Here is a 178,897-nt window from a genome sequence, read left to right as displayed (position 1 = left end):
CGAAGCCGAAGCCGAAGCCGAAAGTCACTACCAAAGCGAGGAAGAGCGATTGGCTGGCATAATGTCGGCACAACCAATTGATGCAATAGCTGCCGATGAAAATATCGTCAAGGAAGCATCCAAAACGAATGAGCCTGTTAATGAGATTGAGAAGTTACGGGCTAAATTACGTGAACGAACACAACGGCTGAAAGCAGCAAGGAAACAACACCTTGCTGGAGATCATGCAATCGCCACACAACCACCCATTGAAAAAGCTGTTGATAGTGAGCCATCCAGGGAAATGCTTATTGAAGAAGCGGAAGAAAGCCACACTGTAAGCAGCGAAGCTCCCGGTCTTTCTCCAGATTTTCTGGATAAAGAAAGCAGCCTGGAGGAGTCTTTTGAGAATAAAGAAGAAAGCTATCACATTGAAGCAGCACAGTCTGACAATACTTTAAAGACTGAGCTTGATAAAGCTGATGACACCTCCCCGCAGCCAGATGCTAAACAGCAAAAATCCCCATCGTCATATCGCTCTGACAGGGATGCAGAAGTGGATTTTGTTTCAACAGCAAAGTCAACTGAGAAAACTTTGGTGTCTCCTGCATCAGATAAGCAACCCTATGCATTTCATGGCATGCCTGAGTTTATTGAGGAAGAAATCGAATTATCAACAGCCAATGGATACAGAATGAATTCGACTCAGGAATTAATTTCTGAAGTTAAAAAGGCGCCTCTGGTTTCATTGATGGGCTCCAATGAGCATAAAAGTGAGCCACTGAAACCCAAGCTTAACGATGAGAAGACACATACGAACGATGATGAGTGGGTCTCAGATTTACTCGACAATACTTCACCCAGCAAGGTTGATGAAATCCCTGAGTCAACCGTTTCCGAAAAAATTGACGTTAAAACATCAGTTCATACAGAGGCAAATCCGGATATGGACAGCCCTGAAAATGAAGCTGGAGAAATCCCCCCCGTTGAAGATATAACTCAGAAGTCAAACCTGAGCCAGGCTGAAGAGGACTTTGCTGCAGCACTTGCGGCAGAACAGGCTCAGGCAGAGTTGGATCGTAAACAGACACAGTCTGAAATTGCCGTTTTTGATATTCCTGAACAGCCCGACTTGCCTGAACCTGAGCGTTTGGAATCATTACTCAAAGATGTTGAAAAGCTACAATCGACACAAACGGATAAAAAGTTATCACTGATCCCACCAACGCAAGAGGAGCCGCTTCCGGATACTGCGCAGTTGGATAGTTTACTGGGTGAAGTGGATAAATTAACTGCTGTCAAAAAAACGGGTAAAAGCAAAAAGAAACGGAGTGAGTTACAGGCGATTCTTTCAACAATACCGTCATTTTCTGGCAATAAGAAGCCAAAATACAAGTGAGTAAGATAGATCTGCTATCGCCTTATATAACTTGATGAAGTGATATTTTTAAACGGTCTGAGCAACGTTTTGCTAAAATTTCCGTCGTTTAAGCACGGAAAAATTTATGACAGACCAAATTCATCAGGTAGCCATTGTCGGTGGCGGTGTCTGTGGCACCGCGCTGCTGTATATGCTGGCTGAATATACTGATCTTAATGATATTGTCCTGTTGGAAAAATATGCCGGGGTGGCCAAGGTCAACTCGAATGGCCGTAACAACAGCCAGACAATCCATTGCGGTGATATTGAGACCAATTACACCTTGGAGAAAGCGACCAAGGTAAAAGCGGCTGCTGAGATGCTGGTGAATTTTGCTGCTGATTTACCTAATGTAGATCAGGTCATTTTCAAATATCCCAAAATGGTTTTAGGTGTCGGTGAACAGGAATGCCGTCAGCTTCGCCAGCGCTACCAGACCTTCCGTGAAGTCTTTCCCAATATGAAACTGTTGGAAAAATCGGATATTGCTTCCTATGAACCCGCCGTCGTCATGGTAAATGGTGAAATGCGGGCAGAACCCTGTGTTGCACTTGCTATTTTGGATGATTACAGTGCGGTCGACTATCAACGTTTATCGCAAGCCTTTGTTGATAAGGCCAAAGCCAAAACAGACAAACAAATCCAGCTTTTATTTAACAGCGAAGTCGATGATATTGTCGAAAGTGATGGCGTATTTTCATTGGTTACCGGCGATAAAATCATTAAGGCTCGCAGCGTGGTGGTCTCTGCTGGCGGACATAGTTTACTGCTGGCACAAAAGATGGGCTATGGCTTGGAATTCTCTTGCCTGCCTGTCGCTGGGAGCTTTTATTTCACCCCGCAAGTGCTCCGTGGCAAGGTGTATACCGTGCAGAATGATGCATTGCCATTTGCCGCGGTGCATGGTGATCCGGATGTGCTGGTCGAGGGTAAAACCCGTTTTGGGCCCACGGCATTGTTACTGCCATTGTTAGAGCGTTATAACAATAAAACTTTTTTTGAATTTCTGCGGGTTCTGCGTCTGGACAGCAGGGTGCTTAAAGTTTTCTGGGATTTGTTCCGTATCAAGGATATTCGCAACTACATCTTTAAAAACTTCCTGTTTGAAGTGCCGTTATTACGTCGCTGGCTGTTTTTGAAAGATGCACGCAAAATCGTTCCTGGCCTGCAATTGAAAGATATTGAATTCGCTAAAGGTTTTGGGGGTGTCAGGCCTCAGTTGATTGATAAAAAGAATGCCAAGTTGTTGATGGGTGAGGCCAAGATTAACCCCGGAAACGGTATTGTCTTCAATATGACGCCATCCCCTGGAGGCACCAGTTGCCTGGAAAATGCTGAAACGGATATGCGTTTAATTGTAGGGCGTATTGGTGCATCCATCAATGAATCCTTGCTGAACGAAAGACTTCATAAATCAGCATAATGGCATCATCACCCTATATCACTGCTGATGGCATGTTCCGGATGAATCAGGAGCTGAGCGAGCGCTGGCAGCGGCGCAGGCATGTAGTTCAGGCCTTGGCCGCTGCCGCGGCTGAAGGCGATCGTTCTGAAAACGCCGAATATATTTATCGTAAAAAAGAACTCAGGGAAATTGATCGGCGGATCCGCTATCTCCAAAAACGTATTCCGGATTTGATGGTCATTGATCGTATCCCGGATAATCAGGAAGCCGTATTTTTTGCGGCGAACGTGACGCTGTTGAAGGATGATACGGAAGAGGTTCAATACCGGATCGTCGGCCCGGATGAGATTGATCACGCCAAAGGGAATATCAGTGTGGATTCACCTTTGGCGCAAGCGTTGTTGAAAAAACAGATAGATGACGAAGTAACTATCCAGGTTCAGGATGGTGGTCATCGTTATCTGATTCTGGACATCAAATATTAGTTTGCAGCTGGTTGTATCCGATAAATCTCGCCATCATCTGTTGATACATACAACCAGCCTTCAGGACTTTCAATGACGTTACGAATACGTTTATTCATAGTTCGTAAATAGCGTGTTTCATCGACTGCTTCGTTATTCTGAATTTTGACCTGATTCAGATGTTGTAGCGCCATGGCACCTGAAAATAAGTCACCCTGCCATTCCGGGAAGGCTTCACCCTGATACTGCACCAGACCGCTGGGAGCGATGGATGGAATATAGACTTTTATCGGATTTGCCATACCATCCACTTCTTTGCCTTGACCGACAGAGACAGGAGCATAATATTCCTTACCATGGGAAGCCTCAGGCCAACCGTAGTTTTTGCCTGCTTCAATCAGATTGATTTCATCACCACCACGTGGACCGTGTTCAATACCCCAAAGCTGTTGTGTTTCAGCGTTGTAATGCAGGCCCTGTGGATTACGATGACCGTAACTCCAGATTTCCGGCAAAGCATTGTCCTGTCCGACAAAAGGATTGTCCTGCGGAACACTACCATCAAGATTTAGCCTTAGAACGGTACCGTTGTGATTGTTAAGATCCTGGGCCATATCACGTTCGCCACGATCCCCAATAGAGAAGAACAGATGACCTTGCTGATCAAACACAATCCGACTACCGTAATGCTGGCCTTTACTGGTGCGTGATTGGGTGACTATTAAATCCTTCCAATCAGCTAAAGCATTGCCGTCTAACTTTGCACGGGCGAGTGTAGTTGCGCCCTGGCCATCTATATCTTTGCTGTAGGTGAAATAAATCCAGCCACTCTCAGCATAATCCGGTGATAAAGCCACATCCAGAAAGCCACCCTGACCTTGTGCTTTAACTGAAGGTACACCACTGATATCCGTTTTATCCCCAGAATCAAGATTGACCAGGCTTAACTTGCCTTCGCGCTGGGTCACCAGCATCGTACCGTCGGGCAAAATTGCCATTCCCCATGGGATGCCGAGGCCTTCAGCAACTTTGTCAATTTGCAGCTTTTTATCAGTGACGCTGGCAGCATAAGCCGGAACAGCAAAAAACCAAACTGATACTGCAAGCAGCACGCTAATCAATTTCATCTGGTTAACTCCTTAGGTTATGAACTACAAGACAACATTGAACAGCCGGGTTTATCTCTTGCCCAGTCGGGACGTTTAGCTGCGTAATGCTGATACTGAGGTTGTTCATCATAAGGACGGTGCATGACCTCTAAAAGTTCATGAATCAGGCTGTAATCGCCATCATGAGCTTTGTCTATTGCCTGTTGAGACAGATAGTTACGTAACACATATTTCGGATTTACCCGATTCATTCTGGCTTTTCTATCAAGGTCGCTGGTGCCATCCTGCTGCACACGCAGCTGATAGCGTCTCAACCAGTTGCAGATATCTTTTTTATCCTCTTTGGATAGGGCCTCAGGAGCGTAATACGCTTCCATTAACGGTGCCAGTAGGTCTTCATCACTGAGATCGTTTTGTTCACACGACACGTCTGCCAAATTGCGATAGAAAATCGTCATATCGGTTTCAGCCAGTAACAGAATTTTCTGTAACTGCTGATTTAGTTCATGATCGGCGTCACCCTGATAGTCATTCAATCCAAGTTTATCGGCACGCATTTTTTGCCATTTATCCGTGTAAAGCTTGACGTAATCAGTCAGAATTTGTTGCAGTGGCTCGACGTCATCAATTAATGGATAAATAGCATTGCCGAGTTGTAACAGATTCCATTGAGCGATTTGCGGTTGGTGACCAAACCGATAGCGTTTACCCGTTGCATCGGTAGTGTTTGGCGTCCAGTCGGGATCGTAATTATCAATCCAGCCATACGGGCCGTAATCAATAGTCAGTCCTAAAATCGAAGTGTTATCAGTATTCAATACGCCATGCACAAAACCAACACGCATCCAGTGCACCACCAAATCTGCCGTGCGTTCACACACTTCTTTGAACCAGGCGAGATATGTCGCTTTGGACGGTTCACCTAAATGCGAATAATGATGGCGAATGGTGTAATCGACTAATAATTTAAGGTTGTCGATATCACCATGAGAATTAAATAGCTCGTAATTACCAATTCTAAGGAATGAGGGGGCAACCCGACAAACGATCGCACCTGGTTCAGTTTGCGGTCGACCATCGTAAAACATATCCCGGATCACACCTTCACCGGTGGTCACTAGACTCAAAGCACGGGTTGTGGGGATGCCCAGATGAAACATGGCTTCACTGCAGAGAAATTCACGCACCGAAGATCGTAATACCGCTAATCCATCAGCCGAACGGGAGTAGGGGGTTTCGCCCGCACCTTTGAGCTGCAACATTTGCAGTTGGCCGTGAATATCCTGAACTTCACCGAGATTGATGGCCCGGCCATCGCCCAGTTGTCCGGCCCAGTTGCCAAACTGATGTCCGCCGTAACACATAGCATGAGGCTGCATGCCTTCAAGCAGCTCATTACCGGCAAACACATTAGCAAACTGCAGGCTTTCACAATCCACTGGTCTGATGCCTAAGTCGGTGGCTAAATCCATGGAATAAGCGACCAGTTCAGGCTCGGCAACAGGCGTAGGGTTCACAAAGGTATAACAGGCACCCAGCACCTGACGGCGAACGTTTTCAGTATCCGGATCGGCGGGGAGCTCCCTTACAAAACGGTTATCGAACTGCAGCCGCGTCATTGGGGTGGTGGTAGCGTCGTTGGGATTAAATTCTTGTGTAGTCATAGTCTCTATTACAACAGATAGCAGCCGGTGAAAACACCGGCTTATTATGTTGATATTGACAGACTAACTGAGGCGTAAAGTTCCTGGAAAGAACTCAGGACTTTAACCAAGCGCGTTACGTTGTTGTTGCAACTGACCTAATGACTGTTCGAGTTCAGCCAGTTTTTCACGCTCTTTGGCAACAACATCTGCAGGCGCTTTGGCAACATAGTTTTCATTGCTCAGCTTGCCAGCGGATTGTTTGATAATTTTATCCAGCTTACTGATTTCTTTATCCAGACGCGCAATCTCGGCTTCTTTGTCGATCAAGCCTTCGAGGGGGATCAAAATTTCCATTTTTCCAACCAGCGCGGTGGCTGCCGCAGGTGCTTCACCTTTGAGCAATTCAACCGATTCCAGATTGGCCAGACGGCTGATAAAGTCGTGGTTTTGTTGCAAACGTTGTTCATCGATCGCAGCAGCATCTTTAAGCAGCACAGGTAATTGTTTTTTCGGTGCGATATTCATTTGTGAACGAATAGAACGAATGCCATTAATAAATTGCATCACCCATTCCATATCCGCTACGGCAGCGCTGTCAATTTTGCTTTCGTCAGCGATAGGATAGGCCTCACGCATAATGGTTGAGCCTGTTTTACCGGCTAACGGGGCGATGGTGTGCCAGATTTCTTCGGTAATAAACGGCATAAACGGATGCGCTAAACGCAGTGTGGCTTCCAACACCCGAACCAGGGTGCGGCGGGTACCACGTTTGGCGGCGTCACTGGCTGCATCGTTATTTAAGACCGGTTTGGACAGTTCCAGATACCAGTCACAATAGTTGTTCCAGATAAACTCATAAATTGCCTGCGCCGCCAAATCAAAGCGGTAGCTGTCGATGGCACGGGTAACATCCTGTTCAGTCTGTTGCAATAACGAAATGATCCAGCGATCAGCCAGGCTTAACTCAACGTCAGCGTTATCAATACCCGTATCTTGGTCTTCGGTATTCATCAATACGTAACGCGCTGCATTCCACAGTTTGTTACAGAAGTTGCGATAACCGGCAATACGGTTCATATCAAAATTGATATCACGTCCGGTGGTGGCTAAAGAGGCAAAAGTGAAACGCAACGCATCGGTTCCATGCGGTGCAATCCCTTCCGGAAATTCCTTGCGGGTAGCTTTTTCAATTTTGGCAGCCAGTTGCGGCTGCATCATGCCACTGGTACGTTTGGCAACCAGTGATTCCAGATCAATACCATCAATAATGTCGATGGGATCCAAAACATTACCTTTGGATTTCGACATTTTCTGGCCATGCGAATCACGGACCAGACCATGGATATACACTTCCTTGAATGGCACCTCATCCATAAACTTAATACCCATCATCATCATTCTGGCAACCCAGAAGAAGATAATGTCAAAACCGGTGACCAATACACTGGTCGGATACCAGGTTTTCAATGCGGCATCATCAGCCGGCCAACCCAAAGTGGAGAAGGGCCATAAAGCAGAAGAGAACCAGGTATCTAAAACATCTTCATCCTGTCTCAGACTGATAGTGTCAGCCAACCGGTGTTTTTTACGGACATCGGCTTCATCCTTTCCAACATAGATATTGCCCTGTTCGTCATACCAGGCCGGGATGCGGTGGCCCCACCAGATTTGCCGTGAAATACACCAGTCCTGAATGCCATCCATCCAGTTATAAAAGGTTTTATCCCAGTTGGCCGGGACAAATTTGATTTTGCCTGACTGTACCGCTTCAACTGCGGGTGCTGCGAGTACATCCGCTTTGACATACCATTGATCGGTCAATAATGGTTCGATGACGGCATTTGAACGATCGCCACGCGGCACCATCAGTTTGTGATCCTGGATGGTTTCCAGTAATCCTAAAGCCTCGAAATCGGCAACGATTTGTTTGCGGGCTGCATAGCGATCCAGACCACGATATTTTTCCGGCGCATTGTCATTAATGGCGGCATCAATCGTCAGAATATTAATTTGTTCCAGATTATGACGGTGACCAACTTCAGCATCGTTGAAATCATGCGCCGGGGTGATTTTAACGCAGCCACTACCAAATTCCGGATCAACATAATCATCACCGATGATTGGAATTTCACGTCCTACCAAAGGTAGCGTGATGGTTTTGCCAATCAGCTGTTTATAACGCTCGTCTTCCGGATGTACCGCAACGGCCGTATCACCCAGCATGGTTTCAGGACGGGTCGTGGCGACCACCAGATGACCACTTCCATCGGTGAGTGGATAACGGAAATGCCATAAATGGCCAGCTTCTTCTTCGGATAATACTTCGAGATCGGATACGGCAGTATGCAGAACCGGATCCCAGTTCACCAGCCGTTTGCCACGGTAAATCAAACCTTCTTCATGCAGTTTGATGAACACATGTTTCACGGCTTCGGACAGATTGTCATCCATGGTGAAACGATCACGAGACCAGTCCAGAGAGGATCCAAGACGACGTAACTGACGGGTAATATTGCCACCGGATTCGCCTTTCCAATCCCAGACCCGCTCAATAAACGCCTCACGCCCTAAATCATGTCGCGTTTTGCCTTCGGCATTGAGCTGACGTTCTACCACCATCTGTGTGGCGATACCGGCATGATCGGTGCCCGGCTGCCACAATGTGTTATCACCTTTCATCCGGTGGTAACGGGTGAGCAAATCCATAATGGTGTTATTAAACCCATGACCCATATGCAAACTGCCGGTGACATTGGGCGGAGGCAACATAATGGCGTAGGGCGTGCCTTCACCAGAAGGTTTAAATTCGCCGTTTTGTTCCCACTGTTGATACCAGCGTTGTTCAATTGCATCGGGATTATAGGTTTTGTCCATGCGTCTCTGCGTTTGTCTGTTCGGAAAAAGAAAAGCGGGCATTATACCCGCTTAATGTGTGCCCGGTCATGAGTGAGCCGGATTGCGTTAATTGTTTATCTGATGCGTATCGAGATGATAACCACGATCTTTGTAAAACTGATAACGGACGCGGCCCTGTTTTTTGATTTCTTCATCACCATCAATAATTTCCGCCAGTCGTTCAAACTGACTGAAAAATAATGGCTGAACCGGATTTAAATTAATTAACACATCCATCAGTTTAGGTGGAGCCGTATTTTGATGACTGATCAAAACCGGTGCTTCTATTTCACTATCAGCGGCTAATATTTGATGGGGTACAAAACTGTCAGGCCGAAAAGCCCATAAGGCTCTATTCATGGCTTCACTCTGATTCTGATCTTCAGTATGGATAAACACCTGATGACCTTGTTGATAGGCTTTTTCCGCCAACCGGCAGGCAAATTGCTGCCGGTCAAGCGGATCGGTTGTGCCTAAAATGTAAAAACTGACTTTAGTCATGAATGTGCTATCAGTCTTCCAGACGATTCAGAATATATTGCATCAATAAAGGTACAGGACGTCCTGTGGCACCTTTTTCTTTGCCGCCATTCCATGCCGTACCGGCGATATCCAGATGCGCCCATTTGAATTTTTCAGTAAAGCGAGACAGGAAACATGCGGCTGTGACACTGCCAGCTTCTTTACCACCGACATTAGCGATATCGGCAAAGTTACTATCCAGTTGTTTCTGATAGTCATCCCACAACGGCAATTGCCATGCACGATCAAAACTATCGTTACCGGCTTTGAGCAGGTCATCTGCCAGCTCCTGGTTGTTAGCCATCAAACCGGAAGCGTTACTGCCCAATGCAACAATAATCGCACCGGTCAAGGTAGCGATATCAATGACGGTATCGGGCTCAAAACGTTCGCTATAGGTCAGCGCGTCACATAACAGTAAACGACCTTCGGCATCAGTATTTAATATTTCAATGGTTTGACCGGACATGCTGGTCACCACATCACCGGGCTTGTTGGCATCACCATCCGGCAGATTTTCAGAGCTTGGAATGACCCCGATGACATTGATTGGCAACTGCAATTCGGCAACAGCTTGAATGGTGCCTAATACGCTGGCCGAACCGCACATATCGTATTTCATTTCATCCATGCCGGGAGCGGGTTTAAGCGAAATACCGCCCGCATCAAAAGTTAAACCTTTACCCACCAAAACGATGGGTTTGCTGTTACCGCCACCACCGTAATTCAGGGTGATCAGTTTTGCAGGCTCTCGGCTACCGCGTGAGACAGATAAGAATGAACCCATGCCTAATTCGGCGATATCACTTTCTTCCAGTACATCAACCACCAGATTGTCTAAATCTTTCCCCAGCTTTATTGCTTGTTCTGCGAGATAGGTTGGTGTGCAGATATTGCCCGGCAAGTTACCGAGTTCACGCGCCAGATTCATGCCTTTGCCAATAGCTGCACCGGTTTTACAAGCTTTCTCCAATGCGTCAATATCGGCTTCAGTAGCCATAAATCCCAGTTTGGCCAGCGGTTTATCTACCGGTTTGAACTGACTTTTGGTTTGGCTGTAACGATATAAAGCAGCTTCCGTATTGATAATGGTTTGACGGATTTTCCAGGCAGTACTGCGATCTTTGACTGGCGTTTCAGCCAGACAACTGACGGCTTGTGTGGCAGCACTGTCATTTAACCATTTAGCCATTGTAATGCAGGCTGTGTTGAAGTCATTTTCAGTTGTTTTTTCGAATTTGCCACAGCCCACCAGTAAAACGCGAGGGCTCGAAATACCTTCGATATCTTGTAACAACAATGTTTGACCCGGTTTACCACTGATATCGCCACGTTCGACAACACGTTGCAGGGTTCCATTGCTGGCGGTGTTTAAAGTGGCTGCTGCTGGACTCAGTTGATTGCCTTCAAATACGGCGACGGCAATACAGTCAATCGACTGCGTTGGCAAAACATCTTTGGTCACAAAATACTGCATGGATTTCTCCTGTTGATGTAGATGGTTTAGACTGCGCTTTTTACTGCAGCGAACTGACTGCCTATTCTAACGAAGACCACTGAATAATGCCCGCCCTAAGACGATTATTTGTTGAGCGTTTCAGCCTGATAGACCGATATATGCTGCGAGAGTTTTTACTTTCACTGACAGCGGTTATCGGTGTGCTATGGCTGATATACGTGGCAACCCGCTTTGCCCGTTATCTGGCTCAGGCCGCTGTGGGTAATTTGCCAGCTGAAGTTATCTTTAATTTATTGTGGCTTAATTCGCTGGGCGCGCTATCCATTTTGTTGCCGATAGGCACATTTCTGGCGGTGCTACTCAGTTTGTCACGAATGAGCTCGGATAACGAACTGACGGTGATTGCCGCCTGCGGTATTGATGGTAACCGCATATTGCGAAATGTTGTCATATTCAGTGGCGCAATGGCAATTATCACGGGTGTATTAGCCCTGCTGATTGTTCCTGATGTCTTATCCGGGCGCTATGAAATTGAACAGAAAGCCAAGGTGGCGGCCAATACCACGGGGCTGGTGGCGGGCAGTTTTAAGGAAAGCCAAAGTGGTGACTGGACTTTTTATTCGCAAAAGCTCAGCGAAGATAAAAGCCATATGGAAAATATCTTCATTGAAATTCATCGTGACGAGAAGCCGCTGATCTTCCGAGCCGAGCGTGGACGATTTGAGATTGAAACTGAAAGTGGTGATAAATATCTGATTCTGGAAGATGGTTATCGTTATGAAGGCAATGCCGGTGATCTGGATTTTCGTATTGCCAAATATGCAACACATAGCATGTTAATTGAACGTGGTGAATCAGTACAGGTTCGCGAACGGCATAAGTCTTTACCCACAGCCGAGCTCTGGGAGCGTGGTGAACCGCAGGATCTGGCCGAAATTCAGTGGCGTGTCTCCAGCGCGGTTATGACTGTTATTTTGAGTGTCATTGCCATTACGTTAGCGCATACAGGTCCAAGGCAAGGGCGATATGCCGGCTTTTTCCCCGCAGTATTGGTCTATGTGATTTACAGTAATTTATTAGGTGTCACCCGGGCCTGGGTGGAAAAGGGCGATCTGGCTCCCTGGTTCGGGGCGATTTGGGTACATTTATTAATGATTGGCATTATGCTGATATTACAAAACCGGCAAAATCTCAAACGACTCTGGCATCAACGTAAGCGACCCAAAACAGCATGATTCTGCAACGCTATATCAGTAAAACGATTCTAGGCAGTACCGCTTTAGTTTTAGTGGTTTTGATGTCGCTGTATACCTTTATGGATTTTATCGCTGAGCTGGATGACCTGGGAAAAGGTGATTATCAGCTGAGCAATATTTTGGCTTATCTGGCTTTATCTATGCCAAAACGAATCTATGAATTGCTTCCTGTTGCTGCTCTGTTAGGCAGTGTTATTGGGCTTGGTACATTGGCATCTCAAAGCGAATTAGTGGCGATGCGGGCAGCGGGGGTATCCGTTAAAGATATCAACAAAGCAGTCCTGATGGTTGCTGGTATTTTGATGATCATTGCATTAATCATTGGTGAATTAATCAGACCCATGACCGAACAGAAAGCCATGCAGATTCAGACCGTGGCGCAAACCGGAACAGAAGGCAGCCAAACTCAATATGGCTTCTGGACCCGTGATGGCAACCATTTCAATCATATTCAGCGTATTCATCGCGATGGCCGCTTTGAAGGTGTCAAGGTTTATGAGTTTGACGACAAACATCAATTACGTATCGTTACCCAAGCCAGAGAAGCCCGTTATGAGAATAATGAATGGCTGATGCTTGATGTGGTGCAAAGCACCATAGATGAGGGTGGTATAGAAGTCCGATCGATTGAGCGAGCCAAATGGCGTTCCAAGCTCAATCCTGGCATGTTGAATGTGGTTGTAGTACCACCGGAATTTTTACCGGTATGGAGCTTGATTGAATATGTTTCCTATCTGAAATCCAACCATCAGGCTGTTGGACAATATCAATTGGCATTCTGGAGCAAAATTATGATGCCGATAAGCTCAGCAGTGATGGTATTTCTAGCCGTACCGTTTATCTTTGGTCCATTACGTTCTGCACCGATTGGTGGACGTATTCTGGTTGGCGTACTGGTGGGAATAGGTTTTCACTTGTTTAACCAGAGCTTTCAGCATATGGGGCTGGTATTTGGAGTATTGCCCTGGCTGGCAGCATCCCTGCCAACCATCATCTTTGCCGGTATAGGCATCTTTATGCTGAGAAGGGTGCGTTAGTTCAACGAGATATCCTGGATTTCTTTATCCAGATTATGTGCTTTGAGCAAGGTAGCAATCTGTTCTTTATGCTCTTTCACTTTTGCCTTCGCCAATTTGAATGCCTGTGGATCGTTATCGCGAAAAGCCACCATCAGATTGACAGATATATCCCTAAGTTCAGCAAAAATCGTGGTTAATGCTTTTTCAGGCCGCTCCGCCAGAAATTTGTCGTTGGCTGCTGCAATCAGCTGATTCTCAGCATTTATCGCGCTAAAGTTCGGTGTAAAGCCCCTCAGATGCCAGACATTAAATCCCCGAGGATCGTTTTTTTGTTGGTATAGCTGAAAATATTTATTGAGCAATTCCACCTGCTCGTAATAACGCTGACTCATCTGGCTGACATACTGAGAAAGATTATCCTCAGTAAGAATCTCAAATTCAGCAACAAAGGATTCTGTGTTTTCCTCATTTGCTTTCACTGATGGCATTAAAATAAGCATCGAAAACAAACTCAAAATCTGAATGAAAGTGACTCTGGATATAGATGTGCGAAAGAACTTACCTGAAGAAACTTTGAATGTCATGTCAACCACCATTGGAAACGTTGGTTGATTATCTGTGAGCATCATAGCGAAGTAAAGGAAGACAAACATGAAAAACAAAAAAGGCGGTGAGATATCTCACCGCCTTTTTGTAAACACCCAATAAATGTAAATATTGGTTTGCCTTAATATGGCGTCCCCAAGGGTGAGCGAAGTTTATCCCTCTATATCTATGGTTAGTTGTGTCCCATTTTGAACAATTGCGTAAGTGTTTTGATTAAACTACTCATTTCAATGCTTCAGTTCGTGCCTCTGCCAGGTTTTTTTCATAAATATCAGCGAACTCTTCAGATATTAAATTAATATCCTTTAAGTTCTTTGTTATTTTGCTTGCTCGTTTGATGTACGAATCAATGACCCAGGTACTATTAAGGTGTTTAACCAATTCAGTTGTAGTCACAATTATGTAGGAGTGTTCATCCTTGATTTCCATAAAGTGCGAAATTACAGGCATTGAAAAGTAATTTTCAGGGTTTTTTATATAAAATATTAGTTTTGAAATCTCATTTTCAGGATCAAAGAAACTATTTCCTAGTTGATTGCCTTGACAGTAATCATTGCAGGAAATTAAGCCGAAAACTGAATGAGCAAAATCAGTACTTAGAGAATTCTCAGGCTTCGGAATCAACACCTGGTGTATTAGTTTTTCATAGTAATCATAATGATATATTAAGTTATCTTCTATCTCTTTACGTATCTCTGTATTTTTTTGCAGCTTCAAAGAGTTGGTTTGATGTCTAATCGTGATAGCTAAAAAAACCAACGAGGCGCCTGTTAAAAGTGGCAATGTCATATTACCGAAGTAAGTGGCGAAATCAGCAAAATCTGTTGGATCTCCAATGGTCCAATTTTGAAAAAACCATAAAAATGCACCTATGACAAATAAAAAAACCAATAAGCATAAAGTAAGTGCAATATAAAGAGTGTGGTTCTGGTTTTTATCCATTATTTAAGTCCTTTTTGACAGATTTAAAATATTAAAACATTGAGTATCACACATCTTAGCTCACTGAAAATCCCACTTTATCGACGCTAAAACAGCGGTTAACCTTGTCATTTAACTACCCCCGCACCCCCAAACGAGTAAATTGGCGCGCAGCACCTTCGGCGACTGCGCTTAATTCGCTTCGCTCAAACCCTATAGAGGTATAACACTTCTGAATCGCGGATTGTGTGGATGGACTGGTTAAGTTGTTGATGTTTGAGACGTTTTTCTTTTCAGGTTTGTTGAAATCTACACCTTTTTGATATTTTTCTACGCACTTTAGCCATTTTCCTCCGCGCGCTCATTTTCGTTCAATAAGCCCTATATCTATCTATCTTGTTCTTTTTATTAAAAAAAGAGAGATATATAGAGTAAAGGCTGATCCGCAAGTCAGGAAGTATTCAAGCAGTGAAAATGAAATGAACCCCACAACTAAGATCGGCCCCCGCAGTTAAGTTGCGGATTTGTGCGGGGATTAATTTCTATATAAAACAGTTGGTTATGATATAATTGGTGCATATCCACGGGTCCGCAAGTTGCGCTGCCCCTGGTCACTTTTTTGGGGTGATACTTATGGATAATGCTGCCGTTATTAACGATTGGCTTAGATGGTTATCAATGTCTAAGGGGCGTGCAGATCAAACTATTAATAAATACCGTGGTTATCTTGTCGATTTTATTGCGGCACTTGATGGCCGTGATTTGTCATCGGTAACGCTGGAGCAGTTGGAGGATTACACTGGCCGGCAGCTTTTTGAACGGAAACTTTCCGTCAGATCTCGCACAGTGGTTGTTGCTGCAGTGCGTAATTTTTATGCCTGGGCCAAACGTGTAGGGCATATCTCATCAAACCCAGCTGATTCACTCGAATATCCAACCTTTGGGCGACGTCTTCCGAGACCAATATCGTTATCCGATGCTGAAAAGCTGTTAATGGCGCCTGACCTCGATTCATTCATTGGTATTCGTGATGCAGCGATGATGTCTTTATTGATTGGTTGTGGTATGCGTGTTTCTGGTTTGTGTAGCCTGAATCAATCCAGCCTCATTTGGGCGAAAGATCACAAAGGCCTGCAGCGATTAATCATTCGGACAATAGAGAAAGGTAAAAAGGAGCGGCTGATTCCCGCACCTGCAGAGTGCATGCTGCTAATTAGAGCCTACCTTGGCCACACCGAACTGGACTCTATTGACCGGCACCTTAGTGATGGTGACCAGGTGCTGTTTGTATCCACCAGGAATTACTTAGTTAAGAGGCATGAATACATTGGTGAGAAGCGGCGTATAGCAGCCCGAAGTGTTAACGATATGCTGGCCAAATATGCAGACAAAGCGGGCGTTGATCCGCGTGTGGCACATCCTCATGCATTCAGACATTTGTATGGTACGGAAGCGATAGAGAGTGATGTGAACATCCTTACTCTCAAGGCTTTGCTTGGCCATGAACGGGCAGACACCACCGAGATTTACACCAGACTTGCCATGCGTAAGCTGACTGAAGATGTTGACCGGGCTAATCCACTCGGCAAGATGCGCACACCAGTAACCGACCTGGTTAAACACCTGAATTCCTGATTTCCATGACGCATAGACAAACATCCCTATCTGGTCGTGCATGGTGCTTGGAAAAGTTATTGGCTGTGCCACGCCTATTTCATAAACCTAGTCTTAATGGATGCTGGCGAGTAGGTGCAGGGGTCTTCGGAAATCACCTTTCAAACGGCCTAAAGCTAATTGGTGCTGAGAAATAATTACTGCGTGTTATTCAATAAAGCGCAGTTATGAGGATGTATGACATGAACAAACAGGGGGTTAGCATGGCTCTGGATAAACAAAAGCGCAGTTGTATGAACGAAATGAAACAGAAAGATCAACCAAGTGATGGGGTGGGGGCTCGGAATGAAGGGGTCAGCCCTGCCCAGCAGGGAGGACGGTACCTAGATATCTGCACTGATTTTGAAGTTTCGGAAAAAAATTTTCGCGACCCACGCATTGACGATTTATCAAAAGTCGGCATCAATGGGAAATGGCGTGGTCTTGCTCAGCAACTCGGTTTTGATGTGTTTATAGTCGCTTGGAATCATCTAAGTATGCTCGCTGAAACCGGTGATGACGGTCATCGTGTATATGTTCCCCAATTTGAGGTTTTCATGCGGTTCCAGCGGAATCGTTACATCATGTCATTGCACAACGATGGGTATAAGCCTCGGCAAATTCACGATATTGTGGCCCGTGACCTTGGTGAGAATGTGCACACGTCCCATATATCGAGAATCATTAGGCAGAACACCGGTTAAAACGCCTTTTTCCCCCCTGTTTTGATTGTCATGCTGTGGTGTTATTGGCAGCATGGCAAAAAACCGTGACCCATTTTCACAGCTCAAAGAAGTGAATTTTTCCTGCTCAGATTGCAGACATAAATTCGCTGGCGAACCAGATCGCGTTTTAGACGCTCCAGGCCGCGGCCATCCTTACCAATATTTCGCTATCTGTCCTATTTGTGATGCTGAAGCTGCCCAGGCGAATTGGGAACAGGGCTTAATGGCGTCATATGGCAAACATACCGGCCCAAAAACACCGGAAGGCAAGTCTGCTGCAGCCGATAATATTGCAGGTCATCCAACAGCCGAAGAAACTATCCGAACTCGTTTTAATGCAATGAAACACGGCCTTAAGGCGCGTGTGGCCAAATATTTTCCAGCCAAACCTGGCAGTTATCCTCACTGCAATACTTGCGATATCGATTGGGATGAATGTGCTGCAAGTGTGGCTTGTATGCGGCGAACAGAGCTTTTTATGCGTCACCAGATAGCATTTGAGACACAGGATCCGGGTTTATTGACTGATATCCGGTCAGATTTGCAGGCAAGTATTCAGGCGATTATTGATGACATTATTCTGGCAATTACCAGTGAAGGTGTCGCACTCAGAAACCCAGCCTATTCATTCGATAAAGATGGTGGTTTCCATATCGCTGAATATGAAGATACGGATGGCAATCGTCGACTGATAGAGGAAGTCAGAGCTCATCCACTTCTAAAGGTCCTGTCCGAATTCATCAGCCGAAACGGTATGTCATTAACTGACATGGGTATGACGGTTAAAACTGCCGAAGCCGATCCACATAATATGGGGAACATATCCGGTGGTGATGAGAATAAAGCGTCACTGCTGGAATACCAAAAACAGCAAACCCGTCAACTGGAAGCACTTGCCGACATGATTAAAAACAGTCAGCGGCGAATAAATGAAGATCCTGTTGTGATCGAGTACGGAAACAATGGCTGAGCGAGTCAACGCCGCCAAACGTATTGAACTAACGCATGTCGCCGAGCGTGAAATAATGAGGTTCGCTGATGATCATGCTCTGTGGCATAAACACGTTCACAACGTCGAATTAGATGCTGCTCAAGTACTCAAATGTATCGAAATGGATCAGTATGCCAATACGATTGATTACTCCTGCAGGCGTACAGGTAAAACCGCTGTAAAAGAGCTTCACAACCTCAAATATATAGCCACTCATGCCGATCAGGAGTTGGGTATTGTTGCCCCTCGAGAAGCACAATCCATCATTAACCTGAATTATCACCTGGATGCCATCCGTCGTTCGCAAATCTTAGACAACTATCTGATGTTCAAGTCAGGTAGAAAGCAAATGTCCGATACCAAATTTCAACTTGCGAATCGTAGTGTTGCCCAAGCATACGGCATCATGGCGCAAATTGATGGTGCCGACATGACAGTCGGTAGTATTGAAGAGGTTGATGATTGTCCTGCAGACCGTCTGAATTCACGCTTTTTACTCACCATGGGTGCAACCCGTCGGTTAGGAGCCAGTAAAGATTCTGTGAATGAGCCCAAGATTCGTATTACTGGTGTTTTAAAGGGTGCAGATACGCTCAGTGATTTGATTGCAGCAGGGCATTATCACGTTTTGACGATCATTAATGCCTACCTTGGTATTGAAATGGGCATTCTCAACGAATCATTCATCATGCAGATGCGCTCTCAATTGGCGCCCGATGAATATCTTCGGCAGCTGCTCTGCAAAAATGTCACTGCTCGTAATTTGATATGGGAAAAGCATATTCGCCGGGCACTTACCGTGGGTTTGGCAGCCAATCTTCAACATGCCGAACCTTTACCTGGCATTAAGCGTAAAAAAAATGGTCTGCTGGCATTTGGTTACGATGCCGGTGGCCATGGTGAGGATCCACATTCATCCAAACACGCTTTGGTGGTGGTTGAGCAGATTGGCAATTTCGTCACATTTCCTTTCGTTAAAACATGGCCGGCCGGGGCTGATGATAATGTGGTGAAGCGTGATCTGATTGGTTTATGGCGTTACTTTGACCCGGATTATGCCATTGGCGATGCCTATGGTGTTGGCATGCTTACGCAATTGAATGATGAGCTGTATGGCGAAGGCCTTACGGATATCGACCGTCGTAGTATAGGTGACGGTGACAGTACTGCCAGCACCTGGTCACATTGGCCGTTTGCACCGCTGCGATTTGAAGGCATGACCAAACATGCCATGGCACAGCAGTTACGAAGCGTATTTCACAATAACCAGGCTGCTATTCCGTATTTCGATGATATGAATGTCCCGGCTGAGCTGCTTGATATGCAGGATTTTATCCGGCAGTTGCCCAATATCGTTCCAGTCAAAACCAAAACCAGTTATGCCAGTTATAAACGGGCCAACAGCAAACTTGGCGATGACCTTTTCGATGCTGCCATGGCCGGTGTTTGGGCGATCACTACCCGTGGTGCTACAGACGTGAAGACGGTCATCGCAACCCGAACTCAATCATATGATCAACTACTCGGCAACATGCCTCATGCCATAGGGATGAATTGATATGTCACTTATTCAAAGACTCAAAGACCACTTCAGCCGTCAAAATTCACCGGCTCAAGTCGACATCACACAATTACCTGGTGAAAACAAGCAAACCTCGGAAATCGGTACCAGGGCAACTCCAGAAAACAGCCTTAAATATGTTTATCGACAATTATGGGTGGATCCTGACCTTAGACAATCGATCATGGATATCCGTGAAATGGATCGTCGCGATGGCAGGGTCAAAAAGCTTCATAAGCGCATGGCCGCTACAGCAGTGAAAGGTGGCCTTAAACTCAAAACCGCTAGTAAAAACAAACGGATCATCAATGCCTGGAAGACATTTGAGCAACGAACACAGCTAAAAAATCACCAAAAGCTGCTCTCGGATGCACGAGGTCTTGCTATGGAAGGAAATTTACCGCTGCAGCTGGTACTGGATAAACAAGGGCGAGTATCTGGATTGATTCGGATGCCAGCTGAGACGGTTTTACCGTTGGTCCAGACTAATGGCCAATTCCATGATACACAAAAAGCTTACAATCAAATCGACCTAACCACCGGAACAGTGATTGCCACTTTTGCACTTTGGCAACTGCAACTTGCCAGACTTACTCCAGACAGCTTCGATGATAACGGTGCGCTTGGAAGGCCTTATCTCGACGCCAACCGTGAAGTTTGGCAAAAGCTGGTCATGACCGAAAAAGACCTGGTGATTCGTCGGCATCTTCGCGCACCTCTTCGATTAGCACATATCTTAAAGGGGGCTACTGAAGAAGAGCTCAATGATTACCAGGCAAAAGTCGAAGCTGAGCAAGGTCAAATAACAACTGATTATTATCTCAACAAAGAGGGCAGTGTTGCGCCGATTCAAGGTGATGCCAGCCTTGACCAAATCGCTGACGTAAATTATTTGCTCGATACCTTCTATGCAGGTTCACCTGCACCAAAAGGCCTGTTTGGTTATACCGGCGATCTGAGTCGTGACATTCTCGAAGATCTTAAGCGTGATTATTTTGATGAAATTGACTCGATGCAGGATGTTCAGGCCTCCGTTTATGAAAGCTCTTTCAAAATTGACCTGTTGCTGCAGGGGATTAACCCGCAAAGTTATGAATTCAGTGTGGTATTCAGTGAGCGTCGCACCGATACGCCAAATCAACGTGCCGATCTGGCACTCAAACATCAAGCTTTGGGTGTGCCGCGAGAATTAGTCTGGGATGTGGCTGGCATGAATTCCTCAGAAGTGTTGGCACAGATAAAAGCTGAGGCGGAGAGTGATGATCCTTATCCAGAGAGCGCAGCCAATCCTGATGGCCCTAACGTTAGGATTACACCTAATAACGCGCCCAAGGGTGAATCCGCCACGAGCATAAATAATGGCTGATAATCGCCGAACGCAGATAAAATCCAGCATAAAGAGAGCATCCACCGCCGTCAGAGCGGGTGCGAATCGACTGGACCGGCAGGCGTTAGATGAATTGACCGAGCTTTACCGCCGCTCTGCATATCAGATTGGTGAAATTGTTAATAGTTATGCAGATCGAGACGGAACGTTGAGGTTAGATGTCATGCGTGAGTTGTTGGGGCAAACTGAAGCTCAGATAGATCAACTCTCCGCAATGCGTAATCAGCTTCTCGATGAAAAAATGCTGGAAACTGCAGTACTGGCTACCACACCTTTTCAGCAAGTTGCCAGTGAGTTAAATAGCACTCTTACTCGTATTGCCAATGATGCCGTTGCCCAGGCAAAAAGATTCATGGATGCTGATGGCCTGCAGCTTTCAGATCGACTCTGGCGTCTTGATAATCATGCCAAGCGAGTCGTGGGTGATAATATTCAAACAGCCATTATTCAAGGCCATTCAGCAGCTCAGGCAGCACGTGAATTTCTCAGCCGCGGTGAAGGTGTTCCTTCTTCTGTTTCTCAAAATATACGAGCGGCCAATGCAAGTGCTGTTAGCCGTAAGGCATCTGCGGCACTCTTGACTGCAGAGGGCAACCCCTACAGTAATGCACTTCGGGTTTTCCGTACCGAAATTAATCGATCCCATATTGAGGCCTATCGTAATACAGCCGAATCTCACCCGGATGCGATAGGTACTAGGTTTTTACTTTCACCCAACCATCCAGAAGTAGATATCTGCGATATGCACGCACGGGCGAATCTGTATGGGCTTGGTCCAGGTGTTTACCCCTTCGGTAAAAGCCCACTGCCAGCCCATCCCAATACATTAAGTTATGAAGAAATTGTTTGGCGTGATGAAATAACGGTAGAGGATCGAGAAAATAAAGTTGAGCGATTGGATTGGCTAAAATCCCAAAGTGATAGCCGTCAGATACAGATTCTCGGTGTCCGCAAGGCCTGGATGCTTAAAGAGGGGTTTTTGCAACAAAATATGATTGCAACGCCCTGGTATGTGCTGAAGGCAAGGCTCGAAAAACAGGGCATCGATATTCCTAAAATTGGTGGAAACAGTACACCGGTGACATCGGTACCAAATTCATCAACTAGTTCTGGACCGTGGGTTGATAACGCTAGTCAGACTCCCTGGCATATAGCTTCATTTGCCCAAAAATCTGTAGTGCATAAAGCTATTGAGCGTCACGATGCCAATTTTGGCGGTGTAAATATTGTGAGAGGCGGGGCTTATTACGTTTCCGGCCGACAACAAATATCAATGTCTGAAACCTATACCACCGACCAACGACGGGCCCAGGGGACTTGGCGACATGAATACGGGCACTATTTGGATAATGAAATCGCTCGTAAGCAAGGTCTTCCAGTAAGATTTCGATCATCAATGGACGATTTTAGTGGTCCGATGCGTAGTGAAACTCGCTCTTTGACTAATTTGGCGGGTTTAGGTCGTGCCAGTACAAAACAGCGTGAAAGGTTTAATGACAATCGTGTTGCTATTGAAAATGTATCTGTCCGATTAGGGGATCTCACCGATCCACAATCTCGGCGTAATGAGATTGATCAAATGGCACGTAAGGTTGGTTTTACGCTAAATGAAATCGAAGATGCGATGGACAAGGATTTCATACTGCCACTAGGAACGGCTGAAGGTGATGTCCGCCTGGCGAGAATTATTACCGCAATCGAGCGACGCGATGTATATCAGTTAATGATAAATCTGATTCCCGATGACACCAATATAAGCGGATATCGTCGAAAGGTGCATGGTAAAGGGCTCGTGGGACATTTTTCCGATTTACTGGGTTCGGCATCAAAAAATAGGCTTGCTGGGTTTAGCGGTTGGGGACTTGGCGGGCACCAAAACTCCTACTACAAACAATTTAAAGAGAATCAATACACCGAAGTTTTTGCAAACTTCACTACGCTGATTGGGGGGCAAGAACCTTTTTGGGCTAAACTAATGGACAGGCTTATGCCTGCTACTACACAGCGTTACCGGGAGATCGTCAGCAATGAGTAATGAAAAGCAACAAGCTAAGTTGGATGACGTATTAGACCGGTTTTACGATAAGTTTGGTTTTTATCCGTTCTTTTCTGGGTTTGAAGAAACACTGATGGTTGAAGACCGTTTTATTAATAAGCTGGAAAATGCCATCCAAACTAATGACCCTGAAATCGATATCAGTGATTATTTTCCTGATGGAGAAAACCTTTAATGCAAGCAATCAGTAATTTACCCAAAAAGCAGGATCGTGAAACCATACGTTGTCCATACTGCGGAAAAATGATTTTTGATGGAGATGTAGTTAAAAGTCGCGTGTTAAAAGTGTTGGCTGATAGTATTCGAGCTAAATGTCAATGTAAAAACTGGGTAGAATTGCCTTTTATTTATCGTATATAGCTACATGCTATGATTATTACCGCCTAACTTATTACAGTCGGGATGAGAGAAATCTGAACGAAATTGGTAAAAAATGAGAACAAATTGCAGAATTCTTGTATTATCTTTTGTAACCATAATGGTTAGGTGTTAATGTGTCTGAACCCTTTTATGACTTAGAAACAGTACGACAACTAGCAAGCCAAGGGCATATTCAGTATGCCGGTAGAAGGGTTCAGCTGGATATTCAGAATTTAAATTATGAATTAAATGATGTTCTAAATTGTCTATGTAGCTTATTAGTTAACGATTTTTGTCATACGGTGAATTATGATGGGGAAAGACAAGATGTTTACAAAACACGCTACCAACTAGCAGGTAGTAATCAGCATGAAGACGAGCTTTACATAAAGCTTTTAATACAAAACAATCAAATTTGTATACAGCTTTGTTCGTTTCATTTGCAGAGAAAGTAAACAATTAAGGAGAAAAAGATGAGCATTCAATGTGTCCGTTGCAATCAGGGCAGTGTGGATGTTTTAACTGATACTGCGACGGTAAATTATAAAGATAAAACTTTGTCATACTCCATGCGTTACAGCTTATGCGCTAACTGTGGATATGAATTTATTAGTACAGATCAAATAAAGCAAAATGATCAAGCGTTCAAAAAAGCTAAATGTGAAAGTGACGGGCTTCTTACTCCGCAGGAAATACGTAATGCAAGAGATGCTTTGGGGATAAACCAAGATTTGGCTGCAAGTATTTTTGGTGGTGGTAAAAATGCTTTTTCAAAGTATGAGCGTGGTGAGGTGACTCAAAGTCAAGCCATGGATACCTTGATAAGACTTTGCCTTAAATATAATGGTCTTTTTAGAGAAGTTGCGACTATGAGATCTGTAGTAGATGACTTAACAATTATAAATAAAAGACCTTATATAACAGTTATAGAGGGACAAGGTTTGCCTAGGTCTAAAGTACGGATTAATTCTGAATCTGTGCAGGTGAATTATAAACCTAAAGGTCATCTTCGGACACTTGTGCCACAGACTAAATATCAAAAGGCTTCATAATGAATCAGGAGCTTATTCAAGAAGCTATTAAATGTGTCGAACTTATTGATATTAGGTTTAATGCAGGCTCTCTGGTTAGGGATGATGATTTTGACGATAAGTCGAATGCTGAAGATATTTCTCAGCAGACGCGATTTAGTGTTTCAGCTCAAGTAATGGAGTCAAGCGAACCTTCTGTTAAGGTTGATCTTGCTCGGGTAAAAGTTGAGTTTGGAGCCCGATATATTTCCGACGAATCAGAAACTGTCATGGCCGAGGTGATTGCTGAATTTATCGCGGTTTATGAAGTTGAAAAAGGTTTAAGAGATGAGGCTGTTCAAGAATTTTTTAAATTTAACGTTGTTCATAACGTTTGGCCTTTTTGGCGGGAGCATCTACTCCGTTTGACCAGCTCTGCTTGTTTGCCTAGATTTGTTGCCCCACTATATAAACAGCTGTCAAATCCTAAACCCGAAAGTTGATAGGATTTTTCATTCATCACCAATGAAGGGTTGTAACATGATGGGGCTAATTTTTTAACTAGGCGTGTAAGCCTAATTCCCCCCTGTTTTGCTTGACCCAATATTAGAAACTGCATACCGCTAGAAGGTATAACGCCCTGAAGCGAAAAGCCTGGCAGACCGAGCCCCTCGGTTTGTCAGGCTTTTTTTATGGACGATAGGTATGCAGAAACCACGCATTTTTAGATTAAGCGATAACGAACCACGCAAGATTCGTTTTATTTCCGATCGGGTGGATGCCCGGTTCCTTGCAGAGGATAAAACCTCGACGGTTGTCACTGTTACCCGTACTGGCAATTTTTTTGATCCACGCTATGGCAACTTTGATATCACCAAAGAAATGCTGCTCAGCATGGTTAGTAACTTCGCTGCTGGTGTTTTTGGCCAGGATATCGTGCTGGACGTTGGACACATGCCGCACCTAGGTGCTGCTGGCTTTTTCAAACGGCTTTTTTTGGATGGAAACAAGCTACGTGGTGAGGTCGAGCTGACCGAATACGGCATCGAAGCTATCAGAAAAAAAGGGCACGTTTACGTTTCTGCAGAGTTCGATGAAAACTTTATCGACAATGAACATCGCAAAGCACATGGCCCGACCCTACTGGGGGCAGGCTTAACCCCGAGACCCGTCATTAAGCACCTTGATCGTGTGCAATTATCCGAAGAGGCGCTGGATGGCGCACCGATGACGCTGGTATCAGACCGTATCTCCCGATTATTGAATGAGGATCTGAACATGAACAAAATTTTAAAAGCATTATTGGCGTCATTGGCCGCATTGAAGTTATCAGAAGACGTACAAAAACAACTTTCTGAAGCCTTTCAAACAGCCGCTAAACCGCTGGGTGATGATGAAGTGGCACTTAAAGCGCTTCAGGAATCATTTGAAGCTACTGGCAAGCAGTTGGCTGAGCAAATTGGCGATAGAGTTGTCACGCTTAGCATTCAAATGCCGACCCCTGCCACACCTGTCGTGACCCCAGACCCAGCTAATCCAGCGGCCAAAACATTATCTGAAGATGATGTTAAACGCATCTTGTCAGATGCTGCCAAAACTCAGCAGGAAGCTGATTCAGCTACTGCCAAAAAACTGAGTGATAACCAGGCATTGTTTGATAAAAAGCTGGCAGAAAACGAATCATATAAAGCTTTATCTGAACCAGCACAGAAAAAACTCAGCAGTGCTCGCGAATTGATCAATGCTGAAATGTCGGCTGATCAAATTACACGACTTGCTGAAAACCAATTGAGCTTGGCCGCCGATATGGCCGTTAGCACACAATTGGCCAGCATGGGTTATCAAGTCGCTGGCAATGCTCACATCACTGTCGATGACAGCAACAGTGTAAAAGCCCTGCAGGAAACGGTTGATCAACGTTTGGGTATTTCCACCAAATCTAAAGTAAAACGCTTCAGTAATACCGGTGGTGAGCTGCAGACCGAAAACAAAACGTTAGCCGAGAAAGCACTGGCACAATATGATCACGAACACGCGGCACAGCTGCGTGAAGAACACAAAATGCTGGCGGGCGGTGCAGGTAGCGTTTCAGACGTTAAAGTACCGGCCATTTTTGAACGTACTGTTATCCGTGAGGCGCTATATAACCTCGTTGGTTTACAGTTTGTTGATGCCGGCACATTGCCATTTGCCGCTTCAGCCATGATTCCGTACAGCTATCGTGATGATTCGGCTGCAGGTCGTGGTGATACCCGTCGTTATGAAGGACAAGGCATTCGTCGAGGTGGCATTATTCAAACGTCTGATAATGCGTATCCCATCCCACAAAAAATTGCTTTTGAAGTTTCTGATGAACTGCGTTACCTGACTGGTAGCGGCATCCTGAACTATGAAGCGGTTATGGAAAACGTCAATAACGCCGCCCGGATCGTTGGTGAAGATACTGAGCAGCTGATCTTTAATGAGATTCTGCAAAGCTCGGATGAGTTTGGCGCGATTCCCATCAATCAGGAAGTTATCGACACTGATGTTGATGGCACTAATAACGTGTTTGTGCTGGCACATTTCCCCGTCGTACGTCCGCGCCAAATCTTTGATCTGAAGGGCGCGCAAGTCGGCAATACCACTAACCCAGTAGTTATTGAATACAACTCTGGATCAGGCTTTACCGCAATCAGTGAATTCGACGGTACCGGTGAACAAGATGCCGGCACTTACTACTCGCTGGACTTCAACATGGGCGAATTGATGTTGGTCGACCAGGCTGGTGCAATCGTCACCCCGGCCGATGCGCACACTATTCGCGCCAGCTACAGCCGTGCAACCAACAGCTTTGCCTTTGATACTGATATGGGTAGTGCTGAGGCTGATGTGCATTGGGATGGTTTCTTATATCGCTACGGCTTACGTAAATCTGAAATTGAAGACAATCGTTTCCACCAGGCGAACTTTGGTCTCATGTCAGGTACCACTATGAATAGCGTCGAACGGGCTAAACAGTTTGGCGCCAACAATGCTCGGAATGGTACGGATTTAAGTGCCAACGGTAATCTGGGCCGCGTTAAAGATGTGCCTAACTACAAAACCTCGGCCCCTGGCCTACATATGGGCGACCAGCGTGTGGTCATTGGTGAGCGTGGGGTTACCCGCATGCGCATGATGAAACCTTGGGCTATGGGTGAGCTGGAAAATCAACGTGATGAAAATGGCCGCTTCACAGGCAAAAAAGAAGCCTACGGCGACCAATTCATTGTGTTGCATACCCCAACGCCGCTCAAACGAGCTTATAGCTCGTTGGTATTGTTCAGTAATACCGCGCGTGTTGCACGGGAAGCAGGCTAGATAAACCCGTCCCGCCCTGATGGCAGGGCGGGACACTTCTATTGAGGTGAGCCATGCAAGATTTAATTCCCATTGAAAATACCGGTAAGTTTCCCAAGCCTGTCGCCGGCCGAATGATTCCACCAGGTGAAGTACGCTATTTTCATGCGCGTGATTTACCGGCGCATTTAAAACCAGGTGCTAAACCAGCTGAAAAACCAATTGAAGTCGATCCAAATGCGGCCATTAAAACGCTGCTGACTGGTTCGGTTAAAGAAGTTACCGCCAAATTACATTTGCTGAGTAATGCAGATTTGGAACAAGTGCAGATCATTGAAGGCATGCAGCAAAACCGCTCAACGTTGCTGAAAGCAGCAAATGAAGAGCTGTTGCGTCGTGCCGAAATTATGAGTGATCCCGATCTATCAGGTTTTGAAAAATATCAAAAACTACACAAGATCAATGGTTCGAAAGTAACTACTGTCGACCAGTACATCTTAAATAACATTATTGATGTTCCCTTAATGCATGTGGCTAATGGTGAGCCAAGTGTTGGCTAGTTTAACCAGGCTAACCCCCGAAGCCCTGATCACCATCATGGAAGGTATGGGCTATCCGGTTTATCAGGGCGATTACAACTTGAATCTGGTCGGTGTACGTGCTGCCGACCACGATTCAAATCGTTTTAATGATGCGTTACTGATTTTGTATATGGTTGCCGGCCGCTGGCATTTGCATTTTTTCAGCTTTACCACCGACCCAGGCGAGCATTACCGAGAAAACCCGATTAATACATTGGGTACCGCCGTGCTGGTACCTGGTCATTATCCTGGATGCTGGCGTATAGGCACTCACCAGGGTAAATACAAAGCGTTAGTGCAGTGCAAAGAAATGACTGTCTATCGCGACAGCAACCAAGATAAAACACTGGATACCGAAAACGTACCAACCGACACCGGATTATTTGGTATCAACTTGCACCGAGCGAATGAAAACATGCCGTCATCAATAGTCGGCAAGTGGTCTGCTGGATGCCAGGTTATTCCATCGCCACTTGATTTTGACTTGCTGATGGCGCTGGCCGCTGTCTCGGTAAATCAGTATGGCGCGTATTTCAGCTATTCACTGCTAACGGAGGCACAACTATGTTTAACCTCGTAGCAGGCAGTTTGTTGGATATCGGCGGCAAGCTGATCGACAAACTCATTCCAGATCCAGAAGCCAAGGCCAAAGCCCAGCAGGAGCTGCTGGCCATGCAACAACGTGGCGAAATGGCCGAGCTGGAAACCCGTATGGCGGCCATTATGGCTGAGGCCAATTCAGCAGATCCATGGACCAGCCGTGCACGGCCGTCATTTTTGTATGTGTTTTATTTCATCTTGATTTCGTTGGTAATTATTGCACCGTTTGTGGGGGTGTTTTTCCCTGTGGAGATGCAACAGTTTTATGAAAATGTCAGCGCGGGATTTAAAGCTATTCCAGAAGAGCTTTGGTGGACCTTCACAACAGGGTTTGTAGGGTATGGCGGTATGCGAACTTATGAAAAAGCAAAGGGAGTGGCTAAGTGAGTGAAGATCTTAACCGGATTCGGCAAGAGATGAGCGACCAATTCAAGGCTATCCGCAGTGATATTAAAGAGATATCGACAGCACTGGTCGAACTGGTGCGTCTGGATGGAAAATTTAACTCAATCAGTGAACTGGTTAACAGAGTGGCCATAGAAACTGATGATCTTGAAAAACGGGTAAGAAGCCTAGAAAACAATGCCGGTGTGAACAACACCAGAATTGGGAATTCCGAACGCCTCGTATGGGTATTGGTAACCGCCACTTTAGGATTGGGTTTTGCAGCTCTAAAGGCGGGCTTAATTTGAACGGCTTAACGCTCACTGCATTACTGACCAGCCATAAGGCAGGATTAGGCGCGTCTGCGAAGAAGTTTGCAGCGGCCGACGATGCTGATTTGAAACGGCATTTTGATAAGGCCTTGCCGGGGTTTTCCAAAATTCGCCGGCGCACCTTGGTTGCTCATTTGAGTCTGCAAGCGGGTGTTGCAAACTATCCAGCGCCAAACGACATGTTGGCACCAACCATCAGTCGATGGGGTGTGCAAAAACTACAACCCTGGCAGCCGGGATACGGACCGCTGCCAAAAATAGGGCAGTTTGAACTGGATGGGCAGCAGATGATCAATCTGCATCCAGCCCCCACTATCGAACAAATCAGCTGCTTTGGCACTGAATATCCATTGTTTTATCTAGCATTGCATCGCCTTAGTGACGAAGAGGCTGAGAGCACTATACGTCCAGCGGATCAAGATTTGTTTTTGCTGTTGGCACTTATTGAAGCCATGACAGAATTGGTGGCTTCAGGTGTTACTGAACCCGTATCACTTCAGCGAAGCATGGGTGCAGTGAATTCAAACATGACTCCAAGCGCTGCCCTGACTGCATTGAACAGTCAACTGGAGCGGATGCGATGAGCAGCTTTACGATTGAGGTTCAAGCCAGAGCCGCCGCCCAGGCACTTATGAAAGCGGCCAGCATCGCGCCTCAACGGATCGATCAGGCCGTGCAAAGGGCTGCGATTGAGACCAGCGACAAGATCCGCACCGACAGCGAATTTCCAACGGCATTTGGACAGTTACGGAATAGTTTTTATCCAGAAAAACTGGAAGAAATGCAATGGCTGATTGCGCCTCACACGGACTATGCTGAATACGTTCATGAAGGCACACGTGGCGGCGGTTTTGCACCATTCATGGATTTATTGGCCTGGGTTAAGCGAAAAGGTATTCAGCCACGTAACCCAAACTGGTCAATAGAAGATCTGACCTTTGCGATTCAACGCAAGATTTTGCAGCGTGGCACACCAAAACAACCTTTTGTGCAAAAGATTGCAGACAGCGGCTTCCCTCAAAATCGGTTAAATGCGTTGGTCTCAACTGCCGCCGGGAAAATTTTGGCTGAGGCGGGCTTATGAACTGGTTTTTAGTTATGACTGCCATGCTCGCAGCGTTAAAAACTGATGAAAATCTTTCTGGCATAGGTATTCGGGCAGGTGCATTGGTACCGGTACCGACCGAACCAGAAGTTCGACTTATTCGTGGCCCATCCCAACCCAAAACCAATGAACCTGGCTCAGTTAATGAGCTGACGATCTGGGTTGAGTGTTGGGAAGTGGATGATGAAGCGGTCGATCCAATGATTGGTTATCAAAAACTTGCCGATCTGGAAGGCCGTGTTATCACAGCCATTAATCGTTTTGGTGCCGGTGATCAGCGAATTGACGGCAAGAAGATCCGTGTCCGGCCGGGGCGGGCCGAACCAGATGGCGATATCTTCCGCCCCATGGTCGGCAGCCGCACGGCTGTTGTTATTTCCTGGCAATAAAGAGGCATTTTCATGGCTACAAAAACCACTACAAAACCTGAAAAGGTAGAAGTCACCTTGGTGAAACACCACAAGCATGCCGGTGAAGACAAAGAACCGGGCGATAAAATCAAGGTTACATCCCGGCAAGTTTCATGGCTTCAAAAACGCGGAATCATTGATAAATCGGCTGCTTAATCAACAGCGGAAACATTGTTTAATTTAAATAGGAGTCAGCATCATGGCAGGGTTAATCGCAGAGGGCACTTTGTACCTCAATCGAAAAGTTAACGGGGTTGCACAGGGCATTGTGAGAGTCCCTGGTGTGACACGCTTTAGTATTCAACCAGCATCTGAACGGCTGGAAAACCGCTCAAAAGATAAAGGTAAATATGGACAGGTTACCGATACGGTCGTCTTACCACAGCCTACGGTGCTGGGTATCTCAATCGGTGAAGTTGATGGTGAGTCGCTGGCTATTGCACTGATGGGTGACTTGGAAACTATCGATGTCACGGCAGGAAGCGTCACGGATGAAGAAGTCACCACTAAAGGTGATCGGTTTGTGAAGTTGGATCATAAAAACATTACAGCCGAAAGTGTAGTGGTCACCGGCGCGGATGAAGTAACGGTGTTTGAAGAAGGCACAGACTACGAAATCAACTATTCACTGGGCCTGATTTTGGCGCTTAGTAGTGGTGCTATTACTGAAGGTGAGGTGGTCACTCTGGATTATGACCACGGACCTATTGCCGGGAGCCGAATCAATGGTTCAACACGGCCAGAAGTGCGTGGTGAATTCATCTTGGATGGACGTAACCTTGCCGATGGTAAAGAGCTTTCAATTACCGTTGATGAGGCAGTAGTGGCAGCTGAATCTGAAGTTGATTTCATGTCCGATGAATTTGTTCTGCTGGAGATGAGCGGCACGATGAATACGTTACAGGGTAAAAATGCGCCTTATACCGTGGATTATGGCTTAACAACTAGTTAATGGTATTCCTGCCAAGGATGGCGGGATTTTTTATGAGTTTAATCGTATCAGTCATCGCTGAAAATAATGGCCATAAAGTAATGATTCCGTGTATCTGTCGGGATTTGGATGACTTTTATGAGGGGTATTTTTTAGAGTTTGAAAACTCTGCTCCTGTTCGCCAGGGGCGATATTCCATGCCTGACGATCTCCAGACAGGCTATGCCGGTTATAAAAAGAAACACCAATTAAAACTCAAGGTAATGCTGTTTGAACGTCGCCAAAATTCATCTTTATGAGGTTATGTATGCAAACGTTATTAATACTATTGGCAACACCTTTTTTAGTTTGGGGGGCAGAGTTTCCAGATATGGGTCATCTCACGTGGGATGACCCTGTTTGGTACTCAGAAGATGGCCGTAAATGGCATCAGGCGAACTTCGTTCATTACTCAGTCACTACATCATGTCGTCAAGTTGAATCTGAGAATACGGAATTAATCCAACCAAGCATTTGTGATCAACAAAATCGCTCGGTTGGGTTGATCTGGTATGACAAACCTGATCACCCGGATAACCTTGTAATCAACTACATCCAACCAAATGATCCTACGCTTGAAGATCCTCCGGATAAACCCACTAAAGCTGAACTTTATGGATTATTAACCAGGCTGGAAAATTTGCTTAAAACGCAAGATCCAAGGTCAACCTTTAGCACTGCAGAGGGAATGATGAAAGATCGAGAGCTGCTATTGCAGCGAATTGAAGTGCTGCGTGAAATTTTAAAACAATGGGATGGCGCTATTTAAACCTGATTCACCCCTGATTTGCTTGTGTAAAACCAGAATACTGATGCCTGATCGATAAAAGGCATCGCACCACTAAAAGCCACGGTTCCTCTCTCAGCCGTGGCTTTTTTTTTGGACTGCACATGGCAAATAAAGTAGTTGAAATCTTACTCAGAGCACGCGATGCAGCCAGTGGCGTAATGGCCAAGGTTGGCAATGCCGTGCGCAATTTTGGCGATCGAAGCCGTGAAGCCAAAGCGCCCGTAGAAGACCTTGGCGATACAGCTGAAGCAACAGGTCGCCAATCAGAAACACTTTCCGGTGCCTTATCAGGCCTTACCAAGCGACTCATTGCATTTATTGCGGCGGGTTTTGGCCTGGCGAAACTTAAACAAGGTTTAACGTCAGTACTAACAACCGGTTCTCGGTTTGAATCTCTTAATACTCAATTAGAAGCATTAACCGGTAGCTCAGAAGCCGCTGATGAAGCACTTGAGTGGATTAAAGAATTCACTAAAAACACCCCTGCTCAACTGGATGATGTGGCTAATGCTTTCACCCGCTTGAAAGCCTTTGGCCTTGATCCGATGGATGGGACGCTGCAGGCGCTTGTTGATCAGAACGAGAAGCTTGGCGGGGGGCAGGAACGACTCAACGGCATCATTATCGCTGTTGGCCAAGCCTGGGCAAAACAAAAACTGCAAGCGGAAGAAACCTTGCAGCTTGTTGAGCGCGGCGTTCCTGTATATGACCTTTTGAGTAAAGCATTAGGCATTACTTCTGATCAAATAGAAGACATGAGCCGAAATGGTGAACTTGGCCGTGATGCAATTCGAGCATTAATAAATGAAATTGGAAGTTCATCGTTGGGAGCTGCTTCCAAACAGATGGAAGATACCCGTGGTTTAGTCTCAAACTTAAAAGATGAATTCGTAGCATTCCTCAATGAAATATCCGAGCAAGGTGCATTGGAATATTTCAAAAACGAATTACGAGATCTACGTGATCAGATAAAAGAAATGGCCCAGGATGGGCGTCTTCAACAATATGCAAAAGATATATCCGATCGTATTGTCCAAGCTGGTCAGGCGGTTAAACAATTCGTATCCCTCACCGTTAGTCTGAGCTCTGAGTTAATAGCTTTAGGCAAAGTTTTTATTGCGCTTAAGTTTGGCGCTATGATTCAAAACTTTTATGGCATGGCCACAGCTGCAACAGCTGCAGCTGCATCAACAAAAGCACTCACAGCTGCATTAGTGCGAACCGGTTGGGGTGCAATTGCCGTTGGAATTGGCTATGTTGCGGGAAAGGTTTGGGATCTGCACGAAGCCAACTCGGCATTATCTGTAAGGCAGGCTGAAGTAACCAAATATCAGGCTGAAACAGCCAAAATTTATGAAGAGCTTTCTGAAAAGCTAGGTGTAACGGTCAAAACATCACATGATTTACGCCAGGCCGTTGAAGATGGTTTGATCGTTTGGGATGAACAAAACAGAACTTTTGAGCGTGCTACCGAAGCCGTCGATGAATTGGCTGAAGCGGAACGTGAATATCAGTCTGAATTAGAAGGCATTGATGCCGATATCGACGCTCAAGCTCAAGCCTTATTAGCCAACGCTCAAGCGGCTAAAGAAGCTGCCACTCAGCTCGATAGTATGGCTAACAGTACGGATGGGTTATCAAAATCACTGGAGGGATTATCAGCTAATTCACTTAATGATCTTGTATCTGGATTTGATAAAGCTGTTGAAGATGGTTATATCGAACCGCTCAAAGCAGTGGATATGGAAAGTGCACTATTAGGAGAAGTGTTCAGAAGGTTAAATGTTGATACCGAAATATTCCGCAGTGGACTTAGTCAAGCTGGGGCCGACGCGATCCAATTGTTTGATACGTTATCCTCTCGATCAGCGACCACTTCTGAAGAGCTCCGCGCCTCATTCGTCTCTGCTTTAAATGCCATTGAAACAACAAAAGGTGTAACCGAGCTTAAAAACAGAATTACTGAATTAGGGAAAGAAGGACGTCTTTCCTCAGCGGATCTGAAAAACTCATTTGCAGATATCGAGATAGCGGCGGAATCACTCGATAAACGATTACAGGCAGCCAAAGCATTAATTAGTGACTTTGGTGGCGACATTAATACCTCTTCAACCATTTCTCAGCTTCAGGATGTTGGCAATGCTGCAGCATTAGCCTGGCAGGAGGGAAAACTCAGTGCTGAAGAGTACTTGCAGGTCATGTCTGAAGTCGACCGCAAGAAAAAAGAACTGATTGATACCACCAAAAAACAAGCTGAAGCCGAGCGAGAAGCTGCCGCTGCGTCTGAAGAAAAGGGCGATGCTGAATCAAAAAATGCTGTCCGGGTGGTTGCTGTAAGGCAAGAACTCGCAGGGGCGGCAAAAGAAGAAGCCGAAGCATTGCAGCTTGCCAGGGATGAGGTTAATAAATCTGACCTGGCCTATGGCTATGGAATGTCTCACCTGGTTAAGTATTTCAAAGCGGTAGAGTCAACCGCCAAGGAATATTTAAACGCTAACAGAGAGGCACAAGGGCTGGCGAAAGCGGTTACCCAAGTGACCACTGATGTAAATACATCCGAGCAATCACTTCAGTCATACAAAACACAACTTGAAGATGCCATTCAGAATGGTGATCGTCTTAACAATCAATCACTGAGCCAACTCCAATCAGCCTTGTCCGAAGTTAAAAGCCGTATTGAATCTATCAATAACGAAACACGATCTGCCCGAAGTGAACTGGCTGGGTTAGAGGGTGAATTAGCCAGCCTGCAAGGCGATCAGCAAAAACAACAGCAGCTGCAATATGAGCAACGTCGCCTTGATATTTTAGACAAAATAAATACTGCAGAGGCTGAGGGTAATCGAGAAGCTGTAGCAAACTATCAAAAATCGTTAGATTTACTCAGCCGGATTAACTCAGTTAAGCAGCAAAATATTCGTAAAACTGAGCAAGAAACACAGGCTCAAAGTGAACAGCCCGGCTCTGCATCCTCGCCATCAGCACAATCAACAACCAATACTCAAGCTAGTGCACCGGCCCGTGTTGTTAATTTGCAATTTACGGGACCTGATGGACAGACAGCGACTGTTATTGCTCCCGAATCAGAAGCCGAAAACGTCATCGATATTTTGCGTACCAGTGGAGCTCGTACCAGATGAGTATTTTTCTTAATGCGATCGAGCTGCCATCTGATCTGTTGTGGGTTGATGAATATGATTGGTCTCCCGTCGAACAAACCATCAATAAGTCTTTAACTGGTGCATTGATCATTCAAGAGGCAGCACAGCTAAAAGGTCGGCCCATAACCCTCGTTGGTGGAAACGATTATGCATGGGTTACTAAGGCGACCTTGGAATCGTTGCGACTGCTATCCCAAACAGCAGCTGAAAACCTGACGCTGAATTATCACGGAACGGATTACAACGTTCGGTTTATGCGTGATAGCAGCCCAGTGCAAGGTCGACAAGTCGCCGATTTTGCCAATCCTCAATCAGATGACCGGTATAGCGTAACTATACGGCTAATAGAAGTTTAGGAGCATTTATGCCCATTCAGTCTCAAGATATTAAGATTTTCGAATCCGACACCATGGCCGACGTAGAGGAAGGCGGTGGTGGAATGACAGGGAATGTCATCATCGATGGCGAATCAAACAATATTTTTGAAGATATCAGCACTTTGGACCGGGTTTATGGTGCTGTGCATATGCGTAAAGTCTTTCCCGGTGTGTTTACACAAACACAGGATAAATATTTTGGTGCCCATGTCATCATCAGCAAATTGCCTGGTGATCAAAAAATTGGTGTCAACCTATTTAATACCCAGGATTGGTTTGATCGCCGTCCCGTCGCCCAGAGCAGGGTGGAAAACTATCGTGCGAAAGGCGCGGATTACATCGGGTTTTTATGGGCTACGCAATACAAAGACAGCAAGGTCATCACGATTTTTCAGTCTGAAACGTCCCCTATACCAGGCATTGGGGAAGTGCTCTATTTAACCCAAAGCAATGACACCCAGAATCAATTCATCAAAATCGTGAGATTGGACGAAGAGGTTCAAACCTTTACGGATCAACAAGGGGTATTCAGAAGACGGATATTAACGATTGAAATATCCCAGCCGTTAAGTTTTGATTTCGTAGGTGCTCAAGTCACACGATATGACACGATTACGCCAACGGCCACCATCAAACAAACGATTGTTGCCAATGCTGCAAAGTATTTTTCAGCACGTCCGCTCGCTATTGATGCAGAAGTGGGTGACTTAAGCCTTCGAGTAGACAGTGTTTATTCGCAGGTCATACCCAGCTCAACACAAGAGTTGGCTATCACTGATGCGGATCCGAATGGGTATACCGCTACTCTGACGCCTTCGGCCAGTGCAAATGTTTCTTTTACAACCAGCTCGGTCTTTCAAGCAAATAGCGTTATTTATTTGGGTAATCCCTGCACACCAGGCTCGCTCTCTATCACTATTTCTGGTGGCACAATTACCGATGATAGTGGTCAGTTACGAATTGGCGCCAACACAATAGGGGTGATTAATTATGCGGATGGTACCTTAACGTTTGCGGCAAGCTCTCCTACCTATAGTGGAACGAAAACAATCAGCTTTTTACCGGCCGCATCACCGGTAAAAATTGCAGATACAGCCATGTTGGCGGTTACTGAAGATAACCGCGGGCTGGTCTGGACACATACCATCACACCGGCACCTAAACCCGGTTCAATACAGGTCAGTTATCGTGCCCTGGGAAACTGGTACACCCTATATGACAACGGTGGTGGTGGACTCGCTGGACAGGAAGCGGGGATCGGTTCAGGCAACGTTAATTATGCCACCGGAACACTCTCGGTCACATTTGCTGCATTACCCGATGCTAATAGCGAAATCATTATTACCTGGGGACGTGATGCCAGATATTTCAATCGGTCAGATATCGCACCCGATCCCTTTGCAATTAAACACCAATTGCAGCATCAAGGCGTAGCACCCGGCACGCTTACCATTGAATGGAGTGACGGTACCAACAGAACAATTACCGCAGCAAGCGATGGATCATTAAGTGGTTATGGCAGTGGTTATATAAACCATGCCACCGGTGAATTGGAGTTTTGGCCCAATACCTTGCCATTGGGCGGAACGGATTTTGAAATCAATTATCAATACGGCGATGCTTTTTCACAGACATTTAATGCACCGTTAAAAAATCCATCTGATGAACTGGTATTAGATCTCGACGTAGCCGATTTGGTACCTAACTCCATTGAGGTGTCATGGAATGTCACCGGTGATATTGAAGAAGTAAGCAGCACCATTGGCCTGTTACAGCAAAATGTGACCGGCAACCAAATTAAGCAGGATAACGGTTCAGGTGCTTTGCAAGGAATTGCGGGTTCAGTAGTGGATTATGCTGATGGCATCATCACATTTAAGCCTGATGTCACCATTGGTCTACCGATACCGGTTTATCAGAATGTGGTGGTTGGGGAAGAATACTATCAGATACCGCCATCCACTATTTGGACGGCTAGATTACTTTATGAGTCAAAGCTTAGCCACATTGTTAATGATAATCGGCCTGTGTATTTCCCTCAGGATGGCAGTGGAAGCGTCACCGTCAGATACCGACTGACAGACTCGCCACAAGCTGAGACGGAAACTATTACGTTAAGTGCAATTGAATTGGACTTGAGTAATGGCTATGCCGAAGCAATCGTTCCTGGCAGTGTTCGATTCAGATTTGGTGGTGATACCTATATCGATCGAAACGGGCAGCTGTATGCCAACATCAGCCCGGTTACGGGTGCAGGCACTTATGCCGGTACCATCGATTACTCAACCGGTAATATTGTTCTGAACTCATGGGCCACCGGATCCGTAAACGATATTGATTTACTTTCACTGACTACTCAGGTTGGTAAAGAACCCGTTGCTTCGATGGTGTTTCGTATACCAAGTGCTCCAGTTAGACCCCAGAGCTTCCAATTACGAGCCGTCCCCATTGATGGTGGCGGGCAAATCACAGCCACTGCAGATGAAACGGGTTACATTAATGGCACGGGTATGGTGGGTCGAATTACCTATGAAACCGGTGTTGTGTTTCTTCGGTTTGGTGAATGGGTGGTTGCTGCAGGTAATGAGGGTGAGGAATGGTTCGATCCATCTGCAGTAGATGAAGATGGGATGATTTTCCGGCCCAGCCATGTTTATGCTGACACTATCTTTTTCAACGCAGTAAGCCAAACATTCTTACCTCTCGATGCAACTATCCTAGGCCTCAATCCGGTCAGGCTGCCACAAGACGGACGCATTCCTGTTTATGCGCCTGGTGATGTAGTCGTAATACTGAATGATCAGACTACTGTTGGTACATTCACTAATGGACAACAAACCGATTTAGGGCGCATCAGAATTGCCAAACTCTCAATCCGAGACAGTGCTAATCAAGAGCTGGAAGCCAATCGTTATTCCGTCGATCTCAATACGGGCTTAATTGATTGGGTTGATTTGTCAGGCGTGTCTCAACCATTAACGATCACTGATCGTATTGAAGATATGGCTGTTTTAACAGATGTTCAGATTACTGGTCGACTTGGGTTATCTCAGCCGTTAACTCACGATTATGAATTGGGCGAAACCTTAGTCTCAAATGCGATCGTTTATGGCGACATGTTTGCACGAACCAGTGTTCCATTTGATCAGCAAACCTGGACGGGCGTTTGGTCTGATCAGCGAATAGGCTCAGATACCGTCGGTCAATATAACAATGGTCAATATCCCATTGAAGTAGACAACGCGAGTGCCATTCAAGAACGCTGGGCATTAATTTTTACCAGTGCGAACACGGTAAATGTCGTGGGTGAGAATGTCGGTCAGATTTTGTCTGCAGTTTCAATCAGCTCGGATATATCGCCCATAAATCCTAATACATCACAGCCCTATTTCACATTGCCAAGCGAAGGCTGGGGTGCGGGTTGGTCAAGTGGCAATGTGTTGAGGTTTAACACCATCGCTGCAAATGCACCTGTCTGGATCATTCAATCTATCGCTCAAGGTGAAGCCACTGATGATAACTATACTTTCTGCCTCGAAATCCGCGGCGATATCGATACACCATAGGATCTGAGTCATGGGTATCGGTTTATCAACTAATCTCAGAACCGCAAGAATGTCGCTTTTAGCGAATGCATTAAATGGCGGCCTCATTGAATTCTATTCTGGCACACGGCCATCAACTGCTGCAGCAATAACCGATCAAACGCTTTTAGCCACCTGCATGTTCAGTGACCCTTGTGGTGATGTTGAGAATGGCACGCTGACATTTGATGAAATTCAGGATGATATTGCTGCAGATGATTCTGGCCAAGTGACCTGGGCACGAGCATATGATTCTGAAGATGGATTTGTGATGGATCTTGGCTGTGGCTTAACAGGATCTGGTGCTGAAATTATTTTAAATACCGTGGATGTATTGGCTGGAGGGGTTTTGAGGGTATTAGGCGGGACAATTTCAGAGGGCAATTTATAGTGGCTATCCCAACAGTTGGTCTGAAGGCCTATTGGAATTTCGAAACCATAGTCGGCAATACAGTTACAGATGAAGTCGGAAGTTTCAACGGGACAAAAACTAACGCCGATCAAGTACCAGGTTGGTTTAACAACGGTATTCGATTTTATAGCGTCCCTAATTCCAAAATGGAGACTAATGCTGGTCCGTCTGATGATATAAGCATGTCTCTATTCTTTAAGCGAGATGGGCTTCCGTCCGCAATCGAAGTGCTTTGGTCGCAACAACAAACTTCTGTACCAAACTCAGCATCATATAGAGGGATGTTATTTATTAATGACCGCGTTCAATTTTTTGCCCGTAATAACACTGGGGCAGGTGTTTCAATTGGAACTCCTGAAGGGTCCTTAATCGATTACTGTGATGATAAGTTCCACCATGCCTGTCTTATTGAAGATGATGATGGCTTTCGAGCCTATATAGATGGTGAATTGATTGGTTTTCAGGATGGTTATGTAAGAGGGACTTACAACAATAACTTAAGATTAAGTGGCCGCATAAGCTTAAACGATTTACCGTTCGATGGTATTTTGGACGAAGTGAGATTGTATGAAGTAGGTCTCTCAACAGCACAAGTTTTGGCGCTGTTAGATGAATTTACGTATACACAAATTAATGGTGTTATCGACGAAAACTTAGCTGCAGAGAATTGGAAAATACATTGTCACCATGCCATTACGGGGGAGTTGACAAGCTTAATATCAACTACAGAAACTTCATTTAACATTCAAGTTCCACCCAGTCGTCGTGGGCCACAAATTTTAACCGTTCTCCCGGATTATGGTGATCAATGGCTTCCTGATAATGACTATGTTTTGGGTGAATTTTGTTTTCCCAATGATCCCTCAACAACTCCCTATTATTATCGATGTATTGTTGCCGGTACGTCAGATGAGACGGAGCCACTTTGGCCATCATCACCAGCTGGTGCAACTTTAATTGATGGCGATGTGCAATGGGAGTTGGTTGAGAGGATGGTTCAACCAATTACACATGGGCCGCTTATACCTACGGCTATTTAGGACCGGGTAATGGACTATACGCCGGGCAATACTTTCGATTTTGTAAGTGGATCATATTCTCCCACAACAGTATTTGATTTTACTGTCGAAACCCCGGATGAAACGCTCGCAACCATTACTGCGGTATTGGATGGCCTGTCTGCATGTATCCAGGCGGAACATGTTCGGTTTTTTGCAGAGATTGGGGCAACTCTTGAGGATATGGTTGGTGGTCTCCTTGCAGAGTATGACGTTAATGTTCAGCGGTTTATTACTACGCGCCCAGAAATACGCTGGCAAGATGCCACTGCAGGTGTTGGGCTTCAATCGCTCTTAAGCCGAGACCAAGCCACACGCAATGATCATAAGGCGATCAGCGTTCAGCAACAGACGGTACCGGCGAATATAAAAGCAGTGCTCGAAACCGACCAGGCGATCCGGATGGATGGCCAATTACAAATCGATATCGAGCAAGCCACAGCTGTGCGGGGCAAAACTGAATTGGTTCGGGAGCAGGGCACTCGAACTGAACGTAGCCTATGTGCTCGTAATGAATCAACCCTGGTACGAAATATCCGTAATGCAGTCGTGCATCAGCAGATGACAAAGGTGTATCCCGATCGTTGGCTGGTGCTTTTGCAAGATAGCAGCCGTCATCAATTTGATTTCACTCGATTGGTATGGCTGGAGCCACCCCCGGAATATCGCTACACACCTAATACCAGCTTCAGCTTTGAGCAACATAATTATGATCTGCAGCCGGAGTATGCCTGGACATTTGGACAGACGACTTATCTGGCCAGTGGACACAATCTCGGTGTTATTCGTAATGAATTTGATAGCCATTGGCAGCCTGCAGCCTGGCAGGAAATAAAATTGTGTTCAATCATCGAAATAGCTCGCCGACCACCGCCAGGTAAAAGCCCCTGGATTGATCCACCACGTCCAGACCCAGAACCAGAACCACCATCCGGTGAGACTTATGAAATACCCATTCGGGAGACGTACGCCATGAAACATACTATCAGCGTGACATTGGAAGACCTGACGCCAATTGACCTGGCTGACATAAAATTAAATTTTGATGCTGATAGTTTTGCCTGGTCCTTTAGTGCAAAGCTGCTCGATGTCACTCAAAAGCCATTAGTCAAACCGTTACCCAATGGCGATAGTGTCAAACTCATTATCACCATCAATGGTTATGTCTGGCATATTCTGGTTGAATCCGTAAAAGAGCGTCGGCGATTTGCATCCCAGTCAGTGGATATTTCTGGTCGTAGCGGCAGTGCATTGTTATCCGGGCCATATCGACAGCCCGAAACAGGCACACAAGGCGATTTGCTGGCCATACAACAACTGGCCGAATTACATTTACCCAATGGCTGGACATTAGATTGGCAAGCCGTAACCTGGAATGTACCTGGCGGGGTCTATAGCTACCAGAACCGAACCCCCATTCAGGCCATTGCTGATATTGCGGATGCTGCAGGTGCGATCGTGGTTCCTGCTAGAGATTCGCAAACGATTAAAGTGATACCGCGTTACCCAGTATTACCTTGGAATTATGAAAACGTCTCACCAGATATCACGGTAACAGCGGATCCACTTCTTGAAGTCACTGACCGACCAACGACACGAGTAACCGCCAACGGTGTCTATGTTCATGGTGGTGAATTAGCCGGGGTATTAGGTTTCTGCCGTTTAAATGGCACAGCCGGTGATGTGTTAATCCCCACAGAAAGCAATGAACTGATGACCGATGTGATTGGTGTCAGGGCAAAAGGTGAACGTTTGTTAGCTGGCCAGTACATCCAACCCGATATTGAAAGCTTTCAATTGCCCATGGATGGCATTGATATTCCCCTCATCGAAGTCGGTTCATTTGTGGCCATAGAGATTGGCGAAGGTGAAACCAGAGGCATCGTGAACAGTATCGAGGTGTCATGCCAAGGCCCTGAAGTATTGCAGACACTGTTTATCGGTGAAGAAACCAACAACCAATGGTTAGCATTCAGAAGTTTACTGCCTAAAGATCCTTTACTGATCGGCACACTAATCAGCACTGCAGGTAATGCCAGCGTGATGCAATTGATTGATGGCGGCGTGATGAATGTGCGAGGCACAGGAACGGTTGGGGAAGAATATTATATTCGCACTGGGCAAATTCAAGGTGAAGCGCCGAATTTGGTTCAAGAAGAGGTAGTGATTTAGTGTTGAAGAAAATCTTCAAAAGTAAAACTATCACCATATAACGAGTTATATTTTATGATTATTCTAGTGGCTTTAAGTGCTGCTTTTGCTTGGTTACGCATCGTTCTCATATCTTCATCAGATAAATTTTCAACTAATTCTGGTGATGGAATAGACAGCTTCATTATGCATATCTTCTCATTTGCAGAGATAAGTTGCTCTTTTGCTAAAGACTCAATAATTCGGTAAGGACGTCGAATATAATTTGTATGAACTGCCTTTAAGAGTTCACCTACATCTTCAGAGTCGGTATTTTCCATAAAAGCTGATTGTATATATCGATCCATTCCTGCGACATCTAGATTAAATGGGATTATTTTATTTTCTTTTGTATATTCAAAATAAGCCTTATCAATTTCAGCAGGTCCCAACCCGTTGTTTATAATTCTAATTTCAAAAAGTTCATTGTTTTTAGGATCTTGTGTAGGAGAATGTATCAGCACTTGTAATCTAGGTAGCATATTAAGTTTATTGTGCTTAATGCTGTTATTTAGTTGCCAGACTGTTACGACTAGAGCACAAACTGCAATAACTATACTTGGGGTATGTGAGCTAAACTCTATATTGAGAGTAAGGTTTTTAAATGTGGGCGAAAGATATACCAATATTCCACCAAGAAAAATTCCAAATAGCGTTAGCAATATGGCATTTCTTCTAGATATCATCAGTAGTAAGAATCTCTGATGAATTTTTTATAGGCTTTCCAACCAAATATAATGGCAATTCCTAAAAGCCCCAACGGGATAAAGTAGTAGACCCATATTAATCCACCTTCTAACACACTTTTGACCATAGTGTTATTTGTTTGCTGAATAGATTGGGCGTAATTAAAAGCGTAAATACTACCCATCACAAAAACAAATGAGATAAAAGCACCAATTTTCCAACTTAATGCTGATATTTCTAACAACATGTCCATGATGTTATCGACCAATTTATTATTTCTTCTAGCCATAAATACTCCTTTTAGCTTTACTCGTTTGATTGTTCTGGAGTTGATTCTAATTCAGAGGGTTTTATTGGTACTAACTCTTTATCAGCAATGTCTATCTCACCATTTACTTCGGGTATAGTAACTATCTCTACCGGAGTTATGTTTGAAGGAAGCTGGATTGGAGCAATACTAACTGTATTTTTATTAGCATCAGGTTTTAAATATGAAGAAAGTGGCAGCCTAGCCCATTCATAATTGTGCTCAATGAACCCAATACTAAAAAGGGTTACAACTAATAGCATAGCTCCAAGTGTTCTGAAAAAAAACAAACGAAATTTAGCTGCCCAATCAGCTCTTTTTTCGATATCAATTTCCTTTTGCTTATAACGTAATTTTTGTTCGAGCTCAGATGTATGCTGCTCAAAATCCCGCTTATGATTTAGCAGAATAGATAAGGCATCTCTATTAACCTGAAAAAACCTATATTCGAAGTTGTCATCATTGTCGAGCTTTTGTTCTATTATTCGAAGGTTATCTATTAATACTTGTATTTCTTCCTCATTGATAGATGCTAATCGTTGTTCATAATTTACCTCAGTTCGATTCCTATCAAACTTTTTAAATACATTAGTTAATGTGTTTATAGGAGACACAGACTGAAGGTTAGCTATTTCAGCTGTGCTGTTGAAAAGACTCTGATTTGACTTAGCTAATTTTGCGAAGTGATCAGAAATACTTTTGGCTGGTTTTTTAGGCAATGTGTCATTTTTTAAATCACTGATAGATACTTTTTTTGAACTACCCATTTCTTCATCTTTATCCATGAATCACACCTTTTATTGGTATTCGATTGGAAGGATAGACTGTCGATCGACGAATTCCAAAATTTTCCCTGCATCATTAAACCGCACTAGTTTTTCATTGAGCACATAACCACCAAAGCTATTCGCTGCTCTGAATCGGATATGGCTTTTATAGGTGAACCCACTCGTCACGGTTTCTACCCATTCGAGGTCTTTAAGCGAGTCGGGATCTTTCAAGTTTGTACGCAGGTAGCCATTCAGGGACTGAATCATTTCATCTGTTGGTTCTGCAGTTGACCAGCGAGCAAGCTCTTCTTTGGTCTTGAGCTGGTCTTCTTTTTGGGCGAAGCTTGGTTCAGCATTACTGGAACGGGTCTTATTCTCTTTGGCAGCATTAGCCTCTTGCCTTTCCCTTTCTGCCCGTTGTTTATCGGTTTCACGCTGCCATTCGGTAATTTGCTCAGCATCACACGGCAGTCCCTGAAAACTGACATTCCCAGCAGCATCGGTACACTTATACATTTGAGCTTGAACAGAAGGGGCGAGGAGCAATAAGCATGTATAAAAGATTCCTTTCATAATCTAGCAATCCTTATCGAAGATTCCTTGTTATGCCTTGAACTAGCTTCTTATTATCATCGGTTAATAATCGATAATTTTTCAATAAAATCTCTTCATCCATAATTTCAGATGATGGATCATTAACTTGATACATATTTGCTGAATTATTTAAGTCTTTAGCCTGATATTGATGATTCATTGCCTTACGTTTTGATATAGGGATGATTTCAGCCCTATCCAAAATGGCCGAGGGTTTACGTTCGGCGATCCAATACGTTCCCACTTGACCCGTTATGATCTTATCCAGTGTTTCAGCTTCAATATCTAGCTGTTTTAGTATGGTGGCTTGTGAATAGGCAACCTTTAGGGTTTTGTCGCCAGCATGAGGTAAAACTTCGAGCAGTGTGTAGTCAATAAACCCAATGCGAGGCCGCTTGTGCTGGGCTGGTTGGGTGAGAATGATAGCTTTGTCATAACCATCATTAGCGATATATACCGTCCATTGTTCATCTTCCAACATAAGTGAAAGCAGCTCACTGCATTCATCATCATTATGAATATCGGCAACGGTGAAAGGGGGGCCAGCATCCTCTTCAAGCCATGAGCGTGACACATTCTCACAATGCACTAAGGCTGAAATCAACGCTTCAGACTCTGTTTCAACACCGGATTTTATATCCCCAATCGTCTTTTTAGATATCCCAAGCCCCATTAACCACGGGTAATAGGGCCGCGTGAAGCGAACAAAATCAAGCTTTTCTAAAATGTTGGGCATAAATAATACCTAAAGTTGTTGACACCCATTTATGATAGGTATAGATTGTCCCTAAAGATTAAAACAATAATTAATAAATCCGTTAAAAGTAATAGAAATATTAAATGAATAATCGCCGATTATGGAGACAATCATGTCAACAGTCCAGAAAATTGAAGTTCAGAGGTTGCAAGCAGATTTACCTAAGCCGTTGATGAAACGTCTAAAAATGCGCGCAATTGAAGAAGAAACGACAGTGACAAAAATAGTTACTGATGCCGTTGTAAGCCACTTAAAAAGCCAATCTCACAAATTATCAGCATAGGGAACTGGATAGGACGGCAACCCTATCCAGTAATGAGGCTGGCTTCGCACACCTTTCCTCTGAGCTATGCTCAAGGTCAATACTAGCCAGCCCCTTAAACATACACCAGTCGAATTTAGGGGCAAAACGACATGTACGATCCAATAGAAACTGCAGCATATGACCTGGTACATGATTACCGTGGTGGGGCCAAAGCGCTCGCTTCAAAGACCAATATGAATGCTGGAACGCTCCAGCATAAAGTTAATCCCTCAATGGAAACCCATCATCTGACCCTAAAAGAAGCGGTCATGTTGATGTTGGTTACCCAAGATTTCCGTTTATTACATGAGATATGTAGCTTGCTCGATCATGCTTGCCTGTGCTCAAAACAGTACACCGGTATGGCAGATGCTGAGTTTCTGAATCATTTCAGCCATGCAGTAAGCGAGTTTGGTGGCATGGCCTCAGCCATCCATCACGCCCTGGAAGACGGCAAAATCACCACCACCGAAATCAGAACAGTCCGTAAGGAAACGCTCGAAGCCATTGCAGCAATGGCTTCTATACCTGCACGTCTGGAGGGTATGAGCGATGGCTAAAGTATTTTTGATGCTTAATCCCACACTCATGATGGGCATGGCCAAGCGTGTCTGGTTGGACGTTGGGGATGTTATTCAAATAAGCCAGGCTCATGAAATCCATATCAGCCGTATCCGGTTTGATGACATCGACCAGAGTGAAAACCAGCTCGTTTTAACCGAATTACTGCACGGCAAGTCACAGCACGAACATATCGTTAAAAACGGTCGTTGGCTGCTTTTACCTACCCGTCGAGGTTATATCGAGATAGTGCCTAAAGCTATTTCATTTAATGCGAACGGCAACGTGGACAAGCTGTTGGTGGATATCAACGAGACACCTGCAGCGAATCTCACACACAACATTTCAATAAGTTTTTAGCCGGCTGTATTCAGCTTCGCAGTCGGTTTTTTTGTGTACTGCAGGAGGGCGTTATGACAGAACACACATTATCAAAAACGATAGATCGCTATTTAACCGTGAAGGAAGAAAAGCAGCTATTCAAAGTGGTTGGTTCTATAAAAGGAAATTTGGCTGAACGCGATATGGCCTGGATGGAGTTATTACGTTATACCGCCATTCGTGTTGGTTCACTGGTTGGTATATCCGTTCAAGATGCTAGACATGCCATTGCCATCGGTCGGCTGGAGCTTAGAAGTGAGTTTGCAAAGCGTGGCAAAGGCTACAGCATTCCACTCACCAAGAAAGCCAAGCATGCTCTTAAAGAACTGTTGAGAGTCCGCGTAGCAATGGGTTATGCGTTGGAACCAGATGCCCCTTTGGTCATGAGCCAAAAGGGGAAAGGGATCAGCATACGTAGTCTGCAAAGCCGATTACGTCATTGGGTGGATATGGCCGGGCTGGACGATATTACACCGCATTGGTTTAGACACACCTTAGCCATGCGGATCATGAATCAATCTACTGCTGTAAATAAGCTTGGCGTGGTTCAGGCGGCATTGGGGCACACCACTGCAACAGCCACCATGATCTATACCCGTCCCAGCAAGGAAGACATTGCATTAGCTATGGAGGAGGCGTCGTGAAAGCACACATTAATTTCGCGTTATTGAAAGTTCAAAAATATTTGGAAACCTGCTTGCCTGGGAAAAAAATATATGTTGCAGCGAGAATTTCACCAAACGCGTCAGGCTGCAGCTATCACGTTGTCATTGATAACAATCGTGGTGGTGAGGCTTATGAAAGCTGGGCTGATTTTAGCGATTTAATTGATCAAGTCTTATTTGAATATGGCATCACCCGCGTTGATGCGTACCTCCTCACTAAACCGAATCAGGCAATGCAGGTGAGCCAATGACCGAAATTACCTGTTTCACTGACGGCAAAGCCATCTACTGCCGGTCGGCACGAATTTTTCCATCTGACGTGCCAGGCAAGTTTGTCTGTCGGATGCAGCTGCTGATTGGCAAGCAGGAAATCATGGTTTATTTCAGCGAACCCGAAGAAATGATCACCTATTGCCGACGGCATTTATTCCCAATCGATATTAACGGTTATGAAGCCCAACCGCTTCAATCAGAACCGATCATAAAGGAGTGAACAGCATGCTATTCAGCCTGATTTTTGGAGCCTTCGTTATCTACCTGCTGGTTGGCGGAATAGTAATACTCAGCAGTGATTTGGAGTTGCGAGCGGTGTGTAGACGGACCTGGTCAAGTCGGTGGTTATTTTCACTCGCCTTACTGATTTGGCCCCTTTTTATGATGTGGTTGAAGTTGAAATGGCGACTGAAACAAAGCGTGTAAACCTGAGCCGGTTGCCACCAGAACGTAAACAAAAAGCGTGGCAATGGCTTCAGGAGACAAGGCCAGCTCAGGCTGAGCTCATTCAATCAAAAGCAGTACAGGAAATAATCTCGGCATTTGATGGCGAGATCATTATCGAGGTGGAGACCAAGCAATGCGAAAACTAGAACAGTTAAAAGAACAGGCCCTGCAGCTACTAAAAGAAGAGGGTGCACTTCATACCCATCAATTGGCATCGATGTGCACAACCGTGGTCAGTATCACTGAAATGAATGAGGCTCTGATTGAACTAAATAATGAAGAGCTCGTGGATTTTAAAGTGCGGGTTGGTTGGTATCTCCAAAAGGATAATGACGATGCAGACAATGCCTAATAACCTAAAGATGCAACCATCTATTCTGCTGCGTAATGGCAAATATTTTGATTTTCTTCGACCACAAACATCTGACTTCACAATTTTGGAAATAGCACATGGATTATCAAATATCTGTCGCTTCGCTGGCCAATGTAAAGATTTTTATAGTGTCGCCCAACATTCGGTTTTAGTTTCTCGCGTTGTATCGCCACAGTTCGCTTTGCAAGGTCTTCTCCATGATGCTGCAGAGGCTTTCATCGGCGACATCCCTACGCCGCTCAAGCAGCTCTTACCTGATTATTGTTGGTTAGAAAAAAATATTGAACAGGTGATTTTCAGTAAGTTCGGTCTTCCTAATCACCTAGACCATTCTGTTAAGCAGGCAGATCTAAAACTTTTAGCTACTGAACAACGTGACCTGATGCCAGCACATGATGATGTTTGGCCAATTTTGAAAAACATCCAGCCACTCAGAAATACTGTTTTCGCAGTTGATTCACACACTGCCAGAGAAATGTTTCTTTGGCGTTATATGGAAATCACCGGTGCCACAGGGGAGATACCAAGTGGCGTCAATTGAAGAACTCAAAGCCAGAATCGATCTGCATGAACTGGCTGACCGGCTTGGGCTTGAACGTCCAGGCGGTCGGGGCAATTATAAAAGCCCAAACCATGATGACAAATCACCTTCGCTATCTATATTTGAAAAAGCCGGTGGCTGGTATTGGAAAGATCATTCAAGTGGAGAGGGTGGTGATTGCATAGCGTTAGTGTCTTACGTAAACAGCATGGACACCGCTGAAGCTATTTTTTGGTTACATGAACAATATGGCTTTCCATTAGAACGGCGCCATGCAAATGAACCAGCACGGCCCAAAACATTACCAGAGATTATTGCAGATAAATCCTTCATTGATCCTGAGCCGTTGGTGCCTTACCTCATTGGCAGAGGCATTGATGAACAAGTCATTCGCGAGGCCATAAAACGGCGTTCAGTTGGTTGGAATAGCTGGTCATCAAATAAGGTTGAGCCGGGCAATTTTGGTTATGGCGGACCTGCTGCAGCATTCGTTGTGCGAACGGTTAACCCTGGTCGAATCGTAGCTGTTGATATGCGTTATCAGGATCCTGCTCTGAATGGCGGTACCAAGACACAATGCCAAGGTGAGAAATATGGTTATCCCTGGTATGACGATTTGGCTGAGCTCAAAAAAGCACACACGGTTTATGTTGTCGAGTCACCTATTAATGCGTTATCCGTTAAAACTGCCGATATCAAGGGCGCGACAGCCATTGCTGTGCGCGGTACCAATGTTGAAGCCATCGATTGGACCTTTTTGATAGGCAAGCGAGTTGTATTGTGTTTCGATTTTGATCAACCCGATAAATTTGGGCGGTGTGCCGGTCAAGAAACAGCCTGGAAGCTGCACGAAATATTATTAGGCTTGAATGTTTCGGCCTTGATGGTAGACCAATGCGAGTGGGCCGAGGGTGGCTGGAACGATATTAATGATGTGTTGAAACAGGAAGGACCATTATCAACACAAGCAGTTTTAAGAAAACTTGAACCATGGATCATTCCTGGGTTACCTGGTCGTGATAATGTTGGGAAAAGTCGTGTTTTTCTCCCGGCTCATGATTATGGCCAGTACTGGAGATATCGCGCAAAGGAAGACTTCACCACTTTTGTGAAGTCCGTTGACAAGGATGACAACGGAATGGAAAAAGAGACCTTTACGGATCTGTCTGGCTTTCGGGTGGCCGGTTTATCTCGAGTAAATATTGCCAGCGTCACCGCGACTATGACTGGTGAACAGGATGCCCAGCCCAATACCGTTTTTGCTGTTTCAGTTCAAACCCCTCGCCATGGCTCTCGCCTGGTAAGGCGAGTAGTCGAAGACGAAAAATTACACAATCTCGATCAGTGGGGAAAGTTTGGGCCCATTTTTAATAAAGGCTCATTTTCTCGCATGCTCAATATACTCGAGCGTGCTTCTCATATTGGTGCTCGTAACGCGGCCAATTTTGTAGGCCTATGCTGGCGAGATAGCAAGTTAACCGTTAATGAAGGGCCAGATTGTTATTTCATGGACCCTGAAAAACAATGCCCGTATCACAACCTCACGTTCCCAAGTGGCACCGTTTACGAAGCTCGGCAAGTTATCGAGGCGTATCAACAAACCTTTAACCAAAATGCGGCTGCAATCATGTTGGTATGGTCGCTGGGTGCCCATTTAAAAGTATTGCTTGGTTTCTGGCCACATATGACATTACAGGCCGACAAAGGGGCCGGTAAATCAACCATCATTAAACGCTTGGAACGTTCGATTGCTTTCACCATGTTCTCTGGGCAATCACTTCAAACAGAATTCCGTTTGCTTACGTCAATATCCCACACATCACACCCGGTTGGTTGGGAAGAACTATCCGCTCGCCGGCAGGATGTGATTGATAAAGCTGTGGCCATGCTGCAGGAAAACTATCAATACACCATTAGCCGCCGTGGTGCGGATATGACGGAATATTTGCTATCCGCACCGGTACTGCTTGCAGGTGAAGACGTTCCCGTTCGATCGCTGCTGGGCAAGATTGTACGTAGTGAGCTAACAGGCAAAAAAGGAGCCATCCTGCCGGAAGAGTTACCCCGTTTTCCCGTGCGTCAGTGGTTAGAGTTTCTGACCACCAAAAGTCGGCATGAAGTCGGTGAAATCTATAAAAAGGCGCGTCAGTACTGCTTAGAGCATAGTCGGGCGAAAGGTGAAGATGATGGTGCTGTGCGTATGGCCGGTAATTATGCGGCTTTGCTTTGTGCCTGGAGCCTGTTGTGTGAGTTTTCGGATTTACCCAAAGAGACAGGCAATTTTGTTACCGACGTTATTGCAGAAATGAATGGCCATGTCGGTGAAACAAGTGCCGATCGTGAACCGTGGGTTTGGATCCTAGAAACCATCTTCTCTGAAATCGATAGCGGTCAGTATCGGCACCCCAAAAAGTTTGAAGCAATCCGTTTGATACCTGGTGAAGATGAAAAATGGTGTCTGCTAATTCGCACCGGCCACATCATGGATCACATAAGCCACACCCCAGCATTACGGGATAAATGGAATGCCTTGCCGGTGAAATCTGACCGAGTTTTTAAACGTCAGTGTCATCAAGCCGGCGTCATCGTTAAAGAAGAAATCGAGCGGGTTATTAATGGCAAGCGAGTCAGCCATCTGGTCGCGTTAGGGCTCGAAGAATTGGCCAGATTTGGCCTGTATACATCACCACCTGAATACGAAGGGGTGCAGTAGCAAATGAACATCGTTACCCAAGCCGGTAGTGGGGCTAATAACACCGGCCGTGTGAGAGTGCGCTTCCTTTAAAGATTTAACTGCATGGGGATCACACCGACTAGCCGGCGCAAGCGGCTAAACCGGCCAATAGGGGCCACAAAACCAACCAAGGAGAGAAGGTATGTTGATTTTAACTAGAAGAGTAGGCGAATCGTTAATCATCGGTGATGACGTCACCGTTTCGGTATTAGGGGTTAAAGGTAACCAGGTACGCATTGGGGTCGAGGCTCCCAAAGATGTCACCGTACATCGTGAGGAAATATATGACCGTATTCAGGCTGAACGTGATGATGAGGATGGTGAGTCATGAGCGAATTAAAAGCCATTGAAAAGACAAAAGACGAAATCATTAACGATTTAAAAAACCGCGTTATGACATTGCACTTTGATAATAAATACCGGAAAAACTCGGTGCTTTATGAGGATGTGACATATCAAGAGTATGCCGATGCCATTATTCATTTGTTTAAGTTAGCAGCAACCGATTGCGGTGGTGCCTACTATGCGTCTCAAGTGCTGTTAAGCCTATACAACGGTAATGAATTTCATGTGGACCTTGCCCGTGTGGCATGCAACCTAGACAGTCATTATCTCAATTCAGTCATGGTGGCCATTAAAGGCCGAGGTCAATTGATGACCGAACCACACAATGTCATTGAAGATGGCTCCAAACACTTCGGCGAATTATGGCGTCAGTGCGAATCACTACATGTTCGTGAGCGCTACCAAAGCTATTACGAAGGACGGTGAGTCATGGATAAATTCAAACTCTGTCCATACTGCGGATCCTCACGTATTCGAAAAGACGTGCATCAACATACGGGCGATACTGGTGAATTTGATGTTGATGTTATCGAGTGCCTGGACTGTGATGCTGTTGCGCCTGAGCGAACTTGGAATTGTCGGGTGGATAAAAATGAACTTTCCAGATAAAAAATACCACGCGATTTATGCGGATCCGCCTTGGACGTATCGAGACAAAGCGAATAGTGGCCAGCGTGGAGCTGGCCACAAATATCCTTGTATGACGTTATCGGATTTGATGCAGCTGCCTATCAATCAAATTGCGGATAAAGACTGCGTTTTATTTATGTGGCATGTGCCACCGATGCCGATGGAGGCATTAAAACTGGTCGAAGCCTGGGGTTTTAAATTCAGCACAATGAAAGGCTTTACCTGGATAAAGCTAAACAAGCAGTTTGCTCGGGTGGTTAAACAGTATTTTGCGATTGGCCATGATGAATTGATGCAAATGACCGATCACAACATCACCAGGTTAATGCTCAGCCTGACGAAAATGGGGATGGGTAACTTTACCCGTACGAATTCAGAAGACTGCTTAATCGCCGTTCGTGGCAATGGCCTGAAGCGAATCAACGCCGGCATTAAAAACACCGTGTTCACGCCTTACACCACGCATTCACAAAAACCGGATGAAGTCAGGCAAGGCATTGTGGAATTGATCGGTGATGTGCCTCGTATTGAGCTATTCGCTCGGCAGAGGGTAGAAGGTTGGGATGCATGGGGGAATGAATTGTAATGATGCCAACTGCTAACAGAGGAATTAAGGAATCACGTCCGCCCACTGAATCTGAACTTATAAAGGTTTGGAACCTGCTTCTCGAATACGAACGCGACCCGAACCATAAAAATGACTCTCTTTACGCTGCTCTTAGGTCTGTAAGAGGTATGGCCCCAGCTGAGGGAGTAGGCCAATGAACTGTTCATCGATGACTTGGATTGTTGAACGTGATGAGCGGCTTAAAATTATCAAAAACCTTGATATTCAGGCTGCAAAAAAGATGCTGCCGACCAATATGACTGATACCGGGTTACTGATTGCGCTGCATAAATTACGATATGAATCCCCGCAAATAGAATCAGAGCTGCGAAATAAAAGCGGCAAGTTTTTACGGGCGAATGGCTTTTGCCGAATCAATGGTTTGCCGTTGCTGCCAGATGGTGAGTTGCCAGAGTGAATAACGTTATTAGCCAGGGCAATGAGCTTTAACCATGGCCGATTCACAGCACATCGATGTCGAAACCGTGGGACAAATCGACGTAGATTCTGCGGTGGATGTGTTATTTCCTATGTTGCTCAAGCAGCTACAAAAACAACAAGAAGATGATCAACAACAGAGCCGCCGTTTATCTCCGATCAAGCAAGGATCGCAGTGATGTAAGTATCGCTGCCCAGCGTCGTGATCTGAATGATTTGGCCACTGAGCGTGGCTTAATTATTGTTGAAGAGTTTATCGATGCCGTGGAGTCTGGAAAAACGGAAAATCGCCCAGGCTTTCAATCTCTCTATGTCAGTATGAAGTCCCGTCAACGTGGCTGGAGCACTTTACTGCTGCTTGATACTAGCCGGCTTTCTCGCCGGCAGTACATTTCCCATTTCTTTGAACATGAAGCCGAAAAGCAGGGGATCCGGATCGTTTATAAATCACTTCCGGATGCAGACCCGATTAGCTCCATGATGTTGAAAACTATCTTGCAGGCTATGGACCAATGGCATTCGATGATCAGCAAACAAAAAGGACTTGCGGGTATGGCTGAAAACGTTAAACAAGGTTTCCGTGCGGGTGGTGCTGCCCCGAAAGGTTACCAGCTTGAGAAAATAGCAACAGGTGCCATTCGTGATGGCCAGGCTGTAATGAAATCCCGACTTATACCTGGTAAAGAAGCCGATAAGGTGTCCAGTTATTTAAAACAGAGGGCAATGGGGATCGGTCGGCAATCAGTACTTACCAGGATGAATTTGAATTGGTCTGCAACCACCGCTTTATCAATGGAGTGGAATGCTCTGACATACGCTGGCCATACTATTTGGAACGTTCACGAAGAAAGGGTCGAAGGTAGAAGTAAAACCGGCAAAAAGCGACGGCCACGCGACCAATGGCACATAAATAAGGATACACATGAGGGACTGATTACCGAAGATGAAGCTGAGGCAATACTGAAACAGCTTGAAGATAACAAGCATAAATCTGTTCGCAGTACTTCAAGTAAATACCTTTTGAGTGGGCTTTTACGTGATGAAAATGATAATAAATGGTCTGGTGATGCCAGTAAGTATTATCGAGCTGCTGGTGGCCGTGGTCGACGTATGACAGCAATGTTTTTAGATGAGTTATTTCTGAGCCAGCTTAAAGCCGATCTGCAGTCTGCGAAGTTTACCGGGTCAATATTGCGACGAGCTAAAAAGGCTGGCCAAACCGATACCACAAAACAACGTGCGGCATTGCATCGACAGATTGACCAGGTTGATACACGCATTCAACGCCTGGTCGAACTGGCCTCCACGTCAAGTGCTCCAGATGCATTTCTTCGTTCGGTTGAATCAAAAGAAAATGAACGACGGCAATTACTGTCTGCCATTAACGAATTGGATGAGCAGAGTAGTGCTGAAAACTATCTGGCATCACTCACTGAGTTCGATATCAAACGTGCTTTGGACCAATTATTTAAAGAGCTTCATGCGTTGGATAGAGAGAGTCTGAAAGACTTCATATGCCGGATTGTTGAGCGGGTAGTTGTTGCTGCAGATAAGAAAAACCCCCGGATGGTTATTCATTACAGAATACACATCCGAGGGTTTAATATGGCGTCCCCAAGGGGATTCGAACCCCTGTTACCGCCGTGAAAGGGCAGTGTCCTAGGCCTCTAGACGATGGGGACCTAAAACTGTTTTCTTTCGATTCTTGGTGGAGCTAGGCGGGATCGAACCGCCGACCTCTTGCATGCCATGCAAGCGCTCTCCCAGCTGAGCTATAGCCCCCGAAAGGAAGCGCATACTATAGGGATTGAGTTTTTCTCTGTCAACAGAATATTTGAAAATATTTCCATGAACTGCTGATGGTTCCACGGAGAATGTGGTGGCTGTGAAGCGAGCAGGAATGCCATAGTAGAGCTAAGTTATTGATGAATGGTCAATATATTGTTTTTAGCTATCTTAATTAGATAGGGGATTTGATGAAAGCACATTTCTGTGCGATAAATTGGCAGTTGTTTATTGAATGGAGATGGCCGATTTTTCGACCATCAAGGCTGATCGGGGATGTTGATGCGCAAACTGATAATGTTATCTGCAGGTTTTGTTTCCTGTTTTGCTCCTCTTGTTTCCGCAGAGCCATACCATGTACCTAGTCATTGTCCCCGACCGGCTGCTGATTTTTTTCTCCCCGAAGATGCGCTCACTGCAGAAAGTGACGTTGATGTTCAAGCTGACACTGCTCAGCTGGTTGATTTGGGTACTTCGGTATTTACCGGCAAAGTAGATGTTCGTCGCGGTGGGCAACAACTCAATGCCAATCGTGCAACTTATAACCAAACCACAGGTAAGGTCACTGCTCAGGGTGATGTGCGGTTGCGTGATAGCCAGATGTCGATATTCGGTGATCAGGCGGAATGGAATCTTGATGAAGATCGTGGCACGCTGATTGATGCTAAATATCAAATGAAACAGATGAATGCACGCGGTGAAGCGAGCCATGTGAACCGGCAGGGTGTGCAATCAACGCAGTTAAAAAACGCCACCTATACAACTTGTATGGAAAATGACGATTTCTGGAAATTAAAAGCCGGAGAGGTCGATCTGGATCATGAAGAGGGCGTGGGCCGGGCTTATGATGTTGTGCTTCGCATGATGGATGTCCCGGTTTTTTATACACCCTATATCAGCTTTCCATTAAGTGATGAACGTAAATCTGGTTTTTTAATTCCCTCAATTGGGAATTCCAATGAAACCGGTTTTGATGTCAGTACTCCTTATTACTGGAACATTGCACCGGATATGGATGCGACCCTGACACCACGTTATATGTCTGATCGAGGTTTGATGCTCATCGGGGAATATCGTTATTTGACTTCGCAGTCGGAAGGGATAATTGATGCTGGCTTTCTGGGCAGTGACAGCTTGCGACAAAATGGGGATGAAATTAATCCCAACTATAACCAAAACAGAAAACATTTCTCATTTCAGCAGGATGGTCGCTATGCAAATCGCTGGCGCACTCAGGTCGATTATAACTATGTTTCTGACAGGGATTATCTGGAAGATTTCAGCAACAATCTCAGCTTAAGCAGCACCACGCATTTAAATCGCTTACTCAATGTGAATTATTACGGTGATATTTGGAATTTTGGTGCCAGGGTTCAAGGCTATCAAACGCTGTTGCGAGAAGTTGAAGAACCTTATCAACGTTTACCACAATTAACACTTCGAGGTCTGTTACCTGATCAGGCATATGGTCTTAGCTATGAGTTTAATTCCGAATTTACAGCTTTTGATCATGACGAGTTGGTTAAAGGACAACGCTTAAATATTGAGCCCGGAGTTAGTTTGCCAATGGGCACAGCTGGTTTTTTTGTCACACCAAGGGTGGCGTTAAAACAAAGTTACTATTCTCTTGATAATTTAAGTGGGCAATCTCAATTTGAAGAAAGCAGTATTAACCGCACTTTGCCGGTAGTAAGCCTGGACAGTGGTTTGGTTTTCGAAAGACCGCTGAATTTTGCCGGTAACAAAATGATCCAGACACTAGAGCCAAGAGCCTTTTATCTTTACATTCCATACCGTGATCAGGATGATATTCCATTGTTCGATACTAATCTTCGTACTTTTGGTATGGGGAGTATGTTTAGTCATGAACGCTTTACTGGACCTGACAGAATCGGAGATGCCAACCAGGTAACAGTTGGCTTGACCAGTCGTTTTATTGATGAAGAAACCGGTCGTGAGAAGTTAAGTGTGACTCTGGGGCAAATTCAGTATTTTTCTGATCGCCGAGTCAATTTAAGGCCAGATGTGCGAGAGACTTCGTCTGATTCTGATTACATTGCCGAGGCAATAGCAAGCATTAGTGAAGAGTGGGCTTTGGCGGGTCAAATTCAATGGGATCCGGATACTACACAGTCAAGTATGTCATCGTTGCAATTACGTTATCGTAATGAGGATGGTGGCGTATTTAATATTGCTCATCGTTATCGTCGCGATGATGGAGATAACCAGTTTCCGCTAGATCAGATTGATGTATCCGGCAGTGTGCCGATTAATGACCAATGGAGTGTTATTGGTCGTTATTATCGATCATTAAGAGACAGTCTCACACTCGAAACATTAGCTGGAGTTGAATATCATAGCTGCTGTTGGGCTACCCGCATTGTTTACAGAGATTATGTTAAAGACACTAATTTTATTGGTATCGATAATGATGAGTTTGGTAATGAAAACCGTACTAAAGCTATCTTCTTCGAAATCGAGCTAAAAGGTTTGGGGCGCTTTGGTAAGAAGTCAGATGGTCTTCTTGAAGACAGTATTCGCGGGTATGAATAATTTTCGTCCACTATATTCAACTTTCTAACGGAATGTTTTGTCTTTAATCCAGAAATCTGCAACGAAGGTTCTTTAGGCTTGAGGCCATTTGAACCGCTATAATACCGACCATCAATTTACGGAGTTTGAATAGTTCATGATTAAATATCTGCTTGTCGGCTTATTGCTTGCTAACAGCGTTTTAGCAGCACCGTTGGATCGCATTGTTGCTGTCGTCAATAACGAAGTCGTATTAGACAGTGAACTGGTTGAAATGGAACAGACCGTCCGTCAACAACTTCGCCAACGTAATGCCACTATTCCATCCTCGGACATTCTCCGTCGTCAGGTGCTTGAAAGAATAATCATGCAGAAATTGCAAATTCAGCGAGCTGAAATGGGTGGGATTCGGGTGGCTGATGATGCATTGAATGCGGCTATCAGACAAATCGCTGAAAATAATAATCTTACATTGCGGCAATTTCGTGATGCTCTGGAGAGCGACGGATATGATTTTGCTGAATTTCGCGAAACTATTCGTGAAGAGATGGTGATAAACCGCCTGCGTAAAAGCGAGATTGAGGATTCGATTGTGGTTTCTGAACGTGAAGTAGATAATTTTCTGGCAACGCAGAACCTGCAGGGTGATTCCGAGCAGGCTTTTCGCTTGCTGCATATTTTAGTCGCTTTACCCGATGCGCCTGCACCGGAACAGGTTCAGGCTGCAGAGCAGAAATTAGCTGAAATTCAGGATTTGCTGGATCAGGGGGGAGATTTCTCGGAGGTTGCAGCTGGTTATTCTGATGGTCAAAATGCCTTGGAAGGTGGTGAGCTGGGTTGGCGCAAACAAGCAGAACTGCCTACCTTATTTGCCGGTGTCGTACCAAACCTGGCTGTCGGTGAAGTTAGTGATGTTATACGCAGTGGCAGTGGTTTTCATCTGGTTAAACTTGCTGAAAAACGCAGTGAGGAAACACACTTGGTCAAACAGACCAAGGCACGTCACATTTTAATTAAAACCAATGAGCTGGTAACCGATGAAGCGGCGGAAAACAGACTTCAGCAATTGCGTGAGCGAATCCAGAATGGTGAAAGTTTTGCTGAGTTGGCCAGAGCGCATTCTGAGGATACCGGCTCTGCAATAGACGGCGGAAGTCTGGGGTGGACCAGTCCGGGCGTGATGGTGCCGGAATTTGAGGAAGTGATGAACTCATTGGCTGAGGGGGAAATAAGCGACGTTTTCCAAAGCCGTTTTGGCTGGCATCTGATTCAGGTGGAAGAACGTCGTGAACAGAATATGGCTGATGAATTCAATCGGAATAAAGCCCGGGAACAACTCAAGCAACGTAAAATTGAAGAAGAAATGGAAAGCTGGTTAAGAGCCATGCGTGATGAGGCTTATATTGAGTACCGTGACCTTTGAGTGACATTCGCCGGATAGCGCTGACAGCGGGGGAACCTGCTGGTATAGGACCAGATCTCTGTATTCAGTTGGCTCAGACTGCTCAGCAGAGTGAAATAGTCGTTATCGCCGATCCCGTTGTTTTGCAGCAGCGTGCCGATACGTTAGGCCTGCCGATAAAATTAATTGAATTTGACGCTAGTCAAACACCTGAGGCCGGTATTGCAGGCAATATTGTCTATCTTCCTTGTGAAGTAACCGGAAAAGTCGTTGCTGGAGAGTTGAATACGGCTAATGCTGTCTACGTTGTAAAATCATTACAAATTGCGTTGGATGGTTGTCTTGATAATACATTTGATGCGGTTGTAACGGCACCAGTTCATAAAGGTGTGATCAATGACGCGCACATACCTTTCAGTGGGCATACCGAGTTTTTTGCCGATGGTGCTGGTGTCAATAAAGTCGTTATGATGCTGGCAACGCCTGAGCTTCGTGTCGCCTTGGCAACCACCCATTTACCTCTACGTGAAGTGAGTGATGCCATTACTCAGGAAAGCCTGCAACAAATTATGCATATTCTGGTTGACAGTTTGCAGCACAGTTTTGGATTAAAACGGCCGCGTATAGCGGTTTGTGGTTTAAATCCGCATGCAGGTGAAGGCGGCCATTTGGGGACTGAGGAGCAAACTGTTATTGAGCCGGCCATAAACTACATGCAGGCAAAAGGATATGATATTACCGGTCCCTGGCCCGCCGATACGATTTTCGTGAAGTCCAGGCTGGCAGACTATGACGCCGTGCTGGCTATGTATCACGACCAGGGATTACCTGTTTTAAAACATCAAGGCTTTGGTGATGCCGTTAATATCACACTGGGTCTTCCATTTATTCGTACCTCGGTTGATCACGGTACAGCTCTGGATCTTGCCGGCACAGGAAAAGCCAGTGCGACAAGTCTGCAGGCAGCAATCTATATGGCTGAAACAATGTCGCAAAATAAAAATATCCCATGAGTGAGCAACGATCTTATCCAAAAGCCCGTAAACGTTTTGGTCAGAACTTCCTGCATGATGAAGCGGTAATAACCGATATTATCGCCGCGATATCCCCGCAAAAAGATCAGCACTTAGTCGAAATAGGGCCGGGACGTGGCGCGTTAACCGCAGCTTTACTGGCCGATTCTGCAAGATTGGATGTGATCGAACTGGATCGTGATTTGGTGCCAATACTTAAAAATCAGTTCAGTGAGTCAACGAATCTGTGTATTCATCAGGCTGATGCATTGGAATTTGATTTTAAACAGTTGCAACAGAACGATGAAAAATTGCGAGTGATTGGCAACCTACCTTATAACATCACCACCCCTCTATTGTTCCATTTACTTGATCAGGCAACATTGATTGAAGACATGTGCTTTATGCTGCAAAAAGAGGTTGTAGAGCGCATTTGTGCCGCACCAGGTAATAAAAGCTATGGTCGTCTCAGCATAATGATTCAATATCAGTGCATGGCTGAACAATTATTTATTGTGCCACCTACTGCCTTTGACCCTCCACCTAAAGTGGACTCAGCAATCATTTATTTACAACCAAGGAAGCAATTTGTTGGGGGCGATGTCTGCATCAAAACCTTAGGTACTTTAGTCACTCAGGCATTTAGTCAACGTCGAAAAACCATCGCTAACACTTTGAAAAATAGTGTTTCCCTCTCTGAGTTGGAGAGGCAGGGTATCGATCCCAAACAACGTCCGGAAACCTTGTCTGTTGAGCAATATGTTGCTTTGGCCCAATCGGTTGGTGCTTAAAATAAGCATAGACTATATGAGTAAAGGCTTAAGTACTGATTTAGCATGAGTTTAGAGGTGGTTCACAAAAAATCGTCCATGGCGAATGATGCTAATGTTTTACTGTCTTGACACACTGTTTTTGCTGTAGTTAGATACACACAACCAATGAGACGCGCCGAGGTGTTGTGTGTCCTTTGGGACTTGAACACATAATATATAAACGACACGAGGAATTAAGCTGTGAATAAATCTGAATTAATCGATGCAGTTGCTGCGGCCGCAGACATTTCAAAAGCAAAAGCGGCTCTGGCTGTTGATGGCGTGACTTCTGCAGTCACAAAAGCGTTAAGCAAAGGCGATCAAGTTACTTTGGTAGGCTTTGGTACTTTTTCTGTTCGTGAGCGTGCTGCTCGTACTGGCCGTAACCCACGCACCGGCGAAGAAATCAAAATTGCAGCTGCTAAAATTCCTGCATTTAAAGCTGGCAAAGCGCTTAAGGATGCTGTAAACTAGTTTCTTTTTTCTGGGGTGCTTAGCTCAGCTGGGAGAGCATCGCCCTTACAAGGCGAGGGTCGGGGGTTCGAACCCCTCAGCACCCACCAGGAATATCAGGAGCGGTAGTTCAGCTGGTTAGAATGCTGGCCTGTCACGCCGGAGGTCGCGGGTTCGAGTCCCGTCCGCTCCGCCAATACAAAAGAAGGGCGCATTCTATGCGCCTTTTTTTTTGCTTAAATTAACCCACACTCGTGAAGAAGGTTCACTGCTATGTTGCATTTCATACGTGATCGCGCCCAAGGTTGGATTGCTTGGTTTATTGTTGGTTTAATCAGCATTCCCTTTGCACTTTGGGGGGTGAATTCTTATGTCACCGGACCAAGTGATGCGGTAGTAGCGAAGGTAAATGGTGAGGAAATCACCCGCTCTGAATTATTACAGGCAGTTCAGCGTTATCGTGAACAAATGCGGCAAATGATGGGAGATGAATTTAATCCCGATATGTTTGATGGTGCTGAAATACGCTATGCAGTCATAGATGATCTTATTGAGCAACGCTTGATTCGTTCAGCCTCTGATAAGCTGGGGCAACGAATAAGTGACCGTCAAATTGCCCAGTTTATTCAGCAGACCCCGGCTTTTCAACGCGATGGAAGTTTTGATACCGAGCAGTATCAAATGGTGTTGGCTCGTGCTGGATTCAGTCCGGCATCCTACGAAGCATCTTTGCGAAATGACCTTCTGGGGCAGCAACTTGTCCAGAATATTGAAGGCAGTACTGTAGTGTCTCAAGTTGAAGTTGAAAGACTGTTGAAACTTGAAAACCAGCAGCGTGAAATCGCTTATGGTGTGATAAAACTTGAAGACTTCCTGAGCGAAGTAGAAGTTGATGAAAGTGATGTGCGTGATTTTTATAACGCCAATCAATCAAGCTATACCACTCCGGAACAGATCTCGGTTGATTATCTTGAATTGTCACTTGATACGGTTTCGTCACAGATTGACGTTAACGATGAACAACTACAGCAATATTTTATTGATAATAAAACCCAGTTTGTCGGCCCGGAACAGCGTCGCGCAAGTCATATTCTGATTGAGGATAATGAACAAGCAGAGCAAATCCTCGCTGAAATTCAAACCAAGTTTGAAGAGGGGCAGAGCTTTGAAGAACTCGCAGAAGCTTATTCTGTAGATGTCGGTTCAGCATCTTCTGGTGGTGATCTGGGAACCATTCAACGTGATGTGATGGAAGCGACGTTCGAAGAAGCGGTATTTGCTTTAGAAAATGTAGGAGATATCTCCGAGCCGATTAAAACAGAGTTCGGTTATCACATCATTAAACTGACTGATATTGATAAATCCAGCAATGTTGATTTTGCTGATGTTAAAAATGAAGTAGCCTTGCAATACAGACGTCAGCAGGCTGAGCGTCAGTTTTATGATAAAGCTGAAGAACTGGCCAATCTTACTTATGAAAATCCTGAGACCCTGGATGTTGCTGCAGAAGCTTTAGCATTGGAGATTAATACCTCCGGTTCATTTACGCGCTCTGGTGGGAGTGGTATTGCTGAAAATCAGGCAGTTATAAAAGCCGCATTTTCTGATGATGTACTAAATGAAGATTTGAACAGTCAGGTTATTGAATTATCTGACACCCGACTGGTTGTGATCCGTAAGAACAGCTATGTGGATGCGACGTTACTGCCATTTGATTCTGTCTCTCCCGCAATTACCGAGCAAATTCGTTATCAACGTGCCAGTGATTTGGCATATATTCAGGGCGAAGCCAGATTACAGGAATTAAAATCAGGGGCCCCGGCAAACGAGGTATTTGTTGATAACTGGCAGCCGGCCGCATTTTATAGTCGTGATAGTCAGAACATCAGTGCCCAAATCCTCAATCAGGCATTTACGTTACCTAACGCGGAGTCAACGCAATATGCGGGCTTTACAGCAGATAATGGTAATTACGTTGTGGTCGCAGTAAGTGATGTGCAACAGGGGGCAATTGACGATATCGAGCCTGAAGTCCGTGATGGTTTGGTTTCAAACTTAACACGCCTGAATGGCAGTGCAGAAATGGCCGCTTTTCTCAGCGCATTACGCAGTGAGGCGAAAATTAAGATTTACGAATCGCGTGTAACCTCTGCCGATGAAGAATAATTATTACTTCTGGAATGAGTAAAAAAAGGCGCTTATAGCGCCTTTTTTATGACCAGTGTATCAATGACTTTGGCGCCGACACTGTCACCCCATATATTGACGACGGTACGAAAGCGATCCAGAAACCAGTCTACTGCCAGTAACAATGCAATACCGTCCAGAGGCAAGCCTACGGCACTGAGTACGATTACCATCGTCACCAGACCCGCTTCCGGTATCCCCGCTGCCCCGATTGCAGCCAGCGTTGCAGTGATAAACACAATCACCTGCTGGGTCATGGTTAAATCAATTCCATAGGCTTGTGCAATAAATAATACGGCTGCTGCCTCATAGAGTGCTGTGCCGTCCATATTTACTGTGCTGCCAAGTGGTAATACAAACTTGATGGCCTTATCGCTGACTTTATTTTCGCGAGCATTCTCCATTGTTAATGGCAGGGTAGCGGTTGAGCTTGCCGTACCAAAACCGGTAAATAAGGCTCGGCTCATGCCAATCAAATAGCTAAAGCCTTTACCGGCAATAAGTTGAAGTAGTAAGAATAGAAAACAAAAATGAATAAATAAGCCAGTCAATACGGTGACGACATGCCAGCCTACGGCTTGAATTTCTTTGTAAAGTTCTTCACCACCACCCGCCAGACCGATGCGCGCAGCAATCAACGCAAAAATCCCGATGGGAGCAAAATACATGATCCATATCACTAGTTTCATCATAGCTTCATTAATGCCATCAAAAACCGCAAATACCGGTTTAGAGCGGTTGCCAATAGTCGTTAGTGCCATGGCAAACAATATGGCAAAAACAATGATTGGTAATAATTGCATTTCGGTAGCTGAGGCAAACAGATTGGGTGAAATCAGTGACATGAAAATATCGGATATGCCGGTCCCCTGTTTTTCAAGAATACGCTCTGGAACTGTGGCATTGCCAAGCTCTATTCCAGCACCAGGTTGGATAATATTGACCACTACCAAGCCAATAAAGACAGCAACAGCCGTTGTAAGACCATAATAAAAAATGGTTGAACCACCTAAACGGCCCAGCTTTCTGACATCTCCAAGTGCCCCAATGCCGCTGATGACCGAGGCCACAATCAGAGGAATAATGATCATTTTAAGTGCATTGAGGAATAAATCGCCCATCCAGCCGATTTGCAATGACAACTCACCAAAAAACCAGCCAAATAAAACACCACTAATGGCACTCAAGATGATTAGAGCTAATAAAATGACGGCATGTGAGTGAGGCATGAGCTGTCCTTAATTTGCAATGGTTAAAACAAAAACAGGGCTTAACGCCCTGTTTTTATTAACTAAATGTACATCGGTTAGATTACTTGTCGCCAATGCCAACGATGTTGTATCCACCATCAACGTAGGTAATTTCACCAGTCACACCGGATGCAAGGTCTGAGCATAGGAAAGCGGCAACATTACCCACTTCCTCAATGGTCACATTGCGACGCAGCGGTGCATTACGTTCGCCATAAGCCAGCATCTTGCCAAAATCGCCGATCCCCGCTGCAGCTAAAGTTTTGATAGGCCCGGCGGAAACAGCATTGACTCGAATACCATCAGGGCCTAAAGAGTAAGCCATATATCTGACAGTCGCTTCCAAGGCTGCTTTGGCGACGCCCATAACGTTGTAATTATCAATGGCACGTTCGGCACCCAGGTAGCTTAAAGTCAGTAATGATCCATTTCGGCCGGCCATCATATTTTTGCCTGCTTTCGCCAATGCAGCAAAACTATAAGCACTGATGTCGTGTGCAGCAGCAAAGCCTTCGCGAGTCACGCTGTCAACAAAACTGCCCTGTAACTGTTCGCGTGGGGCAAATGCCACTGAGTGAACAATTGTGTCGAGACCATCCCATTGTTTGGCCAGATCATCGAAAACAGCATTGATCTGTTCATCGCTGCTGACATCGCAAGGGAAAATTAATGCTGGATTGGAGCCACATTCTTCAGCGATTTTTTCAACACGTGATTTGAGTTTGTCATTTTGGTAGGTAAAAGCCAGTTCTGCGCCTTCACGAGCCATCGCATGCGCAATACCGGCAGCGATAGAACGCGAGCTGGCCACGCCAACAATCAATACCCGTTTACCTTGTAGAAAACCCATGAAGTACTCCAGAAATTTAAAACCGATAAACTTACCTGATTTTGGCTGCTACTGGAAGAGGCAGGCAACGTACAATCCCGTTATACTCGCTATTTAACTGGATCCAACCTGGAATGTTATGTGCCGATTTACTGTATTGCTCTACACACTGTTATTTGCATTACTGTCAGGGTGTGACCTATCAGCTATAAACTCTCCATACCCGGCTGCAGAAAGTGAAGCAACTGTCAGTTACAGTTCATTTATGCTGCGTCCAAAGCATCTGGATCCTGCCCGTTCCTACGCAGCGAACGAAAGTCTGATTACTGCACAAATTTATGAGCCACCTTTTCAGTATCATTACCTCAAGCGCCCATATCAGTTAGAGCCTCTGACTGCAGCGATGATGCCTGAAGTTGAGCTGCTTGATAAAAATGGTGAGTTGATACCGGCATCACAACAGACTGCAGAAAATGTCGCCTTTTCACGTTATACCATCACCATTCGCCCGGGAATCGCTTATCAGCCGCATCCGGCATTTGCTCGCGATAAATCTGGACAATTGCTTTACCGGGATTTGGATGAACAAACTGCCCGCAAGATAACCACCATCATGGATTTTCCCATTCAAGCGACTAGGGAATTGAAAGCTTCTGATTATGTTTATCAAATAAAGCGTCTGGCTCATCCTGAAGTACATTCACCTATTTTGGGCTTAATGAGTGAACATATCTTAGGGCTGGGGGATTTTGCTGCAGAACTTGGCAAAATGCATCAAAAAAATCAGCCCATTGATTTACAAGCATTGCAGATTAGTGGCGTACGGGCTATTGACGACTATCGTTACCAAATTACGGTTTATGGCCAGTATCCACAACTGAAATATTGGCTGGCAATGCCATTTTTTGCCCCCATCCCTTGGGAAGCAGATGTGTTTTATCAGCAGACAGTTCTACAAGACAAGAATATTACTTTGGATTGGTATCCGGTTGGCACCGGTGCTTATCACATGATTGAAAATGATCCTAACCGCCGCATGGTGATGATTAAAAACCCTAATTTTCATGGTGAAACTTATCCCAGAGAAGGGAACCCCGGTGATGCTGCGGCCGGTTTGCTGGACGATGCTGGCCTGTCCATGCCGTTTATTGACAAGATTATTTATACCCTGGAAAAAGAAAGCACCTCGTACTGGGGAAAATTCATCCAGGGATATTACGATGTCAGTGGTTTAACCTCGGATAGCTTTGAACAGGCCATTCAGGTTTCTTCAGGCGGGTCCTTTGGACTGAGCGATGACATGATGAAAAAGGGCATAGATTTACAGTCTGCAGTGGGTACTACAACCCATTATATTGGATTCAATATGCTTGATTCGGTAGTGGGCGGTGATAGTGAAAGAGCTCGTAAACTACGACAGGCAATTGCTATTGCTATTGATCAGGAGGAATTCGTTTCTATCTTTTTCAACGGACGGGGGATCCCCGCTCAGGGACCCATTCCACCAGGTATTTTTGGTTATCGTGAGGGCAGGGAAGGCTTGGATCCCTACGTATACGAATGGCGGGATAATGCGGTACGAACCAGATCGGTTGATTATGCCAGAAGCCTGCTTGCCGAAGCCGGATATCCAAGAGGGCGTGATGCTGAAACAGGCCAGCCTTTAGTGCTATATTTTGATGTTGCTGCAGTTGGTCCCGATGCCAAGGCGCAACTGGATTGGATGCGCAAACAATTCCAAAAACTCAATATTCAGTTAGTGATTAGATCAACAGATTACAATCGCTTTCAGGATAAGATGCGCAGGGGACAAACGCAGATATTTAAAATAGGCTGGAGTGCGGATTATCCTGACCCGGAAAATTTTCTGTTTCTATTGTATGGACCAAATGCCAAAGCCATTCATAATGGTGAAAATAGTGCGAATTATCAAAACCCGGAGTTTGATAAGTTATTTGAGCAGATGCGAATAATGCCTGATGGGGAGCAACGTCAGGCGATTATCGACCAAATGGTGAATATTGTCCGGCATGATGCCCCTTGGGTCTGGGGCTTTCATCCCAAACAATTAACCCTTTTTCATGCGTGGAATAAAAATATTAAGCCCAATTTGATGGCCAATAATACGTTAAAGTATCATCGGATCGATCCGCTATTACGGGACCAGTTAAGAGCTAAATGGAACACACCAACCATCTGGCCGATAATTGTCTTGTTATTCATGTTTATTATGGCAATGCTGCCAGCGATTATTATTTATCGCCGGAAAAAACATCAACGGGCTGTGAATACTTGATACTGTTGATTTTGAGTATCATCCGGTACAATTAGTCTCGAATTTATTCTATGACTTCAGGCATGACTTAAATCAGGGAGAAAAGCACGTGGATTTGGCTACTTTACTGGGTTTTTTAATCGCCTGGAGTCTGATTATCGCCACCATTGCTCTCGGTGCTGCGGCAAGTACATTTATCAATACCCCTTCATTCATGATCGTCATTGGCGGCACTTTTGCTGTGGTTATGATGCGCTTTACGCTTAAACAGTTTATCGGCTCAATGAAAACAGCGACCAAAGCGTTTTTGCATAAATCTGAAGACCCTACTGAAATTATTACCAGTGTTGTGCAATTGGCAGGTATCGCCCGTAAAGAAGGCCTGCTGGCACTGGAAAGACAGGAGGTACAAAATCCTGCATTGGCATTGGGTATCCGCATGCTGGTCGATGGACATGAACCTGCTGTGGTCAGAAAAGCGCTGAATACTGAAATGAATGAAACGGTGAATCGCCACAGTATTGGTCAACAGATTTTCCAGCAAATCGGCGATGCTGCGCCGGCAATGGGCATGATAGGTACGTTGGTCGGTCTGGTACAGATGCTGTCAAACATGTCCGATCCAAAGTCAATTGGGCCGGCGATGGCTATTGCGCTACTGACAACGCTTTATGGTGCCATGATTGCCAATATGTTTGCATTACCTCTGGCCGATAAACTGGCGCTTCGTAGTAATGAAGAATTGATGAATAAAAGCATCATCATTGAAAGTGTGATGGGGATTCAGGAAGGACAAAATCCGAAAGTACTGGAAGAGTTACTGAAAAATTACCTTCCGGCCTCCAAGCGGGATGCTGAAGCTCCGGCTCCGGCTGAAGCCTAAATCACTCCCTGAAGCCGACTTAAATTATGAGCGAATCTGAAACGCAAAGTTTCAAAAAGCAGCAAAAAAGGGGATTGCCAGCCTATATGGCGACATTTGCCGATTTAATGTCGTTATTAATGTGTTTCTTTGTCTTGCTGTTATCTTTTGCCGAAATTGATGCTATCAAATATAAAATGGTGGTGTTGTCATTGGAAAAAGCGTTTGGTGTGCAACGTGACGTGGTGGCCGAAGCGATACCGAAAGGTACCAGCATCATCGCGCAGGAATTCAGTCCGGGTGAACCGAAACCCACTCCATTGAATATCGTCAGACAGGAAACCACGGATGAAACTCGCGATGTATTAAAAGTTACAATGGATGCTGAAGCAGTCGCAGAAGCTCAGGCAAAGCAGGTGGCTGAAGAGGTCGAGGAGTTCAAACAAGCGCTGGTATCTGAAATTGAACGTGGATTGATTGTTGTTGAAAATCAGCTGAACCGCATTGTCATTCGTATACGTGAGCGAGGCTCATTCCCTTCCGGTGATGCCACATTGAATCAGGACTTTGTGCCAATACTGAAAAAAATCAATGAAGTACTCACCCAGACGGATGGATTGATTGCTGTGGCCGGGCATACAGACAATATTCCGATTAGCACATCTCGATATCGTTCCAACTGGGAATTATCAACGTCCAGGGCAACGTCGGTGGTTCATGAGTTGCTCAGGTACAATACCATTCCGCCTGAACGGTTTGTGCTGGAAGGTTACGCCGATACCCGACCATTGGCACCCAATGATTCTGCTGAAAACAGGGCGACTAACCGTCGTGTCGAAATTGTTGTGTTAAAAGGCTCAATTGACGCGGACTTCACCCAATCTATTGATGATCTTATTCAACAGCATGATGTGATTGAAAGTGAAATTCAACCTGTCCGATAGAGCCATTTTGTCTACCATAACAGAGACGGTTGTGAACGATAAAAAGTCTCAAACAGAATGTCATCAACCAAATATACCGATGCAAACAATGGTATTATTTGCAGGTTTTAATGACCAAATATATCACGTGCCATAACATCGCCACATGCGTCATAGAAGATTGAAAAGCCTTAATTTGAAAAATAAAACGGATGCCAAGGCAAGACCTGACCATCAAAAGGCACTGCGATAAGAAAGTAAGAGGTGAACATGCAAAAAATTTCCGTGGAAACCGGATTAGTGATTCCTTTGGATCGGCCCAATGTCGATACAGATGCCATTATCCCCAAACAGTTTTTGAAATCGATTAAACGCAGTGGCTTTGGCCCTAATCTGTTTGATGAATGGCGTTATCTGGACCATGGCGAACCTGGACAGGATTGCAGTAATCGCCCCTTAAATCCGGATTTTGAATTGAATCAACCACGTTATCAAGGCGGTACCATATTATTGGCGCGTGAAAACTTTGGTTGTGGTTCAAGCCGTGAACACGCGGTTTGGGCATTGGAAGATTTTGGTATACGGGTGATTATCGCCCCGAGTTTTGCTGATATCTTTTTCAGCAACAGCAGTAAAAATGGCATTCTCGCTATAAAACTTGATGAAAAACAGGTTGATAAATTATTCCATCAGGTTGAGGCTTCACCGGGCTATAAGTTGACGGTTGATTTACCCGAGCAAACTATTCTTTTACCTGATGGTGAAAAATTTCATTTTGAAATTGATAGCTTTAAAAAACACTGTTTGCTTGAAGGCCTGGATGATATCGGTCTGACTCTCAAACATACTGATGATATTAAAGCTTACGAAGCACGCCGCCGTGAACAGGCGCCGTGGTTATTTTCCTAATAATAAATTTTAAAAGTAATAACATTCATGACAAAAAAAATTGCAGTATTGGCCGGCGATGGTATCGGCCCGGAAATCGTTGCTGAAGCCGTCAAAGTTTTAAATGCTTTCAAGCAGGATGGTTTAGATATTGAACTGGAATATGGTTTGATCGGTGGTGCCGCCTATGATGAAACCGGCAGCCCACTGCCAGATGAAACCCTGCAGATGGCCAAACAGGCTGATGCCATCTTATTAGGCGCCGTTGGCGGTTATAAATGGGAATCATTGGATATCAGTGTACGTCCCGAAAAAGGTTTATTGGGTATTCGTTCACAATTAAACCTTTTTGCCAATTTACGTCCGGCCCTGTTATATCCACAATTAGCTGATGCTTCCACTTTGAAGCCCGAAGTCGTTGCTGGTCTGGATTTAATGATTGTGCGGGAATTGACTGGTGGTATTTATTTCGGCCAGCCAAGAGGGATTCGTACCCTGGAAAATGGTGAAAAAGAAGGCTACAACACCCTGGTTTATCGCGAAAGCGAAATTAATCGTATCGGTCGCGTGGCATTTGATATTGCACGCAAACGCCAAAGCCGCGTGTGCTCGGTAGATAAAGCCAATGTACTGGAATGCACGGAATTATGGCGTGAGACCATGACAAGCTTGTCTAAAGACTATGCTGATGTCGAATTAAGTCATATGTATGTTGATAATGCGGCAATGCAGCTGGTACGTGCACCGAAACAGTTTGACGTTATGGTGACCACCAATATGTTTGGCGATATTCTGTCTGATTGCGCGTCGATGCTGACGGGCTCGATTGGCATGTTGCCGTCTGCTTCACTGGATGAAAACGGTAAAGGCATGTATGAACCAATTCACGGATCAGCGCCTGATATTGCTGGACAAAACATTGCTAATCCGCTGGCAACCATTCTGTCAGCTGCTATGATGTTACGTTACACGCTTGATCAACCGGCTTTTGCAGATCGTATTGAAAAAGCGGTCAGTAAAGTTCTGGATCAAGGTTTGAGAACAGCAGATATTTTTTCCGCGGGCACGACTCGTGTGACCACTGCTGAAATGGGCGATGCCGTTGTGGCAGCGCTGTAACAAAAGAATTTAGGTGAATTGTGACTAAACAAGTTGATATTGCTGTTGTAGGGGCGACCGGTGCGGTAGGTGAAGCCATGCTTGAGATCCTGCATCAGCGTAAGTTTCCTGTAGGTAAAGTCTATGCCTTGGCCAGCGAACGCTCGGCTGGCTCAACCGTACAGTTTGGTAACAAATCGTTAATAGTTGAAGATCTGGCCCAGTTTGATTTTTCCAAAGTGCAGATCGGTTTGTTTTCGCCAGGTGCCAGTGTTTCTGAAATTTATGCACCCAAAGCGGCCGCCGCAGGCTGTATCGTTATTGATAATACTTCACAGTTTCGATATGACGATGATGTACCCTTGATTGTGCCGGAAGTGAATCCAGAGGCTGTGGTGGGGTACAAAAAGAAGGGTATTATTGCCAATCCCAATTGCTCAACTATTCAAATGCTGGTGGCATTAAAACCCATATATGATGCGGTTGGCATCAAACGTATTAATGTCTGTACTTATCAGGCAGTATCCGGAAGTGGTAAACCGGCTATGGACGAATTGGCTAAGCAAACAGCGGCGTTGTTAAATGGTCGACCTGTTGAAGCTGAAGTTTATCCTAAACAAATCGCTTTTAATGTGATTCCGCAAATTGACGTCTTCATGGATAACGGCTACACCAAAGAAGAAATGAAAATGGTGTGGGAGACTCGGAAAATCATGGGGGATAATGATATTCAGGTGAATCCTACCGCGGTTCGTGTGCCAGTGTTTTTCGGTCACTCAGAAGCAATTCATATTGAAACCAGAGATAAAATTACGGCTGAAAAAGCCAAGGAATTGCTCTCAGCATTTGAAGGCATCGTAGTGGTTGACGAGCATAAAGATGGTGGTTATCCAACCGCTGTCACAGAATCTTCGGGGCAGGATCCTGTATATGTAGGGCGTATCCGGGAAGATATTTCACATCCAAACGGTTTGAATTTATGGGTCGTCTCAGACAATGTCCGTAAAGGGGCTGCACTGAACAGTGTACAAATCGCCGAACTTCTGGTCGATAAATACCTCTAGGCATTGCTGAATTGTCAAGGAAGGGGAGTTAAATGAAACAGAAAACGTTGGCCAGTTTGTCGGTAGCTACGGCACTTGGTTTATTAACTCCCTTAACCGGGTACGCTTTTGGACTTGGACAGATAACCCTGCATTCAGCTCTGAATGAACCTTTCAGAGCTGAAATATCTGTCAATGCGCTCAGAGAGGATGAGCGTGGTAACTTACAAGTCAGGTTGGCTTCCACTCAGGATTTTGAACGAGCCGGGCTGGATAGAAGTTTTCTGCTAACACAACTGAATTTTGAAGTGGTTGAAGAGGCCAATTCGACGCGAATAATGATCACTTCTGATGTGCCAATTAAAGAACCGTTTCTGGGTTTTTTATTGGCAGCAACGACCGGCCAGGGAAAATTACTACGCGAATACACAGTTCTTTTGGATCCGCCTAAAGAGTTGTATCGTAATCAGGCAAGTCGTGCGCCATCAGGTTCATCTCTTTCCCAGCGAAGCCAACCAACACCTGTAGCGTCACGCCAGGAACCAACGGCATGGACAGCAAGCCGTGATAACGTGTCTGAGTATAAGGTACACTCGCGTGACACCTTGTGGAGCATTGCAGAGAGAACCAGGCCTTCAGCAAATATTACAATGCAGCAGATGATGTTAGCTCTGCTTAACGCAAATCCCCGGGCATTTCAGCAAAATAATGTTAACAGTCTCTATGCGGGCAGTACGCTTAGAATTCCTTCAACAGACGAAATTACTCGCATTTCTGCCAGCGAAGCAAAACAGACGGTTGATCAGCAAAATGCTACATGGCGAAACCGTTCACAGGCCGTTACGCCAGTACCAACCGCAAATGAAGTAGCACCATCAATATCAGTAAATGAGGAGGCTTCTCCGGAAATTGATGCGGAAGCTGATGATAATGCTGTAGCGAATCCTGATGACGAATCAGCTTCATTGCAAGCCGATGAGGAAGATGCCGCTGCAGAGAGTGCCCGTTTGAAATTAATTGCAGCTACAGAAAACAGCCTGCTTGATGCTGATCCAGAGATTAATGGTGACCCTGATTTACAAAAAATAAGTGAGCAACTGACTCTGGCCCAGGAAACAATAGAGGCCCAATCTCAGGAAAATATTGATTTTAAAAATCGTATGGATGCGATGGAACGCCAGCTGGATACCATGCGGCGTCTTATTTCTCTGAAAGATGCAGATATGGCAAGACTGCAGAGCTTGCTAGAGCAGGATGAATCGCAGATGGATTTAGCCACGCTCGTCGATGAAGCTAATGCCATTCTGGAAGGCAGTGAAGCTGACAATATCGCAAATCTGAATACTTTATCCGAAGATGCCACTCCTAAGAGTGATGACGATAATGATTGGCAACCTGTTGAGATTAACAATGGCGAATCTGTCTCAGGCATCTTAGGTGAGGGTGAAGCATTACCAGAGTTGAATGAAGACTCTTATGGCGTTATAGCTGAAACTGATGAAGATAAGGCTGCGGAACAAATGGATACGCAGCTGGATGAAAGTACCGCTGATCCAACAGAATTGGAAACAGCCTCAGCAGAGGTTGATGTTGCCATTGATGAAGCTGCCCAGATGCTGGATCTTGACCAGCAGCAGATGGATTCTCTTTACCAAAGGGTCCAGGCTTTTGTCATAGCCCATAAGGTTGAATCCTTGCTTGCGGTATTACTGTTACTGTTAATTTTGTGGATGATCTTACGTCGCAGCCAGCGTGAAGTCAGCTGGGATGATGCCGTCAGTAAAATCCAAAAAAATAAACCTGTCAAAGCAGACCCCGAAGCGGGCACTGTCAATATTGTCGCGCCATCAGTAGATGAGATAAACACCTCGGTAGAAAGCAAAACCAAAACAGTTGAAGAATTGGTCGAACAGGCAGAAATGTTTGTCGGTTATGCGGACTATGTGCAGGCAGGGACCGCACTTGAACAGGCTCATCATCAAGCTCCCGACGATAACGATATTGCTGCAAAATTGATGTTTGTGTACTACAAACAGCAAAAATCTGCAGATTTCATTGCCTTGTTGAATACCACTGGGATTGATGAAACCCATCCTCAGTGGCCAGAGATCAGAAACTGGGGCAATCAGTTACTGCCACATAATCCATTATTTGCTGAGCAATCAGAAGCAATGGATGAAGAAAGTACAGTGCAAGAGGAAGCCAGAGTCAATATTGAAGAAGACAGCGCTACAGAACAACCACAACCACTGGATTCCTCTGCTGAGACGGAAGAATCCGATCATATAGACTTCAATCTGGACGATTATACAACCGATTCGGCTCAATCTTCACAGGGTGATGAAGTGTATCAGCGTGATGAGGAAGACTTGTTGCCATTTAATCTCAATGAAGTGGCAGAAAAAGATACAGAAATTGAAACCGAGGAGCCGGATGTTCAGTTTGCTGAAGATGACAACGATTTACGAATAGATTTAGATCAGGATAATGTCTTGCAGCCTGATTCATCTGCCCCCGACATTCTGGATTTGGCTATTGATGAATCTGAAGAAGATGCAGAGCAAGTTGCCTCAGATGAGTCTGAGGAAGTTATATCACTTGATTCTGACGAGTTGGATTTATCTGCTTTTGAAATTGAAGATGAGCCTGCAACAGAGACTGATGATGTTATCGAAGATTATTTGAATCTGGATAGCAGTTTAGACGATGAAGAGCTGGACTTTGATCTCAGCGACTTTGATTCAATAGATGAAGCCGAAACTAAATTAGATCTGGCAGAGGCATACAAGGATATGGGCGATCCTGAGGGTGCAAGAGGTATCCTTGAGGAAGTCCTTGAGCAGGGCACTGATGAACAGAAAAAACGAGCGCAAGAACTGCTCGATTCTTTGATATAACGGTTCATCTGTGAGGATAGCCCTAGGTGTCGAATATGACGGCAGCCAGTTTCATGGCTGGCAGTTTCAGCCAGGACAGCGCACCGTTCAGAGTGAGTTGCAAAAAGCAGTTTCATTGATCGCTGATGCACAGACGGAAGTTTTTGCTGCAGGCCGGACTGATACTGGTGTCCACGCATTAAATCAGGTTGTTCATTTTGACACCGAGGCGATGCGCGAAGACCGTAACTGGTTGTTGGGACTGAATTCCAACCTTCCACATGATATCTGTATTAAGTGGGTCAAGCCTGTTCCTGAAAAATTCAATGCCCGTTTCAGTGCAAGCAAACGCCGCTATCGTTATTTAATCCTCAATCGTGACAGTCGTTCCAGCGTACATCATCAGCGGATGTGGTGGGTTTACAAATCTCTTGATGAACATAAAATGCAGCTGGCTGCTGATTTGTTGCTTGGACAACATGATTTTTCTGCCTTCAGAGCACAGGAGTGTCAGGCGAAAAGTCCGGTTAAAACCTTGGATAAATTAATTGTTACTCGACGTGATGACTGCATTGCTGTGGATGTTGAAGCAAAATCATTCCTTCATCATATGGTACGTAACTTATTAGGTGTACTGGTTCCGGTAGGTGAAGGAAAAAGACAGGCAGAATGGGCTTTGGAAGTGTTACAAAGCCGGGATCGGAAAATGGCCGGTGTCACCGCACCACCTCAAGGTCTTTATCTGACAGATGTGGTTTATCCCGACGAATATTTATTGCCGACAGTGTCAGGTTTTCCAGTGCTCTGGTAAAGTATCAGGCTAACATTTGGAAAGCTGATAACCTCAGATGAGAACCCGCGTTAAAATATGTGGCATTACGCGTCGCCAAGATGCTGAATTTGCTGTGAAAAGCGGGGCGGATGCTATCGGATTGGTTTTTTATGGGCCGAGTCCCAGAGCCGTGACAATAGAGCAGGCCGCCGCAATTACAGCGCAGTTACCACCTTTTATCAGCAATGTGGGTTTATTTGTTAATGCAACTGCTGAGGCAGTCTGGCAAACGCTTGAACAGGTACCGCTAGGTTTATTGCAATTTCATGGTGATGAATCTGCAGAGTTTTGTGCGCAGTTCAAAATGCCGTATATCAAAGCAATACGTATGCAGTCAGTAGCAGACTTGCAACAGGCGGATAAAAGATTCCCGGAAGCATCCGCCTTATTGCTGGATAGTTATCAACATGGTGTGCCCGGGGGAACCGGTCAGACGTTTGATTGGTCAATGATTACGGCTGTTAGCAAGCCATTGATATTGGCGGGTGGCCTGACAGCTGAAAATGTTGCACAAGCTATTCGGCAGGTTTCGCCTTATGCAGTGGATGTGAGTGGCGGAGTAGAAGAGTCGAAAGGACTTAAAAGTAATAATAAAATAAGCGCATTCATGCGAGAGGTGGCAAATGCCTGAGACACAGATTGATGATTACTTTAAACATTACCCGGATGAGTTAGGTCATTTTGGGCCCTATGGTGGTCGCTTTGTAGGCGAAACCTTGATGGGCGCTATTTATGAGCTTGAAGAAGCCTACAAACAATATAAAAACGATGCAGCTTTTCAAGCTGAAATGGATAAAGATCTGGCCGACTTTGTTGGTCGGCCTTCACCAATTTATCATGCCGAAAACTGGACACGAAAGTTAGGCGGCGCGCAGATTTATTTAAAACGCGAAGACCTCAATCATACCGGTGCGCACAAAGTAAACAACACAATCGGCCAGGCGTTGCTGGCGAAACGGATGGGCAAAACCCGTATTATTGCTGAAACCGGTGCCGGTCAGCACGGTGTTGCTACGGCAACGGTTGCTGCGCGACTGGGAATGGAATGTGTCGTTTACATGGGCGCTGAAGATGTTGAACGTCAGGCACAGAATGTCTATCGCATGAAGCTGCTGGGGGCAGAAGTCGTGCCTGTTCAGTCAGGTTCTAAAACACTGAAAGATGCTTTGAATGAAGCCTTGCGAGATTGGGTCACGAATGTTGATGATACTTTCTATATTATTGGCACGGTTGCCGGGCCGCATCCATATCCGGCCATGGTACGTGATTTTCAATCTGTTATCGGGCGTGAAGCGCGTCAGCAAATGATCAATACTACCGGTAAGTTACCGGATGCATTGGTTGCCTGTATCGGTGGCGGTTCAAATGCTATTGGTCTGTTTTATCCCTTTATTGAAGATAAATCAGTTGCAATGATTGGTGTCGAAGGCGCTGGTCATGGTCTGCAAACCGGCCAGCATTCGGCTCCCTTATCCGCCGGTACACCGGGTGTTTTACACGGCAACCGTACCTACCTGATTCAGGATGCTGCGGGACAAATAACTGAAACACACTCGATCTCTGCTGGACTGGATTATCCTGGTGTGGGGCCTGAACATGCGTGGTTAAAAGATATTGGTCGTGCGCAGTATGTCACCGTGACGGATAACGAAGCTTTGGATGCATTCCATGAACTAACGCGTACCGAAGGGATTATTCCCGCTTTGGAGACCAGTCACGCATTAGCATATGTTTCCAAGATAGCCCCAACGATGTCGGCAGATCAAAGTATCCTTATAAATGTTTCAGGACGTGGTGATAAAGACATGCATACGGTTGCAGCCATGGCTGGTCTGAATTTCTGAGGAATATAAAATGAGTCGTATTAAAGAATGTTTTGAAAATCTTCAGGCAGATGGGCAAACGGCACTTATTCCCTATGTCACGGCGGGTGATCCAGAACCATGGGTAACGGTACCATTGCTACATGCGCTGGTTGAAGCTGGCGCTGATATTATCGAGTTGGGTGTACCCTTTTCAGACCCGATGTCAGATGGTCCGGTGATCCAAAAAGCCTGCGAGCGGGCATTGAAGAATGATGTTACGCTGAATTCAATTCTGGATATGGTGAAACAATTCAGAGAAAAAAATAACCATACTCCGCTGGTATTGATGGGATATGCCAATCCACTTGAGGCGATGGGCTACGAAACGTTCGCCAAAAAAGCACAGGCGGTCGGTGTGGATGGTGTCCTGACAGTGGATATGCCGCCAGAAGAGTCGGACGAGTTCAAACGTTTGATGGATGCACACGATATCGACACTATCTTTCTGGTTGCACCGACGACCTCTGCTGAGCGAATGCAGAAAATTGCTCAATATGCCAAAGGCTTTATTTATTATGTATCCATTAAAGGTGTGACCGGTACGGCTGCGCTGGAAATTAATGAAGTAACTGCCAAACTCGAAGAAATTCGTAAATACACGTCGTTACCTGTTGGCGTTGGCTTTGGTATCAGAGATGGTCGTTCGGCAGCGGCAGTAGCCCAGGTCGCTGACGCTGTAGTCGTTGGGAGTACTTTGGTACGCTGTATTGAAGAACATGCCAATCGTCCACAGGAACTGCCTGCTGCAGTTGCAAGTATATTAGCCGAAATGCGTCATGCAATTAATGCGCGTGATTTAGCAAGCGTCACGGCTTAATGAGAGATAAGGTGACAAAATGAGTTGGTTTGAAAGATTACTTCCGTCTAAAATCCGCACCAGTGGTCGCAGTCGTTCTGTGCCGGAAGGTGTCTGGTGCAAATGCCCGGCATGTGACAATGTGCTTTACCGGGCAGAACTTGAGCGAAATCAGATGGTGTGTCCAAAATGCGACCATCATCAGCGGATTAATGCCCGCGTTCGACTGGAAAGTTTTCTTGATGAAGCCAACCGTCAGGAAATTGGTACTGAAGTAAAACCCGTTGACACGCTTAAATTTAAAGATAGCAAACGGTATCGTGACCGTATCACCCAGGCACAAAAAACAACGGGTGAAAATGATGCTCTGTTAGCCATGCAAGGTACCTTAAAGGGGTTACCTGTAGTCGTTGTTGCATTTGATTTTGGCTTTATGGGGGGGTCAATGGGGTCAGTCGTCGGCGAAAAGTTTGTCCGTGCGGCAAAGGTTGCACTGGCCAAAAAATTGCCGTTAATCTGTTTCGCTGCCAGTGGCGGTGCACGCATGCAGGAAGGTCTGTTTTCGTTGATGCAAATGGCCAAAACCAGTGCGGTTTTATCACAACTTGAAGATGCCGGTATTCCTTATATTTCTGTAATGACTGATCCGACAATGGGGGGCGTGTCAGCCAGTCTGGCAATGCTTGGCGACATCAATGTGGCTGAGCCGAAAGCATTGATTGGTTTTGCCGGGCCGCGTGTTATTGAACAAACTGTCCGTGAAAAACTACCTGAAGGTTTCCAGCGCAGTGAGTTTTTGCTGGAACATGGTGCCATCGATATGATTATAGATCGTCGCGAAATGCGGGATCGTCTGAATAATCTGTTGACCATGATGCAAAACCGAATAGCTGTATAAATACGGTTTATGCGATTCAATAGCTTGCCAGAGTGGCTGGCATGGCAGGAACAGCTCCATTTCACTGAAATAGATCCCGGCCTGGATCGCATCCGTGCGGTCTGGCTGCGTATGTATGCCGATAATAAACTGCCGTTCCGAATTGTGACGGTTGCTGGTACTAATGGCAAAGGATCCTCGGTTGCTTTATTAGCCTCTATTCTCTCAGCTGCTGGCTATCGTACAGCTTGTTACACCTCACCACATCTGTTGCGTTATAACGAACGTATTGTCGTGGATGGTCAAACAGCTACTGATACACAGATTTGTGAAGCATTTGAGCGCATTGACAAGGCGCGTGCTGAAATTTCACTGAGTTATTTTGAGTTTGCCACATTGGCCGCCGCTGATATTTTCTGTCGACAGAATATTGATATCGCAATACTTGAAGTTGGCATGGGCGGACGGCTTGACGCAGTGAATCTGTTTGATGCCGATATTGCGTTGATTACACCGATAGGGCTCGACCATACTGTGTGGCTGGGCGATACTCGCGAGCAGATTGGTGTTGAAAAAGCCGGCATTATGCGGGCCGGGCATCCAGTTGTCTGTAGTGAGTCTTCTCCACCCAGCACCGTTGTTGAGATCGCGCATAAATTAGGTGCGTCAGCCTATATTGCGGACAAAGATTTCAGTGCTGAATCGCATGACAAAGCCTGGCATTGGCACAATACCCGCCACAATCTTCAGAACTTACCACTGCCCGCGTTGCTGGGGTGTTATCAAATTCAAAACAGTGCGGCGGTATTACAAGTTATCAGTCTGCTGAAAGATGCCGGAATGGAAAAAATTAACGAAACGGCAATTCGTGACGGTTTAGTTCAAGTCAGACTTGCCGGCCGCTTTCAGATGATTGATGGACCCATTATTCATATCTTTGATGTAACACATAATCAGCAAGGTGCTGAGAACCTGGCAAAACTGTTACAGGAAATTCCATGCCGCGGCAAAACCCATGCAGTTATCGCCATGTTGCGGGATAAAGATAGTCGGGCGGTTTTTGACGCACTGATTCCAGTGATAGACGATTGGTTCATCGGCGGACTTAACGGAAGCCGGGGGCAATCGGCAGAGGATTTGGCAGCGGGCCTGCAGGGTAAAATTACTGATGACAGGGTGCATGTAGCTGAATTGGTAGAAGAGGCCTATAACCTTGCTCTGGAAGACGCTGTAAACGGTGACCGAATATTGATTTTTGGTTCATTTCATACTGTTGAAGCTGTTATGCGGCATATCCCTGAATTTATCAATGAACCTTTATCTGCATCAGCTTGATGCTGCTTTATACATAGTTTCAATTTCGTTTTTAAATTGTTCCAGCACCATAGCGCGTTTTACTTTTAAGGTGGGGGTTAACAGGCCGTTTTCGATAGTCCATGGCTGCAAGGTCAGATGCACCCGTCGAATTCGAGCATAAGCCGGAAACTCGAATAACCATTGTCTGAGTAACCGGACAAAATGCTGTTGTAGCACTTTACTGTTCAGACTATCGTTAGATAGCGGATCCAAACCCAGCTGCTGGGCAATTTGTGGCCACTTCTCTCCATTTATGACCAGTAAAGCTGCTAAATAAGGCTGGCCTTCACCAACAATTAAAGCCTGTTCAATCAGTCCGTTACTGATGATGGTGGCTTCAATATCGGCAGGTGGTACTTTCTCGCCATTATTGAGTACCAGAATATCTTTGATTCGACCGACAATGTGGATGTGTCCACTTTCACTGATATGGGCTTTATCCCCAGTGTGAAGCCAACCATCAGCATCAATGGTTTGTGCTGTGGCTTTATGATTATTCCAGTATCCCAGCATATTCCCCGGACCTTTAACTTGCAGTTCATCATCCTTGCCGATACGGACTTCAACGCCTCTTATTGGTCTGCCAACGCTTGACGGATCATTGCTTGAAGGTTCATTGACACTGATAACCGGACTGGTCTCTGTGAGCCCATACCCCTGGAGCAATGTTAAATCCAGACCAATGAACATTTTAGCGGCATAGTTGGGAAGCGCTGCGCCACCGCTGACCGCTAAACGCAAACGACCACCGAGCCTCTGGTGAAATTTATGAGCTACCAGCTTATTCAATAATGGCGATAACAGAAACAATGGAGACCAGGAGTTTCGGCCCTGGTGGTAGTGAAATTTTTTCCAGCCAACGTTCACCGCCAATTTGAATATAAACCTACGCAGCACATTACTATCAGAAAGTTGCTTTTGAACACGGTCATAAATACGTTCAAAAATTCTGGGCACTGCGATCATAATGGTGGGCTGAACCTGTCGCATATCATCGGCAAGCAGGGGAATACTGCGTGAAAAAACGACTTTGGAGCCAGCCATCATCGGTAGATAATAACCACCAGTGCGTTCCAAGGTGTGTGACAAAGGTAAAAAGGATAAGAATATATCTTCAGGCAGAATTTCAAAGAACTGTAATGAGCCGTATGCAACTGACAACATATTCCGGTGACTGAGCATTACGCCTTTTGAACGGCCGGTAGTACCTGAAGTATAAATAATCGATGCCACCTGATCCGGTGCGGACGGGGAGATAACAACTTCGGTATCAGCCACATCCAGCCATTCGTGCAGCTGGGTATATGGCAGATCCGTTTCCGGGGATTCCTCATTGAAAATAATGATTCGTCTGAGGCTATGCTCTTCAGGTAATACGGCCCTGATTGCCGACCATTGCCTGGCGCTATTGACTAACAATAAACGCACATCGGCATCTTGCAGAATGTAGGCAACATTGTCAGGCCGATCATCAGGATAAAGCGGCACCACAACCAAGCCCAGACTTAACGCTGCCAGATCGAAAAATATCCACTCCTTGCTATTACGCAGATTGAGTGCAACCCGATCACCTTTGCGCAGATTTTCCTGTTGCAAGGCTTGTTGCCAGAGATGGACTGAATCTGCAACCTGCTGCCAACTGAGGCTTAACCAGCTTTGATTCTCGTTATCAAAATAGCCATAGGCCTCTTTATCAGCGCTGCGTTTTACCCGTTCGGAAAACAAGCCATAAAGCGTTTGCGCCTCATCAGGTGAAATGTAATCGCTACTGCTCATGATTAATCAAAATACCAACGTAACTGAACACCTACAATATCAACAGAATTTTTATATTTGCCCAGCAGCTGATTGCCGTTTGAATCGGTATCGTCTATGTTGGTGTCTTTCATAAATATATGACTATAAGCCGCATCAAGGACAATGTTGTCGCTGTATTGATAACTTGCCCCAACGGCGATCCATGTCCGGTCACTATCCGGGATTCGGGGCGTTCGGCGTTGTGCGTTAGGAATTGGGGTTTCATCATAGGCAACACCTGCACGCCATGACCAGCGGTCATTCGCCTGATACTCCAGACCAAGACCATAACGCATTGAATTATCCCAGTCTTCTGCTTTGACTGAATTAAGACGATCAACATCCGAATTAATTCGTAACTCTTCAAACCGGCTCCAGCGTGTCCATGTCGCGTCGGCCATCAACGCTAATTTTGGGGTTAACTGATGAAGTAACGCGACAGAGAGGGTTTCGGGTAAAGTGACGCCACCATCAATTTTGCCATCTTCAAAACCAAGTGCTGAAGCAGTGGCCTGGGTATTGTCAGGAATACGAAACTCACCATCGCCTTTTAAATCATGAGTGATTTTAGAGCGATAACTCACTCCCATGCGCGTGGCTTCTGTAAATTGATATGTCATACCAAGATTGTAACCCCAACTCCAGTCATCCGCCGTTAACCGTACTCGACCATCATTCTGTTGTGGTGTGCCTGTTAAAACACCAAAATTGGCAGCCTGAGTTAATTCCAAATCGATATATTGCAGGTTTACCCCAAACCCTAATGACAGTTTTTCAGTTGCTTTAAAAGCGATGCTGGGGTTGATATTGATGGTTAACAAATCGGAACGGATGGCATGGTAACGACCTTGCCAACTATCGCCATAATCTGTGACCAGGCCAAAAGGAGCGCCTACGCCGATGCCCACCACCGTATGATCATTTAATGGCTGAGCATAATAAAAGTTAGGTACGGCTGCCAGTTCACCGGCATTATTGCCATCACCGCCAATTAATGGCGTGCCATTGACATTCGAACCACGATCAGAAAACTCTGCACGGGGACCAATCAGGTTTAACCCCATATTCATTTCTTTACGGGATAAATTGGTCAGACCGGCCGGATTGAAAAAGATGGTACTGGCATCATCCGCCACAGCAGCACTGCCTGAAAAAGCTCGTCCCAGGCCGGTAATACTTTGTTCAATTAAGGCATAACCTGCTGCACCAGCAGAGCTGCTGGCCGCCCCGAACAAAACATAAAAACTTAACTGCGTTGAACGGGACATAGTCATGGCGGCTTTACCTGTAAGAAAATTGAATAGTTAAATGGCGAAACTAGCTCAAGCACACAAATGAAGCAAGTTTGTCATAATTAACGGCGTTGAAAAAGTAAATCCCAGACACCATGGCCCAGGCGATGGCCACGTTGTTCAAATTTGGTCAGTGGACGAAACTCCGGGCGTGGAATGTAATCACCGGTAATACTGGTATTGATGAAATCCGAACTTGCTGACAGATCCTGAAGCATTTGTTCTGCATAATCCTGCCAGTCGGTGGCCATATGTAAAAAACCACCCGGATGAATTTTGTGTGCCAGTATTTCAACAAAAGCTGGCTGAATAATACGGCGTTTATGATGACGTTTTTTATGCCATGGATCGGGGAAATAGAGCTGTACCCGTTCCAGAGCATTATCAGCAATCTGGTTTTTAAGTAATTCCACCGCATCGGTACAGGCTACCCGCAAATTGGTCAGATGGTTTTCTTCAATGGCTTTTAACAGTTGACCGACACCCGGACGATGTACTTCAACACCAATAAAGTTGCTATCTGGTTGCTGCAAGGCCATTTCAACCAGTGAAGCACCATTTCCAAAACCAATTTCAAATATTACCGCCGCATCACGGCCAAACAGGTTTGCCATATCGATTTGCTGACCATCAGCTTCTATGCCAAATTTCGGCCATAAAAAATCTAATGCCTTTTGTTGGCCGGGTGTTAACCGACCTTCGCGTTTTACAAAGCTTTTCACCTGACGGAGGCGTTTACCTTCAGTCATTTTCTTTACCTGACTAATTAGAGCGATACATCATCGATAAAACGATGAAAAATAGCGTCACATGATACCGAAGCTCTGCTGGAAAATCCTCTTGTTGTCATGTTTTGCTATCGCATTCTGTAAGTTTGTTTGTTTCGGAGTATGAATCAGGTCGTGATAATGACCCATGGTCATCTGGGTTATCTTCCTGCCAAATTGGCGTAAATCTGCGATTTGCGAAGTAATACACGCAGATATTGGAATGCAGAGAATTGATTAATAAGATGATAAAAGCCCGTAAACAGTGCGAAAAAGAGTGATAAGGACTATAATGCTTTGTCTGAATAAAAAATTTCTGATGGATTAACGCTGCTGCAACCACGCAGCCTCGAATCCCGCTACTTCGACATTACAAGTAAACGAAAGAGAGACTCATTTTATGGTTCATCCGGTTTTAGACTCGCTCACTAACGAAGTGATCGAACGAAGTAAAAAAACACGTACGGCCTATCTTGCCCGTGTTGACGAAGCTGCAGGTCAAGGACCTCATCGTCTGACATTAGGCTGCGGCAATCTGGCGCATGGCTTTGCTGCCTGCGCTGCCACAGAAAAAAGTGATTTGGCAGGCAACAAAAAAGCCAATATCGGCATTATTTCTGCTTATAACGATATGCTCTCAGCGCATCAACCTTACAAAGACTTTCCACCGCTAATTAAAGAAGCTGCCCATGAAGCCGGTGGTGTTGCACAATTTGCCGGTGGTGTTCCGGCCATGTGTGACGGTATTACTCAGGGCTACCCGGGTATGGATCTGTCATTGTTCAGCCGTGATGTTATTGCGATGTCCACTGCAGTTGGCCTTAGCCACAATATGTTTGACGCGGCAATGATGCTGGGTGTCTGCGATAAGATCGTACCGGGCTTATTGATTGGTGCTTTGAGCTTTGGTCATTTACCGACGATTTTTGTACCGGCTGGTCCGATGCCAAGCGGTTTGCCGAATAAAGAAAAAGTTCGCATTCGTCAGCTGTTTGCTGAAGGCAAAGTCGGTCGTGAAGAACTGCTTAAAGCAGAATCAGAGTCTTATCACAGCCCAGGTACCTGTACTTTCTATGGTACAGCGAACAGTAACCAGATGATGGTTGAAATCATGGGGCTGCATTTACCCGGCGGAACGTTTATCAATCCCAATACGCCGCTACGGGATGAACTGACCAAAGAAGCAGCACGTCAGGTACTGAAATTTACTGCGCTGGGTGATGATTATCGTCCAATCGGTCATATGATTGATGAAAAAGCGATTCTGAATGCCATTATCGGGCTACTGGCCACCGGTGGCTCAACCAATCACACCATGCACATTGTGGCTATTGCCCGTGCCGCCGGTATTCTGATCAACTGGGACGACTTCGATCGTCTGTCGCATATCATTCCTTTATTAAGCCGTGTCTATCCAAATGGCAGCGCTGATGTAAATCACTTCCAGGCTGCTGGTGGTATGGGCGTGTTGATTCAGGAGTTGTTATCCCAGGGCTTATTACACGAAGATATTATTACTGTCGGTAATGAAAAAGGCCTGAAGCAATACAGTCAGGAGCCAAAAATAATCGATGGCAAATTGATTTGGCAGGAAGGTCCGAAAGAATCATTGGATAAAGACGTTATTGGCACCGTTGAGCAGCCTTTTGCCAAATCCGGTGGTGTACATCTTATTCAAGGTAATCTTGGACGTGGCGTATCCAAAGTATCAGCCGTCGATATCGAACATCGTGTTGTAGAAGCTCCGGCATTGGTATTTGACGATCAGGATGATGCGGTTGCAGCCTTCAAGAATGGTGAACTGGAGAGAGATGTTATTGTGGTTTTACGCTTCCAGGGACCAAAGTCCAATGGCATGCCGGAGCTGCATAAACTCAGTTCACCGCTTGGTGTCTTGCAGGATCGTGGCTTCAAAGTCGCTTTGGTTACTGATGGTCGGATGTCCGGCGCTTCCGGTAAAGTCCCATCCGCGATTCAAATGTGTCCTGAGTCGGCTGATGGTGGCCCACTGACCCGAATCAAAGACGGCGATATTATTCATCTCGATACTGAAAATGGCATTATGAATGTGTTGGTGGATGAAGCAGAGTTTAATTCCCGCTTATCCTGCATGATGGCCAATACTGAACATCATTACGGTAGCGGCCGTGAATTGTTCGACAGCTTCCGTGCCGGTGTTTCTTCAGCTGAAGAAGGCGCCATTAATATGTTCAACGTTGAATAATCTATCCAACAGAATTAGGGATATCTTTTTTTATGAGCAAAACGATTCACGAAATTATGCAAGTTTCACCGATTGTCCCGGTGATGGTTATCAACAATGTTGAACATGCGGTGCCGTTAGCCAATGCGTTGGTGAAAGGTGGTCTGAAAGTACTCGAAATTACCCTGCGTACTGATGCAGCACTGGAATCCATTCGTCGTATTAAAGCGGAAGTGCCTGATGCGATTGTCGGTGCCGGTACTATTATCAATATTGAAACCTTAAATGCCGCGATTGATGCCGGTGCGGAATTTATTGTCAGTCCGGGCACAACAGATACGCTGATCGAAGCCGCTTTAAAAACGGGCGTGCCATTATTACCGGGTGTTGCTAATCCAAGTGAAGCCATGCGTTTATTGGAACGTGGTATCACGGCGATGAAATTTTTCCCGGCCGAAGCTGCTGGTGGTGTCCCAATGTTGAAATCAATTGGTGCGCCGATTCCACAAATCCTGTTTTGCCCAACCGGTGGTGTCAGCCAGAAAAACGTTAAAAACTATTACAGCTTGCCAAATGTCGGCTGTGTAGGTGGTTCATGGATGTGTGCTGCGAATCTGGTTGAAGCAGAAAACTGGGATGAAATTACCCGTTTGGCTGCGGAAGCGATTGAGCTTGCTACCAACTAGACACTGAACTTGTTTCATTGACAAAAAAAACCGGGCTTGTCCCGGTTTTTTTTGTGTTCAAATTTACATTGATTTTGTTAAATGACAATCCCGCGTTCCAGCCAGTCCTCAATCAACTGTTTTGCCCCTTGTAAAACAGTTTCGGGCTGAGGATGCTGCAATACGTCAGCAATGGCTTCAGCAGCTTGCTGGCCAGTCTGACCACTATCAAGTAGATCAAGTAACCGTGCACTGACGGGGTTAAGCTCAATAAATTTCACTTGATCATCTGCATTTCGATATAACAGCAGAAAAAACGGCATCTCAGCTGGTTTGTCCGGCAGATTTTCCGGCGCGATTTGATGCACAGGATAATCGTAGGCAAATGTCCAGCTAAGGGGAGAACGCTGCAGAGAAAGTTGCAGCGCATTTTCCTGATCATTGAGCTCGCGTTTTGCAAAATCCGGACTGGCAATACTCAACGCCAGTTCAGCCCATTCATAATGAGCCAGTTCTGCGATAAATGGCATGGTTTGATATTGCTGAGGATGCGCTTCCAGATAACTGACAAACTCACGCGCAATATCATTAAATAGTGGTGATTTGCAGCGATGCTGACGAATAAAATCAGCTGCCAGGTTGTGCCAAGCCGTAACTCCAAGGATTTGTTTTAAGACCGGACAGGCACTGCTTAGAAAACTTTCGATATTGTTATAAATCAGACGTCGATAGATTGCCATCCGTCGAGATTCAACATCGGCCGGTTCGGCAACCGACTCCGGATTCCGAATGTGGGCGGTAAATTGTTGCTGAGTTACTTTGAAATCAGGCGCTTGCGACATGATCAGACTGATATTGTGATTGCATGTTGCGAATGTGAGCGACTTCGTCAAATAAGGTGCTGAGCGAAGGAATATTAAAATCGCGTTCCAGCAGGGTGGGGATAACACCATGTTGCTGATAAGTATGATCCAGTAATTGCCAGACCGGATCGATCACATCCGCGCCGTGGGTATCAATGATCAAATCTTCCGCTTCATTGTAATGCCCGGCAATATGCAGATAGGCGATACGGTCAGTGTTAATGGCTTCGATATACGCTCTGGCATCATAACTATGATTAATGCTGTTCACATAGACGTTATTCACATCCAGCAACAGCTCACAATCCGCTTGTTCAAGAATCGCATTGATAAATTCAATTTCGTCGATCTGCCGCCCCGGTGCGGCATAATATGAAACATTCTCGATAACCAGTCGGCGCTGCAGAATATCCTGCACCCGGCTGATCCGGTCAGCAACATGCTTCACTGCCTCCTCAGTAAACGGTATTGGCATTAAATCATACAGATGACCATCATCACTGCAGTAGCTCAAATGCTCGCTGTAGAGACGAACCTGATGTTGATCGAGAAATTGTCTGATACGTTTTACAAACGCTTCATCCAATGGCGCAGGGCTACCAAGGGATAACGATAGTCCATGGCATAACATTGGAAAGCGTTCACTGAAGGCACGCAGTTTTTTGCCCAGTCGTCCACCCATTTCCATCCAGTTTTCCGGTGCGACTTCAATAAAGTCGATAGGCGGGTGATTCAGCTGCATGATTTCGTCGACAAAGCTTCGCCTTAACCCCAGACCAGCCCCATCAACGGCGTAACCTTGTGTTCTCATGCTGTTACTCTTTTTAGATTGCGATAATAAACAGACGTTTTAAAACGCAATTTGTTACAGAAAAACATCGATCAAACTCAAGGTTATTCCGGAATCTCGAACATCGATCTATCCACCCCGACATTACCCGTTTTAGCATCGTATAAATACACAACGGCTTTGTAATGACCTGGTTCAGTAATCCTGGTTTTGCCGCTGAACATGCCAGTTGGGCCAGTAAAATCCAGTGTAACTTCATCTATGTTTTCATCATCACGCATGATGATAGCCTTCGCTTCATAATTATCGGCTTGCCATAGTCCGTCTTTGGTAATTGGACAGCCACATAACAAAGAGGCTTTGGTATAAATATCCACTTGGCCGTCTTCCAGTACCCGAGTCCAGGCATCCACAATAAAGCCGGTCATAGTAATAACAATGCCATCACCTAAAATATCCTTACCGGGAACCACCCAACTGGTGACGCTGGCTTCCTGATAGGCTTGTTGATAACCATAAGGACCTATCAGTTTGAAACGTAATAATCTTGGTGCATCAATCTTCACATTGGCTAAAAAGCCAGCTGTTTTATCATTTGTCAGTGGTTCGCCGCGTTTTATCGGGTTTTCCATTAACACTGCGGTATCGCCTGTACCACCATTTATCCATCCCTGATCGAGAATTTCAGCCGTTTCGGCATCTTCTACAATGACTCGAATACCACCAACACTGGTGCCAATAAATTTCGAATCCACGGCTTTAGCACGAACCATGATCTGCGTATCAGCTGCAATGGCTGACAAGCTGACCATCATTAAAGTGATAATTACCCAAAAGCGTGTGTACATGTTTTCCCCCTCCAAACAATATTCTCTAATTTCTATTCATCATCATACGATGCGGCACTCCAGGCATCATAACCTCCAATCATTGAGTACACATTGGTATAACCAAGCTGTTGCAATGTTGCGGTTGCCAATGCACTCCGTCCACCAGACTTGCAATATACGATGATGGGACGCGTTTTGTCCTGAAAGTCAGGGTGGCTGGCAATTGAAAACTCCAGCATACCGCGTGGAATATGTCTGGCATCAGCAATATGGCCCATCGCAAATTCATCCGGTTCCCGAACATCCAGTGCAATACTGTCATCGTCCAGCATTTGTTGCGACTGAGAAACGCTGATTTGTTGTATAGCAGCTTTAGCTGCCTGAACGAGATCCATTGCTGTTTTTGCCATGCCACTCTCCTAAATTGCTTAACGGTGTGACCATAGTAATCATTAATAGTTGTCAAAGAAACCAATTGCTTCATAACCCAGTTGAGGGTTGCGCTGTTACAATGTTTTTCCTTTAATTTGTAACCTGACTGAACCAACATCTGTCAAAGCCATAATCCGTTATGACCTAATCCAGAATGTTTTATCAGTGTCTGAGGCAATTATGCTGGCCTATATTATCCGTCGTATTTTGTATGCTTTTCCCATTTTACTGGGCGTTAATGCACTGACATTTGCGTTGTTTTTTATGGTCAATACACCCGACGATATGGCACGAATGCAGTTGGGGGAACGCTATATTACCGAGCAGGCCATTACTACCTGGAAACAGGAGCGCGGCTATGATCGGGATCTGCTATGGAATGACTCGGCTGAGGGTATTGAAAAATTCACGGATACCATCTTCTTTGATAAATCATTGGCTTTGTTCAGCTTTCAGTTTGGTCAGGCTGATGATGGACGTGATATCGGGCAGGATATCAAAACACGCATGTGGCCAAGCCTAGCGATTGCTATTCCGGTATTTATTGTCGGCTTGCTGGTGAATATCACTTTCGCGCTGATGATGGTGTTCTTTCGTGCCACTTATGTGGATTTGGGTGGGGTAGTGCTGTGTGTGGTGCTTATGTCGATTTCCAGTCTGTTTTATATCATCGCCGGGCAATTCTTAATTGGTAAAGTTATGCAACTGGTGCCAATATCCGGTTTTGGTGAAGGGCTTAATACCCTCAAGTTTCTGCTGTTACCTGTCGCCATTGGCATTATTTCCGGTATAGGTTCGGGGTCACGCTGGTATCGCACACTGTTCCTTGAGGAAATCTCCAAGGATTATGTACGAACCGCCAGAGCCAAAGGCTTGTCGGAAATTCGTGTGTTATTTCAGCATGTACTGAAAAACGCGATGATCCCGATTTTAACCGGCGCTGTGGTGGTGATACCGACCTTGTTTATGGGCAGCCTGATCCTGGAATCTTTCTTCGGCATACCGGGGCTTGGCAGCTATACGATTGATGCCATTCATGCCCAGGATTTTGCCATTGTGAGAGCCATGGTTTTTCTAGGTTCAGTCTTGTATATCTTAGGGCTACTTTTGACCGATATTTCTTACACCTTTGTTGATCCAAGAGTACGAATGGATGGCTGATTCAAAAATTGATTTACGTGCACGGGCTTTGGAATGCCTGTTAATTTGTGATGCAACGGAAAAAGCTCGTCAAACCAGACAATTGGCTGAAGATTGTCGTCAGCACGAATATATTATTCATCATACCTCTCTGGATGTTCCTGCTATTCCAGGCAGACCTGAAACACCGCAACTGGTTTCGCCACGTGCTTTACCGCGGCGACGTAATAATCAGCAAACCGGCCACACCACGCTGATTCATGCCATTTGTCATATCGAGTTTAATGCGATCAATCTGGGGCTGGATGCCATCGCCCGCTTTAAGGATATGCCGGAGGATTATTATCGAGACTGGTTGCAGGTTGCGGATGAAGAGGCCAAGCACTTTTCCATGTTGTCAGCACATTTACAACAGGCCGGGTATGCCTATGGTGATTTTCCAGCCCACGATGGCTTATGGGAAATGGCACAGAAAACACATCATGACCCGTTAACTCGTATGGCTTTGGTACCCCGGGTTCTGGAAGCACGGGGGCTGGATGTGACGCCAGGTATGATGAACAAACTGCGCGCCAGTGGCGATCTGGCTGCGGTGGAAATTCTCGAAGTGATTTTGCGAGAAGAAATAGGGCATGTAGCGATAGGCACCCGTTGGTTTAATTATCTCTGTGAACAACGTGATTTAGAACCGACATCAACTTTCACGACATTATTAAAAACTTATTTTAATGGTGAGATACGCGGGCCATTTCATATTGAAGCCCGCAAACAGGCGGGCTTTAGTGATGCTGAATTGGAATGGTTAGAGCAGAATTAATCATTGGCAGCTTCAGCGGCTTTGTTTTTCTTTTGCATTTCAGCTTTTTGACGGCGTGATTCTTTCGGGTCGGCAATCAAGGGTCGATAAATTTCTATTCGATCTTTGTTACTGAGCTTGGCATCCAGCTTGCAGATTTTGCCAAAAATACCGACTTTATCGCTATCCATATTTATTTGTGGATAACGTTCCAGAATCCCAGACCGTTTAATAGCCTGTTCGACCGAAGTATTATCCGGTACTTCAAGCGACAAAATCACTTGCTCATCGGGCAGTGCATAAGCCACTTCGACGGTAATCAATTCAGCGTTAGCGTGTTCCATAAATTTCCCTGGCGCGTACACAAAAAGCTTCGACCAATGAACCGGATATCTGTGTAAATACCGGGCCCAAAGCCAGATCCAATAGACGGGTGGAAAATTCAAAATCCATATCCAGCTGCACACGGCAACCTTCATTATCCCCAATCGGGCTGAACTGCCAGAATCCTTCTAAATGACGAAAAGGACCATCAATCAGCTCAATACGAATGGACTCACCATGTTGCAGGGTATTGCGGGTAGAAAACTCATGGTGAATACCCCCTTTAGCTATATCCAGCGTGGCACAAATCACTTTATCGTTTTTACTAATAATTTTACTGCCACGACACCAGGGCAGAAAACTCGGATAAGCCTCTACATCGTTGACCAGATCAAACATCTGATCCGGCGTATACATTACCAGCGAACTGCGCGTAATAGTCGTCATTTAGTGTTTCTGTTGACCTCTAATGAAAATAATCAAAAGATGAAATCCAATACACCTGTCAAACTCACGAACACGATAAAAATCGCTATTGGCGTAACATAGCGAACCAAAAAGCGCCATTCGTGATAAATCAGGTTGGATTTAATCCCCAGCTCTTCCTGAGTACTGCGTTGCGACATGATCCATCCGGCAAAGATAGCAATCAGCATCCCGCCCAAAGGCAACATAATATTGGCAGTCAGATAATCCAGCAACTCAAATGCGGTCATATCCAGCCAGATCCAGTCTTTTAATACGTTGAAAGAGAACAGACTCAACAGTCCGAGTAACCATACCAATATACCCACCCAAATGCAGGCGTTAAGCCGTTTTATCTCAAAGTTTTCCACTAACCAGGTGACCACTGGCTCGACTAATGCAATTGCTGAACTCAACGCAGCAAAAACCAGTAATAAAAAAAACAAAGCACCAAAATATGCGCCGTTATCCATATGTCCAAAAGCAATGGGTAACGTTTCAAAGATTAAACTTGGCCCGGCACCGGGAGACATTTCATTGGCAAACACCAGTGGAAAAATGGCCAATCCAGCCAGAATGGCCACGGCTGTATCCATAAAAGAAATCGCCAGTGAGACTTTAAAAATAGAGGTTTTTTTCGGCAGGTAAGAGCCATAGACCATAATGGCTCCCATTCCGAGACTCAACGTAAAAAACGCATGTCCCATTGCAGTTAATATGCCTTCAGTTGTAAGTCTGGAAAAATCCGGTTTGAAAAGAAAGTTTACAGCCTGATCAAAATAAACCCCCGTTTGATAAGCGTATCCTACTAAGACCAACAAAATCAGAAATAAAGCAGGCATCAAAAACCGTACTGATTTTTCCAGGCCGCGTTGTACACCACGACTGACAATCAGCATAGTCAGCATCATAAAAATGGTATGCCAGGCCAACAGTTTTTCCGGATCCTTAACCAGTGCCAGGTGCAGATTGCGCGCCCCATCGGGTGTGACACCCTCAAAAACGCCAAATAATAAACGGGGAACATAAGCTATTGCCTGACCGGCAATCACACTGTAATAGGAAAGGATTAAAAAGCCAGCTAATACACCGCCAAAACCAAGATATTTCCAGAGGGGAGAGGCTTTTTCTTCTTCGGCCAGACTGGCCAGACTGTTAAATGGATTTTGTCGACCCCGTCGACCAATGAGAATTTCCGCCATCATAATCGGAACACCGATGGCAAAAATACAGGCAAGATAAACCAGAACAAATGCACCGCCGCCATATTCACCGGCGATATAAGGAAATTTCCAGATATTTCCCAGGCCAACCGCTGCGCCGGTAGCTGCAAGAATAAAGGCCCAGCGTGATGTCCACTCTCCGTGAATTGATTTTAACGGTCTATCCATATCACACTCATAAGAGATAAATAGTCTCGATTCTGGGCGAAATTACAAAAATGCTCAAGCCAAGTAGCAATATGCACATGTATAATGCCGCGATGGCCACAAAGAATAAACCTCAACAAAACGACAATACTATCGCTCGTAACCGGAAAGCGCGTCATGAATTTTTTATTGAAGAAAAATTCGAGGCGGGTTTGGTGCTCGAAGGATGGGAAGTCAAAAGCTTACGTGAAGGCAAAGCACAGCTCAGTGACAGCTATGTGCTGATTCGACATGGCGAAGCCTGGTTAGCGAATGCCTTAATCACCGCATTAAAAACGGCTTCGACTCATGTTGTTCCAGAACCGCAACGCGATCGAAAACTGCTGCTCAATCGTAATGAGTTAAATAAGCTGATTGGCGCAGTTGAGCGAAAAGGTTACACCTTGATTCCGCTGAATATGTACTGGAAACGTGGCAAAGCCAAGATCGAGATCGCTTTGGCGAAAGGTAAGCAAATGCACGACAAACGCGCCACCATGAAAGAACGTGACTGGCAGCGTGATAAAGAAAGACTGTTTAAAAATATTTAAAGAGATCGTCACGGAACTTTAAAATCCGTATAATGACTAACGTACAACAAACCTTTGGGGGCGACCTGGCTTCGACGTGGGTTACGAAACCTAAGGTGCATGCCGAGTACTCCAGTTCTTCTCGTAAAAAAGATTGGAAAAATATAGTTGCTAACGATAACAACTACGCACTAGCTGCTTAATAACCAGTGAATGCCGTCCGACCAGATCCGTGCTTGTGCGTCTGGTATCGGGCGTCGACTCTCACAAGATCGTCTTGACGTATGCTTGGTACTGATAGACTAAAACCTAACAAGATCGCTTCTAGTTTTCCCTGTTCATCGGGTAGCTTGAAGTTAAATTAATAGATGAAATAAGCATGTAGAGCTGAAGGCAGAGGATTCGCGGACGCGGGTTCGATTAGTAAAATGGTCGCCATGGGGAGTGATCCCCATTGGAAAAAGAGAGCTCATACGGTGGACGCTAAGGAACAGGGGTTCTATGCCAACGCCGTCCGGTCAATGGGAAACCAGTAAGCCGGCTAGAGACTCATAGGTTCCTAAAGAGAGTTATCTCAATGGAATACTAGGGTGGGTAGAAGATAAAACCGATACTCACAAACGCTCTCCATCTGATAGCGATATCAGATGAAGGAATAGTCCAGGCCTGAATGAAAATTCAGGAGTCACTGTCCCGCCGCCTCCACCATATAGTCAAAACAACCACCTTCGGGTGGTTTTTTTGTTTCTGGGCTCTGAGCTTGAATTAAAGGGATTTAACTCATTATTATGCAAAGCATGTTAATCAGTTTGGAGAACCAAGGATGGCTATCTATAAAACGACTAAACAACTTACCCCACCGATCGCTGCCTACATTGCTGGACTGATTGATGGTGAAGGTACCATCACATTATGTCGAAAACATAAAAACGAAAATCGGCAATTAGCTGTAAGCATCAGTAGCACAGAAAAATATCTTTTAGAGTATGTGCTTGAAGTGGTGGGGGCAGGGAAAATCACTACAAAGAAAACGGTAAAAACGCATCATTCCCCGAGCTTCACTTATGCCATTTACAATCGGCAAGCACTTAGTTTGCTTGAGCAAATATCTCCGTATTTACAAACGTATAAAAAATACCGTAGCCGACTGATACTCAAAGACTATCTGCGACTGACTCCTCGCAATGGAAAATACAATGAAGATCTCAGAGCAGCCAAACAAGATTTTGAATTTCAGCTGTTAAATATTCTGCCTAGATAGACATCATTTTCATTAATACGAAACAATTGATTAAGGGATATTGGCTGATTGGATTTCCCAAACTAAAGTCGGACAATCAAGAACGACTTTTAAACGGAAAGATATTTAGTAAACCTATACATCTGCACTACTCAAAACCTATTTTTGCGAACTCAACCCATAGATTCTCAACAATAGTGGTTTATACTCCGTAAAAAGATGAAGTTAAGAATGTTTTTTAAAATTTAATTTAACTAATAATTGAATAAAAACATTCTTCCTCATTTTGGTTTGTTAATTGATAGTCAACCAAAACTGTATTGTTTAAGATTAATACAGTTAAAAATGGACCGGAATGAACCGGATAGAAGGATTTTGCATTGGCAGAGATTATCCCCAGTCTAAGTCGAGAAGTTTTATCCAGAATGACATCTGGTGAAAAGCGGCTTGCTACACGTCTGCGAAACTTTCTAGAGGATGACTATCTTTGCTGGTATGACATTCCAATAGGAAAAAAGCGGCGCTATCCCGATTTTATAATTTTGCACCCAAGCCGAGGCTTATTGTTTCTCGAAGTAAAAGACTGGAAAGCTTCAAGCATAAAAAAGATCAGCAAGGAAACAGTAGAGTTACTAACGATTAATGGCTTGAAAACCGTCCCAAATCCCTTCGTGCAAGTCCGCCAGTATGCCTACCAAGGAATTCGTCTATTAGAAGCGGATAAAGAATTAAGGCAGCAAGGCTCAAAGTATGACGGCAATTTAGTCACGCCATATGCCCATGGCGTTGTGTTTACCAATATCACTCGTAATCAAATAGAAGCAGCTATTCCAACTGAATACAGAGAAAAGCTACTACCTGATCATTTGATGATTTACAAAGACGAAATGACAGAGTCAGTCGATCCAGAAGAATTCCAAAAAAGACTTTGGGATATGTTTCCCTATCAGTTTCAAACCAAACTCACCTTGCCTCAAATTGATCGAATCCGGTGGCATTTATTTCCTGAAGTACGCATTTCTCAACCTAGCCAGGAAAATTTATTTGGCAGTCCTTCTAATCAACCTGATACACCTGAGGACCTGTCGACGCTGAGTGAACAGATTCCAGACATCATCCGCATTATGGATATTCAACAAGAGCAATTAGCTCGAAGCTTGGGAGAGGGGCACCGGGTTATCCATGGGGTAGCAGGCTCGGGTAAAACCTTGATACTCGGCTATCGTGCTGAATTACTAGCTAAATTGACCAACAAACCTATTCTTGTACTGTGTTTCAATATTACGCTTGCAGCAAAACTGCGAAGCTTTATGGTGAGCAAAGGCATTTCCGACAAAGTGAATGTCCATCATTTCCATGATTGGTGCAGCCAGCAGTTAAAAACCTATCATGTAGATGTTCTACCGGGAGATGAGCCCTATTGGGAACGACAAGTCATTTCGGTTATCAATGGCGTTACTAAGGATGATATTCCTCGCGCACAATATAGCGCAGTGATGATTGATGAAGGCCATGATTTTGAGTCAGATTGGCTAAAACTTGTTGTTCAGATGATTGATCCCGAAACCAATTCGTTACTCTTACTCTATGACGATGCTCAATCAATTTATAAGAAAAAATCAGCTTTGAGCTTTAGTTTAGCCAGCACTGGGATTCAAGCCCAAGGCCGAAGTACAATTTTAAAATTAAATTATCGAAACACCCGAGAAATACTGGCGTTTGCTTACGATTTTGCCAAAGAATATTTCGGTGCAAGCCACGATGATGTTGACATTCCTTTGATCCAGCCAGAAGCCGCTGGCATACACGGTGAAAGACCCACTGTGCATTTTCTCAAACAATGGCAAGACGAAATCAGCGATACCATAACTTGTATAAAAAAATGGCATCAGCGGGGAGGAGAGTGGCGAGATATGGCTATTTTATTCGCTGCTAAGTATCAGGGGAAAATAATTGCTGATTCGTTACATCAACACGGAATTCCCTATTCCTGGTTAGGCTCAAAAGATACTAAACAGGCTTATAATCCGACAAAAGACAGTGTCTCTGTCATGAGCATTCATAGTAGTAAAGGATTAGAATTTCCTGCCGTAGTAATCGTTGGCATAAGCCAATTGAAGCACGAAGATATCAATGCTGATGCCCGCTTACTCTATGTGGGCATGACCCGTGCCCAGAAACATCTGCACATGACCGTTTCTCAAAAAAATCTTTTAACAGAACGAATTCTCAAAATAGCGAGTTAGTGAGCGTGAAAAACTATCTCATTGTGTTGTGTCATATATTGCGATAAACGATGGTGAAGCATAATAGAAATATTATTTAGAAAGCACGAACCCAGCATGGACCACTGACTTTATTTAATTCTCATTCTTGGTAAGGCGAAATTTATCAATTTTCTCAATCGTATAATAGTTTTCTTATATACCCATTGACAGTATCGAAACACAAAAAATGTCCCGAAATAAACTGTGTGCCTAGCCGACTTACTAGTTTACAAATTAAAGGATTGCCTTTCGCTGTAATAATAACCGTACATAGGAGCTTAGCCAGTTTACGTTCGGCTTCTTCTCCGTCTTGTATTTGTATTGTTGTGTAGCAGCATGTATTAAATAAACGCACAGCATATCCATTGTTACCCGGGTTACTCTCGCTAAATCCATTAATAAAAACACCATCCTCATAAGCCCTAGCTAGGGCCAATAAAATTATCTTGTGTAAATGTTGTATGGCTGAGTCACTATTTGGATAGGCACCAGGATACATTCTCAAAATTTCGGATAAATAATAGTGAGATAAAGTATCTTGTGCGTTACTCATCTGTAACAAATCATCATATGTCAATGGGTAAGGAAGACCTCCTGTAACATGAAGATAAAGACCGGGTAATTTCGTATCAATGTCCAAGCTAAGACTAAGTTGGCTAAAAAAATTAAACGCGTTAACTACAGGGTAGTTTGACTTGTGTGCCAATTGTGCAAAAGCTTCATCAATACATAGCCAAGGAATGTTATTTGTTATCGATAACTTTAAGCTGGAAAATACTGATAGATCAACAGCCTCTTTAATCTTTATTATGTCAGGGGGAATATCTGCAAGATGGGGTTGACCGATGAGCGCTATTTTGAGAATTTGTTTTATTCCACGCTGCACATTTTCTGTTTGTTTCTTGATGTCATCTGCGGTAATGAACCATAATTTACCTTCATCATTTACACCTGCTCGCATGTAGTTATTGCGATTCACATTTTCTAGAAAGTGCTCCAGATAGGCTTGCGTCTCAACCGTAATAACTACTTTAATTTGTTTGCGTTCTAGTCCATGTATTAGTCCAGTTAGAGCAAGATAGGCTACGGAGTACACATCTAGGATTATTGTGTCGGGCTGTTCGACTCCGATACTTGGGAGGGAGGGCTTAACTGATACTTTTGATGTCAGCTGATTTAAGGCTGAAAGAACCGCACAATCATTGCCTAGTAAATGACCTTTTAAAAAAAGTGGATACGCTGGGTTTTTGTAAAATTCCTCTTGTTTTTCATGATTGTCTAGAGCAATCATCTTTTTCTCTATGCTCGACATCATCTCAGTTGGATCCTCGGGCAGAGAGAATTTATAAAAGCAATCGCTGCCGTCGTTAGTGGTATGCCTAATTTCAAGAGATAATCTAAATACAGCAACATATGGAGGTAGTTTTTCCAACACAGTTAAATCGTACGCGCGATACTGCACTGTTTGACCGATGTCCATCTTGAGTAATTGCTGAGCAAGCGGTGAGGAGTATTTGATAATTGAAGAATGCTTTGATTCTGTACCATGAACAATTAGCTTCGTAGTATCTTTTCCATCAAGGCTATAGCGAAATCCGGTAAGACAATTCTTTGTCGACTCTAATATTGGCCTAGTGGCATTATCCTCTGCTATAGCGGATTCATTTACATGAAAGTTAGTGATGGGTATTGCTGAATTTATTGGATCATCAATAAACCAATTTACAATGGTATTCTCCACAATCCCATAATGACCATTAGCAGCCAATTCAAATAATAGCCTTGATGACTGCTCATTTGGTTTAGCAAGTATCTCGGTTGGTATTTTGTTCAAATATTCTTGATATGAAGCTAGCTCGGTATTTTTACGCTTCAATAGATAAATTAGGTAATCCCAGATTCCTAGTGATTTCGGTGATAGTTCGAGAGCCTTCTTCATCGCTGAGACTGCTTTATCCAGCTCGTTCAGATAGTCAAGCTCCCTTGCTTTTGCTTGCCATAGAAACTCACACCAGTCGTTTGAATTAATCGCTGAGAAAACTCTGTCTAGTGTTGTTAGTTGTTGGCTTTCTAAAAGTGCATTGATGTAGATTTTTACTATAGGTGAAAGCCAGATATCTGTTTTAGGGATCATAGGGTGTAATAGTGCACATACTTGAGTGGCCAAGCCTGCTCTAAGGAGTATGGTTGATAACTCTTTTATCCGTAGAGGATTTAGATTACAAGGTTCTTCTTTGATTTTAGAAAGCAAAGAGTCAGCAGCTTTTGTTATTGCGGTAGTATATTTAGGACTACCATCATTGGCATAACATAATAGTTCAAGTTGGTTGAACTCTTTTTCTAGCTCATCTTCACTTGATATCTCTCCCCCGTTATTAATCCATTCTCTGATAGTTGTACTATTTGCAATATTGATAAAAAGTATTAAATCTTCGGAAGACGACAGTTCATGACTTTTGGTTAGCCTCTCTATGATTGAGGCTTTATATGAAGAATCCTTATGTGCTTTTTCTATTTCATAAGAGAGGTCTTTAAGACCTTCAAAACTGTTATCACGTAGTCCACGAAGCCGATGACCAAAATCGATATCTATGGCTTCAATGTTGTTAATATGTTTCCAGCAAGCGTCAACTAATGGCTCATAAGAGCCAGTGAAAAAACTCAAAAAACCTTTGGCCTGGGATACCATTCTGTGGTCGTTGGCTCCACATTCATCAAGCAGACTGATGCACTCATCAGCTAGTAATAAAGTCTGTTTTCTTTCAGATGCTGTTATTAACCAATAATGCAGAGTTGTTATTTGAGAGTCTAAATAATTACAGCGCGCAATGAAGTTCAAAACTTTGCTATTGAAACCGGAGTATCTCAACAAGAGTCTCTCACTGCTTCTCACGGAGTTGGCATGGCTCTGAAGCCTAATAAAGCCACGAGTCAATCCGCATAAAGTAATTTCTGTTAATTGATGGCGGTTATTCTCAAAAATGTTTTCGAGTTCGTGTTCTTGAGCAAGAAACTCATAAAAAACCTCCTTACTGTATTCACCGAGATTTTCTGTGGATTGATAAAGGCGCTCAGCATCATCAATTCTTTCATTTTGAATATCTAACCGCAGTTGGGTTGATGTTGCTATATCGCTGAAGAACCCATCTAGTTTTGTTTGTAGACAGGACTCAACAACTAGATAGCCTTGGGGTGTCTCATCTTGATTTGCTATCGCAACTAATATTGAGAGGACGCTTATAAGTGCTTTAGCTTCTGTGTTCAGTTGAGAGGTGGAACTTAATATTCTTAGTTTATTGCTTGCGGATCTGGGATTGCGATGTCTAATCTCCGTTAGCACTTCCTCTACTGTGGATTGAATAACTGTCGGAGAAATTGCCGAATATACATGCTTTTCAGCTACGTTATCTCCTGGGCCAGAATGGTTCTGACTGACGGTTACAATATTTTTTGAGTCTTGTTCACTCATTTATTTATAATTTTATTGCCTGCAACGTTATCGCCTGTTCCTGAGTGCGATTGAGTAATGACGATGTTACTGGGTTGAATTTGACTAAGCAGTGTTACTACCTCATTGGAAGACATTAATTGCTTATTAATAGCTTTTTCACCCATTTCATCATTTAAATCTAAACTGTTTATAGCTGTTGCAAGTTTTTCTGATTGTGCATCGTCTATTACCCATTCTCTTAATTTCGTTTTTATGTTACTACCTGTAATGCTAATTGAGTGCTTTAACATGTCGTATATAACTCCGGAGATGATTACTGTACTTATTGGTTCCATGTAATGTTTTCCATCAAATTTGTCATAACTGTTTATTCCAACTAACTGTCTTATTTTTAACACAACTTAACAGCTTTAAACTAATTAAAATGTTGTGTTCTATTGTGAATATATATGACTTTCATACCATTGATGCATTGTGTGAATCTGTTTTGCATAAATACACTGTTATTTCTTTTTCTCTAAAGAGCTAATTCAATATTGTAAATACCCAATATGGGGCTTATAGTACCCATATTGGGTATTTTATTAATGGTGTCATATGTCAGTTACCTCCATCGCTGAAGCATTGTTTACAAAAACACAGCAACGTGTGCTGGGTTTGTTATATGGCAAACCTGATAAAAGTTTTTATACAAACGAGATTGTTCGCATGGCTGCGATAGGACGGGGCACCGTTACGCGAGAACTGGAAAAACTCACTAGTTCTGGAATATTGAATAGTTCGAAAGAAGGTAATCAACAGTACTATCAAGCAAACCGAGATAATCCGATATTTGATGAACTGGTGGCGATTGCAACAAAGACATTCGGTGTCGCTGATGTAGTTCGTCAGGCTTTAAAGCCAGTTAATGATAAGATTTTATGTGCCTTTATCTATGGCTCCGTCGCGAAGGGCGAGGCAACTGCCAAAAGTGATATTGATCTGCTGGTTATTTCGGATAAGTTGGCTTATGCGGACTTGATGGAATGTCTTGTTGACGCTGAAAAGACTTTATCGCGACCTATCAATCCTTCTGTTTATGAATTAGAACAGTTCAAACGGAAATGGCAGGAAGATAATGCATTTATTTCAAAGGTAATGGACCAACCGAAGATTTGGCTGAAGGGATCAGAAAATGACATTAGCGCATCTGGATAAGCTGGTAAAAACTAACAATTTAAAAATAGAACCTGCAGATCAAAAAGAGTTTGATGGCATGGTAATTTCTGCCAAACGCCGTTTGCAGGATGCCAATGTGGAAAGCTTATCCGACGATAGTCGTTTTTCATTAGCTTATGGTGCAGCACATGCTTTGTCTCTGGCGGCGATGCGTTGGCATGGATACCGCTCAGACAATCGTTATCTGGTGTTTCAGTGTTTGGAACATACTGTAGGAATGACAACTAGTAAGTGGCGAGTTTTAGATAAATGTCACAAGCAACGCAATCTGGCTGAATATGAAGGTCACCTGGAAATTACACCACAGCTACTGGATGAATTGATTGCTATAACGAAAGAGTTATTAACGTTGGTTGAAGAGTTGGGGCCAATTGTAAAATAACGATCAGTTGTTGCTAAAAGAGCAACAACTGATCAGAAAAATTATTTCTAGAATAGAGTCGAGGCTGAATCAATCATTAAAACCAATTCTTTTCTTAAGACAGCTTCCAATCAGGCCGAATGTAATGACAGGTATAGCCGGTTGGATAATGTTGCAGATAATCCTGATGTTCGGGTTCGGCTTCCCAGAAGTCTCCAACTGGTTCGACTTCTGTGACTACTTTACCGGGCCATAGTCCAGATTGATTTACGTCTTCAATTGTCTGCCTGGCAATTTCGGCTTGTTCATCATTGGTGTAATAAATCGCTGAACGATAACTCATACCACGATCATTGCCTTGTTGATTGGGTGTGGTTGGGTCATGAATCTGGAAGAAAAACTCCAGTAATTGTCTGTAAGTAATCTGCTCAGGATTAAAGATGATCTCAATGCCTTCAGCATGGGTGCCATGGTTTGGATAAGTGGCATTTGGAATATCGCCGCCGGTATAGCCGACTCGTGAAGAGATCACGCCGGGTAGTTTACGAATCAAATCCTGCATACCCCAGAAGCAGCCGCCGGCCAATACGGCACGTTCGGTATTTGTCTCGCTCATTTTGTTTCACCTAAGGTTTCTGAAAACAGCTTTTTAAATTCACCATAACCCTCGATGTCGAGTTCATCCACTGGAATAAATCGTAATGAGGCTGAGTTGATGCAATAACGCATGCCACCGGCTTCTTCGGGGCCATCAGGGAAGACATGACCTAAATGACTGTCACCATGCACTGAGCGTACTTCAACACGGCGCATGCCCAGACTCTCATCAAAGTTTTCGGTGACATTCTCGGTCTGCACCGGACGGGTAAAACTCGGCCAACCGGTGCCACTATCAAATTTATCTATTGATGCAAACAACGGCTCACCCGACACTACATCCACGTAAAGACCGGCTTCGTGATTGTCCCAATAGGCATTATCAAATGGTGGTTCGGTGCCGCATTGCTGGGTCACATAATGTTGTTCAGGAGAGAGACGTTCAACGGCTTCTGCTGCTTTTTTGTATTTTGTCATGACAATCAAACCTTTATAAAAAGTGTAATCGTGAAACTGTCCATGAATAAAAACGCTGATATCCAATCGGGAGTTTAAGTTTTGAAATTTTTATCGATGACATACTGACCTGTCCACCTGCCAGTCGTTCCCGAATAGAAACTCAGTATATAGCTCAAAGACTACATCAGCGATGTTCTGCAACGAAAGTAATATCCGAAATGACCAAACCACCGTTTTGTCAGATTAAACGTCTATTTCAGTCATCGTTAACATCAAGTGCCATCACTGCATCGTAAGCATTTAAATCAAGCACTGCTCTGACATTAACGACTTTTCCTTGCTGCATGGTAAAAAACCATGCATAGCTGTTTCGATAAATTTCACCATTGATCAAGGTCGCCTCAGCTTCAAACAAAATGATGATTTCTTCACTGTCCTGATAAATAGCATGGACGGTAGGTTTTAATCGCGTTGACAACCGTTTGTTAAATGGCTGAATCACCATCTCCTGGAAGTCAGATAGATTATAAGTTTTGGCTGACTCAGTCGGCCCCATAATGGTCCATTGTGCATCTGCTTCGAGTAAATCAAATGGCGATCCTGTGCCCTGACTCCATTGATTGAAAGCTTGTTCGACTAGCTGTTTATGATTGAGCGGCTCTGCCATCACAGAGCCACTTAATAAATAAAACCAGACAAACACCGTCACGTACTGAAATGTTTTCATCCTGAGCCCCACGCTTAAAAGGCATGGCCATAACAGGCCATAGTGCGAATCACCAACTCATTCACATCCACATTGTCAGGTTGCGAAATGGCATACAAAACGGCATCAGCAACGGCTTCGACATTTAACGACGTGTTGCGAAGCTGATCAACAAATTCAGCGGCAGCTTCATCAGTAATGTCGTGGCCAAGTTCAGTAGTGGTAACACCTGGGGAAAGAACAGTGACACGCAGATTGTTTGATTCCTGACGCAAGCCTTCACTGATGGCTCGAACCGCATATTTACTGGCACAGTAAACAGCACAGGAGGGACCAACTGTGTGCGCTCCAGTGGAAGCGGTGTTGATAATATGTCCACTGCCTTGCTGATCCATGATTGGTAAGACTGCCGCGATACCATTCAACACGCCTTTAATATTGATATCGATGATGTTGTTCCATTCATTGGTTTTTAACGCGCGCATTGGCGATAACGGCATAATGCCAGCGTTGTTAAACATCACATCCACCCGACCAAAGGTATCTTTGGCAAAAGTCACAAATGCATTCACCTGTTCTGCATTTGCTACATCCAATTCACGATAGGCAGCATGACCACCTGATTGCTGGATATCTCGGACAATGGCTTCAAGGCGATCAGTTCGACGTGCACCAAGCACAACAATCGCACCATTTTTAGCCAGTACTTTGGCGGTAGCTTCACCGATCCCGCTGCTGGCGCCGGTGATTAAAACGACTTTATTTTCTACGTTCTTCATTAGTTATCTCCATTTGAACTTGTCTTTAAGTGACGATTCAAATGGTAGTGAGGAAGCTGTTTATTTTGGATACACAGAGCTACAGGAAAATTGCCTATTTCTACAACTCACTATATTTCCAAAATACCATCAGCCTATAATCAGCATCAGTAACTTATTGGGGTAATTAGAAAATGAATGAAGCCCAACGCAAAGAGCTTGCGAACCTGATTGATAAATTCTCCTCAGGTAACGGCATTCACAGCACCGCAATAACCGGCGTGAACTGCATAAAACTCAATGAAATAAACGACCGATTGCCCAGCGTTTATACACCTTCTTTGTGCGTTATTGTGCAGGGCAAGAAACGGGTGTTACTCGAAGATGAAATCTATCAATACCAGCCTTCGGAGTATCTGGTGGCCTCTGTCGATTTGCCGGTGATTGGTCAGGTGATAGAAGCGAGTAAAGACAAACCCTATCTATGTCTGCAGATTGAGTTGGATCTGCATCAACTTACCGAATTAATGGCGCAGACCCGTTTGCCGTTTAAAAACAAAATGCCAAGCCAGCGTGGCATTTTTGTCGGCGATGTGGATGCGTTACTGGGGGACGGCGTATTACGACTTGCCCGGTTATTGGAAGCCCCACAGGATATTGCGTTATTAGCACCCATGATTAAACGCGAAATTCATTACCGGCTACTCAACGGCCAATATGGCGATGTCATCGCTCAAATGGCCCAAACCGGTAGCCACATGCAACGAATTTCAGAGGCGATTCAAATTCTAAAAGCCAATTACGATCAGCCAATCAAAATTGAGGATCTGGCTACCCAGGTGGGCATGAGTATTTCGTCTTTTCATAGCCACTTCAAAGCGGTCACCGCAATGAGTCCGTTGCAATATCAAAAACGATTCAGGCTGCTTGAAGCACGAAAAATCATGATGACGGAGACGCAGGATGCTGCCAGCACGGCTTACCGGGTGGGGTATGAAAGTCCATCACAATTCAGTCGTGAATATGTACGAATGTTTGGCCATCCACCCAAACGCGATATGAGTATGTTGCTACAGCAGCAGTCTATTGCGTGACTATGCAAACTTAGCTTAACGCCTGACAATCTGCAGCCACTACCTCAATACGTCCGACATCTTCACTGTTCTTGTCTGAATAGACATAAACAATTTTTGCACCCGCCTGCAGCACTGGCTGCATTTCCGCATTCTTACAAAGACTTGAGAGCAGTTTTGGTTTGATCTTCTCAAGCACAGTGGCTGGCTCGACTTCGGCAACCGACACCGTAGTCAGGGTATAAAAATAGGTAATCATATCGCCGGGGCCCGCTAATGCTTTTTCCAATCGGGTTTGATCATCAATTTTGATCGGTGCTTGGGCATTAATGAAAACTTCAGCTTCCATAAAGCCTTCTTCAATAGACTGCAATTCAGATAATTGCCGTTTACTGTCAGTTGCCGATGATGGAGCGTCTCGATTATTGAAAACGATTGCCAGAATGATAACGAGCGGTATCAAGCCGATGGCTAAAAGTAACTTCTTATTCATTATGCTGCCTGGGTTTTAATGGAAAGTTGAGGAACAATGTGGGATCAAGCATACCGATGGCTTGGTGAAAAACACAATAATCTGTTTTGAAATTGATTTCCCTATGGCCTCATAAGGATCGCTTCAATTAATGAGATTTATTCTGTGCGCCGAAAGCATTTTATATTCTGCACAAGCCTTATTCCGTTGCGTCGCATATTCTGGATTTCGGGTTTATCTGACCTTTAGAGTGAGCATTAAGGACACCTTAATCACGCTCCCGCGCGAGAATGGGTGATTCCCACGGAGGATCGTGGGAACCAGCATTTGGTGTTGATGTTAGCGTGATTGCATACGCTCAATGGTGGTGGTCAAGACACGTTTCATTTTATCGGTCGCACCGGTAAAGGCTTGTTTGATGGTCGCGGCATCATGGGTGACCACATTGGGTTGGTGACCTTCTATGCGGGCTTCGATCAGACAACGGATATCATCAGCACCACCCCGGTTTTCACTGTTTTGATCACTTAAATGTACTTCGACACGCGTGACGTGTTCATCGAATCGTTTGAGAGAATGTTGTAGTTCCTCACGAATAGAGTCGGTGAGCGTGTCATCGCCTGGAATGTGGCGATCGGTATTAACCTGAATTTGCATGCAACCTCCATTGAGTGAAATAAAACTTTGCCATACTGTGACAATCACAATTATTAAACATTCCGCTGTCTCAACTGGAATGACCAAATCACTATAAAGGCAATTTCTTCAACATCTTTTAACGCAAAGCAAGCCGAACGTTAGCTGAACCTTGTTAGACTCAGGTATTGATTCTTTATTCAGGAGCACAGATATGCAGCATCCATCTATCGTCGGCGCATTTATTGGGGTTTTGGCCGTGAGCCTGACTGGCTGTGGTGATAGGGCCAAAATCCCTCCACAAGCTGATTATGGGCCTGAGCCAACCTTGGTTGCACCTAAACAGGCTTTGATACCCACCGTGAAAATTGCACCGGCCAAAGGCTGGCCGATTGATGGTGAGCCGATTGCTGCAGAGGGCTTGCAGGTCAACCGTTTTGCAATGGATTTGGATCATCCGCGGTGGCTTTATGTGTTGCCAAACGGCGATGTATTGGTGGCGGAGTCCAATGCCCCTGAGAGCGAAAAGCCAAATGCAGGTATTAAAGACTGGATAAAAGGCCTGGTGATGAAACGGGCAGGGGCGGCAGTGCCCAGTGCGGACCGGATTACTTTATTACGTGACGAAGATGGCGATGGCGTAGCTGAAACCCGTCATGTATTTCTCGAAGATTTGCGTTCTCCATTTGGCATGGCGCTGATTGGCAATGATTTTTATGTTGCCAATGCCGATGCCATTGTGCGTTTCCCTTACGAAGAAGGGCAGACACAGATCACCGCCGAACCTCAGCATATCGCGGATTTACCCGGCGGGCCGATTAATCATCACTGGACCAAGAATATTATTGCCAATGATGAGGGCACATTGCTTTATGCCACCGTTGGGTCTAATAGCAATATTGGCGAAAACGGTATGGAAAACGAAGAAAACCGTGCTGCGATTCTGGAAGTGAATCCCGATACGGGCGATAAAAGACTGTTTGCTTCCGGTCTGCGTAATCCAAATGGTTTAGCGTGGCAGCCTCAAAGTGGTGAGCTTTGGACAACTGTTAATGAACGCGATGAAATCGGTAGTGATCTGGTGCCGGACTATATGACGTCGGTACAGGATGGCGGCTTTTATGGTTGGCCTTATAGCTATTACGGTCAAATCGTCGATACACGTGTCGAGCCCCCCAGACCGGATTTAGTCGAAAAAGCCATTAAGCCCGATTATGCCCTGGGCGCGCATACAGCTTCATTGGGGCTGGCTTTTTATCAGGCGGATTTGCTTGGTGCTCAATATCAAAACGGCGCATTTGTCGGGCAGCATGGCTCATGGAATCGAAAACCGTTAAGTGGTTACAAAGTGATCTTTGTACCGTTTAAAGAGGGTGAACCTGACGGTATGCCGCAGGATATTCTGACTGGATTTGTAGACGGTAATGGCGATGCCATGGGGCGTCCGGTAGGTGTTGTAGTGGATAAACAGGGCGGCATCTTAGTCGCAGATGATGTCGGTAATATCGTATGGCGGGTGAGTCCGAAAGCGGATTAATACTGGCCTCGTTCCCACGCTCCGGCGTGGGAACATGAATAGGGTTATCCCATGCAGTTTGATATCATGTTCCGGCTTTAATCATTAGATAATTCATTCTCATGCCGCATATTCTGCTCGACAAAACCCATCCTCCCATTATTCAGGCCGCCATCGATTTGGGTGAGTGGTTAATCACACTGGAAAATCTTTCAGAGCAAGACAAAACTGCGATTAAAGCGGTTCAGGAGGCACTGAAAAAACTGCCGGAAATCGAGGAGGATATTCTGGCGATGTATGGCTTCAGTTTTGAACGTGGTGATGCCGATAATGGACTGGTACGCGGCTGGGATATTTCACTGGAATACAATGCAAATGATCCGGAGCAGCAGGGGGGATTGGAGATTTTCAGTTCGTATATTCCACTTCCAGACACCACGGATCCTGCGGTGTTAGCTGAAAAGAAACAACGCGAAGTGTATTTTCACTGGCCGATAGGCGATATCTGCAGTTTTATTAAAGCGGAACAGGCACAGCAGTGGATTGATGAAGTCAGTCAGCCGTTGCAATTTATTGAAGCCGGAGATCGGTTAAGGATTGAGGTTGTGCATCAGCGCTTTTATGCAGAGCATGAATACCCGCTGATTTGAGCCGTTTCCAATCAACATAGTGTTTCAGACAATGGTTATTCCGTTATGAAAACCTGTCTGATCCCAGGTTATTTACAGTTGGATTCACTTAATTTTTTTATGGTCTGGCTGGCATCATATAAGTATCGGGTTTTGAGTTACTTATCCAAGACAGGAAATCAAGTCACTTGAAAAAATTCAAACAGCTGGGTTCGCGGTTGGTCAATTCCAAACATATGCTATGGGGGGTGGCTTTTGCTTCTTTTATGGAGTCGTTGATTGTGCCGATTCCGCTGGAAACCATTTTGATTCCACTGATGCAGGCACGCCGGAAGCTGCTCTGGGCCATCAGTGCCATGGCGTTACTGGGCTGTATTATCGGCGCGGCGTTAGGATATGCGATTGGCTATTTTGTGTTTGGTCTGATCGGTGAGCAAATGATTGCGCTGTTGTCGACGCCAGAGCAGTTTGAATCCATTCGGCAGCAGATTCATTTACATGGTTTCTGGTATGTCCTGAGTGTCGGCGTGACGCCGATTCCATTTCAGATTGCCATGCTGGCGGCCGGAGCAACCGGCTACGCATTTTTGCTGTATATGCTGGCTACCATCGTTTCCCGTGGGCTGCGTTATTTTGGTCTGGGCTTATTGGTCTGTCTGTTTGGTAATCAGGCGCAAAACCTGTTTGAAGAACATAAAATCGGTGCATCGGTTTTTATTATCGTATTGATTGGCCTTATCTGGAGCGTGTTGTTATTCAGCTAGTGAATTTTTCCTTGCCTGTTCGGGAAGTGATTCGTACACTTGATTAACTGTTTCAATTAATCAAGTGATTTATGACAATTCGCTCAAATACGCATGGCGGTCGGCGTGCTGGTGCCGGACGAAAGAAAGGTTCGGCTATCAAAGAGCCGACAACGGTGATGCGGATTCCTCAAAGTCAAAAACCGGTGATTGCTGACTTTCTGAAAGCCTATCGACGTTATCAGTCCACCCAGAACCAATCTCCACACATGGTAGACGAGCCAACTGTATTTGAACGCCCCGTCATTACGCCGGCCAAACGCAGCTGGCCCTTATTCAGTTCCAAAGTTGCGGCGGGTTTTCCCTCGCCTGCAGATGAACATGTCGAGAAGCGGCTGGATCCCAATGAGTTTCTGATTGATGATGAGGAGGCGACATTTTTTGTCACCATTCAGGGTTATTCGATGATTGATAGTGGTTTATTGCCGGGTGACAAAGCGGTGGTGAATCGCGCCAAGAATGCCAGTATCGGCGATATTGTGCTGGCAGTAGTTGATGGCGAATTTACCATTAAACTGCTGGCGAAAACCAAAGAGGGTGCCCCACGATTACTGCCATCCAATCAGTCCGGCGAGTATCAGCCGATTGAAATCAAGGATGGTATGCAGTTTGAAATCTGGGGCGTCGTCACCGGCTCATTCAGGCGTTTTAAGTGATAATGTCACGCAGTATTGCCCTAATCGACGTCAATAACTTTTATGTTTCCTGCGAGCGGGTATTTAACCCAAAACTGGCCGGTAAACCGGTAGTGGTGCTCAGTAATAATGATGGCTGTGCGGTGGCAAGAAGTAATGAAGCCAAAGCACTGGGCGTGCCGATGGGCGCGCCGTGGTTCAAGTGCAAACCGCTGGTGCAACAGCATCAGATCATCGCTTTATCATCCAATTATGCGTTGTATGCCGATATGAGTAACCGGGTGATGCGGATTCTCAACCAGTTTTCGCCGGATCAGGAGGTATACTCGATTGATGAGTGTTTTCTGGATCTGAGCGGTTTTCAACATCTGGATTTACTGCAATATGGTCAGCAGATCCGTCACCGTGTCGGGCAATGGACAGGGTTGCCGGTCAGTGTCGGCATAGGTGCCAGTAAAACGCTTGCCAAACTGGCCAATCATTGTGCTAAAAAGCTGCCTGAATATGATGGGGTTTGTGACTTTAATCAGTTAAGTCCTAAACAACTTAACCATTTACTTGCCGATCTGGATGTAGGTGAGGTGTGGGGCGTGGGTCGTAAACTGGCAGTGAAGTTGAAAACGCAGGGCATTCTCAGCGTTTTGGATTTAAAACAAGCCAATGCTGAAACCCTGCGACGCCAATACAGTGTGTTGATGGAAAAAACCGTACGTGAACTCAACGGTATCAGCTGTCTGGAGCTGGAATATTCCATCAGTGACAAAAAGCAGATCTTGAGTTCCAGAAGCTTTGGTATTCCCGTGACGGATATGAACAGTCTGGCCGAATCCATCAGTCTGTATACCAGCCGTGCTGCTGTAAAACTGCGGCGACAGTACTCAGTGGCGCGGATGATTCAGGTGTATATCCGCACCAGTCCCTATCGAGAGGGGGATGCGTATTATGGCAACAGCATGATGGTGGCTTTGCCGATGGCTTCAGATGACACCAGAGTATTAGTCAAACATGCACTGACAGCATTGAAACAGATGTATCGTCACGGTTTTAACTACGCCAAAGCCGGCATTATGCTCACCGAATTGCAGCCGAAAAGCGGTCAGCAGCAGGATTTGTTTGCCCTCAATCAGGATCCAAAATCCGGTAAGTTGATGACAGTGATGGATAATATTAATGCCTGTATGGGTAAAGACGCTTTACAACTGGCTAATCAGGGATTTAAGCGTCCCTGGAAAATGAAACAGGAAAGAAAAAGTCCGGGTTATACGACCCGCTGGCAGGATCTGTTGTCAGTGCGCTGACAACCTGTTAGGCAGTTAGCAGACACCCTGAAAACAGCTGTAAAGCTACTCCGCGATAATGATTTCAGCACCCGCATTCAATCTGGCATTGGGATTGAGGATCACGCGGTCCTTAGTGGTCAGGCCTGAACGGATCTCCACTTCACTATTATCCAGACGACCCACACGAACGGTTTTGATTTCAACCTGGTTCTCCGTGTTTACCAGCATCACTGAGGGTCTGCCCTGAATGGTTTTTAAGGCATTAACCGGAATAAGCACAGCCTCACCGTTTTGCTGAACCTGTATGGCCATTTCACCACTCAAGCCCGCCAGCAGATTAAGCTCGGTATTATCCAGCAGATATTCCATTCGCATGGTGCCGGTTTCGCGATTTACTTCACGCGAAATACGTGAAATTGGTACGACGATTTGCTGATTTCCTAAGTCAGGCAAAGTCAGTTTTGCCGGATTTTGCTGATCAATAATAAATAACTGTGTTTGCGGTATATCCACTATTATCCGTAACTGATCCGTGCGGCTGATTCGAAATAGCGGCATGGCATCATTGCGGGTAATACGGTTTCCACGTTCAGCCAGACGACGGGTGATAATGCCATCAAACGGTGCCACGATTTCGGTGTAGGCAAATTCATTTTCCAGCTGTTCCAGACGGGCCTGGTAGGTCGCTAATGTCGCTTTGGCCACTGCCAGCTCAGCTTCTTTTTCATCGACTTCGGTCGCATTGACGGCACCTGAATCGCGTAGATTGATATACCGTTTGGCCACTTTCTCCGTCAGATCCAGCGTGGCTTTCTGCCGATTGATTTCAGCCTTGGCCTGAAGAATTTCCTGTTCCAGTTCTGGGGAGGAGAGTTTTGCCAGTAAATCACCTTGTTGAACGTTATCGCCAATATCGACATGGCGACTTTCCACGTAGCCATCAGCACGGGCGAAAATGTCCGATTGTTCGATGGCCTCTACGCGGGCGTTAAATATCAATGGCTGATAATTTGACAGCGGTTGTGGCTGTGCCACACGTACCGAGAGTATTTCAGGTGCAGCAGAGGGCTGTTCGATATTCGCTTCACTGGGAGGCTGAATAAAAAACCATACAGGTACAGCGATGACCGCGGCAACTAAGATTGTCCTGGTTATATTTGACATCGTGAGGTCCTCAAATAGTCGGCAGCTTCACCGGCTGCGGACGTTTAATAAATTGCATGATCATGCTGAAAGTCCAGGGCACTAAAAACAGTGATGCAAAGGTGCCCAGCATCAAACCACCAATAACGGTACGGGCCAGTGGGGCATTTTGTTCGCCACCTTCACCGAGCGCCAGTGCCATTGGCAATAAACCGATCATCATGGTGAGGGCGGTCATTAATACCGGTCGTAATCTGGTTGAGGCCGCTTCACGGGCGGCTTCGAAAGCCGATTTACCGGCCACCCATTGATCTCTGGCAAAGGTTGTTACCAGGACACTGTTGGCAGTGGATACGCCGATCACCATAATAAAGCCCATCAAAGCGGGAACGCTGATGGTGGTACCGGTGAGCATTAAGCCGATAATCGCCCCGGAAATGGCAATCGGCGCACCAGATAAAGCGACCAGCGGCATGATCCACGAGGCAAAGTTGAACAGCATGATAATGTAGATAAAGAATACGGCCAGTAAAAAGCCAAACAGCAGGTCCCGATAAGCCTCATCCATGGCGGCGGCCTGCCCCATGATTTCAATATCGTTGCCAGGGACAATATCTTGTTTCAGTTCATTTACAATCTGCCGGGTCGCTTGGTAAACCGAGCCTAAATCGCTGTTTTCCGTGTTAACCAACACATTGACGGTCGGTTTGAGCATGGTGCGGCCGATGCTGCCAGCAACATTGCGCGGGCTGATGCTGGCAATACTGGCGAGTGGCACGGTGACATCGGGATCGCTGGTTTGTACCTGCAGATTCATTAAATCATCGGTGGTGCGTAATTTATGTAATGGCGTTCTGGTTTGCACTTCATAGGAAAAACCGAACACCGGATCGGACCAGAAGCTGGGGGAGACCGTACCCGCAGAACCTAATGCACCCAGCAAACTGTTCATTGCTGCCTGCGTAGTAACGCCGAGTTCAGCCGCCCGTTTACGATCCAGATTCACATAATATTCTGGCAGGGCAAAGACCTGCTGAAAGCCAATATCCACTGCACCTTCCACATATTGCATTTTTTCAATCAGGGTTTCAGCTTTTGCGATGCTGCCGGGCAGGTTCCGACCGGTAAAACGCACATCCAGTGCGGTTGGAGTACTGCCGGAAAGCGTTTGATTGGTGGTGTCTGCCGCTTGAGAAAATAGTGTGACTTCGGGAAATTTCGCTTTAAGCATTTGCCGAATGGATGCTTCATAGTGGCTGCTCGGCTGATGACCTTTGGCCAATTGGATCTGTAACTCACCATCATAAGTACCGATGGTAAAACTCTCTACCCAGGCACGGTTAATGGAATCCGGCATGCCAATGTTTTCAAACACAAAATCCAGTTCATCCTCCGGAATAATTTTGCGGATTTCCTGCTGAATTTGAGCAAATTTATCGGCTGTCTGTTCAATGCGGGTGCCGGGTTCGACCCGAAGATATAATCGCATCAGTCCAGCATCGGTTTTCGGAAAGAAATCACGGCCAATCTCCTGTAAGGCAAATCCGGCTGCTGTGATGATCACAATGCCAATCAGCGGGGCGATGACAATATGCCGTTGCAGGCGACCAATGGTATTTTGCAGATGCTGCTGGCCATTGTGCAGGTGTTGTTCCAGGGCAAGATGTAAATGCACCAATGGGTTTCTGGATTGTCTGGTTAAGGTTTTTTCATTGGTCAGTAATAATTTGGCCAGTGTTGGCACGACCGTCCGTGACAATAGATATGAGGCGGCCAGACAGGCAATCACCACAATCGCCATCGGCTGAAAGATAAAGCCGGCGACACCGGTTAATAAAAATATCGGTGAAAACACAATACAGGTGGAAAGGGTTGAAACAAATTCCGGGAAGGCGACTTCACTGGCACTGGTCAGAATGGCACGGCTGGGTTCCATGCCATCGGCCAGATGCCGTTTGATATTTTCAATTTCCACCAAGGCGTTATCGACCAGAATGCCAATTGCTAAGGCCAGACCACCAAGGCTCATCAGATTCAGGGTGTTACCGGTGAGGTTCAATACAAATACCGCGGTCAGCAATGACAGGGGTATTGAGGTCAGAACAATCAGCGTGGCGCGTGATGATCCTAAAAACAACAGGACCATGAGTGCGACCAGTGATCCGACGATAAGAATTTCCATTTCAATATGATGCAGTGCGGTGCTGACAAACACCGACTGATCAAAAATAGGTGAAATGGTAATACCCTCAGGTGCGGCGGCCTGAATGGAAGGCAAACGTTCCATCAGTTCGTTGATAATATCCACGGTAGAGGCGCCGCCCAGTTTAATCAAAGACACCATAACGGCGTTTTGGCCATTTACCCGGGCGATATTGGTCTGCAATGCTGTGCCATCACGTACATCGGCCACATCGCGCAGTAATATCAACTCGCCGTTTCGGGCCCGGATAGGTAAGTCCTCAAAATCGGCGACCGCCTGAGGACTGGCATTAACCGTAATCTGCAGCTCATTCTGTGCTTCACGAATGCTGCCTGATGGCAGCGTCAGGTTCTGTTCATTAATTGCGCGAGTGACATCGTTGGCTGTTAATCCCTGGGCAAACAAGGCTTCCGGATCCAGATCCACCATAATCTGACGGGTTGCACCGCCATAAGGCAGTGTCATCCGAATACCATTAATCGATTGCACCATGCCGCGTAACTGTAAACGGGCAAAGTCAGCCAGTTGGCCATCGGTCAGAGTGTCGGAAGACATGACCAGCTGGATAATTGGTGTGCTGGACTGATTATATTCTGAGACCAGTGGCGGAGAGGTGCCTTCCGGCATGCGCCGTCGAATGGTTTGCGAAACGCCGGTTACCTGGGCCATTGCATTGGCAATATCGACTTCGGGATGAAAATCGATATGAATCACCGAGGTGCCATTCAATGTTTGTGAGCGGATTTCCCTGAGATTATCGACATTATTCATAATCGCCACTTCACTGAAAGTGGTGATTTTCGAGGCCATTTCATTCGTGTTGAGACCGTTGTATGTCCACACAACTTTTATAGAAGGTATATTGACGCTGGGGAGCACATCGACTGGTAATTTAAGATAACTGATCAGCCCGGCGGCAAAAATCAGCAGGCTTAAGGCGGCAACAGAATAAGGTCGGGTTAGAGCATAGCGCACCAGCCACATAAATAGCTTCTCTTGTTATTAATATGGAATAACTGATTGCAGCGACGTTACGCAACCAGTTTTATGCCGCGTAGAGTGCAGCGATAAAATTAAGACAATGTTAACGTTGTCTTAATTCAGTTAAACGAACATGTTGTTTTTATTCTGGATATCGACCGATGTATGTTTTGATTGTGGAAGACGATGCATTAATGGGGGAAGGCATACAGACCGGTCTCACAGCATTGGGTATTCAGGCGGAATGGGTGATGAACGCCGGTGGTGCAGAAACGGCGATGTCGACCGCCAGTTTTGATGCTGTGGTATTGGACTTGGGGCTTCCGGATGAAGATGGGATGCAGTTGCTGAGTCGCTGGCGTGAAAGAGGCAATACTTTACCGGTGTTGATTTTGACGGCACGTGATGCAGTACCGGACAGAGTCAGTGGATTACAGGCCGGGGCCGATGACTATATGAGTAAGCCCTTTGATTTAACCGAACTGGTTGCCCGATTACATTCATTAAGCCGTCGGGCTGCAGGGCGTGCCACGCAGACCATCCAACATGGCAGTCTGCAGTTTGATCCAGCAACGTTGCAGGTTACCCTGAATAACAAACCATTGAATTTATCCCGCCGGGAAATCACTGTGTTGGAAACCCTGTTGCAACATCCGGGCAGAGTGGTCACTGCCGCACAGTTACAAGACAGACTTTATGGTTGGGCTGAGGGCATTGAAAGTAATGCGGTTGCAGTGCATATCCATAATCTGCGTCGTAAATTGGGCGATGAGTGGATCGAGACCGTCCGTGGTATGGGCTATCGGTTGGGGGGTGTCAATGAATCAGGCTAAAGCCAAAGATTATCTGCGCTGGCAGTTATTGTGGCGTATTGGAATTTCGGTATTGCTGATGTGGCTGTTGCTGGCACCATGGCTGTTGCTGAGCGTGCAGAAAGAAATGCAGAACACATTGGATAACCGGCTTGCCGCTTCAGCCAAAATGCTGATGTCCCTGATGTCGCAATATGATTTGGATCCACTGGTAAACGGTACTCAGCGCAGTCCGCTGTTTGATCAGACGGACAATCTGGATTTGCCGGCCACCCTGGCGTGTAAAGTGGCTAATGTGGCGGGCGATATTATTGCCGTATCACATGATGCTCCGGAAAGCGTGCTGACCACCACACAGCAAGGCTATCAGAATCGGATGCAGGATGGTGAACCGTGGCGTGTTTTTAATTTATCGCAAGCGGGGTTGACCATTACCACGGCTGAGCGTCTGGAAACCCGGGATACTCTGATGCGTTCGGTGGTTATTGCTGCCGGATTACCCTTTTTTCTGAGTTTGGCTGGTACTTTGGCAGTCGTCTGGTTTGGCATTCTGCATGGCTTTAAACCTTTGCATAGTCTGAGTGAGAGTATGGCGCGACGCAATACTGAGGATTTAACGTCTCTGGTATGGGAACAGCGTCCGGCTGAAGTCCGCCCTCTGGTCGATGAAATAAACCGTTTATTACAGCGTATGCAGCAGTCTTTATTGCGTGAGCGCCGGTTCACCGGCGATGTGGCTCATGAGTTACGAACGCCTTTGGCCGGAATCAAAACCCAGTTACAAGTCGCCCGTTTAACAGACGGTGGCAAAGCCATGCATGCCTTATTGCAGGCTGAAAAAGCGACTGACAGGTTGCAACGTACACTGGATCAATTGTTATTACTGGCCAGAGTAGAGGGTGATGGTCAATTAACCGAAACAGCACGTTTACCGGTTGCTGAAATTAACAATATGGCGCTAAGTGATGTGCAGCATCTTGCCAAGCAACATCAAGTGACCTTGCGCTTCAATGATGACGTAGATGAGAAAATTCAGGCATCCGCTATTTTACTCTCGGCGGCATTACGCAATCTGCTCGAAAATGCCATTCGCCATGCACCGGAAAATAGTGTGGTGACACTTTCTGCCACCGAGCAGCAAGGTCAGTTGCACTGGACGGTAGAAGATGAAGGGCCCGGTGTTTCGGAAAAGTTGCTTTCAGAGCTAACCCGACGCTTTGTACATGGACACCAAAACAGTGGAAGCGGTTTGGGGCTGGCCATTGTGGATGCTATTGTCAGACGATTTAAAGGTGAGTTACATATTAAAAACGGCGTGGCAAAAGGATTATTGGTGACCATCAGTATTCCTCTGCAATCCGGCGTTTAGACATCAGTGAGAGTATCAGGAAAACGTATGCGGATTGGGGTGCTGAAAGAAATCAAAACTCAGGAACACCGGGTCGGACTGACGCCTGCTGGTGTACGGGAACTATGCGCTGATGGCAATGAAGTTTGGGTTGAGCATTCTGCCGGTAAGGCAATTGGTTTTACCGATGCGGATTACCAACAGGCCGGTGCCAATATTGCCGAAAATGCAGCAGCCGTCTTCGCCAGGGCGACGCTGATAATCAAAGTCAAAGAACCTCAGCCAGCCGAAATCGAACAGCTAACTTCTGAACACACCTTGTTCACTTATCTGCATCTTGCACCGGATCGATTACAAACAGCGGCTTTACAACATTCCGGAGCGACCTGCATTGCCTACGAGACAGTAACCGATAACCAGGGAGGCTTACCGTTATTGGCCCCGATGAGTGAAGTGGCGGGACGCATGGCGATTCAGGCGGGCTCCCAGGCATTACTGATCCATGAAGGAGGCTTAGGTATTTTACCGGCAGGCGTTCCCGGTGTTGCCCCAGCCAATATTGTGATTATAGGCGGTGGCGTGGTCGGTGTTAATGCTGCCCGCATGGCAATGGGGATCGGTGCGGATGTCACTGTATTGGATAACTCACTGACTAAATTACAGCAATTGGATCTGCAATTTGGCCCGCGGTTGAAAACCTTATATTCCAATGCAGAGGCCATTGATAGTGTCGTACAACATGCTGATATGGTGATTGGTGCCGTGTTACTGCCGGGGGCCACAGCACCCAAAATCATTGAATACCGGCATCTTGAAATGATGAAAACCGGCAGCGTGCTGGTGGATGTCTCGATTGATCAGGGAGGCTGTTTCGCTTCTTCCCGTCCGACAACGCACGATCAACCAACCTATATCGAACAGGGCATCGTGCATTATTGCGTAGCCAATATGCCTGGCGCTGTTGCCCGAACCTCCACGCTGGCACTCACCAACGCTACGTTACCGTATATTCGGAATCTGGCCCGTCAGGGGGGTAAAGCCGCTTTTTTAGCGGACCGCCATTTGCTTAACGGACTGAATATTTATCAGGGTAAAATTACGCATCAAGCCGTTGCTGACGCGCAGGGTGAAGCCTATTCTGATCCATTTTTGTTAATGAGTTCTGCCTGATCATCCCAGATACGTTGCCAGACCCAATACAATCCATTTATCGCATTACGGGGCATCGATAATTGTTTTGGTGGCAATGTAATGACTTCATCATTTTCAATTCTGGCCAGTTGAAAACGGAAAAAATACGCTGGCTCCATCCCCATCCTCAAATCGGTTGCCAAAATAATGTTTTCCAGCTGCTGCAACTTGAAATTATTCTGAGTAAACCAGTCTAGCCGTTCGAGATCAGATTGATCCGGTAGCAGACCTTTCAGTTCGCTGCCTCGCTCATACTGGGTAAATCTAAACGCTGCATCACCATCAAATACTGAACGAAATGCTTCGTAATAGACAGCTTCATCAATCACGACAATGCGCCATAACAAGGTGTTTAAAGGGGCAGGGGTGATTTTAATATGCTGATATTCAATTTGCTGTTCTGCTAAAGCCTGTTGAGTTTGCCTGGTTACCCAGTGTTGGGCTCCCAGACTCCAGCCGAGATAAGCCGTAGTAAGGATCAGAGCACCCAGCATGATGAAATGGCTTAGCCGGTTTTGGGCGGCAATTAAAATCGCCAGAAATCCTGCAACGAGTGGCAGGCTATATATCGGGTCAATGATAAATATACTGCCAATAGAGACAGGCGGAGGCATAAAGGGCCAGAATAGCTGGGTCCCGTAAACCGTCATTGCATCCAGTCCACTGTGTGTGACCCATACCAGCCAAATCAGCATAAACCATCGTCGAAAATCAAATACTGGCGCTAGCTTACACATTAGCCAGGCAACAATGGGAGCCAGCAGACTTTGCATAAGCCAGGAATGCGTCCAGCTGCGATGTAATGTCATGGTATCCAGGTCATTGGCATACTGAATGAATACATCAAGATCAGGCAGGATGCCGAACGTCGCACCGTAAAATATGGAAGCCCTGGGGGCTTTGCGTCCGGCAACGCTGTAAGCCACTGCACTGCCGAGTAACGCCTGCGTAATCGTATCCATGAATTAATGACTCCCTTGTTATGAATGTTAAGCAGACCTGAACAGCGTATTTTTGGTTCGGTTATCTGCTTTGAATTTATTCGGCATAAAAATCTGGGAAGATATCTTGCCTAAGTAGGAATTAGTCATGTAAATTGCAGGAAATACCTCCTGAAATTAATGGAAAACCTGCTATGAAACAGCCGATGCCAAGCCCAACGCCGGGACAGGCCGATTTACAAGCGATTATTCAGGCCTTGAACACAGGGCAAGTGGGCTTTGCTGAATCAGCATCTAAAAAATTACTTAAATCCTATCCACGTTCATTTCCGGTATTAAATCTGTATGGCAACGCTTTGGCCGCGCAAAACAAATTTAAAGATGCCGTCATGGTTTTTCGCAAGGCAACAGAAATTGACCCTAATGTACCTGAGATTTACTTCAATATGGGCATTTTGTTGACCAACCTGAATCGCATTGATGAAGCTATCAACAGCTACAAGAAAGTCTTGCGTTTGAAGCCTGAACTGACAGATGCTTTATATAACCTTGGATATGCATTACAGAGCCAAAACCGTTTTGAAGAAGCCGGTAATTATTATCAAAAAGCCATTGAACAACAGCCGAATTTTCTTGAGGCCATCGCCAATCTTGGGGTCTGCCTGCAAGAACAGGGCAGACTGGATGAAGCTGTAGCGATTTATCAGCGGGCTTTGACTATTTCTCAAGATGCCAAACTGTATTTCAATCTGGGAACGGCGCTTAAGAATCAGGGAAAACTGGCCGATGCCATTGCTACCTATAATAAGGCATTGGAATTAAAACCGGATTATGCCGAGGTGCATAGCAATATTGGTGAAGTGTTACGGGATCAGGGCCGTTATGATGAATCAGTAGCGGCTTATAAACAGGCACTGGAGTTAGATCCGTCATTGCCGTTAGCCAATTACAGTCTGGCGGTATATCTCTATGACAGTGGAGATTTGCAGCAGGCTTTGAATTACTTCCAACGATCCCAGTATGCCGATTGGCAGGAACGTTCGTTGTATTGCCTCTATAAAACTGAGCGCTTTGAGGATTTCAAACAAGGTTTGGACCAGCTTAAAAAAGCTCGTCATAGCTCACCGTTTCTGGCGACATTAGCTGGGCATTATGCCGAGAACTTCGGTACGGTGAATGACTATAATTTCTGTAAAAGCCCACTGGATCTGGTATGCCATGTTCAGGTGCCGGAATTAAAAGGTGACAGCGAATTGTTAAAACAGCTGCTGGCGGATATTGAGCAGGCCGATATAGAAGAAAAAAGTCAGGGCCGTTTACATAATGGCGTGCAATCGGCCGGAAATCTGTTTAAACGTTCGGAAGCCAGCTTTCAGCAGATTGCCAAACTGGTGGCGCGAGCCATTGACGATTATCGTGAAAACCTGAAGGGCGAAAGTGGCATTTTTGCGAAAGGTTTTCCCAAACAAACAGTGTTTGCCAGCTCCTGGTACGTCAAAATGAAAACCGGTGGTCATTTAACCTCACATATCCACGAAGAAGGCTGGGTGAGTGGCGCGTTATATCTGGCCCTGCCTAAGCAGAAAACGCATCCCGATGAAGGCAGTATAGAGCTCAGCACGCATGGGGATGATTATCCCAAACAACATGACAATTTCCCCAGTAAAACCATTGCACCGGAAGTCGGGGATATTGTCATGTTTCCATCCTCGGTATTTCATCGCACCATTCCATTTAATTCGGATGAAGAACGGATCTGTATTGCTTTTGATCTGAAACCGGCCTGATCCGAATTAATGAATGCCAGCAGACATGAAACACCGCGCTCCACTGAGTGCAGTGTTTCGTACTTGACCTGTTTTATTGGTTTAGAAACGCAATTTAAGTATTTGTTTATATACGCTTTATTTAAAGTGAATTACTTTTGATTATAAGGTTTTGATTACGTCCAACACCTCATCGATATGCTGTTTGACTTTAACATTCCGCCATTCGTTGATGAGTTTGCCTTCTGTATCAATGAGGAAAGTGCTGCGAACGATCCCCATATATTCACGGCCATAATTTTTCTTCAGCTGCATGACGCCAAACAAATTACAGACTGTTTCATCAGCATCAGAGAGTAAATCAAAGGGAAACTGCTGCTTTTCCCTGAAGTTTTCATGAACACGTACGCTGTCTCTGGAGATACCGAATATCAATGTGTTGTGGGCATTAAATGTTTCAATATGGTCACGGAAATTCTGGCCTTCCAATGTGCATCCCGGCGTGTTGTCTTTGGGATAAAAATAGATAAGCACATTGTTGCCACGTAAGTCGGAAAGCCGGATGGTTTTATCGCCAGTGGAGGGCAATTCAAAATCCGGTACGGTTTGCTGTAAATTAACTGTGGTCATTAAACGTTCTCCGTTAGTGATTATTCTGCTGGCAGTACCTTAACCAAAGCAGCCCGGTCTTGTCATCTACCGGCTGGCAAAGTACCATGCCAGTTTATTTTCGCGGAGTCTGATGAATATGTTCAGCGGCAGTATGGTAGCTCTGGTAACACCCATGCGGGCGGATGGCTCGTTAGACGGTGAAAGCCTGCGCAAGCTCGTCGATTTTCATATTCAAAATGGCACCAGTGCTATTGTCGCGGTTGGTACTACAGGTGAGTCTGCCACATTAAATGTTGATGAACATACAGATGTTATCCGACAGGTAGTCGAACAGGCTGCTGGACGTATTCCGGTGATTGCCGGAACCGGTGCCAACTCCACTGAAGAAGCGATTGAATTGTCGCATTACGCTAAGCAATTAGGTGTTGCGGCTGTTCTGTTGGTCACACCTTATTACAACCGACCGACTCAGGAAGGTTTGTATCTTCATTTTAAAGCGATTGCAGAAGCAGTTGATATCCCGCAGATCCTGTATAACGTTCCCAGTCGTACGGCCTGTGACTTGTTGCCGGAAACCGTCGGTCGGCTAGCTAAAATCGGTAATATTATCGGTATCAAGGAAGCGACTGGTGATGTGCGGAGAGTGAAGTTAATCCAGGATCTCTGCGACGATAATTTTGCGCTATACACTGGAGAAGATGCCAATACCGTCGATTTTATTCTGGCGGGTGGTCGCGGGGTTATCTCTGTAACAGCGAATGTAGCTCCTGCTTTAATGAGCCAAATGTGTGAAGCTGCTTTGAATGGTGATGCTGAGACTGCTCGTGAAATTAACGATAAATTATCTTTATTACATCAGCGGTTATTTTCTGAGTCCAATCCAATCCCTGTTAAATGGGCTCTCCATGAGATGGGAATGATTCCGGAAGGGATACGTCTACCAATGACAGTTTTGTCTGAACAATTTCATCAACCGGTTCGTGAGGCGCTGGTCACTGCCGGTGTTCTGAATCCATAAGTGAGTGAATGTAATTAAATGAACACTAATCGTTTTAAGTTGAAAGCCTGTGGTGTCTTGGTCGCAGTGAGCGTTTCAGGTTGTGGGCTGTTGCCATCACTTGATGAAGTTGCTCCTGACAATACTCAGAAATACCGTAAGGCAGAAACTATGCCGCCTCTCGATATTCCACCTGATCTGAGTACATCACGAATCAATGATCAAATAGCTGGCAACGAGCAAAGTTCGGCAACCTACTCAGAATACGAAGAAGCAGGCACTAATCCGTTGGCAGCCCGCTATAACATTACTCCAGAATCCAAACCCGCTTTATCCGGCGAAGGTGCTAACCGTCATTTAGTCGTTCCGGGTGATCGTGATGAAACCTGGCAACGTATTGAAGCTTTCTGGGCGGATATCAATATGAATATCCATCGTAAAGATCAGCGTATTGGCTTGATGGACACCCAGCCTGATGTTGATGGGTATGCTTATCGTATTCGTATGGAGCGTGGTGATGTAAATCGTTCTGCCCGTGTATTTTTAACGGGTACCGACGAAACCAGTCGCAGCAATCAGAAAGACGAGGCGATGCTTCGTCAGTTAGCAGACTATCTTGGTGGTTTATATCAGCAGGATAAAGCTCGCGAACAAGCTTCATTGCCAAGTTCTGCAGCCCAACAAACGGATGCCCGTGTGATTTTACTGGATGAAGCCGAAGGTCATCAGGCTTTACTGGTTGAGCAGGAATTCACCTCTGTCTGGGATCGTGTCGGTCGGGTATTGGATAGCCGTGGCTTTGCAGTAGAAGATCGTGATCGTTCACGCGGTACCTATTACGTGCGTTATCTGGATCCATTTAACGAAGCTGAAAAAGAAGAACGTGGCTTCTTTGGCCGCATGGCTTTCTGGAAAGATGATGATGAAGTGGCACCGGAAGAGTATTACTACATCAAGCTGATTTCTGATGCCTCCAATACACGCATTACCGTACTGGATTCTGAACAGGTTCGTACCAGTTCAGATACCGCTAAACGCTTACTTGGTTTGATTCAGGAACAATTGACACAATAATGCGTTTTGCATCACTTGGCAGTGGTAGCCGGGGCAATGCAACACTGATTTCACAGGGAAAAACCACAATTCTGGTGGATTGTGGTTTTTCAGCTCGTGAAACCGAAAAACGTTTGCGGCGGTTTGGTCTGACTTCGTCAGACTTATCGGCTATTTTAGTCACGCATGAACATGCCGATCATATTGGTGGTGTTCGCGTTCTGTCGCAGAAGTTCAATATTCCGGTTTATGCAACCCCTGGTACGGCGGCCTGTTTACCTACAGAGGTTATGCCGCATATCCATGAATTCAGCTGTCATGAGACTTTTCACGTCAAGGATATTCAGGTTTCGCCATTCCCGGTACCGCACGATGCGCGTGAACCCAGCCAGTTTGTATTTCATAACGGCGATTTCCGGTTAGGCCTGTTAACCGACGTCGGTTTTATCACACCAGTGATTGAATCTGCTTTGACGTTATGTGATGGACTGATGCTTGAAGCCAACCATGATATGGCCATGCTGGAGCAGGGCGAATACCCCGAATATTTAAAACAGCGGGTCGGCGGCCGATTTGGGCACTTAAATAACGTGCAATCTGCCGAATTACTTGCGAAAATTGATACCTCGCGTTTGCAGCATATTGTTGCCATGCATATCAGTGAAAAGAATAATTCACCGTCATTGGTGAGCCCTTTATTTGCGGATGCCCTGAACTGCACAACAGACTGGATCGGCATTGCTGAACAAGATGCCGGATTTGACTGGCGCGAACTAACTAAAGCCTAAGAGAAACCATCATGCAAAAATTACAGCAACTTTATGCCGGTAAAGCCAAAAGCGTCTTTGCGACTGACGATCAGGATTATGTTGTACTCAGTTTTCGTGATGACACATCAGCATTTGATGGTGAACGCATTGAGCAGTTAAGCCGCAAGGGTGAGGTCAACAATAAGTTCAATGCTTTTATCATGGAGCAGTTAGGCAAAGCTGGTATTCCTACGCATTTCGAAAAATTGCTTAGCGCCAACGAAGCCCTGGTCAAAAATATGAACATGATCCCGGTGGAATGTGTGGTGCGAAATGTCGCTTCAGGCAGTCTGGTGCGTCGTCTCGGGGTTGAAGATGGCATGGAACTTAATCCACCCGTATTTGAGTTCTTTCTGAAAAACGATGCCCTGCATGATCCGATGGTTAATGAATACCATATCGCCACCTTTGGCTGGGCCACTGATGAACAGGTCCAACGTATGAAAGCGCTGACCTTTGAAGTGAATCAGGTGCTGAAAAAACTGTTTGCCGATGCCGGAATGATTCTGGTGGACTACAAACTGGAATTTGGTGTGTTTAAGGGTGAAGTTTATCTGGGGGATGAATTCAGCCCGGATGGTTGCCGTCTGTGGGATGCCGAAACCCGCAAGAAACTTGATAAAGATCGGTTTCGTCAGGGATTGGGTGGTGTGATTGAAGCCTACGAAGAGGTCGCTCAGCGGATTGGTGTGCCTTTATAGTTGATATAAACCACAGCGACACGGAGAGCACAGAGGTTTAATAGATATTTATCCGCAGATTACGCAGATGCTCGCAGATTATTAGCGTCATAAAATCGAACTGACCTTGTTTCATTAATCTTAAGATTGATGAATTAAAAAAACTCCGTAGGTTGGCGCTGAGCCTGCGAAGCCCAACATCTTGTTTATGTCGGGTTACATGTTGATGACCCAACAAACAATATTTATTGATCTCTGTGTCCTCCGTGTCTCTGTGGTTAGTTCCTTTTAATCTGCGTAATCTGCGGATTAAAATCTAACCGATATGAAATAATCGTTGTTTCTATCCAACCCGCCTTGCCACTCGATCATTCAGCCGACATAATCCTTTTTTGTTTATTCGCCAGAACAGGGAAGATTATGTCGCGTTATCTCTCAAAACATCCGTTATTGCCGCAGCAGCCGATTGAATGGTTATTGGCATTACTCTTCCTGATCTCACCCTTTTATCTGGCCTCCAGTCTTGGTGGTACCGGTTTTGATCTGCCATTTAATATCACTGTCTGGGCTGCGGCGACTTTGGTCATTGCTTATTCTGTCTGGTATTTCTGCGGGCAGGACAAGCTGATTCTTCCCATGAATTACAAAGGTTTGCTGGCATTGCCTGTGGGTATCCTTCTGGCCGCAGCTTTGGCGGGAGTGCAGGATCCAATTACCTGGATGTTTCGTATTGTGTATGTAATGGCTGGCGTTTTGTTTTTGTTTGGTCTGTTTCAATTTCGACTTAAAAATACCGATCGAATTTTGTTGCTGATTACTATTGCGACGTTGTTGCATAGCGTTGTTGGCATTATTCAGTTATTTGAATTACCAGTTTTATCAAGCTGGATAACCAGAACTGATAAAGCAATAGCGACGGGGGTATTTCAGCAGGTTAATGTGATGGCCAGTTTTCTGACTACCGGTATATTGGTTTCAGTTTATCTGTGCTTAAGACCTATTGCTCATAACCGATTTTATCTAAAAGTATTTTTGTTGATTACCATCAGTGTGGCCACTTATGTGATGGTGGCAACAGGCTCAAGGATTGGGCTGTTATCAGGAATATTAGGCCTGTTAATGTTACTGATAGCTTATCGGACGCAAGTCAGCAAAAATTGGAAAACCATTTTTTCTGCTTTATTGCTAATTGTTTTTGCCAGTGTGTTAGCAAAAGAAGGGTTACACAAAACAGTTGATAAATCCTACCAAATGGTAGAAGCGCAATATGCAGATCAACGTCTAAGCATTTATCGTATTTCGCTGGATGCTTTTTATGAAGCACCAATAAAAGGACATGGTATTGGTAGCTTCCTGGAAAAATTTGGCTTGGCTTCTTCTGCTTTTTATCAACAACATCCAACTGCAGAAATGCCGACTTATATTGCTCATCCGCATAATGAGCTTTTGCAATGGGCAATTGAAGGGGGATTACTTGCGTTGATGGGTATTCTCATCGCTATGTTTAGTGTGCTGTGGTTTGCCGTTAAATACAAACAGCAAAGATTATTTGCCTATCTGGCATTATTACTTCCTATTACGTTTCATACGCAGGTCGAGCATCCTTTTTACATTTCATCATTTCACTGGTTTATTTGGTTAACTTTGCTATATGTATTACTCAATCATTATGTAGCCATAAGGCAAAACCCAATTAGCCTGATGGCAAAAAAATCACTTCGTGGTTTCGTCATTATTCTGCTGACAGTTACATTGTTTTTTTTATGGCAAACATCACAAGCTCAACAACAGTTATATCAATTCATAAATCAATCTCAGCGAACGCCCCAGCTTGATAGCGCCTTAAGCAATTTGTATTACAAAACATATGCAGAGCAAATTGTTATGCGTTCACATTTGCATGATGCAATTACCAAAAATGATGCTCAGAAATTAGTTCAGATTATTAATTGGTTTGAATCAGAATTGAATAGAACTCCAGAATTAAAATTATTTGAGGATGTGATTAATGGATACATTGCCTTGGAAATGCCTAAGCAACGCTGTGAAACGATCAGCAACAGTTTGCTTTATTATCCTGCAAATAAAGTATTACAAAGTATTCAAAATGACTGCTTGGTAATGAATTGACAAAAATTGTCACTTTGTGACTCAGGAAAGTCATTGGATAGAATGACTAGTTACTTGTTAATATTGTAACCTATTGAAATTAAATATTAAAAATCATTGGCATGGACGGTGCTTTAATAACTCCGAGCACAAAGCTTGTCGTCTATTTACGGAGATTTAAAATGAAAAAAGTACAACAAGGTTTTACATTAATCGAATTAATGATCGTTATTGCGATTATCGGTATCTTGGCGGCAATTGCTTTGCCTGCTTATCAAGATTACGTTACAAAAAGTAAATTCCAGGAAGTGATTTCAGTATCAAATGGTTATAAGACTGCTGTAGCTATTTGTGCTCAATCAAATGGTGGTGTTTTAACCGACTGTAATGCGGGTAGTAATGGTATTGAAGCTGCTGTAACTGCTGGAACATACAGTTACATTTCAACAATTGATGTTGCCGCCGGTGTAATTACTGCTACAGCTATTGCGGGTGAAGGTTTGAATTCAACAACATCTATATTAACTCCAACAGTTAATGCTACTGGTACTAGTTGGGGGCAAAGTGGTTCTTGTGAAGCGGCTGGCTGGTGTTAATAACCAGTTCGTTAATAAAGTTCTAACGCAAATAAAGAAGCCCCGATTCGTCGGGGCTTTTTTCTATCTGGCATACTCATGTTTATAATCCAAAACTAAAAAAACATAATTGAATCTGCTATAAACTTGATTTAAAGCGGTAATAGTGAAAATCCCTTTTGACAGCCGTGCTTAAATTGCTTTCAATTGCCCCATAAATCATAAATGGGGAATCTCGTGGAAAATCACCCGCAAATAATTACAGTTGGCTGGCGTGAATGGTTAAGCCTGCCAGAGTTGGGTATCGATCGAATCAAAGCCAAGGTGGATACCGGTGCCAGAACTTCCGCGATCCATGCTTTTTCGGTTGAGCCGATTGAGAAAAACGATGAGCTATGGGTACGATTTGGAGTACATCCCAATCAACATGATACCGAGACCGAAATCTGGTGCGAGGCGCGTGTTAAGGATGAGCGTAATGTTACTGACTCGGGCGGTCATACTGAAAAACGTTATGTGATTGAGACACTACTTAGCGTTGGCGGGCATAGCTGGCCGATTGAAATTACCTTGACCAATCGCGATACCATGCTTTTTAGAATGTTACTGGGACGCACTGCCATGACGACTGGTAATATATTGGTTAATCCGGCATTGTCCTATCAAGCAAGCCCCTCATTTCACGACACAACTCAAGCGCCTAAAGATGAAGCGCTTGATGGAGAATCTGCATGAAAATAGCCATTTTGTCCCGTAATTCAAAGTTGTATTCAACTCGCCGATTGGTCGAGGCAGCTGAGGCACGAGGGCACGAAGTGGATGTTCTGGATGTGTTGCGTTGTTACATGAACATCACTTCGATGAAACCCGAAGTGCATTACAAAGGCGAAAACCTTACCGGTTATGATGCGGTGATTCCTCGGATTGGTGCTTCGGTGACTTTTTACGGTACCGCCGTGCTGCGCCAGTTTGAGATGATGAATGTATATCCACTTAATGAGTCGGTGGCCATCAGTCGGTCGCGCGACAAACTTCGCGCTCTCCAGTTATTATCCCGCCGCGGTATTGGTTTGCCGGTGACGGGCTTTGCCCATCGACCTGATGATGTCGACGATTTAATCAAGATGGTAGGTGGTGCGCCGCTGGTGATTAAACTTTTAGAAGGTACTCAGGGAATCGGTGTGGTACTGGCTGAGACTGCCGGGGCGGCTGAGAGTGTTATCGAAGCTTTTATGGGCATGAAAGCCAATATTCTGGTGCAGGAATTTATCAAGGAAGCGGGTGGTGCCGATATTCGCTGTTTTGTGGTGGGTGAAAAGGTAGTTGCCGCAATGAAACGTCAGAGCAAAGAGGGTGAGTTTCGTTCTAATCTACATCGGGGTGGTAGTGCCAATTTGATTCGGATTACACCGGCAGAACGTGCCACAGCGGTTCGTGCGGCCAAAACTATGGGGCTGAATGTTTGCGGGGTGGATTTACTGCGCTCTAATCATGGTCCTGTAGTAATGGAAGTGAACTCCTCGCCGGGCCTGGAAGGTATTGAAACAGCGACCGGTAAAGATATTGCCAGTTTGATTATTGATTTTATTGAAAAAAACTCGGTTTCCGGAACCACTAAAACCAAAGGCCGTGGTTGATGGCTGATGCATTGATCATTGCCGGGCAACAGATCATGCCCGGACAAAACAAAGTGGTCGATGTACCGCTGCCAGATTTGTATATGCATACCTCTTTGAGTATGCCGGTTCAGGTAATGTGTGGTCGTCGTGAGGGCCCTGTTCTATTTGTATCCGGTGCGGTGCATGGTGATGAAATTGTTGGTGTGGAAATTATTCGTCGGCTGGTGCGAAGCAAACGTCTTAAAGGGCTTAAAGGCACGTTGATCACTATTCCGGTGGTGAATGTTTACGGCTTTATTAATCAAACACGTTACTTACCTGATCGCCGGGATTTAAACCGTTGCTTTCCTGGGTCTGAGGAAGGTTCATTAGCGGCACGTTTAGCCAACCTGTTTATGAGCGAAGTGGTGAATAAATGTACCCATGGTGTGGACTTGCATACTGCAGCCATCCATCGGGACAATCTGCCACAGATCCGTGCGGCTTTGGATAACCCTGTGGTGGAGGAAATGGCAAGGGCATTTAATGCACCGGTTATTTTGAATTCGGGATTGATTGAAGGTTCATTACGCCATGCCTGTCAGCAGGTCAATGTGCCGGTTATCGTGTATGAAGCGGGTGAAGCTTTGCGCTTTAATGAACTGGCGATTCGTGCCGGAGTCAGAGGTGTGTTGGCGGTGATGCGCAAATTGGGTATGTTGACCGAATCCCGTACAAAACAGGCAAAACCTGTCGATCCGTTTGTCGCGCGATCCAGTAGTTGGGTGAGGGCGCCGCAAAGTGGTATTTTCAGGATGCTGGTGCCCATGGGGGCGCAAGTGACAAAAGGCGATATTCTGGGCATGGTTGCTGCGCCCTATGGCGATGAGAAATCCGAAACCAAAGTGGTCGCTATCTGCAGCGGTGTGATCATTGGCAGAACCAATATTCCGCTGGTGAATGAGGGCGAAGCCTTGTTTCATATTGCGCGATTTAACCGTCCTGATGAAGTTGCGGATAGTGTTGAAGCTTTCAATACAAACCTGCATCCATCAACGGATACCAGCGCTCCTGAAGAGCAGCCGATTATCTGAGTCTGCGATTCGCATCCTTAAGTAGTGATGCTGTCATAATATTTTTGCAATTTATCCATAAAATAGTGACAATCCCGCGATTTAACTGAAGCCAAAGGGGGTCATACTGATGACACAAACCCATGCCAATCTTGATACAAACTCACCTGACGTCGCCTCTGATGAATGGAGTGCGCAACATAGCAGTAAGCTTTATGGTGTACGTGATTGGGGTGCGGATTATTTTGATATTTCCGCCGATGGCAATGCGGTTGTCAGTTTGCAATTTGGTGAAAAGACTATCCATGTTCCGTTGATTGATATTGTTAACGGAATGAAAGAGCGCGGTCTGGATATGCCCGCTGTATTACGCATCGAGAACCTGTTGGATCTGCGCATTACTCAGTTAAACGAAGCCTTTGCCCGGGCCATCAAAACCGCAGGTTATAAAAATCACTATCGTGGCGTATTTCCGATCAAGGTGAATCAGCAATGTCACGTTATTGAGGAAATTGCCGATTACGGTCGTCGATATCATCATGGTCTGGAAGCGGGCAGTAAGGCTGAGTTAATCATTGCTATTTCTCAGCTACGTGACCACGACAGTCTGATTATCTGCAATGGCTATAAAGACGAAGAATTTATTGAATTAGGACTGTATGCCCGCCAGATGGGCATTCCCTGCTTTTTTGTATTGGAAACCGCCACCGAACTATCCACCATTTTAGAACGCAGCAAAGCATTGGGTATCGATCCATTAATTGGCTTACGCATACGTTTGGCCTCTACTGTGGAAGGTCATTGGAATGGCGATAGTGGAGATCGTTCGATATTCGGTTTATCTACCAGTGCGCTACTCGAAGTGATTGATCAGCTTAAACAGGCTGATATGCTGCATTGCCTGCAATTACTGCACAGCCATTTAGGTTCGCAAATTCCCAATATCCGTAATATTCGTAGTGGTGTGATGGAAGCCTGTCGTTTTTATACCGGTTTAATCGAAGAAGGCGCACCGATGGGATATATGGACCTTGGCGGTGGTTTGGCGGTCGACTACGAAGGTGCACGTTCGAATAGCACGCACAGCATGAACTATGGTCTGGACGAATATTGCTACAACATTATTGAAACGTTACAGGAATGCCTGGATCCCCTTGATATAGAGCATCCTGTGGTTATCACCGAGTCAGGCCGGGCTTTGATCGCGTATTCTTCCATGCTGTTATTTAATGTATTGGAAGTACGTGATCATAAACCCGGAACGATTCCGGAAGTCGCTCCCGCTGATAGCCCGGACATGCTGGTGAATCTCTATGCCGTGCTGGGCAATGTAAAACTGCAGAACCTGCAGGAGTGCTACAACGATGCCATTTATTATCGTGATGAATTACGTGAGTTATTCCATCACGGTCAGGCCACTTTACGTGAACGTGCTTTAGCTGAGAATGTTTCATTAGCCATTCTGGAAAAAATCTCGGAACTACTGCCTCAGGCACGCCGGGTTTCTGCGGAGTTGGAAAGCCTGCCGGAATTATTGTCCGATATTTATTACGGTAATTTCAGTCTGTTTCAATCATTACCGGATATCTGGGCAATCGATCAGATTTTCCCCATCATGCCAATTCATCGTTTGAATGAAAGACCGACTCGTGCCGCGGTCATTGCCGATATGACATGCGACTGTGATGGTAAAATTGATTCGTTTTCCTACGAAGAGGGTATTCGTAAAACGCTGCCATTACATCCACTCAAGGAAGGTGAGGAATATTATCTGAGCGTATTTCTGGTAGGCGCCTATCAGGAAACCCTCGGTGATTTACATAACCTGTTTGGTGATACCAACGTGGTCAGCGTGCATATCAACGAAGATGGCAGCTTTGATTTTGTCCGTGAGTTCCATGGTGACAGCATTGCCGATGTGCTCAGCTACGTGGAATACGATCCAAAAGTGATGCAGGAACAGTTCCGTAAGCTGGCAGAACAAGCTGTGCGGGATGGCAAGATTTCAGTACCAATGCGTCAACAAATGTTACGTGCCTTCAGCGATAGCATGAATGGCTACACCTTCTTTGAAAGATAACTGCAGATTTATAAGGATTCAGCAATGTCAAAAGTGATCATTATTGGCGCCGGTGGTGTTGGCGGCGTCGTTACCCATAAATGTGCTCAATTACCGGAAATTTTTTCAGAGATTATTCTGGCCAGCCGTAATGAAGACAAATGCAAAGCTATCGCTGCTCAGCTGGATAGATCCATCCGTACTGCCAAGGTCGATGCCGACAATGTGCCTGAGCTGACCGCTTTACTGGAAAAGGAAAAACCGGATCTGGTGATCAATGTAGCGTTACCTTATCAGGACTTGCATATCATGGATGCCTGTCTGAACGCTGGTGTCGATTATCTGGATACAGCTAACTACGAACCTTTAGATACCGCCAAGTTTGAATACAGCTGGCAGTGGGCTTATCGTGAAAAATTCGAAAATGCCGGTTTGATGGCTTTGCTGGGCAGCGGCTTTGATCCGGGTGCCACCAATGTCTTTACCGCGTATCTGGCCAAACATTATTTCGATGAAATTCACGAGCTGGATATTATCGACGTGAATGGTGGTGATCACGGTTATCCGTTTGCCACTAACTTCAATCCGGAAATCAATATCCGTGAAGTCACTGCAGAGTGCCGTCACTGGGAAAATGGTGAGTTTGTTACCACCCCGGCCATGTCGAAAAAAGCCAGTTTTACCTGCCCGGAAGATGTCGGCAGCTACAATATTTACCGGATGTACCACGAAGAACTGGAATCACTGGTCGTAAACTTCCCGACGTTAAAACGTGCTCAGTTCTGGATGAGCTTTGGTGACAGTTATCTGAAACATCTGGAAGTGCTGGGTAATGTTGGTATGACTGGCATTGAGCCAATTGACTATAACGGTCAGCAGATTGTGCCGATTCAGTTCCTCAAAGCATTGTTACCTGACCCTTCAACACTTGGCCCACGTACCAAAGGTAAAACCTGTATCGGTTGTGTGGTGAAAGGCGTTAAGGATGGTAAACAGAAAATTGTTTATCTCTACCAAATCAAAGACCATCAGGATTGCTACGCTGAAGTTCAGTCGCAGGCGATTTCCTATACCACCGGTGTACCAGCCATGATTGGTGCCAAAATGATGCTGGAAGGCAAATGGAAGAAACCGGGTGTCTGGAACATCGAACAGTTTGATCCGGATCCGTTTATGGAAGATATGAATAAATACGGACTGCCCTGGGAAGTGATTGAACTGGATAATTTCAATCTCGACGATTGATCTTATAGATCTATAAAAAATTAACCACAGAGGCACAGAGGGCACGGAGGAAAAAAATATACATCCGCAGATTAAGCAGATGGACGCAGATTTCTAATTTTAAGAGAAATGTAGGTTGGGTTGAGCCTGCGAAACCCAACACCATCTATTCTTCTGCGTCTTGTTGGGTTTCATAAATTCAACCCAACCTACACTTTGTTAAAAAACGTAGGTAGGGTTAGCGTAGCGTAACCCGGCAAAAATAATCTGCGAGAATCTGCGTAATCTGCGGATAAAAACTCTGTGCCCTCTGTGTCTCTGTGGTTAATAAATATTAATGAAATAAATTAACTATCATTTTCAGGTATTTGAATTTAATGCAATTTACCAATTTTACCAAGCTGGATTTATCTCGATTGCCGTCTCCTTGTTTTGTGGTGGACGAAGTGGCTGTTGAGCGTAATTTACGCATTCTGAATCACGTGCAAACGGCCAGTGGTGCCAAAGTTCTGGCTGCTTTAAAAGCTTTTTCCATGTGGTCTTTAGCGCCATTGACGGCCAAATATCTGAGCGGCACTTGTGCCAGTGGTTTGCATGAAGCGCGACTGGGTTTTGAAGAATACGGTGGCGAAGTGCATGTGTTTGCAGCAGCTTTCAGCCAGCAGGATATTGATGAACTGCTGACTTTTGCTCATCACATTGTGTTTAATTCCTGCGGGCAGTGGCTGCGGTTTCGTGAACAGTGCCTGACAATGCAAAAACAACGTCCTGAATTGCATTTTGGTTTACGTATCAATCCGGAGCATTCAGAAGGTGCGGTACCGATTTACGATCCGTGTGCACCCGGTTCACGTTTAGGCATTCCGTTATCACAGCTGGATGAAACGGCTTTGGATGGCATTTCCGGCCTGCATTTTCATACTTTGTGTGAGCAGGGATTTGAACCATTGCAACGTACAGTAAAAGCCATGGAAGCCAAATTCGGTCATTTGCTGCCACAAATGCAATGGGTAAATTTTGGCGGTGGTCATCATATTACGGCGGATGGCTACAATATTGATGGTTTAATCCAATTAATTCAGAATTTTAAACAAAGGCATCAGGTCGAAGTGTATCTGGAGCCGGGAGAGGCGGTGGCAATTGGCACAGGTATTTTGAGTTGTGAAGTACTGGATATCAGCTGGAATCATCTGGATCAGGCTATTCTCGATACTTCGGCTACCTGTCATATGCCTGATACTTTGGAAATGCCTTATCGTCCAGATATTACCGGTGCAGGTTTAGCTGATGAAAAACCACATACTTATCGGCTGGGTGGATTAACCTGTCTGGCGGGTGATGTGATTGGCGATTACAGTTTTGATAAACCACTGGAAATCGGACAACGGCTGGTATTTGAAGATATGAGCCATTACACCATGGTCAAAACCACGACGTTTAATGGCACCAAATTGCCATCTTTGGCTATCTGGAATTCCGAAACCGATGATTTACGTGTAGTCAAAAGTTTTGGCTACAGTGATTTTAAAGAGCGACTGTCATGACAGCAGAATTAAACGAAGAATTTCCGATTTTCCTGGGATCTGAGATTGATCAGGCTGATCCTAAACAGGCGATGTTTCATGTTTTGCCTGTCCCCTATGAAAAATCAGTTTCCTATGGTGGCGGTACAGCGAAGGGACCCTCCACTATCTTGAATGCCTCATGGCAGCTGGAAAAATGGGATGGTAAAAGCAATCCATGTGATTTGGGCATTTACACCTGCCCGCCAGTAGACTGCAGCGTAAATTCTCAACAGGTGATTGATAATATTGCCAATGCCACTGCTGAAATCATCCGTAATGGCGGTATTCCCGTCGTGTTAGGCGGTGAACATACTGTCACCTACGGCGTCATCAAAGGCTTGAAGGATGCAGGGATTGAAGATTTCGGCATTGTTCAGATCGATGCCCATGCCGATCTGCGTCATGCCTATGAAGGCGATATTTTGAGCCATGCTTCGGTAATGAAACGTGCAGTGGATATGGGTATTCCGTTATACCAGCTGGGAATTCGTGCCTTTTGTGAAGAAGAAATGCAGGTGCGTGAAGAATTTGGCGTGTATTACCAGGATGCCGATGAACTGGTTCCCAATAATATCAACAGCATTACCTTACCTGATGATTTTCCGCAAAAAGTGTTTTTTACAGTCGATATTGACGGCATGGATCCCAGTGTATTTCCATCAACAGGCACACCGGTACCAGGCGGCCTGAGCTGGTACCAGACATTGAATCTGTTTGAATCGGTCGCCAAACAACGTGAAATTATCGGTTTTGATGTAATGGAATTCGCGCCGATTGAAGGCTTTCATGCCTATGACTTCGCCGCATCAATGCTGACTTACAAGTTGATGGGGATTACTGCTCGTAGTCGTCAAAGCTGATTTTTGAAAGTAACCACAGAGACACAGAGGGCACAGAGGTTTTTTTGAGTTATCCGCAGATTACGCAGATTTTCGCAGATTATTTTTGTCGGGTTACGCTACGCTAACCCGACCTACGATCCTGTTAAAAATTATAAATCTGCGTCCATCTGCGTAATCTGCGGATCTATTTTCTTTTATCTCCGTGCCCTCCGTGTCTCTGTGGTTAAATTAGTCGTTTCTGCTTTTCTTTGAAGCGTTTACACGTTAAAATTCGCGGTTTTTTTACTCACTGGGATCTGCAACATGAGCCAAGCTACAATCACATTGCTGCAAAACTACTACGATGCGTTCAACCGTCAGGATATGGATGCGTTTTTAAATATGCTGACTGACGATGTTATTCATGACGTCAACCAGGGTGGTCGTGAGGTTGGTAAAGAAAAATTCTCTGCATTTATGGACCGCATGAATGCCCATTACAAAGAACAAATCGTTGATATATCCATCACCACCAACGAAGCGGGTGACCGCGCTGCGGTTGAATTCACCGTATTAGGTGAATACCTGAGCACCGATGAAGGTTTACCGGAAGCTAACGGTCAGAAATACAATCTGCCAGCCGGTGCGTTTTTTGTGATTCGTGATGGCAAAGTGGCTCGTATCACCAACTACTACAACCTGGAAGACTGGGTGAAACAAGTCGTCGGTTAAACTGCAGGACAATCAGCCAGGCTGGAATGTATTTTCCAGTCTGGCTTTTTTATATGCCTTTCCATTGCACGGATTGAAATAACTATGCTGGAATTGAAACGTTTATCAGGTGAAGCCCTGAATCAATTTATTCCTGAACTGGCCAGATTGCGTATTCAGGTTTTCCGTGATTTTCCTTATCTCTATGATGGGGATCCGGATTACGAGGCTCGCTACCTGCAAACCTATATCGAAGCGCCTGACAGCGTGATTGTTTTAGCCTTTGATGGCGATAAGGTCGTCGGTGCATCGACCGGCATTCCGCTTAAATATGAAACAGATGACGTCAAAGCGCCGTTTATCAACGCGGGTATTGATGTCGATAGCGTATTTTATTGTGGTGAGTCGGTGTTGTTATCACAATATCGCGGGCAGGGTGCTGGTGTAGCGTTTTTTGATCATCGTGAACAGCATGCACGTGAACTAGGCGGTTATGAATACAGCTGTTTTTGCGGTGTTCAACGACCAGACGATCATCCGCGCCGTCCGGCAGGTTTCAGACCGCTGGATAATTTCTGGCGTAAGCGTGGTTATGAAAAACATCCTGAGCTGCACACCACCTTTAGCTGGAAAGAACTGGATGAAGCGAATGAGTCGCCCAAGCCAATGACTTTCTGGATGAAGAAACTCTAGCAAAGATCTGTTTTCTTAATATCCGTTCGCTTGTGTAGCGAAAGTAATTTTTACAAATAGTTTTTTTTGGCATTGAAATAAGGCTGAAATGCCCAATCTTTAATGTCCCGTTAACGATTTCCCGAGTTTGGTGCCAATGAGCAAAGTTAAAGTCGCTGCAGCACAGTACGATATCGGTTTTTTCAAGGACTGGTCGCAATTCACTGATAAATTGACTCAGTGGGTGGCTGAAGCCGTTGAAGAAAAGGCCAAACTGCTGGTGTTTCCGGAATATGGCAGCATGGAACTGGCTTCGTTATTTGGTGAAGCTATTTATACCGATCTCGGTAAGCAGTTACATTCGATGCAGGATGTGTATGCGGACTGGCAGGATCTGCATCATCAACTCAGCAAACAATACGATGTCATGATGCTGGCCAGTACGTTTCCGGTCCTGCAGGAAGATGGCACATTTCGTAACCGTGCGAATCTCTATGCACCGGATGGGCTGATTGGTTTTCAGGATAAGTTGATCATGACCCGCTTTGAAAATGAGCAATGGTTAATTCATCCAGGCCAACAGATTAAAGTGCTGGATACGGATGTCGGGCGTATTGGTATCAGTATTTGCTATGACATTGAATTTCCGATGATCGCCTATCAACAAGTCAATGCCGGAGCGGATTTAATTCTGGCACCAAGTTGCACCGATACCCAGGCCGGTTTTCATCGTGTACGGATTGGCTGTCAGGCACGTGCATTGGAAAATCAATGCTATGTTGTGCAGTCGCCTACGTTTGGTGAAGCTCGCTGGTCAGAAGCTGTTGATGTGAATACCGGGCGTGCCAGCATTTATACACCGGTGGATTATGGTTTTACCGATAATGGCATATTGATTGAAGGCGTGGCTGACAAGCCGGGTTGGGTCTGTGCTGATCTGGATTTGACAGAAATTGCCCGCGTTCGTGAGGAAGGTCAGGTCTTTAATTACCGGGATTGGCCTTTACAACACACATTATCCGGACCTGATTAAATTCGTTAAACACTTTAAACACCGCTGTTATAGCGGTGTTTTTCTCTGTATCAGCCAATAGCCCTGCAAGCAGTGTGGATGCAGCCAGTTTTGGCAGGGTATAAAATATTGAATCTAATTTAGCTTTGAAATATACAGGAGTCATGCATGACTAGCCCCGCGCAAATTGAGGAAATCGTCAAAAACTATCAGGATCCATCAACGCTGATAACGTTGGGCGAGACTCGTGCCACGGTTAAGGTTGTGCAGGATGACAATCAAACGCAGGTTGATGTGATTCTGGGCTACCCAGTCAAGGGTTATGCGGCTGAACTGGCCCAGAACTTAAAGCAATTAATTGAAGCTGATGGCGCAACCAATGTCAGCGTCAATATCACTACTAAAATCGTAAAGCATAAAGTACAGCAAGGCGTTCCGGCGCTGGAAAATGTCAAAAACATTATTGCCGTGGCCTCGGGTAAAGGTGGCGTAGGTAAATCTACCACTTCAGTTAATCTGGCATTGGCTCTGGCCGCTGAAGGCGCAACCGTGGGGATTTTGGATGCCGATATCTATGGCCCCAGCCAGCCACGCATGCTGGGCACTACGCAACGTCCGGAATCAGTGGATGGCAAATCGATTGAACCCATTGAAAGCTATGGCATTCAAAGTATGTCGATTGGCTTTTTAATCGATGAAGAAGAACCGATGATCTGGCGTGGTCCGATGGTGACGCAAGCCTTGCAACAAATGCTGGGCGACACTAATTGGAAATCACTGGATTATCTGGTCATTGATTTACCACCGGGTACGGGCGATATTCAGTTGACGCTGTCACAGAAAGTACCGGTCAGTGGTGCAGTTATTGTCACCACACCACAGGATATTTCCTTGCTCGATGCCCGTAAGGCATTGAAAATGTTTGAAAAGGTCAAGGTCCCGGTATTGGGTGTTATTGAAAACATGAGTACCCATATCTGCAGCCAATGCGGTCATGAAGAACATATTTTTGGTGCCGGTGGTGGACAATCAATGGCGGAACAATATGGTGTGAATATGCTGGGCAGCCTGCCATTGGATATTCATATCCGGGAAGATGCTGATAATGGGCAACCGACGGTGGTAAAAGATCCGGATGGAGATATTGCTCTGGCTTATCGAGTTATAGCCCGTCGTATTGCAGCCAACCTGGCCATGCAGGGTAAAAATTATGCAGCGGCCTTCCCGAATATAGTTATCAAGAACGACTAATCAGGCTATCATCAACATCTTTTGGGCTTTATTGACGGACTATGAGCATAAAATCAGATAAATGGATCCGCCGCATGGCAGAACAGCACGGCATGATTTCGCCGTTCGAACCGGGCCAGGTGCGTGAACGTGAAGGACAGCGCATTATTTCCTATGGCACTTCCAGCTACGGATATGATGTACGCTGTTCCACTGAGTTTAAAATCTTTACCAATATCAATTCAGCGATTGTCGACCCGAAGAATTTTGATGCCAGCAGTTTTGTGGATATCAACTCCGATGTCTGTATCATTCCGCCAAATTCATTTGCGCTGGCCCGCACCATCGAATCGTTTAAAATTCCGCGTAATGTGTTAACCATTTGTTTGGGCAAATCGACCTACGCGAGATGTGGCATTATTGTGAATGTCACGCCGTTAGAGCCTGAATGGGAAGGGCAGGTCACGCTGGAATTTTCCAACACCACGCCATTGCCAGCAAAAATCTATGCTCATGAAGGCGTTGCACAAATGCTGTTCTTCGAGTCTGATGAAATCTGTGAGACCTCCTATGCTGATCGGGCTGGTAAGTACCAGGGTCAGCAGGGTGTGACTCTGCCTAAATCCTGATTACGATTATGTCCGTGCGTAGTATCAGCAGATTCATTTTCCCGGGGCTGCTGCTATTGCTTGGCGGCTGTGAAGATCGACCACAACAGTCTTATGAGTGGCAACATAGTGATGGCAGTTACGCCGCTGTTTTTTCCGCGGATGGAAAATTTCTCTTATCGGCTGATGTAGATGCGGCTGCCAGACTCTGGGATCTGCAAACCAATCAGGTGAAGTACAGCTGGCAAAGTGAGGCTAAGGAGACAGTTCGTAGCACTTCCGTGGCTTTGGCAAAATCCAGTTCGCTCGCTGCAACGGTGGAGTTTGATACGGTTATGTTATGGAATACGGCGAATGGTATGCCGGAAAACAGACTGACCTTCCCGCTCAGAATTAAAGCGTTGGATATCTCTGCTGATGGTCGTTATTTATTACTGGCTTTGGCTGATAGCACGGCCGTTTATTTTGATATAGACGCCAATCGGGTACGTTATGTGTTTGAACATGATGGTGCCGCAGTCGATTCCCCTGTGAAGCATCCCATTAACACTGTGGCCATCTCCCCGGATGGTAAAACGGCTTTAACCGGTGGTGATGATCGTACGGCCAGGTTATGGGATCTGCAGAGCGGTGAACAGTTACAAAACTGGGTGCATAGTAATACTGTAAATCTGGTGAAGTATGATCCGCAAAGCCGATATGTATTTACTGCCGCGGATAATGGGCATGCTTATCTCTGGTCATTGGCAGATGGCCGTCTGCAATCACAATTGCGCAGTTCTGCATGGCCTAAATCAATGCCGGTTCCGGACTTTCCGGTTTTTACTACCACCACAACCGCCGTCAACTTTTCACAGGATGGCATGCTCCTGGTGACCGGTCATGCAGCAGAACGACTTTGTGTCTGGCAACTACCTCAAGGTGATAAATTACGTTGCTGGAAAGTGACCAGACAAAATCCGCTTAATCCCGGAATGGTCATACAGGCGGTGTCGTTTATTGCTAATGACAGTGCTGTATTAAGCATTGCCGGTACGGGTGAGGCGCAACAATGGCAGTGGAGGTAACACATGTACAAGCTGGTATTTTTTGTTCCGGAAACCCATAAAGAACTGGTTAAAGAAGCCATTTTTAATGCGGGTGCCGGACATTTTGACGGTTATGACTGCTGCAGCTGGGAAACACAGGGAATGGGACAGTTTCGCCCACTGGCAGGGAGTCAGCCATTTATCGGTGAAAGTGGAAAAGTTGAACAGGTAAATGAATACCGGGTTGAAACGATTTGTTCGAACGACACTATCAAAGCGGTTGTCTCAGCTTTGAAACTTGCACACCCATACGAAGAGCCTGCTTATCAGTACTGGCCAGTAAATCAAGAGGAATTTTAATTTAATGAACGCACCTGCGTCCCCAAAAACGATTCGTCTAGCGGATTATACGGTTCCATCCTACCTCGTTGACAATGTTGATCTGCAATTTGAGCTGGATGCTTCCACAACGCGCGTTATCAGCACTCTCAGTATGCGTCGTAATCCAAAAGGTCCAGGTGAGGACTGTGTGTTGAATGGTGAGCACCTTGAGCTGGTCAGTATCAAACTTGATGGCCGTTTATTAACTGCCGCTGAATTTCAACGTTCCAGTACGCAACTGATTCTGCCGCAATTACCGGAAAAATTTCAGCTGGAAATTGTGACTGAAATTCATCCAGATCAAAACACGGCTTTAGAAGGTTTATATCACTCTGGCGCGTTGGTATGCACCCAATGTGAGGCTGAGGGATTTCGGCGTATTACTTATTACCCGGATCGTCCTGATGTCATGGCGGTCTTTACGGTCACCATCACAGCCGATAAACAGCAATGGCCGATTCTGTTATCCAATGGCAATTTGCAGGAGCAGGGCGATCTGGAAGATGGACGTCATTGGGTACGCTGGCATGATCCACACCCTAAACCCTGTTATCTGTTTGCTTTGGTGGCCGGTGATTTATATATGCAACAGGATAAATTCACCACAGCAAGTGGTCGTGAAGTTACCTTGCAGATATATGTAGATAAAGAAAATCACGATAAATGTGACCATGCTTTAATGTCTTTAAAGCAATCCATGCGCTGGGATGAAGACAGCTACGGGCGTGAATACGATCTCGATGTATTCATGATTGTTGCCGTCAATGATTTCAATATGGGCGCCATGGAAAACAAAGGGTTGAATATCTTTAATGCGGCCTGTGTTCTGGCCAGCCCGAAAACAGCCACTGATAACGATTTCTATACCATTCAAAGCATTGTAGGGCATGAATATTTTCACAACTGGTCAGGTAACCGTGTGACTTGCCGTGACTGGTTTCAGTTAAGCCTGAAAGAAGGCTTTACGGTAATGCGTGATCAGTCATTCAGTGCCGATTTGAATTCTGCTGCAGTGCAACGTATTGATGATGTTGATCAGCTGCGAAGCCTGCAGTTTGCCGAAGATGCCGGCCCGATGGCCCATCCAGTGCGTCCCGATAGTTATATCGAGATCAGTAACTTTTATACCGTCACTATTTATGAAAAAGGCGCCGAAGTCGTGCGCATGATCAAAACCCTGGTTGGCGATGAAGGTTTCCGCAAGGGCACCGATTTATATTTTGACCGTCATGATGGTCAGGCAGTAACCACCGATGATTTTGTCAAAGCCATCGAAGATGCCAATCATATCGATTTAACGCAGTTCAAACGCTGGTATACCCAGGCGGGAACACCTGAAATTACGGCCACCTGTTCTTATGATGAGCGCAGCAAGATTTTTGAGCTCACCTTGTACCAGACGTGTCCTGCGACGCCGGGACAATCCGAAAAACAACCGTTTCTGATTCCGGTGGCGATGGGGTTATTGGATTCACAAGGTAATAGCCTGCCATTGCAATTGATTGATGAATCAGAGGCTTACACCTCTGATACCCGGGTATTGGAATTACGCGAAACTGAACAGAAATTTCAGTTTATCGGTGTAAAGCAAAAACCTGTTGTGTCATTACTTCGCGGCTTTTCGGCACCAGTGAAATTATCCATTGAACGAGATAATGAAGAGTTGGCGTTTCTGATGGCACATGAGAAAGACAGCTTTAACCGCTGGGATGCCGGACAAAGCCTGTTTATTCAAATCATGCTGTCCTTAATCAACGACTTCCAACAGAACAAAACCCTGAATCTGCCGGAAATTTTGCTGACACAGTGTGCTGCTGTACTGGAAGATCCTTCAGCAGATCCTGCGCTGGTTGCACGAATGCTGACCTTGCCTTCAGAAAATTATCTGGCGGCGCAAATGACAGTAGCCGATGTTGATGCAATCCATCAGGTACGTGATTTTGTAAAACGCACTTTGGCGATGCAGCTTAAAGCACAGTTTGATGCGTTATATCAGCAACATAATCTGCCAAACATACCGTATCAGTTCAATTCAGAACATATGGGACGCCGCAGTCTGAAAAATATGTGTTTGGGATATCTGATGGCAACCGGTGACCCGATGCAGACACAACGTTGTCTGAAACAGATGAAACAGGCAGACAATATGACCGACACCTTATCGGGTTTACGCTTGATGGTCGATCAGCCCGGTAGCGAACGTGAACATGCCTTACGCGCATTTTATGAACAATGGCAGCATGATCGTCAGGTGGTTGATAAATGGTTGACGGTACAGGCTTTATCCAACCTGCCTGATACCTTGATCCGCATTAAAGGTTTGATGAAACATCCTGCATTCAGTATTAAAAATCCGAATAATGTGCGGGCATTGATTGGACAGTTCTGCCGGAATAATCCAGCAGGATTTCATGCAATAGATGGTAGTGGGTATCGTTTTCTGGCTGAACAGATTTTGCTATTGGATAAGATAAATCCACAGGTTGCCTCCAGGCAATTAGGCGCATTTAATTCCTGGCGTCGTTATGATGCCAAACGCCAGCAAATGATGCGTGATGCTTTGAAAAATATTGCACAACAACAGGATCTCTCATCCGATGTCTATGAGATCGTCAATAAATATCTGGCGGATTAATGAAATTTGAATTACATCCTCAGCTAGCGGCTGACACCTTTGTGGTCGGAGATTTACCTCTTTGCCGTGTATTGTTAATGAATGATGCCAGGTATCCCTGGGTGATTCTGGTGCCACGTCGCATGGATGTCAGTGAAGTTTATGATTTATCAATGCAGGATCAGCAATTATTGTGGCAGGAGTCAGCATTAGTTGCTGAAAAACTGATGAAATTGACTCAGGCCGATAAAATGAATATTGCGGCATTGGGAAACGTGGTTCCACAGTTACATATGCATCATGTGGCTCGCTTTAAAACCGATGCAGTCTGGCCAAAACCGATTTGGGGTCAGGGCAATGCCAAGCCATACACTGACGCAGAAAAGCAAATGATGCTACGCAACATTAGTGAAATGTTCAGAGGGTTTCTCGTTAGTGGTCAAAGCCTTAACGTTTAGACTTCATGTCGATAAAGAAGAGGCAATGCGCTATTATCGAGGCGAAGCCTCTGCCGTTGTTGCTATAGCCGATTCGGGAGAGTCGTTGCAGTTTCCTGCTTTACATGTGCGTCGTTTCATTACCCAACACGGAATTCATGGCCGTTTTAGAATCCGTTTTGATGACAATCACAAACTGCTGAATCTAGAACGTATCTCCGATTGATGGCTAATCAGTTATAGAATTTATTGCTTTTTCGGGCTGTAGATAAGGTAGCTACCAGAAGCAATGTCAGGCCAGCTGAGTTTGTCCGGGCTAATCCATAGCCACCAGTATCCCAATCCTAATGGCAGCCATGAAAATATGCCAACAACAAATCTCAGAAATGCTTGCTGCCAGTTGATCCCGGTATTATTGCCGCTGATGAGATAAACCCGCCATGCACGCATACCAAGCGTTTGTCCGCCATGGGTCCAGAACCAGCCATAAAAAATAAATGCCACGCCCAGCAGATAGACAAAAAAGAATGGATTATTGGCACCGATTGCTTCACCTCCATTAAAGGCTACGGCTACCGCTGCGGCAACTAATAATACTGAGACTAACAGCATGCTGTCATAAAGCATCACCCCCAATAGTCTGAAAAGGCCGGGTTTATGCGATGTTGATATATTTTCGGTCATGACAAAAGCTCAATTTTATTGGGCGAATTCGGGCGTATAAAGTATCATTATCGCTTTAATTATCTGTGAATTGGGTTTCAAATGCTGCAATTGGTTGGCCGTCCGGCTTTCTCTGCTTTCCGAATTGAAAAATTGCTCCGCGCCATCCGCGCAGAAGTCACCACGGTAAGCGCATTAAGAAGTGAATATCAGTATTTCGCTGAACTGGAAGGTGACGGTCAACTTAGCGAAGCTGATATTGCCACACTCAGCGAAATGCTTGAAGCAAGCAAGGGTAATAGCAAAGTACAGGATCAGGAAAACCTGTTTTTAATTACACCACGTCCCGGCACTATCTCACCGTGGTCCAGTAAAGCGACGGACATTGTGCATAACAGCGGTTTGACCGATATCGTTCGGGTTGAGCGCGGTATTGCATTTTATGTCAGCAGTAAAGCGACCTTAACCAGCGAACAGCGCTCGATTATTGCCGCGAAGCTGCACGATCGCATGATCGAAACTGTGTTTGATAATGAAGATGATGCTGAGCAATTGTTCATGCATACAGCTCCCAGACCCTTATTGTCTGTTGATATCCTCAATGGTGGCCGTCAGGCATTGGTTGCAGCCAATCAAAATCTGGGCCTGGCCCTGGCTGACGATGAAGTTGATTACCTGTTTGAAAATTTCACTGCCCTTAATCGCAATCCAAATGACATTGAACTTATGATGTTTGCTCAGGCCAACTCTGAGCATTGCCGTCATAAAATTTTCAAGGCCGACTGGGTTATTGATGGCAAAACGCAGGATCGCAGCCTGTTCGATATGATTCGTTATACCCACGAGCAACACCCAGAAGGTGTTGTGAAAGCTTATAACGATAATTCATCAGTTATCGAAGGCCCGCGCAGTCATCGTTTTCAGGTGGATATGAAAGACAATCACTACTGCTACGAAGGTGAGCAGCAGCATATCCTGATGAAAGTGGAAACCCATAATCATCCAACCGCTATTTCACCCTTTCCGGGTGCAGCAACCGGTGCCGGTGGCGAGATTCGTGATGAAGGCGCTACAGGTCGTGGTTCCAAACCTAAAGCAGGTTTAACTGGATTTTCGGTTTCTAATTTACAAATCCCCGGTTTTGAACAACCTTGGGAAACCGATTACGGCAAACCTGCCCGTATCGCTTCAGCGCTGCAGATCATGGTTGATGGTCCATTAGGCGGCGCAGCATTTAACAATGAATTTGGCCGTCCTAATCTTTGTGGGTATTTCCGTACTTATGAAGCCAAAGTTCCGTCGGATAATGGTTTTGAAGTACGTGGTTATCACAAACCAATTATGGTAGCCGGTGGCTTGGGTAGTATTCGACCTCAGCATGTTGAAAAACACATTATGCAACCTGGCACCCAGCTGATCGTGCTTGGTGGTCCGGCGATGCTGATTGGTCTGGGTGGCGGTGCCGCTTCATCTGTTGCTTCCGGTACCAGTGAAGAAGGTCTTGATTTTGCTTCAGTACAACGGGGCAATCCGGAAATGGAACGTCGATGTCAGGAAGTCATAGATCGCTGTGTGGCGTTAAATGACAAAAACCCGATTGTTTCGATTCATGATGTGGGGGCGGGTGGTTTATCCAATGCCTTTCCTGAACTGGTAGATGACAGTGGCCGTGGTGGGCGTTTTGAGCTGCGGGTGATTCCCAACGATGAACCAGGTATGTCACCGATGGAAATCTGGTGTAACGAGTCACAGGAACGTTATGTGCTGGGTGTAAATCCGGAAGATGTTGAGTTATTCCAGGCGATTTGTGAGCGTGAGCGTTGCCCGTGGGCTATCGTTGGTGAAACCACAGAAGACCAGCATTTATTGCTCGGTGATGCGCAATTTGAAAATCATCCGATTGATATGCCGTTATCGCTGTTGTTAGGCAAACCACCCAAAATGCTGCGTGATGTTAAACATCACAGCAAACCCAAACCCGAACTGGATTTGAGCGGTATTACCGTTAGCGATGCGTTGGAAAGGGTCTTAAAACTACCGACAGTGGCCAGTAAAAACTTCCTGATTACCATTGGTGATCGCAGCATTACCGGTCTGGTTGCCCGTGATCAGATGGTGGGTCCATGGCAGGTTCCAGTGGCTGACTGTGCCGTTACATTGGCTGATCATCATGGCTTGCTGGGCGAAGCCATGTCGATGGGTGAACGTACGCCTTTAGCGGTGATTGATGCACCGGCATCGGGTCGTATGGCAATTGGTGAAGCGTTAACCAATATCGCTGCCGCCGATATTGAGAAAATCAGTGATGTCAAACTGTCAGCAAACTGGATGGCTGCCTGCGGTCATAGTGGTGAAGATGCACTTCTGTATGACACCGTCAAAGCCGTCGGTATGGAGTTGTGTCCACAATTAGGCATTGCGATTCCAGTGGGTAAAGATTCGCTATCGATGAAAACTGTCTGGGAAGATCGTGGTGAAACCAAAGCAGTTACTTCGCCACTATCGCTGATTATTAGTGCTTTCGCGCCAGTGACAGATGCAAGCAAAACGCTTACTCCTCAATTACGTACCGATTTAGGTGAGACCCAGTTAATTTATTTGGATCTTGGACATGGTCATAACCGTTTGGCGACCTCTGCATTAGCTCAGGTATACAACCAGGTTGGTCATCGTGGTCCGGATGTCGATGATGCACGCAATCTGAAAAACTTCTTTGCGGCCATGCAACAGCTGAAACAGGATGCCTTGGTATTGGCTTATCACGATCGTAGTGACGGCGGCCTTATTACCACGTTGTGTGAAATGGCGTTTGCCGGTCATTGCGGTCTGAATATCCGCATTGATGGCTTAGGTGACGCTTTGCCAGTGTTGTTTAACGAAGAACTGGGGGCGGTGATTCAGATTAAGGCTGAACATCAGGATGCTGTCATAGAAGTCCTGCAACAGTTTGAGCTCAGCAAACATAGCCATCTGATTGGCGAAGTAACAGCAGAACAAACGATTCAATTCAGTGTTAATGGTAAACAGGTATTAAACCAGTCTCGTCATGTATTACAAAAATTCTGGTCGGAAACCAGTTACCGCATGCAGGCTTTGCGTGACAATCCAGACTGCGCCGAGCAGGAATATGCGGCATTGGATGATGCGCAGGATCCCGGTTTGCATGCCAGACTGAGTTTTGATTTGAAAGAACAAGTGGCAGCTCCCTTTATTATCAGTGGTCATCGTCCAAAAATGGCGATACTGCGAGAGCAAGGGGTAAACGGACAAATGGAAATGGCCGCGGCGTTTGACCATGCCGGCTTTACTGCTGTTGATATACACATGAGTGATATTGTAGAAGGCCGCGTTTCCCTGGCTGATTTCAAAGGTCTGGTTGCCTGCGGTGGTTTCTCTTACGGTGACGTATTGGGTGCAGGGCGTGGCTGGGCCAGTACGGTGTTGCATAATGCCCGGGCTCGCGATGAGTTTGCGGCATTTTTTGCTCGTGAAGATACCTTCTCCCTTGGCGTATGTAATGGCTGTCAAATGCTGTCACAACTCAAATCACTGATTCCTGGCAGTGAACATTGGCCGCGTTTCAGCCGCAACCTTTCTGAACAGTTTGAAGCACGCTTCTCATTGGTTGAAATCACTGAGTCGCCATCAATCCTGTTACAGGGTATGGCGGGTTCTGTCATGCCCATCGCCGTAGCACATGGTGAAGGTCGCATTGATTTCTCTGAAGGTGGCAGCATGAATGATGCCCTGGTGGCAATGCGTTTTGTCGATCATTATGGTCAGGCGACCGAGCGTTATCCATTTAATCCAAATGGTTCTGAAAATGGCCATACCGGTTTTACCACAACAGATGGTCGTGTCACTATTATGATGCCGCATCCGGAACGAGTAATTCGTAGCGTTCAGCATTCATGGCATCCAGATGACTGGGGCAAAGATGCTCCCTGGTTACGGGTTTTCCATAATGCACGCCGATGGATAGGCTAAGTCATGGATACCCCTTTGAGTGATCAAAGGGGTATTTTTTTGCCTGTGTATATAAAACATTTGAAGTGCAGGTTATGAGTGATTTATCTATCCATAATTTATCACTAACGAGTCGTTTGGCTCGTTTGCTTTTGTTTATGGCGCTACTGGTGGCGCAGGGCGTGTTATTTGCCGCGACAACGGTACAAACCGATCTTGAAAACTGGCAATACCGTTGGGGAGATTCTCCTTTTATTGACGGCAAACCAGAATGGGCTATGCCGGATCAGCAAAACCATTCTGACTGGCTGGCTATACCCAAACCAGCACATCCCCCCAATCGACAGGGCAGAGAAAATATCTGGTATCGCACCACGCTGCCAGAAACAAATCTGATTGATCCGGTGGTGTTTATTTCCAGTATTGATTTAATTGCTGAGGTTTATCTTGAACAGCAACTCATCTATCGCTTTGGGAATTTTGATGCTGATGGCAAGGGCGATTATCAAGGCTGGCCCTGGCACATAATTGGGTTACCTGATGATTACGTCGGCAAAACCTTATATTTCCGTGTTTATTCGGATTACACGGATATTGGTTTATGGGGAGAAAAGAAACTGCTGGAACGCTCAGCCGCTTTACTGAATATATTGAAAAATTCCTACACGGATTTAATTGTTTCTGCGTTCTTTTTCTTTATTGCGCTGCTTGCTTTTGCATTTTCTGCCATGCGTGGAGATAACCGCGAATTTATTTATCTCGGTCTGTTTTCGCTGGCCAGCGCCGGAAACCTGTTAGGGGAGAGTCAGGCAGTACAACTACTGATTTATGCTCCACTGGCTAAAACCTATCTAGCGGCTATTTCGTATTTTTCGATCCCGATTTTTATCGCCTTGATTCTGAACTACTGGCTGGCTGAACAGGGCGACAAGCTTATGCTGCGTATTGCCCAAATGCATATCACGTACGTATTGATTTGCCTTGTATTGTCTTTGTCGGGCATCTGGCATCTGGCTTATTTTTACCCGATTTTTGACATGTTGTTTATCGTGACGTTGAGCATCATGCTGTGGATTTGTGTCCGTCATTTTAAGGTGATGAGTTTTGAACAACGTTTGGTCATGGGAGCATTTGGTATTTATGCCATTTTTTTCCTGATTGATATGTGCATAGCACATGGCCTCTTGCCATGGATAGATTTTCCTTTGGCCTACGGGGGGCTAATCTTTGCCCTGATGCTGGTGATGATTTCACTGAGACATTATCGCCAGACGCAGCAGGCATTAACGGAATTAAATGTCATGCTGGAGAAGCGGGTATCCGAACGTACAGCATCTTTACAGAATTATGTGCAACTTGAACAGCAGCGGGCCAATCAGCTTGCATTGATTAATGAGTTCAGCCTACGGCTGGAAAGCATTATCAGTCGGTTGCAACGATCCCAGAGTCTTGAGCAAGCTGGCAATCTGATTTGCCATGAACTACATAACGTTTTTGCGCCGATACAGTTACATGTAAACATGGTTAATGAATTTGCTGATTTATCCCCACAAGCTGTGCTCAACGATAAATATCGAATTGATGTTGAGGATTTGCAGCTTGGCAAACAAACGTTTATTACTTTCAATTTACCCGACATTTCCTCAGAAACGGCGGAGACCCGGCAATCGATTGAACAGTTTGTTTCTCGCGCTATCGATAGACTAAGCGTGACATTAAGCGGTATTAAACTCAGAGAAGATCTGCACATTATGTCGTTTGAAGATGCACTGACCGGATTGAAAAACCGTCGCTTTTTCGATGATGCCCTGCAGCGGGAAATTCAAATTGCCCAGCGCCACCGACAGGCCATTTCGCTGTTAATTTGTGATATCGATCATTTCAAAGAATTTAATGATCAGTTTGGTCATGATGCGGGTGATCTGGCATTACGCGAGGTTGCATCTTTAATGCTGGAACACTTCCGAGAAACAGATATACCTTGCCGGTACGGCGGAGAAGAATTTGTGGTACTCATGCCAGAAGCCAACCTCAACGATGCATTGGAACGGGCAAAATCCTTGTTGCTTAAAATATCCTCAAAAACAATAACCTATAATGGAAAAGACTTGAGCAACCTGACTATTTCGATTGGTATCAGCGGTTGGGACGGCAAGGGTAAATTGCCAGCGCAGTTGTTACCGGATGCTGACAAGGCACTGTATCGGGCAAAACTGGCTGGACGTAACCGTGTTGAAATTGCTACCGGAAACATTCTGTAATTTTTTCGACTTTTGCCGGTGCTTTTGACTAACGCTGGAATGAAAGTTTTTGTAAAGGTGTGGCCTATCACCGTAAAAGTAGAATTTAATCGTCTAAAATACAGTCATATTGATAAAGCGATAGTAAATATTCATAAGGAGAAAATATGAAACGACTTTTAACAATGATCTTTGCAATGGTATTTACGGTCAGTATGGCTGGCTGTCAGCTCAATAAACAATCAGTGGGCGCTGGCGTGGGTGGTGTAGCCGGTGGTGTACTGGGTTCAAACGTTGGTGGTGGTACCGGTCGAACGGCAGCCATTATAGGTGGTACTTTGCTTGGTGCGATGATTGGTGGGCATATTGGTGGCGAAATGGATGAACTGGATAGACGTCGTACTTATGAAACATTTGAGAACACCCCAACGGGTCGTACCAACTCATGGAATAATCCGGATACCGGCGCACAATACAGTGTGACTCCTACACGCACTTATGAAACGAATAATCGCCCATGCCGTGAATACGAGATGGATGCCTATATTGATGGCCAGCGTGAAGTGGTTAAAGGCACGGCCTGTCGCAACGCCAATGGAGAATGGGTTAACCAGTAAGCGCTATGCGACAACACATTGATAAAAAAACCGACTTACGTCGGTTTTTTTATGGTTGAAATATCCAATAGACTGCCTTGTTGCAGCAGGGTTATTTTTTACAGAGCGGCCCAATTTGATAAAAACGTCGACATTTGAACTCTTGTTCACATTGAGATAGTTGGCTGGAGAATAATCTGCTTCGCTCGCCAACCTGACGTGCAGTATCTATCACACGCGGTTTCTGCCGGTAACTTGCGAGACGATAGCCAGTTTGACCTTCATGATAAGCCAGATAAAGGTGAGTCGGATTATCCAGGGTGATATTGAGCCTATTTTGAGTGCGCTGGTTATACCAGCCGATAAAGTCCGTGGCATATTTCATATGCGTGCGCCTGGCCAGTGGATTTCCAACATCCTTCATATATTCTCCCCAAACCGGATTCTGTGCCTGAGCATATCCGTAGGCTGACGAAGACCTGCTCCAGGGAATAAATCCCAGTAACTTACGCCTTGGGGGACGGATATTGCTACGAAAACCCGACTCGCTGTGAATAAAAGCCATCTGCGTTGCTATGGGGGATCCCCATGTTTGTTCAGAGGCTTTTGCATAGTCATACCACTGTGGTTGTTCGCGGAATATGCTGCATATATTATTTTGATTAGCCGGAGGATCAGGGGGTAAAAGCGAACAGCCTGTCAAAAATGCAAACAAACCGGACAACATCAGGCATTGAAGTGCACGTCGTTTAAATAAACGGTTATTGATAAGCGGTTGATTGGTCATGTTGGGATGAAGGGAGATATGGCCAGATTCCTGAATATCAAAAAAACGCATATAGTTGCAGGTTAGCAGGCTCTGGAGATCGAAGCGTCAGATTATCCACCAGCTGAAATGTTTTTATTAAAACTTATTTGTTATCAAAGCCTTTGTAAATGGAATTAAGTTTAAGTATACAGGCCATGACTGGCTTATTAATCAGCCTGGCGGTACTGGCTGCCATGCCGAGTGTCAGTGTGTTTACAGTCTCATCCAGAGCCGCTTTATATGGCTTCAGGCATGGTATAGCCGTGACTTTTGGAATTGTTCTGGCGGATATCCTGTTTATCTGTCTCGCACTGTATGGCATGACGCTGCTGCTACCGTGGATTGGAGAGTGGGAATGGCTCATTCGGTTTATTGCAGCAGGCTATCTTTTCTGGCTGGCAATTCATTTATGGCGAAGAAAGCAACGACCTGTTGTTGATGAGCCTGTAGATTTAGGACGACAAAGGTCATTAAAAACCAGTTTTATGATGGGACTGATGGTGACATTACTGGATCAAAAAGCCATCCTGTTTTATATGGGGTTTTTTCCTGCATGGCTGGATTTGAATCTGTTAACCAGCTTCGACACCGTTATCATTCTGTTGCTGACAGTGCTCGCTGTTGGCGGAGTTAAAAGTACTTATGCCTATCTGGCTGCAACAGCGGGTCAGGCCTATCTAACCAAAAGCCTGGCAAATTGGCATAAACTGGCCGCAATACTGTTATCTATTGTGGGTGTAATGATTGTTTTTTCGTTATAGGCAAAGATATAAAAAATAGTTTATTTCAGTAATATCAGTGATAAACAACGATCCAATACGATTCAATAATAAAAAACGGTAGACAACATGATTATTTTTTGTCATTTGTTATAAAACTGTAAAAACGCTTTATAAGAAACTGATCTGCAAGCAGTTCACCGGGGGGCACATGATTGATAGAACATTATTGAATAAACCATCTGCCATCAGGTCTTTTCTAATGTTCTCAAATCAACGTAGGTCATCATTTCAATGATGATTGGTTTAAAGTCTATATTGCCGTTAAGCCGATATATTGATTTTAATGTCTTCAAGGCAATGCTGTTTGTAGGCTTTGCCTATTATTTTGGTGCGTTAATTGGGATTCATCAAACCATAACACCTGAAGGTATCGCCATTTTATGGCCGCCTAATGCAATTTTACTCGCTGCTTTTTTAATTTATCCCTGTCGTTATCTGCCTTTTGTTGCTGTGGCCGGCATCATTGCTGAACTGATAGCTGCTATTCCGGCGTTTCCAGTCTGGTCAGCCATTGGCTTTTCATTGATAAATATTTTGTCGGTGTCTTTAGCTGCATTTTTGATTCGACGTAAAAGTGGTCAGGATTTTAATTTTGACCGGTTAAAAAACGGTGCTTACTTTTTATTCTTTGCACCCTTTCTATCGGCTGCTTTGGCTGGAATGTTCGGTGCTGGGATATATTTGTTACTTGGAAGAACGGATACCAGTTATCTGAGTTTATGGCAGATATGGTGGTTCGGTGATGCATTGGCGATGCTGATATTAACGCCATTAATCGTTGTTTTATGGCGATGGATTCAGGCAGGATTACCGCATTTTAAACTGCATTTTCTGTTGGAAGCACTATTGATCTGGATGGCAGTCATTATTATTGGGTATCAAAGCTTTAGCGTTGAATCCTATGAAAAAGCATTCCTGTTTTTTACCCCGATATGGTTGGTTCTGCTTGGTGTGGTGGCGGCCATCAGACTGGGGGTGGTTGGCGCTTCAGCGACCGTTACATTGATAACGATTTTTGCTGTTGAACATTTAATGCGTGGTACGCATCCTATTATTGTGAATACGCCGCAGAATGCCGTTTGGTTGACGCAGGAATACCTGGCCATAATCGCCATTGTTTCGGTTGGTTTAGCCCTACTGATTCAGGAAATTGCTGAACAGCGTGATGTGCTTGAGCAACACGAAAATGCGTTGAAAGCACAGAATCAATTTTTAGAAGAAAGAGTAAATGAACGTACGATAGCACTGAAAGAAGTGAATCAGGCACTGCAGCAGGCTAATAATCTGTTGGCCAAGAGTGCTGCCACAGACGAGCTGACCGGTATATCCAATCGGCGGCATTTTCTCAGTGAAGTGAAACGCGAATTACATCGGTTAAAGCTGGATGGACAAACCGCCAGTGCCATTATGATCGATCTGGATCACTTTAAACTGGTTAATGATAATCTGGGGCATGAAGCCGGAGATATGGTGTTACGCGAAATTATCACGCCAATCAGCACTGCAATTAGACCTCGGGATTTATTTGGTCGTATGGGCGGAGAAGAGTTCCTGGTGTTTTTATCCGGTGCTGACCACCAAATGGCAGATATTGTGGCAGAGCGTATCCGAAAGGAAATCGAAAATCTGCAGGTAGTCTATCGAGAACAGAAAGTCCAGATAACGGCGAGCTTCGGTGTAGCAGAATGGGATGGTCATGCTGATCTCGATGAACTGTTCTATCAGGCAGACAAAGCGCTTTATCATGCGAAAAACCGTGGAAGGAACCAGGTTTTCAACTTGACTGAAACAGAAACCAATCCTGACACAAAATCAGTGCATGAAGACCACACAGAATTACCATAAAATCGTGTTACAAGGCTGGAACTTAACTGTTTAATTCAGGTAAACGGCTGGCTCCCCAACTGCGATGAATGCGTTCAATAACGCGTTGTAACTCTTCGGTTTTAACCAAAGCAAACTGTCCCGGTTCGAGCGGATCGTAATGAAAGATATACAGTCGCGAGGCAAACTCTTCAAATGGTAATGAAGCTTCGCCGAAACGTTCAGAATGCCCTGAAGTACTGACCTGAATGTCATCCCCCCAGTTCTGGCCACTGTCATTATTGGGATTGTAAAAATAGACCCGCATGACATTATCCGGATCCAGAGTGACCCTTAAAATAGTGATGGCATGCCAGCCCACAAAGCGCATGGCACTGTCGGTGACAGCGATACCGGCTGGCTGAGGATGGATCAGTGGTTGGTTGTCATTGTAATAGGGATGATAACTGGCATAAAAATGTCTGAGAAATACTTCAAGTTGCATTAATTTGCCTGAAGCTACATCGACATTAATACTGAAACCACGTCCACACCACCAGCCGTGAAATTCAGGGTTGACCCAGCGATGCGGATCGCCTTCGCGGTCGATACAGCAACGACCCATTTCAGCATAAATCCGATCCAGATGCGGGACCAAAATTAATGAGACTGGATCCAAATCCATTGGCAAATGACTGGCGATACCCGAAAGACTATCTTGTGAAGAGATCGCCTTGCCTTCGAAATGCATAATGATTTCATCATCACGTGCAGCCCAGACCACCATCTGCAGCAGATAATCTGGATCATTATAGGCCCACATCGACATGGCACGTGCCGACTGACAGGTAGGGTTATTACCCTGGCCAATACCTAATGGTTGTCCGAGCACGCACAACACGCCTGCCAATAGTCGATTGCTCGCGCACGGTGAATCGCCAAATAAGGAATTCAGTCGTTGCTCGGCAGCGGGGGATAAAGGCAATGATAATTGGCGCCACAAAGAGGGTGCCATAGCCGATTGATAAAGAATGCCACGCTCCAGCATCAATGCCAGACCGTAAATACCCTGAGCGGTTTCAGGATGAATAGCCTTGGCAATTAAGGCTCGCACCAGATCGCTGTAAGAAAGCAGACAATCCCGACCTGTTGAAGATAAACCCAATGCCTCACTCAGCAAATAATCAGTCTCTTCCGATAAATGACGAAGTAATACTGAATGATAGGGAGAAACCAGACCAGTATCATGCATCGCACGAGCAAATCCGCTGGCTTCGTACTGTAAGGCGGCATTATCCATGCTCTGCAGCCGTTGCTGATAGATTTCGACACCCGGATCTTCACGACACGCCTGAGTCGGGCCAAACAGACTACTGATCAACCGATCTGCACCCTGACCACTGTTGCCCATATCAATATCGGGATTTTGGCGGCAGATGGCAATTTGCGTCACCATCTGTTTAACATGCTCAACTTGAATAGGCCGTTGTTGCAGAATCCGCCAGATTTCATCAATCAACTGATCAATGACATGCTCATAGCCAATACTTTCTGCCAGATGATGCAACAGACCCCGACTGATATCCGCTAAGCGTCCTTGTAACTCGCGTTCAGCTTCATCAGCTACGGAAAATAAGCGTCTCAGATTAACCGCGAGTACCTGTGTCAAAAAATGATGTGCCTGCTCTGACGAAATCTCCGGGTGTACGAAGTCTTGTTTGGCTACCGCCAAAAACCGTAATTCACTCAAGGTTTCAATGATCACGGTATACACATCATTGCTCAGTAATGCCGGCGCACTGAGCGCCGGTATCAGGATTTGCGGTTTGGCATAATCCGAATTATCAAAGGCTCCAGCCTGTTCAATACGATCAATATACTGCGTAATAAGTTTAAAACCGTCATCTGCATGTAATACCCGTTTTACGATATCAAACAAGCGTCCAGCCTTAGTGGGTTTACTGAAACTTGGCGCCTGTTGCAGTTGTTTAATGGCTTCTTCCAGCCGTTCAATCAGCAAAGGATGATTCGGATCTGGATTTTCAATGACATTGGATTCAATCAAACTGTTTTCCTACTTTTTCTGCTTGCAACACGTAATGCCAATAACGCCAATCGACTAAATATAGAAATCCAATGATTCCTGTTCTTTTAGCAAATCACGCATGACGAGCGGATCCTGGCCAAAGAAGTATAACAAACCCCAATGGGTACCGAAGGCGGTCCGTTTGGTGACGGTTTCTTCCAGTGGTGCAGTAAGCTCATGGAAATCGAAATAGGGATGATCTTCGGTGTCTTGTGGTATTTCCAAACGACTGACTACGCGACGACGGGGGTAAACCCCGAAACATCCAGCGACGCCTTTTGCGTCAACCACTTCTTTGGGAAAGAAACTGCTGATTTCTTCTTCCGTTGTTTTTGGATCAAACGACAAAATCAAAGCGTGGTAAGCGTTAAAGCCATAAGCCCGCTCTAATAGTTCGAAAACCTTAAAACCTGGCGGGCGATAAGCAACCTCACCGAAGTACATTTCGCCATCACTCGTCACAAAGTATTCCGGATGCACAAAGCCAAACTCAATATCAAAGGTTTTAATCAGTTTTTCAATTTGTCTGGTAATTTCCGGACGATATTGTTCAAGTTCCGGGGTTGCCGGTACAAACACTGAATAACCCAAGGTCACATATTCAGAAATATTCAGAAAACGGATTTTGCCATTATGGATCCAGGCCTCGACAGCGAACTCCCAGCCATCCAGATGTGATTCCATTAAAACTGGAAACTCTTCATCCGGGATCATATCCACTTCATCAGGGGTACGAATTACCCGATGTCCAAGACATCCGGCTTTATCAAAGGCTTTAAGATGAATAGGGTCGTTGGGATCACCATCAAGTTTGAGCAAGGTCTGATTGACACGTTTCAGAAAACGCACCACATCATCTTTATCATGGGCCTCTTCGAAAATACCGACCCGGATTCCACCCAGTTGAGCGCGACGTTTCATCAGAGCTTTATCGCGTAATAACAGCGACTGACCAAATAATCTTGGGTTATCCATTAACACCGAATTGATGGCACCGGCCCATTCAACCGTTTCCTCAAACAAGGGAATCGCCACATCAACACCGGCTTCTTGCAGGGTCTGGGCAATTTCCAAAGAACGATCATTGAGTCGTTCAAAATTCCATTTGATGTAGGGAATGTTGTGCTCAGTGCAGTATTCTTCTGCCCAATCAGGCGCGACAACAACATATTGTCGGTCAAATGATTCGGCAGCTTCAACAGCGTTCAGACTCCATCCTAATAATGCAATATAACCTTTATCCGGATTGAAGCTGTGTTTCGCTGATTCTGCCATAAATTACCACCTTTTGAAATTTAATAAATAAAACAATACCTTACAGATTTTGGGGCGATATTGATAATCGTCGCAAGCAATTATAAAGTCATTGAAAGACGTCATCGTCATGCAGGGTGCCATTGTCCACGGCAGATAAAACGTGACCCTAAAGGGGACTGTTTAAGCAGTAATTGGTTTCATTTGCGCGTATTTGACAGAGTAGTACGGTAACGATTATGCGTTTTTTGAATAAATGGCGGCATATCGATGTGGATTAAAGGCACAGGCCATGAGCAGGGCGATCATTCCTAATCCAGCGAGTGCAATCCAGGCCATAGAAAAGCTCTGTAATGAATCACGAATCCAACCTGCAATCCAGGGTGCTATCGCGGCAATCATTGAACCGATACCCTGGACAAAACCAGCAAGTTTTCCCGCCAGCATAGAATTCGGTTGATGGTCCATCGTCACAATCAACGCCATTGGAAAAATGCCGCCAATTCCCAGCCCGGCAATCGCTGACCAAAGCCAAAGACTGATATCCGGTCTCAAAGCCATACCACCAAAACCGATGATTTGGAGAATACATAAAATAAACAAAATCCGTCGTCTATCAATGTTTTTTGCTGACAGAGCAGGGAACAGCAGACCGGCAACCACTTCCATCGCAGTTAATAAGCCCAGCATCAATCCGGCTTGTTTCGCGTTAAAACCCTGTTCAATGGCATAAGGCGACAACCAGGCTAACACGCAAACATAACAGCTGGAACCGAGCGAAAAAAAGACAGCCAGATACCAGCTACGAGAATTGCGCCATAATCCGGGCGTTTTGATATCCGTTGAATTTTCATGCTGAAAACGTCGCGCATCAGGTTTATAAAGCAGCCAGGCTATCAATGCCACCACGGCCAGCAGACTCCAGCTACCGAGTCCCATTTTCCAGCCATATTCCGCTTCAATAAATGGCGATAAAGAAGCCGATATTGCTGCACCAGCCATAATTCCAGTGATATAAAACCCCATCATTTTGGGATGTTGTGATCCATAAATATTCTTGATGACCATCGGCATTAACGCCTGAATTAAGGCGATGCCCAAACCCGCTAACAAAGCAGTCATAATCAGGACGCTGGCGTTAACGGCCCATAACCTTAATGCTGCCGAGACGACAAGTAACAGAATTGAAAAAATAATGATCTGATTGACCCCAAAACGTTTGGCCAGGGTATAACCAATCAAACAGAATAGACCCATCGCAAATACCGGTAATGTGGTCAGTAACGAGGCGAGCTTAAAGCTCATTGGTATATCTTGTTGAATAGCCGGAAGCAAAGGCCCAACCGAGGCAAGAATCGGACGAAGATTCAGAGCAATAATTACAATTACAGTGGCCAGAATCATTTTCTGGAAGTCTGAATATTTGTAGTCTACGGCAGACATTCATTACCTTTAATAATTTGAGCTGAAGACGGGCTATTTATCGGGATGTAAAGTTAGCTGCTTTCTAAAGTTGAATTTCTAACAGGACTGATATCATGAGCAAAATTATGCTCAGCCATGTTTTGCAGTGCCTCCAGACTATTCAACTATCGTTTGAATGACACCATTTCATTTTTTATAAGATATCTTTATATCAGGGACAGGCAGGTATTTAGTGTTGATAAGTTATCAGTCAGACAACGGTCAGCTAATTGTTTAATAGTTTCAGCTCAAAAAACAGTCTCTAAACACGTTAACTGATCACTCTGATTCGTTTCTACTCTTCTAACATGCTGAGTTCTACATCAGGAAAAAAACCAACGTCATTGGATTACGATCCTGTCTTTCATCATGAATGACATAAATAGGCACATTTTGGTCAGTGCCAGTGATGCTTGAACCGTCAATACTGAAGCTAATAAATTTCTTTCGGTGAGTCTTGGCCAGTTGCTGCAGTATGTTTTCTGCAATAGCTGGATCAAGTAGATCAGTCAGCTGCCATTTTTTTGCTTTTGGCTTCAATGATTTTTTGAGTTTTTCACTGACCTTTTTGATTTGCAGATTATTATCGAGTTGGATGACTGCAAATTCATCCTGGTCAAACACGGCCTGCCATTGCGCCAATGAGGTTTTCAAGTCCCTTTCAGTGTTTTTCAGATCAGTAATATCCTGATTAACTTCGATAGCACCAATGATCTTGTTGTCGTTATCACGAAGCGGAGTTGCATACATGATGATGGTGCGCTGTTCACCGTCAAATGCTTTTATATTAACTACTTCTGGTGAACTGGTTTCACCATTTTTGACGGCGCGGGCGAGTGTCCAGTCTCCAGCACCTAATTCCTGACCATTTTTTTCCCACCACCCCTTATATTCACCATATTGTTCAAGTCCCACATATTTTGCCCCCCCCCAGATGCGCTGCACCTCAGGGTTCGCCAGACTGATTTTTCCGGTTTCGTCAGCCATCCAAAGTCCCAATGGAATAATGTCGATTATTTTCTTTAAAATATATTCGTTTTTTGCAAGAGCCGTTTCTGCTTCTTTACGTGCCGTAATATCATCACTGATACCAATGACTTTAACCGGACGTTTCGCGGCATCATAAACAAGTTCAGCTCTTGACGAAAACCACCTCGTTTGACCTTGATCATCAGTCACTTCGAAGTCCCAGTTATAGGGTTGGCCGCTGCCGAAAATATCAATTAACTGTTCGATTGGTAGTTTTGTGAATGGCATTACGCAATTGGGTAAGTGATCAACCGCGACGCCAAATAGATCCGTGGCATTCTCCGAACAGGTGACCGTGCCCGTTAGAACATTCCATTCCCAATTGATGATTTGCGCCATTTCCAGCGCTGCCTTCATGCGAGTTTCGTTTTCGAGAATCTGATTCAGGTATTCCCGGCGTAGATCTTTCATTGCCCCATTTTCAGGCTCAGCAGATTGCAAACTTTCGATAGCTTCATCGCCATATCTTAGCCAAACCCAGTTTACTTCCAGAAAATCAGCCAGTGAACGCAGGTTCTCGTATTCAATCTCTCCACCTTTGGTCCATCTGTTCACAGAAGGCACAGAGGTATCAACCGCATTAGCAACTTGAGCTTGAGTTAACGACTTTTGCTTTAGTAACACCTTCAGGCGTTCGCCAAATCCGTTTTTTTTCATCGTAATACCAGAATCTTAAGGCCTTGTTATTGAAATCGTTTAATCGCCGCAAAGCATGTTACCACGAACATTTAAGGACTTTATAATCGACTGTAAATTACTTAATAAGTAATAAATTACTTGACAGGTAATAATTGTCAGGAATATAACTAATAACGCATGCAGGAGGTTTTTCCTGAAAGTGATGTGGCAAGGCAAATCAATACGGCTAAATCATTGAATGCACTTAATTAAATATTTTTGGAGTTAAAAATGAATAGCAGACTTACAACGATCGGGGCTGTAGCACTGGGGCTTTCAATGGGGAGTTTGGCAATGGCGCACGGTGCAGTTGAGCATGAAACCGAGAACAAACGTTTAAAATTTTTTGAAAATGCACAGCAAATGGAGCTTGCTTCAATGGAAGAACCGGGCGTTGCGGCATTTTTTGATGACATCGTGGGTTCAGGTAACCCGAAATCACCGATCTCGTGTGGTTTGTTCAAAATCGATGCGGGTAATCCACTTGTTTATACCTACGATTATGACGACATCAAAATGATGCTCGAAGGCAGCATTACCTTTTCTGACGGTGAACAAGAAGTGACTGCTGAAGCGGGTGATGTTTTGTTTTTTCCTAACGGCTCAACCATCACTTTTTCTACAGAAAGCTCAGGGCTTGCATTTGCATGTGGTCAACGGGCGGAGTTTTAGTCAAGGGCGTATTTCAACGGATGTTTAACAAATAAAACAGCAAATAATAATAACAATGCTGGCAAACATCCTCCTTCTGAAGGAGTGAGAAATGAATAAAATTAAATTGAGCAAAATACTTTCAATAAGTCTGTCGGTAACTGCTGCAGGAGGTGTTCTTGCAGCAGATTTAACTGATCTGACAGGTGGCGATCCGTTTTTTTATACCAGCGATCAATTGATCACTGAGGACAACAAGCAAAAAGCTTTATTAGGTATTGGTCGTCCGGATAAAACGCATTCGCAAATTCCGCATTTACCTGTTTATTTGGGCTACATGAGTACCAACTCTACCTATCGATTCGTCAATGTGGTTGAGCAAGTTTTTACAATGATTGGGGAAGGTAAACATGGTTTGTGGCGGATACAGGAAAATGGCACCGTCCGTTTTTACCTGAAAAGAGATGGCGAAGGTCTGGCCAAAAATGCAGATATTCTGGCAGCAGAAAATTATCAGCATATTGAGGATAACTACAGTCATTATCTGCCAGATGAAAGCTGGTCAGGCTATAAATATCCTGATCAAAAGTTTAATGAAGATGGCAAGTTAAACTATGTTGATTTGCCGATTAATCATCCGATTTTTGATAATCAATATGATCAGCATGAACCGATTGATTTGGCGAACTGGTATTGCACTATGTCGGGTAACGATTACCCGTATGCCAAAAAGGCGTTGGATTTTGCCTTCAGCCAGCCGGGCGCAAATCAGATTGGGCCGTTAGGTAAACGTGCGGGTCTGGATGTAAAAGAAAATTACGCAAAAGTCCTGCGGCTAAACCATTTCCCGGATGCCCGTTCTTGGGTAAACGTTGGCCAACAGGGTAAAGATTCATTCCACGTTGACTGGAAAGCAGTCGATGCCGCGAAGACACACGGCGAATTTTATCTGGTTGAAAGAACCTTTTTTAACAAACCTTATATCTTTCTAACAGCGGTTTATGACAATCAGGATAATGCCGATCATCGTTATGTGCGTCCAGCTGGGCCTTATTATGAATCATTAGGCGATAACACCAATGATCTGAAAAATACGGTCACAAAAGCACCTCGCTTTCATCTGGAAAATGGAGAAATTGGAAAAGCCATAGGCTTACCCATTTATGGTGTCCATCATCCGGATAGGGCAGCGTATGACTCAGGCGGCGCATGCCCGTTAAAAGGTGGAGATTGGGGAAGATACCCTGATCCTTCAGGTGGGTCATCATGGCCAACAACCTATGAAGAGGTAACGCCCCTCTGCGATGCCTTGTTGGTCGATATCAAATTCTATTCCAATCTTGATGGCCGGGACTGGACAAATCCGCATAAATACTTGGCAAATTCTGGCATGGGGACAGAAAAAGTGACCTACAAAATGCAACCTGGTCATTACGGTATTTTTAGCGACCCCTATAACACTTCGCGTGGCATAGAAAACACAGAAAGTCAGGATCTACCTGCTGAGCTAACAGTAACTTTCCCAACGGCTGAACCACCTGTCGGGTTTGTGAAACCTGCTGTATCTAATGTCGTTAAGGGCATGGTGCCTAGTGAGTTCTCTACCTGCCGGCCAGTACTTCAGGCTTCACTCGTTGAAAAGGTTAACAACAAATGAAAACGTTTAAATTAAATTACTTAGCTTTACTCGTGGCGGGTACAGTGTTCAGCTCGACCAGTTTTGCAGATTCTGGACAAGCCGAGGTTGGCCCGGCTAAAGCAGCCAAAGAATCAGTGGCATTTGTCGAGTATCTGGATCGTGAGGAAGTGCTCGGCGGCAAGTTCTCAACCTGGGTGGAGTTTGCCTCAGATTATGTGTTTCGAGGTGAATCTGAAACAAATGACGGGAAGATACCATCGTTAAAAGGGTCGATCACATGGACACATAATACTGGTGTTTATCTTGGATATTATCTGGCTAACAACTTATTTCCTGGCAATGATTCAGAGGGCAATAACCCTAAGATTAATGCCATCTGGGGACCCTATATTGGTTACACCACCCAGGATATAGCTGGCACTGGCATCAACTACAACGGTATGTTTTTCCAATACGTGTATCCCGGCGATAGTGATTCAAACTACCTTGAAATGTTCAACTATATTGATAAACAGTTTGGCAGGCTAAACTTGAAACTTGAATATTCTCCTACCATTACCGATTGGTTTGGTGTTGAAGATTTGCAATCACACAATATTGCGATTCATCCCAGTTTTTCGCTTCCAAATGGATTTACATTATCCGGTGGGGTTGGCTATCAGTTTTTTGATAATAAAGGTCCAAATCTCGATGCTAATGGAAATGGCAAAGAAGAACTCGACTGGACACACTGGAATATTGGTATCAGCAGAAATGTGTTCGGTTTTAATGTCGATTTAAGGTATCACGACACTGATATTAAAAAGGGCAAGCACGATTTTTACGGCTTTGATAATAATCACCAGATTGTTGACGAGCGTTACGTAATATCTGTATCTAAATCCTTTTAGGCCTTATTCGTCTTCAAATATTCATAATTGATAAGCGCTTTCAGCTGGAGCATTAGCGTGTTCCTTTGTCGACCGTTAGTAATAGCGGTCGACTTTTTTGCTTATAAATACACAAACGTTTTTATAATGATTTAGTCGATAGGTAATTTTGTTATTTTGCAAAGCATAAATGATTACCTATAAGCGGATACATCATTCAATTTTTCATTTACGGTAGCTCAGAAAGTCGTATTAACAATATCACTTTCATCTATCAGGAATAGATTTCTGATATAACGTATCCAGCAACGCAAATATCGCTTGTTGACTTTGTCTCAGCTGATTGGTGTTATCAAACAAGACTTGTTTGCTTTGTACATAATCTGCTTCTGTTAAACCATTGCTTTCCAGTGCCAGAAATGCTTCTACCGTGCCGGGTTCAGCTTCCAGATGAAACTGTAATGCCCAAACATGTTTGCCGTAGAAAAATCCCTGTGAAGGGGTTATCGCACTGCAAGCAAAAGAAGTGGCATTGACCGGCAATTCAAAACAATCCCCATGCCAGCTCAGAGGGACTAAATCTTCGGGCATCCAGCTGGCGGTTGCATTTGTCTTGCTGACCGGATACCAGCCAATTTCCAGTTGGGTATTGGGATACACCTTAGCGCCTAAAGCGGAAGCTATTAACTGGCTCCCCAAACAAATACCCAGGACGATTCTGCCGACTTCTATTGCCTCACGGATCAGTTGTTTTTCGGCAATCAGCCAGGGATAGTTGGTTTCGTCATAGGTGCTCATTGGCCCACCCATAATCAATAACCAGTCAAACTCATCGACTGAAGGTAAAGGGTCATTCAGATCAAGCCGGAAGGTGAGTAATTGAAAAGGTTTGTCCGCAAACCAATGTCGCATGGAGCCAATCCATTCGCCATCAGCATGCTGAAAGACAGCGACTTTTTGCATTTGCAACTCCACAATATTAAATAAATATCAGATAGCTAAATAAAGTTATCTGTCAAAAGCAATGACGATGGTTTACCACGCTACGAGCATTATGTTCACAATAACGAATAGCTCCCTAAAATCAAAGTACAAACTGATTTTGGCCAACCGTTATTATCAAAATTTCTGTAGAAATGAGCTCATAAAACTTTTAGTAATATTGTTGATCCTTAAAAAAGTATCATTGCGTCAGGCTAAGTAACTGAATTAAAAAATTAAATCTCCAAAAGCCCCGTTTTTGCTTAGTTTGCGCACAACTCTGGTGCAAACTGGTTTACAGCAGCTGATTTATAGGGCTACTATCACTCCGGCAACCCAAAAGAAAATAGAGTTATAAATAAAGTTTTGTCGAGGAACGGGTTGTTAATTTTTATAAAAATCAACGGAGAGAACGTATGTCAAAGTTAACTGCTTTATCAATTAGTATTGCTGTATTAGGTGGCATTTGGGCGTTTCTGGCATTAGGTCCATTGGCCGGTTTTGTTCTGGTTTGGGCGGGATTTATTGCCTGGGCGTGTTTCTTTCATACTGGTGCAGATATGCCAGCATTACAAAAAACCATTGTCGGTATGAGTTATGGTGCTGTGATCGCCGGTATTGCTCTATTATTAGCGACAACCAATCCTCTGGGTATTCCGGGTGCTGTCGGACCAGCTATTTATATTGCTGTGACGGTATTTTTCCTGGTTATTGTGGCAAGATTTGATTTGTTATCGGTGGTGCCTGCCAATGTCTATGGTTATGCCGCAACCGCTGCGTTTGGTTTGCAGACAGCCAATGCCGGGAGTGCCATCACCATGAATATGACTAATCCGGTTTTGATTATTATTCTCTCCACGATTCTGGGTGCTGTGTTTGGTTTGTTATCAGCCAAACTTGCTGGAGCAATCGAAAAGAAAGCATAAATTAAGCCGCTAAAGCGGTTTTTTTATTTTACCTACAGGGTCAGCATAATTGATGAATATCTCAATTATTGCTGGCCCTGAACTTTGAGTATTTTTGTTCCCCACATTTATAAATTAAAACCTGGATATTTATGCGCTCGGCTATTTTTATATTATTAATTTTAACGTCCATCACACTCGCTACTTTTCCTACTTTCTTTACCTGGGCCAATCGAATTGAACCCAGTTTGCTTGGCTTGCCGTTTGCTTTTTTATGGCAAATTGGTCTGGCGTTATTAGGTGCTTTTTTTCTGGCGTGCTGGTATTTGGCTGAGAGTCAGAGCGGTGATTTGGATATTGAGGTTGAAGCGGAGGAATTGAAATGATTCCAATGCTGATGCTGATCAGTTTCTTCGGGCTGATTTTGTGGATAAACCGACGTCAAATGGGCGTGGATACACTGAATGATTATGCGACAGCAAGTCATAGTATTGGTGTATTAGGTATTACCCTGGGTTTCCTTGCTACATGGTATGTCGGTGCCGGTTATACGGTATTTTCCGGCTTTGCAGTGAGCTTTGGCATGATTGGCATGTATGTCATTCCCTATGGCATAGTCACCATGCTGGTAATGTATCTGGTGGCGGAAAAATCCTTTATCTGGGGTAAAAAATATAACATCCGCACCCAGTCTGAATTATTAGGACTGCGCTATCGCAGTGATATGATTCGGGTGTTAACCGGATTTGCCGGTGTGGCGTTATCAGTGCCCTGGTTACTGATGGAGTGGTACACCATTGGCTATGTGTTTAACTATGCCACCGATGGATTTATCAGTCCGTTACTGGGCATGATTATCGGCATATTTGTAGTGGTGTTTTATGTCGCACTCGGCGGCATGCGATCCGTTATCACGGCCAATATTATTCAGGGCCTGTATATGCTTATCGCTGGTTCAGCCATTCTGCTCTGGGTCATCTACACACAACTGGGCGGCATTGAAGGCGCGATGCAGCGTATTCTGGAACAAAGCCCGGAAGCATTAACCTTTCCCGGGCCGGGTTGGGACATGTCACCTAATTATTGGATGGCGATTGTGATTACCAGTGGTCTGGGCGGCTTTATGTGGCCATGGGTCTATAACAAATTATTCGCTGCCGACAGCATTCGAACCATAAAACAATCGGTGTTATTCGCACCGACCCTGGGTATTCTGTCATTTGGTTTACTATTCCTGCTGGCGATGGCTTTACATCCTTTACCCTTTGCCCAGCAAAATCCACAGGAAGCCATGTTCTGGATTCATAGTCAGGCCGGAGCGTGGCCTTTGGGCTTTTTTGCCGTCTTGGTGATGGCAGCGAGTCTGGGGACGGTCAGCAGCATTTTAAATGCCATGTCGACGGCTATTTCAGGTGATCTGGCTCAGGTTATCAATCGCAATATCAGTGAAAAAACAGCCTTGCAAATAGCGCGTTGGTCAGTGGTGTTTATGAGCATTGGCGCCTTGATTGGTGCATATATTCGTGAAGGGCAGTTAGTGTTTCTGGCATTGATGACCTATCAAGGCATGATTGTATTATCACCAGTGGTTTTACTCGGTTTGTATTGGAAACGTGCCAATAAAATTGGTGCGGTCAGCGGCTTTCTGGCGGGCATGGTTGTTTCGTTTGGTTTAACCATAATTGATCCGGCATTTATCCAGACTTATGGTTGGACACCCGGTGTATATGGTTTTTTAACTACACTGAGTATCATGCTGATCGCTGGCTATTGTCGCCCGGTTGAATCACATGTGGAAAAACTTTGGCAGGATATTGCCATGGCAAAATCAACGCCACCGAACCGTAATTTTAACCCCGTCAAATCGACATAATGTTTAAATGGATAATGCAGATCAAATGGTTATTTCGAAAAACGCTGGTGGTGTTATGCCTGATATTCCCCGGCATAATGCCATCCGTTGCTGTTGGTCAGCAAAGCGCCGGTAATGTCGTGTTATTACATGGTCTGGCCCGCACAGCAGGGTCGATGGACTCAATGCAGAAACGGCTCAGCAAAGCGGGCTATAACGTTTGCAATATTGATTATCCATCACGCAAACATCGCATTGAGACGTTGACCCGCGAGTTTGTGATACCGGAAATACAACAATGTTTTGCCAATTCTGAGAAAGCTATTCACTTTGTCACCCATTCATTGGGCGGCATTATTGTCAGACAAATAGCTGCTGAATATGAAAATATTCATATCGGTAGGGTGGTAATGCTGTCCCCCCCTAATCAGGGTAGTGAAGTAGTCGATAAGCTCGGCACCTGGGGGCTGTTTCAATGGATTAACGGGCCTGCCGGAAAACAACTTGGTACCGCAGAGGATTCATTACCTAATCAATTGGGACCTGCGACTTTTGAGTCAGGTGTTATCACTGGAAACCGATCGATCAATCTGATTTTATCGTCACTGATTCCAGGGCCGGATGATGGCAAGGTTTCCATTGAAAATGCCAGGCTGGAAGGTATGCAGGATTTTCTGGTTGTAGAGCAAGCTCACCCGTTCATTATGAGCAATTCCGCAGTTCAATTACAGACTTTATTTTTCCTGCAAAATGGTCAGTTTCAGCATTAACTGACGGTCATCCCTATATCCGGGCAAATATCCCGCTGTTAGCAGTCAAAAAACTGTTTGGCTTGAGACTTGTCACTGTTATGGTGAAAGACACTTTTTTAAGGAGTTATACATGCTGTTTAGGACTCGTTCTATCAAATATTTTCTGATTTTTCTGTTAATGACCAGTACGGCTGTCGTCATGGCTGAGGATCATCAAAAACATGATTACAAAACGTTGGTACTGGATATTCTGATTACTGGTGATAGTACCGTCACCGGTGATAAAGCCGAGAATGCAGAAAAGATTGCTAAATTCAGTGAACACCTGCGTACCGAATTACAGGACAAAACACGGTTTACTATTATCAATGATGCTGACTCACTGGAAAAAGTGAAATCCGCTGATGAAAAGCAGGATCTGCATAACTGTAATGGTTGTGAAATTACATTGGCGAAAGAGCTTGGGGCAGAGATGGTTATTGTGCCAAATGTATTCCGGATGAGTCATTTGATTTCAACATTACATGTCGAATTTAAAGATGTTAATACCGGCAAAATGATTAAGCGTAAATCCTATGATTTTCGGGGCAATACGGATCAAGCCTGGGAACGTGCGATTAAGTACGCTATGCGCGATTTAAAAGACTGGGATAGAAATTGATCCGAATAGGCAATTTTACCTTATTTAACTGAACACGTTATTTTCAGTGCTACTAGATAAATAAATCTGATTTGACGCAAATTTACAATTCAACAAATCTGGTTACCGACATAATTCACTGCGTTATTTAAATGCGGAGTGAATTATGTCAAGAATCAACCAGGCAAAAGTTTATCGGCTGTTTCCTGCTTTACCTCAAGGACTTGGTTTAATAGCCGATGCAGTCGATAACATAATCCTGGACAAACGCCTGATCTGCTTGCTGGAAATCCGGGCTTCTCAGATAAATGGGTGTGGCTTTTGTCTGGACATGCATTTCAAACATGCTCGCGATTTGGGTGAAGATCAGCAAAGATTGGATGTCATCGCTGCATGGCGTGAAGTCCCCTGGTTCTCTGAACAGGAAGCAGCAGCACTAAACCTTTGTGAACGGCTTACACAACTACCATCCCATCAGGTATCCGAAGCAGATTATTCCGATTTAAGCCAGCATTTCTCTGAAACCGAACGGATTGCACTCGTGGCGACTATTGTGAAAATTAATAGCTGGAACAGGATAGTGGCGGCTTTCCATTTTATTCCTGAACGCAAAATACCCAATGCATAGGAGAATATGAGCATGTTAAATAAAAACAGTGTCTTTGCTATATTTATGCGGCTTGCCTTGATTATTGTGTTTTTTACGCCAGTCGTTAATGCGACCGAAATTACTGATCTCATGTCACACCACCTTCAGGCTCCATTTAATGAAGAAATTGAGATGATAAAGGTACGGTATGCCCCAGGAGAAAAATCTGAACCCCACAGACATCGCGCTCATACCTTGGTCTATATGCTTGAAGGGACAGTTGAAATGCAGGTTGAAGGTGGTGAGCTTGTCAGATTAGTTGCTGGTGATACATTTTATGAATCGCCTGAAGATATTCATCTGGTTTCTCGTAATGCCAGTGAGGAGAGTGATGCGGCGTTTTTGGTGATTTTTATCAAATCCCAAGGTGCCAAAACAGTAATCCCCTTGAATGAACTGGATGGATAAAATAAAAATACAGGGTGTTCCAGCAGGCTGAAATGGAAATGCAACCTCATGCAAACAGCTAATGACATTCAAGAGCTTGTTTATCTTGGCTATCAACGTGTTTTGCCCAGCGTCAAACTGTCGCCCTGGATCGAATGTTTCTGGTCTGCCAAAACCCAATTGCAACAACGCCACCAGGAAAAGTTATATCCAGATGGCGGCAGCAGTCTGATATTCCACTTTAAAGGTGATGCCGAGGGTAGCTGGTTTAGTGCTTTGCAAAGGTTTCACTCCATCAGTTTTGAATCAGCAGTAGATAGTTTCGGTATTCGTTTTAAACCTGGAGGTGCAAACGCATTACTGGGTTTGCCAATGAACGAAATGGTTATGGATATCTTGCCGGCGAAAGACATTCAGCTTAAAGGGCTAGATCTTTTATTTGAGCAACTGGTTCATGCCGATTTGCAAAGTCGTATCCATCTGACAGAAGCTTGGTTGCTTAAGCAATTTATAAAGCAGCGACCGGTTTCGGGGCCGGTACAACACCTTTGTCACCAATTTGAAGTTGCCGATGCAGATCTTATTTCTACCTTGAACAGAATGGGAATAACCCGTCGGCAAGCAGAGCGCTATTTTTACCATCAGGTGGGTATTGCACCCAATCAGCTCAAAATGCTATTGAGAATTAAGAAAGCTCGACATCTACTCAAACTGAATCCTGAGCAACTACTGGTGGAAACGGCATTAAATTGTGGGTACTTTGATCAGGCGCATTTTACCCATCATTTTAAAAAAATTACCGGTTATGGACCAGGCCAATACAGGCTAAAACAGCAAAACCGAATTTTTAATAAAGAAATGATTATTCAGGTGGTGCATAAATAGTGATAGCTTCGAATGGAATAACCCCAGCCTGAAGCCGGGGTTATTATTAACAGATACATCAGTAAACCCTGCAAAAGCAGGAATCAATGCTATTTGATTTTTTCAAATGCCGCATTTTCATGGCGGATGATGGAGATAATCAAGCCAACAAGAATCGCCGCAGCGCCAAGGGCAAATAACACCAATGCAAATGGATTATCTGCAAAGGTAAAGTAGGCACTGACGTTTTCCCAGGTTGTAATTGAACTTCCCATAATAAAGCTCCTTATGCTTCAGAACTGGCTAATTTATTTGGTACTTCACTGGTAGTCATTGCCGTCATTGCTGGAACGCTACCTTCAGGGTATGGCTTGGCGAGAATTTCCACTTCATCAATACCAATATCTTCACAGGCTTCAGGCACCCGCAGGATATTGGCTTTTTTCAGTAACAGCGATAAACCATACCCTGGAACAAAACCCATCAGCCCCATTACCGCCGCACCGATTAACTGACCGGTAAAGCTGATTGCAGGCAACCCTTCAATGTTGGGTGTTCCACCAGCAAACACGCCAACCATGACTAATGCGGCCAAACCTGTAAATCCATGGACAGTTACGGCGCCGACGGCATCATCAATACCGCGTTTTTCAAGGAATTTAGCAAATTGGATAGCGACAATGCCGGTGCAAACGGCAATGATGAAAGCCAGTGAAGGAGAATAGAGATCCAGACCGGCAGCCACTGAAATAATACCGACCAGACCACCTGACATGGTCCAGAAAGGATCACGTGTTGCGATGTAGCAACCAATGATGCCACCGGCAAATCCCATCAGCGTATTGAAGGCGAATGCTGACAGGTTCGTTGGTGTACCATAAATCGTACTCCAACCTGTCTCGCCACCATTGAAGATGATGCAGCCACCAAGGAAACCAAAGAAGCCAAAGATAATCATCATCAGACCAATCAATGTCATTGGCAGACTGTGTGGTGAAATGATTTGTGGTACGCCGTTGATAAATTTGCCTTTACGAGCGCCCAGATTCATTAATACACCTAATGTAAAGAAACCGGCTACAGCATGCACAACGCCCGATGCACCGAGATCGTGGTAACCAAATTTGGTTAATAACCAGCCATCTGGATGCCAGCCCCATGCACCTGCCATAATCCAGACCACACCTCCGAGGAAGATAGTCAGAATCAAAAAGGAACTGACGCGTATCCGTTCAATGACGGCCCCGGAGAGTATTGAGCCCGTGGTCGCACCAAATAAAGCAAACGCAGCCCAGAATATGCCGGTTCCCATATCCTGAACATCCGGTCCCATACTAGCGGACCAGGGCAGTGCTGCTGCAGCTTCAATCGGCACAAAGCCATTTGGAAAAGCGTTATAAATCCACCAGCCGAACAGGTAAAAAGCCGGAATAATCACTGCAATAGCAAGAATATTCTTGATACCGGCGGCTAACGCATTTTTACTTCGTGAAGCACCCATTTCATAAGCCAGAAAGCCAGCATGAATCATTAACATGATGGCAGTACACCACCAGTAAAAAACTTCTATATTCATGGCCTGATGCATTTCAAAC

General features: G+C 45.1%; 172 protein-coding genes, 4 tRNA genes and 1 other RNA gene (1 of these 177 running past the window's edge). 130 read left to right on the top strand and 47 right to left on the bottom strand.

What is annotated here, in order from left to right; translation table 11 throughout:
• The 3 genes from B2W60_RS14300 to greB form a co-directional block, all read left to right on the top strand.
• Positions 1-1,378 (top strand): hypothetical protein (locus B2W60_RS14300; protein WP_292358908.1); only part of this gene is annotated, 1,378 nt, incomplete at its 5' end.
• Between the two features lie 106 nt (positions 1,379-1,484).
• Positions 1,485-2,822, top strand: a complete 1,338-nt coding sequence (locus B2W60_RS14295; RefSeq protein ID WP_292358909.1) for an FAD-dependent oxidoreductase — start codon at positions 1,485-1,487, stop codon at positions 2,820-2,822.
• Positions 2,822-3,289, top strand: coding sequence for a transcription elongation factor GreB (gene greB / locus B2W60_RS14290; protein WP_292358910.1), 468 nt, complete (start codon positions 2,822-2,824; stop codon positions 3,287-3,289). Before B2W60_RS14295 ends, greB begins: the two co-directional genes overlap by 1 nt.
• Here the strand turns inward: greB and B2W60_RS14285 are convergent.
• The 5 genes from B2W60_RS14285 to B2W60_RS14265 form a co-directional block, all read right to left on the bottom strand.
• Entirely contained in the window at positions 3,286-4,395 is a 1,110-nt protein-coding gene (locus B2W60_RS14285; protein WP_292358911.1) for a PQQ-dependent sugar dehydrogenase, read from the bottom strand. The genes greB and B2W60_RS14285 overlap by 4 nt on opposite strands.
• A 17-nt stretch (positions 4,396-4,412) precedes the next feature.
• A complete protein-coding gene (locus tag B2W60_RS14280; protein WP_292358912.1) occupies positions 4,413-6,041 on the bottom strand; it encodes a protein adenylyltransferase SelO in 1,629 nt (542 codons plus the stop codon).
• Between the two features lie 102 nt (positions 6,042-6,143).
• On the bottom strand, positions 6,144-8,897 hold the full coding sequence (locus B2W60_RS14275; RefSeq protein ID WP_292358913.1) for a valine--tRNA ligase: 2,754 nt from the start codon (positions 8,895-8,897) through the stop codon (positions 6,144-6,146).
• Between the two features lie 87 nt (positions 8,898-8,984).
• Positions 8,985-9,419, bottom strand: coding sequence for a DNA polymerase III subunit chi (locus B2W60_RS14270; protein ID WP_292358915.1), 435 nt, complete (start codon positions 9,417-9,419; stop codon positions 8,985-8,987).
• Positions 9,420-9,429: 10 nt separating this feature from the next.
• Positions 9,430-10,917 (bottom strand): leucyl aminopeptidase, encoded by a 1,488-nt coding sequence (locus tag B2W60_RS14265; protein WP_292358916.1) that lies wholly within the window; start codon positions 10,915-10,917, stop codon positions 9,430-9,432.
• Between the two features lie 86 nt (positions 10,918-11,003).
• On the opposite strand from B2W60_RS14265, the gene lptF reads away from it, so the two are divergent.
• A complete protein-coding gene (lptF, locus tag B2W60_RS14260; RefSeq protein ID WP_292358918.1) occupies positions 11,004-12,134 on the top strand; it encodes an LPS export ABC transporter permease LptF in 1,131 nt (376 codons plus the stop codon).
• Complete coding sequence (gene lptG, locus B2W60_RS14255; protein WP_292358920.1) at positions 12,131-13,192, top strand: LPS export ABC transporter permease LptG; 1,062 nt, start codon at positions 12,131-12,133, stop codon at positions 13,190-13,192. Before lptF ends, lptG begins: the two co-directional genes overlap by 4 nt.
• Here lptG and B2W60_RS14250 read toward each other — a convergent pair.
• Positions 13,189-13,758, bottom strand: a complete 570-nt coding sequence (locus B2W60_RS14250) for a hypothetical protein (protein ID WP_292358922.1) — start codon at positions 13,756-13,758, stop codon at positions 13,189-13,191. The two genes, lptG and B2W60_RS14250, sit on opposite strands and share 4 nt — an antisense overlap.
• A gap of 244 nt (positions 13,759-14,002) precedes the next feature.
• Positions 14,003-14,722: a hypothetical protein gene (locus B2W60_RS14245; protein WP_292358924.1), complete on the bottom strand. Its 720-nt coding sequence runs from the start codon at positions 14,720-14,722 to the stop codon at positions 14,003-14,005.
• A gap of 612 nt (positions 14,723-15,334) precedes the next feature.
• On the opposite strand from B2W60_RS14245, the gene B2W60_RS14240 reads away from it, so the two are divergent.
• The 29 genes from B2W60_RS14240 to B2W60_RS14100 all read left to right on the top strand — a co-directional run bounded on the left by B2W60_RS14240 (position 15,335) and on the right by B2W60_RS14100 (position 43,701).
• Positions 15,335-16,336, top strand: a complete 1,002-nt coding sequence (locus B2W60_RS14240; RefSeq protein WP_292358926.1) for a tyrosine-type recombinase/integrase — start codon at positions 15,335-15,337, stop codon at positions 16,334-16,336.
• A 242-nt stretch (positions 16,337-16,578) separates the two neighbouring features.
• Complete coding sequence (locus B2W60_RS14235; RefSeq protein WP_292358927.1) at positions 16,579-17,058, top strand: hypothetical protein; 480 nt, start codon at positions 16,579-16,581, stop codon at positions 17,056-17,058.
• 52 nt (positions 17,059-17,110) lie between these two features.
• Positions 17,111-18,049 carry a hypothetical protein gene (locus tag B2W60_RS14230; protein ID WP_292358929.1) on the top strand — a complete coding sequence of 313 codons (939 nt, stop codon included), beginning with the start codon at positions 17,111-17,113 and terminating at the stop codon, positions 18,047-18,049.
• A complete protein-coding gene (locus tag B2W60_RS14225; protein ID WP_292358931.1) occupies positions 18,042-19,628 on the top strand; it encodes a hypothetical protein in 1,587 nt (528 codons plus the stop codon). Before B2W60_RS14230 ends, B2W60_RS14225 begins: the two co-directional genes overlap by 8 nt.
• Position 19,629: 1 nt before the next feature.
• The gene (locus tag B2W60_RS14220; RefSeq protein WP_292358932.1) at positions 19,630-20,997 is read left to right on the top strand and encodes a hypothetical protein; all 1,368 of its coding nucleotides are present in this window, start codon (positions 19,630-19,632) and stop codon (positions 20,995-20,997) included.
• A complete protein-coding gene (locus tag B2W60_RS14215) occupies positions 20,990-23,053 on the top strand; it encodes a hypothetical protein (protein WP_292358934.1) in 2,064 nt (687 codons plus the stop codon). The genes B2W60_RS14220 and B2W60_RS14215 overlap by 8 nt, the downstream gene beginning before the upstream one ends.
• Entirely contained in the window at positions 23,046-23,249 is a 204-nt protein-coding gene (locus B2W60_RS14210) for a hypothetical protein (RefSeq protein ID WP_292358935.1), read from the top strand. Before B2W60_RS14215 ends, B2W60_RS14210 begins: the two co-directional genes overlap by 8 nt.
• The gene (locus B2W60_RS14205) at positions 23,249-23,434 is read left to right on the top strand and encodes a hypothetical protein (protein WP_292358937.1); all 186 of its coding nucleotides are present in this window, start codon (positions 23,249-23,251) and stop codon (positions 23,432-23,434) included. The genes B2W60_RS14210 and B2W60_RS14205 overlap by 1 nt, the downstream gene beginning before the upstream one ends.
• A gap of 134 nt (positions 23,435-23,568) precedes the next feature.
• Positions 23,569-23,889, top strand: coding sequence for a type II toxin-antitoxin system MqsR family toxin (locus tag B2W60_RS14200; RefSeq protein WP_292358939.1), 321 nt, complete (start codon positions 23,569-23,571; stop codon positions 23,887-23,889).
• An 18-nt stretch (positions 23,890-23,907) separates the two neighbouring features.
• Entirely contained in the window at positions 23,908-24,486 is a 579-nt protein-coding gene (locus tag B2W60_RS14195; RefSeq protein ID WP_292358942.1) for a type II toxin-antitoxin system MqsA family antitoxin, read from the top strand.
• Entirely contained in the window at positions 24,486-24,947 is a 462-nt protein-coding gene (locus tag B2W60_RS14190) for a hypothetical protein (RefSeq protein ID WP_292358944.1), read from the top strand. Before B2W60_RS14195 ends, B2W60_RS14190 begins: the two co-directional genes overlap by 1 nt.
• 202 nt (positions 24,948-25,149) lie before the next feature.
• Complete coding sequence (locus tag B2W60_RS14185; protein WP_292358945.1) at positions 25,150-27,786, top strand: hypothetical protein; 2,637 nt, start codon at positions 25,150-25,152, stop codon at positions 27,784-27,786.
• A 53-nt stretch (positions 27,787-27,839) separates the two neighbouring features.
• Positions 27,840-28,325, top strand: a complete 486-nt coding sequence (locus B2W60_RS14180; RefSeq protein ID WP_292358946.1) for a hypothetical protein — start codon at positions 27,840-27,842, stop codon at positions 28,323-28,325.
• Positions 28,315-28,926 carry a hypothetical protein gene (locus B2W60_RS14175; RefSeq protein WP_292358947.1) on the top strand — a complete coding sequence of 204 codons (612 nt, stop codon included), beginning with the start codon at positions 28,315-28,317 and terminating at the stop codon, positions 28,924-28,926. Before B2W60_RS14180 ends, B2W60_RS14175 begins: the two co-directional genes overlap by 11 nt.
• Positions 28,911-29,333, top strand: a complete 423-nt coding sequence (locus B2W60_RS14170; RefSeq protein ID WP_292358949.1) for a holin family protein — start codon at positions 28,911-28,913, stop codon at positions 29,331-29,333. The genes B2W60_RS14175 and B2W60_RS14170 overlap by 16 nt, the downstream gene beginning before the upstream one ends.
• Positions 29,330-29,638: a hypothetical protein gene (locus tag B2W60_RS14165; protein ID WP_292358951.1), complete on the top strand. Its 309-nt coding sequence runs from the start codon at positions 29,330-29,332 to the stop codon at positions 29,636-29,638. Before B2W60_RS14170 ends, B2W60_RS14165 begins: the two co-directional genes overlap by 4 nt.
• Positions 29,635-30,246 carry a hypothetical protein gene (locus B2W60_RS14160; protein WP_292358952.1) on the top strand — a complete coding sequence of 204 codons (612 nt, stop codon included), beginning with the start codon at positions 29,635-29,637 and terminating at the stop codon, positions 30,244-30,246. Before B2W60_RS14165 ends, B2W60_RS14160 begins: the two co-directional genes overlap by 4 nt.
• Entirely contained in the window at positions 30,243-30,746 is a 504-nt protein-coding gene (locus B2W60_RS14155) for a hypothetical protein (protein WP_292358954.1), read from the top strand. The genes B2W60_RS14160 and B2W60_RS14155 overlap by 4 nt, the downstream gene beginning before the upstream one ends.
• A complete protein-coding gene (locus B2W60_RS14150; protein WP_292358956.1) occupies positions 30,743-31,156 on the top strand; it encodes a hypothetical protein in 414 nt (137 codons plus the stop codon). The genes B2W60_RS14155 and B2W60_RS14150 overlap by 4 nt, the downstream gene beginning before the upstream one ends.
• Positions 31,157-31,168: 12 nt before the next feature.
• Positions 31,169-31,333, top strand: a complete 165-nt coding sequence (locus B2W60_RS14145; RefSeq protein WP_292358958.1) for a DUF7210 family protein — start codon at positions 31,169-31,171, stop codon at positions 31,331-31,333.
• A 43-nt stretch (positions 31,334-31,376) separates the two neighbouring features.
• Positions 31,377-32,129, top strand: a complete 753-nt coding sequence (locus B2W60_RS14140; protein ID WP_292358960.1) for a hypothetical protein — start codon at positions 31,377-31,379, stop codon at positions 32,127-32,129.
• Positions 32,130-32,161: 32 nt separating this feature from the next.
• Positions 32,162-32,407, top strand: a complete 246-nt coding sequence (locus B2W60_RS14135; protein WP_292358961.1) for a hypothetical protein — start codon at positions 32,162-32,164, stop codon at positions 32,405-32,407.
• 8 nt (positions 32,408-32,415) lie between these two features.
• On the top strand, positions 32,416-32,916 hold the full coding sequence (locus B2W60_RS14130; RefSeq protein ID WP_292358963.1) for a hypothetical protein: 501 nt from the start codon (positions 32,416-32,418) through the stop codon (positions 32,914-32,916).
• A 122-nt stretch (positions 32,917-33,038) separates the two neighbouring features.
• On the top strand, positions 33,039-36,077 hold the full coding sequence (locus B2W60_RS14125) for a tape measure protein (RefSeq protein WP_292358964.1): 3,039 nt from the start codon (positions 33,039-33,041) through the stop codon (positions 36,075-36,077).
• Complete coding sequence (locus B2W60_RS14120) at positions 36,074-36,454, top strand: hypothetical protein (RefSeq protein ID WP_292358966.1); 381 nt, start codon at positions 36,074-36,076, stop codon at positions 36,452-36,454. Before B2W60_RS14125 ends, B2W60_RS14120 begins: the two co-directional genes overlap by 4 nt.
• A gap of 8 nt (positions 36,455-36,462) precedes the next feature.
• Positions 36,463-40,041: a hypothetical protein gene (locus B2W60_RS14115; RefSeq protein WP_292358968.1), complete on the top strand. Its 3,579-nt coding sequence runs from the start codon at positions 36,463-36,465 to the stop codon at positions 40,039-40,041.
• 10 nt (positions 40,042-40,051) lie between these two features.
• Positions 40,052-40,450 carry a hypothetical protein gene (locus tag B2W60_RS14110; protein ID WP_292358970.1) on the top strand — a complete coding sequence of 133 codons (399 nt, stop codon included), beginning with the start codon at positions 40,052-40,054 and terminating at the stop codon, positions 40,448-40,450.
• Positions 40,450-41,511, top strand: coding sequence for a LamG domain-containing protein (locus B2W60_RS14105; protein ID WP_292358971.1), 1,062 nt, complete (start codon positions 40,450-40,452; stop codon positions 41,509-41,511). The genes B2W60_RS14110 and B2W60_RS14105 overlap by 1 nt, the downstream gene beginning before the upstream one ends.
• 9 nt (positions 41,512-41,520) lie before the next feature.
• Positions 41,521-43,701 (top strand): hypothetical protein, encoded by a 2,181-nt coding sequence (locus tag B2W60_RS14100; protein WP_292358973.1) that lies wholly within the window; start codon positions 41,521-41,523, stop codon positions 43,699-43,701.
• On the opposite strand, the gene B2W60_RS14095 is transcribed toward B2W60_RS14100, so the two are convergent.
• Genes B2W60_RS14095 through B2W60_RS14075 form a run of 5 tightly spaced genes read right to left on the bottom strand, consistent with a single transcriptional unit; the run spans position 43,698 to position 46,813 of the window.
• Positions 43,698-44,381, bottom strand: a complete 684-nt coding sequence (locus B2W60_RS14095; protein WP_292358975.1) for a hypothetical protein — start codon at positions 44,379-44,381, stop codon at positions 43,698-43,700. The genes B2W60_RS14100 and B2W60_RS14095 overlap by 4 nt on opposite strands.
• A 23-nt stretch (positions 44,382-44,404) precedes the next feature.
• The gene (locus B2W60_RS14090) at positions 44,405-44,695 is read right to left on the bottom strand and encodes a hypothetical protein (RefSeq protein WP_292358977.1); all 291 of its coding nucleotides are present in this window, start codon (positions 44,693-44,695) and stop codon (positions 44,405-44,407) included.
• Positions 44,696-44,712: 17 nt separating this feature from the next.
• Positions 44,713-45,498, bottom strand: coding sequence for a hypothetical protein (locus B2W60_RS14085; protein ID WP_292358979.1), 786 nt, complete (start codon positions 45,496-45,498; stop codon positions 44,713-44,715).
• A gap of 12 nt (positions 45,499-45,510) precedes the next feature.
• Positions 45,511-46,056 (bottom strand): DUF4124 domain-containing protein, encoded by a 546-nt coding sequence (locus B2W60_RS14080; protein ID WP_292358981.1) that lies wholly within the window; start codon positions 46,054-46,056, stop codon positions 45,511-45,513.
• A 13-nt stretch (positions 46,057-46,069) separates the two neighbouring features.
• Positions 46,070-46,813 (bottom strand): hypothetical protein, encoded by a 744-nt coding sequence (locus B2W60_RS14075; RefSeq protein ID WP_292358983.1) that lies wholly within the window; start codon positions 46,811-46,813, stop codon positions 46,070-46,072.
• Between the two features lie 133 nt (positions 46,814-46,946).
• Here B2W60_RS14075 and B2W60_RS14070 point away from each other — a divergent pair, with 133 nt between their 5' ends.
• From B2W60_RS14070 to B2W60_RS14355, 16 genes are all read left to right on the top strand, one after another.
• Entirely contained in the window at positions 46,947-47,117 is a 171-nt protein-coding gene (locus B2W60_RS14070) for a hypothetical protein (protein ID WP_292358984.1), read from the top strand.
• Between the two features lie 131 nt (positions 47,118-47,248).
• Positions 47,249-47,698 (top strand): phage regulatory CII family protein, encoded by a 450-nt coding sequence (locus tag B2W60_RS14065; protein ID WP_292358986.1) that lies wholly within the window; start codon positions 47,249-47,251, stop codon positions 47,696-47,698.
• The gene (locus B2W60_RS14060) at positions 47,691-48,059 is read left to right on the top strand and encodes a hypothetical protein (RefSeq protein WP_292358988.1); all 369 of its coding nucleotides are present in this window, start codon (positions 47,691-47,693) and stop codon (positions 48,057-48,059) included. Before B2W60_RS14065 ends, B2W60_RS14060 begins: the two co-directional genes overlap by 8 nt.
• Before the next feature lie 53 nt (positions 48,060-48,112).
• Positions 48,113-48,724 carry a tyrosine-type recombinase/integrase gene (locus tag B2W60_RS14055; protein WP_292358990.1) on the top strand — a complete coding sequence of 204 codons (612 nt, stop codon included), beginning with the start codon at positions 48,113-48,115 and terminating at the stop codon, positions 48,722-48,724.
• The gene (locus B2W60_RS14050; protein WP_292358992.1) at positions 48,721-48,996 is read left to right on the top strand and encodes a hypothetical protein; all 276 of its coding nucleotides are present in this window, start codon (positions 48,721-48,723) and stop codon (positions 48,994-48,996) included. Before B2W60_RS14055 ends, B2W60_RS14050 begins: the two co-directional genes overlap by 4 nt.
• Positions 48,993-49,238, top strand: a complete 246-nt coding sequence (locus tag B2W60_RS14045) for a hypothetical protein (protein WP_292358994.1) — start codon at positions 48,993-48,995, stop codon at positions 49,236-49,238. The genes B2W60_RS14050 and B2W60_RS14045 overlap by 4 nt, the downstream gene beginning before the upstream one ends.
• Positions 49,239-49,359: 121 nt before the next feature.
• Positions 49,360-49,611, top strand: a complete 252-nt coding sequence (locus B2W60_RS14040) for a hypothetical protein (protein WP_292358996.1) — start codon at positions 49,360-49,362, stop codon at positions 49,609-49,611.
• Positions 49,599-49,817 (top strand): hypothetical protein, encoded by a 219-nt coding sequence (locus B2W60_RS14035; protein ID WP_292358997.1) that lies wholly within the window; start codon positions 49,599-49,601, stop codon positions 49,815-49,817. Before B2W60_RS14040 ends, B2W60_RS14035 begins: the two co-directional genes overlap by 13 nt.
• Positions 49,801-50,379 carry a YfbR-like 5'-deoxynucleotidase gene (locus B2W60_RS14030; RefSeq protein ID WP_292358999.1) on the top strand — a complete coding sequence of 193 codons (579 nt, stop codon included), beginning with the start codon at positions 49,801-49,803 and terminating at the stop codon, positions 50,377-50,379. The genes B2W60_RS14035 and B2W60_RS14030 overlap by 17 nt, the downstream gene beginning before the upstream one ends.
• Positions 50,366-53,092, top strand: coding sequence for a toprim domain-containing protein (locus B2W60_RS14025; RefSeq protein ID WP_292359001.1), 2,727 nt, complete (start codon positions 50,366-50,368; stop codon positions 53,090-53,092). Before B2W60_RS14030 ends, B2W60_RS14025 begins: the two co-directional genes overlap by 14 nt.
• 163 nt (positions 53,093-53,255) lie before the next feature.
• A complete protein-coding gene (gene csrA / locus B2W60_RS14020; RefSeq protein WP_292359004.1) occupies positions 53,256-53,444 on the top strand; it encodes a carbon storage regulator CsrA in 189 nt (62 codons plus the stop codon).
• Positions 53,441-53,884, top strand: a complete 444-nt coding sequence (locus tag B2W60_RS14015) for a DUF7673 family protein (RefSeq protein WP_292359005.1) — start codon at positions 53,441-53,443, stop codon at positions 53,882-53,884. The genes csrA and B2W60_RS14015 overlap by 4 nt, the downstream gene beginning before the upstream one ends.
• 91 nt (positions 53,885-53,975) lie before the next feature.
• A complete protein-coding gene (locus B2W60_RS14010; protein ID WP_292359008.1) occupies positions 53,976-54,674 on the top strand; it encodes an MT-A70 family methyltransferase in 699 nt (232 codons plus the stop codon).
• A 175-nt stretch (positions 54,675-54,849) separates the two neighbouring features.
• The gene (locus B2W60_RS14005) at positions 54,850-55,113 is read left to right on the top strand and encodes a hypothetical protein (protein WP_292359010.1); all 264 of its coding nucleotides are present in this window, start codon (positions 54,850-54,852) and stop codon (positions 55,111-55,113) included.
• Positions 55,114-55,147: 34 nt separating this feature from the next.
• A complete protein-coding gene (locus B2W60_RS14000) occupies positions 55,148-55,312 on the top strand; it encodes a hypothetical protein (RefSeq protein WP_292359012.1) in 165 nt (54 codons plus the stop codon).
• A complete protein-coding gene (locus B2W60_RS14355) occupies positions 55,260-56,780 on the top strand; it encodes a recombinase family protein (protein WP_366652769.1) in 1,521 nt (506 codons plus the stop codon). The genes B2W60_RS14000 and B2W60_RS14355 overlap by 53 nt, the downstream gene beginning before the upstream one ends.
• On the opposite strand, the gene B2W60_RS13995 is transcribed toward B2W60_RS14355, so the two are convergent.
• Together B2W60_RS13995 and B2W60_RS13990 are read right to left on the bottom strand one after the other, a co-directional pair.
• Positions 56,740-56,815: transfer RNA gene (locus tag B2W60_RS13995), tRNA-Glu, on the bottom strand. The genes B2W60_RS14355 and B2W60_RS13995 overlap by 41 nt on opposite strands.
• Positions 56,816-56,839: 24 nt before the next feature.
• A tRNA-Ala gene (locus B2W60_RS13990) sits at positions 56,840-56,915 on the bottom strand.
• Positions 56,916-57,200: 285 nt separating this feature from the next.
• On the opposite strand from B2W60_RS13990, the gene B2W60_RS13985 reads away from it, so the two are divergent.
• From B2W60_RS13985 to B2W60_RS13950, 8 genes are all read left to right on the top strand, one after another.
• Positions 57,201-59,471 carry an LPS-assembly protein LptD gene (locus B2W60_RS13985; RefSeq protein ID WP_292359013.1) on the top strand — a complete coding sequence of 757 codons (2,271 nt, stop codon included), beginning with the start codon at positions 57,201-57,203 and terminating at the stop codon, positions 59,469-59,471.
• Positions 59,472-59,607: 136 nt separating this feature from the next.
• Positions 59,608-60,873 carry a peptidylprolyl isomerase gene (locus B2W60_RS13980; protein ID WP_292359015.1) on the top strand — a complete coding sequence of 422 codons (1,266 nt, stop codon included), beginning with the start codon at positions 59,608-59,610 and terminating at the stop codon, positions 60,871-60,873.
• Positions 60,870-61,865 carry a 4-hydroxythreonine-4-phosphate dehydrogenase PdxA gene (gene pdxA / locus B2W60_RS13975; RefSeq protein ID WP_292359017.1) on the top strand — a complete coding sequence of 332 codons (996 nt, stop codon included), beginning with the start codon at positions 60,870-60,872 and terminating at the stop codon, positions 61,863-61,865. Before B2W60_RS13980 ends, pdxA begins: the two co-directional genes overlap by 4 nt.
• Positions 61,862-62,656 (top strand): 16S rRNA (adenine(1518)-N(6)/adenine(1519)-N(6))-dimethyltransferase RsmA, encoded by a 795-nt coding sequence (rsmA, locus tag B2W60_RS13970; RefSeq protein WP_292359019.1) that lies wholly within the window; start codon positions 61,862-61,864, stop codon positions 62,654-62,656. The genes pdxA and rsmA overlap by 4 nt, the downstream gene beginning before the upstream one ends.
• Positions 62,657-62,878: 222 nt before the next feature.
• Positions 62,879-63,151 (top strand): HU family DNA-binding protein, encoded by a 273-nt coding sequence (locus B2W60_RS13965; protein WP_014707392.1) that lies wholly within the window; start codon positions 62,879-62,881, stop codon positions 63,149-63,151.
• A gap of 13 nt (positions 63,152-63,164) precedes the next feature.
• Positions 63,165-63,240, top strand: a tRNA-Val gene (locus B2W60_RS13960).
• Positions 63,241-63,249: 9 nt separating this feature from the next.
• Positions 63,250-63,326 (top strand) — tRNA-Asp (locus tag B2W60_RS13955).
• A 77-nt stretch (positions 63,327-63,403) separates the two neighbouring features.
• Positions 63,404-65,296 carry a SurA N-terminal domain-containing protein gene (locus tag B2W60_RS13950; RefSeq protein WP_292359022.1) on the top strand — a complete coding sequence of 631 codons (1,893 nt, stop codon included), beginning with the start codon at positions 63,404-63,406 and terminating at the stop codon, positions 65,294-65,296.
• A gap of 32 nt (positions 65,297-65,328) precedes the next feature.
• Here B2W60_RS13950 and B2W60_RS13945 read toward each other — a convergent pair whose 3' ends face one another.
• Both B2W60_RS13945 and B2W60_RS13940 read right to left on the bottom strand, forming a co-directional pair.
• Positions 65,329-66,546, bottom strand: a complete 1,218-nt coding sequence (locus B2W60_RS13945) for a dicarboxylate/amino acid:cation symporter (protein ID WP_292359023.1) — start codon at positions 66,544-66,546, stop codon at positions 65,329-65,331.
• 82 nt (positions 66,547-66,628) lie between these two features.
• Positions 66,629-67,417: an enoyl-ACP reductase FabI gene (locus B2W60_RS13940; protein WP_292359025.1), complete on the bottom strand. Its 789-nt coding sequence runs from the start codon at positions 67,415-67,417 to the stop codon at positions 66,629-66,631.
• A 118-nt stretch (positions 67,418-67,535) separates the two neighbouring features.
• On the opposite strand from B2W60_RS13940, the gene B2W60_RS13935 reads away from it, so the two are divergent.
• The 13 genes from B2W60_RS13935 (at position 67,536) to folC (ending at position 83,066) form a co-directional block, all read left to right on the top strand.
• A complete protein-coding gene (locus B2W60_RS13935) occupies positions 67,536-69,692 on the top strand; it encodes an ABC transporter substrate-binding protein (protein ID WP_292359027.1) in 2,157 nt (718 codons plus the stop codon).
• A gap of 88 nt (positions 69,693-69,780) precedes the next feature.
• Positions 69,781-70,554 carry a flagellar motor protein PomA gene (gene pomA, locus B2W60_RS13930; RefSeq protein WP_292359029.1) on the top strand — a complete coding sequence of 258 codons (774 nt, stop codon included), beginning with the start codon at positions 69,781-69,783 and terminating at the stop codon, positions 70,552-70,554.
• Between the two features lie 26 nt (positions 70,555-70,580).
• Positions 70,581-71,477, top strand: coding sequence for a flagellar motor protein MotB (locus B2W60_RS13925; RefSeq protein ID WP_292359030.1), 897 nt, complete (start codon positions 70,581-70,583; stop codon positions 71,475-71,477).
• A gap of 249 nt (positions 71,478-71,726) precedes the next feature.
• Positions 71,727-72,365 carry a 3-isopropylmalate dehydratase small subunit gene (leuD, locus tag B2W60_RS13920; protein WP_292359032.1) on the top strand — a complete coding sequence of 213 codons (639 nt, stop codon included), beginning with the start codon at positions 71,727-71,729 and terminating at the stop codon, positions 72,363-72,365.
• A gap of 27 nt (positions 72,366-72,392) precedes the next feature.
• Positions 72,393-73,463, top strand: a complete 1,071-nt coding sequence (gene leuB / locus B2W60_RS13915) for a 3-isopropylmalate dehydrogenase (protein ID WP_292359034.1) — start codon at positions 72,393-72,395, stop codon at positions 73,461-73,463.
• Positions 73,464-73,483: 20 nt separating this feature from the next.
• Complete coding sequence (locus tag B2W60_RS13910) at positions 73,484-74,506, top strand: aspartate-semialdehyde dehydrogenase (RefSeq protein WP_292359036.1); 1,023 nt, start codon at positions 73,484-73,486, stop codon at positions 74,504-74,506.
• A 32-nt stretch (positions 74,507-74,538) separates the two neighbouring features.
• On the top strand, positions 74,539-77,382 hold the full coding sequence (locus tag B2W60_RS13905) for a FimV/HubP family polar landmark protein (RefSeq protein WP_292359038.1): 2,844 nt from the start codon (positions 74,539-74,541) through the stop codon (positions 77,380-77,382).
• A 10-nt stretch (positions 77,383-77,392) separates the two neighbouring features.
• The gene (gene truA / locus B2W60_RS13900; RefSeq protein ID WP_292359040.1) at positions 77,393-78,172 is read left to right on the top strand and encodes a tRNA pseudouridine(38-40) synthase TruA; all 780 of its coding nucleotides are present in this window, start codon (positions 77,393-77,395) and stop codon (positions 78,170-78,172) included.
• Positions 78,173-78,209: 37 nt separating this feature from the next.
• Positions 78,210-78,824, top strand: coding sequence for a phosphoribosylanthranilate isomerase (locus B2W60_RS13895; protein ID WP_292359042.1), 615 nt, complete (start codon positions 78,210-78,212; stop codon positions 78,822-78,824).
• Positions 78,817-80,037, top strand: a complete 1,221-nt coding sequence (gene trpB, locus B2W60_RS13890) for a tryptophan synthase subunit beta (RefSeq protein ID WP_292359044.1) — start codon at positions 78,817-78,819, stop codon at positions 80,035-80,037. The genes B2W60_RS13895 and trpB overlap by 8 nt, the downstream gene beginning before the upstream one ends.
• Positions 80,038-80,047: 10 nt before the next feature.
• Positions 80,048-80,875, top strand: coding sequence for a tryptophan synthase subunit alpha (trpA, locus tag B2W60_RS13885; RefSeq protein ID WP_292359046.1), 828 nt, complete (start codon positions 80,048-80,050; stop codon positions 80,873-80,875).
• A gap of 19 nt (positions 80,876-80,894) precedes the next feature.
• On the top strand, positions 80,895-81,752 hold the full coding sequence (gene accD / locus B2W60_RS13880) for an acetyl-CoA carboxylase, carboxyltransferase subunit beta (RefSeq protein ID WP_292359048.1): 858 nt from the start codon (positions 80,895-80,897) through the stop codon (positions 81,750-81,752).
• A gap of 9 nt (positions 81,753-81,761) precedes the next feature.
• Positions 81,762-83,066: a bifunctional tetrahydrofolate synthase/dihydrofolate synthase gene (folC, locus tag B2W60_RS13875; protein ID WP_292359050.1), complete on the top strand. Its 1,305-nt coding sequence runs from the start codon at positions 81,762-81,764 to the stop codon at positions 83,064-83,066.
• Here the strand turns inward: folC and B2W60_RS13870 are convergent.
• The 3 genes from B2W60_RS13870 to trmB all read right to left on the bottom strand — a co-directional run bounded on the left by B2W60_RS13870 (position 83,058) and on the right by trmB (position 86,925).
• Complete coding sequence (locus tag B2W60_RS13870; protein WP_292359051.1) at positions 83,058-84,863, bottom strand: AMP-dependent synthetase/ligase; 1,806 nt, start codon at positions 84,861-84,863, stop codon at positions 83,058-83,060. The two genes, folC and B2W60_RS13870, sit on opposite strands and share 9 nt — an antisense overlap.
• A 2-nt stretch (positions 84,864-84,865) precedes the next feature.
• Positions 84,866-86,158, bottom strand: a complete 1,293-nt coding sequence (locus B2W60_RS13865) for an OmpP1/FadL family transporter (RefSeq protein WP_292359052.1) — start codon at positions 86,156-86,158, stop codon at positions 84,866-84,868.
• A gap of 80 nt (positions 86,159-86,238) precedes the next feature.
• Positions 86,239-86,925: a tRNA (guanosine(46)-N7)-methyltransferase TrmB gene (gene trmB / locus B2W60_RS13860; protein ID WP_292359054.1), complete on the bottom strand. Its 687-nt coding sequence runs from the start codon at positions 86,923-86,925 to the stop codon at positions 86,239-86,241.
• Between the two features lie 418 nt (positions 86,926-87,343).
• Between trmB and edd the strand changes: the two genes are divergently transcribed.
• Both edd and B2W60_RS13850 read left to right on the top strand, forming a co-directional pair.
• Entirely contained in the window at positions 87,344-89,167 is a 1,824-nt protein-coding gene (gene edd / locus B2W60_RS13855) for a phosphogluconate dehydratase (protein WP_292359056.1), read from the top strand.
• A gap of 32 nt (positions 89,168-89,199) precedes the next feature.
• Positions 89,200-89,832: a bifunctional 4-hydroxy-2-oxoglutarate aldolase/2-dehydro-3-deoxy-phosphogluconate aldolase gene (locus tag B2W60_RS13850; protein ID WP_014707368.1), complete on the top strand. Its 633-nt coding sequence runs from the start codon at positions 89,200-89,202 to the stop codon at positions 89,830-89,832.
• A 77-nt stretch (positions 89,833-89,909) separates the two neighbouring features.
• Here B2W60_RS13850 and B2W60_RS13845 read toward each other — a convergent pair whose 3' ends face one another.
• From B2W60_RS13845 to B2W60_RS13830, 4 genes are all read right to left on the bottom strand, one after another.
• On the bottom strand, positions 89,910-90,653 hold the full coding sequence (locus tag B2W60_RS13845; RefSeq protein ID WP_292359058.1) for a DNA-binding domain-containing protein: 744 nt from the start codon (positions 90,651-90,653) through the stop codon (positions 89,910-89,912).
• On the bottom strand, positions 90,637-91,485 hold the full coding sequence (locus B2W60_RS13840) for a DUF692 domain-containing protein (RefSeq protein ID WP_292359060.1): 849 nt from the start codon (positions 91,483-91,485) through the stop codon (positions 90,637-90,639). Before B2W60_RS13840 ends, B2W60_RS13845 begins: the two co-directional genes overlap by 17 nt.
• A gap of 83 nt (positions 91,486-91,568) precedes the next feature.
• Positions 91,569-92,312 carry a hypothetical protein gene (locus B2W60_RS13835; protein WP_292359062.1) on the bottom strand — a complete coding sequence of 248 codons (744 nt, stop codon included), beginning with the start codon at positions 92,310-92,312 and terminating at the stop codon, positions 91,569-91,571.
• Between the two features lie 32 nt (positions 92,313-92,344).
• Positions 92,345-92,704, bottom strand: a complete 360-nt coding sequence (locus B2W60_RS13830) for a rhodanese-like domain-containing protein (RefSeq protein WP_292359064.1) — start codon at positions 92,702-92,704, stop codon at positions 92,345-92,347.
• A gap of 202 nt (positions 92,705-92,906) precedes the next feature.
• On the opposite strand from B2W60_RS13830, the gene B2W60_RS13825 reads away from it, so the two are divergent.
• Positions 92,907-93,887 (top strand): ABC transporter permease, encoded by a 981-nt coding sequence (locus tag B2W60_RS13825; RefSeq protein WP_292359286.1) that lies wholly within the window; start codon positions 92,907-92,909, stop codon positions 93,885-93,887.
• Complete coding sequence (locus tag B2W60_RS13820) at positions 93,880-94,683, top strand: ferritin-like domain-containing protein (RefSeq protein WP_292359066.1); 804 nt, start codon at positions 93,880-93,882, stop codon at positions 94,681-94,683. Before B2W60_RS13825 ends, B2W60_RS13820 begins: the two co-directional genes overlap by 8 nt.
• Here the strand turns inward: B2W60_RS13820 and B2W60_RS13815 are convergent.
• From B2W60_RS13815 to B2W60_RS13805, 3 genes are read right to left on the bottom strand one after another with little or no spacing between them, the layout of a single operon-like run.
• A complete protein-coding gene (locus B2W60_RS13815; RefSeq protein WP_292359067.1) occupies positions 94,680-95,006 on the bottom strand; it encodes an RnfH family protein in 327 nt (108 codons plus the stop codon). The two genes, B2W60_RS13820 and B2W60_RS13815, sit on opposite strands and share 4 nt — an antisense overlap.
• Complete coding sequence (locus tag B2W60_RS13810; protein ID WP_292359068.1) at positions 94,993-95,433, bottom strand: type II toxin-antitoxin system RatA family toxin; 441 nt, start codon at positions 95,431-95,433, stop codon at positions 94,993-94,995. The genes B2W60_RS13815 and B2W60_RS13810 overlap by 14 nt, the downstream gene beginning before the upstream one ends.
• A gap of 32 nt (positions 95,434-95,465) precedes the next feature.
• Positions 95,466-96,842, bottom strand: coding sequence for a sodium-dependent transporter (locus tag B2W60_RS13805; RefSeq protein WP_292359070.1), 1,377 nt, complete (start codon positions 96,840-96,842; stop codon positions 95,466-95,468).
• A gap of 92 nt (positions 96,843-96,934) precedes the next feature.
• Between B2W60_RS13805 and smpB the strand changes: the two genes are divergently transcribed.
• The 4 genes from smpB to B2W60_RS13785 all read left to right on the top strand — a co-directional run bounded on the left by smpB (position 96,935) and on the right by B2W60_RS13785 (position 100,876).
• A complete protein-coding gene (gene smpB, locus B2W60_RS13800) occupies positions 96,935-97,411 on the top strand; it encodes an SsrA-binding protein SmpB (protein ID WP_292359288.1) in 477 nt (158 codons plus the stop codon).
• Between the two features lie 64 nt (positions 97,412-97,475).
• Positions 97,476-97,813, top strand: a transfer-messenger RNA (tmRNA) gene (ssrA, locus tag B2W60_RS13795).
• Between the two features lie 400 nt (positions 97,814-98,213).
• Positions 98,214-98,651 carry an LAGLIDADG family homing endonuclease gene (locus tag B2W60_RS13790; protein WP_292359072.1) on the top strand — a complete coding sequence of 146 codons (438 nt, stop codon included), beginning with the start codon at positions 98,214-98,216 and terminating at the stop codon, positions 98,649-98,651.
• Positions 98,652-99,010: 359 nt separating this feature from the next.
• A complete protein-coding gene (locus B2W60_RS13785) occupies positions 99,011-100,876 on the top strand; it encodes a 3'-5' exonuclease (RefSeq protein ID WP_292359074.1) in 1,866 nt (621 codons plus the stop codon).
• A 154-nt stretch (positions 100,877-101,030) separates the two neighbouring features.
• Here the strand turns inward: B2W60_RS13785 and gapS6b are convergent, their stop codons facing one another.
• Both gapS6b and gapS6a read right to left on the bottom strand, forming a co-directional pair.
• A complete protein-coding gene (gene gapS6b / locus B2W60_RS13780) occupies positions 101,031-104,366 on the bottom strand; it encodes a GapS6b family protein (protein ID WP_292359076.1) in 3,336 nt (1,111 codons plus the stop codon).
• Complete coding sequence (gene gapS6a / locus B2W60_RS13775) at positions 104,363-104,683, bottom strand: GapS6a family protein (RefSeq protein ID WP_292359078.1); 321 nt, start codon at positions 104,681-104,683, stop codon at positions 104,363-104,365. Before gapS6a ends, gapS6b begins: the two co-directional genes overlap by 4 nt.
• Before the next feature lie 262 nt (positions 104,684-104,945).
• On the opposite strand from gapS6a, the gene B2W60_RS13770 reads away from it, so the two are divergent.
• Together B2W60_RS13770 and B2W60_RS13765 are read left to right on the top strand one after the other, a co-directional pair.
• Positions 104,946-105,545: a nucleotidyltransferase domain-containing protein gene (locus tag B2W60_RS13770; protein WP_292359080.1), complete on the top strand. Its 600-nt coding sequence runs from the start codon at positions 104,946-104,948 to the stop codon at positions 105,543-105,545.
• On the top strand, positions 105,523-105,948 hold the full coding sequence (locus tag B2W60_RS13765; protein ID WP_292359082.1) for a hypothetical protein: 426 nt from the start codon (positions 105,523-105,525) through the stop codon (positions 105,946-105,948). The genes B2W60_RS13770 and B2W60_RS13765 overlap by 23 nt, the downstream gene beginning before the upstream one ends.
• A 94-nt stretch (positions 105,949-106,042) precedes the next feature.
• Here B2W60_RS13765 and msrA read toward each other — a convergent pair whose 3' ends face one another.
• From msrA to B2W60_RS13745, 4 genes are all read right to left on the bottom strand, one after another.
• Positions 106,043-106,543, bottom strand: a complete 501-nt coding sequence (gene msrA / locus B2W60_RS13760; protein WP_292359084.1) for a peptide-methionine (S)-S-oxide reductase MsrA — start codon at positions 106,541-106,543, stop codon at positions 106,043-106,045.
• The gene (gene msrB, locus B2W60_RS13755; RefSeq protein WP_136553543.1) at positions 106,540-107,001 is read right to left on the bottom strand and encodes a peptide-methionine (R)-S-oxide reductase MsrB; all 462 of its coding nucleotides are present in this window, start codon (positions 106,999-107,001) and stop codon (positions 106,540-106,542) included. The genes msrA and msrB overlap by 4 nt, the downstream gene beginning before the upstream one ends.
• Before the next feature lie 238 nt (positions 107,002-107,239).
• A complete protein-coding gene (locus B2W60_RS13750) occupies positions 107,240-107,710 on the bottom strand; it encodes a nuclear transport factor 2 family protein (protein ID WP_292359087.1) in 471 nt (156 codons plus the stop codon).
• A 14-nt stretch (positions 107,711-107,724) separates the two neighbouring features.
• Positions 107,725-108,468 (bottom strand): SDR family oxidoreductase, encoded by a 744-nt coding sequence (locus B2W60_RS13745; protein ID WP_292359088.1) that lies wholly within the window; start codon positions 108,466-108,468, stop codon positions 107,725-107,727.
• Positions 108,469-108,641: 173 nt separating this feature from the next.
• Here B2W60_RS13745 and B2W60_RS13740 point away from each other — a divergent pair, with 173 nt between their 5' ends.
• Positions 108,642-109,541 (top strand): AraC family transcriptional regulator, encoded by a 900-nt coding sequence (locus B2W60_RS13740; protein ID WP_292359090.1) that lies wholly within the window; start codon positions 108,642-108,644, stop codon positions 109,539-109,541.
• Positions 109,542-109,551: 10 nt separating this feature from the next.
• Here the strand turns inward: B2W60_RS13740 and B2W60_RS13735 are convergent, their stop codons facing one another.
• Both B2W60_RS13735 and B2W60_RS13730 read right to left on the bottom strand, forming a co-directional pair.
• Positions 109,552-110,013 (bottom strand): hypothetical protein, encoded by a 462-nt coding sequence (locus B2W60_RS13735; RefSeq protein WP_292359091.1) that lies wholly within the window; start codon positions 110,011-110,013, stop codon positions 109,552-109,554.
• Positions 110,014-110,331: 318 nt separating this feature from the next.
• Positions 110,332-110,649 carry an HPF/RaiA family ribosome-associated protein gene (locus B2W60_RS13730; RefSeq protein WP_292357519.1) on the bottom strand — a complete coding sequence of 106 codons (318 nt, stop codon included), beginning with the start codon at positions 110,647-110,649 and terminating at the stop codon, positions 110,332-110,334.
• Between the two features lie 193 nt (positions 110,650-110,842).
• Here B2W60_RS13730 and B2W60_RS13725 point away from each other — a divergent pair, with 193 nt between their 5' ends.
• The 5 genes from B2W60_RS13725 to B2W60_RS13705 all read left to right on the top strand — a co-directional run bounded on the left by B2W60_RS13725 (position 110,843) and on the right by B2W60_RS13705 (position 115,509).
• Entirely contained in the window at positions 110,843-112,165 is a 1,323-nt protein-coding gene (locus B2W60_RS13725; protein WP_292359093.1) for a PQQ-dependent sugar dehydrogenase, read from the top strand.
• A gap of 101 nt (positions 112,166-112,266) precedes the next feature.
• Complete coding sequence (locus B2W60_RS13720; protein WP_292359094.1) at positions 112,267-112,794, top strand: hypothetical protein; 528 nt, start codon at positions 112,267-112,269, stop codon at positions 112,792-112,794.
• A gap of 167 nt (positions 112,795-112,961) precedes the next feature.
• A complete protein-coding gene (locus B2W60_RS13715) occupies positions 112,962-113,537 on the top strand; it encodes a YqaA family protein (RefSeq protein WP_292359095.1) in 576 nt (191 codons plus the stop codon).
• 71 nt (positions 113,538-113,608) lie between these two features.
• Positions 113,609-114,232: a LexA family protein gene (locus B2W60_RS13710; protein ID WP_292359097.1), complete on the top strand. Its 624-nt coding sequence runs from the start codon at positions 113,609-113,611 to the stop codon at positions 114,230-114,232.
• 2 nt (positions 114,233-114,234) lie between these two features.
• Entirely contained in the window at positions 114,235-115,509 is a 1,275-nt protein-coding gene (locus B2W60_RS13705) for a Y-family DNA polymerase (RefSeq protein ID WP_292359290.1), read from the top strand.
• A gap of 45 nt (positions 115,510-115,554) precedes the next feature.
• Here B2W60_RS13705 and B2W60_RS13700 read toward each other — a convergent pair whose 3' ends face one another.
• Complete coding sequence (locus B2W60_RS13700; RefSeq protein WP_292359099.1) at positions 115,555-116,655, bottom strand: efflux RND transporter periplasmic adaptor subunit; 1,101 nt, start codon at positions 116,653-116,655, stop codon at positions 115,555-115,557.
• Positions 116,656-116,665: 10 nt separating this feature from the next.
• Complete coding sequence (locus tag B2W60_RS13695) at positions 116,666-119,821, bottom strand: efflux RND transporter permease subunit (RefSeq protein WP_292359100.1); 3,156 nt, start codon at positions 119,819-119,821, stop codon at positions 116,666-116,668.
• A gap of 158 nt (positions 119,822-119,979) precedes the next feature.
• On the opposite strand from B2W60_RS13695, the gene B2W60_RS13690 reads away from it, so the two are divergent.
• Genes B2W60_RS13690 through ald form a run of 3 tightly spaced genes read left to right on the top strand, consistent with a single transcriptional unit; the run spans position 119,980 to position 123,148 of the window.
• Positions 119,980-120,651, top strand: coding sequence for a response regulator (locus B2W60_RS13690; protein ID WP_292359102.1), 672 nt, complete (start codon positions 119,980-119,982; stop codon positions 120,649-120,651).
• Positions 120,638-121,999, top strand: a complete 1,362-nt coding sequence (locus B2W60_RS13685; protein WP_292359103.1) for an ATP-binding protein — start codon at positions 120,638-120,640, stop codon at positions 121,997-121,999. The genes B2W60_RS13690 and B2W60_RS13685 overlap by 14 nt, the downstream gene beginning before the upstream one ends.
• 27 nt (positions 122,000-122,026) lie before the next feature.
• Positions 122,027-123,148 (top strand): alanine dehydrogenase, encoded by a 1,122-nt coding sequence (ald, locus tag B2W60_RS13680; protein ID WP_292359105.1) that lies wholly within the window; start codon positions 122,027-122,029, stop codon positions 123,146-123,148.
• Here the strand turns inward: ald and B2W60_RS13675 are convergent.
• On the bottom strand, positions 123,112-124,131 hold the full coding sequence (locus B2W60_RS13675) for a metal-dependent hydrolase (RefSeq protein ID WP_292359107.1): 1,020 nt from the start codon (positions 124,129-124,131) through the stop codon (positions 123,112-123,114). The genes ald and B2W60_RS13675 overlap by 37 nt on opposite strands.
• A gap of 173 nt (positions 124,132-124,304) precedes the next feature.
• On the opposite strand from B2W60_RS13675, the gene B2W60_RS13670 reads away from it, so the two are divergent.
• Positions 124,305-125,897: a tetratricopeptide repeat protein gene (locus B2W60_RS13670; RefSeq protein WP_292359109.1), complete on the top strand. Its 1,593-nt coding sequence runs from the start codon at positions 124,305-124,307 to the stop codon at positions 125,895-125,897.
• Positions 125,898-126,038: 141 nt separating this feature from the next.
• Here the strand turns inward: B2W60_RS13670 and bcp are convergent, their stop codons facing one another.
• The gene (bcp, locus tag B2W60_RS13665) at positions 126,039-126,506 is read right to left on the bottom strand and encodes a thioredoxin-dependent thiol peroxidase (protein ID WP_292359111.1); all 468 of its coding nucleotides are present in this window, start codon (positions 126,504-126,506) and stop codon (positions 126,039-126,041) included.
• 118 nt (positions 126,507-126,624) lie between these two features.
• On the opposite strand from bcp, the gene dapA reads away from it, so the two are divergent.
• From dapA to B2W60_RS13550, 23 genes are all read left to right on the top strand, one after another.
• A complete protein-coding gene (dapA, locus tag B2W60_RS13660) occupies positions 126,625-127,506 on the top strand; it encodes a 4-hydroxy-tetrahydrodipicolinate synthase (RefSeq protein WP_292359292.1) in 882 nt (293 codons plus the stop codon).
• A gap of 18 nt (positions 127,507-127,524) precedes the next feature.
• Complete coding sequence (gene bamC, locus B2W60_RS13655; protein WP_292359113.1) at positions 127,525-128,559, top strand: outer membrane protein assembly factor BamC; 1,035 nt, start codon at positions 127,525-127,527, stop codon at positions 128,557-128,559.
• Positions 128,559-129,326, top strand: coding sequence for an MBL fold metallo-hydrolase (locus tag B2W60_RS13650; protein ID WP_292359115.1), 768 nt, complete (start codon positions 128,559-128,561; stop codon positions 129,324-129,326). The genes bamC and B2W60_RS13650 overlap by 1 nt, the downstream gene beginning before the upstream one ends.
• 11 nt (positions 129,327-129,337) lie before the next feature.
• On the top strand, positions 129,338-130,048 hold the full coding sequence (gene purC / locus B2W60_RS13645) for a phosphoribosylaminoimidazolesuccinocarboxamide synthase (protein WP_292359117.1): 711 nt from the start codon (positions 129,338-129,340) through the stop codon (positions 130,046-130,048).
• Positions 130,049-130,447: 399 nt separating this feature from the next.
• Positions 130,448-132,157 (top strand): PglL family O-oligosaccharyltransferase, encoded by a 1,710-nt coding sequence (locus B2W60_RS13640; RefSeq protein WP_292359119.1) that lies wholly within the window; start codon positions 130,448-130,450, stop codon positions 132,155-132,157.
• 161 nt (positions 132,158-132,318) lie between these two features.
• On the top strand, positions 132,319-132,732 hold the full coding sequence (locus tag B2W60_RS13635) for a pilin (protein ID WP_292359121.1): 414 nt from the start codon (positions 132,319-132,321) through the stop codon (positions 132,730-132,732).
• 216 nt (positions 132,733-132,948) lie between these two features.
• Positions 132,949-133,446 (top strand): ATP-dependent zinc protease, encoded by a 498-nt coding sequence (locus B2W60_RS13630; RefSeq protein ID WP_414673299.1) that lies wholly within the window; start codon positions 132,949-132,951, stop codon positions 133,444-133,446.
• Complete coding sequence (rimK, locus tag B2W60_RS13625; protein WP_292359125.1) at positions 133,443-134,348, top strand: 30S ribosomal protein S6--L-glutamate ligase; 906 nt, start codon at positions 133,443-133,445, stop codon at positions 134,346-134,348. The genes B2W60_RS13630 and rimK overlap by 4 nt, the downstream gene beginning before the upstream one ends.
• Positions 134,348-135,403, top strand: a complete 1,056-nt coding sequence (locus B2W60_RS13620) for a succinylglutamate desuccinylase/aspartoacylase family protein (RefSeq protein ID WP_292359126.1) — start codon at positions 134,348-134,350, stop codon at positions 135,401-135,403. The genes rimK and B2W60_RS13620 overlap by 1 nt, the downstream gene beginning before the upstream one ends.
• A gap of 109 nt (positions 135,404-135,512) precedes the next feature.
• Positions 135,513-137,462 carry a biosynthetic arginine decarboxylase gene (speA, locus tag B2W60_RS13615; protein ID WP_292359128.1) on the top strand — a complete coding sequence of 650 codons (1,950 nt, stop codon included), beginning with the start codon at positions 135,513-135,515 and terminating at the stop codon, positions 137,460-137,462.
• A gap of 24 nt (positions 137,463-137,486) precedes the next feature.
• A complete protein-coding gene (locus B2W60_RS13610) occupies positions 137,487-138,686 on the top strand; it encodes a saccharopine dehydrogenase family protein (RefSeq protein ID WP_292359130.1) in 1,200 nt (399 codons plus the stop codon).
• 356 nt (positions 138,687-139,042) lie between these two features.
• Positions 139,043-140,209, top strand: a complete 1,167-nt coding sequence (nspC, locus tag B2W60_RS13605) for a carboxynorspermidine decarboxylase (protein WP_292359132.1) — start codon at positions 139,043-139,045, stop codon at positions 140,207-140,209.
• Entirely contained in the window at positions 140,206-141,090 is an 885-nt protein-coding gene (gene speB, locus B2W60_RS13600; protein WP_292359133.1) for an agmatinase, read from the top strand. The genes nspC and speB overlap by 4 nt, the downstream gene beginning before the upstream one ends.
• Positions 141,091-141,375: 285 nt before the next feature.
• Positions 141,376-141,783, top strand: a complete 408-nt coding sequence (locus B2W60_RS13595) for a ketosteroid isomerase-related protein (protein WP_292359135.1) — start codon at positions 141,376-141,378, stop codon at positions 141,781-141,783.
• A gap of 84 nt (positions 141,784-141,867) precedes the next feature.
• Positions 141,868-142,455, top strand: a complete 588-nt coding sequence (locus tag B2W60_RS13590) for a GNAT family N-acetyltransferase (RefSeq protein WP_292359137.1) — start codon at positions 141,868-141,870, stop codon at positions 142,453-142,455.
• Positions 142,456-142,591: 136 nt separating this feature from the next.
• Positions 142,592-143,467 carry a carbon-nitrogen hydrolase family protein gene (locus tag B2W60_RS13585; RefSeq protein WP_292359138.1) on the top strand — a complete coding sequence of 292 codons (876 nt, stop codon included), beginning with the start codon at positions 142,592-142,594 and terminating at the stop codon, positions 143,465-143,467.
• A 147-nt stretch (positions 143,468-143,614) separates the two neighbouring features.
• On the top strand, positions 143,615-144,697 hold the full coding sequence (apbC, locus tag B2W60_RS13580; RefSeq protein WP_292359140.1) for an iron-sulfur cluster carrier protein ApbC: 1,083 nt from the start codon (positions 143,615-143,617) through the stop codon (positions 144,695-144,697).
• A 41-nt stretch (positions 144,698-144,738) separates the two neighbouring features.
• Positions 144,739-145,305 carry a dCTP deaminase gene (dcd, locus tag B2W60_RS13575; protein WP_292359142.1) on the top strand — a complete coding sequence of 189 codons (567 nt, stop codon included), beginning with the start codon at positions 144,739-144,741 and terminating at the stop codon, positions 145,303-145,305.
• A gap of 8 nt (positions 145,306-145,313) precedes the next feature.
• Positions 145,314-146,351 (top strand): WD40 repeat domain-containing protein, encoded by a 1,038-nt coding sequence (locus B2W60_RS13570; RefSeq protein ID WP_292359143.1) that lies wholly within the window; start codon positions 145,314-145,316, stop codon positions 146,349-146,351.
• Positions 146,352-146,354: 3 nt separating this feature from the next.
• Positions 146,355-146,672, top strand: a complete 318-nt coding sequence (locus tag B2W60_RS13565) for an NGG1p interacting factor NIF3 (RefSeq protein ID WP_292359145.1) — start codon at positions 146,355-146,357, stop codon at positions 146,670-146,672.
• A gap of 4 nt (positions 146,673-146,676) precedes the next feature.
• Complete coding sequence (gene pepN, locus B2W60_RS13560) at positions 146,677-149,328, top strand: aminopeptidase N (RefSeq protein WP_292359147.1); 2,652 nt, start codon at positions 146,677-146,679, stop codon at positions 149,326-149,328.
• Positions 149,328-149,765, top strand: coding sequence for an HIT family protein (locus tag B2W60_RS13555; RefSeq protein WP_292359148.1), 438 nt, complete (start codon positions 149,328-149,330; stop codon positions 149,763-149,765). Before pepN ends, B2W60_RS13555 begins: the two co-directional genes overlap by 1 nt.
• Before the next feature lie 25 nt (positions 149,766-149,790).
• On the top strand, positions 149,791-149,970 hold the full coding sequence (locus B2W60_RS13550) for a DUF2835 family protein (RefSeq protein WP_292359151.1): 180 nt from the start codon (positions 149,791-149,793) through the stop codon (positions 149,968-149,970).
• Positions 149,971-149,990: 20 nt separating this feature from the next.
• Here B2W60_RS13550 and B2W60_RS13545 read toward each other — a convergent pair whose 3' ends face one another.
• Entirely contained in the window at positions 149,991-150,428 is a 438-nt protein-coding gene (locus B2W60_RS13545; protein ID WP_292359153.1) for an RDD family protein, read from the bottom strand.
• Positions 150,429-150,509: 81 nt separating this feature from the next.
• Between B2W60_RS13545 and purL the strand changes: the two genes are divergently transcribed.
• The 3 genes from purL to B2W60_RS13530 all read left to right on the top strand — a co-directional run bounded on the left by purL (position 150,510) and on the right by B2W60_RS13530 (position 157,230).
• Entirely contained in the window at positions 150,510-154,394 is a 3,885-nt protein-coding gene (gene purL, locus B2W60_RS13540) for a phosphoribosylformylglycinamidine synthase (protein ID WP_292359155.1), read from the top strand.
• A gap of 74 nt (positions 154,395-154,468) precedes the next feature.
• Entirely contained in the window at positions 154,469-156,634 is a 2,166-nt protein-coding gene (locus B2W60_RS13535; RefSeq protein ID WP_292359157.1) for a diguanylate cyclase, read from the top strand.
• A gap of 146 nt (positions 156,635-156,780) precedes the next feature.
• Positions 156,781-157,230 carry an RT0821/Lpp0805 family surface protein gene (locus tag B2W60_RS13530; protein WP_292359159.1) on the top strand — a complete coding sequence of 150 codons (450 nt, stop codon included), beginning with the start codon at positions 156,781-156,783 and terminating at the stop codon, positions 157,228-157,230.
• A gap of 91 nt (positions 157,231-157,321) precedes the next feature.
• Here the strand turns inward: B2W60_RS13530 and B2W60_RS13525 are convergent, their stop codons facing one another.
• A complete protein-coding gene (locus B2W60_RS13525) occupies positions 157,322-158,047 on the bottom strand; it encodes a hypothetical protein (RefSeq protein WP_292359161.1) in 726 nt (241 codons plus the stop codon).
• Positions 158,048-158,172: 125 nt separating this feature from the next.
• Between B2W60_RS13525 and B2W60_RS13520 the strand changes: the two genes are divergently transcribed.
• Together B2W60_RS13520 and B2W60_RS13515 are read left to right on the top strand one after the other, a co-directional pair.
• Positions 158,173-158,778, top strand: coding sequence for a LysE family translocator (locus B2W60_RS13520; RefSeq protein WP_292359163.1), 606 nt, complete (start codon positions 158,173-158,175; stop codon positions 158,776-158,778).
• Between the two features lie 252 nt (positions 158,779-159,030).
• On the top strand, positions 159,031-160,644 hold the full coding sequence (locus tag B2W60_RS13515) for a sensor domain-containing diguanylate cyclase (RefSeq protein ID WP_292359165.1): 1,614 nt from the start codon (positions 159,031-159,033) through the stop codon (positions 160,642-160,644).
• 22 nt (positions 160,645-160,666) lie between these two features.
• Here the strand turns inward: B2W60_RS13515 and B2W60_RS13510 are convergent, their stop codons facing one another.
• The 4 genes from B2W60_RS13510 to B2W60_RS13495 form a co-directional block, all read right to left on the bottom strand.
• The gene (locus B2W60_RS13510) at positions 160,667-162,667 is read right to left on the bottom strand and encodes a hypothetical protein (RefSeq protein WP_292359167.1); all 2,001 of its coding nucleotides are present in this window, start codon (positions 162,665-162,667) and stop codon (positions 160,667-160,669) included.
• A gap of 54 nt (positions 162,668-162,721) precedes the next feature.
• Positions 162,722-163,963: an ATP-grasp domain-containing protein gene (locus B2W60_RS13505; protein WP_292359169.1), complete on the bottom strand. Its 1,242-nt coding sequence runs from the start codon at positions 163,961-163,963 to the stop codon at positions 162,722-162,724.
• A gap of 216 nt (positions 163,964-164,179) precedes the next feature.
• Positions 164,180-165,385, bottom strand: a complete 1,206-nt coding sequence (locus tag B2W60_RS13500) for a cyanate transporter (protein WP_292359171.1) — start codon at positions 165,383-165,385, stop codon at positions 164,180-164,182.
• Between the two features lie 339 nt (positions 165,386-165,724).
• Positions 165,725-167,092 (bottom strand): PAS domain S-box protein, encoded by a 1,368-nt coding sequence (locus B2W60_RS13495; protein WP_292359172.1) that lies wholly within the window; start codon positions 167,090-167,092, stop codon positions 165,725-165,727.
• A 252-nt stretch (positions 167,093-167,344) separates the two neighbouring features.
• Here B2W60_RS13495 and B2W60_RS13490 point away from each other — a divergent pair, with 252 nt between their 5' ends.
• The 3 genes from B2W60_RS13490 (at position 167,345) to B2W60_RS13480 (ending at position 170,293) form a co-directional block, all read left to right on the top strand.
• Positions 167,345-167,785 (top strand): cupin domain-containing protein, encoded by a 441-nt coding sequence (locus B2W60_RS13490; RefSeq protein WP_292359174.1) that lies wholly within the window; start codon positions 167,345-167,347, stop codon positions 167,783-167,785.
• 91 nt (positions 167,786-167,876) lie between these two features.
• Positions 167,877-169,421: a hypothetical protein gene (locus B2W60_RS13485; protein WP_292359176.1), complete on the top strand. Its 1,545-nt coding sequence runs from the start codon at positions 167,877-167,879 to the stop codon at positions 169,419-169,421.
• A complete protein-coding gene (locus B2W60_RS13480; protein ID WP_292359178.1) occupies positions 169,418-170,293 on the top strand; it encodes a TorF family putative porin in 876 nt (291 codons plus the stop codon). The genes B2W60_RS13485 and B2W60_RS13480 overlap by 4 nt, the downstream gene beginning before the upstream one ends.
• Positions 170,294-170,539: 246 nt before the next feature.
• On the opposite strand, the gene B2W60_RS13475 is transcribed toward B2W60_RS13480, so the two are convergent.
• Positions 170,540-171,235: a type 1 glutamine amidotransferase gene (locus B2W60_RS13475; protein ID WP_292359180.1), complete on the bottom strand. Its 696-nt coding sequence runs from the start codon at positions 171,233-171,235 to the stop codon at positions 170,540-170,542.
• Between the two features lie 434 nt (positions 171,236-171,669).
• Between B2W60_RS13475 and B2W60_RS13470 the strand changes: the two genes are divergently transcribed.
• The 8 genes from B2W60_RS13470 (at position 171,670) to B2W60_RS13435 (ending at position 177,323) form a co-directional block, all read left to right on the top strand.
• Complete coding sequence (locus B2W60_RS13470) at positions 171,670-172,179, top strand: DUF1097 domain-containing protein (protein WP_292359182.1); 510 nt, start codon at positions 171,670-171,672, stop codon at positions 172,177-172,179.
• 131 nt (positions 172,180-172,310) lie between these two features.
• Positions 172,311-172,544, top strand: a complete 234-nt coding sequence (locus tag B2W60_RS13465) for a hypothetical protein (protein WP_292359184.1) — start codon at positions 172,311-172,313, stop codon at positions 172,542-172,544.
• Entirely contained in the window at positions 172,541-174,031 is a 1,491-nt protein-coding gene (locus tag B2W60_RS13460) for a sodium:solute symporter family protein (protein ID WP_292359186.1), read from the top strand. The genes B2W60_RS13465 and B2W60_RS13460 overlap by 4 nt, the downstream gene beginning before the upstream one ends.
• 14 nt (positions 174,032-174,045) lie before the next feature.
• Complete coding sequence (locus B2W60_RS13455; RefSeq protein ID WP_292359188.1) at positions 174,046-174,780, top strand: esterase/lipase family protein; 735 nt, start codon at positions 174,046-174,048, stop codon at positions 174,778-174,780.
• 112 nt (positions 174,781-174,892) lie between these two features.
• Complete coding sequence (locus B2W60_RS13450; RefSeq protein ID WP_292359190.1) at positions 174,893-175,423, top strand: DUF3280 domain-containing protein; 531 nt, start codon at positions 174,893-174,895, stop codon at positions 175,421-175,423.
• Between the two features lie 145 nt (positions 175,424-175,568).
• Positions 175,569-176,030 carry a carboxymuconolactone decarboxylase family protein gene (locus B2W60_RS13445; RefSeq protein ID WP_292359192.1) on the top strand — a complete coding sequence of 154 codons (462 nt, stop codon included), beginning with the start codon at positions 175,569-175,571 and terminating at the stop codon, positions 176,028-176,030.
• 12 nt (positions 176,031-176,042) lie between these two features.
• Complete coding sequence (locus B2W60_RS13440) at positions 176,043-176,459, top strand: cupin domain-containing protein (RefSeq protein WP_292359194.1); 417 nt, start codon at positions 176,043-176,045, stop codon at positions 176,457-176,459.
• A gap of 48 nt (positions 176,460-176,507) precedes the next feature.
• Complete coding sequence (locus tag B2W60_RS13435) at positions 176,508-177,323, top strand: AraC family transcriptional regulator (RefSeq protein WP_292359196.1); 816 nt, start codon at positions 176,508-176,510, stop codon at positions 177,321-177,323.
• 89 nt (positions 177,324-177,412) lie between these two features.
• On the opposite strand, the gene B2W60_RS13430 is transcribed toward B2W60_RS13435, so the two are convergent.
• Both B2W60_RS13430 and B2W60_RS13425 read right to left on the bottom strand, forming a co-directional pair.
• On the bottom strand, positions 177,413-177,577 hold the full coding sequence (locus tag B2W60_RS13430; RefSeq protein WP_292359198.1) for a hypothetical protein: 165 nt from the start codon (positions 177,575-177,577) through the stop codon (positions 177,413-177,415).
• A gap of 11 nt (positions 177,578-177,588) precedes the next feature.
• Positions 177,589-178,897: the 3' portion of an ammonium transporter gene (locus B2W60_RS13425; RefSeq protein WP_292359200.1), read on the bottom strand. It continues 59 nt past the right edge of the window; 1,309 of the gene's 1,368 nt are visible here — the last part of the coding sequence; its start codon lies off the right edge, out of view; the stop codon is at positions 177,589-177,591.

The organism is Methylophaga sp. UBA2496 (assembly GCF_002341635.1).
In the GTDB taxonomy this organism is placed as follows: domain Bacteria; phylum Pseudomonadota; class Gammaproteobacteria; order Nitrosococcales; family Methylophagaceae; genus Methylophaga.
Note: the sequence above shows the minus strand (reverse complement) of the source record. Positions and strands in the feature narration are given on the sequence as shown.

Coding starts and splice junctions, on each gene's coding strand:
- B2W60_RS14295 (WP_292358909.1), top strand. CDS start 1,485: ATGACAGACCAAATTCATCAGGTAGCCATTGTCGGTGGCGGTGTCTGT.
- greB (WP_292358910.1), top strand. CDS start 2,822: ATGGCATCATCACCCTATATCACTGCTGATGGCATGTTCCGGATGAAT.
- B2W60_RS14285 (WP_292358911.1), bottom strand. CDS start 4,395: ATGAAATTGATTAGCGTGCTGCTTGCAGTATCAGTTTGGTTTTTTGCT.
- B2W60_RS14280 (WP_292358912.1), bottom strand. CDS start 6,041: ATGACTACACAAGAATTTAATCCCAACGACGCTACCACCACCCCAATG.
- B2W60_RS14275 (WP_292358913.1), bottom strand. CDS start 8,897: ATGGACAAAACCTATAATCCCGATGCAATTGAACAACGCTGGTATCAA.
- B2W60_RS14270 (WP_292358915.1), bottom strand. CDS start 9,419: ATGACTAAAGTCAGTTTTTACATTTTAGGCACAACCGATCCGCTTGAC.
- B2W60_RS14265 (WP_292358916.1), bottom strand. CDS start 10,917: ATGCAGTATTTTGTGACCAAAGATGTTTTGCCAACGCAGTCGATTGAC.
- lptF (WP_292358918.1), top strand. CDS start 11,004: ATGCCCGCCCTAAGACGATTATTTGTTGAGCGTTTCAGCCTGATAGAC.
- lptG (WP_292358920.1), top strand. CDS start 12,131: ATGATTCTGCAACGCTATATCAGTAAAACGATTCTAGGCAGTACCGCT.
- B2W60_RS14250 (WP_292358922.1), bottom strand. CDS start 13,758: ATGACATTCAAAGTTTCTTCAGGTAAGTTCTTTCGCACATCTATATCC.
- B2W60_RS14245 (WP_292358924.1), bottom strand. CDS start 14,722: ATGGATAAAAACCAGAACCACACTCTTTATATTGCACTTACTTTATGC.
- B2W60_RS14240 (WP_292358926.1), top strand. CDS start 15,335: ATGGATAATGCTGCCGTTATTAACGATTGGCTTAGATGGTTATCAATG.
- B2W60_RS14235 (WP_292358927.1), top strand. CDS start 16,579: ATGGCTCTGGATAAACAAAAGCGCAGTTGTATGAACGAAATGAAACAG.
- B2W60_RS14230 (WP_292358929.1), top strand. CDS start 17,111: ATGGCAAAAAACCGTGACCCATTTTCACAGCTCAAAGAAGTGAATTTT.
- B2W60_RS14225 (WP_292358931.1), top strand. CDS start 18,042: ATGGCTGAGCGAGTCAACGCCGCCAAACGTATTGAACTAACGCATGTC.
- B2W60_RS14220 (WP_292358932.1), top strand. CDS start 19,630: ATGTCACTTATTCAAAGACTCAAAGACCACTTCAGCCGTCAAAATTCA.
- B2W60_RS14215 (WP_292358934.1), top strand. CDS start 20,990: ATGGCTGATAATCGCCGAACGCAGATAAAATCCAGCATAAAGAGAGCA.
- B2W60_RS14210 (WP_292358935.1), top strand. CDS start 23,046: ATGAGTAATGAAAAGCAACAAGCTAAGTTGGATGACGTATTAGACCGG.
- B2W60_RS14205 (WP_292358937.1), top strand. CDS start 23,249: ATGCAAGCAATCAGTAATTTACCCAAAAAGCAGGATCGTGAAACCATA.
- B2W60_RS14195 (WP_292358942.1), top strand. CDS start 23,908: ATGAGCATTCAATGTGTCCGTTGCAATCAGGGCAGTGTGGATGTTTTA.
- B2W60_RS14190 (WP_292358944.1), top strand. CDS start 24,486: ATGAATCAGGAGCTTATTCAAGAAGCTATTAAATGTGTCGAACTTATT.
- B2W60_RS14185 (WP_292358945.1), top strand. CDS start 25,150: ATGCAGAAACCACGCATTTTTAGATTAAGCGATAACGAACCACGCAAG.
- B2W60_RS14180 (WP_292358946.1), top strand. CDS start 27,840: ATGCAAGATTTAATTCCCATTGAAAATACCGGTAAGTTTCCCAAGCCT.
- B2W60_RS14170 (WP_292358949.1), top strand. CDS start 28,911: ATGTTTAACCTCGTAGCAGGCAGTTTGTTGGATATCGGCGGCAAGCTG.
- B2W60_RS14155 (WP_292358954.1), top strand. CDS start 30,243: ATGAGCAGCTTTACGATTGAGGTTCAAGCCAGAGCCGCCGCCCAGGCA.
- B2W60_RS14150 (WP_292358956.1), top strand. CDS start 30,743: ATGAACTGGTTTTTAGTTATGACTGCCATGCTCGCAGCGTTAAAAACT.
- B2W60_RS14145 (WP_292358958.1), top strand. CDS start 31,169: ATGGCTACAAAAACCACTACAAAACCTGAAAAGGTAGAAGTCACCTTG.
- B2W60_RS14140 (WP_292358960.1), top strand. CDS start 31,377: ATGGCAGGGTTAATCGCAGAGGGCACTTTGTACCTCAATCGAAAAGTT.
- B2W60_RS14135 (WP_292358961.1), top strand. CDS start 32,162: ATGAGTTTAATCGTATCAGTCATCGCTGAAAATAATGGCCATAAAGTA.
- B2W60_RS14130 (WP_292358963.1), top strand. CDS start 32,416: ATGCAAACGTTATTAATACTATTGGCAACACCTTTTTTAGTTTGGGGG.
- B2W60_RS14125 (WP_292358964.1), top strand. CDS start 33,039: ATGGCAAATAAAGTAGTTGAAATCTTACTCAGAGCACGCGATGCAGCC.
- B2W60_RS14120 (WP_292358966.1), top strand. CDS start 36,074: ATGAGTATTTTTCTTAATGCGATCGAGCTGCCATCTGATCTGTTGTGG.
- B2W60_RS14115 (WP_292358968.1), top strand. CDS start 36,463: ATGCCCATTCAGTCTCAAGATATTAAGATTTTCGAATCCGACACCATG.
- B2W60_RS14110 (WP_292358970.1), top strand. CDS start 40,052: ATGGGTATCGGTTTATCAACTAATCTCAGAACCGCAAGAATGTCGCTT.
- B2W60_RS14100 (WP_292358973.1), top strand. CDS start 41,521: ATGGACTATACGCCGGGCAATACTTTCGATTTTGTAAGTGGATCATAT.
- B2W60_RS14090 (WP_292358977.1), bottom strand. CDS start 44,695: ATGGCTAGAAGAAATAATAAATTGGTCGATAACATCATGGACATGTTG.
- B2W60_RS14085 (WP_292358979.1), bottom strand. CDS start 45,498: ATGGATAAAGATGAAGAAATGGGTAGTTCAAAAAAAGTATCTATCAGT.
- B2W60_RS14080 (WP_292358981.1), bottom strand. CDS start 46,056: ATGAAAGGAATCTTTTATACATGCTTATTGCTCCTCGCCCCTTCTGTT.
- B2W60_RS14075 (WP_292358983.1), bottom strand. CDS start 46,813: ATGCCCAACATTTTAGAAAAGCTTGATTTTGTTCGCTTCACGCGGCCC.
- B2W60_RS14070 (WP_292358984.1), top strand. CDS start 46,947: ATGTCAACAGTCCAGAAAATTGAAGTTCAGAGGTTGCAAGCAGATTTA.
- B2W60_RS14065 (WP_292358986.1), top strand. CDS start 47,249: ATGTACGATCCAATAGAAACTGCAGCATATGACCTGGTACATGATTAC.
- B2W60_RS14060 (WP_292358988.1), top strand. CDS start 47,691: ATGGCTAAAGTATTTTTGATGCTTAATCCCACACTCATGATGGGCATG.
- B2W60_RS14055 (WP_292358990.1), top strand. CDS start 48,113: ATGACAGAACACACATTATCAAAAACGATAGATCGCTATTTAACCGTG.
- B2W60_RS14045 (WP_292358994.1), top strand. CDS start 48,993: ATGACCGAAATTACCTGTTTCACTGACGGCAAAGCCATCTACTGCCGG.
- B2W60_RS14035 (WP_292358997.1), top strand. CDS start 49,599: ATGCGAAAACTAGAACAGTTAAAAGAACAGGCCCTGCAGCTACTAAAA.
- B2W60_RS14030 (WP_292358999.1), top strand. CDS start 49,801: ATGCAGACAATGCCTAATAACCTAAAGATGCAACCATCTATTCTGCTG.
- csrA (WP_292359004.1), top strand. CDS start 53,256: ATGTTGATTTTAACTAGAAGAGTAGGCGAATCGTTAATCATCGGTGAT.
- B2W60_RS14015 (WP_292359005.1), top strand. CDS start 53,441: ATGAGCGAATTAAAAGCCATTGAAAAGACAAAAGACGAAATCATTAAC.
- B2W60_RS14010 (WP_292359008.1), top strand. CDS start 53,976: ATGTTGATGTTATCGAGTGCCTGGACTGTGATGCTGTTGCGCCTGAGC.
- B2W60_RS14005 (WP_292359010.1), top strand. CDS start 54,850: ATGAACTGTTCATCGATGACTTGGATTGTTGAACGTGATGAGCGGCTT.
- B2W60_RS14000 (WP_292359012.1), top strand. CDS start 55,148: ATGGCCGATTCACAGCACATCGATGTCGAAACCGTGGGACAAATCGAC.
- B2W60_RS14355 (WP_366652769.1), top strand. CDS start 55,260: ATGATCAACAACAGAGCCGCCGTTTATCTCCGATCAAGCAAGGATCGC.
- B2W60_RS13985 (WP_292359013.1), top strand. CDS start 57,201: ATGCGCAAACTGATAATGTTATCTGCAGGTTTTGTTTCCTGTTTTGCT.
- B2W60_RS13980 (WP_292359015.1), top strand. CDS start 59,608: ATGATTAAATATCTGCTTGTCGGCTTATTGCTTGCTAACAGCGTTTTA.
- rsmA (WP_292359019.1), top strand. CDS start 61,862: ATGAGTGAGCAACGATCTTATCCAAAAGCCCGTAAACGTTTTGGTCAG.
- B2W60_RS13950 (WP_292359022.1), top strand. CDS start 63,404: ATGTTGCATTTCATACGTGATCGCGCCCAAGGTTGGATTGCTTGGTTT.
- B2W60_RS13945 (WP_292359023.1), bottom strand. CDS start 66,546: ATGCCTCACTCACATGCCGTCATTTTATTAGCTCTAATCATCTTGAGT.
- B2W60_RS13940 (WP_292359025.1), bottom strand. CDS start 67,417: ATGGGTTTTCTACAAGGTAAACGGGTATTGATTGTTGGCGTGGCCAGC.
- B2W60_RS13935 (WP_292359027.1), top strand. CDS start 67,536: ATGTGCCGATTTACTGTATTGCTCTACACACTGTTATTTGCATTACTG.
- B2W60_RS13925 (WP_292359030.1), top strand. CDS start 70,581: ATGAGCGAATCTGAAACGCAAAGTTTCAAAAAGCAGCAAAAAAGGGGA.
- leuD (WP_292359032.1), top strand. CDS start 71,727: ATGCAAAAAATTTCCGTGGAAACCGGATTAGTGATTCCTTTGGATCGG.
- leuB (WP_292359034.1), top strand. CDS start 72,393: ATGACAAAAAAAATTGCAGTATTGGCCGGCGATGGTATCGGCCCGGAA.
- B2W60_RS13905 (WP_292359038.1), top strand. CDS start 74,539: ATGAAACAGAAAACGTTGGCCAGTTTGTCGGTAGCTACGGCACTTGGT.
- B2W60_RS13895 (WP_292359042.1), top strand. CDS start 78,210: ATGAGAACCCGCGTTAAAATATGTGGCATTACGCGTCGCCAAGATGCT.
- trpB (WP_292359044.1), top strand. CDS start 78,817: ATGCCTGAGACACAGATTGATGATTACTTTAAACATTACCCGGATGAG.
- trpA (WP_292359046.1), top strand. CDS start 80,048: ATGAGTCGTATTAAAGAATGTTTTGAAAATCTTCAGGCAGATGGGCAA.
- accD (WP_292359048.1), top strand. CDS start 80,895: ATGAGTTGGTTTGAAAGATTACTTCCGTCTAAAATCCGCACCAGTGGT.
- folC (WP_292359050.1), top strand. CDS start 81,762: ATGCGATTCAATAGCTTGCCAGAGTGGCTGGCATGGCAGGAACAGCTC.
- B2W60_RS13870 (WP_292359051.1), bottom strand. CDS start 84,863: ATGAGCAGTAGCGATTACATTTCACCTGATGAGGCGCAAACGCTTTAT.
- B2W60_RS13865 (WP_292359052.1), bottom strand. CDS start 86,158: ATGACTATGTCCCGTTCAACGCAGTTAAGTTTTTATGTTTTGTTCGGG.
- trmB (WP_292359054.1), bottom strand. CDS start 86,925: ATGACTGAAGGTAAACGCCTCCGTCAGGTGAAAAGCTTTGTAAAACGC.
- edd (WP_292359056.1), top strand. CDS start 87,344: ATGGTTCATCCGGTTTTAGACTCGCTCACTAACGAAGTGATCGAACGA.
- B2W60_RS13850 (WP_014707368.1), top strand. CDS start 89,200: ATGAGCAAAACGATTCACGAAATTATGCAAGTTTCACCGATTGTCCCG.
- B2W60_RS13845 (WP_292359058.1), bottom strand. CDS start 90,653: ATGTCGCAAGCGCCTGATTTCAAAGTAACTCAGCAACAATTTACCGCC.
- B2W60_RS13840 (WP_292359060.1), bottom strand. CDS start 91,485: ATGAGAACACAAGGTTACGCCGTTGATGGGGCTGGTCTGGGGTTAAGG.
- B2W60_RS13835 (WP_292359062.1), bottom strand. CDS start 92,312: ATGTACACACGCTTTTGGGTAATTATCACTTTAATGATGGTCAGCTTG.
- B2W60_RS13830 (WP_292359064.1), bottom strand. CDS start 92,704: ATGGCAAAAACAGCAATGGATCTCGTTCAGGCAGCTAAAGCTGCTATA.
- B2W60_RS13825 (WP_292359286.1), top strand. CDS start 92,907: ATGCTGGCCTATATTATCCGTCGTATTTTGTATGCTTTTCCCATTTTA.
- B2W60_RS13820 (WP_292359066.1), top strand. CDS start 93,880: ATGGCTGATTCAAAAATTGATTTACGTGCACGGGCTTTGGAATGCCTG.
- B2W60_RS13815 (WP_292359067.1), bottom strand. CDS start 95,006: ATGGAACACGCTAACGCTGAATTGATTACCGTCGAAGTGGCTTATGCA.
- B2W60_RS13810 (WP_292359068.1), bottom strand. CDS start 95,433: ATGACGACTATTACGCGCAGTTCGCTGGTAATGTATACGCCGGATCAG.
- B2W60_RS13805 (WP_292359070.1), bottom strand. CDS start 96,842: ATGGATAGACCGTTAAAATCAATTCACGGAGAGTGGACATCACGCTGG.
- smpB (WP_292359288.1), top strand. CDS start 96,935: ATGGCCACAAAGAATAAACCTCAACAAAACGACAATACTATCGCTCGT.
- B2W60_RS13790 (WP_292359072.1), top strand. CDS start 98,214: ATGGCTATCTATAAAACGACTAAACAACTTACCCCACCGATCGCTGCC.
- gapS6b (WP_292359076.1), bottom strand. CDS start 104,366: ATGAGTGAACAAGACTCAAAAAATATTGTAACCGTCAGTCAGAACCAT.
- gapS6a (WP_292359078.1), bottom strand. CDS start 104,683: ATGGAACCAATAAGTACAGTAATCATCTCCGGAGTTATATACGACATG.
- B2W60_RS13770 (WP_292359080.1), top strand. CDS start 104,946: ATGTCAGTTACCTCCATCGCTGAAGCATTGTTTACAAAAACACAGCAA.
- B2W60_RS13765 (WP_292359082.1), top strand. CDS start 105,523: ATGACATTAGCGCATCTGGATAAGCTGGTAAAAACTAACAATTTAAAA.
- msrA (WP_292359084.1), bottom strand. CDS start 106,543: ATGAGCGAGACAAATACCGAACGTGCCGTATTGGCCGGCGGCTGCTTC.
- msrB (WP_136553543.1), bottom strand. CDS start 107,001: ATGACAAAATACAAAAAAGCAGCAGAAGCCGTTGAACGTCTCTCTCCT.
- B2W60_RS13750 (WP_292359087.1), bottom strand. CDS start 107,710: ATGAAAACATTTCAGTACGTGACGGTGTTTGTCTGGTTTTATTTATTA.
- B2W60_RS13745 (WP_292359088.1), bottom strand. CDS start 108,468: ATGAAGAACGTAGAAAATAAAGTCGTTTTAATCACCGGCGCCAGCAGC.
- B2W60_RS13740 (WP_292359090.1), top strand. CDS start 108,642: ATGAATGAAGCCCAACGCAAAGAGCTTGCGAACCTGATTGATAAATTC.
- B2W60_RS13735 (WP_292359091.1), bottom strand. CDS start 110,013: ATGAATAAGAAGTTACTTTTAGCCATCGGCTTGATACCGCTCGTTATC.
- B2W60_RS13730 (WP_292357519.1), bottom strand. CDS start 110,649: ATGCAAATTCAGGTTAATACCGATCGCCACATTCCAGGCGATGACACG.
- B2W60_RS13725 (WP_292359093.1), top strand. CDS start 110,843: ATGCAGCATCCATCTATCGTCGGCGCATTTATTGGGGTTTTGGCCGTG.
- B2W60_RS13720 (WP_292359094.1), top strand. CDS start 112,267: ATGCCGCATATTCTGCTCGACAAAACCCATCCTCCCATTATTCAGGCC.
- B2W60_RS13710 (WP_292359097.1), top strand. CDS start 113,609: ATGACAATTCGCTCAAATACGCATGGCGGTCGGCGTGCTGGTGCCGGA.
- B2W60_RS13705 (WP_292359290.1), top strand. CDS start 114,235: ATGTCACGCAGTATTGCCCTAATCGACGTCAATAACTTTTATGTTTCC.
- B2W60_RS13700 (WP_292359099.1), bottom strand. CDS start 116,655: ATGTCAAATATAACCAGGACAATCTTAGTTGCCGCGGTCATCGCTGTA.
- B2W60_RS13695 (WP_292359100.1), bottom strand. CDS start 119,821: ATGTGGCTGGTGCGCTATGCTCTAACCCGACCTTATTCTGTTGCCGCC.
- B2W60_RS13690 (WP_292359102.1), top strand. CDS start 119,980: ATGTATGTTTTGATTGTGGAAGACGATGCATTAATGGGGGAAGGCATA.
- B2W60_RS13685 (WP_292359103.1), top strand. CDS start 120,638: ATGAATCAGGCTAAAGCCAAAGATTATCTGCGCTGGCAGTTATTGTGG.
- ald (WP_292359105.1), top strand. CDS start 122,027: ATGCGGATTGGGGTGCTGAAAGAAATCAAAACTCAGGAACACCGGGTC.
- B2W60_RS13675 (WP_292359107.1), bottom strand. CDS start 124,131: ATGGATACGATTACGCAGGCGTTACTCGGCAGTGCAGTGGCTTACAGC.
- B2W60_RS13670 (WP_292359109.1), top strand. CDS start 124,305: ATGAAACAGCCGATGCCAAGCCCAACGCCGGGACAGGCCGATTTACAA.
- bcp (WP_292359111.1), bottom strand. CDS start 126,506: ATGACCACAGTTAATTTACAGCAAACCGTACCGGATTTTGAATTGCCC.
- dapA (WP_292359292.1), top strand. CDS start 126,625: ATGTTCAGCGGCAGTATGGTAGCTCTGGTAACACCCATGCGGGCGGAT.
- bamC (WP_292359113.1), top strand. CDS start 127,525: ATGAACACTAATCGTTTTAAGTTGAAAGCCTGTGGTGTCTTGGTCGCA.
- B2W60_RS13650 (WP_292359115.1), top strand. CDS start 128,559: ATGCGTTTTGCATCACTTGGCAGTGGTAGCCGGGGCAATGCAACACTG.
- purC (WP_292359117.1), top strand. CDS start 129,338: ATGCAAAAATTACAGCAACTTTATGCCGGTAAAGCCAAAAGCGTCTTT.
- B2W60_RS13640 (WP_292359119.1), top strand. CDS start 130,448: ATGTCGCGTTATCTCTCAAAACATCCGTTATTGCCGCAGCAGCCGATT.
- B2W60_RS13635 (WP_292359121.1), top strand. CDS start 132,319: ATGAAAAAAGTACAACAAGGTTTTACATTAATCGAATTAATGATCGTT.
- rimK (WP_292359125.1), top strand. CDS start 133,443: ATGAAAATAGCCATTTTGTCCCGTAATTCAAAGTTGTATTCAACTCGC.
- B2W60_RS13620 (WP_292359126.1), top strand. CDS start 134,348: ATGGCTGATGCATTGATCATTGCCGGGCAACAGATCATGCCCGGACAA.
- speA (WP_292359128.1), top strand. CDS start 135,513: ATGACACAAACCCATGCCAATCTTGATACAAACTCACCTGACGTCGCC.
- B2W60_RS13610 (WP_292359130.1), top strand. CDS start 137,487: ATGTCAAAAGTGATCATTATTGGCGCCGGTGGTGTTGGCGGCGTCGTT.
- nspC (WP_292359132.1), top strand. CDS start 139,043: ATGCAATTTACCAATTTTACCAAGCTGGATTTATCTCGATTGCCGTCT.
- speB (WP_292359133.1), top strand. CDS start 140,206: ATGACAGCAGAATTAAACGAAGAATTTCCGATTTTCCTGGGATCTGAG.
- B2W60_RS13595 (WP_292359135.1), top strand. CDS start 141,376: ATGAGCCAAGCTACAATCACATTGCTGCAAAACTACTACGATGCGTTC.
- B2W60_RS13590 (WP_292359137.1), top strand. CDS start 141,868: ATGCTGGAATTGAAACGTTTATCAGGTGAAGCCCTGAATCAATTTATT.
- B2W60_RS13585 (WP_292359138.1), top strand. CDS start 142,592: ATGAGCAAAGTTAAAGTCGCTGCAGCACAGTACGATATCGGTTTTTTC.
- apbC (WP_292359140.1), top strand. CDS start 143,615: ATGACTAGCCCCGCGCAAATTGAGGAAATCGTCAAAAACTATCAGGAT.
- dcd (WP_292359142.1), top strand. CDS start 144,739: ATGAGCATAAAATCAGATAAATGGATCCGCCGCATGGCAGAACAGCAC.
- B2W60_RS13570 (WP_292359143.1), top strand. CDS start 145,314: ATGTCCGTGCGTAGTATCAGCAGATTCATTTTCCCGGGGCTGCTGCTA.
- B2W60_RS13565 (WP_292359145.1), top strand. CDS start 146,355: ATGTACAAGCTGGTATTTTTTGTTCCGGAAACCCATAAAGAACTGGTT.
- pepN (WP_292359147.1), top strand. CDS start 146,677: ATGAACGCACCTGCGTCCCCAAAAACGATTCGTCTAGCGGATTATACG.
- B2W60_RS13555 (WP_292359148.1), top strand. CDS start 149,328: ATGAAATTTGAATTACATCCTCAGCTAGCGGCTGACACCTTTGTGGTC.
- B2W60_RS13550 (WP_292359151.1), top strand. CDS start 149,791: ATGCGCTATTATCGAGGCGAAGCCTCTGCCGTTGTTGCTATAGCCGAT.
- B2W60_RS13545 (WP_292359153.1), bottom strand. CDS start 150,428: ATGACCGAAAATATATCAACATCGCATAAACCCGGCCTTTTCAGACTA.
- purL (WP_292359155.1), top strand. CDS start 150,510: ATGCTGCAATTGGTTGGCCGTCCGGCTTTCTCTGCTTTCCGAATTGAA.
- B2W60_RS13535 (WP_292359157.1), top strand. CDS start 154,469: ATGAGTGATTTATCTATCCATAATTTATCACTAACGAGTCGTTTGGCT.
- B2W60_RS13530 (WP_292359159.1), top strand. CDS start 156,781: ATGAAACGACTTTTAACAATGATCTTTGCAATGGTATTTACGGTCAGT.
- B2W60_RS13525 (WP_292359161.1), bottom strand. CDS start 158,047: ATGCGTTTTTTTGATATTCAGGAATCTGGCCATATCTCCCTTCATCCC.
- B2W60_RS13520 (WP_292359163.1), top strand. CDS start 158,173: ATGACTGGCTTATTAATCAGCCTGGCGGTACTGGCTGCCATGCCGAGT.
- B2W60_RS13515 (WP_292359165.1), top strand. CDS start 159,031: ATGATGATTGGTTTAAAGTCTATATTGCCGTTAAGCCGATATATTGAT.
- B2W60_RS13505 (WP_292359169.1), bottom strand. CDS start 163,963: ATGGCAGAATCAGCGAAACACAGCTTCAATCCGGATAAAGGTTATATT.
- B2W60_RS13500 (WP_292359171.1), bottom strand. CDS start 165,385: ATGTCTGCCGTAGACTACAAATATTCAGACTTCCAGAAAATGATTCTG.
- B2W60_RS13495 (WP_292359172.1), bottom strand. CDS start 167,092: ATGAAAAAAAACGGATTTGGCGAACGCCTGAAGGTGTTACTAAAGCAA.
- B2W60_RS13490 (WP_292359174.1), top strand. CDS start 167,345: ATGAATAGCAGACTTACAACGATCGGGGCTGTAGCACTGGGGCTTTCA.
- B2W60_RS13485 (WP_292359176.1), top strand. CDS start 167,877: ATGAATAAAATTAAATTGAGCAAAATACTTTCAATAAGTCTGTCGGTA.
- B2W60_RS13480 (WP_292359178.1), top strand. CDS start 169,418: ATGAAAACGTTTAAATTAAATTACTTAGCTTTACTCGTGGCGGGTACA.
- B2W60_RS13475 (WP_292359180.1), bottom strand. CDS start 171,235: ATGCAAAAAGTCGCTGTCTTTCAGCATGCTGATGGCGAATGGATTGGC.
- B2W60_RS13470 (WP_292359182.1), top strand. CDS start 171,670: ATGTCAAAGTTAACTGCTTTATCAATTAGTATTGCTGTATTAGGTGGC.
- B2W60_RS13465 (WP_292359184.1), top strand. CDS start 172,311: ATGCGCTCGGCTATTTTTATATTATTAATTTTAACGTCCATCACACTC.
- B2W60_RS13460 (WP_292359186.1), top strand. CDS start 172,541: ATGATTCCAATGCTGATGCTGATCAGTTTCTTCGGGCTGATTTTGTGG.
- B2W60_RS13455 (WP_292359188.1), top strand. CDS start 174,046: ATGCAGATCAAATGGTTATTTCGAAAAACGCTGGTGGTGTTATGCCTG.
- B2W60_RS13450 (WP_292359190.1), top strand. CDS start 174,893: ATGCTGTTTAGGACTCGTTCTATCAAATATTTTCTGATTTTTCTGTTA.
- B2W60_RS13445 (WP_292359192.1), top strand. CDS start 175,569: ATGTCAAGAATCAACCAGGCAAAAGTTTATCGGCTGTTTCCTGCTTTA.
- B2W60_RS13440 (WP_292359194.1), top strand. CDS start 176,043: ATGTTAAATAAAAACAGTGTCTTTGCTATATTTATGCGGCTTGCCTTG.
- B2W60_RS13435 (WP_292359196.1), top strand. CDS start 176,508: ATGCAAACAGCTAATGACATTCAAGAGCTTGTTTATCTTGGCTATCAA.
- B2W60_RS13430 (WP_292359198.1), bottom strand. CDS start 177,577: ATGGGAAGTTCAATTACAACCTGGGAAAACGTCAGTGCCTACTTTACC.